This window comes from Paenibacillus sp. J31R98, assembly GCF_056269245.1.
Window position 1 is genome coordinate 57,672 of record NZ_JBWDNO010000009.1, and the last position, 230,686, is coordinate 288,357.

The 230,686-nt window shown below is 51.4% G+C and carries 206 protein-coding genes, 7 tRNA genes, 1 riboswitch and 1 other annotated feature (2 of these 215 only partly in view); of the genes, 151 read left to right on the forward strand and 62 right to left on the reverse strand.

Translation table 11 applies throughout. The features are described 5' to 3' along the window. Positions 1-1,317, reverse strand: partial view of a GMC family oxidoreductase gene (locus AC0YNX_RS25815; RefSeq protein ID WP_475818582.1) — the 5' portion only. 399 nt of this gene lie to the left of the window's left edge; 1,317 of the gene's 1,716 nt are visible here — the first part of the coding sequence; its start codon is at positions 1,315-1,317; the stop codon falls past the left edge of the window. Between the two features lie 18 nt (positions 1,318-1,335). Next, entirely contained in the window at positions 1,336-2,181 is an 846-nt protein-coding gene (locus tag AC0YNX_RS25820; protein ID WP_475818583.1) for a gluconate 2-dehydrogenase subunit 3 family protein, read from the reverse strand. Positions 2,182-2,309: 128 nt separating this feature from the next. Here AC0YNX_RS25820 and AC0YNX_RS25825 point away from each other — a divergent pair, with 128 nt between their 5' ends. The 3 genes from AC0YNX_RS25825 (at position 2,310) to AC0YNX_RS25835 (ending at position 5,164) form a co-directional block, all read left to right on the forward strand. Further along, complete coding sequence (locus AC0YNX_RS25825) at positions 2,310-2,999, forward strand: hypothetical protein (protein ID WP_475818584.1); 690 nt, start codon at positions 2,310-2,312, stop codon at positions 2,997-2,999. 167 nt (positions 3,000-3,166) lie between these two features. Further along, entirely contained in the window at positions 3,167-3,793 is a 627-nt protein-coding gene (locus AC0YNX_RS25830) for a GNAT family N-acetyltransferase (protein ID WP_475818585.1), read from the forward strand. Positions 3,794-3,919: 126 nt separating this feature from the next. After that, positions 3,920-5,164, forward strand: a complete 1,245-nt coding sequence (locus tag AC0YNX_RS25835; RefSeq protein WP_475818586.1) for an ATP-binding protein — start codon at positions 3,920-3,922, stop codon at positions 5,162-5,164. Here the strand turns inward: AC0YNX_RS25835 and AC0YNX_RS25840 are convergent. The 4 genes from AC0YNX_RS25840 to AC0YNX_RS25855 form a co-directional block, all read right to left on the reverse strand. After that, positions 5,152-5,604, reverse strand: coding sequence for a PilZ domain-containing protein (locus AC0YNX_RS25840; RefSeq protein ID WP_475818587.1), 453 nt, complete (start codon positions 5,602-5,604; stop codon positions 5,152-5,154). The two genes, AC0YNX_RS25835 and AC0YNX_RS25840, sit on opposite strands and share 13 nt — an antisense overlap. A gap of 106 nt (positions 5,605-5,710) precedes the next feature. Continuing rightward, entirely contained in the window at positions 5,711-5,956 is a 246-nt protein-coding gene (locus AC0YNX_RS25845; RefSeq protein WP_475818588.1) for a hypothetical protein, read from the reverse strand. Between the two features lie 132 nt (positions 5,957-6,088). Continuing rightward, entirely contained in the window at positions 6,089-7,189 is a 1,101-nt protein-coding gene (locus AC0YNX_RS25850; RefSeq protein ID WP_475818775.1) for a PAS domain-containing sensor histidine kinase, read from the reverse strand. Next, positions 7,185-7,838 (reverse strand): response regulator, encoded by a 654-nt coding sequence (locus tag AC0YNX_RS25855; RefSeq protein ID WP_475818589.1) that lies wholly within the window; start codon positions 7,836-7,838, stop codon positions 7,185-7,187. The genes AC0YNX_RS25850 and AC0YNX_RS25855 overlap by 5 nt, the downstream gene beginning before the upstream one ends. Positions 7,839-8,306: 468 nt before the next feature. Between AC0YNX_RS25855 and AC0YNX_RS25860 the strand changes: the two genes are divergently transcribed. The 5 genes from AC0YNX_RS25860 (at position 8,307) to AC0YNX_RS25880 (ending at position 16,792) form a co-directional block, all read left to right on the forward strand. Beyond that, the gene (locus AC0YNX_RS25860; protein WP_475818590.1) at positions 8,307-9,212 is read left to right on the forward strand and encodes a chemotaxis protein; all 906 of its coding nucleotides are present in this window, start codon (positions 8,307-8,309) and stop codon (positions 9,210-9,212) included. Positions 9,213-9,227: 15 nt separating this feature from the next. After that, positions 9,228-12,467 carry a response regulator gene (locus AC0YNX_RS25865; protein WP_475818591.1) on the forward strand — a complete coding sequence of 1,080 codons (3,240 nt, stop codon included), beginning with the start codon at positions 9,228-9,230 and terminating at the stop codon, positions 12,465-12,467. Then, entirely contained in the window at positions 12,448-13,140 is a 693-nt protein-coding gene (locus AC0YNX_RS25870) for a response regulator transcription factor (RefSeq protein WP_475818592.1), read from the forward strand. Before AC0YNX_RS25865 ends, AC0YNX_RS25870 begins: the two co-directional genes overlap by 20 nt. Before the next feature lie 190 nt (positions 13,141-13,330). Further along, entirely contained in the window at positions 13,331-15,034 is a 1,704-nt protein-coding gene (locus AC0YNX_RS25875) for a methyl-accepting chemotaxis protein (protein WP_475818593.1), read from the forward strand. A 33-nt stretch (positions 15,035-15,067) separates the two neighbouring features. Then, positions 15,068-16,792: a putative bifunctional diguanylate cyclase/phosphodiesterase gene (locus tag AC0YNX_RS25880; RefSeq protein ID WP_475818594.1), complete on the forward strand. Its 1,725-nt coding sequence runs from the start codon at positions 15,068-15,070 to the stop codon at positions 16,790-16,792. Between the two features lie 45 nt (positions 16,793-16,837). Here the strand turns inward: AC0YNX_RS25880 and AC0YNX_RS25885 are convergent, their stop codons facing one another. Next, positions 16,838-18,283 carry a stalk domain-containing protein gene (locus AC0YNX_RS25885; protein ID WP_475818595.1) on the reverse strand — a complete coding sequence of 482 codons (1,446 nt, stop codon included), beginning with the start codon at positions 18,281-18,283 and terminating at the stop codon, positions 16,838-16,840. A gap of 210 nt (positions 18,284-18,493) precedes the next feature. Here AC0YNX_RS25885 and AC0YNX_RS25890 point away from each other — a divergent pair, with 210 nt between their 5' ends. Next, positions 18,494-19,465 (forward strand): aldo/keto reductase, encoded by a 972-nt coding sequence (locus AC0YNX_RS25890; protein ID WP_475818596.1) that lies wholly within the window; start codon positions 18,494-18,496, stop codon positions 19,463-19,465. 67 nt (positions 19,466-19,532) lie between these two features. Here AC0YNX_RS25890 and AC0YNX_RS25895 read toward each other — a convergent pair whose 3' ends face one another. Continuing rightward, the gene (locus tag AC0YNX_RS25895; RefSeq protein WP_475818597.1) at positions 19,533-20,336 is read right to left on the reverse strand and encodes a helix-turn-helix domain-containing protein; all 804 of its coding nucleotides are present in this window, start codon (positions 20,334-20,336) and stop codon (positions 19,533-19,535) included. A 147-nt stretch (positions 20,337-20,483) separates the two neighbouring features. Between AC0YNX_RS25895 and AC0YNX_RS25900 the strand changes: the two genes are divergently transcribed. The 4 genes from AC0YNX_RS25900 (at position 20,484) to metE (ending at position 27,280) form a co-directional block, all read left to right on the forward strand. Then, positions 20,484-21,944 carry a sulfatase family protein gene (locus tag AC0YNX_RS25900; RefSeq protein ID WP_475818598.1) on the forward strand — a complete coding sequence of 487 codons (1,461 nt, stop codon included), beginning with the start codon at positions 20,484-20,486 and terminating at the stop codon, positions 21,942-21,944. A 154-nt stretch (positions 21,945-22,098) separates the two neighbouring features. Continuing rightward, entirely contained in the window at positions 22,099-23,769 is a 1,671-nt protein-coding gene (locus AC0YNX_RS25905) for a DUF4091 domain-containing protein (protein WP_475818599.1), read from the forward strand. A 134-nt stretch (positions 23,770-23,903) separates the two neighbouring features. Further along, entirely contained in the window at positions 23,904-24,812 is a 909-nt protein-coding gene (locus AC0YNX_RS25910) for a LysR family transcriptional regulator (protein WP_475818600.1), read from the forward strand. A 146-nt stretch (positions 24,813-24,958) separates the two neighbouring features. Beyond that, complete coding sequence (gene metE, locus AC0YNX_RS25915) at positions 24,959-27,280, forward strand: 5-methyltetrahydropteroyltriglutamate--homocysteine S-methyltransferase (protein ID WP_475818601.1); 2,322 nt, start codon at positions 24,959-24,961, stop codon at positions 27,278-27,280. Positions 27,281-27,669: 389 nt separating this feature from the next. Here metE and AC0YNX_RS25920 read toward each other — a convergent pair whose 3' ends face one another. Further along, positions 27,670-27,966 (reverse strand): hypothetical protein, encoded by a 297-nt coding sequence (locus tag AC0YNX_RS25920; protein WP_475818602.1) that lies wholly within the window; start codon positions 27,964-27,966, stop codon positions 27,670-27,672. 130 nt (positions 27,967-28,096) lie between these two features. Here AC0YNX_RS25920 and AC0YNX_RS25925 point away from each other — a divergent pair, with 130 nt between their 5' ends. Continuing rightward, positions 28,097-28,924, forward strand: coding sequence for a phytanoyl-CoA dioxygenase family protein (locus AC0YNX_RS25925; RefSeq protein WP_475818603.1), 828 nt, complete (start codon positions 28,097-28,099; stop codon positions 28,922-28,924). Between the two features lie 83 nt (positions 28,925-29,007). Here the strand turns inward: AC0YNX_RS25925 and AC0YNX_RS25930 are convergent, their stop codons facing one another. Next, positions 29,008-29,202, reverse strand: a complete 195-nt coding sequence (locus tag AC0YNX_RS25930; RefSeq protein ID WP_475818604.1) for a cysteine-rich CWC family protein — start codon at positions 29,200-29,202, stop codon at positions 29,008-29,010. Between the two features lie 148 nt (positions 29,203-29,350). Here AC0YNX_RS25930 and AC0YNX_RS25935 point away from each other — a divergent pair, with 148 nt between their 5' ends. Beyond that, the gene (locus AC0YNX_RS25935) at positions 29,351-30,976 is read left to right on the forward strand and encodes a glycoside hydrolase family 140 protein (protein WP_475818605.1); all 1,626 of its coding nucleotides are present in this window, start codon (positions 29,351-29,353) and stop codon (positions 30,974-30,976) included. Positions 30,977-31,155: 179 nt separating this feature from the next. On the opposite strand, the gene AC0YNX_RS25940 is transcribed toward AC0YNX_RS25935, so the two are convergent. Both AC0YNX_RS25940 and AC0YNX_RS25945 read right to left on the reverse strand, forming a co-directional pair. Beyond that, a complete protein-coding gene (locus AC0YNX_RS25940; protein ID WP_475818606.1) occupies positions 31,156-32,169 on the reverse strand; it encodes a zinc-binding dehydrogenase in 1,014 nt (337 codons plus the stop codon). Positions 32,170-32,190: 21 nt separating this feature from the next. Then, the gene (locus AC0YNX_RS25945; protein WP_475818607.1) at positions 32,191-33,132 is read right to left on the reverse strand and encodes a zinc-dependent alcohol dehydrogenase; all 942 of its coding nucleotides are present in this window, start codon (positions 33,130-33,132) and stop codon (positions 32,191-32,193) included. 204 nt (positions 33,133-33,336) lie between these two features. On the opposite strand from AC0YNX_RS25945, the gene AC0YNX_RS25950 reads away from it, so the two are divergent. The 9 genes from AC0YNX_RS25950 to AC0YNX_RS25990 all read left to right on the forward strand — a co-directional run bounded on the left by AC0YNX_RS25950 (position 33,337) and on the right by AC0YNX_RS25990 (position 42,492). Next, the gene (locus tag AC0YNX_RS25950; RefSeq protein WP_475818608.1) at positions 33,337-34,155 is read left to right on the forward strand and encodes a helix-turn-helix transcriptional regulator; all 819 of its coding nucleotides are present in this window, start codon (positions 33,337-33,339) and stop codon (positions 34,153-34,155) included. 415 nt (positions 34,156-34,570) lie between these two features. Then, on the forward strand, positions 34,571-35,485 hold the full coding sequence (locus AC0YNX_RS25955; protein WP_475818609.1) for a carbohydrate ABC transporter permease: 915 nt from the start codon (positions 34,571-34,573) through the stop codon (positions 35,483-35,485). Further along, positions 35,482-36,366: a carbohydrate ABC transporter permease gene (locus AC0YNX_RS25960; protein WP_475818610.1), complete on the forward strand. Its 885-nt coding sequence runs from the start codon at positions 35,482-35,484 to the stop codon at positions 36,364-36,366. Before AC0YNX_RS25955 ends, AC0YNX_RS25960 begins: the two co-directional genes overlap by 4 nt. A 39-nt stretch (positions 36,367-36,405) precedes the next feature. Beyond that, complete coding sequence (locus tag AC0YNX_RS25965; RefSeq protein WP_475818611.1) at positions 36,406-37,707, forward strand: ABC transporter substrate-binding protein; 1,302 nt, start codon at positions 36,406-36,408, stop codon at positions 37,705-37,707. Between the two features lie 94 nt (positions 37,708-37,801). Beyond that, positions 37,802-39,517 carry an alpha-galactosidase gene (locus AC0YNX_RS25970; protein ID WP_475818612.1) on the forward strand — a complete coding sequence of 572 codons (1,716 nt, stop codon included), beginning with the start codon at positions 37,802-37,804 and terminating at the stop codon, positions 39,515-39,517. A 6-nt stretch (positions 39,518-39,523) separates the two neighbouring features. Further along, entirely contained in the window at positions 39,524-39,757 is a 234-nt protein-coding gene (locus tag AC0YNX_RS25975) for a hypothetical protein (RefSeq protein WP_475818613.1), read from the forward strand. 30 nt (positions 39,758-39,787) lie between these two features. Beyond that, positions 39,788-40,570: a sugar phosphate isomerase/epimerase family protein gene (locus AC0YNX_RS25980; RefSeq protein ID WP_475818614.1), complete on the forward strand. Its 783-nt coding sequence runs from the start codon at positions 39,788-39,790 to the stop codon at positions 40,568-40,570. A gap of 118 nt (positions 40,571-40,688) precedes the next feature. Further along, on the forward strand, positions 40,689-41,612 hold the full coding sequence (locus AC0YNX_RS25985) for a transglutaminase domain-containing protein (RefSeq protein WP_475818615.1): 924 nt from the start codon (positions 40,689-40,691) through the stop codon (positions 41,610-41,612). A 67-nt stretch (positions 41,613-41,679) separates the two neighbouring features. Beyond that, the gene (locus AC0YNX_RS25990; RefSeq protein ID WP_475818616.1) at positions 41,680-42,492 is read left to right on the forward strand and encodes a phosphotransferase family protein; all 813 of its coding nucleotides are present in this window, start codon (positions 41,680-41,682) and stop codon (positions 42,490-42,492) included. A 695-nt stretch (positions 42,493-43,187) separates the two neighbouring features. Here AC0YNX_RS25990 and AC0YNX_RS25995 read toward each other — a convergent pair. After that, positions 43,188-44,357 carry a conserved virulence factor C family protein gene (locus AC0YNX_RS25995; RefSeq protein WP_475818617.1) on the reverse strand — a complete coding sequence of 390 codons (1,170 nt, stop codon included), beginning with the start codon at positions 44,355-44,357 and terminating at the stop codon, positions 43,188-43,190. Positions 44,358-44,646: 289 nt separating this feature from the next. On the opposite strand from AC0YNX_RS25995, the gene AC0YNX_RS26000 reads away from it, so the two are divergent. From AC0YNX_RS26000 to AC0YNX_RS26065, 14 genes are all read left to right on the forward strand, one after another. Continuing rightward, positions 44,647-45,588, forward strand: a complete 942-nt coding sequence (locus AC0YNX_RS26000) for an MBL fold metallo-hydrolase (protein WP_475818618.1) — start codon at positions 44,647-44,649, stop codon at positions 45,586-45,588. A gap of 127 nt (positions 45,589-45,715) precedes the next feature. After that, positions 45,716-47,338 carry an ABC-F family ATP-binding cassette domain-containing protein gene (locus AC0YNX_RS26005; RefSeq protein WP_475818619.1) on the forward strand — a complete coding sequence of 541 codons (1,623 nt, stop codon included), beginning with the start codon at positions 45,716-45,718 and terminating at the stop codon, positions 47,336-47,338. Between the two features lie 197 nt (positions 47,339-47,535). Then, complete coding sequence (locus tag AC0YNX_RS26010; RefSeq protein ID WP_475818620.1) at positions 47,536-48,021, forward strand: zinc ribbon domain-containing protein; 486 nt, start codon at positions 47,536-47,538, stop codon at positions 48,019-48,021. Between the two features lie 146 nt (positions 48,022-48,167). Next, the gene (locus AC0YNX_RS26015; RefSeq protein ID WP_475818621.1) at positions 48,168-48,746 is read left to right on the forward strand and encodes a class I SAM-dependent methyltransferase; all 579 of its coding nucleotides are present in this window, start codon (positions 48,168-48,170) and stop codon (positions 48,744-48,746) included. 101 nt (positions 48,747-48,847) lie between these two features. Further along, on the forward strand, positions 48,848-49,090 hold the full coding sequence (locus AC0YNX_RS26020) for a KTSC domain-containing protein (protein ID WP_475818622.1): 243 nt from the start codon (positions 48,848-48,850) through the stop codon (positions 49,088-49,090). A 346-nt stretch (positions 49,091-49,436) separates the two neighbouring features. Next, positions 49,437-50,414, forward strand: a complete 978-nt coding sequence (locus AC0YNX_RS26025) for a C40 family peptidase (RefSeq protein ID WP_475818623.1) — start codon at positions 49,437-49,439, stop codon at positions 50,412-50,414. A gap of 111 nt (positions 50,415-50,525) precedes the next feature. Further along, positions 50,526-51,266 (forward strand): hypothetical protein, encoded by a 741-nt coding sequence (locus AC0YNX_RS26030; RefSeq protein ID WP_475818624.1) that lies wholly within the window; start codon positions 50,526-50,528, stop codon positions 51,264-51,266. Positions 51,267-51,497: 231 nt separating this feature from the next. Continuing rightward, positions 51,498-53,099: a beta-N-acetylhexosaminidase gene (nagZ, locus tag AC0YNX_RS26035; RefSeq protein WP_475818625.1), complete on the forward strand. Its 1,602-nt coding sequence runs from the start codon at positions 51,498-51,500 to the stop codon at positions 53,097-53,099. A 237-nt stretch (positions 53,100-53,336) separates the two neighbouring features. Next, positions 53,337-54,200 carry an ABC transporter permease gene (locus AC0YNX_RS26040; RefSeq protein ID WP_475818776.1) on the forward strand — a complete coding sequence of 288 codons (864 nt, stop codon included), beginning with the start codon at positions 53,337-53,339 and terminating at the stop codon, positions 54,198-54,200. Positions 54,201-54,231: 31 nt separating this feature from the next. Beyond that, entirely contained in the window at positions 54,232-55,125 is an 894-nt protein-coding gene (locus AC0YNX_RS26045; RefSeq protein WP_475818626.1) for a carbohydrate ABC transporter permease, read from the forward strand. 92 nt (positions 55,126-55,217) lie between these two features. Continuing rightward, on the forward strand, positions 55,218-56,903 hold the full coding sequence (locus AC0YNX_RS26050; RefSeq protein ID WP_475818627.1) for a type 2 periplasmic-binding domain-containing protein: 1,686 nt from the start codon (positions 55,218-55,220) through the stop codon (positions 56,901-56,903). Between the two features lie 69 nt (positions 56,904-56,972). Next, complete coding sequence (locus AC0YNX_RS26055) at positions 56,973-58,496, forward strand: response regulator (RefSeq protein WP_475818628.1); 1,524 nt, start codon at positions 56,973-56,975, stop codon at positions 58,494-58,496. Positions 58,497-58,518: 22 nt separating this feature from the next. Further along, positions 58,519-60,276, forward strand: coding sequence for a sensor histidine kinase (locus AC0YNX_RS26060; RefSeq protein ID WP_475818629.1), 1,758 nt, complete (start codon positions 58,519-58,521; stop codon positions 60,274-60,276). Between the two features lie 29 nt (positions 60,277-60,305). Then, entirely contained in the window at positions 60,306-61,511 is a 1,206-nt protein-coding gene (locus AC0YNX_RS26065; protein WP_475818630.1) for an ROK family transcriptional regulator, read from the forward strand. Between the two features lie 545 nt (positions 61,512-62,056). Here AC0YNX_RS26065 and AC0YNX_RS26070 read toward each other — a convergent pair. Continuing rightward, positions 62,057-63,172: an MGDG synthase family glycosyltransferase gene (locus tag AC0YNX_RS26070; protein WP_475818631.1), complete on the reverse strand. Its 1,116-nt coding sequence runs from the start codon at positions 63,170-63,172 to the stop codon at positions 62,057-62,059. A 181-nt stretch (positions 63,173-63,353) separates the two neighbouring features. Here AC0YNX_RS26070 and kapB point away from each other — a divergent pair, with 181 nt between their 5' ends. From kapB to AC0YNX_RS26090, 4 genes are all read left to right on the forward strand, one after another. Then, entirely contained in the window at positions 63,354-63,743 is a 390-nt protein-coding gene (gene kapB, locus AC0YNX_RS26075) for a kinase-associated lipoprotein KapB (protein WP_475818632.1), read from the forward strand. Between the two features lie 72 nt (positions 63,744-63,815). Then, positions 63,816-64,346, forward strand: a complete 531-nt coding sequence (gene pyrE / locus AC0YNX_RS26080; protein ID WP_475818633.1) for an orotate phosphoribosyltransferase — start codon at positions 63,816-63,818, stop codon at positions 64,344-64,346. Positions 64,347-64,480: 134 nt separating this feature from the next. Further along, the gene (locus AC0YNX_RS26085) at positions 64,481-65,068 is read left to right on the forward strand and encodes a TetR/AcrR family transcriptional regulator (RefSeq protein WP_475818777.1); all 588 of its coding nucleotides are present in this window, start codon (positions 64,481-64,483) and stop codon (positions 65,066-65,068) included. An 82-nt stretch (positions 65,069-65,150) separates the two neighbouring features. Then, positions 65,151-67,211 (forward strand): YhgE/Pip family protein, encoded by a 2,061-nt coding sequence (locus AC0YNX_RS26090; RefSeq protein ID WP_475818778.1) that lies wholly within the window; start codon positions 65,151-65,153, stop codon positions 67,209-67,211. An 85-nt stretch (positions 67,212-67,296) separates the two neighbouring features. Here the strand turns inward: AC0YNX_RS26090 and AC0YNX_RS26095 are convergent, their stop codons facing one another. Further along, positions 67,297-68,541, reverse strand: coding sequence for an SGNH/GDSL hydrolase family protein (locus AC0YNX_RS26095; RefSeq protein ID WP_475818634.1), 1,245 nt, complete (start codon positions 68,539-68,541; stop codon positions 67,297-67,299). A 499-nt stretch (positions 68,542-69,040) separates the two neighbouring features. Between AC0YNX_RS26095 and gltB the strand changes: the two genes are divergently transcribed. Continuing rightward, positions 69,041-73,645 carry a glutamate synthase large subunit gene (gene gltB, locus AC0YNX_RS26100; RefSeq protein ID WP_475818635.1) on the forward strand — a complete coding sequence of 1,535 codons (4,605 nt, stop codon included), beginning with the start codon at positions 69,041-69,043 and terminating at the stop codon, positions 73,643-73,645. Positions 73,646-74,154: 509 nt separating this feature from the next. On the opposite strand, the gene AC0YNX_RS26105 is transcribed toward gltB, so the two are convergent. After that, positions 74,155-74,523 carry a helix-turn-helix domain-containing protein gene (locus tag AC0YNX_RS26105; protein WP_475818636.1) on the reverse strand — a complete coding sequence of 123 codons (369 nt, stop codon included), beginning with the start codon at positions 74,521-74,523 and terminating at the stop codon, positions 74,155-74,157. A 257-nt stretch (positions 74,524-74,780) separates the two neighbouring features. On the opposite strand from AC0YNX_RS26105, the gene AC0YNX_RS26110 reads away from it, so the two are divergent. From AC0YNX_RS26110 to AC0YNX_RS26135, 6 genes are all read left to right on the forward strand, one after another. Next, positions 74,781-75,758 carry an LCP family glycopolymer transferase gene (locus AC0YNX_RS26110; protein WP_475818637.1) on the forward strand — a complete coding sequence of 326 codons (978 nt, stop codon included), beginning with the start codon at positions 74,781-74,783 and terminating at the stop codon, positions 75,756-75,758. 71 nt (positions 75,759-75,829) lie between these two features. Beyond that, positions 75,830-76,342, forward strand: a complete 513-nt coding sequence (locus tag AC0YNX_RS26115; protein ID WP_475818638.1) for a hypothetical protein — start codon at positions 75,830-75,832, stop codon at positions 76,340-76,342. A 43-nt stretch (positions 76,343-76,385) separates the two neighbouring features. Further along, positions 76,386-76,841, forward strand: coding sequence for a PilZ domain-containing protein (locus AC0YNX_RS26120; protein WP_475818639.1), 456 nt, complete (start codon positions 76,386-76,388; stop codon positions 76,839-76,841). Positions 76,842-76,858: 17 nt separating this feature from the next. Continuing rightward, entirely contained in the window at positions 76,859-77,074 is a 216-nt protein-coding gene (locus AC0YNX_RS26125; RefSeq protein ID WP_475818640.1) for a hypothetical protein, read from the forward strand. 120 nt (positions 77,075-77,194) lie between these two features. After that, positions 77,195-78,130, forward strand: coding sequence for an ABC transporter ATP-binding protein (locus AC0YNX_RS26130; protein WP_475818641.1), 936 nt, complete (start codon positions 77,195-77,197; stop codon positions 78,128-78,130). After that, positions 78,114-78,914 (forward strand): ABC transporter permease, encoded by an 801-nt coding sequence (locus AC0YNX_RS26135; protein WP_475818642.1) that lies wholly within the window; start codon positions 78,114-78,116, stop codon positions 78,912-78,914. The genes AC0YNX_RS26130 and AC0YNX_RS26135 overlap by 17 nt, the downstream gene beginning before the upstream one ends. A 66-nt stretch (positions 78,915-78,980) precedes the next feature. On the opposite strand, the gene AC0YNX_RS26140 is transcribed toward AC0YNX_RS26135, so the two are convergent. Next, complete coding sequence (locus tag AC0YNX_RS26140) at positions 78,981-79,412, reverse strand: bactofilin family protein (protein ID WP_475818643.1); 432 nt, start codon at positions 79,410-79,412, stop codon at positions 78,981-78,983. A gap of 152 nt (positions 79,413-79,564) precedes the next feature. Here AC0YNX_RS26140 and cls point away from each other — a divergent pair, with 152 nt between their 5' ends. Beyond that, a complete protein-coding gene (cls, locus tag AC0YNX_RS26145) occupies positions 79,565-80,992 on the forward strand; it encodes a cardiolipin synthase (RefSeq protein ID WP_475818779.1) in 1,428 nt (475 codons plus the stop codon). Positions 80,993-81,136: 144 nt separating this feature from the next. On the opposite strand, the gene AC0YNX_RS26150 is transcribed toward cls, so the two are convergent. Next, positions 81,137-82,387 (reverse strand): NAD(P)/FAD-dependent oxidoreductase, encoded by a 1,251-nt coding sequence (locus AC0YNX_RS26150; protein WP_475818644.1) that lies wholly within the window; start codon positions 82,385-82,387, stop codon positions 81,137-81,139. A gap of 93 nt (positions 82,388-82,480) precedes the next feature. Further along, the gene (locus tag AC0YNX_RS26155) at positions 82,481-82,660 is read right to left on the reverse strand and encodes a hypothetical protein (RefSeq protein ID WP_475818645.1); all 180 of its coding nucleotides are present in this window, start codon (positions 82,658-82,660) and stop codon (positions 82,481-82,483) included. Between the two features lie 188 nt (positions 82,661-82,848). On the opposite strand from AC0YNX_RS26155, the gene AC0YNX_RS26160 reads away from it, so the two are divergent. Together AC0YNX_RS26160 and AC0YNX_RS26165 are read left to right on the forward strand one after the other, a co-directional pair. Continuing rightward, on the forward strand, positions 82,849-83,991 hold the full coding sequence (locus AC0YNX_RS26160) for an asparaginase (protein WP_475818646.1): 1,143 nt from the start codon (positions 82,849-82,851) through the stop codon (positions 83,989-83,991). A 170-nt stretch (positions 83,992-84,161) separates the two neighbouring features. Next, entirely contained in the window at positions 84,162-85,073 is a 912-nt protein-coding gene (locus AC0YNX_RS26165; RefSeq protein WP_475818647.1) for an aminoglycoside phosphotransferase family protein, read from the forward strand. A gap of 98 nt (positions 85,074-85,171) precedes the next feature. Here the strand turns inward: AC0YNX_RS26165 and AC0YNX_RS26170 are convergent, their stop codons facing one another. Continuing rightward, on the reverse strand, positions 85,172-86,029 hold the full coding sequence (locus tag AC0YNX_RS26170) for an AraC family transcriptional regulator (protein ID WP_475818648.1): 858 nt from the start codon (positions 86,027-86,029) through the stop codon (positions 85,172-85,174). Between the two features lie 191 nt (positions 86,030-86,220). Here AC0YNX_RS26170 and AC0YNX_RS26175 point away from each other — a divergent pair, with 191 nt between their 5' ends. The 4 genes from AC0YNX_RS26175 (at position 86,221) to AC0YNX_RS26190 (ending at position 90,709) form a co-directional block, all read left to right on the forward strand. Continuing rightward, positions 86,221-87,396 carry a galactokinase gene (locus AC0YNX_RS26175; RefSeq protein WP_475818649.1) on the forward strand — a complete coding sequence of 392 codons (1,176 nt, stop codon included), beginning with the start codon at positions 86,221-86,223 and terminating at the stop codon, positions 87,394-87,396. 40 nt (positions 87,397-87,436) lie between these two features. Beyond that, positions 87,437-88,426 carry a UDP-glucose 4-epimerase GalE gene (gene galE, locus AC0YNX_RS26180; RefSeq protein ID WP_475818650.1) on the forward strand — a complete coding sequence of 330 codons (990 nt, stop codon included), beginning with the start codon at positions 87,437-87,439 and terminating at the stop codon, positions 88,424-88,426. A 32-nt stretch (positions 88,427-88,458) separates the two neighbouring features. Continuing rightward, a complete protein-coding gene (locus AC0YNX_RS26185; protein WP_475818651.1) occupies positions 88,459-90,042 on the forward strand; it encodes a UDP-glucose--hexose-1-phosphate uridylyltransferase in 1,584 nt (527 codons plus the stop codon). Between the two features lie 208 nt (positions 90,043-90,250). Next, positions 90,251-90,709: a hypothetical protein gene (locus AC0YNX_RS26190; RefSeq protein ID WP_475818652.1), complete on the forward strand. Its 459-nt coding sequence runs from the start codon at positions 90,251-90,253 to the stop codon at positions 90,707-90,709. Between the two features lie 73 nt (positions 90,710-90,782). Here AC0YNX_RS26190 and AC0YNX_RS26195 read toward each other — a convergent pair whose 3' ends face one another. Then, complete coding sequence (locus AC0YNX_RS26195; protein WP_475818653.1) at positions 90,783-91,010, reverse strand: DUF1128 domain-containing protein; 228 nt, start codon at positions 91,008-91,010, stop codon at positions 90,783-90,785. Positions 91,011-91,184: 174 nt separating this feature from the next. Between AC0YNX_RS26195 and yyaC the strand changes: the two genes are divergently transcribed. From yyaC to AC0YNX_RS26245, 10 genes are all read left to right on the forward strand, one after another. Then, a complete protein-coding gene (gene yyaC / locus AC0YNX_RS26200) occupies positions 91,185-91,742 on the forward strand; it encodes a spore protease YyaC (protein ID WP_475818654.1) in 558 nt (185 codons plus the stop codon). A gap of 61 nt (positions 91,743-91,803) precedes the next feature. Beyond that, entirely contained in the window at positions 91,804-92,598 is a 795-nt protein-coding gene (locus tag AC0YNX_RS26205) for an alpha/beta fold hydrolase (RefSeq protein WP_475818655.1), read from the forward strand. Positions 92,599-92,622: 24 nt separating this feature from the next. Beyond that, positions 92,623-93,279 (forward strand): DUF6483 family protein, encoded by a 657-nt coding sequence (locus AC0YNX_RS26210; RefSeq protein WP_475818656.1) that lies wholly within the window; start codon positions 92,623-92,625, stop codon positions 93,277-93,279. A 17-nt stretch (positions 93,280-93,296) separates the two neighbouring features. Further along, on the forward strand, positions 93,297-94,490 hold the full coding sequence (locus tag AC0YNX_RS26215) for a class I SAM-dependent methyltransferase (protein WP_475818657.1): 1,194 nt from the start codon (positions 93,297-93,299) through the stop codon (positions 94,488-94,490). A gap of 91 nt (positions 94,491-94,581) precedes the next feature. Then, positions 94,582-96,273: a histidine kinase N-terminal 7TM domain-containing diguanylate cyclase gene (locus tag AC0YNX_RS26220; protein ID WP_475818658.1), complete on the forward strand. Its 1,692-nt coding sequence runs from the start codon at positions 94,582-94,584 to the stop codon at positions 96,271-96,273. Positions 96,274-96,292: 19 nt separating this feature from the next. After that, on the forward strand, positions 96,293-96,979 hold the full coding sequence (locus AC0YNX_RS26225) for a GGDEF domain-containing protein (RefSeq protein WP_475818659.1): 687 nt from the start codon (positions 96,293-96,295) through the stop codon (positions 96,977-96,979). Positions 96,980-97,011: 32 nt separating this feature from the next. After that, complete coding sequence (locus AC0YNX_RS26230; protein ID WP_475818660.1) at positions 97,012-98,094, forward strand: HD-GYP domain-containing protein; 1,083 nt, start codon at positions 97,012-97,014, stop codon at positions 98,092-98,094. A gap of 64 nt (positions 98,095-98,158) precedes the next feature. After that, positions 98,159-98,884, forward strand: a complete 726-nt coding sequence (locus AC0YNX_RS26235; protein ID WP_475818661.1) for a PilZ domain-containing protein — start codon at positions 98,159-98,161, stop codon at positions 98,882-98,884. 112 nt (positions 98,885-98,996) lie between these two features. Then, a complete protein-coding gene (locus AC0YNX_RS26240; RefSeq protein ID WP_475818662.1) occupies positions 98,997-101,273 on the forward strand; it encodes an O-antigen ligase family protein in 2,277 nt (758 codons plus the stop codon). A 227-nt stretch (positions 101,274-101,500) separates the two neighbouring features. Then, a complete protein-coding gene (locus AC0YNX_RS26245) occupies positions 101,501-101,878 on the forward strand; it encodes a hypothetical protein (protein ID WP_475818663.1) in 378 nt (125 codons plus the stop codon). A gap of 89 nt (positions 101,879-101,967) precedes the next feature. On the opposite strand, the gene AC0YNX_RS26250 is transcribed toward AC0YNX_RS26245, so the two are convergent. Continuing rightward, positions 101,968-102,279: a dehydrogenase gene (locus AC0YNX_RS26250; RefSeq protein ID WP_475818780.1), complete on the reverse strand. Its 312-nt coding sequence runs from the start codon at positions 102,277-102,279 to the stop codon at positions 101,968-101,970. A 415-nt stretch (positions 102,280-102,694) separates the two neighbouring features. Beyond that, on the reverse strand, positions 102,695-103,141 hold the full coding sequence (locus AC0YNX_RS26255; RefSeq protein WP_475818664.1) for a cupredoxin domain-containing protein: 447 nt from the start codon (positions 103,139-103,141) through the stop codon (positions 102,695-102,697). Positions 103,142-103,278: 137 nt separating this feature from the next. On the opposite strand from AC0YNX_RS26255, the gene uptA reads away from it, so the two are divergent. From uptA to AC0YNX_RS26275, 4 genes are all read left to right on the forward strand, one after another. Continuing rightward, the gene (uptA, locus tag AC0YNX_RS26260) at positions 103,279-103,896 is read left to right on the forward strand and encodes an undecaprenyl phosphate transporter UptA (protein ID WP_475818665.1); all 618 of its coding nucleotides are present in this window, start codon (positions 103,279-103,281) and stop codon (positions 103,894-103,896) included. Between the two features lie 84 nt (positions 103,897-103,980). Then, entirely contained in the window at positions 103,981-104,547 is a 567-nt protein-coding gene (locus AC0YNX_RS26265) for a thioredoxin family protein (RefSeq protein WP_475818666.1), read from the forward strand. Between the two features lies 1 nt (position 104,548). Next, positions 104,549-105,184: an MBL fold metallo-hydrolase gene (locus AC0YNX_RS26270; protein WP_475818667.1), complete on the forward strand. Its 636-nt coding sequence runs from the start codon at positions 104,549-104,551 to the stop codon at positions 105,182-105,184. Positions 105,185-105,297: 113 nt separating this feature from the next. Further along, on the forward strand, positions 105,298-107,496 hold the full coding sequence (locus AC0YNX_RS26275; RefSeq protein ID WP_475818781.1) for a Tex family protein: 2,199 nt from the start codon (positions 105,298-105,300) through the stop codon (positions 107,494-107,496). 107 nt (positions 107,497-107,603) lie between these two features. Here the strand turns inward: AC0YNX_RS26275 and cmpA are convergent, their stop codons facing one another. Further along, entirely contained in the window at positions 107,604-107,738 is a 135-nt protein-coding gene (cmpA, locus tag AC0YNX_RS26280) for a cortex morphogenetic protein CmpA (protein ID WP_132482541.1), read from the reverse strand. Positions 107,739-107,852: 114 nt separating this feature from the next. Then, positions 107,853-108,206, reverse strand: a complete 354-nt coding sequence (locus AC0YNX_RS26285; RefSeq protein ID WP_475818668.1) for a hydrolase/acyltransferase — start codon at positions 108,204-108,206, stop codon at positions 107,853-107,855. Positions 108,207-108,330: 124 nt separating this feature from the next. Here AC0YNX_RS26285 and AC0YNX_RS26290 point away from each other — a divergent pair, with 124 nt between their 5' ends. From AC0YNX_RS26290 to pyrB, 12 genes are all read left to right on the forward strand, one after another. Beyond that, positions 108,331-108,810 carry a SprT family protein gene (locus AC0YNX_RS26290; RefSeq protein WP_475818669.1) on the forward strand — a complete coding sequence of 160 codons (480 nt, stop codon included), beginning with the start codon at positions 108,331-108,333 and terminating at the stop codon, positions 108,808-108,810. A gap of 29 nt (positions 108,811-108,839) precedes the next feature. Beyond that, positions 108,840-108,915, forward strand: a tRNA-Asn gene (locus tag AC0YNX_RS26295). 7 nt (positions 108,916-108,922) lie between these two features. Next, positions 108,923-109,013, forward strand: a tRNA-Ser gene (locus AC0YNX_RS26300). Between the two features lie 69 nt (positions 109,014-109,082). After that, positions 109,083-109,157 (forward strand) — tRNA-Glu (locus tag AC0YNX_RS26305). Positions 109,158-109,196: 39 nt separating this feature from the next. After that, positions 109,197-109,281 (forward strand) — tRNA-Leu (locus AC0YNX_RS26310). A gap of 116 nt (positions 109,282-109,397) precedes the next feature. Further along, a complete protein-coding gene (locus AC0YNX_RS26315) occupies positions 109,398-109,643 on the forward strand; it encodes a hypothetical protein (protein ID WP_475818670.1) in 246 nt (81 codons plus the stop codon). Between the two features lie 114 nt (positions 109,644-109,757). Beyond that, a tRNA-Glu gene (locus tag AC0YNX_RS26320) sits at positions 109,758-109,832 on the forward strand. Between the two features lie 5 nt (positions 109,833-109,837). Next, positions 109,838-109,910: transfer RNA gene (locus tag AC0YNX_RS26325), tRNA-Lys, on the forward strand. 38 nt (positions 109,911-109,948) lie between these two features. Further along, positions 109,949-110,030: transfer RNA gene (locus AC0YNX_RS26330), tRNA-Leu, on the forward strand. Between the two features lie 183 nt (positions 110,031-110,213). Further along, the gene (locus AC0YNX_RS26335; protein WP_475818671.1) at positions 110,214-110,597 is read left to right on the forward strand and encodes a hypothetical protein; all 384 of its coding nucleotides are present in this window, start codon (positions 110,214-110,216) and stop codon (positions 110,595-110,597) included. A 106-nt stretch (positions 110,598-110,703) separates the two neighbouring features. Then, positions 110,704-112,077: a TrkH family potassium uptake protein gene (locus tag AC0YNX_RS26340; RefSeq protein ID WP_475818672.1), complete on the forward strand. Its 1,374-nt coding sequence runs from the start codon at positions 110,704-110,706 to the stop codon at positions 112,075-112,077. A 105-nt stretch (positions 112,078-112,182) separates the two neighbouring features. Beyond that, entirely contained in the window at positions 112,183-113,094 is a 912-nt protein-coding gene (pyrB, locus tag AC0YNX_RS26345; protein ID WP_475818782.1) for an aspartate carbamoyltransferase, read from the forward strand. An 81-nt stretch (positions 113,095-113,175) separates the two neighbouring features. Here pyrB and map read toward each other — a convergent pair whose 3' ends face one another. After that, the gene (gene map, locus AC0YNX_RS26350) at positions 113,176-113,922 is read right to left on the reverse strand and encodes a type I methionyl aminopeptidase (RefSeq protein WP_475818673.1); all 747 of its coding nucleotides are present in this window, start codon (positions 113,920-113,922) and stop codon (positions 113,176-113,178) included. A 140-nt stretch (positions 113,923-114,062) separates the two neighbouring features. Between map and AC0YNX_RS26355 the strand changes: the two genes are divergently transcribed. From AC0YNX_RS26355 to AC0YNX_RS26375, 5 genes are all read left to right on the forward strand, one after another. Then, positions 114,063-116,408 (forward strand): AraC family transcriptional regulator, encoded by a 2,346-nt coding sequence (locus AC0YNX_RS26355; protein WP_475818674.1) that lies wholly within the window; start codon positions 114,063-114,065, stop codon positions 116,406-116,408. A gap of 182 nt (positions 116,409-116,590) precedes the next feature. Continuing rightward, positions 116,591-117,532 carry an ABC transporter permease gene (locus AC0YNX_RS26360; protein WP_475818675.1) on the forward strand — a complete coding sequence of 314 codons (942 nt, stop codon included), beginning with the start codon at positions 116,591-116,593 and terminating at the stop codon, positions 117,530-117,532. A 14-nt stretch (positions 117,533-117,546) separates the two neighbouring features. Further along, a complete protein-coding gene (locus AC0YNX_RS26365; protein WP_475818676.1) occupies positions 117,547-118,437 on the forward strand; it encodes a carbohydrate ABC transporter permease in 891 nt (296 codons plus the stop codon). Between the two features lie 113 nt (positions 118,438-118,550). Further along, positions 118,551-120,149, forward strand: coding sequence for an ABC transporter substrate-binding protein (locus AC0YNX_RS26370; protein WP_475818677.1), 1,599 nt, complete (start codon positions 118,551-118,553; stop codon positions 120,147-120,149). A 92-nt stretch (positions 120,150-120,241) separates the two neighbouring features. Then, positions 120,242-122,380, forward strand: coding sequence for a right-handed parallel beta-helix repeat-containing protein (locus AC0YNX_RS26375; RefSeq protein ID WP_475818678.1), 2,139 nt, complete (start codon positions 120,242-120,244; stop codon positions 122,378-122,380). A gap of 244 nt (positions 122,381-122,624) precedes the next feature. Here the strand turns inward: AC0YNX_RS26375 and AC0YNX_RS26380 are convergent, their stop codons facing one another. Next, positions 122,625-123,251: an FMN-dependent NADH-azoreductase gene (locus tag AC0YNX_RS26380; protein ID WP_475818679.1), complete on the reverse strand. Its 627-nt coding sequence runs from the start codon at positions 123,249-123,251 to the stop codon at positions 122,625-122,627. A 158-nt stretch (positions 123,252-123,409) separates the two neighbouring features. On the opposite strand from AC0YNX_RS26380, the gene AC0YNX_RS26385 reads away from it, so the two are divergent. Continuing rightward, on the forward strand, positions 123,410-124,015 hold the full coding sequence (locus tag AC0YNX_RS26385; protein ID WP_475818680.1) for a TetR/AcrR family transcriptional regulator: 606 nt from the start codon (positions 123,410-123,412) through the stop codon (positions 124,013-124,015). A 211-nt stretch (positions 124,016-124,226) separates the two neighbouring features. Here the strand turns inward: AC0YNX_RS26385 and sdaAA are convergent, their stop codons facing one another. From sdaAA to AC0YNX_RS26400, 3 genes are all read right to left on the reverse strand, one after another. After that, positions 124,227-125,126 carry an L-serine ammonia-lyase, iron-sulfur-dependent, subunit alpha gene (gene sdaAA, locus AC0YNX_RS26390; RefSeq protein ID WP_475818681.1) on the reverse strand — a complete coding sequence of 300 codons (900 nt, stop codon included), beginning with the start codon at positions 125,124-125,126 and terminating at the stop codon, positions 124,227-124,229. Between the two features lie 14 nt (positions 125,127-125,140). Next, entirely contained in the window at positions 125,141-125,821 is a 681-nt protein-coding gene (sdaAB, locus tag AC0YNX_RS26395; protein ID WP_475818682.1) for an L-serine ammonia-lyase, iron-sulfur-dependent subunit beta, read from the reverse strand. 62 nt (positions 125,822-125,883) lie between these two features. Then, the gene (locus tag AC0YNX_RS26400) at positions 125,884-126,678 is read right to left on the reverse strand and encodes a helix-turn-helix transcriptional regulator (protein WP_475818683.1); all 795 of its coding nucleotides are present in this window, start codon (positions 126,676-126,678) and stop codon (positions 125,884-125,886) included. 181 nt (positions 126,679-126,859) lie between these two features. Here AC0YNX_RS26400 and AC0YNX_RS26405 point away from each other — a divergent pair, with 181 nt between their 5' ends. Together AC0YNX_RS26405 and AC0YNX_RS26410 are read left to right on the forward strand one after the other, a co-directional pair. Next, complete coding sequence (locus AC0YNX_RS26405; protein WP_475818684.1) at positions 126,860-127,627, forward strand: sugar phosphate isomerase/epimerase family protein; 768 nt, start codon at positions 126,860-126,862, stop codon at positions 127,625-127,627. A 34-nt stretch (positions 127,628-127,661) separates the two neighbouring features. Then, positions 127,662-128,681, forward strand: coding sequence for a Gfo/Idh/MocA family protein (locus AC0YNX_RS26410; RefSeq protein ID WP_475818685.1), 1,020 nt, complete (start codon positions 127,662-127,664; stop codon positions 128,679-128,681). 63 nt (positions 128,682-128,744) lie between these two features. Here AC0YNX_RS26410 and AC0YNX_RS26415 read toward each other — a convergent pair whose 3' ends face one another. The 3 genes from AC0YNX_RS26415 to AC0YNX_RS26425 form a co-directional block, all read right to left on the reverse strand. Next, positions 128,745-129,812 (reverse strand): phosphodiester glycosidase family protein, encoded by a 1,068-nt coding sequence (locus AC0YNX_RS26415; protein WP_475818686.1) that lies wholly within the window; start codon positions 129,810-129,812, stop codon positions 128,745-128,747. Beyond that, positions 129,812-130,252: a hypothetical protein gene (locus AC0YNX_RS26420; protein ID WP_475818687.1), complete on the reverse strand. Its 441-nt coding sequence runs from the start codon at positions 130,250-130,252 to the stop codon at positions 129,812-129,814. Before AC0YNX_RS26420 ends, AC0YNX_RS26415 begins: the two co-directional genes overlap by 1 nt. Positions 130,253-130,369: 117 nt before the next feature. Continuing rightward, positions 130,370-131,212 carry a phytanoyl-CoA dioxygenase family protein gene (locus AC0YNX_RS26425; protein ID WP_475818688.1) on the reverse strand — a complete coding sequence of 281 codons (843 nt, stop codon included), beginning with the start codon at positions 131,210-131,212 and terminating at the stop codon, positions 130,370-130,372. 159 nt (positions 131,213-131,371) lie between these two features. On the opposite strand from AC0YNX_RS26425, the gene AC0YNX_RS26430 reads away from it, so the two are divergent. Beyond that, positions 131,372-132,256: an AraC family transcriptional regulator gene (locus AC0YNX_RS26430; RefSeq protein WP_475818689.1), complete on the forward strand. Its 885-nt coding sequence runs from the start codon at positions 131,372-131,374 to the stop codon at positions 132,254-132,256. A gap of 72 nt (positions 132,257-132,328) precedes the next feature. Here the strand turns inward: AC0YNX_RS26430 and AC0YNX_RS26435 are convergent, their stop codons facing one another. Both AC0YNX_RS26435 and AC0YNX_RS26440 read right to left on the reverse strand, forming a co-directional pair. After that, a complete protein-coding gene (locus AC0YNX_RS26435) occupies positions 132,329-133,285 on the reverse strand; it encodes a CAP domain-containing protein (protein ID WP_475818690.1) in 957 nt (318 codons plus the stop codon). Between the two features lie 79 nt (positions 133,286-133,364). Next, entirely contained in the window at positions 133,365-135,401 is a 2,037-nt protein-coding gene (locus tag AC0YNX_RS26440) for a beta-galactosidase (RefSeq protein WP_475818691.1), read from the reverse strand. A 99-nt stretch (positions 135,402-135,500) separates the two neighbouring features. On the opposite strand from AC0YNX_RS26440, the gene AC0YNX_RS26445 reads away from it, so the two are divergent. The 5 genes from AC0YNX_RS26445 to AC0YNX_RS26465 all read left to right on the forward strand — a co-directional run bounded on the left by AC0YNX_RS26445 (position 135,501) and on the right by AC0YNX_RS26465 (position 140,586). Beyond that, complete coding sequence (locus AC0YNX_RS26445) at positions 135,501-136,385, forward strand: helix-turn-helix transcriptional regulator (RefSeq protein ID WP_475818692.1); 885 nt, start codon at positions 135,501-135,503, stop codon at positions 136,383-136,385. A 21-nt stretch (positions 136,386-136,406) separates the two neighbouring features. Continuing rightward, positions 136,407-137,249, forward strand: a complete 843-nt coding sequence (locus AC0YNX_RS26450) for an HNH endonuclease (RefSeq protein ID WP_475818693.1) — start codon at positions 136,407-136,409, stop codon at positions 137,247-137,249. A gap of 117 nt (positions 137,250-137,366) precedes the next feature. Next, positions 137,367-138,059 carry a CAP domain-containing protein gene (locus AC0YNX_RS26455; RefSeq protein WP_475818694.1) on the forward strand — a complete coding sequence of 231 codons (693 nt, stop codon included), beginning with the start codon at positions 137,367-137,369 and terminating at the stop codon, positions 138,057-138,059. A 157-nt stretch (positions 138,060-138,216) separates the two neighbouring features. Then, positions 138,217-139,365 carry an ATP-binding protein gene (locus AC0YNX_RS26460; protein ID WP_475818695.1) on the forward strand — a complete coding sequence of 383 codons (1,149 nt, stop codon included), beginning with the start codon at positions 138,217-138,219 and terminating at the stop codon, positions 139,363-139,365. Positions 139,366-139,430: 65 nt separating this feature from the next. Next, a riboswitch (cyclic di-AMP (ydaO/yuaA leader) is annotated at positions 139,431-139,637 on the forward strand. A 109-nt stretch (positions 139,638-139,746) separates the two neighbouring features. Beyond that, positions 139,747-140,586 carry a 3D domain-containing protein gene (locus AC0YNX_RS26465; RefSeq protein WP_475818696.1) on the forward strand — a complete coding sequence of 280 codons (840 nt, stop codon included), beginning with the start codon at positions 139,747-139,749 and terminating at the stop codon, positions 140,584-140,586. 48 nt (positions 140,587-140,634) lie between these two features. On the opposite strand, the gene AC0YNX_RS26470 is transcribed toward AC0YNX_RS26465, so the two are convergent. After that, a complete protein-coding gene (locus tag AC0YNX_RS26470; protein WP_475818697.1) occupies positions 140,635-141,561 on the reverse strand; it encodes a polysaccharide deacetylase family protein in 927 nt (308 codons plus the stop codon). 177 nt (positions 141,562-141,738) lie between these two features. On the opposite strand from AC0YNX_RS26470, the gene AC0YNX_RS26475 reads away from it, so the two are divergent. Both AC0YNX_RS26475 and AC0YNX_RS26480 read left to right on the forward strand, forming a co-directional pair. Then, on the forward strand, positions 141,739-142,698 hold the full coding sequence (locus tag AC0YNX_RS26475) for an alpha/beta fold hydrolase (protein ID WP_475818698.1): 960 nt from the start codon (positions 141,739-141,741) through the stop codon (positions 142,696-142,698). 18 nt (positions 142,699-142,716) lie between these two features. Continuing rightward, positions 142,717-143,376, forward strand: coding sequence for an SGNH/GDSL hydrolase family protein (locus AC0YNX_RS26480; protein ID WP_475818699.1), 660 nt, complete (start codon positions 142,717-142,719; stop codon positions 143,374-143,376). A 403-nt stretch (positions 143,377-143,779) separates the two neighbouring features. Here AC0YNX_RS26480 and AC0YNX_RS26485 read toward each other — a convergent pair whose 3' ends face one another. Together AC0YNX_RS26485 and AC0YNX_RS26490 are read right to left on the reverse strand one after the other, a co-directional pair. After that, a complete protein-coding gene (locus AC0YNX_RS26485; RefSeq protein ID WP_475818700.1) occupies positions 143,780-144,814 on the reverse strand; it encodes a zinc-binding alcohol dehydrogenase family protein in 1,035 nt (344 codons plus the stop codon). Positions 144,815-144,916: 102 nt separating this feature from the next. After that, the gene (locus AC0YNX_RS26490; RefSeq protein ID WP_475818701.1) at positions 144,917-146,176 is read right to left on the reverse strand and encodes a methyl-accepting chemotaxis protein; all 1,260 of its coding nucleotides are present in this window, start codon (positions 146,174-146,176) and stop codon (positions 144,917-144,919) included. Between the two features lie 244 nt (positions 146,177-146,420). On the opposite strand from AC0YNX_RS26490, the gene AC0YNX_RS26495 reads away from it, so the two are divergent. Next, complete coding sequence (locus tag AC0YNX_RS26495) at positions 146,421-146,831, forward strand: O-methyltransferase (protein ID WP_475818702.1); 411 nt, start codon at positions 146,421-146,423, stop codon at positions 146,829-146,831. 62 nt (positions 146,832-146,893) lie between these two features. On the opposite strand, the gene AC0YNX_RS26500 is transcribed toward AC0YNX_RS26495, so the two are convergent. The 3 genes from AC0YNX_RS26500 to AC0YNX_RS26510 form a co-directional block, all read right to left on the reverse strand. Next, positions 146,894-147,106 carry a small, acid-soluble spore protein, alpha/beta type gene (locus AC0YNX_RS26500; protein WP_475818703.1) on the reverse strand — a complete coding sequence of 71 codons (213 nt, stop codon included), beginning with the start codon at positions 147,104-147,106 and terminating at the stop codon, positions 146,894-146,896. Between the two features lie 154 nt (positions 147,107-147,260). Beyond that, positions 147,261-147,593: a DUF1980 domain-containing protein gene (locus AC0YNX_RS26505; protein WP_475818704.1), complete on the reverse strand. Its 333-nt coding sequence runs from the start codon at positions 147,591-147,593 to the stop codon at positions 147,261-147,263. Between the two features lie 21 nt (positions 147,594-147,614). After that, a complete protein-coding gene (locus AC0YNX_RS26510) occupies positions 147,615-148,535 on the reverse strand; it encodes a permease (protein WP_475818705.1) in 921 nt (306 codons plus the stop codon). 230 nt (positions 148,536-148,765) lie between these two features. Here AC0YNX_RS26510 and AC0YNX_RS26515 point away from each other — a divergent pair, with 230 nt between their 5' ends. The 3 genes from AC0YNX_RS26515 to trpS all read left to right on the forward strand — a co-directional run bounded on the left by AC0YNX_RS26515 (position 148,766) and on the right by trpS (position 155,083). Further along, positions 148,766-150,796, forward strand: a complete 2,031-nt coding sequence (locus AC0YNX_RS26515) for a hypothetical protein (RefSeq protein ID WP_475818783.1) — start codon at positions 148,766-148,768, stop codon at positions 150,794-150,796. Then, complete coding sequence (locus tag AC0YNX_RS26520) at positions 150,753-152,768, forward strand: beta-propeller fold lactonase family protein (protein WP_475818784.1); 2,016 nt, start codon at positions 150,753-150,755, stop codon at positions 152,766-152,768. Before AC0YNX_RS26515 ends, AC0YNX_RS26520 begins: the two co-directional genes overlap by 44 nt. 1,028 nt (positions 152,769-153,796) lie before the next feature. After that, positions 153,797-154,045 (forward strand) — a binding site (T-box leader). A 51-nt stretch (positions 154,046-154,096) separates the two neighbouring features. Next, complete coding sequence (gene trpS / locus AC0YNX_RS26525; RefSeq protein WP_475818706.1) at positions 154,097-155,083, forward strand: tryptophan--tRNA ligase; 987 nt, start codon at positions 154,097-154,099, stop codon at positions 155,081-155,083. Between the two features lie 101 nt (positions 155,084-155,184). Here the strand turns inward: trpS and AC0YNX_RS26530 are convergent, their stop codons facing one another. Next, the gene (locus tag AC0YNX_RS26530) at positions 155,185-155,370 is read right to left on the reverse strand and encodes a DUF5325 family protein (RefSeq protein WP_475818707.1); all 186 of its coding nucleotides are present in this window, start codon (positions 155,368-155,370) and stop codon (positions 155,185-155,187) included. A gap of 119 nt (positions 155,371-155,489) precedes the next feature. Here AC0YNX_RS26530 and AC0YNX_RS26535 point away from each other — a divergent pair, with 119 nt between their 5' ends. Next, the gene (locus AC0YNX_RS26535; RefSeq protein ID WP_474650712.1) at positions 155,490-155,720 is read left to right on the forward strand and encodes a small, acid-soluble spore protein, alpha/beta type; all 231 of its coding nucleotides are present in this window, start codon (positions 155,490-155,492) and stop codon (positions 155,718-155,720) included. A gap of 135 nt (positions 155,721-155,855) precedes the next feature. Here AC0YNX_RS26535 and AC0YNX_RS26540 read toward each other — a convergent pair whose 3' ends face one another. Beyond that, positions 155,856-156,842 carry a metal-dependent hydrolase gene (locus AC0YNX_RS26540; RefSeq protein WP_475818708.1) on the reverse strand — a complete coding sequence of 329 codons (987 nt, stop codon included), beginning with the start codon at positions 156,840-156,842 and terminating at the stop codon, positions 155,856-155,858. 164 nt (positions 156,843-157,006) lie between these two features. Between AC0YNX_RS26540 and AC0YNX_RS26545 the strand changes: the two genes are divergently transcribed. After that, the gene (locus AC0YNX_RS26545) at positions 157,007-157,306 is read left to right on the forward strand and encodes a hypothetical protein (protein WP_475818709.1); all 300 of its coding nucleotides are present in this window, start codon (positions 157,007-157,009) and stop codon (positions 157,304-157,306) included. On the opposite strand, the gene gerQ is transcribed toward AC0YNX_RS26545, so the two are convergent. Both gerQ and AC0YNX_RS26555 read right to left on the reverse strand, forming a co-directional pair. Beyond that, entirely contained in the window at positions 157,284-157,817 is a 534-nt protein-coding gene (gene gerQ, locus AC0YNX_RS26550) for a spore coat protein GerQ (protein WP_475818710.1), read from the reverse strand. The two genes, AC0YNX_RS26545 and gerQ, sit on opposite strands and share 23 nt — an antisense overlap. Positions 157,818-157,859: 42 nt before the next feature. After that, positions 157,860-158,282, reverse strand: a complete 423-nt coding sequence (locus AC0YNX_RS26555) for a cell wall hydrolase (protein ID WP_475818711.1) — start codon at positions 158,280-158,282, stop codon at positions 157,860-157,862. A 215-nt stretch (positions 158,283-158,497) separates the two neighbouring features. Between AC0YNX_RS26555 and cyoE the strand changes: the two genes are divergently transcribed. From cyoE to AC0YNX_RS26570, 3 genes are read left to right on the forward strand one after another with little or no spacing between them, the layout of a single operon-like run. Then, positions 158,498-159,358: a heme o synthase gene (cyoE, locus tag AC0YNX_RS26560; RefSeq protein ID WP_475818712.1), complete on the forward strand. Its 861-nt coding sequence runs from the start codon at positions 158,498-158,500 to the stop codon at positions 159,356-159,358. A gap of 14 nt (positions 159,359-159,372) precedes the next feature. Next, positions 159,373-159,993, forward strand: coding sequence for an SCO family protein (locus tag AC0YNX_RS26565; protein WP_475818713.1), 621 nt, complete (start codon positions 159,373-159,375; stop codon positions 159,991-159,993). A gap of 12 nt (positions 159,994-160,005) precedes the next feature. Further along, on the forward strand, positions 160,006-160,929 hold the full coding sequence (locus AC0YNX_RS26570) for an AEC family transporter (protein ID WP_475818714.1): 924 nt from the start codon (positions 160,006-160,008) through the stop codon (positions 160,927-160,929). Positions 160,930-160,955: 26 nt separating this feature from the next. On the opposite strand, the gene AC0YNX_RS26575 is transcribed toward AC0YNX_RS26570, so the two are convergent. Both AC0YNX_RS26575 and AC0YNX_RS26580 read right to left on the reverse strand, forming a co-directional pair. Further along, positions 160,956-161,327, reverse strand: a complete 372-nt coding sequence (locus AC0YNX_RS26575; protein ID WP_475818785.1) for a toprim domain-containing protein — start codon at positions 161,325-161,327, stop codon at positions 160,956-160,958. Positions 161,328-161,698: 371 nt separating this feature from the next. Then, positions 161,699-162,907: an MFS transporter gene (locus tag AC0YNX_RS26580; protein ID WP_475818715.1), complete on the reverse strand. Its 1,209-nt coding sequence runs from the start codon at positions 162,905-162,907 to the stop codon at positions 161,699-161,701. A gap of 184 nt (positions 162,908-163,091) precedes the next feature. On the opposite strand from AC0YNX_RS26580, the gene AC0YNX_RS26585 reads away from it, so the two are divergent. From AC0YNX_RS26585 to AC0YNX_RS26645, 13 genes are all read left to right on the forward strand, one after another. Then, positions 163,092-163,535, forward strand: coding sequence for a hypothetical protein (locus AC0YNX_RS26585; RefSeq protein WP_475818716.1), 444 nt, complete (start codon positions 163,092-163,094; stop codon positions 163,533-163,535). Positions 163,536-163,582: 47 nt separating this feature from the next. Beyond that, complete coding sequence (locus tag AC0YNX_RS26590) at positions 163,583-164,761, forward strand: transglutaminase domain-containing protein (RefSeq protein ID WP_475818717.1); 1,179 nt, start codon at positions 163,583-163,585, stop codon at positions 164,759-164,761. Between the two features lie 24 nt (positions 164,762-164,785). Further along, positions 164,786-166,882, forward strand: coding sequence for a peptidoglycan D,D-transpeptidase FtsI family protein (locus AC0YNX_RS26595; protein ID WP_475818718.1), 2,097 nt, complete (start codon positions 164,786-164,788; stop codon positions 166,880-166,882). 715 nt (positions 166,883-167,597) lie between these two features. Further along, positions 167,598-168,350, forward strand: coding sequence for a Cof-type HAD-IIB family hydrolase (locus tag AC0YNX_RS26600; protein ID WP_475818719.1), 753 nt, complete (start codon positions 167,598-167,600; stop codon positions 168,348-168,350). A gap of 8 nt (positions 168,351-168,358) precedes the next feature. Next, entirely contained in the window at positions 168,359-168,841 is a 483-nt protein-coding gene (locus AC0YNX_RS26605) for a DUF456 domain-containing protein (protein WP_475818720.1), read from the forward strand. Positions 168,842-168,865: 24 nt separating this feature from the next. Further along, entirely contained in the window at positions 168,866-169,588 is a 723-nt protein-coding gene (locus AC0YNX_RS26610; RefSeq protein WP_475818721.1) for a ThuA domain-containing protein, read from the forward strand. A 27-nt stretch (positions 169,589-169,615) separates the two neighbouring features. Beyond that, positions 169,616-171,250, forward strand: a complete 1,635-nt coding sequence (locus tag AC0YNX_RS26615) for a putative polysaccharide biosynthesis protein (RefSeq protein ID WP_475818722.1) — start codon at positions 169,616-169,618, stop codon at positions 171,248-171,250. An 81-nt stretch (positions 171,251-171,331) separates the two neighbouring features. Further along, positions 171,332-172,975 (forward strand): copper amine oxidase N-terminal domain-containing protein, encoded by a 1,644-nt coding sequence (locus AC0YNX_RS26620; protein ID WP_475818723.1) that lies wholly within the window; start codon positions 171,332-171,334, stop codon positions 172,973-172,975. 31 nt (positions 172,976-173,006) lie between these two features. Further along, the gene (locus AC0YNX_RS26625) at positions 173,007-173,351 is read left to right on the forward strand and encodes a thioredoxin family protein (RefSeq protein WP_475818724.1); all 345 of its coding nucleotides are present in this window, start codon (positions 173,007-173,009) and stop codon (positions 173,349-173,351) included. 164 nt (positions 173,352-173,515) lie between these two features. Continuing rightward, entirely contained in the window at positions 173,516-174,457 is a 942-nt protein-coding gene (locus tag AC0YNX_RS26630) for a COX15/CtaA family protein (protein ID WP_475818725.1), read from the forward strand. Next, a complete protein-coding gene (locus AC0YNX_RS26635) occupies positions 174,454-176,220 on the forward strand; it encodes a UbiD family decarboxylase (protein WP_475818726.1) in 1,767 nt (588 codons plus the stop codon). The genes AC0YNX_RS26630 and AC0YNX_RS26635 overlap by 4 nt, the downstream gene beginning before the upstream one ends. Before the next feature lie 40 nt (positions 176,221-176,260). Continuing rightward, a complete protein-coding gene (locus AC0YNX_RS26640; RefSeq protein WP_475818727.1) occupies positions 176,261-176,965 on the forward strand; it encodes a Cthe_2314 family HEPN domain-containing protein in 705 nt (234 codons plus the stop codon). Between the two features lie 28 nt (positions 176,966-176,993). Beyond that, positions 176,994-177,803, forward strand: a complete 810-nt coding sequence (locus AC0YNX_RS26645; RefSeq protein ID WP_475818786.1) for an SDR family oxidoreductase — start codon at positions 176,994-176,996, stop codon at positions 177,801-177,803. Positions 177,804-177,882: 79 nt separating this feature from the next. On the opposite strand, the gene AC0YNX_RS26650 is transcribed toward AC0YNX_RS26645, so the two are convergent. After that, on the reverse strand, positions 177,883-178,128 hold the full coding sequence (locus AC0YNX_RS26650; RefSeq protein WP_090578360.1) for a NifU family protein: 246 nt from the start codon (positions 178,126-178,128) through the stop codon (positions 177,883-177,885). 88 nt (positions 178,129-178,216) lie between these two features. Between AC0YNX_RS26650 and AC0YNX_RS26655 the strand changes: the two genes are divergently transcribed. Next, complete coding sequence (locus AC0YNX_RS26655) at positions 178,217-178,489, forward strand: YuzB family protein (protein WP_475818728.1); 273 nt, start codon at positions 178,217-178,219, stop codon at positions 178,487-178,489. A gap of 65 nt (positions 178,490-178,554) precedes the next feature. Here AC0YNX_RS26655 and AC0YNX_RS26660 read toward each other — a convergent pair whose 3' ends face one another. Together AC0YNX_RS26660 and mqnE are read right to left on the reverse strand one after the other, a co-directional pair. Beyond that, complete coding sequence (locus AC0YNX_RS26660) at positions 178,555-179,622, reverse strand: NAD(P)/FAD-dependent oxidoreductase (protein ID WP_475818729.1); 1,068 nt, start codon at positions 179,620-179,622, stop codon at positions 178,555-178,557. Between the two features lie 128 nt (positions 179,623-179,750). Continuing rightward, a complete protein-coding gene (gene mqnE / locus AC0YNX_RS26665) occupies positions 179,751-180,854 on the reverse strand; it encodes an aminofutalosine synthase MqnE (protein WP_475818730.1) in 1,104 nt (367 codons plus the stop codon). Between the two features lie 439 nt (positions 180,855-181,293). On the opposite strand from mqnE, the gene trhA reads away from it, so the two are divergent. Both trhA and AC0YNX_RS26675 read left to right on the forward strand, forming a co-directional pair. Then, positions 181,294-181,938, forward strand: a complete 645-nt coding sequence (gene trhA / locus AC0YNX_RS26670; RefSeq protein WP_475818731.1) for a PAQR family membrane homeostasis protein TrhA — start codon at positions 181,294-181,296, stop codon at positions 181,936-181,938. A gap of 130 nt (positions 181,939-182,068) precedes the next feature. Beyond that, entirely contained in the window at positions 182,069-182,431 is a 363-nt protein-coding gene (locus AC0YNX_RS26675; RefSeq protein ID WP_475818732.1) for a HesB/IscA family protein, read from the forward strand. Between the two features lie 52 nt (positions 182,432-182,483). Here the strand turns inward: AC0YNX_RS26675 and AC0YNX_RS26680 are convergent, their stop codons facing one another. The 3 genes from AC0YNX_RS26680 to AC0YNX_RS26690 form a co-directional block, all read right to left on the reverse strand. Further along, a complete protein-coding gene (locus tag AC0YNX_RS26680; protein ID WP_475818733.1) occupies positions 182,484-183,008 on the reverse strand; it encodes an ankyrin repeat domain-containing protein in 525 nt (174 codons plus the stop codon). Positions 183,009-183,093: 85 nt separating this feature from the next. Further along, positions 183,094-183,957, reverse strand: coding sequence for a helix-turn-helix domain-containing protein (locus AC0YNX_RS26685; protein ID WP_475818734.1), 864 nt, complete (start codon positions 183,955-183,957; stop codon positions 183,094-183,096). Positions 183,958-184,135: 178 nt separating this feature from the next. Further along, complete coding sequence (locus AC0YNX_RS26690; RefSeq protein ID WP_475818735.1) at positions 184,136-185,083, reverse strand: aldo/keto reductase; 948 nt, start codon at positions 185,081-185,083, stop codon at positions 184,136-184,138. A 115-nt stretch (positions 185,084-185,198) separates the two neighbouring features. Here AC0YNX_RS26690 and AC0YNX_RS26695 point away from each other — a divergent pair, with 115 nt between their 5' ends. The 3 genes from AC0YNX_RS26695 (at position 185,199) to sda (ending at position 187,023) form a co-directional block, all read left to right on the forward strand. Continuing rightward, positions 185,199-185,726: an accessory gene regulator B family protein gene (locus AC0YNX_RS26695; RefSeq protein ID WP_475818736.1), complete on the forward strand. Its 528-nt coding sequence runs from the start codon at positions 185,199-185,201 to the stop codon at positions 185,724-185,726. A 223-nt stretch (positions 185,727-185,949) separates the two neighbouring features. Then, positions 185,950-186,624: a YheC/YheD family protein gene (locus tag AC0YNX_RS26700; protein ID WP_475818737.1), complete on the forward strand. Its 675-nt coding sequence runs from the start codon at positions 185,950-185,952 to the stop codon at positions 186,622-186,624. Positions 186,625-186,879: 255 nt separating this feature from the next. Next, complete coding sequence (gene sda / locus AC0YNX_RS26705; protein ID WP_474650681.1) at positions 186,880-187,023, forward strand: sporulation histidine kinase inhibitor Sda; 144 nt, start codon at positions 186,880-186,882, stop codon at positions 187,021-187,023. Between the two features lie 373 nt (positions 187,024-187,396). Here the strand turns inward: sda and AC0YNX_RS26710 are convergent, their stop codons facing one another. Then, on the reverse strand, positions 187,397-188,398 hold the full coding sequence (locus AC0YNX_RS26710) for an NAD(P)/FAD-dependent oxidoreductase (RefSeq protein WP_475818738.1): 1,002 nt from the start codon (positions 188,396-188,398) through the stop codon (positions 187,397-187,399). Positions 188,399-188,727: 329 nt separating this feature from the next. Here AC0YNX_RS26710 and AC0YNX_RS26715 point away from each other — a divergent pair, with 329 nt between their 5' ends. Next, positions 188,728-189,921, forward strand: a complete 1,194-nt coding sequence (locus AC0YNX_RS26715) for an NAD(P)/FAD-dependent oxidoreductase (RefSeq protein ID WP_475818739.1) — start codon at positions 188,728-188,730, stop codon at positions 189,919-189,921. Then, positions 189,921-190,175: a hypothetical protein gene (locus AC0YNX_RS26720; protein WP_475818740.1), complete on the forward strand. Its 255-nt coding sequence runs from the start codon at positions 189,921-189,923 to the stop codon at positions 190,173-190,175. The genes AC0YNX_RS26715 and AC0YNX_RS26720 overlap by 1 nt, the downstream gene beginning before the upstream one ends. Before the next feature lie 234 nt (positions 190,176-190,409). Here AC0YNX_RS26720 and hemQ read toward each other — a convergent pair whose 3' ends face one another. Continuing rightward, positions 190,410-191,156 (reverse strand): hydrogen peroxide-dependent heme synthase, encoded by a 747-nt coding sequence (gene hemQ / locus AC0YNX_RS26725; RefSeq protein WP_475818741.1) that lies wholly within the window; start codon positions 191,154-191,156, stop codon positions 190,410-190,412. Positions 191,157-191,313: 157 nt separating this feature from the next. Between hemQ and AC0YNX_RS26730 the strand changes: the two genes are divergently transcribed. From AC0YNX_RS26730 to AC0YNX_RS26800, 15 genes are all read left to right on the forward strand, one after another. Further along, on the forward strand, positions 191,314-191,619 hold the full coding sequence (locus AC0YNX_RS26730; protein WP_475818742.1) for a YuiB family protein: 306 nt from the start codon (positions 191,314-191,316) through the stop codon (positions 191,617-191,619). Positions 191,620-191,735: 116 nt separating this feature from the next. After that, positions 191,736-192,596 (forward strand): alpha/beta fold hydrolase, encoded by an 861-nt coding sequence (locus tag AC0YNX_RS26735; protein ID WP_475818743.1) that lies wholly within the window; start codon positions 191,736-191,738, stop codon positions 192,594-192,596. Positions 192,597-192,728: 132 nt separating this feature from the next. Continuing rightward, the gene (locus AC0YNX_RS26740; protein WP_475818744.1) at positions 192,729-194,267 is read left to right on the forward strand and encodes a replication initiation and membrane attachment family protein; all 1,539 of its coding nucleotides are present in this window, start codon (positions 192,729-192,731) and stop codon (positions 194,265-194,267) included. 23 nt (positions 194,268-194,290) lie between these two features. After that, on the forward strand, positions 194,291-195,244 hold the full coding sequence (gene dnaI / locus AC0YNX_RS26745; RefSeq protein ID WP_475818787.1) for a primosomal protein DnaI: 954 nt from the start codon (positions 194,291-194,293) through the stop codon (positions 195,242-195,244). A 188-nt stretch (positions 195,245-195,432) separates the two neighbouring features. Further along, complete coding sequence (locus AC0YNX_RS26750) at positions 195,433-197,055, forward strand: response regulator (RefSeq protein ID WP_475818745.1); 1,623 nt, start codon at positions 195,433-195,435, stop codon at positions 197,053-197,055. 27 nt (positions 197,056-197,082) lie between these two features. Continuing rightward, a complete protein-coding gene (locus AC0YNX_RS26755) occupies positions 197,083-198,876 on the forward strand; it encodes a sensor histidine kinase (RefSeq protein WP_475818746.1) in 1,794 nt (597 codons plus the stop codon). A gap of 87 nt (positions 198,877-198,963) precedes the next feature. Beyond that, positions 198,964-200,313: an ABC transporter substrate-binding protein gene (locus AC0YNX_RS26760; protein WP_475818747.1), complete on the forward strand. Its 1,350-nt coding sequence runs from the start codon at positions 198,964-198,966 to the stop codon at positions 200,311-200,313. 21 nt (positions 200,314-200,334) lie between these two features. Beyond that, positions 200,335-201,324, forward strand: a complete 990-nt coding sequence (locus tag AC0YNX_RS26765) for a Gfo/Idh/MocA family protein (protein ID WP_475818748.1) — start codon at positions 200,335-200,337, stop codon at positions 201,322-201,324. Positions 201,325-201,418: 94 nt separating this feature from the next. Beyond that, complete coding sequence (locus AC0YNX_RS26770) at positions 201,419-202,441, forward strand: phosphotransferase enzyme family protein (RefSeq protein WP_475818749.1); 1,023 nt, start codon at positions 201,419-201,421, stop codon at positions 202,439-202,441. 191 nt (positions 202,442-202,632) lie between these two features. After that, positions 202,633-204,075 carry an ABC transporter substrate-binding protein gene (locus AC0YNX_RS26775; RefSeq protein ID WP_475818750.1) on the forward strand — a complete coding sequence of 481 codons (1,443 nt, stop codon included), beginning with the start codon at positions 202,633-202,635 and terminating at the stop codon, positions 204,073-204,075. 99 nt (positions 204,076-204,174) lie between these two features. Next, positions 204,175-205,125 carry a carbohydrate ABC transporter permease gene (locus tag AC0YNX_RS26780; protein WP_475818751.1) on the forward strand — a complete coding sequence of 317 codons (951 nt, stop codon included), beginning with the start codon at positions 204,175-204,177 and terminating at the stop codon, positions 205,123-205,125. Positions 205,126-205,147: 22 nt separating this feature from the next. Beyond that, positions 205,148-205,984, forward strand: a complete 837-nt coding sequence (locus AC0YNX_RS26785; RefSeq protein ID WP_475818752.1) for a carbohydrate ABC transporter permease — start codon at positions 205,148-205,150, stop codon at positions 205,982-205,984. 27 nt (positions 205,985-206,011) lie between these two features. Then, complete coding sequence (locus AC0YNX_RS26790) at positions 206,012-206,881, forward strand: sugar phosphate isomerase/epimerase family protein (RefSeq protein ID WP_475818753.1); 870 nt, start codon at positions 206,012-206,014, stop codon at positions 206,879-206,881. A gap of 28 nt (positions 206,882-206,909) precedes the next feature. Further along, a complete protein-coding gene (locus AC0YNX_RS26795) occupies positions 206,910-209,393 on the forward strand; it encodes an alpha-mannosidase (protein ID WP_475818754.1) in 2,484 nt (827 codons plus the stop codon). 85 nt (positions 209,394-209,478) lie between these two features. Continuing rightward, positions 209,479-210,414, forward strand: coding sequence for an aminoglycoside phosphotransferase/kinase family protein (locus AC0YNX_RS26800; protein WP_475818755.1), 936 nt, complete (start codon positions 209,479-209,481; stop codon positions 210,412-210,414). Between the two features lie 64 nt (positions 210,415-210,478). Here AC0YNX_RS26800 and AC0YNX_RS26805 read toward each other — a convergent pair whose 3' ends face one another. The 3 genes from AC0YNX_RS26805 to AC0YNX_RS26815 form a co-directional block, all read right to left on the reverse strand. Further along, positions 210,479-211,918 (reverse strand): S-layer homology domain-containing protein, encoded by a 1,440-nt coding sequence (locus AC0YNX_RS26805; RefSeq protein WP_475818756.1) that lies wholly within the window; start codon positions 211,916-211,918, stop codon positions 210,479-210,481. 214 nt (positions 211,919-212,132) lie between these two features. Next, positions 212,133-215,858 carry a bifunctional 2',3'-cyclic-nucleotide 2'-phosphodiesterase/3'-nucleotidase gene (locus AC0YNX_RS26810; protein ID WP_475818757.1) on the reverse strand — a complete coding sequence of 1,242 codons (3,726 nt, stop codon included), beginning with the start codon at positions 215,856-215,858 and terminating at the stop codon, positions 212,133-212,135. A 395-nt stretch (positions 215,859-216,253) separates the two neighbouring features. Further along, the gene (locus tag AC0YNX_RS26815) at positions 216,254-217,270 is read right to left on the reverse strand and encodes a sulfate ABC transporter substrate-binding protein (RefSeq protein WP_475818758.1); all 1,017 of its coding nucleotides are present in this window, start codon (positions 217,268-217,270) and stop codon (positions 216,254-216,256) included. Positions 217,271-217,710: 440 nt separating this feature from the next. Between AC0YNX_RS26815 and AC0YNX_RS26820 the strand changes: the two genes are divergently transcribed. From AC0YNX_RS26820 to AC0YNX_RS26840, 5 genes are all read left to right on the forward strand, one after another. Next, positions 217,711-218,871: a sulfate ABC transporter substrate-binding protein gene (locus tag AC0YNX_RS26820; RefSeq protein WP_475818788.1), complete on the forward strand. Its 1,161-nt coding sequence runs from the start codon at positions 217,711-217,713 to the stop codon at positions 218,869-218,871. A gap of 26 nt (positions 218,872-218,897) precedes the next feature. Then, positions 218,898-219,746 carry a sulfate ABC transporter permease subunit CysT gene (gene cysT, locus AC0YNX_RS26825; RefSeq protein ID WP_475818759.1) on the forward strand — a complete coding sequence of 283 codons (849 nt, stop codon included), beginning with the start codon at positions 218,898-218,900 and terminating at the stop codon, positions 219,744-219,746. Between the two features lie 15 nt (positions 219,747-219,761). After that, positions 219,762-220,658, forward strand: coding sequence for a sulfate ABC transporter permease subunit CysW (cysW, locus tag AC0YNX_RS26830; RefSeq protein ID WP_475818760.1), 897 nt, complete (start codon positions 219,762-219,764; stop codon positions 220,656-220,658). Further along, complete coding sequence (locus AC0YNX_RS26835; protein WP_475818761.1) at positions 220,648-221,712, forward strand: ABC transporter ATP-binding protein; 1,065 nt, start codon at positions 220,648-220,650, stop codon at positions 221,710-221,712. Before cysW ends, AC0YNX_RS26835 begins: the two co-directional genes overlap by 11 nt. A gap of 81 nt (positions 221,713-221,793) precedes the next feature. Continuing rightward, entirely contained in the window at positions 221,794-222,024 is a 231-nt protein-coding gene (locus AC0YNX_RS26840; protein WP_475818762.1) for a YezD family protein, read from the forward strand. A gap of 601 nt (positions 222,025-222,625) precedes the next feature. On the opposite strand, the gene rsgA is transcribed toward AC0YNX_RS26840, so the two are convergent. Both rsgA and AC0YNX_RS26850 read right to left on the reverse strand, forming a co-directional pair. Continuing rightward, on the reverse strand, positions 222,626-223,828 hold the full coding sequence (rsgA, locus tag AC0YNX_RS26845) for a ribosome small subunit-dependent GTPase A (protein WP_475818763.1): 1,203 nt from the start codon (positions 223,826-223,828) through the stop codon (positions 222,626-222,628). Positions 223,829-224,369: 541 nt separating this feature from the next. Next, positions 224,370-224,516: a YqzM family protein gene (locus AC0YNX_RS26850; protein ID WP_475818764.1), complete on the reverse strand. Its 147-nt coding sequence runs from the start codon at positions 224,514-224,516 to the stop codon at positions 224,370-224,372. 183 nt (positions 224,517-224,699) lie between these two features. Between AC0YNX_RS26850 and uvrC the strand changes: the two genes are divergently transcribed. Then, a complete protein-coding gene (gene uvrC / locus AC0YNX_RS26855; RefSeq protein WP_475818765.1) occupies positions 224,700-226,706 on the forward strand; it encodes an excinuclease ABC subunit UvrC in 2,007 nt (668 codons plus the stop codon). Here uvrC and AC0YNX_RS26860 read toward each other — a convergent pair. After that, the gene (locus tag AC0YNX_RS26860) at positions 226,678-228,309 is read right to left on the reverse strand and encodes a CPBP family intramembrane glutamic endopeptidase (RefSeq protein ID WP_475818766.1); all 1,632 of its coding nucleotides are present in this window, start codon (positions 228,307-228,309) and stop codon (positions 226,678-226,680) included. The two genes, uvrC and AC0YNX_RS26860, sit on opposite strands and share 29 nt — an antisense overlap. A gap of 201 nt (positions 228,310-228,510) precedes the next feature. Between AC0YNX_RS26860 and AC0YNX_RS26865 the strand changes: the two genes are divergently transcribed. Then, positions 228,511-228,786 carry a hypothetical protein gene (locus tag AC0YNX_RS26865; protein ID WP_475818767.1) on the forward strand — a complete coding sequence of 92 codons (276 nt, stop codon included), beginning with the start codon at positions 228,511-228,513 and terminating at the stop codon, positions 228,784-228,786. Positions 228,787-228,873: 87 nt separating this feature from the next. Here the strand turns inward: AC0YNX_RS26865 and AC0YNX_RS26870 are convergent, their stop codons facing one another. Then, positions 228,874-229,767 carry a LysR family transcriptional regulator gene (locus AC0YNX_RS26870; protein ID WP_475818768.1) on the reverse strand — a complete coding sequence of 298 codons (894 nt, stop codon included), beginning with the start codon at positions 229,765-229,767 and terminating at the stop codon, positions 228,874-228,876. Between the two features lie 270 nt (positions 229,768-230,037). Here AC0YNX_RS26870 and AC0YNX_RS26875 point away from each other — a divergent pair, with 270 nt between their 5' ends. Further along, positions 230,038-230,686, forward strand: partial view of a succinate dehydrogenase cytochrome b558 subunit gene (locus tag AC0YNX_RS26875; RefSeq protein WP_475818769.1) — the 5' portion only. It continues 23 nt past the right edge of the window; the window shows 649 of its 672 coding nt (coding positions 1-649); its start codon is at positions 230,038-230,040; the stop codon falls past the right edge of the window.

The following is a 230,686-nucleotide window of genomic DNA, read 5'->3' on the forward strand; positions in this document are numbered from 1 at the left end:
CGGATCAAGATCCAAGTAATGATGCTGGAAGGACATCGATGAGCCTTGCGCGCCGATGCTGAGCGTTCGGTTCGCATATTTCAGAGAATTCGTCTTGAATTCCTTGCCCCACGTTGCTGTGCCCGAAGGCACCGGGTTATTCTGGATCGGCCGCGCTCCCGATTGAGTGAGCGTAATGACGCCGCCGTGGATAAAGTTCACATTGCTGTGGTCGAAATTATCCCCGTTAAAGTCGTCGAGCGAGACGCCAAGCGCGCCTGCTCCGGCGTAGGTATTAAACTCCTCCTTCTCGAAGAAGCCCGCCGCGCTTCCTTTGATGACTTGATACGCATAGTTCTTGCCGATTGCACCTTTGCCTGTGGAAGGGTCATACGGCTTGCCGAGACCGGAGAGCAAGAGCAGACGTGTATTATTGAACACATAGCTTGCGACGACAACAATATCCGCCGGCTGGATGATCTCTTCGCCTGTCGTTATGTCGATGTACATGACGCCGGTCGCTTTGCCGCCTTTATGTATGATCCGCCTCACATCGGAATGGCTTCGGATCTCGAACTTTCCGGTTTTGTTCGCAACCGGGATGACGGTTACGACCGGATCAGCCTTCGCGCCGTATTCACAGCCGAACCGTTCGCAGTAGCCGCAATATTGGCAAGCGACCCTTGCGATGCCATCGGGATTCGTATAGTTCTCCGACAGGTTGGCAGATGGCATCGGATATGGATGAAGCTTGAGGCGCGTCGCGGCATCTGTGAACTTCTGCAGCGATGGTGACTGCTTCATTGGGGGCGTCGGGAACGGATTGCTGCGCTTGCCCCCAAGCGGATTAGGCGATCCCGAGATGCCGGCCGTCTTCTCGAACTTGTCGTAATACGGCTCGAGTACATCGTACGTAATGCCCCAGTCCTGAATAGACATGCCGGCTGGAAGCTTGTTCTTGCCATAACGCTCAATTGTTTTACTGCGAATCTGAAAATCATACGGCAGGAAGCGGTACGTATGCCCGTTCCAGTGAACGCCTGATCCGCCAAGTCCGGTGCCAAGCAGGAAGGAGCCGTACGAGCGCATCGGCAAGGCGCGGACTTTCTCATTGCTGCGGAAGGTGATCGTTTCCCTGGACAAGTCCTGGAACAGTTCATAGCGCAGAGCATAACGCAGCTCATCATGGACCATGAAATAATCCTCGGTCTTGCGTTCCTTCCCACGTTCAAGTCCAACGACGTTAAGCCCGGCCTTCGTTAGCTCGGCCGCAATGATGCCGCCTGACCAGCCGACGCCGGCAATGACGACATCTGTTTTCGGTAGTGTTTTTGCCATAGCTGTCTCCTTTGCTAACTAATGAGCGGCGAGATGATCCTGCAAGCTGCTCGGCTCAAGTTTCGTATATCCTTTATCAATGGCTGCCGCATAACTCATCTGGTTACCCGGATAGCCGCGCATCCGCCAACCGCCCATATTGATATTGCCGCCATAGAGCGGATCGCTGTATGCCCCTTCGAGCGTGTTGGAACGAAGAGTCTTGAAGAAGCTGCTTGCCGAAATCGTGGTCAGCTTGGCTGTATCGGATTCGAAGTCCTTCAGCACAGTGTCCATTTCCTCAGCTGCAAGGGAAGCGAATCCCTTCTGATACTTGCTGTTGCTGTAGTTGTCGAGCTCGCGAAGACCGATCTCGTAGATCTCGCGCCGCTTCAACCGCCCTTGATAGCCCTGTTCCTTCTCGCCGGAATAGAAGGGCGGGCTCATGTAATCGCGAGAATTGAAGCCGTAGTCTCCGGCCAGCTGATGGTCGATGAAGAAGGCGATACCAAGGCTTTTGGCGCCGGGTCCGCTCTCATCCTCCGGGAAAATACGCTCCGCAGCGTTCTCGACGATGCGGAACTGCTCTTGTGTAAAGAACATCAAAGCACGATTATAGTTGCGTGCCTCTTCAGTAGAACCTCCTGCATTCGTCGGCGGCTTGTCTGCAGTCGAATTATTGTTGTTGCTCGTCTCCTCTTTCTTGCCACAGCCGATGAGCGAGCCGAGCGCGCCGCCAATGACCAGGGTGCCAATCGTGTAGCCGGTCGTCTTCAGGAATTTACGGCGTGAATTGCTGCTAATGGATGCTTCAGAATCGGATGGTTCAGTGGATACGGGGTCACGTGACTGTTCGGATAGGTTCTCTTGATCGGTTTGAGTCAACACTTGTCCCTCCTGAAATGTAATCCTTGCGCGTAAGGTTATTATTTTCCAAGCGAGCATGAATATTCATTTCGATGGCTAGGATATGCTAACTGCAACAACGAGCCTCGGGGCAGGGAGGATTATCAATGAATAAGATGACGATGCTGGCAACAGCTACAGGAGTGTTATTGCTTCTTGGCGGCTGCGCCAATACAACAACAGAGGTGAAGCAGCAGGGGACTCACGCGGAGCATATGCTTCATGAGGCAGCGGCGCGAGATCCATATGTGATTCCATCCGCGCACGGTGTGAAGACGATGACAACCAATCGCAATGGAAGCACAACAAACGGGATGGGCACGACAGTTTACAGCATGATCGGCAGCTCAGGGCTGCATGCCGCCGGATTCTCAGCTCATCTGGAATCGAGGCTGAGCGGTGCCGGCATCTCGGATGTGCGCGTATTTGTATTCGATGATACGGTCGTGCTCGCAACGGACAAGAGGGTTCCGAACGCTTCCAAGTACGACGACGTACAGATGAAGCTGCTCAGTCCGAATGAGGGCATATCAGGGAATGGATCAACGCCCGGTCACGGACTCGGCGGGATGGCGGGAACGGATACTTCAAGCCATGATAACTTGACGCTGGCCGCAGATAAGATTCAGGATTTTATGGGCGGCGGGAAAGTCAAAGTGCTTACGGTGGAGAGCGCGAAGGCGGTTCAGACGATCGAGCAGATCCGTGCGGATGCTACAGCGGACAAGCTGTCTCCGGCGAAGATTGCTAGAGAGATCGGGATGCTTCTGCAGATTGTTGCAAGTCAGGGACACTAACAGCTGGTTGCTGCTTAACAGAATAGAATATCAGCGATCTGATCAATGAAGTCCGCGTACACCGCGGGCTTTTTTCTCTGCAAATTTACATAAAGCAAACGCTGCGTTTATCCAATTCCGGAACTCTGTTTATATACTGAAATGGCGTCCTAGATTAGTAGAGTTAGGTGGTCGTTCTCATCTTAAAGAAGCCTGAATTACACGACTGCCATACTCTATATGACATGATGGTGGATCCGGCTGTTTTCCCATACGTCCGTTACAAATGCCAATCCTACGACCAGTATTTATTTGCAACTAAACAGCTCATCGCTGAGGAAATGCAAGGGGATTCCATTACCCGAACGATTGTGAACGAGTCAGGACAAGCTATTGGCACCATTCAGCTGTACGACATTGTGGATCGAACCGGATTCTTGGCGACTTGGATCGGCTTTCCTTATTTCGGCAAAGGGTACAATGAGCGCGCGAAGGAAGCTTTCTTCAATGAACTCTTTCTTGAACATGGAATCGAAACGATCTATATGAAAGTCCGAAAGCAAAACACGCGTTCGCAGAAAGCAGTCGAGAAGCTTCGATATGCGAAGCAAGCAAATGAGAGTAAACCGCATATCTATCACATGATAAACCCTTCAGAACCCATCTATGATTTGTATCAAGTGGAGCGGGCAAGCTTCCTAGGAAGTCAGATCAGAAGCCGAATGATGGACTGCCGAATGGCTTGGAACTGGTCCGATGGCCGAATTCAGCGGCAATATGCGGCTGGTGAGGAGCATTCATCTTTACATGTGTGATAGAACAGGAAGTAATTGACAAGAGGAGAAATCGCTGGATGGAGCGAATAAATGGGATGAGTCAGCTAGAACTCATCATTCCATTATCGAGGTGTAAATCATTTGGCGCAGATCATGCAAAGCATTATGGGCAATTTTATGTTCATATGTATTCCATCCCTTCTCTACTTTGTATTCTGGACGAAGTACGGTGAGAGAACCGGCAAGGTACAGAAGACTGTACTGTTCGTCTTTCTGAGCATAACCTTAGTGCTCTGCATGTCGTTCCCGTATCACTTCGGAGAAAGGTATCTGCTGGACTTTCGGCTTATTCCGCTCGTGCTGGGCATTTTATATGGCGGACCATGGGTGGGAGGAGCGCTTCTTGCTATTTTGATAGCGTACCGCTGCATGATCGGCTTGAATGATGGCACTTTCTTCGCCGTGATGACGGCTGCAATCACCTATACCAGTCTCGTCCTGATCTCCAGTAAAATACGCTTAAACAATCGCAAGAAACAGTTTATAGCGCTCCTTGCTTCCGCCGTACTGTTTCCTATTTCCTTGCAAGTGATATGGCTGAGCTTGCACCTTGTCGGCCTGAGTGATACTTTGCGCCTCTCCATATTTAAAGTCATTGAGTTCTCTGCGATATGGATAACGGTATATCTGGTGGAGCTAGTGAGCCGCCATCTACGCATTCAGATGGAGCTGCAAGAGATTGAGAAGATGAGAGTCATCAGCCAAATCGCGGCTAGCGTATCGCACGAGATCAGGAATCCGCTAACGACAGTTAAGGGACTCTTGCAATTGTTCAGAGAGAAGGAATTGCCGGCAGATAAACGTGAGAACTTAACAGAGGTTGCGCTGCATGAGCTGAGCACTGCGATTAACATCATCTCGGATTATCTCACATTCGCTAAACCGCAGATCGCCAAGATGACACCTCTCGATCTCGAAGCAGAGTTTCATCAGGTTGTAAGCGTATTGAGGCCGTACGCCAACATGCAGCAGGTGGAGTTAACGGTTGCCATTGACTCGAATGAGCCGATCCTAGGGGACAGCCAGCAATTCCGTCAGAGCATCATCAATATAGTCAAGAATTGTATTGAAGCTTCTTCGAATGGAAGCGTACATATCGGTGTACTCGTGAACAAGGGAACCGTTATTCTACGGATCCAGGATACGGGCTGCGGCATGACGGATGATCAGATTCAGCGTCTTGGTTCACCGTACTACTCCACGAAGGAGAAAGGTACGGGCCTCGGAACGATGGTTGCCTTCAGTATTATTCGGGCGATGAACGGTTCTGTAAGAGTGGAGAGTGAAGTGAATAAGGGGAGCTTGTTCGAGATTTCATTCCCGATTGCTACAGATGCTCATTCCGTATAAATGCTGCTGATCTGCTCTTGTGTACAGAAGCTGCAGTCTCTCAATATATTCGTATCGCGCAGCCTTATACTAAGCTGATTCAATCGCTGCGCAAGCTGCTGTTCGGTATCTTGGTCAGTAAATATAAACTGGATCCCATATTCATGCAGGGGAGATTGATGGGCGGACTTCCAAGCGATACTGCCAAGGAGCTTGAATGGAATCCGGAATAGCGTAAAACGAAACTCCAGGAGCAGATCAACTTGCGCAGGAAAGTCCAGCATCGAGTGCACGCGAGCACCGCCGAGACTAATATCTTTAATTGCGATAAGGGTCGAGTTCGATTCTGAAGCTTTGTTTCGAAGTCCGACAATTCTGCAGTCTGCGGATAAAGGAATTTGAAGATGGATTCTAAAGTTCTCGCGTTGATTGATCATCATAATGGCTATAGTGTAAAGCACCGATGTTAGAACGGGATCAGGCTTAAATGTGTTTCCCGTTTATTATCTTAACGCCCTGTTAATACCTGCAATGAAAAAAAGTGCAGGGTTATCCCCGCACCTTTCATTAATAGAAGAAGCGCGCCAAGTCGAGCTTTTTCTTCTTTTCCTGTTCCTTGATGAGGTTGCCTTTATGGTCAAACTGCAAGGGCTTCTCTACTTTTTCATTGCTTAAGTATACGCTGCCTGTACGAATCATCCGTTGATGATGCTTGGCGCATAAGTATTTCGCTTTGATGGGATCTCCGCAAATGATACAGCCCGTATTGTTTTCCGTTGATGTATGTGACGTGCTTACGTCCGCTCTATTCATGATGATGTCACGCTCCTGTTCACGTTGTTGTTAACACTACCCCCTTAGTTTAAGTTGTTGCGGAGCGTTTGCCCATCGGGGAATCCTCTGAAAAATCTTTCAGCATTTGCCCGTATCGTATTAGAATTTGACTTATTTCGGGATAAGAAGCGTCACAGTCGTTCCTTTGCCAAGCTGTGAATGCAAATGAAGCTGCCCTCCTACACTCCGAGCTCGTTCTTCCATGCTGAACAACCCGACGCCGCTGTCTTTTTTCTCCCTCGTAAACCCTCTTCCCTTATCCTTGATCGTTACTTTGATGATATGTTCCAGCTCTTTCAGCCGAACGGCTACTTCACTAACTTCCGCATACTTGCCAGCGTTGGTCAGCGCTTCTTGAATGACGCGATAGATCGTCGTTTCTTTCTGTGCATCCAGCCGTTTATGCAAGTTGAAATCAAATTGAACCTGAATGTCATAGTGTTCCGTGAAGTTCTCGATAAAAGTCCGAATTGCGGGAACGACGCCCAAATCGTCCAAGACAGATGGCCGAAGCCGCCAGGCCAATAAACGCACTTCTTCAATAATGGTGGAAACGAATTGCCTGACTTGCTCAAGCTCTGTTCCCTTGTTCTCATTAATCAAACGATCGAGCTGAACAAGCAGGGAGAATAGGCTTTGCCCAATCCCGTCATGGAGCTCTCGAGAGAAACGCCGCCGCTCCTCCTCCTGGACATTCATGACATGCGACATCATATGCTGCAACTCTTCTTCTACCATCTTAAGACGGGTTACATCATTGCGAATCGCCATATATTGATAGGGTTTGCCCTCATCATCGAGGATCGGAAATATAGTTGTATGTACCCAATAGTATGTATTATCTTTAGCGCGGTTTTTAATGTCCCCTCGCCAGACACGTCCTGAAGAGATGGTCTTCCATAAGTCTCGCATGAACGCTTTACTATGATAACCGGAATTGATAATGCGATGATCCTTGTTCAGAAGCTCCTCGCGGCTATATTTTGAAATTTCGCAGAAGTTATCATTGACCTGGAGGATCTTTCCTTGCAGGTCAGTTATCGCTACGATTGAAGTTTGATTCAAGACAAATCTGACGTCAGCAATTTGCTTCAACGTGTATCGTAGTGAATCGCGAATATGCGAATCTTTTATATAGGGGTTAAGCTCCACGAGATATTGCAATAAATCGCCTATATAAGTGGAATAAACTTTGCCGTCCCGTTCGTTAATCAAAACTCATTAGCCCTTTCTGCACCGCATACTTCACCAGTTCGTGCCTCGTCTTGAACCCTAGCTTCTCCATGAAATTACTCTTATGCGTTTCGACTGTTTTCACACTGATAACCAGCTGTTCGGCAACTTCTTTATTGCTGTAGCCTTTGGCGACAAGGGCTAGAACTCCCTTCTCTCGTTCGGAGAGTGTTTCATACAAGCCGGGCCGATTGCCGCTCTTTACGTTATCCAGAAATTCTTTCATTAATCGCTTTGTTGCGGATGGATTCAAATAGGCATTTCCGGTGGCGACGCTTTCGATCGCGGACAGCAGCTCTTCGTGGGGTGCGCTCTTGAGAAGATAGCCTGAAGCTCCAACTGATATCGCGCGGAATAAATACTCGTCGTCGTCATGCATCGTTAGGATGAGAATACCGACTTCAGGGAGGCGTTGCTTGAGCTCTGTTGTTGCCGTAAGGCCATCCTTGCCCTGCGGCATGCTGAGATCCATCAAGACAACGTCCGGAAGAAGCTCTTCTGCGAGCCGAATCGCTTCATCTCCGTCGGCAGCTTCGCCGATGATCTCAAGCTGCGGCTTGTTGCTCAGCACACTTTTTAATCCGAATCGGACTAATGCGTGATCATCGACTAACAAGATTCTAATCATGGATAAACTCCTTGCTTCTAAGCCGTGCAGCTTGCCGACTTGCAATGCCTTAAGTTCAGGGAAAACCCTTAGTAAAAGTTCAGTGGACCACCCAATTAATATGGTCCAAATGGTTGTTTATAATACAGCTATCGGTTCTGCAAGCTCTTATGCGCTTAATGATGCCAATAAACGAGTAGGGGAATGAGCGAAAATGAAGAAATGCACAACCAAGGAAACGTTCGAGGCGAGAAATGCTGCTTACGCTATAGAATGCGCAGAAAACGAAGGAAGATGTATCAATTGCACCGCATTGACAGCATGTTATACGGCTTCTTTGATCTCTCTTTTTGGAGATTGCGGACAGTCGATTATTAATAAAGAGTGAATATCTGAAACATAAAGTAAATGAACGGCTTGGAAGTTTTGTAATAGTTATTCTTTATAGTAAGTCATAGATACATTCCATGACGAATAAGGAGAGAGAATATGAGCAAGAACTATCTTTCATTAGAGAGCGGCACCAATGAAGTCAATATCCTCGAGTTTAAGCTTGGCGATGACTCCTTTGGGATTAACGTTCTCAAGATTCGAGAGATTATTAGCAATATAGATGAAGCTTCTATTACGCCGATTCCAAAGTCGCACCCCTGTATGATCGGGGTGTACAACTTCAGGGGCGAAGTGCTTCCTGTGATTGATCTGGCGAAATGGTTCGACTATAAAGAGCCGCAGAGCTTCCAAAGCAAGTATATTATTTGCGAAATGAACGGCGCGAAGGTAGCCTTTCATGTCCATGATGTGAACCGCATTCATAGCATCTCATGGAAAGAGATTGAACGATTGAGCGAAATTGTTCAAGGGGAAGACAGAGCGGCAGTCGGTGTCATTCGATTGGAAGATAAGATGCTTCTGCTCCTTGATTTCGAGCGAATCATCGCGGAGATGGCGCCAACGCTTCTTTCCTTTGAAGAGCAGCTTCTGGCGCTTGCGCCAAGGGATCGTTCCGGCAAAAAAATTATGATGGTTGAGGATTCGCCGCTCCTGGCCAATCTGCTCAAGCGAACATTGACCGAGGCAGGCTATACGCAAATTCAGCATTATGGCGATGGTCAGGAAGCGTGGGATGCACTCGAAGCAATCGCTGAAGCGGACAGTATGGAAGAGCACGTACAGCTCATTATTACGGACATCGAAATGCCTCAGATGGATGGCCTTCATCTCACTCGCCGGATTAAGGAACACCGGACGCTCAAGAATCTGCCCGTCATTATTTTCTCTTCCCTGATTACGGAAGAATTACGCCATAAAGGGGAGGCGATTGGCGTAGATGCCCAGATTAATAAGCCGGAAATCATCCATTTGGTGAACGCGGTTGATAAGTTGATCCTATAAGGACGTGATTTCACGGTGCTAGTTGGCGATTTAATTTTAAACTTCTGCTGGGTTACGATCTTCATGTTCTTCTTCGGTAACCTGATCTTAAATGAGAAATTGAAGCATGTGCGAAGTTACAAATGGAAGGTTGGGCTGTTTCACGGAATTCTCGGAACAGTGCTCATCTACTCCGGGGTTCACCTGAACAGCACTATGATTGCTGATTTCAGACCCATTGCGATCATAGTCTCCGCATTCTTCGGCGGGCCGCTCGCGGTTATTATAACCTCGGCTATGGTTCTTATCTTTCGTTTGCTGTTCTGGTCGACGACCACCGTCATGCTTCAAGTGTCAGCTATTGCGGCGATCGTTGCCATCATCAGCATAATGACACAGCGTTACATCCGGAATTATTGGACTCAGTGGATAGTTTCCGTTACCGTCACGAACCTGACCATTATGATTTATTATTACGCCGTCCAGCATCTGCCCTTGAAGACGGTCATATTGCCGTATTTTGCTGCCTATGAGGCATGCGGCATGTTCGTCGCTGTGAAGATGTACTACTTCATCAAGTCGCAGAACCTAAGACAGCAGTTCGACGCGCTGCAGCGGGACTTGCTGGAGATTCTTCATTCTCAGGCAGGCTTTACATTCAAGCTGAAGAAGGAGCGTAGCGGACGGGCGAAGTATGTGATCGCAGGCGGTAGACTGCTGCAGGAGATCGGCATCACTCCAGAGCAACTCATCGATAATTCGCTCGGAGCTGGAGCTGGTAAAGCTCTTCCGGAACCGCTTAATGGGTTCGTGCAGCTTCAGAATACGAAGGCATGGCAGGGTGAGCCGGTATCTTATGAAGCGAATTTGGCCGGGCATACGGTTCTGCTCTCCTTGAAGCCTATCTTCCATGGCCGAGATGTTCAAGCGATTATCGGTTCTGCTATCGACATTACTGAGCGAAAGCAATCGGAGAAGCAGCTCGCCGAGAGCGAGGAGCTGTACCGCTCCCTTGTTGAAAGCTCGCAAGATCTCATCTTTCGGTTCCACACAGATGGATCGATTGCCTCTATCAATCAGAGAGCTCGCGAAGTATTGGATTGGGAGGCAGAGTCGGCGGTTCGTTCGCGCTTATCGGATTTGCTCCCGCCGGGCGATCATGTTCTGATCTGCGAATATTACTTTGCGAGGGCGGTTGTCGAGAAGAGGCCACAGCGATTCGAATACAGCTTTACGCTGAAGGATCAGGAATACGAGTACGATGTGGTGTTCAGTCCGAATTATGTCGATGAGGTCTTGACCGGCATAACGGGGACGATGCATGACATTGCGGATATTAAGAAGCGCAAAGAAGCGGACGAAGCGAACAAGGCGAAGAGTGTATTCCTTGCGCGGATGAGCCATGAGATTCGTACGCCGATTAGCGGCGTTCTTGGCTTGTCCGAGCTGCTGCAGCGAACGGAACTGTCCCCGATACAGATGGATTACTTGCAGAAGATATTATCTTCTTCCCGCACCTTGCTAGGCATTATTAATGATGTTCTCGATTTCTCGAAGATCGAGTCCGGCAAGATCGATCTTGAAATGTCTACTTTCAATATCCACGAAATGATGCAGCAGCTCTCGGATATGTTAAGCGCGCTTATTGGCTATAAGCAGCTGAAGTTCATTATTGATACTTCGGCTGATATACCGGATACATTGTTCGCCGATTCGATGCGCATTGAGCAAATCTTAATCAACTTGATCAACAATGCGATCAAATTCACAGATGACGGCTATATTTATGTGAAAGTAGAGCCTGTCTATGTGGATGAGGATTCGATCCATATTGAGTTCTCGGTAGAAGATACGGGAATTGGCTTAACAGAAGAGCAGATGAGCAAGCTGTTCAAGCCGTTTACCCAATTAGGCTATGCGCGAGACTTGAAATACGGCGGGTCTGGGCTTGGTTTATCGATATGCAAATATTTTGTTGAGCTGATGGGCGGAACAATCAGCGTACATAGCGCGGCGGGGGAAGGCAGCAAATTCTCCTTCGTACTACCGTTTCAGAATGTCTCTGCGAGCACGGCTTTGAACCGCACGGAGTATACAGACTTCTCGGCAATGAAAGTACTCGTCCTCGAAGATAGTCCGCTTGTGAGGCAAGGCCTGTGCTCCATGCTGGAAACGATGAATTTGCAGGTGGAGATCGGCTCGGACTACAGACAGATTGATTTTGCTTCAATGGATTACGACATTATCCTGGTCGATTTATGTGCGGACGATATTAATGGTGTCCAGGATTGGCTGCAATTGAAGCTTCATGCGTCGGAGCGGAACAAGCCGATTGTCGCCATAGGTACGCCAATGATTCGAGATGAGATGATTCGCGTGCTGCCGCAGCATGCCCAGCCGGATGCGCTGCTCTTAATGCCGGTTAATCGCGTCGGACTCTATCGGGCGCTAAAGTCGTTATTCTGGGAACGCGATCCCATTGAGGATTATCCGCTCGCGGAGGAAGAGAAGGAGCCAATCGGGCAAGGCGTTGAAATCTTGCTCGCTGAAGATAATCGAATCAATCAGCTGATTATGACAGAGATGCTGAAGATATACGGATACTCCGTAACCGTCGCGAATAACGGCACAGAGGTGCTCACGCATCTCAAAGAGAAGTCGTTCGATTTGGTGCTGATGGATATTCATATGCCAGAGATGGATGGCATTGAAGCAACGCTGAAGCTGAGACAGGATGTTAGCTTGAAGCAGCTCCCGATCATCGCTCTGACGGCAGGCGTGGTGAAGGAAGACCATGAGATGTATTACCGAATCGGGATGACGGATGTGTTAACGAAGCCGGTAGAGATAGAGAGACTTGTCGGACTCATCAGTCAGTTCGTGAAGCCGAAGAGCGGCGCAATCGCAGGGATAGATACGGAAGCCTTCTTGCGGAGCGTGGATGGGAAAACGCATATTCTTAATCACATTCTAACGATGTTCCAGCAAGACTATAGTCATTTCATGGATGAACTGCAAGAGATCATGGCAAGAAGCGAGTGGCAACAAGCTCAGAATATGCTTCACTCCCTGAGAGGAGCAGCGGGACATTTGTCAGCTTCGAGGCTGCTTGCGGCTGCAACGGAACTTGAGGATGCTCTTAAAGCCGAGGATGAATACGATGCTCAATTCATGCAATTGAACCACGAACTACAAACCATCTTGCATTCGCTGGAGCATCACGGAGCTATGTTAAAAGATATTGGAGAGAATGGTCATGAAAGTTTTGCTGATTGAGGATGAGACCGTTATTGGCGATATGATCGCCATGTATTTAACGGAAGATGGACATTCCGTCCAAAGAGTGGATAACGGCGTAGAAGGAATGCAGATTATTCGGGAGAGTAGTCTCGACATTGCAATTATCGATTGTATATTACCGGATGCGAACGGGATTGAGCTGTGCAAGGATATTCGCAAATTCTCGTTTCTGCCCATTATTATGATCTCCATGAATACGGAAGTATCGAACCGGGTAGAAGCGCTGCTAAATGGAGTCAATGACTATCTTTGCAAGCCATTCAGTATGAAGGAACTGTCTGCAAGGATGGTTGCACAGCTGCGCGGTGCACAAGAAGGCGTGCTGCACCACCAGAATCGCAAGAGCATGCCGATCGAAGAGGATTATATCAGCATTGATAAGTATTTCCGAACGATTCGCGTGAATGGAGAAGTTATTGATACGACCTTTACCGAGTTTGAGATTATGCAATTGTTCAATCGCCACCCTGGCAAAGTATTCAGCAGGGGCGAGATCATCACCTATCTGCGCGGGAGCAATACGCTTGTAAGCGAGCGCTCGATCGATGTCCATGTGACGAAGCTTCGGAACAAGATCGAGAAGGACCCGAAGAATCCGAGATTTATTAAGACCGTCTGGGGCATTGGGTATAAATATGTCAATAAATAAGCTTCAGGATGAAGTGAAGGACCCTAGATTGCTCGTGGGTCCTTCTTTAGGATTTGGCTATGAATCCGTTAAGGAAGTGTTGCCAAAAAACATCGTAGCGCAATAATGATTTGAATTTAATTTATTATTTATAGCTTATCATTATATTTGATATAAACATTACTATTTGGAAGAAGGATGGAAATCAATCATGCGTAACTTGACCGTCGCTAAGAAATTAATGGTCTTAATTCTTCTATTCGTTGTAACGATGGGGGCACTCACTGGAACCGGTTATTACGCGATGACGCAACTTTCTCAAAATACAAAGTCTCTTTATACGAATAGTTTATTGCCATCCGTTACGTTCGGGAAGTTCCGGGCGAACAACCGGGCGATGGAAACCGCCTTATTCCAATCCATGCAGAAGACTTCAGTGAAGGAAGGAGAGGAGCTAAGGGCTACTCTAGAATCGTTAGTCAAAGAGAACAACCAATTACTGCAAGAGCTTCAATCTGCCAATGTTACTGCTGCTGAGAAGGAAACATTGAGTAAAATAGCTGAACTCTTTCCTACTTACCTGGATTCTATTAACAAAGCGCAGGAACTGGGTGCAGAGAATAAAAATGCTGAAGCTTATGCCTACTATAAGACTGTGACAGCTGTTAACAAGGCTAAACTGGTTGAACAGACTACAAGAATGGAAAGTCTATTAAAATCAGATGCGGCTGCGCTTGATCAATCTAACACAGACTTTGCCCATCGCATGATACTGATGACTTTGGTCATTGCGATCGTCCTCATTGCAGCAAGTATAGCTTTAGGAATTTGGATTACCCGCATGATCCTGAATCCGATTAAGCTGATTCAAACGAAGATGAACGAGGTTGCGGCCGGAGATCTGACAGGTGAACTAAGCTATCGTTCCAAGGACGAGCTTGGTCAGCTTACGAATGCAATCAATAACATGCTGTCCCAATTAAGAGGTTTGTTTGGATCTATTATCGATACCTCACATCAGGTTGCAGCTTATTCGTCTGAGCTGACGGCCAACTCCGAACAAACAAGCTCCGCCAGTGAAGATATTGCCGTGACCGTTCAAACGGTTTCCGAAGAGGCGAACAAGCAAGTGCGTTCCATCAACGAGGCTTCGCTTACACTAAAGCACATGGGGGACGGCGTACAGCAGATTGCATCCAACGCGCAAGCGGTTTCTGAATCGGCAACTCAAGCGTCTACGATCTCGCAGAGCGGGAACAAAGCGATCCATTCCGTCGAAGTGCAGATGAACTCGATACAAACGGCCATTCATAAGCTTGGACAAGTCATTGATGGACTGGACCAGCGTTCGGGAGAAATCGGTCTCATCGTGGGTGCGATCACCGATATTGCGGGACAGACCAATCTGCTTGCTCTGAATGCGGCCATTGAGGCAGCAAGAGCAGGCGAGAGCGGCAGAGGGTTCGCAGTCGTTGCAGCTGAGGTTCGCAAGCTCGCGGAGCAGTCCTCGCAATCGGCTAGCCAAATCTCGGCAATCATCACATCCATTCAGACGGAAACGAACCATGCCATGCAATCAATGAAGTCAGCCACTGCCGAAGTGGCAAGCGGCATTCAAACGGTAAGTAAGGCTGGCGTTTCATTTGAACAAATCCAGCAGGCGGTTGACGGTGTGGCTGGTCAGATTCAAGAGATCTCCGCATCCATTCAGCAAGTCGCATCAGGCGCAGAACAAATGATTCATTCGATTGAATTGGTGAGTACGGCAGCTCAACATACTGCAGCCGGCACGGAGCGTATTAATTCTTCAACCGAAGAGCAGCTAGCCTCGATGCAAGAGATAGCGGCATCTGCGACAACGCTTTCTCAAATGGCTGACGACTTACAAACTCAAATCAACCGGTTCCAAATTTAACGCGGCTTGATTGGAAAGAGGTGCGTTTGAACAATGAATACGCCATTGATGAGTAACGAAGAGAAGGCAGATGTGGACAAGCGTAAGCATATAGCCTGGCAACAAATGCTCCACACCAAAGTAATTGAGACAGCCAGCTCAGGAATCATGATCACAGATCCCAAGCTCAGAATCCTGTACGTCAATCCGGCCTTCACATCGACGACAGGTTACCAGGAGCATGAAGCGCTCGGCCAGACGCCGAAGATGCTCAATTCCAACCTGCAGTCTCCAGCATTTTATATTACAATGTGGGATTCGATCCGTTCCGCGGGCACATGGAAAGGCGAGATATGGAACCGCCGGAAGGATGGCAGTATCTATCCGGAATGGCTGACCATCAACACGGTCCGGGATGAACAAGGCAAGGTAACCAATTATGTCGGGATGTTCCACGATATTACAGAGCGGAAACAATTCGAGCAGTATCTGTATAATCTGGCGCATCATGACCGATTAACAGGCTTGCCTAATCGAACGCTTGTAAGAGAGCAAATGCAGGGGGCTATCGCTCGCGCGAAGCAGAATGATTGCATGGTAGCCTTGTTCTTCCTCGATTTAGACCGCTTTAAGCTGATTAATGACTCCTTAGGACATGCAATTGGAGACGAGCTTCTGAAGCAGGTCGCAGGACGATTGCTGAGCTGCTGCAAGAAGACGGACACGGTTGCAAGGCTAAGCGGTGATGAGTTTATTATCATATGCGAGAATATGCGATCCACATCGCACGCGAATAAATTGGCGGAACGAATTGTCGGTGAATTTCAGAAACCGTACTTCATTGAGCATCATGAAATCTTCTCCAACGCGAGTATTGGAATCAGCATGTACCCCGAAGATGGAGATGACTTCGAGAAGCTATTTCGATGCGCAGACTTAACGCTCAATCAAGCCAAGCAGGTCCATAAGGGGTATCAGCTGTTCAGTCATGAGATCGATGAAGCCTTCCAACGAAGGATGATGCTGGAGAACAGTCTGAGGAAAGCGCTCGATAAGAAGCAGCTTGAAGTCTATTTCCAACCGCAGCTGAATCTTGATTCCGATATGGTTGTCGGTCTGGAAGCATTATTAAGATGGCGTCATGACAAGCTGGGCTTCGTATCTCCAGTGGAATTTATTCCGATTGCGGAAGAGAGTGGATTGATCTATCAGATCGGGGAATGGATTCTTCGCGATGTGTGCAGGCAGATTAAAGAATGGCAATTGAAGGGGTTAAACGTACCCGTTGTATCCATTAATATCTCGCCTCGGGAATTTGGAAACTATCAGTTCGTGAGCAATGTTAGAGCGATTCTTCAGGAGACGGGTCTGGATGCGAATGCTTTGGTATTTGAGATTACGGAAAGTATCGGAGTCGATCAAGTGGATGCTTTCATCCAAATGCTCAATGATCTGAAGGAGATTGGCATACAAGTGGCAATCGATGATTTTGGCAAGGGATATTCCTCGCTGAATTATCTGAAGCACTTCCCAATCGATATTCTGAAGATAGATAAAAGCTTTATTGATGAGATTAACGAGGATGAGCGGGTCGAGGCGATTGCCCATGCCATGATCCAAATGGCGCATGGGCTCGGCTTGAAAGTTATCGCTGAAGGGGTAGAAACGGCTCGCCAGAAGGAACGGTTGAAGGAGCTGAATTGTGATATTATGCAAGGCTATCTCTTCAGCAAGCCGGTTCCGGCTGACGCAGTGGAATGCTTCTTAACAGCATCATGATGGATGAAGAAACCCCGGTCAATCTACGTTGACCGGGGCTTTTTTTTATGAGAGATAGAATTGAAAGTTTGGCTCTATGCTCAGTTTGCCGTCTGTAACGGTAACGGTTTGATCTAGATCTACGCTGAAGGAAGCACCGCCCGTAATGTAACTTACATTGTAGATACCGTCGGGCAAGTAACAGCTGAAGCTTCCATTATCGACCCGGACCGAATACAGCTGATTATTCCCGTAGAAATTAATGTATCCGCCTGATAGCGGTCCGCTCTCATTGCTGCTTGCTGTGCCGTGAACATTGATAGCAGGCTTCGTCCAAGCCAGGTCGGTCTGCAGCTGACCATCTGCAATGGTGAACTTGCGATCGAGATAGAAATCCGCATGAATCTTCATGTCGGAGTAAGCCCTCCAAATATACTCCCCATCCGGCAAATAGAACGAATACGCTCCGCCAGGGGTGCCTTCTACGAAGCAACTCTCCGGACTCAAGGAACAACCGCTGAAATTCCCATATACATCCGGGGACTCCCCGCTAACTTGACCGACCACGTTAGGGCGATGAGCGATGAGATCAAGGGACGACACCGTACCATCCGGACTAATGGTAAACGGTTGATAGATATCGTAGTTGGTGTCTGTACCGGATTCAATCGTTAAATAGTTGAACACGTACGAGCCTTCTTCATAGAAATCGAGATAGCCGACGCCGTGGCGGATATTCACGGAGACTGCACCGTGCGAAGTGTAGAAGGTAGCCGTCGCTCGATCAATCGGCGCTCCGCTCGGGTCGTGAAGCGTCACTTTCAGTCCCGCTTGGGAAGGCGTGAGTTTATAGAAGCTGGCTTGGCCTGCTTTTACTGTGAACGTCTCCGTCTGCGCCACTTTCTGATCTACATCTGCAAACTGGGCTTGATAGCTGAAGAATTTGTAGCTGCCCGGCGCGACAATCGTGCGGAAGAAGCCGCTTCGAATAGCCGTTTCTATCGATTGGCCGGTATCCGCATTCGTCAGCTTGACGACGCCGTTGCCAATGCCGACTTCATCCAGATTCTCGGCATAGCCGTAAATCACGGCTTGCTCGCCCGGCGTGTGCAGCAATACTTGATGGGCTGAAGACTGATACAGGACGTCATAACCGAATGCGTTGCCGATAAAGCGAATCGGAACGTAGGTGCTTCCATTTGATAGAATCGGAGGGGTTGTAACGGTTACGCTCTCTCCGTTAATCGTAACTCCGCTCTGATCGATCGTCATGCTGAGTTCGAGCTCTTGCCGGTGAATATGAATTTGTTTGCCAGCGAAGCTGACCGTTGCACCTAAATGCTCCATGGCAGCGCGGATCGGAATATAGACGCTATTATTGATAACAATGGGACTGGCTTGGATAGCTGTTCCATCGATGGATAGCTTGAGCTGCTGCTGATTGTCAGCTGCGGCTGCGGAAGCCGGTAGTGCCAGTGTGAGTAAGAGACAAATGCTGATGAGCCACTTCATGATGAATGATCCCCCTAATAAATAATGACATTATTTGCTAATAAGTCTATTATCGTGAAAGCTTGTCCAGCTGGCAATAACTTTCTCGGTGTAAGAGGCTGCTCCCTTACTAACCTCAAGTTTACCAGCTACATTCAAAGTGCGTACTTCTCAAAGCTAGCGCTTTCACGTATGATTCGAACTAGATTGTGAAGTGAGAGGATGATAGCAATGGAGTATCGCGTACTGGGGCGTTCCGGACTGAAGGTTAGCGAAGTAAGCTTAGGTTGTTGGGCGATTGGAGGTCCCTCCTGGAGGGATGGCAATCCGGTCGGATGGTCAGGGAATAATGACGAAGAATCGATCGCCGGACTTCGGCGTGCATTTGAACTCGGAATCAATCATTTGGACACGGCTGACGTGTATGGGGACGGACATTCGGAGCGGGTGATCGGCAAGTTCTTGAAAGAAGTGCCGCGTGATCAAATGGTCATCGCCACCAAAGTCGGCTGGTTCCGGGGCACCGCGCCGAATGCGATGCAGCCGATTCATATTCGCCACCAGCTGGAGCAGTCGCTGATGAACTTGGGTACGGATTACTTGGATCTGCATTATTTTCATAATACGAACTTCGGGCCGGATGATCTCTACCTCGAAGAGGCGGCAGACACGATGCGCCAATTGCAGCAAGAGGGCAAGTTGCGCGTCATCGGCCAATCCGGCTATAGCTATAAGGATCTTATGCGCGTAAGCCCGGTTACGCGTCCGGATGTGCTGCAATTCCATTACAATGCCTTCGGCAACGAGTTCGATAAGGCGGAGACGAATCTGTTCAAGTGGGCGGATGAGAATAACGTCGGCATGGTTCTATTCGGACCGCTGGCGCAGGGTTTGCTGCTTGATAAGTTCGATCCGGAGAACCCGCCGCAATTCGGCGAAGGCGACATTCGTGCGGAGAACAGCGGCTTCACGAAGGAAGGCTTGCTAGCGCTTCGCGGCAAGCTGCAGCCGATCAAAGAACGGTTCGGCGCAGACACGCAGGACCTCATCCGTGTTATGCTGCAGTTCGCGCTGGCGCAATCGCCGAATGCCTGTGTCATTCCGGGCTTCAAGAATGCCCGCCAAGTGGAATCGAACGCAGCGGGAGCGGGCAAGCCGCTGACGCCGGAAGATGTGGCATTTATTAGAGAAGCGCTGCGCTAGTAGAGCGAGCAGCGAACGGCATACAACAGGAGACTGTCCCCTAAGAGGGGCAGTCTCTTTCTCTTTATTAAGAGAACAACCGAGGCAGGTCCGAACGTTGACCGCTCTGCGCGAATTCGGAAGGCGAGATCGCGCAATGCTTCTTGAACATGCGGAAGAAGTAAGAAGAATCATAGTAACCCAAGTGTTGCGATATGTCGGCGATGGTCATGTCCGTATCGAGAAGCAAGTTGCAAGCCTCAAGCACGCGAAGCTGATGCATGTAGTGCAGCGGAGAGCTGCCGAATACTTCTTTAAACAGCGAAGTCGTGTAATTCGGCGATCGCCCAATCAATGCAGCAAGCTGCTCGATTTCAATGTGGCTTCTGTAGTTGCCCAGCAGATACTGCCGGACGATATTGGCATATTTCTTCTTGGCTGGCATGAGCTCCGGCTTCTCCAGCTCGCGGGAGAGGAGCCCAAGAAGCTGTAGAAATATACCGTTGCAAATCACGTTGCCAAAAGCATTACCGCTGCGAGATTCCTCGAACAGCTGCTCGAAGCGGCGCTGCAAAGGTTGAAAATTCGCCAATCGAGATTGGATAAATCGGTTATGTTCCAGGAAAGGGATGCCCAAATCTGCGTCATTGTCCAGCTTGAACAGAATCGTCAGCTTCTTATGCGGCTTGCCTGCGACGTTCTCTCCGCACCGATTGGTACGTTCCGGGATGTAGAGGAAGTCGCCGGTATCCGCGATAAATCGGCTGCCGTTGATCTCGTAACTCACTTTTCCTTCAATAACCAAGACGAGCACATGATACGGAATCGATTCCGATTGCGTTCGCCAGTTCACGATGAAATGATCGGAATTCACACTCAGTAGCTGATACATAAGCCAATCCTCTTTTTTGATCGATTTGAAGATAACTCTATCACACCGACAGTAGAATCGTACATGTAAGCGTGGAAATGTACGTCGATTCCGAGCAGTCGGCTTGCCTATAATACAAGTAAGTCATTGAAGGGGGAACGTTCATTTATGAGAGTTTTATTGCTGGATTTGGATTCTACAAGACCAGACCATCTGGGCTGCTACGGTTATCACAGAAACACCTCGCCGAATATTGATCGCATTGCGTCGCAAGGCGTTCGGTTCGAGAACTACTATACCTCCGATGCGCCATGCGCGCCGTCTCGATCTGCGCTCATGACCGGTCGTTTCGGCATTCATAACGGGCTCGTCGGGCATGGCGGCACGGCTGGTGATGTGCGTCACGAAGGAGCCAAGCGGGATTTCAGCGACCAATTGAGAGCAGACAGCTTCCCTGCGCTGTTCCGCAAGTCGGGACTGCGCACCGCGCTCATAAGTCCTTTCGGGGAACGGCATTCGACTTGGACGTTCTATGCGGGTTTCAACGAAATCTACAATACCGGGAATAAAGGGATGGAGTCCGCGGAAGAAGTAACGCCTGTCGTGCTCGACTGGCTCGAGCGGAATGGCGAGCAGGACAACTGGATGCTCTATGTTAACTATTGGGATCCGCACACGCCTTACCGGGCTCCTGAATCTTTCGGAAATCCGTTTGCGGATGATCCGCTTCCGGAGTGGATAACGGACGATGTGCTGGAGACGCATATGAAGAAGGTCGGCCCGCACAGCGCGAGCGATATTAATATGTACGACAACGCTGTTTTCCCGGAGTATCCTCGCCACCCTGGGGAGATCCATTCGCGTGATGGACTCAGGCAGATGATTGACGGTTACGATTGCGGCGTACGATACATGGATGACAATATCGGACAGCTCTTTGCCGTGTTGGAACGTCAAGGCGTCATGGACGATTTGATCGTCATTATTACGGCTGATCATGGCGAGAACTTGGGCGAGCTGGGTATTTACGGGGAACACGGGACCGCGGATCAGGCTACATGCCGCATTCCTATGATTATTCGCTGGCCGGGACTTAGAGAGGGTCAGGTCGACAAAGGCCTTCACTACCATCTCGACCTTCCTCCAACGATAGCCGAGCTGCTTGGTGAAGATCCTGCACCGAGCTGGGACGGTATCAGTTACGCCAAAGTGTTGAAGTCAGGAGAGGAAGTCGGAAGAGACTATCTGGTCGTTTCCCAATGTGCGCATGTTTGCCAGCGCAGCGTTCGATTCGGCGATTGGCTCTACATTCGCAGTTATCATGACGGCTATCATTTATTTGATAAAGAGATGCTCTATCATATTGCTGAAGATCCGCATGAGCAATTCAATCTGGCAGAGCAGCGTCCTGATCTGTGCCGCGAAGCCGTGTATTTATTGAATGAGTGGCATGACGAGATGATGTCGACAATGGATCACGACGTCGATCCCCTCTGGACGGTGATGAAAGAGGGCGGACCTTATCACACCAAAGGCGCTTTGCCGAAGTATGCGAAGCGGTTGGAGCAGACGGGCCGCGGCGAAGCGATTCAGGAACTCATGCGGAGGCACCCTGGAGCATTCGCGTAAGCGTCTGTTACAGCTTGCAATGGAGACTGTCCCGAGAGGGCGGTCTCTATTTCTTTTCACAAGTCTTTCATGAAAATTGAGCTAACGTAACGCGGAGCACGTCTGTTAAACTATGGGGGATAAGGAGACAAAATGAAGGGAGTACGTTGAACCAATGACAACAACAATTCCAGCATTCGAACTTCGCACCATCAGCTCGCTTGAGAAGGTGTTCGCCGATATAGAGCTAAGCGCGCCGCAACATCTACAGGCATCTGCGCTTGCGAACGAAACCTTTGCTTTTCAAGTGGCCTATCGCTCGAAGCATCTGATCAAGGGTATTCAGGTGAAGGTTAGTAGCGTACTCAGCGACGTCATCTCCATTCGATCTGTGGGGCTTGTTCCATCGGAGCTGCCTGTTTATGAGGATCATGACGAGCATATTCTTCGCGCGGAGCCGGGGCTATTCCCCGATCCTCTATTTGAAGTGGACCAGAAAGCTGGCATCACAGCATTTCCTAGCCAGTGGCGGGCAATTTGGGTGACGGTTGATCTCTCCCAAAAGCAGTCCGCAGCCGGCAACCATACCATCGAGCTTGCGTTCGAGTCGGAACGGGGGGAGTTGCTTGGAACTGCGGCGTTTGAGCTTGGCGTGTTGTCTGCGGATTTGCCTAAGCAGACGCTTGTACATACAGAGTGGTTCCACACCGACTGTCTGGCGACACACTTCGGCGTTCCTGTATTTAGCGAGAAGCACTGGGAAATCATTGAGAAATACGTGGGCACGGCAGCGAAGCATGGCATCAACATGATTCTGACTCCTGTATTTACGCCACCGCTCGATACGGAGGTAGGCGGCGAGCGTCCGACGGTGCAGCTGGTTGATGTGACAGCAGCCGAAGACGGCACGTATCAATTCGGGTTCGATAAGCTGCACAGATGGGTAGAATTGTGCCAGAGACAAGGCATCGAATACTTCGAAATCTCGCATCTGTTCACACAGTGGGGAGCGAAGCATGCACCGAAGATCGTAGCAACTACCTCAGACGGGTCAGAGAAGCAGATTTTCGGATGGGACACAGATGCGTCAGGTGAACCGTACCGCGCGTTCATAGCACAGTTCCTGCCTGCACTCGTTGGCTGGATCAAGCAGAACAACTTGCAGCAAAGCTGCTACTTCCACATCTCCGACGAACCGTCGATCGATCATTTGGAGTCGTACAGCAGCGCGAGCGGCATGGTGAGCGAGATTCTGCAAGAGTTCCCGATCATTGATGCTCTCTCGGACTATGCGTTCTACGAGAAAGGGCTCGTGAAGAAGCCGATCCCGGCGAACAATCACATTGAGCCGTTCATCGAGAATGGCGTCGCGGGACTATGGACGTACTATTGCTGCGGCCAGTATAAGGAAGTGTCGAACCGCTTCTTCAGCATGCCATCGGCGCGCAACCGGATTCTCGGCATCCAGCTCTACAAGTTCCAGATCGAAGGCTTCCTTCAATGGGGCTATAACTTCTGGTACGCTCAATATTCCACGAAGTCGATTGACCCGTATCGGAACACGGATGCGAATTATGCTTTTGCCTCCGGCGATGCATTCATGGTTTATCCGAACGAGGAAGCGCCAGTCGAGTCGATCCGGCTCGAGGTGTTCTATGAAGCGCTTCAAGACTTGCGCGCGCTTCAATTGCTCGAACAGCTGTATGGCAGAGACTACGTGCTCGCCGGCTTGGAAGAGGGATTGGAGCAGCCGATTACGTTCAGCCAGTATCCGCGTGAAGCGGAGTGGCTGCTCGCGAAGCGCGAGTGGGTGAATGAGCAGATTCAGGCGAAAATAACGCAATAAATAGATTACGAAGCAGCCGTGAAAATCGGTGATAAGCCTCTGCATGCCTTATGTGCGTGCAGGGGCTTTTGTTGCTGTTTGCGCCTAATGAGGTGTACACTTGTAGCAAAATCGGCGACAGGAGTGGGGCAGGAATGACGTTGCAGCAGCTCAGATACATCATTGAAGTCGCTAATCGCGGTTCGATTAACGAGGCGGCGAAGCGGCTGTTCATCTCGCAGCCGAGTCTATCGAATGCGATCAAGGAGCTTGAAGCAGAGATTCAGATCACGATATTCGAGCGGACGAACAAAGGCATCTCGCTATCCAAGGCAGGCGCGGACTTCCTCGGCTACGCCCGTCAAGTCGTGGAGCAGGCGGATCTGCTGGAGAGCAGGTATAAGAATGCGAAGCCGGCTCCACAGCATTTTGCCGTATCGACGCAGCACTACGCCTTCGCAGTGAACGCGTTCGTGAACCTTGTGCAGCAGTTCGGCCAAGAGGAATACGAGTTCGCGCTGCGCGAGACGAAGACGCATGAGATCATTGAGGATGTCCGCACGCAGCGAAGCGAGATCGGCATCTTGTACGTGAATGATTTTAATAAAGCGGTTATGGGTCGGTTGCTGAGAGACGCAAATCTGGTGTTTAACGGTCTGTTCACTGCGAAGGCGCACGTATTCGTAAGTATCTACAATCCGCTTGCGCAGCAGAAGTCGGTGTCTCTGGAGCAGCTGAAGGACTATCCGTATTTGCACTTTGAGCAGGGGGAGTACAACTCGTTTCATTTTGCCGAGGAGATATTGAGCACGCGCCAGCATCCGAAGAGCATTCGGGTGAATGACCGGGCGACGCTCTTTAACCTGTTGATTGGCTTGAACGGCTACACGATCTCAACGGGCGTACTGAGCGCGGATTTGAATGGCAACGAGATCATACCGGTTCCGCTCGAGAGTGAGGAAACCCTGCATGTCGGCTGGATCTGCCACCGCAATGCGGCGTTGTCCAAGCTGGGGCTCGAATATGTGGAGGCGCTGAAACAGTCGGTTGCGGATGCGAAGTAGGGAATGGAACCAGCAGCCACGCACGTATTCGATATAGTTTTTGGCTATAGCAGGGGATAGATTATAGGCGTTACTTGATAGCTGAGCGGTCGTGGTATCTTTTCCTTATCAACTTGTTAGCAGAGATTGAGAGGAGAGAGAGTCGCATGTTAAGCGCAAATTTGGGATATCCCCGCATCGGTGCGAACCGGGAATGGAAGAAGGCACTCGAGCAATATTGGGCAGGTGGACGTACAGAAGGTGAGCTGCACGCAGAGCTTCGCGACATTCGCCTAAACAATTTGAAGGTGCAGCAGACGCATGGCATTGATGTTATTCCGGTCGGCGACTTCACGTACTACGATCACATCCTCGATACGGCAGTTATGTTTGGGCTTGTACCGCAGCGGTTCGGCTGGACAGGTGAAGATGGCGAGGTCGATCTGCCGCTCTACTTCGCAATGGCGCGCGGGAACAAAGGAGCAGCCGCATGCGAGATGACCAAATGGTTCAACACCAACTACCACTACATCGTGCCTGAGCTGAAGGGACTTACGCCCAAGCTGACGCGCAATTGTCTTGTCGACGCTTACCTTGAAGGCAAGCAGGAGCTTGGCATTGAAGGTCGGCCGGTGCTTGTTGGATTATATACATTCTTGAAGCTGTCAAAAGGATATACGGCGGAGGAGCTTTCGAGCTGGATTGACGCGCTGCTCCCGCTGTACGGACAAGTTCTGAATGAGCTTGCCGCTGAGGGTGCGGCATGGGTGCAGATTGACGAGCCGATCCTATCGACGACGCTTGAAGCCGATGAACTGGCGCATATTAAGCGTATTTATGAGGAGTTGAAGCAGCTCGCGCCGAATATTCGCATCTTGCTGCAAACGTATTTTGAAGCTGTGGATCATTATGCGGAAGTGGTGAAGCTGCCCGTTGACGGCATCGGGTTAGACTTCGTCCATGACGGGGACGGTCGGAACTTAGAGGCATTGTGCGCGCTCGGCTTTCCGAAGGACAAGGTGCTGGGAGCAGGGATCATCGACGGTCGCGGCATCTGGCGGGTCGATCTGCATGAGCGATTCGATCTGCTAGGACGCATTCGCAGAGAGGTTGCGGATGAGCGTATTCTTGTGCAGCCGTCGAATAGCTTGCTGCACGTGCCGGTCAGCACGGAGCGGGAGGAAGGGCTTGACCCGGCGTTGCGCGGGGCGCTAGCGTTCGCGAATGAGAAGCTTGAAGAGCTTGTGCTGCTCGTAAGAGGGGCGAAGCATGGCATTGAGTCGATTACGGAGGAATGCGTTGCCTCGGTATGGAATCGGGAAGCGCTGGGACGCATTCGCGGTTCGTTGCGTGCGACTGGCGATGGCGTTGCCGCTGAGAACGTGAATGTGTTGGATCTGGGACCGGAGCAGTTTGCTAGACCGAGCGCGTTCGCGGACCGTCTGTTGAAGCAGCAGCTTCGCTGGCAGCTGCCACTCCTGCCAACAACGACGATTGGTAGCTTCCCGCAGACGCCGGAGGTGCGCAGCGCGCGGTTCAAATGGCGCAAAGGCGAGTGGAGCGCGGAGCAATACGAGCAGTTCATCCAGGCAGAGATTCAGCGGTGGATCGATATTCAGACGGAGCTGGAGCTTGATGTGCTCGTGCATGGCGAGTTTGAACGGACCGACATGGTAGAGTTCTTCGGCGAGAAGCTGGCGGGATTCGCTTTCACAGCAGGAGGCTGGGTACAATCTTATGGCTCGCGGTGCGTGAAGCCGCCAATTATCTACGGCGATGTAGCGTTCACAGCGGCAATGACGGTACAGGAGACGGTGTATGCGCAGTCGCTGACTGAGAAGCCGGTGAAGGGGATGCTGACGGGACCGATTACGATATTGAATTGGTCGTTCGTGCGGGATGACTTGTCCCGCGAAGAAGTCGCGTACCAGATCGCGCTGGCCATCCGCGAGGAAGTGGAAGCGCTTGAAGCCGCAGGCATCGGCATGATTCAAGTCGATGAGCCCGCGATTCGGGAAGGGCTACCGCTGAAGCGGGAGAATTGGCCTGCGTACTTGAATTGGGCGGTGCGTGCGTTCCGCCTTGCAACGTCAACGGTGCAGGATGAGACGCAGATTCACACGCATATGTGCTACAGCGAGTTCGGCGAAATCATGGAGGCGATTCACGCGCTCGACGCGGACGTCATCTCGATCGAAACGTCTCGCAGCCATGGCGAGCTGATCACTAGCTTCGAGGAGCGTACGTACGACAAAGGCATCGGCCTTGGCGTCTACGATATCCACAGCCCGCGCGTGCCGACGGTGGACGAGATGAGCGGCATGATCGACCGGGCGCTGCGCGTCCTTGCGCCGGAGCAGTTCTGGATCAACCCCGACTGCGGCCTCAAGACGCGGAAGGCGGAGGAGACAATCGCTGCGCTGCGCAACATGATCGCGGCGACCGTTCAGGCGAGAGCGAAGTATGGCGCTGCGGCAGTGCAGCAATAGGGACAGGGAAAGGGACCGCATGCCGAGAAGGCATGTGGTTCTTTTTCGTGTAACGTGTATGGGGTATGGCGTATGGCGTATGGCGTATGGCGTGTGGCGTGTGGCGTGACGTGACTCGGGAGCTCTAACGGATCGTACGAGCCTTATTGGGCCAAGAATCACGCTCGGAATTTTCTAACGGATCGTAGCGACGCTATTCGGTGATTAATCGGGTGAAAAGGGTCAATTTAAGGTGAATAACGACTCTCAGATCCGTTACACAGATTTATTAGGTAAAAATGGGCTAATAGCGTTATCTGAGTCCGTTAGCCGTGTTGCTGGAGATTGGCTGATGGAAACCAGGTCCGAAGGCGAATCGCTGTGGGGTTATTTAGAGTAAACTGAATCCTTTAGTTGCCGCCGCCTCGTCCGTCTTTCTCGTACTTCAGTTTAAGATGCTCTGGAAGCTGTTTATAAACGTGAGACGGAATGCTAAAATCCATCCACCCGTCAGCGACTTCTTCGTCATCTGCATCATACATCGTTATCCCGGAGAAATTTTGGACATAACCATCCATGTAATATGCGCCACGCCCCTCAATACAGCTCTCCGACCAATCAAATTTGTACATGTTCGCAGTGATGCCGTACCACATCAAATCTGCAACTAATTGGCGTTCTACCTCCTGGCGCAACCTTGTTCCCATGCAATTGCTTAAACCAAACCTCGAGTAATCCGCTTTCATCTTTTCACGTGCGCCCCTTTCCTTCCTCAGCGTATTTTGGTATTTTATAGACTAGCAAGTGAAGACACAATAGGAATGGGATGGGACCTACGTGAGATTAAGCGCAGAAGAATTAGCATCCGGCAAACTGAAGCCGGAAACCATCGAGCTGGCTGCACAGCTCATTCGGATTAATGGGTATGTGCTGTTTGAAGAAGTAATGCCGAGAACCCAAATGGATCAGCTGAACAGTCACATGAGCGACGAGTTGTCGAATTTCATGACCAAGAACAACTTCACCCTCGAAGAGGGTTTCCACGATGGAACGAACCATATCGGACTATATTTGCCGTTTGAGAAACCGTTCTGCGACGAATCCATCATCGCGAATCCGTTCGTGCTGGACGTTGTCGAGCAGATTCTAGGCTCTGACTGCCTGCTTACCTATTTCGCTTCCAACACCTCAATGCCGAAAGGAACGAAGCCGCAAAAGGTTCATGCCGACACGGGCGCGAGGTTCGGCGATCAACACGAGGCGAATTTGCCGATTACGAATTTAGTTGTCAACTACCCGCTGGTCGATGTGACACTCGAGAACGGCCCGATGGAAGTATGGGCTGGCGGCACGCATCTGCATCCGGACAAGTGGTACAGCTCGAAAGCGCATGACAAGTCCGTGCTTGCAGAGCATATGCAATCGTTCAAAGCCGTCATGCCTGCAGGGTCCATTATGATCCGCGACGACCGGATGTGGCACCGCGGCACGCCGAACGGCTCCGATAAGCCAAGAACGAACATTGCGATGATTTACTCGCTCGCAGGTACCGTTCACCAGCCAGGCTGGATTCAAATTCCGCAGGAAACCTATGACGGCTTCTCCGACCGGACGAAGCGTCTCGTTCGCAATGAGCGAATCGGAGTTCCTGCCCACAAGAATTAGCAACTAGAAGAAGAGGCTTTGCTCCAAGGTGCTGCGCCATTCGGATGCCCGATTAGCGATTCACTTGCGTGGCAAAGCCTCTTTTACTTCATAAAAGCATGCAGGCACGCTTCACAAATGCACGCTTTCCCCTTCAGTTCCTCCGGCACGAGCGCGATCAGTTCCTTCGGGAATTTCTCTGCGCTGCACCAACAGGATTCATTGCCCTCGCACCGGTTCGCTTGCTGGCAAAGCGGACATTCCGACGCGGCCACATAGACTGGCTGAGGCTCACTCATCTGCATTCCTCCTTCCAAAGGATCGAAGTAGCTCTCATTAAACCTTGCATCATCTCATAAAATGTAGGACAGCCCACCTGTATCAATGAACTGATTATTGTTCTGTTTACAATTCAGTATACACGTTAAAAGAGGGGACGAGAATGCGATGGCAACGGTTATGCAAAATGTCGTCAATGAATGGGAGCTCCATTCCGAACGGAGCTACAGTGATCCTTTTCACGAAATTAGTGTAAAAGCACAGGTGACCTCGCCGAGCGGAAGTGTCAGACTCGTACCGGCTTTCTGGGCTGGCGGGCAGACGTGGAAGCTGCGCTATTCCTCAAACGAGATAGGTGTGCACCGGTATCGTACTGTCTGCTCAGACACCAGCAACGCATCGCTGCACAATCAAGAAGAGTCAATTGAAGTCTTGCCTTACGAGGGCGAGAACCTGCTGTATCGTCATGGTAGTCCTCGCGCTGCCGCGAATCGGAAGCATCTTGCGTATGCGGACGGCACGCCGTTCTTTTGGCTCGGCGATACGTGGTGGATGTCGCTGACGGACCGGCTCAAGTGGCCGGAAGATGTGAAGTGGCTCACGCAGGACCGCATCGCTAAAGGGTATACGGTCGTTCAGGTCGTCGCCGGCTTGTATCCGGATATGGGACCGTTCGACCCTCGCGGCGGCAATGAAGGCGGACAGGCGTGGGAGGCGGATTTTGCGCGTATTAACCCGGCGTTCTTCGATTATGCGGACCGGAAGCTTGCGTGGATGGTTGAAGCGGGGCTTATGCCTTGTATCGTCGCGTGCTGGGGATACTATCTGGATTTTGCCGGGCGTGATGTCATTCGGAAGCAGTGGGAATATTTGATCGCCAGATACGGTGCCTATCCGGTTGCTTGGTGCCTCGCAGGTGAGGCGGATATGCCGTATTACCAGTGGAATTCGTTCAAGGAGCCGGATAAAAAGGCGCAGTATGTGGAGCGGATGAAGCAGGAATGGACTGCAATGGCCGCCTATGTTCGTGAAAATGATCCGTTCGAGCGTTTGGTAACCATCCACCCGACGGGGTATGGTCATCATATGGTTGAGGACGCCTCGATGCTCGACCTCGATATGCTGCAGACGGGGCATGGCGCTTACATCTCGCTGGAGCCGACGGTGAATATGATTAGGGAGTCCGTCGCCAGGGCGCCGCGAACGCCGGTCATTAATTCAGAGGTTTGCTATGAAGGAATCGGCGGCACGAGCTTCCAGGAGGTGCAGCGGTTTACGTTCTGGGCAGGGATGCTAAGCGGCGCATGCGGTCACACCTACGGTGCTAACGGTATCTGGCAGGTGAATGCGGAGGATAAGCCATACGGACCTTCCCCTCATGGCGTTGCCTGGGGGCACACGTTCTGGAAGGAAGCGGCGCAGCTTCCCGGCGGGAGGCAGGTCGGCCTCGGCAAGAAGCTGCTTGAGCGATATGCGTGGTGGTCGTTCGAGCCTCATCCGGAGTGGCTGCCTGCTGCGCCGGAGGGGGCGCCTCTGATGGCGAAGCCGTACGCCGCCGGTATTCCAGGCGAGGTTCGCGTCATCTACGCACCGTTCCTGATGGCGTTCGGAGGCGTTGAAGTGCTGGCGCTCGAACCGGAATCTGAGGCGGCGTACCGGGCGTTCTTCTTCGATCCGTCGACCGGCGACGAGTATGATTTCGGGCGGATCACCCCGAACGCCGATGGCAAATGGCAGACCGGCCCAGCGAAGATCTTCCAAGACTGGGTGCTCGTGCTCGAGCGCATCCAGTGACCGTGGAAGGGGCAGTAGGAGTAGCAGGTACACTACATTGAGCAGAATGAGCGGAAAATGGAGAAAGAGGAGTAGCAGGTACGCTACTTTGCCTCGATCCGCAGCCTCCTATTGCCCATCACAAAGAAACCCGCGTCACGGACGCGGGTTCTTTGTTGTTTTTAGGTGTCTATTGCTCTCTACCGCATATCCCAATCTAAAACAACTCCCAAGCAAGGGCTGCCCTTGCTTGTAATAAGCGCCCAAGCCTCCGCCGCATCCTCGGCGGCGAAGCGGTGCGTGATGAGCGGCTCGGTCATGAGCCAGCCCTCGCGAATGGCCGCGATCGTCGCGTCAATCCGGCTATCCGACCAGCCGGAAGGCGTGTGCAGCGTGATCTCTTGTTCACGTAGCGTCTGGATATCAACATGTCCTTGCTCGCCGAGGTAGCCGGCGGAGACGAGATGGCTGTCGTGCTTCATAAGCGGCTGCAGCTTCCGGAACGTCTCGAGATGCCCGACCGTATCCACGACGATCGCCACCTGTCCGCCGCCTGAACTCCCACGCTGCAGCTCCTCTACGGCAAGGTCCGCGCCAACGATCGGCACAGCATATCCGCCAGCCGAGGCGAACGCGAGCCGCTCTGCCCGGTGACCAAGCAGATATACCTGTGCGCCGCGATGCGCAAGCGTCTGCGCAGCCCATTGGCCGACGAGCCCATCGCCAATGACGACTGCAATATCGCCTGGCTCGACCGGCGGACGAATGCCGCAATTATAGCCGACCTGCGCAAGCACCGTTCCAGCGTACGCCACCGCACTCGGACCGCCATCGCCAGGCAGCTTCCACACCTGGCTGCAGTCGGTCACGGCCGGATTGATATGGCCGCCGAAGTCAAAATACATGCCTCCTACCTTGCTCACCGTTGCGAAGACGAGGTCGCCCGGTTTCACATGATCGACGAGTTTCCCAACCTGCGTAACGCGTCCAACCTTCTGATACCCGGCGACCTGAGGGAACGGCCACGGACCGCCTTCCCGGTAAGGCGTTTCGCCAGAGATTCGCTCCCCTCGAAGGAAGGACGATTCCGTCCCGATGCTGATCCACGAATGCGCCACATCAATAACGACATCGCGCGCTCCCGGCTCAGGCACCTCGACATCGCGCACAGTGATTTGATTCTTATTCTCAAACACGACCGCTCTTGCTTTCACTATTCATGCCGCCTCCTTCCGTTAAAGTTCCCAGGGGTCGAAACAGATTTTGACCGCTTGCTGCGCCTTTAACCGCTCTACCGCCCCAGCATAATCGGCAAAAGAAACCTGAACCGTCTGCAAGCATTCCGTATTAAACGACGGGCGGCTGAGCGCATCCAGCAACAATCTGCGGTCGCGTGCCGTCGCAGCATGATACCGGTACGATTCCAACCGGACGCCGGAGAACCAATACGATGCCGGGTATGTGATGTCCCCGCGAAGGACGCCGAAGATCACGCAGTGCTCCTTCGTCCGATTGAGCACGTTCTGGACGGACGCAGCCGCGCCGACACAGTCATAGCCAAGGTCGAACTTGCGGTCGCCAAGCTCATCGGCTACAACTGCTTCGCCAAGACCAAGCTCCTTCACAAACGCAACGCGCTCTGCATTGACGTCAATCGCCGTCACATTCGCGCCCCATAACGCTGCGAGCTGCATCGCGAGCAGACCCGCGGGGCCGAGTCCCGCAACGAGGATCGACTTGCCATGCATATCGCCGAACTGATCGAGGCCGTACATGACACATTTGAGCAGCTCGGAAGAGACGGCGCGGTGATCCGGCACCGAATCAGGCAGCTTTAGCAAATCTCCTTCACGATATGCCATATACTGCGCATAAGCCCCTTGTCCTTGCAGATGCTCCAGCGCGGCGACGCGATCGCCGATCGCAATCTCTTGAACGCTTGATCCAACCGCTTCCACAATGCCGACCGCTTCATGGCCGGGGAAGCCCGGCGGGAGCGGGTAGTCCGGGGCTTTGCCCGCCACGAACATATCCTTGCCGCCCATCATACTGATGTCCCAGCGGGGACAAGTCGAGACGAGACGAATCCGGACGAGCACCTGGTCGTCCTTAAGCTCTGGCATTGCGGTGTCAATCACTTCAAATTGACCGCTGCCTGTAATTTGAATCGCTTTCATAATCACGCATCCCCTTTACCCTGATTTCGCGCTCTTCATAGTTGTTCACTGCTTCTAGAATAGGTCTTGATGAGGCGATTGTCTTTGCACAATATCGTCTACTGTCCCTGATTTGTGACAAATGCACCGTATACTGGAACTGGGTATCATGGTATGATTTGCACATTATTGACATCTTCTAAGCGGTGAGGTGTTCATTTCATTATGAAGCTCAGGAAGCATGGCTACTTGGACGCGATCGAAGGGATCGGAAGGCGAGCTGGCGGCATTCACCCTTACTGCGAACTGTTATGCATTACGGAAGGGGAAGCGGAGCTGGTATGGTCCGGTGTTTCCTATCCGGTGACGGGCACAGCATTGTTCATTATATTGCCAAACACGCCGCATCAATTGATTCAGCGCTCGGCTCGGCTCAGCTTCTGGTTTGTCGAGTTTCTGGCAGAAGATGAGGACCGGCTGCCCGCGATTGAAAGCATTTACCGATGGAACCGGCTGCAATGTGAGCTGGACTGGACGAGTTCGCCCTATTCCGCAATGCGGTCAGCCTTCGAAGCATCCCGGATGCTCATTCGGGCAGAAGCCGCGCTGCCGGAGGAGAGCTTCAAGGAAGCTTTGCTCTCAGACTTGCGCAAGCTGCTCGTGCTGATCGGCAGCAATCGGGCAGTCGATCCCAATCAGGTTCAGGAGGAGTATCGAGCGAGCGAGATGCTGGTAACGGAAGTGCTGCGCTTCCTGGAGTCCGTGTTCCCACAGCCGATTACGCTCCAGACTTTAGCCGACTATACCCATTACAATCCGTCCTATCTCATTCGGCTGTTCCGTCAGCAGACGGGGAAGACGCCATTCGCATACTTGAACGAGCTGCGCCTCCAAGCGGCGTCTCAGTATTTGCTTCATTCAACGATGTCCGTACAACAGATTTCAAGCGCATGCGGGTATCAAAGCATCCATTATTTCAGCCGCCTATTCAAAAAAAGCTTCGGCCTTGCACCAAGCGAGTATAGAAAGCAGGGAGCGAATTAACGCCGCGTTCAGTCACTCGTTTCATTTCTTGTTTATTCCTTCGTCTAATCTCTTATTCAACCCCTTGTCAACCGACACTTTTATATTGTTAACAATATATTTTTTACAATATTCTATTGCAAACGCATTCATCATCGCCTATACTGAGGTTCATAACAAAGCCGAAACGTTTTGGCTTAGAGCGGCAAGTCAACATTGCAGTAGAGTAGCTGGAGTCGTTCAGTTCCGTAAACGCTCTCAAAGCGGACGCCATTCCTTCCTGACATCGCTACAAAGTCCGCTGCCAAACGCATTCAAAAGATGACTAGAACGCTTCTTCAACGGTTAGCGAAGCGTAAGAAGAACCAATTGATACTGTTTTTCCGAAACGTTTCGGATAACTGGAATAACATCCATACCTGGGGGTGAATCGACTATGAATACAAAGAAAAAGTGGTGGACACGGTCAAGACGCGAAGCTGTGGACGGTTATGTCTTCATGAGCCCGGCGATTCTCGGCCTTCTGTTCTTTATGCTCGGTCCAATCGCGGCATCCGCTTACTTCAGCTTTACGGAGTATGACATTCTCAGCTCGCCGAAATGGGTCGGACTGGACAACTACATCGAGTTGGTCCACGATTCGTTGTTCTGGCAATCGCTGAAAGTAACACTTACTTATTCCGTGGTCAGTGTTCCGCTTAACTTGGTTTTTTCCTTGTTGCTCGCACTATTGCTTAACAAGAATATTAAAGGGATTTTCGTATTCCGGACGATTTTCTACTTGCCGGCAGTTATGTCTGGGGTAGCGGTAGCGCTGCTGTGGAAATGGATCTTCAACCCGGATTTCGGCCTCATTAACTGGGCGATCGGCTTGTTCGGCGTTGATGGGCCCAAATGGTTCATCGAAGAGAATTGGGCACTCCCGCCGATTATCATCATGGGTCTGTGGGGCGTAGGAGGAAGCATGCTCGTCTACCTCGCCGGTTTGCAAAGCATTCCGACCGATCTGTACGAGGCAGCGGAGATCGACGGCGCTAACAAGCGCAAGCAATTCCGTCATATCACGATTCCGATGCTGTCGCCGGTTATATTCTTCAACCTCATTACAGGCATCATCGGCGCGCTGCAAGTCTTCACGGAAGGCTTCATTATGACGGCAGGCGGCCCGAACAACGCAACCTTGTTCAGCGTGCTGTATCTGTACCGGAATGCTTTTGACTATCTGAACATGGGTTACGCGTCCGCGCTCGCTTGGGTGCTGTTCCTCATCATCTTGGCATTCACGCTAATCGTCTTCAAATCATCGCCGATGTGGGTCTTCTATGAAGGGAACAGGAGGAGCGCCAAATGAGTACAATTACACAAAGCGACGCGCCTGCTCGCAAAAGGATTTCGAGAAGCCAGTCGGAGCTGCTGTCTAAAGTGTTCAGTTATTTCATGCTCTGTGTGGGCTCGATCGTGATCCTGATTCCTTTTGCATGGATGCTCTCTACCTCGCTGAAGCTTAAGGCAGATGTGTACGTCTTCCCGCCGCAGTGGATTCCGTCGCCGCCGCAATGGCAGAACTACAAGGAAGCATTCACGACATTCCCGTTCGCGCATTATACGTGGAATTCCATCATTATCGTCGTGCTTGTCATGGCAGGAACGCTGTTCTCCTGTTCCTTCTCCGCCTACGGCTTCTCACGGTTGCAAGCGCCGGGCCGCAACTTCATCTTCATGCTGCTGCTGGCTACGATGATGCTGCCGAGCGCCGTAACGATGGTGCCGATCTATCTGTTCTTCAACCAGCTCGGCTGGGTTAATACATTCAAGCCGCTTATTATTCCGGCATGGTTCGGAACCGCTTTCTACATATTCATGATGCGTCAGTTCTTCATGGGCATTCCGTATGAGCTTGAAGATTCTGCGCGGATCGACGGCTGCACGACGTATGGCATCTGGGCAAGAATCATGGTTCCGCTTAGCAAGCCTGTGCTTGTAACGGTCGGCGTATTCACCTTCATGGGGACTTGGAATGATTTTATGACGCCGCTGATTTACTTGACGGACGAGGACAAGCGCACGCTCGCGCTCGCACTCTCTTACTTCCAAGGCTCTGCACGCAGCGCTCCGGATCTTCACCTGCTCATGGCGGCTTCGCTCTATGCCATTACACCATGCGTGACACTGTACTTCCTTTGCCAGCGCATCTTCGTCAAGGGAATGGTCTTCACCGGCGTCAAAGGTTAACCACCATATAACGAAATATACAGAAAAGAGGGATTGGGTATGTTTAAAAAGAGCAAAGCAGCTTTAGGGTTGGCTTCGATCATGGCATTATCCTCTATGTTGTATGCATGCGGCAGCGATTCTTCCAATAATGGCAATAGCGCGAGCAAGGACGAGAAGGTGGAGCTGAACTTCATCCGCTGGTCGAACGGCCCTGCGCTTGATAATGAAGAGAAAGATAAAGTGAAACGCTTTAATGATACACATCCGAATATTCAGGTGAAAATGACGCTGCTCCCTTGGGACGAGACGTTCAAGAAGATCGAGATGTCGCTTGCGTCGAACTCTCCTGTAGACCTGTTCTACTGGGACGTGCCGTCATACGCTTGGTACAAGAAGGGGCTACTGAAGAATCTGCAGCCCTACTTCGACCGCGATCTGAAGATGAGCGACTACGACGAGAAGCTGTTCGAACCGTTCAAATTCGATGGCAGCAACATGTACGTTGCGCCTGAGAACTATCAAACACTCGTGCTCTACTATAATAAAGATTTGTTCGACAAGGCAGGCGTAGCGTATCCAAGCGAAGCATGGAACTGGAACGACTACCTGGAAGCTGCGAAGAAGCTGACGATTACCAAGGATGGCAAAACAACGCAATTCGGCACGTCGATGTCGCTTGGCGCATGGTGGGGCTGGATGGCTCTGAGCCAGGAGCAAGGCGGCGCGCTCGCTCCGAACATTCACGATCCCGAGAAGCTTTCGTTCAACACGCCAGAAACGAAGAACGCCCTGCAATACTTGCAAGACTTGATCTACAAATACCATGTAGCTCCGGATGCGGCGCAATCAAGCGCGCTCGGCGGCGACTTCCTGACAGGCAAGATCGCGATGTATGTTGGCGGCGACTGGGATCTTGGCAACCTCAAGGAGAAGAAGGATCTGAAGTGGGATCTGGCTCCAATGCCGAAGTGGGACGACAAACGCGTCGTTCCGTACTGGGTTGGCGGTTATGCGATGACTGAGAAGTCGAAGCATCCGGATCAAGCTTGGGAGTTCATGAAGTGGACGATGACTGAGAACCAGGAAACGCTAGCGAAGCAACAATCGTGGATTCCGGTGAATAAGACGGCATTGTCGAAGGTAGAGACGCCTGCATGGGCGCCGGCTGGTTACCAAACCGCTCGCTTCGACTGGATGAAGTACGGTATCATTGGCGATCTGTATCACCTGAAATGGCGTGAAGCGCAAGACAAGGCGATCTCGCCGATTACGGACCAAATCTTCGCGAACAAGATTACCGTCGATGACGCGCTGAAGAAAATGGACGAGCAGGTAAACGAAATTATTTCGAAGAAATAAATAGCTAAGGGCTGCGCGGTAAAGTGGATCTTCTGCTTTAAGGCGCAGCCCTTGTTTCTAGCTTGGCGAAGGTGCGACAAGGGAGGAATGGAGATTGATAGAGAGTTATGAGTTTGCCGTACATGTTGACGGTGTCCGCATAGACAGCGCTTCTGATGGGATTGTGCTAGACCGTACAGACGAGCACAACGTCGCAGCAGACAAGAAGCACAAGATCGCAACGTTCCTCTATAAGCCGTCATCGCTCGTGATCGAGAGTCATCTTGTCTGTTATACGGACACGAAACTGGTCGAGCGCTGGGTGACCATACGTAACAATGGAGAAGCGCCGATCACAATCGGGCGCATCGATTCGTTCTCGCTTCAGATCCCGCAGACCGAATGGAAGCTGATGCATTATACGAGCGATTGGGGAGCGGAATTCGAGCCTGTCGTGAAGCCACTTGCTGGCGAGTCAGTTGTACTGGAGACGAGGTCCGGCCGATCGTCTAAAGGGATGCATCCCTGGATGTCGCTCCTCGGAGCCGGTGGCGAAGTGCTGACGTTGTCGCCGATGTGGTCGGGGAACTGGCAGCTGCGGTGCGAGTATGTAGAGGCAAAGGGCAGTTATGTGGTGAACGGCGGACTTAGCGACTGGGAGTTCTTCAAGACACTAGCGCCGGGTGAAGCGATGGAGAGCGTTCATGTTGCCATTGCTGCCGGCAGCGACGGGGATTTGAACAGCACTTCGATTGCTTTTGCCAGAGTTGGCCGCAAATACTGGTACCCGCATAATGAGTTCTCCCGTTCCATGCCGATGGAGTGGAATCATTGGTGGAGCTACGAGGATAAAGCGATTAATGAAGAGGTTTTTCGGGCGAATGCTGCTGAGGCTGTGAAGCTCGGTATCGATATCTGCACGCTCGATGCAGGCTGGTTCGGACCTTCCGAGGAAGCGTCGGAATGGTACGAGCTTCGCGGCGACTGGGAAATGGTCAATGAGAAAAGGTTCCCGAGCGGTATTTGCGCGATATCGGACGATGTGCATGGACATGGCATGAAGTTCGGCCTCTGGTGCGAGATTGAAGCGGTCGGCAAGTCGGCGGCGCTGGCGGAGCAGCATCCCTCTTATGTGGCGAGAAGAGGAGGCGAATCGCTTGGTTATCTCTGCTTCGGCAATCCAGAGGTTCGTCAGTGGGCGTTCGACATGTTGGATAGTCTGATCACGGGCTATAACAGCCAGTGGATCAAGCTGGACTTCAACCTCGATCCGGGGGCAGGCTGCAATTGCACCGATCATGGACATGGCGCGGGCGACGGTCTGTTCGAGCATTACAACGGCTACTACAGCGTGCTTCGGGATATTCGCGCCAAGCATCCGGAGGTTATTCTTGAGAACTGTTCCTCTGGCGGGCTGCGTATCGACCTCGGCATTATGCAGCAGACCCATACGACGTTCCTCAGCGACCCGGATTATCCGGAGCACAGCTTGCAGGTGTTCTGGGGAGCGACGACGATGCTGGCGCCGGACGTGTGCTTGCACTGGAGTTATTCGGAGTTTTGCTGGAAGAATGATTTTCAGCTGTTCAATCCGCATGATAGCAGCTTGAAGCCGTACCAGTTCGACTATTACACGCGTATTGCGATGCTGCGCGGCTTCGGTATATCGCAGAAGCTGCCGGAGATGCCGGAATGGATGAAGGCGCGGCTGGCTCATCACATTGAGGTGTATAAGTCGGAAGTGAAGCCTTTTGTCCTCGGGGCGGATTTGTACCGATTGACGGGACAGCCGGGACGCGGCGGCAAAGGCGACCGTTGGTCGGCGTTCTAGTACGGCATGCCTAGCGGGGATGAGCATCTGCTCTTCGTCTTCCGTTTGCCGGGCGGCGAAGCATCGCGTGCCATTCGACTGCAATCGCTCGAAGCGGAGGCAGAGTATGAACTGACATGGCTATCTGGTGAAAAATCGAAAGCAGTGAGGTTCGCAGGCAGTTCGTTATTGAAAGACGGGGTTCTTTTTGATAGGTTAGAGATGCAAGAATCTGCGCTTATTCGGTTGAAGAAGCTCTAATAGATTACTCATTCTTGGAGGTTATTATCGATGAAATTAGGTATTATTGCTGATGCTGTGGCAGAACGGTTCTATGATGCGCAGGCGAAAGGTTTGGAGTTCCTCGAGTTCTGCATCAATGTGGAGAAGGACGTCGATGCATTCGCAGCGAGCGTTCCTGAACTGAAGCAAGCGAGCGAGAAGACGGGCGTAGGCGTCGCTTCGATCGGCCGCTGGGGCTCCGAGCGCATTAACGCGCAAGGCGTGAACGCGGAAGAATTGGAGCAGTCGCGCAAGCTGATCGATGCGGCGGCAGAGCTTGGCTGCCCGAACTTTGTATGCGGCATTAACTATGTAGAAGAGCTGTCCTACTTCGAGAATGTGAAGCTCGCTATCGAGTTCTTAAGTGCGGTGCTAGAGTATGGCGCTTCCAAAGGCGTAGCCGTTGCTACATACAACTGCAACTGGAACAACTTCGTCGATAACGCGGAAGCATGGAAGCTTGTTCACGGTCATCTGCCGCAGCTCGGCATTAAGTATGATCCATCGCACTCCCGTTATGCGGGTCGCGATTACTTGAAGGAAGCGAGCAACTGGGGAGATAAGTTCCGCCATGTTCATATCAAGGGCTCCGTCATCATCGACGGCCAGCGCTTCGACGATCCGCCGGCGGGTCTTGACCAGACGGATTGGGGCACATTCATGGCTGTGCTGTACGGCAAAGGCTATGAAGGCGGACTCTCCATCGAGCCGCACTCCGACGTATGGAAGGGCGACCTTGGCGATCGCGGCGTTCAATTCACAATCGAATACATGCGCAAACTGATTCTCTAACGATGAGGGCGCTCTCTGGCTGCACGATATGTGCGACTGGAGGCGCTTTTTTTGATTGCCTGAAATGGATATAATAGGTAAATAGAACGAATATGTAAAAGGAAGGAGGGGTCGCAGAATGGTGAGGTTAAGAGGTGGATTGGGACAGCTGCTGTCGCGTTTAGGACTCGTCGCGATGCTATTGGCGGTAGGAGTTGGCTCGGATTTCCACTATTCGCTTGTGTCTGCGGCTCCTTCTTCACTTGAGGCGCTGCAGGGGGAGCTTGAACTTCAGCTGCATGCTCATGAGACTGAGCTGACGGCCAGTTACTCCGGTGATCGCGAACAGCTGAGCGCGGAGGTGGATCAGCTGGTTAGAGGGGTAATGGCGTCGGACGATTATATGAAGTATATCGTAGACTCTTATATCTATACGATCCGCAGCTTCGGTCCAGCCGCGAAGGTGAAGGTGAACATCCAATACCGCGAGTCTGCTGCTCAGACCGAGGAAGTGGAGCGGCGTGTGGCGGAGCTACTGCCGACGATTGTTTCGGCGGGGATGACGCCTGAACAGAAGGTGAGAGCGATCCATGACTGGATCGTTACCCATGTGCGCTATGATGAATCGCTGCAGCAATACACCGCGTACGATGCTCTGGTGAATGGGAGTGCGGTGTGTCAGGGATACGCTTTGCTTGCTTTTAGGATGCTGCAGGATGCCGGGATCGAGGCGCGTATTATTGAAGGGAGTGTCGCTTCAGGCAGCCATGTATGGAATATGGTGCGGCTGGGGTCTTCGTGGTATCACCTTGATGCGACTTGGGATGATCCGTTGCCTGATCGCGCTGGAGTGGCGAGCCATACTTATTATTTGAAGAGTGATGCGCAAATGCGTGTCGAGCATCAGTGGGATGCGGCAGCGTATCCGGCTGCTGTTGCAGGTGCAGGTGCTAATGATGGTGCTAATGATGGTGCTAGTGATGATACTAGTGATAGTGCGGTTAATGCTGATGTTGAAGCAGATACCGACACCGATGCCGAAGTGAATTCTAAGAACCTCTAGTTTCCGTTTGGTGTAAGGCGGGACCGGGGGTCTTTTTTCTGTGAATGGAAATTAGGAGGGGTTGGAGATGTCGGTGCGGGGTCAATTGGTTGGCATGGGGGCTACGGCAAATGTGTATGAGTGGGGCGAATCCGAAGTCGTAAAGATCTTTCACGATGCAAGCCGTGCGCAGCAAGAAGCGGAGAAGGAGGCAAGGACCGCTCGGGCGATTAATGGTCTGACTGGTGTGAAGGCGCCGAAGTTCGTGGGGATTGAGCAATACGAGGGAAGCGCGTGCCTCGTCTACGAGAAAGCGGAAGGACCGACGATGCTTGGGAACATTCAGGCGACGGAGGAGAGTGTGGTCTATAACGCTCGGTTGCTGGCGGAGCTGCAGCATGAGCTGCATCAGGTTCGGCCGAACGTTGCTCCGAACTTGAAAAGTGAGTTGGGGAAGAGCATTGGGCGCGTCGGGGAGCTGAGTGATGCGGAGCAGGCGAAGCTTGCGTCGATACTGAAACAGCAGCCGGCTGGCGTTGGGCTATGCCATTATGATTTTCATCCTGGCAATGTTATTATCACGGCGGATGGACCCATGATCATCGATTGGATGAACGCCCTCGTCGGACCTCCGGCGGCAGATATCGCGAGAACTTACTTGCTGCTCACGGCAGGAGAGCTGCCCCCGGGTGTGCCTGAGTGGTTGAACATGACGGGAGCCCGGGAGCTGTTTACGCAGGCGTATTTGAGTGCAATCCTAGAGCTTTCGGGTTTGAGCTTGGAGGATGTGGAAGCTTGGCGGGCACCGACTTTGGCGGTGCGGATTAGCGAGATGAGCGGCGGGAAAGAGAGGGAGAATTTGTTGGGGGAGCTGCGGGGTCAAGAGATAATGAGGTCGTAATAGAGATACAGGTTTACCAGAAAGAAATATTGACTGCGAATCCGCGAAGTGGGAAAAATAAGCTGGTTTTGTGGTACATTGGCGGAAAACTGGTGGATTGGAAGGAAGAAGCTGGTTTGGTGGACTACATTGGTGGAAAATCGGCGGATTGGGAGAAAGAGTGTCCTCCAGGGATCTACATTAGTGGAAAACTTACGGATTGGGAGAAAGAGAGTCCTCCAGGGATCTACATTAGTGGAAAACAGGCGGATTGAGCGAAAGAGAGTACTCTAGGGATCTACATTAGTGGAAAACAGGCGGATTGAGCGAAAGAGAGTACTCTAGGGATCTACATTAGTAGAAAATAGGCGGATTGAGCGAAAGAGTGTACTCCTGGGATCTACATTAGTGGAAAATAGGCGCATTGAGCGAAAGAGTGTACTCCAGGGATCTACATTAGTGGAAAACAGGCGGATTGAGCGAAAGAGTGTACTCCAGGGATCTACATTAGTGGAAAATAGGCTAAATGAGCGAAAGAGTGTACCGTAGGGATCTACATTAGTGGAAAATAGGCGGATTGAACGAAAGAGTGTCCCGCAGGGATCTACATTAGTGAGAAATAGGCGAATTGAGCTAAAGAGAGTACTCTAGGGATCTACATGATTGAATAAATAGAGGGCAGTAGAGTCAATGGACTCTACTGCCCTTACCTCATTCTAAGCGTTACCGTCTTTCTCATCGCGCTTGCGCGAAGTAATCTGCTGCCAGACGGACCCGGCAGCCTCTTCGCCGCGCTCGATCCGCTCGAGCGCGATGCTCGCTTGCAGGCTGACCTCGAATTCCGGGTCAGCCGCTGCTTCGCGCAGGGCCTCGACGGCGGACTCGTCGCCGGCTTCGTACAAGAACCGCGCCGCGCGCCAGCGCACGAGCTTGTTGCGGTCGCGCAAAGCCTCGATCATCGGCGCAATCGCCGCCGGATCGCCAAGATCGGACAGCGTGTCGCCGGCTGTGCGGCGCACGGAAGCCGAGGCGTCGCGAAGCGCCGTGAACAGGAGCGGCATCGCCTCCGGCAGCCGCAGCTCGCCAAGATAGACGACGACAAGTCTCCGGATGGAGACGTTGTCGTCCTCAAGCGCCTTGGCGAGCAAAGGCAGCATCGCCGGCTCCGGCGCGGCTCGCGTAAGCGCCTCGTAGCGCACGCTCCACTCCGGCGACTCGAGCAGCGGAGCGAGCTGCTCCGCCGTGAGCGGCGCCGGCCGCGGAGCCGCAGCCGTGGCGCTACCTTCGCCGGCTGCGCCTTCCGCGCCAAGCGCGAGCGCTGCCGCGACAAGGTCATCCAGCCGCTCCTGCGGATACGCGGCTGTCAGTTCCCGCACGAGCTCCGCGGCAATTTCATCGGGCTCGCCGTAGCGCACGCCGAGCTCCTCCAGCTTCCGCTCGCGGATCATCGAAGCAGCGGCGGCCTTCGTCACCGCCTCCGTGAATGCCTCCGGCATCGCCGCGCGAGATTCGCCGCCCGGCGTGCGTACGCGCACCTGCATCGGAATTCCCCGATACAGCTGCACGAAAGCTTGCGCCTCGCCGAACGCTTCGCCTGCGCCAATCGCACCGCTATCGGCGCCATCGCTGCTCTCGCCGAGCACGCGCTTCGCCGCGTCCAATATCGCCGCCCAGTCCGCTCCCGGCTTCCGGTCGAGCGCTATGAAATCCGCCGTGCGGAACAAGCCGCGCACGCCTTCTATGACAAGCAGGCTGCGCAGCGGTTCAGCCGCGCTTTCTGCATCCTTCGCAACCAAGCTAAACCGCTGTCCTGCAGGCAGCTTCGTATCAACATTAAGCTTCATTGTATTCGGACTCGGCGTCGGTTCAATCCCCGTCAATTTCATTCGTACATTCCCCCTATTTTCCCCCATATCCAGTGCTTCATATGTATAAGTGTATACGATCTGCCAACCAGACCACAAATCGACTATGTCACCGCTTATCCTCGTTTGCTTAATCCAATTAAGCTTGGTATCTTTGAATGAGAGACATATAGAGATATTCGACTAAGCTGACTCCTAAGAACATTGAACGGTATGCTTGCGTTTGTGCTCGCTACATGATTCTCGTTTATCGTAACGCCAAGCTTACTCATTCAATGGACTTCACGATCAGCAGCTTTTGTCATGGGAGATGATAGCGATGCGGTATGAGAACCTGGATACGACAGCAGTACCTCGCACCTTCAAGGAAGTGCGTCAGTGGCGCAGAGAACGCGGCGGCAAAATGAAACAGAAAGACTATTCCTACACCGTTCCCGTCGTGGAACCGGATCTGAAGTTCCTTCATACGAATAGGTCGATCCCTTCCTTGACATGGATCGGTCATTCCACATTTCTCATTCAACATTCGGGATTGAACATTATTACAGACCCGATCTGGGCGGAGCAGCTCGCGTTCCAGAAGCGGATGACGAAGCCCGGCATCGAGATAACGGAAGTGCCCCCAATCGATGTTGTCCTTATTTCACATTCTCATTATGATCATTTGAATATCAAATCACTCAAACAGCTGTCCGGCAGCATTACAATCATCGCGCCTGTCGGCCTTGCAGATAAGCTGCGGCGCAAAGGCTTCTCCTCGATTATCGAGCTCGATTGGTGGGAGTCTGCAACGATCAGCGGCGTCAAATTCTCGTTCGTGCCTTCGCAGCACTGGACTCGCCGAACGCTTACGGACACCAACAGCTCCCACTGGGGCGGCTTCGTGATTGAGCATGCGAATGAGCCGACGTTTTATTTTGCTGGAGATAGCGGTTATTTCGAAGGGTTCAAAGAGATCGGCAGCCGTTTCCAGATCGATGTCGCGCTTATGCCAATCGGCGCCTATGATCCGGAGTGGTTTATGGGTCCGCAGCATGTGACGCCGGAAGAGGCGCTGCAAGCTTTCCTCGATGTGCGCGCGCGCGTGTTCATTCCAATGCATTACGGCTCCTACAGGCTGGCTGATGATACGCCGAAAGAAGCTCTCGATCGACTATATGCGGAGCATAAAAGGCTGAAGCTCCCAAGCGAAGCGCTCATGGTGCTGCCCCATGGCAAAACAAAAACATTTAAAAGTACGGTTTCTGTTTGAAAGGTGACCGAAGGTCATGCCCTTCAACACGTACTTATAAATAATTACAATAAAGCATCCGCTCCTTAACTTGTGCTATAATGGAGTGATGATTAAGATTTATTAGTGAAGGACGGGATTAAGTCTAATGATAAGTACAAGCGGCATTACGCTTCGTTACGGTAAGCGTGCGCTATTTGAAGATGTTAATATTAAGTTTACGCCAGGTAACTGTTACGGTCTTATCGGTGCGAACGGCGCAGGTAAATCGACATTCTTGAAGATTCTTTCCGGCGAAGTGGAGCAATCGCACGGTGAAGTTCACATTACGCCAGGCGAGCGCCTTGCGGTCCTCAAGCAGAACCATTACGAATACGATAATTTCCTCGTGCTCGAGACGGTTATTATGGGCCACAAGAAGCTCTATGAAGTGATGAAAGAGAAGGACGCGATCTATGCGAAAGCGGAATTTACCGACGAAGACGGCATGCGCGCAGGCGAGCTGGAAGCAGAATTCGCAGACATGAACGGTTGGGAAGCAGAATCCGAAGCAGCAGGCATGCTGAACGGTCTTGGTATTCCGCCGGAGCTTCACGACAAGCAGATGTCGGATCTGTCCGGTAATGAGAAGGTTGGCGTATTGCTCGCGCAAGCATTGTTCGGCAACCCGCAAATTCTTCTGCTCGATGAGCCTACCAACCATCTTGACATGCAGTCGATCAAATGGCTGGAAGATTTCCTCTCGCGTTATGAAGGTACAGTTATCGTCGTATCTCATGACCGGTACTTCTTGAATCAAGTATGTACACATATCGCAGACATCGACTTTGGCAAGATTCAGATGTATGTCGGTAACTACGACTTCTGGTATGAGTCAAGCCAGCTGGCGCTTTCGCTTATGCGTGACAACAACAAGAAGAAGGAAGACAAGATTAAGGAGCTGCAAGCGTTCATTCAGCGCTTCAGCGCTAACAAATCCAAGTCCAAGCAAGCGACTTCCCGTAAGAAGCTTCTTGATAAAATTTCGCTCGACGACATTCGTCCGTCGAACCGTAAATATCCGTTCATCAACTTCAAGCCTGAGCGTGAAGCAGGCAAGCAATTGCTGCTTACAGAAGGCTTAACGAAGGCTGTTGACGGCGTGAATCTGATCGACAACTGGACGCTTGCCATCAATAAAGGCGACAAGATCGCACTCGTCGGCCCTAACACATTGCCTAAGTCAATCTTTATGCAGCTTCTTGTAGGCGAGATCGAGCCGGATGCAGGTACGTTCTCATGGGGCGTAACGACAACTCAAGCTTACTTCCCGAAAGACAACGCTCCTTACTTCGAGGGCGTTGAGCTGAATCTCGTTGACTGGCTGCGCCAATACTCCAAGGATCAAGACGAGAGCTTCATTCGCGGCTTCCTTGGCCGTATGCTCTTCTCCGGCGACGAAGCGCTGAAGAAAGCAAGCGTATTGTCCGGTGGCGAGAAAGTACGCTGCATGCTCTCGAAGATGATGCTGTCCGGCTCCAACGTTCTCCTCATGGACGAACCGACGAATCACTTGGACCTCGAGTCCATCACAGCGCTCAACAACGGTTTGATCGACTTCGACGGCACGATGATCTTCACATCGCATGACCATCAGTTCGTCCAAACGATCGCGAACCGTATTATCGAAATCACGCCGAACGGCGTTATCGACCGCATTATGACGTACGATGAGTACCTCGAGAGCGCAGAAGTGAAAGCACTTCGCGAGCGTATGTACCCAGCTGAATAATAGAGCGATACTTGAAAAGGGCTGCACACTAACGTGCAGCCCTTTTTCTGGTTCTTTCGCCCCTGTCGGTCTCATAAACTAGAGCAAGAAGGGGACCGGCTAAACAAGCCGAGCGGTTCGTGACCAGGCCTATCCGTTTATGTTAAAATGATAGAAACGACACAATTAGACGAAAAGTTCAAAGGAGTCGATCATAGATGTCATTTTTCGATAAAGTGAAGCAAGGGGCTTCCGATGCAGCGAAGAAGGCGCAGCAGACGGTTGAGATTACGAAGCTGAAGGCCCAAATTAGCGGTAAAGAGAAAGAGATTGAGAAGGTGTACACAGCCATCGGCGCAGCGGTATATCGCGGGCATCAGATTCAGGACTTTGCGGCGACTGAGCAGGAAGTAGGCAATGCGTGCCATCAAGTTGACGAGTTGAGTGCCGAGATTGGCATGCTCGAAGAGCGCATTAAGGCGATTCGCTTCGAGAAGACTTGTACATGCGGAAAGGTTGTCGCTCTTGATGCGAAATTCTGCCCGGATTGCGGCAGCTCGCTTGGGGAAGAGCCGAAGGTGGAAACGACCGTTGGCGAGATCGTCGTCATCTGCAGCCAGTGCAAGACAGAGAATGAGCTGAATTCGAAGTTCTGCATCACCTGCGGTTTCGGGCTGTCCAGCGCAGGGCATGATTTTGAATAACGGGAGTTTCTAAACAGAGCAGTCTCGAGCAGCCCTTAACGGCTGTCACCCGAGACTGCTTTTTTATAATCAGACAAGCGCCGATACCGAATCCTGACTCCCCTCATAGAATAACTAGCATACTGGGAGTTAGGGAGGCGTGGGAGGTGGCTCACGAAACGTTTGATTATCGCATATTGGAAATTATTAAGCAGCATATGGTGGAAACAGACAGCTTGCTCGATATTGGGAGCGGCCCATGCGTAATGTTGGACAATTTGGATTTCTTCAATACGATCATTGCGCTGGACATCTATAGACCTTATCTCATCAATCGGGTAACGAAGTCGCCGCATATTATTCCGCTTCATGCCGATGCGTTATCGATAGGCCAGCTGTTCGTGCCGAGGTCCGTATCTGCCGTATCGCTCTTCGATTCGCTGGAGCATTTCACGAAGCTCGATGGGATCAAGGTGCTGAGAGAAGCCGAGCATATCGCAAGAAAGCATGTCATTATCTACACCCCACGCGGTTACTTTCCGCAGGAGGGCATCGACCACTTCGGGCTGAACGGCGAGCAATACCAGGCGCATCACAGCGGCTGGGAAGTAGAAGAGCTGGAGGCGCTCGGATATAAAGTGATTATTCTGAAAGGACAGCATAACAAGCTCAATCCTGCCTTTGTCCGGGCGTTTGGCGAAGATCACGAGCCGGTCGATGCGCTTCTTGCCATCAAGACGATGTAAGCGTTCAAAAAGTATTCACCTCCCAAGTGCTTTATTCGTTGCCATATGGATATATATAGTAATGACTTTTGTGAATTTAGCTCACTTGGGAGGCGTATGCCATGCTCGTACCGGTGGAGTCCAAGCAAATTGCATTCTGTTCGTATAACGAAGGCGAGTCGTCACTTTATTTGTACTATCATACAGGAGATGTCGCCATCTTCTCATCCATTGGCAAGACGGACTATCAATCTATCATTGATTCGCCGAACCGCTATGATACGCTGATGATGATTATGAAGAAGAGCCATTCGGAGACGGAAATTGATGCCGATTTCCCAGATCTGAATGCAGATCGAGGCTAAGTACTAGCTATTGGTATTATTTACATGTTGAGGGCGATTCTGCTTCTTTATAGTACTTTTGACACTTAAGGTAGGACCTGTTGTGAAGGGATTGTAAATGCAGGTAAAAGTTAGCTTTATCCTAACGAAATGAGCATTTTCTCCGTACAAAGACGTCCCGAATGGGAGGCGTCTTTTTTGCTGTGCAGGGGCATAGTGATGGGGCTTGCGAGCTAAGGCGGCGATCGACAAATGAGACAAGCGGACGATATGTCCTGTAGGCTCTCGAACGTACAATTGATGCAGGGCTAGAGAGCCTTCAGTACGAAGCAGCTCATCCATTATTTGAGGAGGAAGTTAAAGCATCATGAAAAAGATTACAGCAGCGTTACTTGTCTTTATCTTAGCCGCTCTGCTCGTCATCCCTGCCGCAATGGCTGCAAAAGGAACATCCCCGGTGGTTGGTAAAATCCAATCGAGCGTGAGCTTCCGCAGTCAACCTTCCACATCGTCCAACATCTATAAGTATTTTAAAACAGGCGACAATGTCGTCATTCTTGAAGAAGTGAACGCGAACTGGTACAAAGTGCAAGACGTGTACGGATCAATCGGTTATGTATCGTCCACGGACAAATACATTGCTATTATCTATAACGCTACGATTGCCGCATCGGTAAACTTCCGCACAACGCCATCGGCTGACGGCTCGAAGATCCGTCTTCTGAACAAAGGCGAATCCGTGCTGATCACAGGCAAGCCGAACAGCGCTTGGTATGCAGTGACAGACTCGAACGGCAAGAAAGGCTATGTCAGCACGCAAGAACAATACATAACGACTGGCCCGGCATTCTCTATGCCATCAGGTACAGTGAACCCGCCGTCGAATCCTTCCACGCCATCGGCGCCCGCGACGGTTGAGAAAATTATCGCAGCAGGCATGAAGTACTGGGGCACGCCGTATGAGTTCGGTTCCGACCGCGACACAACAACGACGTTCGACTGCTCTGACTTCGTTCGTACAGCATTCCGCGAAGGCGCGAGCATCACACTGCCTGCGGATTCCCGTAAGCAAGGCGACTACGTGAAGGCGAAGGGCTCCGTGAAGACGGACTGGCACCAATTGAAACGCGGCGACCTGATGTTCTTTATGGAGTACAAGGGTACGAAAGCTTCGTCTTATGCAGGGGTGAACAAAGCGACTGAAACCATTACACATGTCGGCATCTACCTTGGCAATGGCCAAATTCTGCATACATACTCGACTGAGTCCGGCGGCGTTCGTACAAGCGACATCGCAGGCACGCAGTGGGATTACCGCTTCCTGTTCGGCGGTAGCGCACTGTAATTAGGGATCTGAATTAGAAAAGACCTCGTTTCCATGGTAAAGTGGAAGCGGGGTCCTTTTTCTATGAAGAAAGAGCGATATAAACAATGTTCAGCAAGGTGGTAGCTGGTAATGGAATATAGATATGAAACAGCCAAAGAAAACTATGAGGATTATGCTAGCGGAAGAGTACTCTATAATGCCCAAGGAACAACGGCCTTTCCTGTAAGGCTGGCAAGCGAGATTATTCAGCGATGCTTTCGGGCGCTAGAAGCCCAGGGGAGCCGAGGCCCATATTCCATATACGATCCTTGCTGCGGAGGAGCTTACTTGCTCACCGTATTAGGATTCCTTCATAATGAGCGAATTCAGCGTATTTATGCCTCCGATATTAATGAGGATGTACTTGGGATTGCAGAGAAGAACTTATCGTTGCTTACGGATGCCGGGTTAAATAAACGGAAAGAGCAAATTAAAGAGTACATGGAGTTATACAATAAAGCATCGCATAGTTCGGCTCTTGAAAGTGCTGAGCGGCTAAGCAGTTGTCTTGAAGGCTCAACAATCGAGAGTGTGACTGCTTTTCAAAGTGATGTCACTGCATCTGATAATAAAGCCATGCAAACCCGAGTGAACATTATCATTACAGACCTTCCATATGGCGACATTGTTACTTGGAGAAGCGACAGCTCGAACCCGTTAGCCGATTTTTTTGAAAGTGCGTATGATCTGTTAGAACCTGCAAATTCCGTCTTAGCCGTTATTGCAGATAAGAGTCAGAAGTTGAAACACGAGAAGTTTAAAAGAATGGAATTCGTCAAAGTAGGAAAAAGACAATTGGCGATATTTGAACCTATAAACGCCTCCAAATGAATAAGAAATGGACAAGAACCCGGCTAATCGCCGGGTTTTCTTTTGTCGTAATATGCGGTTATTGTTCATTGACGGGATTTCCAACATCCCCCTATAATTAATAAATCCACTGGAGTAATTATATAGCTTGGGCAAATCATTCCTATTGGCTAGGAGCGTAAATCCCGATTCATGGTTGATGTGGATCGGGATTTTTGCATAGATAACAACCATTTAGAGGAGGCATATCCCATGTTCGTACGCAATGAGGGTAAAGTGCAGCAAGTCATTGAAAGGCTTAGTTTGAGGCAGAAGGTTGCCCTTATGTGCGTTACAGGAGTGCCGGAGCGTGAGCTGACGGAGGCTGACCGAGCCCGAATCAGTGAAACCGAAGTTGGCGGACTTGGACTGTTTCCTCATAATATTAGCTCGGAGTCGCAGTTCAAGCAGCTTGTGGCAGATATCGCCGAAGCCGGCCAATCTGGGAGTCCGGCCGAGGTTCAGCTGTATCCCACGTTGATGTCCATTGACGAAGAGGGAGGCAGCCTATCGAACTTGACTGGCTTCTACGTATCGGTTCCGGGGAACCGCGCCATCGGTCTTGCAGGCGATGCAAGTCTCGCTTATTTGACGGGCAAGGTAATCGGCAGCCAGTTGTACCGTCTCGGCATCGGCATGGACTGGGCGCCAGTTCTCGATGTGAATACGAATCCGCTCAATCCGGTGATCGGCGTCCGTTCTTTCCACGAAGATGCCTCGGTTGCGGCAGCATATGGACAAGCGTTCATCTTGGGGCTGCATCAATCCGGCGTTGCAGCGACTGCGAAGCATTTTCCCGGCCACGGCGATGTGGCGGTCGATTCCCATAAGGCGCTGCCGACATGCGGCTTGACGATAGAGGAGCTGCGCCGCGAAGCGCTCGTCCCGTTCAGGGCAGCTATCGAAGCGGACGTCGATGCGATTATGATGGCGCATGTCGTCTTCGATCAGATCCCGGAATCAGAAGGGCTGCCGGCATCGCTATCGCGTTATTTCGTGACGGATCTGCTGCGCCGAGAGATGGGCTACGAAGGCGTCATCTGCACGGATGACATTGAGATGCATGCAATCGGGCTGCACTATAGTCCCGAGGAAGCGGGCGTGCTTGCCGTCCTAGCCGGCAATGATCAAATTCTGATGTGCCACACGCCATCGTTTCAGGATCGCGTCATGGCAGGCATCATTGCTGCGGTGGAGCGTGGCGAAGTAGCGGAACAGCAGATCGACGCGTCGGTAAGCCGAATACTTCGGCTGAAGAAACGGATCGCTTCATATAGAAGGCATGCGGCGCCGCTAAATATGCAAGAGACAGAAGCGATGGCGATGCATATTGCCGCATCCTCGATCGCCGAGACGAGAGATCCGGCTGGACTGCTGCCGCTCTCCAGAAAGGAGCTTTACCTCCTCATTCTGCCGAGGCAGCGTAAGCTGACGCAGGCTGACAGCACGGAGGGCAAAGACATTTTGCTCGCGGACTGTCTGCGGGAGCGCGGTATGAATGTCATCACTGCAACGATTTCGCTGCAGCCGACAGAGGAAGAGATTGCAGGCATCATGGCACTTGCGAGGGCAGCAGACGTTGTCATTCAATGCACAATTAACGCGCATATGTTTAAAGAACAGCTGCGACTGGCAGCAGAATTGGCTGAAGTGTTGCCGCATCTGTGTCTTGTTCTCCGCAATCCGTATGATGCGGATGAGCTTCCGGCCAGCAGCAGCGTCGTGACCATTTGCTCCACTTCGGATACCAGCATGCAGGCGTTTACGGAGCTTTTTGCGCCAGAGCTAAGCGAGTCCAAACGTCAGCGGTTGTAACAGACTTATGTAAAGTGAGTTGCAAAGCGGATGCTTTTCGTTATTCGAGGGAGTATTTTGCCGCAGCCGATCCCCTTATCATGAAGATAGTAGAAAGAGACAAGAGGGGGATGGATGGTGCAGACAGAAACTTCGGAAGCACAGCGAGTTAGGCTACGCAGGCCAAGTGAGCGATCCGGGCAGCCGCTGCGCAAGAGCAAGCTTGTGCTGTTCGGCCGCCAATGGGATTTGCAGCTTATGGTCATTCCCGCACTGCTGTTCATATTCGTATTCAGCTATATCCCGCTGTATGGCATACTGACTGCTTTCCAGGATTACGACATGTTTGTGGGCTTCTTCGCAAGTCCGTGGGTCGGCTTTAAACATTTTCGCATATTCTTCGAATCTCCTGAGTTCGGCGAGGTGCTCTCCAATACGATCTGGATCAGCGTTCTGAAGATGCTGTTCTGCTTCCCGGCCCCAATCGTGCTCGCGCTCATGCTGAACGAAGTGAAGAACATGTACTTCAAGCGAATCGTCCAAACAATCAGCTACTTGCCTCACTTCTTCTCCTGGGTCATCGTATCCGGATTCATCGCTTCCATGCTCGCGGTGGATAACGGAAGCTTGAATATGGCGCTTGAGAAGCTGAACCTGATCGACGAGCCGATCAACTTCCTCTCGCTTCCGGAGTACTTCTGGACGATTCTGATCAGCGCGAATGTATGGAAGGAGATCGGATTTGCTTCCATCGTCTACTTAGCCGCGATTGCTGGCGTTGATCCTACTCTCTACGAAGCAGCTGCAATCGATGGCGCAAGCCGGTTCAAGCAAGTGTTTCTGGTGACGCTCCCGAGCATTCGGCCGATCATCATTATCTTTATGATTCTGGCAGTCGGGAACATCTTGAACGCTGGCTTCGAAGATATCTTGCTGCTAGCGATTAGTCCGACCGTGTCAGAAGTGGCGAACGTCGTGGACACCTATGTGTACCGGGTCGGGTTCAAGAACTCGAGATACTCTTACGCAACGGCAGTAGGCTTGCTCAAGTCAGTCATTAACCTCGGCCTGCTCATCGCGGCGAACGCGATTGCCAGAAGGAAGGGGTCCAGCTTATGGTAAACCACTTGCTAGCTAGGGGAGGCAGACGGCTATGAGACGCAGCACCGGCGACAAAATCTTCCACACAATCGTATACACACTGCTCGTCTTACTAGCTTTCGCCTGCTTCTATCCCTTCTGGAATTCCGTTGTCATCTCGTTTAATCTCGGTTCCGATACCGAGCTCGGAGGCATCGCCTTCTGGCCGCGCAGCTTCACGCTGCAGAACTACGAAATCGTCTTCCAGGATGGCCGTCTGCTCGATGCGTTCTACATCTCTGTATCGCGAACGCTGATCGGCACCTTCGCTGCGATTCTATGCACGGCGATCTTCTCCTTCGGGATGTCGCGGAAGAATCTGATTGGCCGCAAGTACTACATGCTCTTCTGCGTGTTCACGATGTACTTCAGCGGAGGTTTGATTCCAACTTACTTGCTCATCCGCGACATGAACTTGCTCGATTCATTCTGGGTGCTCGTCATCCCAGGTATCATCAACGTGTGGAACATGATCGTCTTCATCTCCTTCTTCAAAGACTTGCCTGACGGCCTTGAGGAATCGGCGAAGATGGACGGATGCAGCAATTTCGGCGTCTTGTTCAGGATCGTGCTCCCGTTATCAGGCCCTATCATCGCGACACTCTCCTTGTTTACAGCCGTCTCGCTCTGGAACGATTGGTTCTATGCCGGCTTATATATCACCAAGACCGAGCTGCTGCCGGTTCAGGCGCTGCTCCAGCAAATTCTGAACTCGAACATTATGACGACCGAGCTGCTTAATTTGAACTCGGCGGCACAAGAGCGAATTACCGCGATGCAGTCGATTACGACCAAATCGCTATCGATGGCGACGATGATTGTCGCTGTGCTGCCGATCATGCTCACGTATCCGTTCGTTCAGAAGTATTTTGTGAAGGGCGTGCTTGTCGGTTCGTTGAAAGGCTAGGGGCTTGTACATAGCAGCAGGCATAGCAACACATTTATTACAGCGGTTTTACGCGAAATAGCTTAATATAACTTGTACATGGAGGGTTAACGATGAAGAGAAAAAGAATCGCCGCTTCACTTGGAGTTGTATTGCTTAGTACGTCTATGTTGATAGCTGGTTGTGGCTCCAATTCTAATTCGGAGAACAACAAGGACAACAGCGCCGCGGCTGCTGGAAACAAGAATGCGAATACGGCTTCGAATACGAATGCGGCTGGCGAAGCTGCTCCTGCATTCCAATTCGGCACAACGCCGGTCACGTTCAGCTTCTACGGCAACTATGACTGGTATACGCAGAACCCGTGGGGAGCCGATCCAGGGACCAAATGGATTCAGGATAACAAGAAAGTATCGGTAACCGCTGTGCAAGCAGGCAGCTCGCCGGAAGTGAAACTCAATGCAATGATTGCCTCGAATGAGCTTCCTGATGTGATCTGGAGCGAGCGCGATGCGAATGTAGAGAAGCTGAGAGCTGCCGGCAAGCTGGTCGCGCTTGATCAATACGTCGACAAATACCCGAACTTGAAGAAATGGGCGGGCGAAGCAACGCTCAACATGCTGAAAGCCGAGGACGGCCATCTGTACGTATTCCCGAACTGGTACGCGAACTCTGCTCGGGGCAACGGCGGCTACATCGTCAATACACAGATATATAATGAACTGGGCTCGCCGAAGCTGGAAACTTTCGATGACTTATATGCTTACTTGAAAGCTGTAAAAGAGAAATATCCGAAGATCATTCCGTTCGAAACCAGCATCGGTGCGCAAGGCATCTATGAGCTGTACTCCGGCTTCGCTGAGGATCATCCGGTTCAATTCGTCAGCCAGATGGCAGTGCCGAATGGAGATAAGTTAGACTCGATCTTCACCGATCCAACGTTCAAAGAAACGCTGCAATTCGCGAGCAAGCTCTTCCGCGAGAAGCTTGTTACGCAGGATGCGCTGACTCAGAAGATTGAACAGGTACGCGAGAAAGTGACGACGGGCAAAGTTGCAGTCGCTGCTGCCTTCAATGTCACGGACCTTGGCGCAAGAGGATCTGTCGCGTTGAAAGCGAAGGATCCGAACGCTGGTTACACAATGATCTGGCCGCTGCAGAAGGGCGGTCTGGACAAGAATAAGATCTATGCAACGCAGTACGATACGCTCGGCTGGAACGTCAACATGATTACGACTTCGGCGAAAGATCCGGAAGGCATCTTCGCTTACCTGGATTGGCTGACAGGTCCGGAAGGACAGCGCGTCGGCTTCTGGGGACCTCCTGGCCTGTACTGGGATGGCTCCGATGAGACGGATGCACCGAAGTTTACGGATAAATATGCAACGGATAAAGAAGGCCTCAGCAAATTGATGTCCACGATGGACTCCTTCAACTGGGCAGGCAACACGACGTTCATTGACCAAGCGAAGTCGAAGCATGAGCTGTCGCTGCCTGCTGATCAGCAGGAATGGGCAACCGTCGCGCAGAATGCCGTCGCATGGAAGACAGCGTTCAACATCACGCAATTCGCCAATATGGACCCGGCTCCAACATCCGAAGAAGGCGTCATTGCACAGCGGATCAGCGATATCTTCACGCGTCTGTTTGCGAAAGCGATCTTCGCGAAGGAAGAAACAGAGGTTGATTCGATGCTGAAAGCAGCAAGCGAAGAGGCGAATTCGGCAGGCTACGAGAAGCTCCTTGCGTTTAAGACAACGAAGTGGCAGGACAATCTGAAGCGGATTAACGAGAAGTAAGATAGAGATACACTCTATTTATAGCTTGGAAGAGAAGGTATACTTTACGTATGCCTTTTCTTGCATGGAATGGGAGGTGATGACATGTACAGCGTGCTCGTCGTGGATGACGAAACGATGGATTTAATCGGACTTCAGCAGCATATCGAATGGGACAGGCTTGGCATGCATGTCGTCGCCGCATGCAACAGCAGCTTCAGTGCGCTAGATTATATGAAGCATAACAAAGTAGATATTGTCGTAACGGACATCAACATGCCGATTATGTCGGGGCTTGAGATGGTGAAGCAAATCATCGAGCAGCGGCCGCAGCTGAGGGTTGTTTTCGTTAGCGGCTACTCTGAATTTCATTATGCGAAGCAGGCGATCTCGCTCAATGCGGCAGGCTATGTGCTGAAGCCAGTCAATGACGATGAGCTGTTCGAGGTGCTGCAAGGCGTGAAGGCGGAGCTTGACAGCGACACGATGCGCGCCGAGTGGCAGAAGAGCGAAGCAGTGAATCAACTGCTGAACGGGCATTATGCAAGAACAGAGCTGACGCCGGCAGCAGGCTTATCCGTCGGCATCATTGAGCTTGATGATATGAACTGGAAGCTGCGAGCGGCAGGCGTAGAGAAACAGACAACTGCCTTCGACAAGCAGCTGCAGCAGATTGCGGAGCTGCTTACGATGGAGAATATCCAATATTTCAGCAAAACCGATGAGAAGCGGATGGTCATAATATTGCAAGGAGCAGAGCCCGAGGAGCAGCTCAGCCGAATCATGAGTCTAGTAGGTGCGAAGCTGGGATGGTCCATGACAGCTGGGCTTGGCGGTCTTGTGCATGAGCTGCATCAGCTCCCGGAATCGTTTCAACGTGCGAGAGATGCGATCGCGCACAAAATGTTTTACGGCAAAGGCAAAGTCATTGCCGCTGCCGGTATGAAGCCGCATACGGAGCTGCAAGCCAAGCAGCTTAGCGAAGTGCTCGATGCGCTGTTCACGGCGCTCGTGCAGTATCAGCTCGTCAAGGTCGACGACTGCATTGAGGATCTATGCAAGCTCGTGAAGACGTTCGGCGACAAGCATGCCGTCTACGTGTACATGCTGCATGTCGTTGCTCAGCTTGATTTTCGCTTACGGACGGTCAATGAGGACTTGTACCAAATTCTTGGGCTTGGGGTAGAGAAGCTCGATATCGTGCTTCAATTCGAGACGATCGAGGATATTCAGTGGTGGCTCCGCGGCCAGCTCTTCCAGCTCTCCGAAACGCTCTATCAGCGCAAGCAGAAGAAGAATCGGAAGCTGATCGCAGAGGTTGAGAAATATATTACGGATCATATCGAAGAGGATCTGTCGCTCAAGGATGTTGCGAACTATTTCTCCTTCTCTCCGAATTACTTGGGCTACCTGTTCAAGGAGGAAGCGGGCATGAACTTCAGCGATTATGTGATAGAGAAGCGGATGGAGCGGGCAAGCGTCCTTCTGAAGGTGTCTAGCACGAAGATTTACGAGGTTGCGAATCAGCTCGGATACAAGAAGCTGAGCAGCTTCAACCGCCAGTTCAAGGATCAATTCGGTCTCACGCCAAGCGATTATCGTAAACAAGGGTGAGTGAACAAGGATGGAGCGAGCCGTGCGCAATACGAAATACCGGTCGGTCGGCAAGAAGCTGTTTCTCTCTTATCTCATATTGCTGATCACGCCCGTGCTTGCGATCGGCTACTATGCGTATACGTCATCCGTGAAGTCGGTTCAGGAGCAGACAAGCGCAGCGGTAAGCGGCACGCTCAGCCAAATTCATGATAATATCGCCTATCGGATGGAGGATATTAAACATATTTCCGATGAACTCTATCTCGATCAGACGATGCAAAATAATTTGAGCAAATACGAGGAAGGTTACTATAGCTACGAGAATATGGCGAGGTACTTGCAGCCGAAGCTGACGAACATGCTCAGCTCTATGGTGAACAATGTGTGGCTTGATATTTATACGGATAATGAAACGGTGCCCGAGGTGTTCTTTGCTAGAGGCAGCGACATCGATCCTCTCTCTGCAGGACGAGATTTCGAGATTATGCATATGGATCGTCTGCGAGAGCAGGAATGGTATAAGAAGCTCGACTTCCCTCAAGAAATCTATGGAGAGACTTTCGTATGGGGGCAGGTAGACAATGATGCGCGTTTCGGCAACATCTCGCTGATGCGCCGGCTTATTAATTTCGACGATGGCAGCAAGCAGTTCGGTTTCATGCGGATCGTGACCAAGATTGGCGACCTGCTGCAGGCTGTGGATTATCGCAAAATCACGGATGAGAGCATTCTGGTCGTCTCCGATTGGAACGGGAAGACGCTGTACACCTCTGCTCCGCCTGAGATCGGCGTAGATTGGGATAGCGCCGCGACGGAGAGCGACTATATGATGATCTCGAAGGATATCGCCGGCTTGAAATGGAAGCTGTCGGCGTATATTCCGCGCAGCTACTTGAAGGCGAATGCGGTAGCGGTCCGAAACGTCTATATTATGGTCTGCATTCTCATCGTGGCGGTGCTCATTCTGATGGGTGCTTTGTTCTCGAAATATTTGCTTCGCAACATGACGAAGATTATTGCTGCCATCGACTCGTTCCGGGAAGGCGACTTCTCCAGAAGGATTCATTTCAAGTCGCGTGATGAGTTCGCCCAGATTGGCGATGCCTTCAACAATATGGGCCGTAACATGGAAGAGATGATTCAGAACCTGTATATTGCCAATCTGCAAAAGAAGGAAGCGGAGCTTGAATTTCTCCAGACGCAGATTAATCCGCATTTTTTATACAATACGCTATCATCGATTAGCAGGCTGGCGAAGTTCGGGCAGACAGACAAGCTGCAGAAGACGGTCTTCGGGCTGGCGAAGTTCTATCGTCTGTCGCTGAACGATGGACGTATATTGACCTCGGTTACGAATGAAATCGAGCATTGCAAAGTGTACACGGAGCTGCAGCAGGCGAAGTATGAGAACCGGCTTCGCGTCTATTACGAAGTCGATCCGCAGGTGATGGGCTACTCGACTGTTAAGCTGATTCTGCAGCCGTTTATCGAGAATACGCTCAAGCATGCTTGGTATGGCGACCAGATTAATATTCGAATTACCGCTCAGCTGGAAGAAACCTGTGTGGTGTTTCGAATCATTGACGATGGCGTTGGCATTCGCAAAGATCTGCTGGAGCAAATATTGGACCCGGCGGGCGTGCAGCTGGGTTACGGCATTCGTAACGTCGATTCGAGAATCAAGCTGCAATTCGGTGAGGCGTACGGCGTGACGCTGTTCAGCCGTCCGGGCATCGGAACGGCTGTTACGATCAAGATCCCGCTCTATCAAGAGCCGCCTGCTATGCTCGGAGCTTAAATGTTCAAGAAGGAGGGAGTTAGCCGCAGATGAAACAGATCAAAGGAGATCTCCAGACGATGAAGGAGATGAACCGCGCCGCCATTCTCCGGCTGCTGCATCGGAAGGGAACTTTAACACGAGTGGAGATAGCGCGGCTGGCTCAATTGACACCGACTACCGTTTCCTCCCAGATCGATGAGTTGATGAAGGAAGGGTTCCTGGATGAGCTCGGCAAGACCGAATCGACGGCGGTCGGGCGCAAGGCCGTGCAGCTTGAGCTAACGCGCAGCAAAGGCTACGTTATCGTCATTGGCCTAAGCAATGCGTCGTTTACGTGCGCGTTGGTGAACTTTCATGGCGAGATCGTTCAGGCTGCTACAGTTCCGAGCGTGCGGGGAAATGCTGATGTCGAGCGATACTTGAGCGAGGCGATTCCGCAGATCTTGAGGCAGGCGGGGATTGAAGAAGCGGCGGCGCGCGTTAAAGGCATCAGCATCGTATCGCCAGGCATTATCGATGAGCTCAGCGGTTCGATCAAGCTGTCACGCGGCTTGCAGCTGAATGGTTTGGCGGTAAAAGCCTTCTTGGCGGCGAGCTACAATTGTATCATTGAAGTTGTGAACGATATGAATGCGTCGGTCTTCGCAGCCTATTACTACGGTCTTAAAGCCGCTTACCGGAACGTGATCTATGTATCGGTGGAGGAAGGCTTAGGGTCAGGGATAATCATTAACGAGCAGATCTATTCCGGTTCTGCCGGAGCAGCGGGCGAAATCGGCCACACGCTCGTGGATGCGGGCGGCATGCAGTGCGAGTGCGGGAATTATGGCTGTATCGAGACGGTGCTCACGTCGCCTTACATGCTGAAGCGGGCGCAGGCGGCTGCGTTGGCAGCGGGCATCGAGACGGTTCCGCAGCAATTCGACGATGTGCTTAAGTTGTACGAGCAGGGTGCGGCGGAGTGGCTGCTGCCGATGATGGAACAAGCGGCACAAGTGATGAGCCAGATGGTTGCTTCGATCTACAATTTCTTGAACCCGGAGATGGTGATGATCGGCGGCTGGCCTAGCCGTTCGGAAGCTTTCATGCGGGAAGTCAAGCGTAGGCTGGGACTGTTTCCGTTCCCAGCAGAAACGGACGGCTCCCAGTTCGTATTCCGCAGCGTAGAGCTGGATCAGTCGCTCGCAGGCGCTGCAACTTGGCTGCTGCAGGATCTGTTCGGCGGCGTTCATTTCTCGCAGCGGTATAATTAGTGTGGCAAGCTGAGCATTGGGGCGATTAGTTCCCCCGGGGTTCAGCTTGTTGTTATTTTGGGAGGGGGGCTGAGCCGGTATGGCAGCTCTTGATCATAGTTGCGCGTGCGAGGAACCTGGTACTCCAGGTATCTACATTAGTGGAAAACCGTCAAATGGAGGGGGAGAGAGCACTCCAGGTATCTACATTAGTGGAAAACCGGCAAATGGAGGGGAAGAGAGTACTCCAGGTATCTACATTGCAGCCCTCCCTCAGCCATCTGTCACCCCGAACTCTCTAACGAATCACAGACACGTTATTCGGTCAAAAAGAGTCCGTTACAAAATCTAACGAACCACAGACACGCTATTGCATGGAAATGGTGCTGATTGTGGCAGAAAACAGCCAAATAACGTTGCTGAGATTCGTTAGAATCGAGAAAGGCCAATTTTCCGGCGAATAAGCGCATCTGGATTCGTTAGACGAGGCGACATCTTCAAGCTGAGCGAGCAAGCAGACGGATCGGAGCTTGATTGAAGTGCCTCTCACAAGCGAAAAAAAACCGTCACTGCATCAGCTGCAGGACGGCGCGCGAACATTCCATCGGATTGTAGTGTTGATTGCGTTTATTCATCAGGGCCATCCGGTGCTGCACCGACGTGTATGGCTCTTGGATGATCTTGAACCATTTGTTGATCGTCTCGGTTGACTCAAGCATCTCGCCGAATCCGCTTGCAACGAAGTATTCGCAGTTCACTTCTTCTTGACCTGGAATCGGTTCGTAGAACAGCATCGGTATGCCTTTGCTGAGGCCTTCCGTACAGGTCATCCCGCCGGGCTTGGTAATCAGCAGATCGGACAGATCCATCAGCTTGTTAATTTCTTTCGTGAATCCGAGCACCTTAATGTTCGGGTGCTGGAAGTTAGGATCGGCGAGCATCCGCTCCCGCACTTTGTCGTTGTTGCCGACACAGTAGATGAGCTGGACGGAATCGCGGTACCGCGTCATATACGATAACAGATCATCGCTGTACATAATCCCCCAGCCGCCGCCCATAATAAGGACGGTTGGCAGTGCTTTCAGATCGAACTGCGCCTGTAGCTCTGAGCGGTCATGCGTCTGCCAGAAGTTCGGGTGCACCGGAATGCCGGTAACCTGAATCCGGGTTGCCGGGATGCCGCGCTCGGTCAGTTTCTTCTTCACTTCCACTGTGGATACTAAGTATTTGTTCACTTCTGAACTCGTCCAAGTACCATGCGCGTCATAGTCCGTAATGAGCGTATAGAGCGGAATGTTAAGGCCAAGCCGCTTCAGCCGCGCTACGACGGCATTCGGAACGGGATGCGTACAAACGATAAGATCAGGTCTCAGCTGAGAAATAACCTGTGCCGTATGCTTATAGAACAAACGGTGCAGCGCAAGCTGCGTGAATCGGTTTAATGATTTCTTATATTGTCTGCGATAAAGCGTGCCGAGAAGTTTCGGCTGCTTTGTAACGGTTTTGCGATAGGCGGATACAATTAAAGGCCCAATAACCGGATTGAGAAAATTGCCCAGTTCGAATACCCGGGTTTGAATATGAGGATCTAGCGAACGCAATCCGACAGCTAGTGCATAGGCGGCTTGGGTATGGCCGGATCCGAACCCTTCGGATAGGAGCAACACTCGTTTTTTACGCATTTCTTCACCTGCTTCTCTAACCGGATCAACAACTATAATAATGCTCCTACTCAATATTACGATGCATCAGAACACAACACAAGATTGGAATTAGCACTTGCGGTTGCTTGGCGCATTAAACTATTCTAAAAATAGGAGATTTGTGCTCCTATGTACACGAATGAGAATGGAGTGGTTGAACATGCAGCAGCAAGAAAAATGGATTCCGGAGATTGGTACAATTGTAGCCTTTACCTATAAAACAGGACAATATGCAGGGGAAGTCATGGAAACGAACGGGCCGCGAGCGCTGCTGAAGGTGCTGGCTGTGCTCAAGCATCCGGAGCAAGGCGATTTGCACAACCCGTACAACCCGGATGTGCCGATGTTCCACGAGCGTAGAGCGCTGAGCTATACGGAGAAAACGAATGTTCCGTACGGGGATATCAGACCGTTTCGCGGTGAAGTGACACCATATAAAGAGTCGCTTGAGCAGGCCGTTCAGGCGGAGATTGAAGCCATTGACCGGTTGAAGCGCTGGGCTGAGCGAGGTCTTGAGCAGTTGCAGCAGCTGGCGAAGGAGTATAAGTAAGCGGGCGAGAGGCAAGCAGCAGGATAATAATAAAGGCAGGTTACCTGCCGCATCTCCAGGGAGCTGACATGTATGAGCAAGCAAATTCTTGCACGAGAAATATACGAAGCATCGCGATTGTCGGGGGAGTTCACGCTTCGATCCGGGCAGCGGTCGGATACGTATTTTGACAAATACATGTTTGAAGCGAACCCTCGTCTGCTAAGCGCCATTGCAGCTGAGCTATCCTCGCACATTCCGGTTGGCACGCATGTGCTGGCAGGACTTGAGATGGGCGGCATTGCGATTGCGACGGCGCTTTCGTTACATACGAATATTTGTGCGGCGTTCGTCCGTAAGCAGGCGAAAGCATACGGAACGCGCAAGATCGCGGAAGGCTGCGACGTGCGAGGCAAGAAGGTATGCATCGTTGAAGACGTCGTGACGACAGGCGGGCAAATTCTCCAAAGTGTGAAAGAGCTGAGAGATGCTGGCGCGATTGTGCAGGATGTCGTCTGCGTCATTGAACGTCACCCGGATGGACGAGCTAAGCTGGAGGCGGCAGGGTTGAAACTGTATTCGCTGTTTACAATGGATGAGCTTGTTAATTCGGCGGCTAAATGAGTAAATGCTTAAATGAGTAAAAGAGTAAAGGATTGTAAGAATGACTAAATCTTCGACCGAATGACCGTATTGTATTTTTGGTCAGTTTTTGATAATATAACTGTCAACGAGGCTAACGAGGAGGCTGCGGCATGATGGAACAGAAGAAGCCGGTCGATCGCAGGCTGCAGATTGTTGAAGCGGCGGCAAAGTCATTCGCCATGTTTGGTTACAAAGCGACGACGATGGAGCTGGTATCCAAAATCGCTGCAGTCGGCAAAGGCACGATCTATACGTTCTTCGCGACGAAAGAAGATCTCTTCAGCGAAATTATCAGCCATCTATGCGCAGAGCTGCGCGTGCTTGCGGAACGAGTCATCGACAGAGAGCGGAATTTCTTCGATAACTTAGCTGCGGTGCTGCACGAGCTGCTGCTGTTCCGCGAGAAGCATGAGCTAATCGTGAAGCTGTCGCAAGAAGTGCGCGATATCGGTACGCCGATGGCTAAGGACGGCATCGCCAAGATGGAATCAGCGATTCACGCCTTCATTCAGCATGAGGTTACGCTTGCGGTACAGAAGGGCGAGCTTCGTTCGGTCGACCCTGGGCTGACAGCTTTCATCATGTTGAGGATGTATGTTGCCCTTGGCGCAGATTGGAACAAGCACCATGAGCCTCTGACGCGTGAAGAGATCGCTGCATATTTCACATCGCTGCTTCGCGATGGAATTGCGGCGGGCTAGCCAATTACAGAGTGCGTGATATCAATAAAGTAAGCGGCGGTTGCTGCTTCTTTTTTTGAATTTAATTGACCGAAAGTCCAATATGGTCATTTGTTCAATAGTGAAATGGAGAGGTGTGAGGAAAGTGAAGGCATTGTCTTTTACAGGCAAGGAGTTTGTGCGCATTATGCGCAATCGAAAGTTAATCATCTCGATCATCGGCGTCATGTTCATTCCCATTATGTACAGCGGCATGTTGATCGGTTCGTTCTGGGATCCGTACGGCAAGCTGAATGAGCTGCCGGTCGCTGTCGTGAACGAGGATGCAGGCGCGCAGTTCAAAGGCAAGGAGCTTGCAGTCGGAAGCGACCTTGTGAAGGAGCTGAGGGAGAACGAGGAGTTCAAGTGGGAGTTCGTCGATCGCGCTGCTGCGAAGCAGGGACTTCAAGATGGCAAGTACTATTATGCCGTAGAAATACCGTCGTCCTTCTCGAAGCAAGCCACAACGCTGCTCGATGAGAAGCCGCAACCGGCGGAGCTCACATACATGTCGAACGACAGCGGCAATTACTTGGCCGCGAAGATTGGACAGAGCGCGATTGCGAAGCTGCAGACGGAAATTTCGCAGCAAGTGACGAAGGCATACGCCGAGGCCGTGTTCGCGAACATCGGCGAAGCGTCGGACGGCATCGCCAAAGCGAGCGACGGCGCAAGCCAACTGAGCAGCGGCGTCGCTGATGCGAATAGCGGCGCAGAACGGCTGCGCGATAACGTCGCGAAGCTGGCGAGCAGCACGCAGCAGCTGGCAGGCGGCGTAGCGACGCTCGATAAAGGCGCGGAGAAGCTGGCAGACGGTACCGCGCAAGTAAGCGATGGCGCGGCGGCATTGTCCGCCGGCCTGGGTAAGCTTGAAGCCGCTGGAGGCAAGCTCAGCAGCGGCACGGATAAGGCTGCCTCGGCCACTGAGCAGCTGGCCGAGGGGCTTGCTTCGGCGAAGCAGGGCAGCGCGCAGCTGGCCGGCGCAGCCGAGAAGCTGTCGGCGGCGCTCGAGGCGTACGCCGCCGCACAGCCTGATGCAGCGCAGGATGCGGCGCTGCAAGGTCTTATCGGCGCAGCCCGCGAGGTATCCGCGGGTGCGGCCGGGCTCTCCGGCGGCAGCGCGAAGCTGGCCGCTGGAGGAACGGAGCTGCAGCGCGGGCAGATCCAGCTGCAACAAGGGCTTGCGGCGCTGCAGCAGGGGCTCGCAAGCGCCAATGGCAATGGCGCCAAGCTCGCAGCTGGTGCGCAAAGCGCAGCGGCAGGCGCCGAGCAGCTGGCAAGCGGCGCAGCAGCCGCAGGCCGCGGTGCGGCACAGCTGTCGGGCGGCGCCGGCAAGCTGGCAAGCGGCTCCGCCGAGCTCGCGAGCGGCACGGCTAAGCTCGCGGACGGCTCCGCCGAGCTGTCGAGCAAGCTCGGCGACGCTGCAGGCGAGACCGGGGGCATCACCGGAACCGATGCCCTGTACGACATGTTCGCGAAGCCGGTTGGGGTCGAGGAAGTGAAGCTCACTGAAGTGCCGAACTACGGCACGGGCTTCACGCCTTACTTCCTGTCGCTTGGCCTGTTCGTCGGAGCGCTGCTGTCCACGACAGTGATGCCGATGCGCGAGACAGGAATGCGTCCAACCTCCGGCTGGAGCTGGTTCTTCAGCAAGTTCTCGCTCTTCGCCATTGTTGGACTCGTACAAGCGACGATTGCCGATCTGATTCTGATCTACGGCATTGGGCTTCAGGTGAATCATATGGGCGCATTCGTCGGTATGTCCTTGCTCGCAAGTTTCACCTTCATGATGATTATCCAGTTCCTTGTTACACTGCTGGATAATCCGGGCCGATTCCTCGCCGTCATCCTGCTCATCCTGCAGTTGACTGGTAGCGCCGGCACATATCCGTCCGAGCTTGTTCCGTCCTGGCTGCAGCATGTTGGAGATTGGCTGCCAATGACCTACACGATCCGAGCGTTCCGCGAAATCGTGACAGGCAATGAGCTGGAGATTACCGGCAGCATGGCGATCCATGTCGCACTGTTCGCAGTAATCTCCGTGGCGCTTACGCTGCTCGTCTTCATCATGATGCACCGCAAGGCGAATCGCCAAGCGGCAGCACCTGTCGAACTAACCGCATAATAATAAAGGGCAAGGCCTCCACGCAGTTCACTCTCGAACTGCGCGAAGCCTTGCCCTTATTTTTGTGACTTGATCTCATACAAACTTAACCGTGAATAAACACTGTCGCAATTGGCTTCCGGTAAACAACCTTGTAGCCAAGTCCCTTCGATAGTGCAGCGAGCGGCAGATATGTGACGGAATTGCTGCCAACCTGCTGCAAGTAAGCCGGTGTCTCCAGCGGCATCGACTGGCCATTCACTTTCATCGTCTTCGCTCCGATTGTGAAGGCGACCTTGTTGCTGCCGGACGTCACTGTTGCTGTGCGCGTTCTGCCGTCCCAAGCGAGAGTCGCATTCAGCGCATTCGCGATGTCGCGCATGGGCAGGAACGTCGTGTTATTTTTAAGAACAGGTTTATTGACACCAGCCAAATTATTGCCATTCACCACGACACGAAGAGGCGCGCCGTCTTGAAGAGGCGCCGGATCGCGGTACTCGCCCCAGATGCCATCCGCAAATTGGCGTCCCATTACATCGTATCCGGACTGCTTCGGATGGATATCGCCCCGAAGGATATACGTATAAGTGAACTCATTGCCAAGGAACGGCTTCGCTACATCGACCATGCGTACATCGAACCCTTCCTGCTTCAGCTTCGAAGCAAGAGCTTCATCCAGAGATCTAAGCTTGTCAACGCCGTTCGTTAGCACCTTGTACTGCTCTTCCGTAATGGCTTTATTCACAATAGAAGGCGGAGGCACCGGCAAATATTGATCTGCAAAAACGAGCGTCGCCTTCGGATTCAAGCTCAGAATCGTGCGCAGCGAAGATTCAAGCGCCGGGATGTAGCTGTCCAAGTGGCTGTCCAGCCGAGCTGCCAGTTGATCCGCGCTCAGCGATTCTTGCTTAATCTCATCGAAGAGCGACAGGAAGTCATTGCCGCCAATCGTCAGGACAACAAGATCCGCTTGCTTCAGATCAGTAGCGAGCTGGGCCGATTTAGCAACAATTCCTTCTGTTGTCGGGTACTCCGACAAGCCTGGCTGGATTTGCTCGGCTGTCACTGCTTTGCCGGCAGCCGCTGCGTCGAGCAATCCTTTCAACCCGGAAGTCTTCAGCGCGATGATGCCATAGTTATTCAATTCAGCATTGCCATGGTAAAGCGCCTGCTCATACACGCGCTCCACGTAGCCATAAGGAATCGACTTCTCGTTCATGCCAAGCTCGTAGCCCGCAGTAAGCGAATCGCCGACGGCAACGATATGCAGCGGTTGATTCGATTGTGCCTGCGGAGCTGCCGGTGCTGCCTGGGCAGCAAGCTGTACCACCGATGCATTTCCCGTTCTCACTGGCTGTGACGCGTCAGCATATGATCCATAAACACCTGAAGAACTTAGTAGAAGTGCGGCTGCCGTGAATGATACCACCCATTTCGGTGCTTTCCTGAAATTACTAAACAATAAATCCACATCCTTTTGGTTATTTATGCGTTACAATGGGTGTACAATTTTCTGAGAATTTCTCAGATTGCTGCTGTGATGTGTTAAAGAACTCTTATCATCGCCATAAAAATATTAAATTGAAATTCATTATGGTCTGATGGTACAATCAAATAATAACAAAATTCGTACACCCGCTGTTTTACAAGAAGGATGCTGAAGAGCACGGCATGCTGTACAGCCGCCTCAGCGTCTTTTTTTCAAACGAACCTGTCGGTTCTGGCCTTAGCGGTGACCGTATGTACACCTTCATTCTAAGCGATTGCGCGCTGGAATTGAAGCCGGATTCCATGAATAAGAATCCATTCCTCTGTTTATTTAAAATTTCTCATAGAAAGGTTGCATCCAAGTGAAAGAGAACCAGTCAGGATTGCCGCCGAAGCAAGGTCTATACGATCCGCAATTTGAGAAAGACGCCTGCGGAATGGGCTTTGTGGCTAACATCAAGGGAATTAAATCACACACGATCATCCAGCAGGCACTGACAGTGCTTGAGAACATGGAGCATCGCGGTGGCCAAGGCAGCGAGCCTAACACAGGGGATGGAGCCGGGATCTTATTACAAATTCCGCATACTTTCTTTGCCCGTGAAATGAAAGAGCTCGGCGCACAATTGCCGGCGAGCGGCGACTATGCAGTTGGTATGCTATTCTTGTCCCAAGACGAGAGCATTCGCAGCAAGCATGAGCGCGAGCTGGAAGCGATCATCCGCGAGGAAGGTCAAACATTGCTAGGCTGGCGTACCGTTCCAACGAACGACGAGAAGCTTGGACACTCTGCGAAGTCGGTTAAACCGTTCGTTCGCCAAGTGTTCATCGGGAAGAGTGCAGATCTGAAAGACGAGCTTGCATTCGAACGTAAAATCTATGTCATTCGTAAACGTGCGGAGATTGCGATTCGCTACTCTGGCGCTGAAGGCGCTGATAGCTTCTATTTCTCCAGTATGTCCAGCAAAAAAATCGTGTATAAAGGGATGCTTACAACCGAGCAGGTCCGTTCGTTCTACGTCGAGCTTAACGATGAGGCGATGGAAACGGCGCTCGCGCTCGTACACTCCCGTTTCTCCACGAACACGTTCCCAAGCTGGGAGCGCGCGCATCCATACCGTTACCTCATCCACAACGGTGAGATTAACACGCTTCGCGGTAACGTGAACTGGATGCACGCTCGTCAAACGATGTTCGCAACGGAATTGTTCGGTGATGACCTGGCGAAGATCAAGCCAATCATCAATCCAGACGGTTCCGATACGGCGATGTTTGACAACACGCTGGAATTCCTCTACCTCTCCGGCCGTTCGTTGCCGCATGCGGCAATGATGATGGTGCCAGAGCCTTGGTCTAACCACGAAGGCATGAGCGAAGAGAAACGTGCATTTTATGAATACCACAGCTGTTTGATGGAGCCGTGGGATGGACCAGCCGCGATGGCTTTCACCGATGGCACACAGATCGGTGCGATTCTTGACCGGAACGGCCTTCGCCCAGCTCGTTACTATGTAACGAAGGACGATGTTATCATTCTCGGTTCTGAGGCTGGTACCGTTCACGTTGATCCAGAGAACATCCTATATAAAGACCGTCTTCGTCCAGGCCGTATGCTGCTTGTTGATACTCAAGCTGGCCGCATCGTTTCGGATGAAGAGGTTAAAGCACAAATCGCTTCGGAGCACCCGTACCGCGATTGGCTCGATGAGCATCTCGTAGGTCTGGATGAGCTTCCGGACGCGCCTGAATTGCCGGAACCAAGCCACGAAACGGTAGAACAGCGCCAACAGGCGTTCGGCTATACGTTCGAGGATTTGCGCAAAGTGCTTGAGCCAATGGCAGGCAGCGGCGTTGAGCCGATCGCTTCCATGGGTTATGACGCGCCGCTTGCGATTCTGTCGGAGCGCCCGCAGCGTCTGTTTAACTACTTTAAGCAAATGTTCGCACAAGTAACGAACCCGCCGATCGACGCGATTCGTGAAGAGATCATTACAGCGACAGGCACAACGCTTGGACCTGAGCGCAACTTGCTCAATCCGGAGCCTGAGAGCTGCCGCCATATCAAGCTGGCTACGCCGGTTCTGTCGAACGAAGAGTTCGCGAAGCTGCGCCACATTCGCCGACCAGGCTACAAGTCCATCACGCTTCCGACGCTGTTCGCAGCAGAGAAGGGCGAAGAAGGCTTGCGTTTTGCCCTGAAGCAAATGTGCGAAGCGGCTGACCGTGTTATTGCCAAAGGTCATAATATCCTTATTCTATCTGACCGCGGTGTAGATCGTGAGAATGCGGCAATTCCGTCGCTGCTTGCTGTATCTGCTCTGCATCACCATCTGATTCGCGAAGGCACACGGACGAAAGTGAGCATCTTGCTTGAATCCGGCGAGCCGCGCGAAGTGCATCACTTTGCACTTCTGCTTGGTTACGGCGTAAGCGCAGTGAACCCGTACCTTGCATTCGAGACGCTTGACGACATGATCCGCCAAGGCATGCTGCGCGGCGTGAAGCATGACAAAGCGGTGAAGAACTTCATTAAAGCTGCAACGAAAGGCGTCGTTAAGATCTTGTCCAAGATGGGTATCTCTACGATCCAATCATACCGCGGCGCACAAATCTTTGAAGCAGTCGGCCTGAGGGAAGAGGTTGTTGACCAATACTTCACTTGGACGGCGACGCGTATCGGCGGTATCGGCCTTGACGTGATTACGGAAGAGACGCTGTGGCACCACAACCGTGCGTACTCCGAGCAAGAGGGCCGCGAGAGAGAGCTTGATTCCGGCGGTGAATACCAATGGCGTAAAGACGGCGAAGATCACTTGTTCAGCCCGCAGACGATTCATACGCTGCAAATGGCTTCCCGTAACAACGATTACAAGCTGTACAAGAAATTCTCTAACCTTGTTCAAGGTGAAGATAAGAAGCATCTGACGCTCCGTTCGTTGCTCGAGTTCAACTTCGACGCACAGCCAGTTCCATTGGATGAAGTTGAATCGATCGAATCGATCGTGAAGCGGTTCAAGACGGGTGCAATGTCGTACGGCTCGATCAGTAAAGAAGCGCATGAGTCGCTCGCAATTGCGATGAACCGCATCGGCGGCAGATCCAATACGGGCGAGGGCGGCGAAGATCCAGCGCGTTACATCCCGGATGCGAACGGCGATTCCCGCCGCAGCGCGATCAAGCAAGTTGCTTCCGGTCGTTTCGGCGTAACGAGCAACTATCTGGTCAATGCCGACGAAATTCAAATTAAGATGGCGCAAGGCGCGAAGCCAGGCGAAGGCGGTCAGCTGCCAGGACGTAAAGTATACCCTTGGGTTGCTGAAGTTCGCGGTTCGACGCCAGGCGTAGGTCTCATCTCTCCGCCGCCGCATCATGATATTTATTCAATCGAGGACTTGGCTGAGCTCATTCATGACCTCAAGAACGCTAACCCTCGCGCGCGTATCAACGTGAAGCTCGTTTCCGAAGCTGGTGTCGGCACGATTGCAGCCGGCGTAGCTAAGGGACGCGCAGATGTTATCCTCGTCAGCGGTTATGACGGCGGTACAGGCGCATCTCCTCTTGCATCGATCCGCCATGCGGGCATGCCGTGGGAGCTTGGCCTTGTTGAAACGCATCAAACGCTGATGATCAACAACCTGCGTGACCGCGTCGTTGTTGAGACAGACGGCAAGATTATGAACGGACGCGACCTTGCAATCGCAGCATTGCTCGGCGCAGAAGAATATGGCTTCTCGACAGCTCCGCTTGTCGTGCTCGGCTGTATCATGATGCGCGTGTGCCAATTGGATACTTGTCCGGTTGGTGTGGCAACGCAGAATCCGGAGCTTCGCGCGAAGTTCATGGGCGATCCAAGCCACGTAGCGAACTATATGCTGTTCGTGGCGCAAGAATTGCGTGAAATTATGGCTGAGCTTGGTTTCCGCACGATTCAGGAGATGGTTGGACGCGTTGATCGTCTGAAGACCAAGAACCTGATCGAGAATTACAAGCTTAAAGGCATTGATCTGACTCCGCTGCTGCACCAAGTGGAATTGCCGGAAGGCGCTGCACGCTTCTGCACGCAAGAGCAAGATCATAAGCTGGAAGAATCGCTTGATATGCAGAAGCTGCTGCCACTGGCACAGTCTGCGATTGAATCGGGCGAGAAAGTCCGCGCAACATTGCCAATCACGAACATTAACCGCGTAGTCGGTACAATCGTGGGCAGTGAAGTGACTCGCGCTTACGGTGCGAAGGGCTTGCCTGAAGATACGATTTCGTTCCACTTTGTCGGCTCCGCCGGCCAAAGCTTCGGCGCGTTCGTACCGAAGGGCATTACGCTCTCGCTCGAAGGCGACTCCAATGACTATGTCGGTAAAGGTCTATCCGGCGGTAAAATCATTGTAGCTCCGTCTCCGAAAGCAACGTTCAAAGCCGAAGAGAACGTCATTATCGGCAATACAGCATTCTACGGAGCAACAGCTGGCGACGCGTACATCAGCGGTATCGCAGGCGAGCGCTTTGCAGTTCGTAACTCCGGCGTGAATGTCGTTGTCGAAGGCGTTGGCGACCACGGCTGTGAGTACATGACAGGCGGACGCGTTGTCATTCTTGGCGGCACAGGCCGTAACTTCGCAGCAGGCATGTCCGGCGGCGTCGCGTACGTGCTTGATGAAGCAGGCGATTTCTACAAGCACTGCAACATCGAGATGGTCCTTCTGGAGCGCATTGAAGAGCAGCGCGATTCGGATGAGCTTCAGTCGATGATTCAGCGTCATGCTGATTACACAGGCAGTGAAATCGGCAAACGACTGCTCTCCGATTGGGAAGCGTCCAAAGAGAAATTTGTTAAAGTCATCCCGAAAGACTACAAGCGTATGCTGCAGCAAATCGAGAAGATGGAGCAATCCGGCCTAGCTGGAGAAGAAGCTCTTCTCGCAGCATTCGAAGCGAACATGAAAGAGCTAGCTCGTGTAGGCGGGAACTAAATAAAGCGTATGACAAAAGAAGCCGTGTAGCGAGATCTTTCGCTGCCGGCTTCTTTTTCTGTCAAGAAATTTACCATCCCTTATTAAATTTTACCAAATATCGACAATAATAGAAGCGATGTATGAGATTAGACCCACATCCTTCGACACCCTTTTTGGAATCGATTGGATATAATGATAAAAGACAAGTACAGATGAGAGAGAATAGATAAGGGAGACGGTCAAGTGGATGGAGTGGTGGTCAGGGAAGCTGGACTGAAGTTGTCTGGAAGAAGGTTCAATATAAACAGAGGAAGTAGGAGTGGCGGGATGAGGAAAATAGGAGATCAGAAACAAGAGGTACATAGCACCTCGCAGGCAGCCATAGAATTGGACGTACGCACCATTTTGGAGCAGCTTGGTATCGATCTTGCGAATTGGCCTGCAGACTTGCCACCTTTACAAAAATAATATTCCAAAAATGAAAACCATAGTCGGCTAACGACTATGGTTTTATTTATTTACAAGCGTTATTTCATATTGCGTTCTGCACGCACGAAAGCGATGAAGCGGCGAGCCTCTTCAGGCGAGAGCTTCAGGCCGTCGATTGTCAGAGCAAAGCGGCTCAAGAGATCCTCTTCGGAGAGCTCTAGCTGATCCACAAATTCACGTACTGGTGAATCGACAGTCACATGAGGCGCGTTCGTCCGGCCGACTAGAAAATCGACAGTTACTTTGAACAAATCGGCGAACTTTGATAACGTTTCCGTGTCCGGCTCACGACGGTTTTTCTCATAATGGGATAGTGCCGCGCGTGATATACCGAGCAGCCCCGCTGTCTGTTCCTGCGTCCAGCCCCGATCGTCTCTCAGTTTGGAAATCCGATTACCAATGCCCATAATTCTCCTCCTGATTCGAAATATACAACCATCTTAATACGAAATGTTTTCAAATGCATGAAAAGCTACAAAATGTCACGTGTCGAAAATAAAATAATTGACATGATACAAATTGTATCTTAATGTATAAAGTGTAGCAGTTACAAAATGTATCATTAAATAGATGCAGATACATGTGTTATTTAATGTTACCCATATTTGTAATGTCTGAAACAAGTAAAGCAAAACTTTTTTGAATAGGAGTGAGTTGGGCATTCATGAAATTTTCCTATAAACGTCTGCTTGTATGGACTGGCGCTGCTGCTGTTTCCTTCCTTCTCATTGCAGCTGTCTTGTCCTGGTATCTCTATCACTCAGCAGAACGGACTGTCGCTCAGATGCATGAAGACATTAAGCCGTCGAAGCCGGCTTATGTGAGTACGGATGCCGAAGTTAAGCACTCCGTAACATCTCCTTTGCTCGTGAACAAGGGGAAGGGAAAAGCGAAAGGGGATGAGATGGCTCCTTTCACGGTGCTCATGCTTGGCGTAGATCAGCGCGAGCATGATCGCGGCCGGTCGGATACGATGATTGTGCTTGCCGTTAACCCGGAGAAGAAATCCATCCTGATGTTCAATATTCCAAGGGATACGCGCGTTGCCATTCCAGGCAGAACAGGCCTGGACAAAATCAATCATGCCTACGCATTCGGCGGGGTGGAGATGTCGCTCGGGGCGGTCGAGCAGTTTCTTGATTATCCAATTGACTATTACATGAAGGCGAATATGGAAGGTTTCGCCAAGATTATTGACATGCTCGGTGGCGTTCAGGTCAACAATCAAGAGTCCTTTCAATATGAAGGCGTGAACTTCGCGAAAGGGACTCTGCAGCTGAATGGCGAGGACGCGCTGAAATTCTGCCGGATGCGCTACGATGATCCGCGAGGTGACCTTGGACGCAATACAAGGCAGCGTGCCGTTGTGCAGAGTGTGATGCATAATGCGGCTAGTCTATCGAGTGTCACACATTTCCACTCGCTGCTGAGCACGCTTGGCGACAGCGTGAGGACGAACATGACCTTCGATCAGATGAAACATCTCGTATCCGCTTATAAGCCGCAGAGCGAGCGTTTCACGTCGACGGAGATTACCGGGAAAGGCGCAATGATCGGCGGTATCTGGTACTACCTTGTCGACGATAAGGAACGCTCCCGTATTCATAAGCAGTTGAAGACGCAGCTCTTGCAAAACAATTGATAGCGATGGTATAAAACAAGCCCTCCGTTCATAAAGTGGAATAGCTTTTTTGGACAGGGGTGGTCTCGTGCATGAGTAGGCAGAGAAGAGGCGGTTTGTCGGCAATGAAGCTGCTGCTGGGCCTTGTTATCTTGCTGGTGGTATGGCTCGGCTGGCGCAACTTATCCGGCATGTTCCGCTCGGGTGATGATGAACAAGCGCAGGTGGCGGTCGAGCAGTTCTACGAATATGAGCAGCAGGGCGATTACGGCAGCTCGTGGGAATTATTCCACCCCGAGATGCAGCAGCGCTTCAAGAAGGCGGAGTATATTCAGAACCGCGCCCATATTATGATGCAGGACTTCGGCGTGAATACGTTTGATGTGCATATTGGAAGTCCTACCCGCGTCGTCGATTGGAAGATGAGCGCCGATGCCGCGCCGATCCCCGTCGTCTACGAGTTCCATGTGGAGGAATCGTTCCACAGCCAGTATGGCAACTTTACAATCGTTCAGCCTTGTTATGCGGCTAATGATGCCGGTCAGTGGAAGCTGCTGTGGTCTTATGAGCAGCTGCACGCAGGCAATGCCCAGAGTGCGCATTAATGTGGAGGACGTTAGATTCCAGTTGAAATGAGGCGTAGATGTCGTGGAAAAGTCGAGCGAGAAGCAGCCGCGCGAGCATATACGAATCCGGCTTCGAGATGGCGCAAATGCTGAAGTATCCATCTGTCACATCCAAGGAGGAGAAGCGGATTCCGCCTCTTCCGCGGTCCTGCTGCACAATATGAGCCCTTCAGGGCTGCAATTCCAGAGTCATCTGCGGTTTCCCGTCAGCAAGAGCTATCTGCTTCAATTCTCACTTATGCTGGGTGAGTGGCAGTTCTGTCTGCTCGGACATGTTGTCTGGCGCCGGAGAGAAGATAATTATTATGTGTATGGCTGTGCTTTTATCCCCGATGAGGGCATTCGCAAATCCATTATGTGCGCCTTGCTGGCAAAGCTGCAGGCAATGAGTCCAAGACAGGTGCGTATACATGAACTATATCGCCGGATGACTTATAAGAAAGAAGCTTCCCTAAACCGGCTGGACGTTAAAGGATAGAATAGGAGTGATTTGACTTGCTGAATAAAGAGCAATTTCATTGTGTGGGGTGCGGCTTCATGCTGCCTAGGCAAGAGGCCGAGATGGTGTTTCTGACTGGATTTTATAAGGTTGTCTACCCGCTTGGCTGCTGCAAAACATGCTGTAGGCCGCCGGATCAACGACTCAAGGGAATTGAGACAGACCAATATTCCATGATGGCGCAGACCGAACAGCAGCTATTGTACGTATAAGCTGGAGCTGATTCACCAAGCATAAACTTCCAATCGCTTCCTGACTTCTGTATACTAGTGAAGACGCGGGGGCGTGTAATCTTTGCGTTCGCAGCGCTTTGCCATACAGGAGGTATAGAAGTGAATAGTTCATTCGATTCCATAGAGGAACCAATCGTCAGACTGCAGCAAGTGACGAAGACGATTGGCAGGCGGACGATAATCGACAGCTTAACGCTTGATTTGCCGCGTTCGGAGGTATTCGGCTTTCTCGGTCCTAACGGTTCGGGCAAGACGACAACCATTCGAATGATGGTCGGACTTATGTCGCTGACCAAAGGCGATGTCCTTATTGAAGGTCATAGCATTCGCACTCATTACGAGCAAGCAATCCGTCACGTAGGGGCAATTGTAGAGAATCCGGAGATGTACAAATACTTGTCCGGCTTCGATAACTTGCTGCACTTCTCGCGGATGGTGCCTGGCATTACAAAGCAGCGCATTGAAGAGGTCGTAGAGCTTGTTGGGCTGAAGAGCCGCATTCATGACAAAGTAAAGACGTACTCGCTCGGAATGCGCCAGCGCCTTGGCGTCGCGCAAGCCATTATGCACAAGCCTTCCCTGCTCATTCTGGACGAGCCTACGAACGGACTCGATCCGGCGGGCATTCGCGAACTGCGCGATTATCTGAGGAAGCTGGCGAAGGAAGAGGGCATAACGGTATTCGTCTCGAGCCACTTGCTAAGCGAGATGGAGCTTATGTGCGACCGTGTTGCCATCATCCAGGCGGGCAAGCTCATCGACGTGCGCAGCATTCGATCGGATAAGCCGCTCACGGATGAAGCAAGCCAAGTGCTGTTTGAGGTTGATCAGCTGGATAAAGCCGTTCAGCTGCTTGCGGAGCATGGAGCTGAGCGCGAGCAGGACGCTGCGCTTGTGCGGGCAGACCGCGAATTAATTGCGCAGATCAATGCGACGCTTGTTGGAGCGGGTATTAAAGTATACAGCATTCGCGTCCTGAACAAGTCTCTGGAAGATCAATTCCTGGAGATGACGGGAGGTGAGCAGGTTGTTTGATTTTTTACAGCTTGTCCGGAATGAGAATATGAAGATTTACCGCCGGATCGGAACATGGATTATGCTCGGCCTTATTCTTGTGCTCGTCATTGTCTCAAGCTCGCTCACAAGGTGGATGTCTGAGAAGGATTCGTTATGGACCGTCATGAACGGCATAGAGATGTTCATGTACTACTTGATTACGATCTTTACCGTTGTTGTCTCGGCTGAGAGCGTCGCGGGCGAGTTCTCGTCCGGCACGATTAAGCTGCTGCTCATTCGGCCATGGAGCCGGAGCAAGATTCTGCTCTCGAAGTATGTTTCCTTGCTTTTGTTTGCTTTGGTGCAATCGCTCCTGATGTTCGTTGCATCCTTCGTGCTGAACCTGATCCTGTTCGGTTACGATAGCAGCTCCACAGCAAGCGCGGCGCTCGGCGTGCTCAACAACGCCCACCCGCTCTTCTATATGATTCAAGTGTATATACTTGATTATATCGGGCTCGTTATGATTGTGACGTTCAGCTTCATGCTCTCGACGATATTCCGCAGCGGCGGACTTGCCATCGGTTTGTCGATGTTCATCTATTTCTTCGGGCTCATCGCAAGCGGCATCCTGAGCCAGCTCAAGTATGCGTGGGTGGATTATCTATTGTTCCTTCACCTGAACTTGAAGCAGTACTTGCAAACAGACGTCATCGTGCATAATATGACTATCGGCTTCTCGCTTGCTGTGTTAGCCGGGTACTACATCGTCTTTGTTGGGATTACATGGCTGATCTTCAATAAGCGGGATGTAGCGACATAAACGACTGAATAAGAAAGGAGCCCAGGCTGGTTTCATGTAACCGGCGAAAGGCTCCTTTTTTGGCTGTTATCCAGCTTGCCTAGCTTTCTCCTTCGTTTGAGGTTGAGGAAGAGAGGACGCTTCATTCTCCGGCAGCTGCCGCGTGCGCGGCTCGGTCTGGCGCTCCATTCTGCAGTTGCCATTATAGATGCCGCCGTCCTGGATCAGTATGCTGTGCGCCAGCACATTGCCGAACAATTGGCCGGACGCCGTAATGATAAGCCTGCCTTTGACGATAATGTCGCCATGAACTCTGCCGGCAATGGTCAAATCTTGAGCGGTAATGCTGGAACGCACCACGCCATATTCCCCGATAATGACATCGCCCTTGCATTCGATATCGCCTCGATGCTCGCCCTCAATTCGTATGCCGAGTTCACTGATCAGCTTCCCTTCGACATGAGTGCCGTGTCCGATAAGGGTTTCAGTCGATGCGCTCCGCTTTGATTCTTTGAACACCCGCAGATAATCACCCGCCTTCTCTCGCGGTTACATGCATAATGCTATTTATTCCTGGATGCTAAGAAACATGCCAATTAAAGATGTATACGCCTCCTATCAAGAGAGAAAGCTAGTTCTATGTCATCTGGGAGGAAATGGGGGATCCTGTAATGATTTGGGCGCTCGCTATACTCCTTGTCTTTATTTTTCAAATCGCGACGATTCTCATTCTGGAATTCCGCCATCCGGCCAAAACGATTGCCTGGCTGCTTATTCTGTTCGTGCTGCCGATTATCGGTTTCGTCATGTACTACTTTCTCGCGCAAGAATACCAGAGGCGAAGAAATATACGCAGAAGAGGTATCTACATGTCGGATACGCTGCGCAGGGCACTGCTCCGGTGCAAGCTTATTCATCGGCCGAGCGATATGCAAGGGAACCGGTTCGCAGAGCAGGAGAGACTCTACCACATTTTGCAAAATATTACGGTCTCCCCGATTACCGGCTGCAACGAATCGACCGTACTGGCGAACGGCGAAGCGACATATGCGGCGATGTTCGAAGCGATTGCTTCGGCGAGGCATCATGTTCATGTCGAGTCGTATACGATCCGGGACGATCGGATTGGGCGGCAGCTGAAGGAGCTGCTGCTTGAGCGGGCGAGAGCTGGTGTTGAAGTTCGAGTGATATATGATGGAATTGGCAGCGTAGAGCTTAGCGATAGGTTTGTAAAGGAGCTGCGACTCGCAGGAGTAGAGATACAGTGCTTCCTGCCGCCGCGCATCGCCTTCTTCGATAAACGGATGAACTTTCGCAATCATCGCAAAATCATCGTCGTTGACGGTCTTGTCGGCTATATAGGCGGCATTAACTTCGGTGAGGAATATGTAGGCGGCAATCCGAAGCTCGGCTTCTGGAGGGATACGCACTTGCAGCTCCGAGGAGATGCCGTGTACTTCCTGCAGGAAGTATTCATCTACGATTGGTGGTATGCATCGAAGAAGAAGCTGGCTGGTGCTGCTTATTTGCCTGAGCATTCGTGTGAGAGCATGGAGCAAGTTCAGATCGTACAGAGCGGTCCAAACATGCGGGATGACGCGATTCTGGAATATGTATTCGCGGCGGTCTCCGCAGCGAAGTCGAGGATTTACATGACGACACCATATTTCATACCAGACGCAAGCATTCTGATGGGGCTGCGGACGGCAGCGCTAGGCGGCGTGGATGTGAGGATCATCATTCCGTACGTGCCGGATACGAAGCTTGTGCTGATGGCCTCATTGTCATATGTCGAGGAAATGCTTGCTGCCGGAGTTCGCATCTACCGCTATAAGGCTGGCTTCGTGCACGCGAAAGTCATTATCATCGACAAGCTGCTCGCATCTGTCGGTACGGCGAATATGGATATGCGGAGCTTCTTCAGCAATTTCGAGATTAATGCACTGCTGTATGATGAGTCGGCGATCGAGAGGCTTGAGTCTGATTTCATGAACGATCTGCAGAACTGCACAGAGGTCAGCCTTGCGGAATTCCGCAAGCGTCCGATGAAGCAGAAGGTGGCAGAAGCGGCAGCGCGAATGCTGTCTCCGTTGTTGTAGTCGGCGGCAATAGGAATAGAAAAATCCAACATAGCCCGCAATCGAGACGATTTCCGGTGCTTTATGTTGGATTTTTCTATTATAAGTGATGGCAAGGCATGAATGGGCGAAGTGCGAGGTGCGAGAATGGCTTCTAACTAACGCTCAGAGCTTCTGCAGAGACGGACGGTCCAGCGCGACGATGGATGCGAGCGGATGGTCGCGGCCTGTAATCATATGGTGCAAAATCTCGGAGCCCATCATGCTGTAGACGGTGCCATTGCCTCCGTAACCGAGGCAGTAGTAGACGCCGTTCCAATGCGGATCTGCTCCGATGAAGGGAAGTCCGTCGCGCGACAAGGCGAAGGTGGCGTTCCATTCATACTCAATCGAAGCTTGCATGGAAGGGAATAGCGACCGTATGGAGGACATCACTTTCTCGGTCTCTTTCCTGATCGCGTTCTCGCTCGTCAGCAGCTCCTTCGTTTGCACGTCGCCCCCGCCTGCAATGATCCGTTTGTCTTCCGTGAATCGCATGTAGAAGTACGGTCTAGCCGTCTCCCAAAACATATAAGGGCTGAACGGCTCGTACAGCTTCGGCTGCGAATCCGTCACAAGTGCGTAGGTGCGGTTCATCTCCGATTTCACGAGCTTGCCGCGCAGCTCCTCCGGCTCGTAGCCGACGGCGTAGATAACATGCTTCGCGAGAATCTCCTGTCCAGCTGAGGTCGTGAGCTTGTGACCGCCGCTGCCCGATTCAGATGAATGGATCGTCAGATCTGTCTGCTCATAGACGGCAAGCTCGAAACGGCTCACAGCAGTATCAATGAGGCCATGGACGAACCGATAGGGGTTAATGGATGCATCGCCATGTGTTATAATGGCGCCTGGTTTGCGGAACGGGAACCGGGCTGCAATTTCCTCAGGCTCCAAGTATTCGACTTCGAATTGATGACGCTTAAGCAGCTCGTACTCTTTCTTAAGCTTCGGTACATCCTGCTCCGAACTCGCGTAATACAGGCTGCTCTGAGCTACATAGTCCGTCTTCGTCCCGAATTCCGCAAGCTCGGCTGCCAGCTCGCCAATCTGCTCGACCGCCAGCTTGCAGCCTTTATAGAAGCGGACCGCATCCCCTTCGCCAATCTGCTCGGCAAAGTCACAAAGCATCGTATCATTGCAATATTGCAGCAGGCCTGTGTTGGCAAGCGAGCTGCCTGCGGCGATCTCACCGCGTTCAAGCAGCGCAGTCTTTAAGCCGCTTCGAGCTAGGATGTACGCACAGATGGAACCGGACATACCGCCTCCGATAATGGCGACGTCTGTCTCAATATTTTGGGTAAGCGGGGGATAACTGATCGGTTGTTCCATTGTACGGGACCAATACAGATGGCCCTCATGTAGATGTTTGCTGGTCACATTTCATGCCTCCTCCTTGCCTACTATTCCCCATTTTGCCATGAAAAAAAGAGGGAATCGCGAAAGATCCCCTCTTCGTAAAGTGAAATTCGATTAATCTTGAATCGGATCGGGCACAAGGCCTTCCTCAAGCAGCTCGCTGTTCGTCTTCATCGCTTCCATGTCAGCGCCAAGCTGCTGCATGTCTTGGAAGTCATGAACCATTGAACCGTTCAGCACCTCCTGTATCGCTTTTGCTTTGCGTCCAGCACCGCCGGGGATTGGATTTTCCATGATCATCAGCTCCTTGGTATACTAGTGATGAGATGAGACAAGCTCGTCAAGAAATACTTGATCAGCTTGCAAGTAAATAACCATCCATCTGCCAGTTTGAAACAGGTGGACGGATCGTTGGCGCCAAGAATAGGCTGTAATGGAGCCACAGCATAAACATGATGGAAAAGGTCGGATGAGGATTGACTATGACAAAAGCAAGCACGAAGACAGACAAATATCCGGCGGCAAACGAGGTGCTCGGCGTTCCTCTCGTCCTTACGACTAGAGGTTCGTTCGTCGAAAATGTACACAGCGGCCATGCTGCGGTTGTCACAGCGGACGGCCAATTGGTCGCACATGCCGGAGACGCGAATATTCTAAATTTCCTGCGGTCTACCGCGAAGCCGATTCAAGCTTTGCCAAGCGTGCTGGGCGGCGTGATAGAGGCATATGGACTTGGCGATGACGCCATCGCATTAATGTGCGCTTCGCACCAAGGCACCCCTGCGCATATAGCGGTGCTCGAGCGGATGCTTGCGCAGACAGGCGTGCTGGAGGAGCAACTTGTGTTCGGAGCCGCGCTGCCGGCGAATGCCGAGGCGCGCGATGCGCTGCTCGCAAGCGGAGGAAGCCCGCGCAAGCTATATCATGTTTGCGCAGGCAAGCATATCGGCATGCTCGCGCTATGCAAGCTGCGCGGCTGGCCGCTAGAGACGTATACGCAGCCGGAGCATCCGCTGCAGCAGGAACTGCTGCGTATCGTCGCAGCGATAGCGGACGTGCAACCGGAAGCCGTCGAGACGGCAATCGACGGCTGCGGCTTGCCGGTGTTCGCGTTGCCGCTGTGGCGCCTCGCGCTCATCTATGCGCGCTTCGCTGCCTGGGGCAGCGACGGAGCAGCAGCTGCGCAGCCTGCCGCAAGCGGCGAAGCCGCTTCGGGCTCGGCAGCGGCAGCATCGCCGGCATCAGCGGCGGGCTTAGCCGCCATCGGTGCTGCGGCGAGGCGAATCGCCGCTGCCATGGCCAGCCATCCGGCCCTCGTGGAGGGGCCGGATCGGCTGGCGAGCGTGATGCTCGGCTGCGGCGACGGGAACGTCGTCGCGAAGAGCGGGGCGCAGGGCGTCTTCGTCTTCGCCCTGCGCAAGGAGCGGCTCGCGGTGGTCATCAAGCTCGCCGACGGCAGTGAATCGGCTTGGCCGGAGGCAGTGTGCGCCATGCTCGAGCAGCTGCAGCTCGGCGACGAGCTTGCCCGCTGCATCCGCGGCCATATCTCGCCGGAACTGCGCAACGATGCCGGGCAGCTGGTTGGCCGCCGAGAAGCATGCGTGACGCTGGAGCGGCGTTCATAATGGAAGTGCCAAGCTGTCGGAGTATAATGCCGACGCTTGGCGCTTCTTTATTATGTTTATGGCTAGGCCTCGGAGGAAGGATTCAGAGCTATTCGTTGTCGAATGTACAGAAAGCACCTTTGCTTTTTTTTGACAACTTCCAGCTTGGAGAGGAGATTGATTGTTACGTCATGACACTAATACCAGAAGGTTTCGATGCAAAGATGGCGGCCACTTATGGTTCGCGGGTAGACGGATGGGTACAGTCGCTTCCTGAGCTTATTGCCCGGAGTGAAGCGCAATTCGGCATTAAGGCGGAGGCTCCATTCAACAATTTGTCTTACAACTATATCGCTCATGGCACGAATGAGGCTGGTAAGCCGATCGTGCTGAAGCTTGCTTTTCTTAAGGACGAGCTCGCGCAAGAAATGCGTGCGATGAAATCGTATGCCGGCAGAGGCGCGGTTCAGGTGTTTGCATGGGATGAGGAGCTTGGCGCTGCTGTGCTCGAACGCGCTGTTCCGGGTACGCCGCTGTCCGCTACGCTCGATGACAACGAGGCGACCGCGGTTTTCTGTGACGTGTTTGGTCAACTGCGCCGTCCGTTTGATGGAGAAGTGGAGCATTTCCAGACGATTCGGAGATGGTTCGAGGGGATTGTCCGCTACCGCAGCCGCTTCAGTCGGGACACAGTAGGACCGTTGCCTGAGCATTGGGTAGTGCGAGCCGAAGAGATATTGGAGGAGCTTATCCCTACGACAACCGAAACGGTGCTGCTGCATGGCGATTTGCATCATGAGAATATTTTGCGTCTAGGGGATGGAGAATGGGCCGTGATCGACCCGAAAGGGATTGTTGGCGACGTTCATTTCGAAACGCTCCAGTATTTGCTTAACTATGTGGATCGGGGTGGCGACAAAGATACGGTATTAAGCCGGCGCGTCGCGATGATGACGGAGCGGCTTGGGCTAGATCGTCGCCGCCTTGCGCTGTGGGGCATCGCCCGCGGCGTGCTTGAAGCATGCTGGACGATCGAGGACGGCGATGACAACTGGCAGGACGGAATCGACATTTCGGAGCGGTTCGCGAAGCTGCTGGACTGAGGTTGTGCCAAGGACGCATTGCTCTTAGTCGAACTCGAACTCGAGCTCGAGCTCGCAGCTCATTCCCCTGCCTGCTCGCGCCTCTCCCAAGCTACCGTTCACAGCTGCTTCATCGCCTCGCGATAAGCGGTAGGAGACTGGCCATAGAAGCGGCGGAACTGCTTGGAGAAATAGAGCGGGTCCTGGAAGCCGACGGACGCCGCGATCTGTTCAATCGTCAGCTCCAGCCGCTCGCGCAGCAGCAGATGCGCTTTGTCGATGCGCAGCTTGAGCAGGAACGTCACCGGCGTAATGCCTGTCTGCTGCTTGAACATGCGCGATAGATAGGCACGGTTGTAGCCGAGCGTCTCTGCCATATTCTCAATCGAGATCGGCTCAGCGTATTGTGTCGATAAGTAGCGGATCACTTGATTGGTCAGCACTTCGCTGTCCGAGCCGCGCTGCTCGGCGGCGTTGTTCTCCCCTTGCTGGGCAGAGCCGAACTCGGCGAACAGCAAATGCATATAACCGCTCGCACGCAGGCTTGCTCCAGGCCCGCCAAGCCGGAAAGCCCGCTGAATGCTGTGAAACAGCACGCCGATGCGCGGGTTCGTTCCGGTATCGAGAATCGGGGCAGTGGTGTCCAGCCCCGCACCGGCAACAAGTTCTGCCGCGCGTTTACCTTCGAACGCAATCCAGCGGTATCGCCATGGGTCGTCCTCGCTCGAGGCATAGCTGATCAGCTGGTCGGGAGGAATGAGGAACGACTGACCTGCTTGCAGCTCATGCTGGATACCTGCGTAGGAGAAGGTACCCGTCCCGGCTAAGATATGATGGATCAAATAGAAGTCATATACCTTCGGGCCGATGAGATGATTCGGCTTCGTCTGGCTTTCTCCAGAGAATAGTACATATATATCACCATGTTCATCCAGTACGGGATTGGATAGCACAGTATAGGTTGGCGTAAGCTCCATGTGGCTGAACTCCTCCATTTTCGACATCTTAAAGTTACCATTTATTGTAGCATATCTCGGTGTTACAATGACTGATGAAGTCACAAAATTCCATGCGAGAAGCACATCATACCATTTTGTTCAACCGTTTCAACCGCTATACTAAACCTAGAATCATACAACGACAATACGAAAGAGAGTGATATGAATTCATGGCTAACATCGAACAATTGAAGAATCAATTTCTGAACATATATGGGGAATCGGCAGAGCCTATCGCTGTATTCCACGCGCCGGGCCGCGTTAATCTTATCGGCGAGCATACGGATTACAATGGCGGTTACGTCTTCCCTGCAGCGCTCACTTTTGGCACGACGCTCTTGATTCGTAAACGTAATGACGGTCAGCTTGGCCTTGCGTCTACGAACTTTGAAGGTCATAAGAAGCACCTGCCGATCTCGCCGATCGTATTTGATGAAGCGGACGATTGGATGAACTATCCGAAGGGCATCGTGAATGAGCTTCAGCAGCGCGGCACGACGTTCGCGAACGGCTTCGATCTGCTCTATCATGGCGAAATCCCGAATGGCGCTGGACTGTCATCCTCGGCTTCCATCGAAGTTGTAACGGCTTACGCGCTGCTCACTTTAGCTGGGCTTGCTACAGATACAGTCGAGATCGCTCGTCTGTCTCAGAAGTCCGAGAATGAGTTCAATGGCGTCAAATGCGGCATTATGGACCAGTTCGCAGTTGCGAACGGCAAGAAGGATCACGCGATTCTACTGATGTGCGATACGCTTGAATATGACTTGATTCCATTCAGCTCCGGCGATTATCAGCTTGTCATCGGCAATACGAACAAGCGCCGCGGCCTTGTCGATTCCAAGTATAACGAGCGCCGCAGCCAGTGCGAGCAGGCGGTTCAAGATTTGAAGGCGGCTTTCCCTGACTTGACGCTGCTCGGACAGCTGACGGTAGAGCAGTTTAATGCGAACCAACACCTGATTGGCGACGAGATTGTGCTGAAGCGAGCGAAGCATGTTATTGAAGAGATTGATCGCGTGCTCCAATCGATGAAAGTGCTGAAGGAGAATGACCTTAGCGCTTTCGGCCAGCTGATGAACGCATCTCATGACTCGCTGCGCGACCTGTACGAAGTAACAGGCGATGAGCTTGACGCAATGGTAGCAGCGGCGCGTACCGTTCCAGGCGTGCTTGGTTCCCGCATGACAGGCGCAGGCTTCGGCGGTTGCACGGTATCGCTCGTGCACAAGGACAGCATCGACAACTTTAAATCTGAAGTTGGACGTCAATATACGGAAGCAACAGGACTGACAGCAGACTTCTATGTTTGCACAATTGGAAATGGCGTAGAACGTCTGTCTTAATGATTACTCAAATATAGATTAGAGAGGGAGAGAACCTACTATGGCAGTATTAGTAACGGGAGGCGCGGGCTATATCGGCTCGCATGCAGTAGCGGCATTGCTCGAGCGCGGCGAAGAGATCGTTATCGTCGATAATTTGCAACAGGGACACAGAGATGCGGTGCTTGGCGGCAAGTTGTATGTCGGAGATCTGAGGGACGGCGAGTTCCTGGATAAGGTGTTTGGCGAGAACAGCATCGACGCGGTCATTCATTTTGCGGCAAATTCGCTCGTTGGAGAGAGCATGAAGGACCCTGGCAAGTATTATCATAACAACGTATACGGCACGCTGTGCCTGCTGGAGAAGATGAACCAGCACGACGTGAAGAAGATCGTCTTCTCTTCAACGGCAGCAACGTATGGCGAGCCGGAGAGTGTGCCGATTCACGAGCATGACCGGACATTGCCGACGAACACTTACGGAGAGACGAAGCTTGCCATGGAAAAAATGATGAAGTGGTTCGATGTCGCATCCGGCATCAAATATGTATCGCTCCGTTATTTCAATGCTGCAGGCGCGCACGCTAGCGGCAAAATCGGCGAGGATCACAATCCGGAGACGCATCTGGTGCCTATTATTCTTCAGACGGCACTCGGCCAGCGCAGCCATATCTCGATCTTCGGCGATGATTATCCGACTGAGGACGGCACTTGCATCCGTGATTACATTCACGTAAGCGATTTGGCAGATGCGCATGTGCTAGCAGTTGACCGCCTTCGCGGCGGCGGCGACAGCGCCATCTATAACCTTGGCAACGGAACGGGCTTCTCCGTGAAGCAAGTCATCGATATTGCGCGTCAAGTAACGGGCCGCGACATTCCGGCAGTTATTGAAACGCGCCGCGCAGGCGATCCTGCGGTGCTGGTCGCTTCATCAGAACGCGCACGCAGCGAACTGGGATGGAAGCCTTCCCGCAATAAGCTCGAGGATATTATCGGCAGCGCATGGGCTTGGCATCAAGCGAATCCTGCGGGATACAACAAGCAATAAAGCGTAAAGCTGCAAGGAAAGGAGCACTTCAGATGACCGAACACCAATCAGTCCCAAGCACGGAGGACGTGCTTATTCTAATCGAACGGCTCGTTCAATTTGCGGCGCAGCGCGGCATGCTTGCTTCACTGCTTGATGAGTATGGCGCTCGCAATGCGCTGCTTGATCTTTTCCGTTTAACCGAGGCTTATGGCGGACAGGTACCGGAAGAACGGCTTGAGAATGCCGGATCTTTGCTTGAGCCGCTGCTTGATTACGGCGCTTCGATTGGACTTATTCCAGACAACACATTGACCTTCCGCGATTTGCTGGATGCCCGCATTATGGGGCTGCTGATGCCTCGCCCATCGGAAGCGGCTGCGCAGTTCAAGCGCACCGCGCAGCAAGAGGGCATTAAGAAAGCGACGGATGATCTCTACCGCCTCAGCATTGATTCCAACTACATCCGAATGGACCGGATAGCGAAGAATCAGTATTGGGAGCATCCTACCGACTACGGAAAGCTCGAAATTACGATCAATCTCTCCAAGCCGGAGAAGGATCCGAAGGAGATCGCGCTGCTGAAGACGATGGTGCAGAGCCATTATCCGAAATGTCTGCTTTGCCCGGACAATGTCGGCTATGCCGGCCGCGCGGATCATCCTGCACGCCAGAACCTGCGCGTCGTGCCGCTTGAGCTGCAAGGCGACGCTTGGTACTTCCAGTATTCGCCTTACGTGTATTATAACGAGCACAGCATTGTGTTCCACAGCAAGCATGTGCCGATGCGGATTACACGGGATACGTTCGCGCGGCTGCTGGACTTCGTCGATGAATTCCCGCACTATTTTATCGGTTCGAATGCGGATTTGCCGATTGTCGGCGGTTCGATTCTGAACCACGATCATTTCCAAGCGGGGCGTCACGTGTTCCCGATGGAGATCGCGCCAATCGAGCAAACCTTCGTCGATCCTTCTGTATCCGGTTTAACGTATAGCACAGTCGCATGGCCGATGTCCGTTATTCGGCTTAATGGATCTGACAAGGCGGCTGTACTTCGTGCGGCAGGCCATATTCTCGATGCTTGGCGCGAATACAGTGATGCGGAAGTGAATATTCATGCGTTTACCGAGAAGGACGGCGAGCGGATTTCGCATAATACGATTACGCCGATTGCTCGTCTTCGTGACAATGGGCAGTATGAGCTCGACTTGGTTCTGCGCAATAACCGCACGAGCGAGGAATATCCAGATGGTATTTTCCACCCGCATGCCCATTTGCACCATATCAAGAAAGAGAACATCGGCCTCATTGAGGTGATGGGTCTTGCAGTGCTGCCAGGAAGGCTCAAGTCCGAGCTGGAACAGATCGCTTCGCTGTTGACAGGAGATACTGCTTATGACAGCACTGCGGTACGGGAAAGTGCGCTTGGCAAGCATGCGGATTGGATTGATTCTTTAATAGCGGAGCATGGCACATCGCTGAAGCAGGAGCAAGCCGAAGCATTGCTGGCGGACGAAGTCGGCGGCAAATTCCTTGAGGTGCTTGGGGATGCAGGTGTCTATAAGCGCACAGCTGAGGGACAGGAAGCATTCGCAAGATTCATGCTCTCTATCGGGCTAGCAAGAACAACCTGAATTCAAGGTTGTGAGAAGAGCTTTTCCCCTGGAACATGCTAATTTGCATGTGCGGGAGGAAGAGCTTTTTTTATATGCAATTTTTCTATATTTCACAAATAAATCACAAATTTTCATGCAAATTTTGAATAAATAAAAAGGAACTTTAGAAGTTACGTCGAAAATAGTTATGTAAAGTAAAATAAAAGATAACTGGGGGGACATTCAAATGCCTATTCCTATTATTCCAATCGATGCCTTCTTGGCGCTGTCGAGTGACGAGCAAGTCGAGAAATTGAAGCAGTGGAAGATGGACTACACGCTGAAAGATATTCGAGATGCTTGGGGCTTCAAGCACTCTGCTCAGTATTACATGCTGCTTAAGAAGCTTCGGATCTATGAGCGTGTTGTAAATAAATCGGATAAATTCTCACCTGAGCAGCTGATGTCGGCAAGATTAGCCGCAGATGCGTATACGGCCGGCTATGCGGTGCATGAACGCGCTATTCCTGCGGATCAATTCGGCTATGAGCTGAATGTGACGTTGAGTGGACCAGAGCTTGCAGATAAATTGGAGCGTCTCGCTCATTTCTTAAAAGGTGAACATAAAGCGGTTACGATCAAGATGTCGATCTCTGCATCACGTGCGGTACCGGCGTCGTCTTCTGAATCGGATATCGAGGGTTAATCCCTTCGGTAGGGATAATAAATAAAACCGGGCGCAGCGGCGCCCGGTTTTATTTATGTAAGATATAGGATCATTACTTGTCTCTCAGCTGTCCAAGCTCGGAGACGATTGCTTCCACTTCGCTGATGCTGAATTTATCTTTGCTTGCGACGATGTCGTATACGTCCTTCAGATCCTCGTATCTGGTCAGGCTGAAGTTGGATGCTTGCATTGCAGCTCCGGAAGCCATGCGCAGCTTGTTCTTGATCGTTTCGATCATGAATTCGACGTTCTCTTGAGTCGGTTCCGCCAAGTTTCTCATTCTGGTATTCCTCCTAACGCGTTCTTGTATAGCTTGAACGTATTGTATCATGGCGGCCGCTTCGTTGCTATGGCATATCATGCAAAGCGATGGTTATATCAATAGCCAATTTGATGGGGCTGGATGATTTCGGTACAATGAGGAATGAGAGAACGGAAGAGGAGAACCATAAAGATGGGCAATCGGGCCAAAATGCGAAAAGATCGGCATTCAGACTCGGTCAGCCGGGAACGGGTAACCATTGCTGGTGTAGCGTCATTGCTTCGCGAAGCAGCGTCTCGGCACCCGGATCGTTCAAGCATCGTATTCGTATGCATTGGGACGGATCGCTCCACTGGCGATTCATTCGGCCCTTGGGTCGGCACGATGCTGACGGAAGCGGGATTCCCGCATGTCATCGGCACGCTGGCTCAGCCATGCGACGCTGATCGATACGAAGAGCTGACTGCCGCGATTCCGAAGGGGCTTACGATTGTTGCGATTGATGCGAGCTTAGGTAAGAAGGATGATACGCCTAGCTATATGATTGCACAAGGACCGCTCTTTCCCGCCCATGCGGTTGGGAAACGGCTGCCGCCAATCGGCGATTACAGTATCGCAGGCATTGTCGCGCCGAGCAGCGTGAAGCCTTATTGGGCGATTCAGCACGCGTCATTATTTGAAGTGATGGGGATGGCGCGAGCCGTCGCCGATGCAATTGTACAAGCTTGGCAGAAACATATTGAACGATAAATCCGTTAAGAGGATGTGTCTACTTGTGTCAGCGAACCAGCTTTCTTTAGCGAATCGACAAATGCAATTACCCAGTGGTCAGCAGTTAGCCTACTATGATACCGGTGCAGGGGATCAAGCAAAGCCGGCCATCGTGCTGCTGCACGGCTTCTGTGGCAGCTCTGCGTACTGGGAGCAAATCGTACCGGTGCTTGAGCAGCACGGACGAGTCATTGTACCGGATCTTCGCGGCCACGGACGCAGTTCTGCGCCGGATGAGTCGCCATATGCGATGGAGCAGTTTGCAGAAGATTTGGTCATGCTGCTAAAGGAGCTAAAGATCGAACGCATCTGCTTGTTCGGTCATTCGCTTGGCGGTTATATTTCGCTCGCCTTTGCTCAGCAGTATGCAGAGATGCTAGCGTCGTTTAGTCTTGTGCATTCAACGGCGAAACCTGACAGCGAGGAAGCGAAGGGCAATCGGGATAAAGCGGCTCAAGCGCTCCTTGGAAGCGGCATTCGTCCCTTCGTGGAGGGGCTTGTACCGAAGCTGTTTGCTCCGGCGCACCGAGAATCCATGAAGCAGGCTTTGACGCATATGACGGAGGTCGGCTACGAAACTTTCGCTTCCGCAGCCGCAGCAACTGCGCTTGGGATGAAAGCTCGGCCGGATCGCACAGCGGTGCTTGAACAGCTGGACGTTCCGATTCTGCTCGTGGCAGGCTCCGAGGATGCAGTCATCGCGCCGGCGAATACGTTCACGGTCGATGGACCGCTAGTGACGCAGGTGCTGCTCGAAGGGTCCGGCCACATGAGCATGGTGGAGTCTCCTGCAGAGCTCGCTGAAGCTTTGATTGCTTTTATAAACAAGATTTAGCTCCATGGAGAGGAGAGTGCCCTGTTGTTTCAAAGAGATTATTTCATGCGTATGATCGAGCAAATGAGCGAAGCCGTCGGACAAGTGATGGGACTGCGCCAGCAGCGCAAGCATGAGGAAGCGCTTCTCTTCATTGATGAGCAGCTGGATCGTAAATTCAGGATGAATAGCAAAGTGATTCGCCAGCTGTCGGATGCTGATCTGGTGCGGATTATGACGGTGCACGGCGTTGTGGAAACGGCTAATTTGCATGCCATTGCGCTGCTCATCAAGGAAGAAGCTGACATTCTGATTGAGCTCGGAAGGAAGGATCAAGCCTATCTGCTGCAGATGAAGTCGTTCCATCTCTTCATGCGCCTCGCGCTGCTGGATGCGCCGGCTATGCTGCGGACGCCTTCCGAGGAAGCAGCGGATATGGCTTTGAAGCTCGATGCTTATGAGCTGCCGGATGCGACAAAGCTTCTGATGTACGAGTGGCATGATGGCGACGGTCGTTATGATGAAGCAGAGAATGTGCTTTATGAGCTGCTTGAAGACGGCGTCCTCATTCCAGAAGATGCGCTTGAATTCTATCGCAGGCTGCTGCTGCTGCCCGATGAGTCGTTAATTGCAGGTGGTTTGCCGCGCGAAGAAGTCTTAGAAGGCTTGGAGAAAGTAGAAAGACAGACAGAGGTACACTAGGAGCTGAACGAAGAAAGATGGATCGTAAGGAACAATGGCAGCTCGATGTCGAAGAGTGGGTGCAGGCACGTCAGCTGCGCCAGGCAACCTTCAGCCAGCTGCGGCGCAAGGACGGCGATGTGCCGGCCAAAACCGTTATTCGGCCGATTGAGCTAAGAGGCGAGTTATACTATCAGTTTCAATATTATATTGGCAATAAAGTGACCCACGAGAATGTAGCGCAAGCGGATGCAGCGGAGCGAATGCTTGCATGGCTTGAGCAGCATTACCGTCAAGCGCTGATTAAGACAAGCACAGCGGATGTGCAGCTGCTATTCTCCAAGAAGGGTAAGGCATCTGTGTTGACGAAGCCTTCAACGGCGAAGGTTGAGCCAGAATCATTGGCACATAACCGCCAGAAGCAGCGCGTCGTTCAAGAGGGAGAAGCGGCGCCGTTTCTCGTCGAGCTTGGCATTATGACGAAAGACGGCAAGGTTGCGGCGAAGAAGCAGGATAAATTCCGTCAAATCAATCGTTTCCTTGAGATGGTATCTGACGTTCTGCCTTATCTGCCCGAGGACCGCGAGATTACGATTGTTGATTTTGGCTGCGGCAAGTCCTACTTGACGTTCGCGCTCTATCATCTGCTTGCAGTGAAGCAGCAGCGGCGCATCTCCGTCGTCGGACTTGATCTGAAAGCGGATGTGATTGCTTTCTGCCAGGAGCTTGCGAATAAGCTCGGCTACGATCGGCTTCGCTTCCAGGTAGGGGATATCGCACAGTATAAAGAGCAGTCGGAAGTCGATATGGTTGTGACGCTTCATGCTTGCGATACGGCAACGGACGCAGCGCTTGTGAAAGCAGTGGAGTGGGGAGCATCCGTCATTCTATCCGTCCCTTGCTGCCAGCATGAACTATTCCGTCAAATCGAGAATGAGGCCATGGCGCCGCTGCTGTCTCACGGCTTGCTCAAGGAGCGTTTCTCCGCGCTGGCAACGGATGCGATCCGTTCGCAGCTGCTTGAAGTGCTCGGCTACCGCACGCAGCTGCTTGAATTTATTGATCCGGAGCATACGCCGAAGAACATGCTGATTCGCGCAGTACGGGCTGAGGGCAGCGGCGGGGGCGCGGACAAAGCTCGCAAGTGGCAGGAATATGTCACATTTCGGGATATGCTGAACGTTTCTCCTTATTTGGAGCGTGCGCTTGGTTCACGTTTGCCGGCGCAATGAAGTTATTGTCGAACAAATAATGGGTATGTTAGAATGAAGCTGAATCTATGCAATTTGTCCCGAGCCTTTCTACATAGAAAACATTTATTTGATGATTTGGGTGAAGAATATGGGACTGATGACCTTGCTTGATATTAGTTTATTTTTATTTTTGCTGGTTACCTTCATCTATGTATTCACATTCAACGTCATAACGACGCAGCATAAAGTATATTTGTTCTTCCACTTCTTCATGATGTTTTGGCCGATTGGTCAAGTCGGTGTCCACACAACAGATAATCCCAACCTCCAGATTGTTTACATTAACATTTCCTTTGTCTGTTTATCGATGCTTGGCTTCGGGTGGCTCCTGTTTACTAAGTTCTTAGTGAACCCCGCCTATCGGCCAAGCCGTAAATTTTTAATTTGCATGGTTTCGCCTTCGCTGCTCATGTCGGCGTTTGTCGTATGGAATCCGGCAGGTTTATTTATGCATGCGGTTAATGGAAGCTACATTGAACGGATTTATGGTCCTATCTTTTGGGGGCTCGCAGCGATGCTAATCTTCTATTATGGGATTTCCATTCGCATGTTACTGCAAACTTACAGGCTGCGCAAAGCGCAGCAGGAAGACAGAGTGAGCATCGTCAATGCGCTTATTGGCATTGTCATTCTCGTCTCCTTGGCGCTCTTGGATTTGTTTGTGAATGTTGTGCTTGACCCGTGGTTGCCTGTAGTGCCGGGGCTCACTTCGCTTGGCATTGTCTTGTCCAATCTGTATTTCGTATTCGCCCTGCAGAGGAACCGTACGCTCGACCTGGTTAAGATCGCGCATCAGGACGTTGTCGACACGCTCTCTGTCGGTATTATCGTGCTGGACGAGCATGATCAAGTCATCGAGATGAACCGGATTATAAGTCCGTACATTCGGACCCATATCGGCGAGAAGCTGAATATGGCGAAATTGCTCAAGGGTTACTCGCAGGATACAGAGGGTGAAGAGACGTTCCTGGAGGCGTATCAGCATCAGCCTATGAGTCGGATCCAGACGGAGATTGTGATCGAGCAGAATCGTATGCCGGCAAAATATTTCTCCCTGCATGTCGCTCCGATTATGGTGAGCGGCCGCCGCATCGGCAAGGTCATTACGTTCCAGGATATTACGGAGCTGAAGTCGCTGATCATGAAGTCGCAGGAGCATAACTCCTCGCTGCAAGAGCGGAACCGAGCGCTGATTTATATGCAGGATGAGCTGTTCCAGGCGAACCGCAAGCTGGAGCAGATGGCGATCACGGATAGCTTGACCGGCTGTTACAACCGCAGATATTTAATGCAGCAGCTTGAACACGAAGTATTGACGAATATGAGATATAAGATTCCGTTTGCGCTTATCCTCTTCGATATTGATTTATTCAAGCAAGTGAATGATACCTACGGACATGTCGTTGGCGATGAAGCGATTCGGCGCACAGCGGAAGCGGTTCGCTCGTCTTTGCGACGGACAGATATATTGGCGCGTTACGGCGGCGAAGAGTTTACGCTCTATTTGCCGCATACGACAAGGGAGCAAGCGGAGATGCTTGCGCAGCGCGTCCGCGAAGCTGTAGAGAATAATCAAATCCCGATTGGGCGAGGTCGTCTTCCGATTTCGGTTACGGTCAGTATGGGGATGGTAGCCGTACAAGAGCCATTCCATCAGCAGCATGATGACATCAAGGATTACTTAAAAGAATTGTTCTCGAAAGTAGATTCGGCGCTGTATCGCGCGAAGGATGACGGACGTAACCGGGTCGTCAATCTGTAACGATGAAGGGGGCAAGCGAATGTCGCATCATGGGCGGAATTCAGCATTGGCAGTTGCACTGGGTTTAACAGCCGCTGCCGGCGGCTTGAGTGTATTGGCAAATCATGCACATATGCTGCTCCCCGTCGTAATAGGCTTGTCTTCGTTTGCGACGGCTGTCTTTTCTTTAGGTTGGCTGCTTGGAACGAAGTATGACCGCTTGAAGCACGAGGCGTCAATGGATCGTGTAACCGCTCTATATAATCGCAGTTTTATTGAGGATAGCTTCAAATCGCTGCAGCAGCAGGCCGAGCGCAAACGGAAGAGAATGACCGTAATGCTGCTCGATGTCAATGATTTCAAGGATGTCAACGATCGCTTAGGGCATATGCAAGGCGATATGGCGCTCGCTGCCATAGCAGCTACTCTGAAGCAGTGCGGAGACCGAGGGGAGATTGTTGGCCGGTGGGGCGGCGATGAATTTATTATCATTTGCCCTTATGCCGATGAGAAACTTGTGGAAAGACTAATGAATCAAATCCATGAACAGCTTCAAAGCATATCGCTAAAGACTGGTCTTAGGCTGTCGGTTTCGGCAGGTCATGCTTCGTATCCGGAGCACGGTTCAGATCTGGGACAGCTCACGCAAAGCGCCGACAAACGAATGTACGCTGACAAGTATTTGCGCAAGAAGCAAGTAACCGAACCGGCAGCGTTGCAAGCATAATATGCAGTAAGCGATAAAAGGCGGGAACAACGATGAGAAAGGTTCACATTAACTCCGTAAAACCGGGGGAAAAGCTTGCCCGCCCTATTCACCAAGAGAACGGGAACATTTTGCTAGGAGCCGGAGTTGAGCTAAGCCAGCGATTCATTGATCGTCTGGAAGGTCTCGGTATCGATATGCTCTTTATCGATGATCCGCTCACGGAAGGATTAGAGCCAACATCGGCTATACAGGATGATACAAGGAAGAAAGCGTCTGACAGCATTTTCAAAACCATGACATCGCTCATGGATCAGCCTCTTATCAAAGGCAGGACGATTGCTCCGGACCTTGGACGTAATTTCCGCAAAGTGTTCGGCGACATTATGCAGGACTTGGTTCATCGTGAAGACGTTATGGTTAGCTTGACGAATATTCACGTTGCCGACAGTTATTTGTTCCAGCATTCACTGAATGTTACGATATTGGCTGGCATCATGGGGCTTGCCAAAGGCTACAATCGCAATCAGCTGGAAGAACTCGGAATGGGTGCATTGATGTTTGATATCGGAATGACACAAGTGCCCAAGGCGATTATAACGAAGGCGGCAGCTCTAACAGGCCAAGAACGTATTCTTATGGAAAAGCATACCGAAGACGGTTTCAATACGATCCGTGCTCATCATGATATTTCACTTCTCTCTGCGCACTGCGCACTGCAACATCATGAAAGGTACGATGGCTCCGGTTATCCGCGCAAGCTGAAGGGCGATGGCATTCATGAATATGCCCAGATTGTCGCGATTGCTGATGTGTACGACGCGCTTACTTCACCAAGGCCGCATCGGAAGCGCCATACGCCATCAGAGGCGATTGAGTTTCTGTTTGCAGCAGGCAATACGTACTTCAACATTGATTTGATCAAATTGTTCTGCAGACATATCTCGATCTATCCGACTGCAACAACCGTACTTCTCAGCACTGGACAAACTGCAGTTGTCGTCAGCAATGATCCGCTTGCCGTGTCTCGTCCGATTGTGAGAGTCATTCGAGAAGCGGACGGCAAGACGCCTGCGGAGGCTTACGATATTGATTTGAAGAATGAGCAGAATCTGATGATTACGAGAGAGCTATAACGGGATAACACTCGCAGGTCCATATTGGGAGCGTTCTTTCATCTGAAGGGGGAAAACAACTACTATGGCACGCATATACGAAAGTTCAAAAGACAATTACGGCACGAGCAAGACGAACTTCTCCACCAAAGCGCTTCTGCACAGCCGGACTGTTGTTGAGAAAGAGGGGTATGTTTCAACAGGTGTACTCGCTCATGCAGAAGGCGACATGATGGAAATCGAAATGACCGAATTCAAAAACTTTGAGCTTGGCGATCCTGTAAGCATGACCATCTATTCTCCAGTTGGCATTCATCGGCTGCAGTCGACGGTAATAGCCAAGGCTGAAGGGTCGTTGGCCGTTATTTTCCCTGTTCGTGCGCTCGAAGGGCTGGATGAGAAACGGGAATCTGTTCGTATCGCCGTTATGGCGAAGGGAAAGATTACGAGGACGCTGTCCAGAACGATAGAGACGGATGAAGGCGAGACTACCGTTGAAATTGACGATCAGTTAGACATCTCCATTCGAAATATTAGCGATACCGGTATAGGCTTTGTCTTTACTGCCGGAGGCTCGGATATTCAGAAAGGTGAATCGCTAACTTTATCGCTGTCCGTCGGTTTCAACTTTGAATGTGGACTGGACATTATTCGGATTGAGGATCAAGGCGACGGGAAGTTCTACGGTGCCCGCTTCCATGATTTGGACGAGCTGAAGCAGCGCGCGCTTCGTGCTTATTTGCTTCGTGCGCAGGTTGAGGCTTATTTTAAGTTGAAGCAAGATAAGGCTTCGAAGAGCAAGAGCAGGTAGTTGCTTGACCTAGCTTCAAAATTATATAGACTGTACATCAAGACGCAGGTCGGATGCTTGAGCACCCGGTAGGTGTCTTTTTTTTTGTATGAAGGCGATGTGCTACAATTGGATGAAAAAGGAAGCTGTATCGGTAGCGCAGCAAGGAGGGAACAAGAATACGATGCGAAGTGTTGGATTACAAATTCTCATGTCATTGCTTGCGTTCTTGGTCCTCTCGGGCTGCGCTTACAATGCGGGCATGTTTTTTGATACCGATTTCTTTCGCTGGGAATGGCTTATCATTGCTGGAAGCACGCTCGCGGTCGCCGCGCATAGGTTATGGATGATTAAGGGAGACAAGAATCTGACGCCCGTTTATGGGCTTTATGGGCTGCTGGCCATCGCACTCTTGTACGTCCTCGCGTTGCTACATCATCCCGCTTCTGTTCAGAGCAGTCTGGAACAGGCGATTCGCTGGTCAGCTTATGCAGCTCTCTTGTTTGCTGCGATGACATGGTTCAGAGCCAAACAGCAAAGAAGATATCTTGTCACGGTACTGCATGGCTCCGGATTGTATGTCATTGGAGGCGCACTCGCGGGCTGGATGGGGCTTATTGCGTTTCCGAATATCGTGCTGACAACGACCGATACTAGACTCTCTGCAGTCGGCGGCCGCCTTGCAGGCTTCATGCAATATCCGAACTTTCTGGGTGCAGTTGCTGGGGCTTATTTGCTATGGTTTCTCATTCAAGCAGTGAGGTCCCGTGCAGGATTGGCGCTTACTACGGCTTCGGCAGGTATCGTTCCATCCGCACTTGTGCTGTTGCTTACGGAGTCGCGCGGGGCATGGCTTGTGACGGTAATCGGCTGGTTGATAGGGCTTTGGTTGGTTGGGGGGAAGAGGACGGATCGTAAAGGGATCGGTGCGAGTGCAAAAGCGAGAGAGGGAGAGACGGGAAGAGAGGGAGAAGCGGGAATAACGGGAATAAGTAACCGGGACTTCTGGCTGCTGTATAGTGGTTGGATGTTGGTTTGCGTAGTGTTTGCTTATCGGTTGATTGTTGGTATTGGTGTTCGCGGTGAGCATGCAAGTGCTACGCTCGAGGAGCTGACATGGCTGGCTGCGATTGGCGTGGTAGCAGTCGCTGGTTTCGTTGCTTTGTACTGGTTGCTTCAACATGTGAAGGCTAAGCGCCGCAGCGTCGTTGCATGGAGTGGATTGCTAGCGGGACTAGCCTCCTTCGTGCTGCTCCTCCCCTCATTTGCTCACGGCAGGTTGAGCGGGGGATACGAGACGGCAGGAGCGCGCAGATTGTTTTATCAGGATGCCTGGACGCTATTTCGCCAAGCACCGTTCTTCGGCAGGGGCGGAGAGAGCTGGCGCATGCTTTTCACACAGGTGCAATCGCAGCCCTATGTCGGTAATGAGGTGCACAGCGGTTACCTGGAGCTCGCCCTTGACCTTGGTATTGTGGGACTGCTTGTCTGTACGGCAGTGGGGGTCATGCTTCTGCGCCAGGTCTGGCGTTCGGATCGAATCGGGCTTGTTCCGATTGGTGTGCTGCTGCTACATGCTGCAATCGACTTCGACATGTCGTTCGGTTATTATTGGCTGCTGCTTATTTGTATTGTGGTTTGTTTTATGGGGGAGCAGGAAAAGGTAGCGAGCGTAGAGTTGGTGGAGCGGGAGCTGGGAGAGGTAGCGAGCGTGGTGGTGGAGCGGGAGCGGGAAAAGGTAGCGAGTGTGAGGTCGTGGAGGCGGCTAGGTTTGCCAGCCGCTGCGGTGTGGCTTGCCGCCGCCGCTGTACTCGGCGTGCGGTTCGATCGCGCCGTGCAGTACCGTGAGGCCGCTTCTGCCGCCTCCGGTACTGCGCAAGCAGCCGCGCTTCGCGCGGCGTTCGATGCGAATCCGTATTGGACGCGGATTCGCATCGAACTGGCAGAGCTGTCACCGCCGCCGGAACGGGCGGTGCTGCTCGCGGCCGGGCTGCGGTATGAGCCGCAGTCCGTGCCGCTGCTTTGGGCGCTCGGCCAATTATCGGCCGAGCAAAGCAATGTGCAAGGCGCAGCGTATTATATGCGCCTTGCACTTCGCTACGACCGCTTCAGTCTGGATCGCCAGACTGAAGCGGTCGTGACCATGTCGCAGCTCGCCGCTGGGATGCGAGCTGCAGGGCGCCTCGAGGATGCGAGGCTGGCCGCGGATTCGGCCGTTGCCTTCTATTCGGCGTACGAGGCGCTAGAACGCCATGCTCTCGGCGTGAACAGCCGCAAATTTGCGGTCACTGCCGCCTCATTAGAAGCAGCGGAGCAGAGCCGCCAGCTGCTGCTCCAGATCGGTCCTCCAGCAGGTAAAGCTCCGCTCGAGGAAACCATTGCAACGGCTACAGGTGGATTCTCGTCGTAGCTCGTCTAACTAAAAGAACGTCCGGTTGCCAGCTTTGGCAATGAGACGTTCTTTTTATTTTCAATGTGAACAACATGCACCTATCATTTTCTCGGCTATGACTAAACCAAACTTCTCTTTCTACCACTCTCCCACCAAAAAATAGGCCAATCACCCCTAAGGTTTGTCCACTCTATCAAAGGGGCGCATGCATATGCTGATAGCAAACCCCGAAAGGAGTGATGTTAATGACTACAAAACGCGTTAAACCACTACAGTATGCTCCCAATAGTACGGGTAGAGTTATCCGTAAGGCGGTTCAAAAAAGCTGCTGCGGGAATAGCCCAAGCGGCTCCAGCTCCGGCCCAACTTTTAATCGACTTACTATTCTTTGGGTAAACAGAGATGGAGTTCCGTTCGACACAACAGGCTTCTTCGCACGTTTGTTCCGGAACGGCCAGTTGTTCGCAACAGCTTCCTTCGACAGCTTCGGTGTTGCACGTTTCAACAACATCGGAACGCCGACCAATGTCTCTTATACCGTCCGTACTTTTAATGCGAACGGAGTCTTGTTCCGTACGCGCACGATCCCACGTGGTGTCCAAGCTTATGCCATCATTGGCTAACAGACAGCATATCCCTCATTCATGACAACAGCAGCACGGCTCTTTGGGAGGGCTGTGCTGCTGTTCCTTGTTTCTTGCTTTACCTGCGCTCATCCGCCAAAAGCATCGCGGAACGCTGCGCACAGCTTCGCCCGATCAACTTCCCATAAAGCGGCGATCTCTCCGCTCACATTCTCATCCCACCAGTCAGACAGCAGCTTTCGGTTGCTGGCGTTCTCATGAATAAAGTGAAGATTGAATGTCACTTTCTCTAAATATAGCTTCTCGGCTTGCTCGACCTTCTCTTTCGGAATATAGACGCCGAGTCTCTTGATGGTGCGATAAAGCTCATTTTGGCAGGCGCGTCTTACTTTGCGGGCGCTCGGATAAGCCGAATCATGCTTCGGGGCAGCGGATTTCATCATCACCGACTCCTCTCTTACCCCTATATATGCGTCCCGAATCGGACTGGTCACAAGTCCCGCATACTAGTCAGCAAAGAGAAGTACATCGCATCTTACATAAGAAATAACAGCCGATTCCCATCAAAGAGGAGTACCACGTACCCCACATCCGCGAAAATCCATTGTCACCCACCATGTGAGGTGAAAGATAGGAAATCAATTGGACATTCCAGATTCTGAGAGAACATATGAGTTCTCTCAAGTATCTGTCCAGGTTAGTTTTCGTTCTCTTCAGTTACCTTTTCAGCTGAGAGCTCATCCTTTATAATCACTCGCACCTCTCGCACGCCCACACGCGAAACCTGTCCCATTCTCGCCCGTATAAATCGTATGGTTCCGAGGTTTTCCCTGGCTTCTCGCACACCGCCTCATGTTACTGCACCACAATGTACCCAATCATCGGTCCGCCGTTGGCAAGCGACGTATGCGTGAGGCAGAGGATAGGGTATGTCCCTTTTTGCGCCGCGGTGAAGTGTACCGTCGTCGTCTGGCCTTTGTTGATCTCGCCCTTTACTCCCAGCTCATGGATGACAAAAGGATGCGATTTTCCGTTTACCCCCGTAATTCGCAGCTCTACACGTTCGCCCTTGTTCACGACGATGGTGCCGGGATCGAAGCGATATACCTCAAGCTCTTTGCCGTCATCTGTCTTCGTCTTGAACTCGCCCGTTACGAGCTCGATCACGCGCATGTCTTGCTGGGCAGCAAGCGTAGCCCGTGCTTGGTTCCACCGCAGCCCGAAAGCGGCTGTGAGCATGACCATCACCACAAGGAAAAACAGCCACAGCTGTTTTCTGCTAATGACAAAAATATTTGACATAACCGCCCACCTGCTTTCACAGAATATGATAGCTAGTCTATGCGTAGGTTTAGGCAGCGATGACTTTGCTTTAAAGCGGGTTTGCAAGTGTGCTAGAATACCCTATGGAGCCATACAAATTATAGGTAGGATTGGAGATGGATTACCTGAGCTTATTTCATGAAATCGTAGACAAGCTGCTGCACTGGATTGAGGGACTCGGCTATTTCGGCATTTTAATCGGGCTCATGATGGAAGTTATTCCGAGCGAAATCGTGCTTGGCTACGCAGGTTACTTAGTGTTCGAGGGTAAAATCACATTTCTGGGAGCATTCATTTTCGGTGTAATAGGCGCAGTGGCGCAGCAATGGATTTTGTATGGCATTGGCCGCTACGCTGGCCGTCCTTTCTTCGAGAAATACGGGAAGTTTATCAAAATCAAACCCAAGCATCTCGACATCGCCGAGCAGTGGTTCCTCCGTTATGGAGCAGGCATTGTATTTACAGCGCGCTTCGTGCCGGTTATGCGTCAGGTTATTTCAATTCCGGCGGGGATGGCAAGAATGTCGTTCGGGCTGTTCACGCTGCTTACGACGCTCGCATCAATACCTTGGGTACTGCTCTTTGTCTACTTGGGCAAGACAGCAGGCGAGAACTGGGAGCATATCGATGAGAAAGCAGCGCCTTACGTGCAGCCAGCGATTCTGATTGCAATTGCCGTTCTGGTTATCTACGTGCTCTACAAAGTAATGAAGCGCAAGGGCAAAACAATTTAATGGGGCATTTGTACTGAGAGTGAACCGTTTGATACAATTGGATATTATAAGCAATCTATCTAATTAGAGAAGAGGCGAATAACGATGGCGAAGAATGTAGCGAACAAGCTGAATAAAGGCATTAGCCCGCAGCAATTCGTAGATACCATGCAGAAGAACAAAGAAGCTTTCCAAGATTGGGGCAATCGTTTCGAGTGGGCCCAAGAAGACGACCGCGAGTTTTTCGAGTCGATTGCGAATCGCGACGATCTGCGCTGCCTTATCCTGATGGCAGAATGGTGCGGCGATGTTGTCCGCAATATTCCGGTTGTGTTCAAGGCGTTTGAGCTGACACAGATGCCGGTTGACGTTCTTATTATGGAAGATCATCTCGATACGATGGACGAGTTTCTGACAATGGGCGGCCGCTCGGTTCCGGTTGTCATTATCGCGGATACTGGTGGTCACGTACTTGGCACATGGGGTCCGCGTCCGGCGCATGTACAGGAAGTGATGATTGCGTTCAAGCAAGCGAATCCAGATCGTGAAGCGGCGGATTACCAAGAGAACATTGGCATTGCCCGTCAAGAAATGGGCCGCCGATATGGTGAAGGTACGGCGTATCAGCAAGTAATCCTGGGCGAGCTGCGCCAGCTGTTGGCTTCTGTCTAACATGTTTAAGATTGATACATTCACGCTCGGCCCTTTGCAAACCAACTGCTACCTTCTCACCGAGGAAACGGGCAAGCGTGCTTTTATCGTCGATCCTGGGATGGGACCGAAACGTCTCATCGAGCGGATCAAAGAGCGCGGCCTGACGATTGAGGCGATCGTGCTGACGCATGCGCATTTTGACCATATGGCTGGTGTTGACGATGTTCGGCGCACCTTCGGCTGTCCCGTCTATCTGCATGATGCGGAAGCGGACTGGCTGACGGACGCGCGCAAGAACGGCTCGGCTCGCTGGGAGGATGTTACGCCGCCGCTTACGACTGAGCCGGCTGAATATGCGCTCTCCGAAGGGCAGCAATTAGAGCTGATCGGCCATACATTCCGCGTCATGCATACGCCGGGTCATTCGCCAGGCAGCGTGAGCTTACTCTGCGGCGAGCATCTGCTTAGCGGAGATGTCCTGTTCCGTCAATCGGTTGGACGCACGGACCTGCCGGGAGGCAAGGAACGCGATTTGTACGATTCCATTCGCACGAAGCTCTACAAGCTTGATCCTGCTGTTCGTGTCTATCCTGGACATGGGCCGCAGACGACAATTGGTTATGAAATGGCAAACAATCCTTTTGTGCCGGCTTAATTTAGCCGGCTTTATCTATTCCATGAGCTGATGGAGGAATCATACGCGTGGCTGAAACGAAGACGAAACTAAAGGATGAAGAACTCGAAGGCGCTTCCACGTCAAAGGTCGAGCTGACCCCTGAGGAGCAAGCAGCTGAGCAGGAACGCATATTGAAGCGGGTATCCGCCGAGCTTAGCTTGCCATATACCAAAGTGAAATCGGCGGCATCGCTGCTGGATGAAGGCAATACGATTCCGTTCATAGCCCGTTACCGCAAGGAAATGACCGGAGAGCTCGATGAGAACGAGCTGCGCAATATTGAAGAGAAGCTGCAATATATGCGCAATCTCGAGAACCGCAAGCGCGAAGTCATTCGCATTATCGAAGAGCAGGGCAAGCTGACAGAAGAGCTGCGTCAGTCGATCATCGCATCGGTGAAGCTGCAGGAGATCGAAGATTTGTACCGCCCTTACCGTCAGAAGCGGAAGACTCGTGCCAGCGTCGCGAAGGAACGCGGGCTTGAGCCGCTTGCGCAGTGGCTGATGTCACAGCCGCGCCAGGGCGACCCGGCGGTAGAGGCGGCACGTTACATAGATGCCGAGAAAGGCGTGGCAACGGCAGAAGAAGCGCTGCAAGGCGCGATGGATATTATCGCGGAGCAGCTTGCGGATGATGCGAAGATTCGCGCATGGGTGCGCCGCCATACGTTCGACCAGGGTCTCGTACGGACCGAGGCGAAGGATGCAGCGCAGGAGTCGGTGTACGAGATGTATTATTCGTACCAGGAGCCGCTGAAGAAGCTGCCTCCGCATCGTACCCTTGCGATTAACCGCGGCGAGCGGGAGGAAGTGCTGCGCGTGTCGCTCGACTTGGCAGCCGAGAAGATCCATGATTACATGGACCGCAGCCTGATCCGTCCAGGCACGGCGCAAGCGATCAAGTCGCTGCTGCTCCAGACGATCGAGGATGCATACAAAAGGCTGATCGCGCCATCTATCGAACGCGAAGTGCGCGGCGAATTGACGGAGAAAGCGGAAGAACATGCAATTAGCATCTTCTCGACGAATTTGCGTAATCTGCTGCTGCAGCCTCCGGTTCGCGGCAACGTCGTGCTCGGCGTTGATCCGGCCTTCCGTACAGGCTGCAAACTGGCTGTTATTGATGAGACAGGCAAGCTGCTCGAAGTTGCCGTATCCTATCCGACAGCGCCGCATAACAAGGTTGCGGAAGCCGAGAAGCTCATTAACGGTCTCATTGACCGTTATCAAGTCGAGCTGATCGTCATTGGCAACGGTACGGCGTCGCGCGAGACGGAACAGTTCATCGCGGAGCTGATTAAGGGACGCAAATCCAGAGGAGCGCAAGGTGCTGCCGAGCTGAAATATATTATCGTGAACGAGGCAGGGGCGAGCGTGTACTCGGCGTCGAAGCTCGCTGCCGAGGAGTTCCCGAAGCTCGACGTTGCAGAGCGCAGCGCCGTGTCGATCGCACGTCGCTTGCAGGATCCGCTTGCCGAGCTCGTGAAGATCGAGCCGAAGGCCATAGGCGTCGGCCAGTACCAGCATGACGTCAGCCAGAAGCGGCTCGAAGAAACGCTAGGGGGCGTCGTCGAGTCGGCTGTTAACCATGTCGGCGTTGACGTCAATACGGCTTCGCCGTCCTTGCTCTCGTACGTGGCTGGCATTAATGCAACTACGGCGAAGAACATCGTGAAATACCGCGAAGAGAATGGCAAGTTCAGCGACCGCAAGACGCTCTCGAAGGTTCCGCGTCTCGGCGCGAAGACGTATGAGCAGTGCATCGGCTTCATCCGCATACCGGAGAGCAGCAATCCGCTCGACCGGACGCCGATTCACCCCGAGTCGTATTCGGTCGTCGACAAGCTATGCGGCTTGCTCGGCTTGAAGCTGAACGCGGTTGGCACGGATGCCTTCCGTTCTGCGCTGGACACGATCCAGACAGAGCAGATCGCCGCACAGCTCGGCGTTGGCGTACCGACGCTGCGCGATATTATCGACAGCTTGCTGCGCCCGGGCAGAGATCCGCGCGAAGAGCTGCCTGCGCCGATTTTCCACACAGATGTGCTGAGCATTGAAGATTTGACGCCTGGCATGGAGCTGCATGGAACGGTGCGCAACGTCATTGACTTCGGAGCCTTTGTCGATATCGGCATTAAGAACGACGGGCTTGTCCACATCTCGCAGCTGAGCAACAAATTCGTGAAGCATCCGATGGATGTCGTATCCGTCGGCGATACCGTAACGGTCTGGGTGCTAAGCGTTGATCTGAAGAAGGGGCGAGTCAGCCTCACAATGCGTAAGCCGGAATAGGCGAAATCAGAACATTTATCCGTATATAAAAAGGGTGTTATCTTCGAGCAGTCACTTGTAAAGCAAAGTCACTGCAAAGAGATAGCACCCTTTTTGTCATTTCATTTCTATAAGCTTGCGGAATCATCATCAGGACGATTACTAGTACGATAGAAGTACCAGCAGTCGTTCAAGAGACGAATTTGCCGGCGGTCTTTCTTCAGAAAAGCGCGCATCAGTTGGTTGCAGAGCCATTGCGGCATAGCTTCGCCCTCCTTCCAGCTATCACTCGTTGTAATAACTAGCTTATGAGAGCGGGCGAATGTCCGTGCAGGTCCCATTTACAAAAACATGCATTTCTCGCGAAATGAGCGTTCCTAGATGTCGAGTTCTTCTTCGTACCATTGCTCCAGCTGCGCTTGCAGAGCGCGGATTTCCGTCAGGAGCGAGATGAGCGGGTACGATTTCTCTTGGATGGTGGAGAAGTCTTGCTCGAGCGCGTTCACGTAATCGAGACCGGAATGAACCGTAATCGACTTGTCATGCAGTTCTACGTCATCGCATTCTGCGATTGCGTATGGCAGCACAGGTACCTCAGCGGCTGTTAGCTTGTCGATTTCTTTATGAAGGCGCAGATTAAGCGCACTTAGTTGATAGGCGTGCGAGGCTGGCATTTCGACGAAGGAGACGTCTTGTCCGTTCTTCATCACGATATAACGCATTGCTGGCATATGAATGGTTCCCCCTATATTCTACTTTAATGACGTGACCGATGAATATCTCTTGACAGTGTAGCGTATTCGTCCTTTAAAATTCAAGTATTACGCGGTAACTTTAATCAAGGAGAATCATTCGATGCAGGATCATCAGTTGCAGGAGTGGGTAGAGCGGGTTTCGCTGCAGTCCTTCGGTATTCCTTTTCGCCACAAAGCTACGTTTAATGGCAGGTTGAAGTCGACAGGCGGCCGCTATTTCACAAAGTCGCATAATATCGAGATTAGTCCTCACCAGCTCCGCAATTATGGGGAAGAGGAAACGGAGAAGATTATCAAGCATGAGCTTTGCCATTATCATTTGCATATTTTGAAGCGGGGATACCAGCATAGGGACGCGGACTTCAAGCAGCTGCTCGCCAAAGTCGGCGGCACGCGTTATTGCAAGTCGCTTCCGCCAGGGGAGAAGCGCAAGACGGAGCCTTATAGATTCAAGCTTGTTTGCCGCAGCTGCGGTATGGAATATCTGCGCAAACGCAAGACAGATCCGAGGCGATATGCGTGCGGAAGATGCCGTGGACAATTATTGCTTTATATGCTTGACTTCAAATCTCAGACGTGATAAATTATTTCTTGTCACTCAAACAATATTCCCTGATAGCTCAGTTGGTAGAGCACTCGACTGTTAATCGAGTTGTCACAGGTTCGAGTCCTGTTCGGGGAGCCAATTCTTTGGGGAAGTACCCAAGTGGCTCAAGGGGACCCTCTGCTAAGGGGTTAGACTGCGCAAGTGGTGCGAGGGTTCGAATCCCTCCTTCTCCGCCATTTTTTATGAAGTGGCACTAAGCAATTATTCTTGAATCTTGACTAGCTGCGAGATTACAAGAGCAGCAAGGCCCGTTGGTCAAGTGGTTAAGACACCTCCCTTTCACGGAGGTAACAGGGGTTCGAGTCCCCTACGGGTCACCATCTAGTATAACTTGATATGGATTTACGACATATCACTCCGCGGTCGTGGTGGAACGGCAGACACACCATCTTGAGGGGGTGGCGCTCACAAGGCGTGAGGGTTCAAATCCCTCCGACCGCACCAACCTTACACCTGATAACCCTTGATCATTCAAGGGTTTTTTATTTTTTTGATATTGATTAGGGCATAATAGCGATAGATGATAAACGGATCGGTGGAGAGCGAAGTTGAAGGATATTGTGAATAAGTATTGTGTGAAGATATTCGGTGTATCAGGAGTTATTAAGGAAATCGGCTTAGTGAAGAAGGTGGCCAATCGTACGATTCATGTGGATTGGGGCACGAAGGTGTGGATTTATCAGAACAAGGATTTTAACTGGATTCCGATGTCTAAGGAAGAGCTTGAAACGAAGTACAGGAAACATAAATTTACCGAAGATGCACTTAAAAGGGCGTTAGCATTAGGCATCGAAGTGAACGATTAATACTAAGCTTTTGGTGCTGAAATTGTATTGAAAAAAAGTGCTTGCATTTTGTTTGCCAGCGGGATATAATAATTTTCGTTGCTTCGGACAAGCTGTCGAAACAAGTCGAAATTAGGCCCGTTGGTCAAGTGGTTAAGACACCTCCCTTTCACGGAGGTAACAGGGGTTCGAGTCCCCTACGGGTCACCATTTGCGAGTCATTAGCTCAGTTGGTAGAGCACCTGACTTTTAATCAGGGTGTCGTAGGTTCGAATCCTACATGACTCACTTTCATCTTCTTGATATGTACAATCACATATCACTCCGCGGTCGTGGTGGAACGGCAGACACACCATCTTGAGGGGGTGGCGCCTTATGGGCGTGAGGGTTCAAATCCCTCCGACCGCATTCCGAAGTCAAGAACCTGGAATTCCTTTTTATGAAGGAATTTCGGGTTTTTTTTATTTTCGCACGCAGACGGGGGTAACAATAAATTGTGGCAAGGTGACACATTATGTGATATATATAGTACATAAGTCTCAATAGGGATAGTCTGGAATTATTTCCAAATGCAAGTGGGGGATTGTCGCGATGCCAGAGAATTCGAAGAAGGATGGTCGAATGCTGGTGCTGGATGATGTTGCAACGACGATACTCAACCATGCACTGATTGATTATTATTTGGAGAAGCGTAATTTTCATGCGATTCAATGTTTGCAAGAACAGGTGCATCAGCAGACGGAGAGCTGCAAGGAAGTGCTGGTGTGGGCGATGGATGATCAGTGCGGCGACTACTACATCCCCGAGCAGGCGATGCGGGATATTAAAGCGCAGATTAATGTGATCGCAGCAACGCCGGGAGCTGTCTATATCGCGGATCCTCTATACTTCGATGATATGATGCGTGAGCGGTTCGTGAAGAAATATTTGGGCATCGAAGGGAACTTGTATCATTTTGAACCGTATGAGGAGTAGCGATAGACGAAGACAATCCTCTCTATATGCAGAGAGGATTTTTTGCCCTTAATATGGGCAAACAACATCCATACGTCCTGATCCAGAAAGGAATTATTGACTTACGATGCTTAGAACGATAATAAGGAAGCTCTCTCCGGGCAAAATCATTATTTTGGCTTATATGATCGGAATCATCGTCTTTACGCTGCTGCTAAAGCTGCCTATCAGCATGAAGCCGGGGGTTAAGCTTCCCTTCATTGATGCGCTGTTCACCGCTGCAAGCGCCGTAAGCGTAACGGGGCTGACGACGGTTCCGACCAATGAAACCTTCAGCACATTCGGCGCAATCGTACTGATGGCTGCCTTTCAATTCGGCGGCGTCGGCATTATGACGCTTGGCAGCTTCTACTGGTTCCTGATGGGGGAGCACATCGGGCTGCTTGAGCGCAAGCTCATTATGATTGACCAGAACCGAAACCAATTGGCAGGACTTGTGCAGCTTATGAGGGTTGTTCTCGTGCTTACACTGGCGATTGAGCTGACGGGCACATTGCTGTTCGGCGCTTATTTCTATGCAACCGGCTATACGGATTCGCTGACGAATGCGTTGTTCAACGGGATGTTCCATTCCGTGTCTGCTTTTACGAATGCGGGCTTCGACCTGTTCGGTGACTCGCTTATCCGTTATTCTAATGATTATTTCGTCCAGGTCTTCACGATGTTGTTAATCATTCTTGGGGCGATCGGGTTCCCGGTGATGGCGGAGCTGTGGGAGTTAATTCGCCGCACCCGACGCCGCAACCGTATCTCGAATAAAAGGTTCCGCTTCTCGTTGTTCACGAAGGTGACGCTGACTACGCATGCGATTCTGCTGCTCATTGGGGCGATCATCATCTGGCTGACGGAAGCAGGCCATTCGTTCGTACATATGCCGTTACATCAACAGCTAATGAATTCGCTATTTACATCGGTGTCCTCCCGCAGCGCAGGATTGACCACAGTTGACGTGTCGTCGCTTCATCATGCATCGCTTCTGCTCATCTCGGTGCTGATGTTCATTGGAGCGAGTCCTTCCAGTATGGGCGGAGGGATTCGGACAACGACAATTGCCATTATTGTGCTTTTCATTCTAAGCTTTGTCAGAGGAGAGCGGGTGCCGAAGGCGTTCAATCGTTCCATCAGCATAGAGGATACGCTTAAGAGCTTCGTCTTCTTCTCGCTGGCTGTGCTGCTCGTGCTTACTGGCATATTCGCCGTATTTATGTCGGAGGGGTATCATTTTGATTTGTCCGCTGTCCTCTTCGAAGTGACGTCGGCATTCGGTACATGTGGCATGTCGACGGGGATTACGGGTTCACTTCATCCAGGGGGCAAAATTACGCTGATCATTCTCATGTTCATCGGCCGAATCGGGATGTTTCTGTTCATCTCCATGTTCAGCTCGGGCAAGAAGAAGCCGGATATCCGCTATCCGGAGGAGAAGCTTATTATTGGATAGCGTGGGTGCGAAATCGCAGTTTGAACGAGCGAAGGAACTCGCTTATAATACGCTGTAGCATGTGTTGTCATCATGAATGAAGGGGAGTCGGAGTCAGTGAAATCAATGTATCATGTGCTTGGCGCGAAGCAGTTCGATCGGGAGGAGCTAGGGCAGCTGTTCAGCTCGGCGAAGGCGATGGAGGTTGTTGCAGGCGAAGGCGGCACGCAGCGATTCCCGAACAAAATAATGAGCACGCTATTCTTCGAAGCGAGCACCCGTACGCGGTTCTCGTTCGAATCGGCGATGCACCGGCTCGGCGGACGCGTAATCGGCACGGAGAATGCGAGCCAGTTCTCTTCCGCAATCAAGGGCGAAACGCTTGAAGACATGATCCGGATTATTGCCGGCTACAGCGATCTCATCGTCATGCGGCATACGGATATTGGCGCAGCGAAGCGGGCGGCTGCCGTATCCTCGGTGCCGGTCATTAACGCGGGGGACGGTTCGGGGGAACATCCGACGCAAGCTTTACTGGATCTGTATACGATTGAGAAGGAGTTCGGCGGCATCGACGGCGTCCATATCGCGATGATCGGCGATTTGACTTACGGTAGAACGGTGCATTCGCTTAGCTACCTGCTGGCAAACTACCGAAACGTACATATTTCATTCATCTCCCCAGACAATGTACGCATTCCTTCGTATGTGTTGCAGTACTTGGATGAGAAGGGCATCTCCTACGAGGAGACGACGGATCTAGCGGGCATTGCACAGACGGCGGATGTGTTCTATCAGACTCGGATACAGAAGGAGCGTTTCCCGTCGCCGGAGGAGTACGCGAAGGCAGAGGGCAAATACATAATCGACCGGAATCTGCTGAGTACGATGAAGGATAAGGCGATGATTCTTCATCCGCTTCCGCGTGCCGGCGAAATCCACCCGGACGTGGATCAGGATCCGCGGGCGGCTTACTTCAGACAAGCTGTGAATGGCTTGTACATTCGAATGGCGCTTATTGAGAAGTGCTTCCAATAGGGCAAAGCGGATATAAAAAAGCCTCAGGTGTGTCCAACCAGCATGGAGCTGGTGGGTACCTGAGGCTTTTTTGGTGCCAGATTATTGCTTCGTCAGTATAATCGGGCCGTCTTCCGTAATCGCAATCGTATGCTCATACTGAGCGGAGAGCCCGCCGTCGATTGTGCGTGCTGTCCAGCCGTCACTGTCGATCTTGCTCTGCCATGCGCCGGTGTTCAGCATTGGCTCGACCGTCATTACCATGCCGGCTTTCAGGCGAATGCCGCGGCCTGGAGGACCGTAATGCGGCACTTGCGGCTCTTCATGCATGTCGCGGCCGATGCCGTGACCGATGAATTCGCGGACGACCGAGAAGCCGTTCTCTTCAGCATACTTCTGAATCGCATTCGATACATCGCCCATGCGGTTGCCGACAACCGCTTGTTCGATGCCTTTGTACATGGACTCCTCTGTCACCGTAAGCAAGCGCTGTGCCTGTTCGGAGACGTTGCCGACCGCATAGGACCAGGCGGAATCAGCCAGCCAGCCGTTTAAATTGACGACCATATCAATCGTAACGATGTCGCCGTCCTTCAGCGGAGTCGCCGACGGGAAGCCGTGGCAGATGACGTCGTTCACGGAAGCGCATGTCGCGTATGCGTAGCCTTTGTACCCTTTCTGTTCAGGCTTTGCACCGTGCTTCTCAAGAAACTTCTCGGCGAATTGATCGATCTCGTTCGTTGTAACGCCTGGTTTGATCATACCCGCAATTTCGCGGTGGCAAGCGGCAAGAATTTCTCCTGCTTTGCGCATATTTTCGATTTCTTCTTTAGTTTTAATAATAATCATGTTACACCTCTTTAATGGTCAATTATAAATAAAAAAATGTCCGGCGTAAAGAAAACGAGCCCAGCTCAGGTATAGAAGTCTTGCTCCTCTAATGACATAATAAAGGTATGCCGCGTACAGCTAACGGAGGGGGAGCTTGCATGAAAGGTTTTGGCATTTACAAGTCCAAGAAGTATTTGCAGCGTGTACTCATCTCGATTATGTTATCCATGGTTGTCGTCCTTATTGCACTTACGCTCGTCAACACCTACGTGCTGGAGCAGTCGGTCAGGCGCAATCAGGAGCAGTCCAACCTGAAAGTATTATCTCAGATTCAATATAATCTTTCCTATATGAACGAAATCATAAGCCACTTATCCAACTACGTGAACAAGGACAATCAGATCGCCGCCATGCTGTTTGACCAGAAGCTGCCGAAGATGGACTGGATTCGCGGCTACAACCGGCTTCAGAGCTACATGGACAGTTCATCCTTTCTGCATTCCATCGCTGTATACAACCACACGCAGAACGAAATTTACGCGACATCGTCAGCCTTCCTGCTCGATGGGGGCATTACGAAATCCAAAATCCGCTCCTGGCTGTTTGATCCGAACCAGCCCCACTCCACATCACGATTAATCCCGGTCAGCCTTGAACGACAAGATGGTCAAATCGACGTCTTCGCCTATCTCGTCACGAATTCATTGAAACCGTTCTCACGATCGGAATCCGCTATCATTCTCTATATTAAGTCGGACTGGGTATTCAACAGCCTGAAGAAGATGGATGCGGTGGGCAGCCGGGAGGGCGGAGAGATTTATATTGCCGACCGAGAAGGTCAGCTATACTCCTCGGAGCTTAAGCAAGCTTCCGCAGGTGGGGCTGAGAAGGAACGAATCAAGCAGCTCGTTGCGGAGGATAAAACGGCAAATAACTCATCATCCGGCTTTGTTGTCGGACAAGTCGAGGGGCAGAAGAAGCTCATCTCGTATATGGACGACGGCGTTCGGAATTGGACCATCATCTATGTGCAGTCCTATGACCAGCTGATGAAGGATGTCAGGGAAACGCGCATCAAGTCGATCGTCATCGCAGTCGTATTCCTGCTCATCGCCATCGGCATCTCCATCTGGTTGTCTTACAAGCTCTATACACCAATTGAACGGATGCTGCGGCGTATTCGTCTTCAACAACCCTCCAAGGGAAGCGGACAGGCGCAGTCGGCTTATGAAGGCGATGAATTCCACCTCATGAGCGACAACTACATGCGTCTAAGCCATAAGCTGCAGGAAATCAGCTCCGAGCAGATCGTGAACAAATACTACTTGCGCAAGTTTCTGACGGATAGCAGCCTGTTTACGCATCATGATATGTTGGAGCTCATTCAGAAGCATGGGCTGCAAATATCGATATCCGACGAAATCGTCGTCTGTGTGCTGCGAATTGATAATTACGCTTCGTTCGACCGCAATACGACCGGTACTGCGAAGAAGATGTACAGCTTCGCCATTGTGAATATCGCGCAAGAAATGATGTCGCGAGCTTATCCTTGTGAAGCGGTAGAGGTGCGCGGCGATCATGTTGTGCTTATCGTGTCGCGAGGAGCCGAAGATAGGGATGCGAGCTTCGCGCAGGTCGTGCCGCTCATCAGCGAGATTCAGCAAACGATTGAGCGCTATTACAACTTGTCTCTCTCATGCGGCGTCAGTGACCCATTCCTGCAATTCCCGTACATATCCACGGCTTACATTCAGGCGCAGCAGCTGTGCATGTACAAGCTCATCGTCGGCAACAGAGCCATCATTACCTCGGATCAGGTACAGCAGAATGTAAACAGCAAGAATACGGCTATTCCTGATCCTATCGAGCGGAGGCTGACCGAGGCGCTCAAGAAGGGGCAAATGTCGGAAGCGGGCAGCGAACTCGAGAAGGCGTTCACGATGCTTGCGGGATTCCAATACGACGATATGCTTCGCGCGGTGTCCAACCTTGCTTGGGCGATGAAGAATGCTGCCGCTGAGATTGCGAGCAATCGCGTCATCAAACTTGATGTCGATCTCGACTATGTGACCCACATGACGCAGGAGAAGGAATCGCTGGAAGAGATGTACATTCTTCTGCTCTCGCTCTGCGCGAAGATCTGTGAAGGGCAGCGGCCGGCTACCATGGAACGCAATGATATGATTCTGGAGACGATTAAAGAGCTGATCGAGCAGAAATATGCGGATATTAATTTGAGCCAGCAGTCCATCGCGTCGACGGTCAAGCTGACATCGGCTTACATCGGCAAGTTGTTCAAAGACAGCACAGGCGTCTCCATAACCGAATATATGAACGATGTCCGTCTGAGGCATGCGCAGCAGTTGCTCGAGAATGACGATTACACCGTCATCGAGATTATGGAGAAGTGCGGCTATGCGAATCCGAGCTACTTCTTCCGGCTGTTCAAGGGGAAGTTCGGAAGCACGCCGAAGGAATATCGAATGAAGAAGTCCATCTCATAGCAGGACGCTCCATGCATGATCAAGACCGCCGATTCTCACGAAACCTAGTGGGAACGGCGGTCTTTTTGTGCATAAATTCGAACATTTTACATGCCTCCGTTACAGTTTTTCGAAGATCGTATTCTAGCTGAGCAAGAAGATGCCGTGGCATGATCAGAATCAGAAGGAGGCGGTCAATCACAATGAAATTAGGATCACGAACCGGGAAATGGCTGAAGAGAGAATGGATGTATTTACGCAAAAACCGAGAACTGCTCATGCTAGCGACCCCAGGTATTCTGTACAAACTGATCATCAGCTACATCCCTATGGTCGGCTTGATTCTCGCATTCAAGTTCTTCAGGTACGACCAGGGCATCTTCGGAAGCAGATGGGTCGGGCTGAACAACTTCAAATTTCTGTTCAAGTCGCAGGATGCGCTGCGCATTATACGCAACACGCTGCTCTACAACTTTACTTACATCATCCTTGGCACTGTCGTCGCGCTGCTGTTCGCTTTGCTTCTTAATGAAGTGTCGGGGCGAATGGTGAAGGTCTATCAGACGGCGATGTTCCTTCCTTACTTCATCTCGCTCGTGCTCGTCGGCTATATCGCTTACGCATTCCTCGAGCATAAGAGCGGCTATATGAACAGCTTGCTCCAAACCTTCGGGCTCGCGCCGCACAAGTGGTACTTCGAGAAGCAGCCGTGGATCTTCATCTTGCCGCTCGTTGCGGTGTGGAAGAGCGTCGGATTCTCAACACTGGTCTACTATGCTGGCATTCTCGGCATTAACAGCGAGTATTACGAGGCTGCAAAGCTGGACGGAGCTTCCCGGCTGCAGATGATGCTGCGAATCACGCTGCCGCTCCTGAAGCCGCTCGTGATCATCCTGTTCATCCTGGGGCTCGGCAATATCTTCAGAGGCGACTTCGGTCTACATTATTTTGTACCGAACAATGTAGGGATGATCTTCTCGACGACAGATATTATCGACACCTATGTTTACCGAGCGCTAACGAAGCTTGGCGACATTAATTCAGGTGCAGCCGTCGGATTCCTGCAATCTGTTGTCGGTCTCGTGACGATCGTCTCGGCGAACTTTCTGGTGCGCAGACTCGATAAGGAAAGCTCTCTATTCTAGGAGGAATGCAAGCTATGCCGCTGACAAATCAGGGCCGAAGCGCCAACTGGTTCATTAACATCTTCTTCATCATCGTAAGCTCGCTCATCGTATTGCCTTTTTTGCTCGTCATCGCCGTCTCGATTTCGTCCGAGAACAGTCTCATTCAATATGGTTACCGGTTCATTCCACATGAGATCAGCTTTGAGGCATTCCGAATCGTGTTCAAGGAGCCGGGCATTATGCTCCGCGGCTACGGTGTCACCATTCTTATCACCGTTGTCGGTACGGTTGTTGCGTTGTTCCTTACGGCGCTTACCGCCTATCCGATCTCAAGGAGGGACTTCCGTTATCAACGGCCGCTTACGTTCTACGTGTTCTTCACGATGCTGTTCAATGGCGGATTGATTCCATTCTATATCTTAATGACGCAGTATCTTCACCTTAAAAACACGCTCGGTGCACTCATCATTCCGCTCTTGTTAAGTCCCTACAATATTCTCATCATGAAAGGTTTCCTGGACAAAATCTCGATGGAAATCATTGAATCCGCCAAGGTGGATGGTTCGAGCGAGACACGGATCTTCATGCAAATGATTCTGCCGCTGTCGACGCCAGCGCTGGCAACGCTTGGATTGTTCATCGCCTTTGCTTATTGGAATGACTGGTTCACGGCGCTGCTCTTCATTGACAACGACAATTTTGTCCCGCTGCAGCTGCTGCTCGTACGGATCCTGTCGCAAATCGAGTTTCTGGCGAACTCGCCTCTTGCGGAAGCGGCTGATAAGCTGCAGTTCGCGAACTTCCCGACGCTCTCCGTAAGGATGGCGATGGCGATTCTGGCTGGGGGGCCGATGCTGGTGATCTTCCCGTTCTTTCAGAAGTATTTTGTCCGGGGCATTACGGTTGGTTCGCTGAAAGGGTAGCAGCCAAGCCCCTGCGCTCGATATTCCATGAAGGAGGTGAGGCCAGCGCTGCACGTTTGTACTTGATTAAATAATGGGTATGGGGTTAACTAAAATTGAGAGGTGTGTCGTTCATGAAAATGAAAGTATCAGGGGCTATCCACAAACTATGTCTTGTCCTGTTATGTTTCGGCATCATCGCAGCCTGTTCCAGCAACAACAAAGCAAGCACCAACAATGCCAACAAGACGAATAATGCAGCGGACACCACGACGAATCAGACCAATGCGACTACAGATACGACGAACAATGCGGCAGATACGACAACGGAGCCTGCCAAGGATGAGCTTCCCGAAGTGAAGCTGACGTTCTACTATCCGAGCAACCCTCCGGGAGCGGATCAGCAGCTCGTAAATGACGAAATCAATAAGTACCTGAAAGAGAAAATCAACGCAACCGTGGATTTGAAACCGCTCTCTTTTGACGAGTATGATCCGAAGATGAACACGATTATGGCTTCCGGCGAAGAATTCGATATCGCATGGGGCTCCAGATCCTGGCTTCTGAGCTACCAAGCGAACATCGATAAAGGTGCGCTCCTTGAGCTGACGGACGATATGATTGACAAAAACGCGAAGGAAGCTCGCGCGAACGTTCCGGATAAGTTCTGGTCGGATATGAAAGCCAATGACGGCAAAGTGTACGGCTTCCCTGTGTATCAAGTTGCTGCGAAGACGAAGAGCTTGGTCATCCAGAAGCGTTATGCAGACAAATACAATCTCGACATTAGCTCTATCCATACGTACAAGGATATCGAGCCATTCCTGAAACAAATCCATGACAACGAGCCAGGTGTTGTTCCGTTCGGACTTGGACAGAACCAGTGGGGCTTCTACACCGATCCAAGCTGGGTTGGCACGGACGGTCTTGCCGTATCCTACAAGAGAGATGATCCGAACTATACGATTCTCACAGCCGAACAGACGATCAACGAGAAGAAGGATTACTACAATACGCTGCACAAATGGTACGAAGCGGGCTACATCAACGATGATGCTCCAATCCTGAAGAGCTTCGGCGATCTGCGGAAGAAGGGCACTGTCGCTGTAACCATCGAGTACACGACGAAGCCAGGCGGCGAAATCGACGAAATGAACAACAATGGCGGCAATGAAGTGGTATATGCGCCGATCTCTGATACGTACTTCACAGGTATTTCAAGCGCAATGCAGGTCATTAGCAAAACATCGAAGAATCCAGAGCGCGCGCTTATGTTCATGAACCTGCTGAACACGGATAAATATCTGTACAACTTGATCTGCTACGGTATCGAAGGCAAGCACTATACGAAGAAAGACGAGAATTACATCGAGCCGATCAAGGATTCCACTTATGCTCCGAACGTAGACTGGGTATTCGGCAATCAGTTCAATGCTTACCTGAAAGCACCGCAAACGCCGGATGTATGGCAGAAGACGATTGATCTGAACAACAGCGCGATGGTAGCGGCTTCTTACGGTTTCTCTGTCAATCAAGATCCGATCAAGTCGGAGCTTGCGAATACGGCAGCGGTTAACAACGAGTATGGTCCGGCACTGGAGACAGGCGCGGTGAATCCGAGTGAAATCATTCCGAAATATCTCGAGAAGCTGAAAGCGGCAGGTCAAGAGAAGATTGACCAAGAGATTCAGAAGCAGTGGGATGAGTTCTTGAAGAAGCAAGGCTTGAAATAAGCATCGTTGACAAGGAGGCATGGGTGGCTAGAGCGCCTGTGTCTCTTTTTTTATTGAGAATGGGCGTGATAAGGATGGAGGGAGAAGTAGAGGTGGAGTTCTACGTATCGAACGTGAATGGTGATGACTTGAACGGCGGCGAGGCTGCCGATGATGCGGTTCGTACAATTAGCAGGGCGCAAGAGCTGGTGCGTGCGAAGCTGGCGGAAGGGGCTGCCGAGCGTGAGAGCATCACCGTGTGGATCGGCGCCGGATTATATGAGCTTGCTGCGCCGCTACGATTCGATTCACGCGATGTTGGCGGAGCTGCCGGCAGCACAGTGACGTATCGGAGCATGCCCGGGGAAGAGGTGTGTATCGCTGGCGGGAAGGTACTTGGCGGTGCCAGTTGGGAACACTATCGCGATGGAATCTATCGCGCTCGGTTGGGTGGAGTAGGAGAGGGCGAGGGAGCAAGACCAGGAACAGGAGTGGGCTCGTCGGGGGCGACGGTTCATACGCTCTACGAGAACGGCTTGCGAGCGGTCAAGGCATGTTGGCCGAAGGCTGGTTATAACGCGGCTGCGGGGAAAGCGGAGCGCGATGACAGACGCGGCTTCAGGTTCGCGGAAGGCGACTTGCCGAGCTTTGCGCTTGATGCGGGAGCGCAGGTGCATATTTGGCCGGGAGAAGGCGAGTGGAATTGGTTCACGGAGACGAAGACGATCACGGAGATGGATTGGAGCGCGAAGGAGATTTCGTTCGCAGAGCCCGCTCCGTGGGGAATCGACCGAGGCTCCCGTTATCGAATTCAAGGAGCGTTGCAGCTGCTCACTGAGCCCGGCGAGTTCTACTGCGATGAAGCCGAAGGCATGCTCTATTATTACCCTCGGCAGCTGCCTATCGCTGAGCAGACCATTGTTGTGCCGACGGTTCGGCGGGTAATCGAGCTGTGCGGAGAGTCGGCGGACAATCCGATAAGCGGCCTCTGCTTCGAAGGGCTGACGATTGCTTATTCGGACTGTGCGCAGCAGTATCGCATGCCTTCCTCGAACTGCGAGCATACCGAGAGCCGAGATGGGCTGATCTATATGGAGAATGCAGTTGGCAATTCGGTGCGCGGCTGCCGAATCATTCAGAGCGGATTCAGCGGCGTCGTGATGAATGGCTATTGCCAGCATAATACGATCGCAGATAATCTCATTGAACATGTGGGCTATAACGGCATCTATGTTATGGGCTTCGCCCCTGGAGATGGAGATTTTGCAAGCGCTGCGGAGGCGGATGTGAATCAGCATAACGTAATTACGAACAATCTGATTCGCTATGGCGGCGAGCTGATTGGTCACGGGAGCGGCATTCAGCTCTATCAGAGCGGCTCCAACGAGGTATCGCATAATGAAATTCACGGGATGCCGCGTTATGGCATTTCGCTGAAAGGACTGCGTTACGGCGCGATGGAAGAGTCTTATTACGGAACGAAGGTGACTTGGGAGAATCATTATGATTTTGCCCATACCAGAAATAACGTCATTACGCGCAATAACGTGTGGGATGTCATGAAGGACAGCCAAGACGGCGGGATGATTGAGTCGTGGGGAGCGGGCATTGGCAACCAGATTACATACAACCGGTTTCATCATAGCGGCATTTATTTCTCCTACGGCTTCTGTATCTATCTGGATGATGCCTCGGATGAATATGTGGTATCGCATAACGTGGTTCATGACTTGTTTAGCAGCGGAAGCGGGACACTCTGGTTCGTCATCTTTGCTAAAGGGATCGGCAACCGGATTGAAAATAATTTGCTCGTGCGCAACGGCGCGCGGGCTGCGTTCGGTACCCAGGAGATGGCGGGTGAAGAGAATCGGGACATTTCGTTCGTTCGCAATATCGCGTATGAGTCCGGTGAACAACTGTATCACTTCGTCAACTTTGATGACCGCAGGCTGCAGGAGGCGGATTATAATCTATACTTCAATGGCGAGCGCTTGCCGACGGTGACGGGCATCTACGGGGATGATAAACGCGGTCATCGTCCAATTGCGTGGGAGAATTGGCGCGAACAGCTGGAAGGACTCTATGATGCGAATACGATTCATGCAGATCCCTTGCTTGTGTTCAGTGGAGAAGCGGACGGGGAATCTCTGATTGAGCTGCACCCGGAGTCACCGGCCTTCGAGCTGGGCTGGGAGCCGATCGATATGAGCCGGATGGGGCTGACAGGGGCATTTCCTTTTCTGAGGGGCTAGCTCTGCATCATGCCAATGCTACTTTATCTCGAAGCGGATTCACCGATGTGGGAAATCGGCTGATAAGCCGAAAGAGAGTACCGTGGGGATTTACATTGGCGGGAAATGGAGCGGAATGCCGAAAGAGTGACCCGTAGGGATACACATCGGCGTAATCCTCTCATGATATGAAAAGTAAAGGAGCTGCCCCATAAGTCATGATGACTTATGGGATAGCTCCTTGTTCTTTTTCCAACCTTATCTGTTAGAAGCCTGCTGCCGCTTTCAGCGTCTGTTCTAGTCCAGAGGAGATAATGTCCGCTGCGCGGTCCCCAAATTCATGATGCCCTTCAATAATGACTTCTTCAACCGGTATGGCTAGCAGTCCGCCCAATATCGCCTTCACTGGTTTGATACCAGACTCGATATACTGTTTGCCTTCGGAAGCATAATCGCCGCCGCGAGCGCTTAGCAGCATGATTTTCTTGCCCGACGTTAACCCGACTGGGCCTTCTGATGTGTACTGGAATGTTTTTCCTGATTGAGTCAAATAGGAAATATACGTAATGAGCGGTGCCGGTGCAGTCAGGTTCCAGAGCGGGAAAGCGATCACGATTTTATCCGCTGCGAGAAATTGATCCATATATTTATCGATGACCGTTACCATGCGATCTTCGGCATCGGACAGCGGTAGCTGCTGCGAAGCCTTGTATAGACCAGTGATGGCGTCATTGCCGTAGTACGGGACGTCTTCTTTATATAAATCGATTTCGGTAATTGAATCGGACGGATTGGCTTCTTTGTAGGCGTTCAAAAACGATTCATACATCTGAACGCTGATGGATTGTTCATAAGGTCGATCATTAGCTTTAACGAATAGTACGTTTGACATTTCATCATCTCCTGTTTATGATCACATTGGTTATTCAACACGTGTTGTAAAGTGATTATAAGATCGCTGACGTATAGCTTCAATCAACAGATTTCGCAATTCATCGGATATACGACATATCCGCCAAAATGTCTAAAAAACGAATGGAGCACATACCTGTGACAGATAAAGCAGAAACAAAAACCGACCCTCGCTTTCTACGGACGCGCCGATTGATTATGGATGCGTTCAGCAGAATCATTCATCGAAAAGATTTCAAGGACGTTACCGTCAAAGATATTACAACCGAAGCAACAGTTAATCGGGCAACGTTCTACTATCACTTCCTGGATAAGTATGAATTGCTCGAGAAGGTGCTGAAAGAGGATATGATGGGGAATGTCATTGCACGAATCAAAGAGCCTCTGCAATTAAACGAGGAAACCATTAAGACGGTCTTCGTGGCGATCACGGAATTTCAAACCTCGATATCCGAGAACAATCACTGCCAGCGGAATTTTCAATCCTTTGCCGCCACGTACGAGGTCATCTTAAAAAGCGAGCTGGAGCGGACCTTCTTCGAGATGCTGTCGAAGGGGCGTTCCGGCGCGAATGAGGATTCCATGCGAGTTGCTGCGGCACTGCTTAGTTGGGGCATCTACGGTGCAACGATGGATTGGCAGCAGAATTGCAAGCTGGACGCGGAAGCCTATATTAAACTGGCTATGCCGTATCTATCCCATGGGATAGACTCCCTGTATGAAAAAGAAAGCTGCACCGTATGATTCGGTGCAGCTTTAGAGTTTAGAGAAACGCATGTCCAGATATCGGCAGCGTGGCGAAGCTGAGAGTGTGAAATTCGAACTCTCAGCAAGGAAATCGACGGATTGCTGCTCTGAGAGTGCGGAATTCGAACTCTCAGACTGGGAGGCAGCCGATATCGGCTGCCTGGCGAAGCTGAGAGTGCTAAATCTGATCCGGTGCAGCTTAATTAGCTTAGCTTCGTGGCGACTTAGGCTTCTTATTCTCTCGAAGCTCCTGCATGATCTGGCGGCCGGTCGGCGTTGTTGCGAGTCCACCGCCTGCTGTTTCGCGGTGGATCTCCGGCATCGCAGAGCCGACCTCCAGCATCACTTGAATGACTTCGTCCGACGGGATGACGCTGCGGACGCCGGCAAGAGCCATGTCCGCCGCGGCAAGCGCGGACACTGCGCCGAATCCGTTGCGCACGATGCAAGGGATCTCGACGAGGCCGCCGACCGGATCGCAGATGAGGCCCAGCGTGTTCTTGAGCGCGAGTCCGACCGCGTGGATTGCCTGAGCGGGCGTGCCGCCGCGCAGTTCCACAAGCGCGCCTGCCGCCATGCCGATGGCAGAGCCCACTTCGGCTTGGCAGCCGCCCTCTGCGCCTGAGACGAATGAATTGTTCGCGATGACATAGCCGATGGCCCCTGCCGCGAACAAGCCGTAGACGAGGCGCTCGTCATCCCAGCCGAAGCGTTCCTGGCTGCTGACGAATACGCCAGGTATGATCCCGCAGGAGCCGGCGGTCGGCGTCGCGATGATGCGGCCCATCGAGGCGTTGACTTCCGAGACGGCAAGCGCATACGCCATCGCGTTGCTGGCATGCTCGCCGAGGCATGCCTCTTTTTGCTGCCGGTGCGCGACGACTCGCTGCGCATCAAGACCGGTCAAACCGCTCCGCGACGTCGTGTTCTCGTGCAGGCCGCGCTGCACGGCCTCTTTCATGACGTCGTAATAGGCGGCCATCTTGCTGAATTCGTCCTGCTGCGATCTGCCGGATTCCGCGCTCTGCTCCTCCAGCATCAGCTTGCCGATGGACAAGCCGCGCTCCGCACAGAGCTCGCCGAGCTCAGCCAGCGTTCGAAAGTTCATCGCATTCGCCTCGCTTAAACAGAATTAAGATCAATCGTGGAAATCTGCTGCACATGCAAGAGTGCACGGAGTGCGACAATTAGGGAGCCGGGCAGCATGCCGTCTAGCTCCAGCACGGTCATTGCCTCGCCGCTTCTGCCTTTGCGGTCGACGGACATGTGGCCAATGTTGACGCCTTCGGACTTCAGCAGTGAGGTAACGTCCGCGATGACACCGGGCTTGTCCTCATGCAGAATGACGAGAGTCGGATAATTGCCGGTAATTTTCACCGCGAACTCATTCACGTCAACAATCTCAATGTTCCCGCCCCCTATTGAAGTGCCAACAATCGACAGCTTCCTAGGTTCCGGCACGCTCGTATCGAGCAGCAGCTTCACGGTATTCGGATGCGAGAACAGTCCTTTCCCTTGTCCGAAGATGACTTCCGTACCGCGCTCTTCAGCAATGGCTAAGGCTTCCGGGATTCGTCTATCATCGGTAGCGAATCCGAGCAGTCCGCTCACAATCGCGATATCGGTGCCATGTCCTTGATAGGTCGCGGCGAAGGATCCGTAGAACCGTATCTCCGCACGCTCCGGCACGGCGCCGAACAGTTGATGCGCGACAAGACCGATGCGCACCGCTCCCGCCGTATGCGAGCTTGACGGACCGACCATGGAAGGACCGATAATAGAGAACACATCTTTAAACCGCAAGCTGCCTCCGACCTCCCGCCCCATTTTGACATAGTGTTGCCCAAGGAAGGGTCCTCAACTCATTATTGGAGCCGGTAGACAGCCGGAGACACGCCATGCTTCTGCTTGAAGACACGGTAAAAGTACGAATAGCTGCCGAAGCCGCAGGTTTCAGCGATTTGCTCCAGGGTCATCGTGCTGTATTTGATTCTCTCCATTGCCATGGATAAGCGGACATTTTGGGTATACTGTATGATGGTCAAGCCATAGCATTCCTTGAACAGATGGACGGTGCGCGAGACGCTTAAGCCCACATGGTTAGCAATATCGGACACGCTGAAGGAGTCGGCAGCATGCTCGTCGATAAAGTTCTTCATGCGAGTGGCTATGAAGGACTTGCCCTGTAGGGCGGATTGCGTCGTAATGGCGCGGTCTAGACCGAGGCAGAGCGCGCGGAGCAAGTAATCGGCGAGCTCGGTATCCTCCGCTTCGAAGCGCCGCTTCTCCAGAATGAGAGCCTGCCAAATCGACAGCCAGCGCTCGTCAGGAACGACCTTCACTTTGCGTGGACGCTCCTTGCGCGCCCACCATTCATCGAGCCAGCTGCCGCGGCAGATGACATAGTAGTCTCCGCTTTTGACGCTGCTGGGTGCTGGATCAGCCCCGTTCTCCGAGTCGCTGTGCGGTGCGATGACGTTCAAATGATAGGCGTCGCCTGGCCTGAAGAGAAGCAGATCGCCGGCCTCAATGTGCTGCATTCGCCCGTCCACGAGCGCCTCGCAGGTGCCTTCTGTTTGCAAGCGGAAGAGATAGGCGCGCAGGCTCCCGTGGTTCGTGATTTGGAAGGGCTGTGTATGATAAGAATAGCTACAGCTCATAATTTCGGTTAGCATGCGGTTCACCTCATTTTGCAGCAAAATCGTACATGTTATTGTTATATAATACATCTCGAAAGCACTCGAATTCTACTATAATGAGTGTCAGATTGGTAAACTTACAGGTGCTATGCGTTTCATCAGGGACGCAAGGCAAAACCCGCCCGAAAGGAAGAGATTAATCGTGAAAATCGGTTTGCAATTATTCACACTGCGTGACGCATTAGCGGAAGACTTCAAAGGCACACTTCGTCAAGTAGCTGCTATGGGCTATGAGGGCGTTGAATTTGCTGGTTACGGCGACATTCCTGCAGAGGAAATGAAAGCATTGCTGAATGAGCTTGGCATTGAAGGCTTCGGAAGCCACGTCGGCTTGCAGCAGCTGGAAGAGAATATTGATGGCGAAATCGCTTATCTGAAAACAATCGGCGCGAGTTATGCCATCCTTCCGTGGGTTTCCCCTGAGATGGTTGCTGGCGGCGAAGAGTTCTGGCGCGGTCTGATCACGAAGCTGGAGCAATTCGGCAAGAAGTTCCATGAAGCAGGTATCGAATTCTGCTACCACAACCATGATTTCGAATTCGCATTGCAAATCGACGGCGAGTTCGTATTTGATGCCATGTACACGAAGGTTGCAGCTGACCTCTTGAAAGTGGAAATGGACATTGGCTGGGTGCAATACTCGAACCAAGATCCAATTGCTTATATCGCGAAGTATGCTGGCCGCTTGCCGCTGCTTCACTTGAAGGACTTCCGCAAAGGCAACCCAGGCGAGCAAATCGACACGGTCGAGCTTGGCCGCGGCGACCTCGCGCTGAACGATATTATCGCAGCTGCAGGTAAAGCAAACGTGGAGTGGATCGTTGTCGAGCAAGACAGATGTGCGAATCCGCCGCTTGAATCGGTACAAACAAGCATCAATTGGCTTCGTGAGAACGGGCACAAAGCTTAAAACCATCATTTGATTAAGGGAGATATACGCTATTATGAGTAAAGTAAGAGTAGCCGTTGTAGGTTGCGGCGCCATTGCAATCCGTCGTCACATTCCTGAGTATGCAGTAAATCCTAACGTCGAATTCGTCGCTTTCGTTGACCCGGTTATCGAGCGCGCGCAAGAGCTAGCGGCGAAGTATGGCGCTGAAGCTTTTGCAAGCTATGAAGAAATGCTGAGCAAAGTTAAGCCGGACGCCGTTAGCGTATGCACGCCTAACTACCTTCACGCACCAGTAACAATTGCAGCAGCGAATGCTGGCGCACACGTACTGGTTGAGAAGCCAATGGCTTCGACTGACGAAGAAGCGGCTGCTATGATCGAAGCTGCAAGCAAGAACGGCGTTTACTTGATGGTTGGCCACAACCAACGTCTGATGCCTCCGCACGTGAAGGCAAAAGAAATCCTCAAGAACGGCTCGCTTGGCCGCGTTCTTACATTCCGTACGTCGTTCGGCCACCCAGGTCCGGAAGGCTGGAGCGTAGACGGCAAAGGCAGCTGGTTCTTCCGTAAACCGGAAGCGATTATGGGCGCTATGGGTGACCTCGGCGTACATAAATCCGACCTCATCCGTTACCTGCTTGACGACGAAGTTGCTCAAGTAACGGGGTACATCGGTACGCTCGACAAAGAGGGTACAGACGTAGACGATAACGCGACTTGCCTCCTTCGCATGAAGAGCGGCGCAATCGGTACGCTTGTTGCTAGCTGGACGTACTACAAAGGCGAAGACAACAGCACCGTATTATGGTGCGAGAATGGCGTTCTGAAGATCGGTACAGATCCTAACGACCAAATCATCGTTGAGCTGCGCAACGGCACAGTTGAGCGCTACAACGTTGGTGCAATCAGCACAAACGACAAACAAGAGTCGAGCGGCGTTGTTGATGCATTCATCAACAGCATCGTTACGAAGACGAAGCCAAGCATCTCCGGCGAAGAAGGCCGCAAATCGCTGGCAGTTATTCTTGCCGCATTCGAATCGCAAGCTACTGGCAAAGTCATTAGCCTGTAAAATGACGAAACCTCCAGTTTCCGCCTGAAAGGGCGGAGCTGGAGGTTTTTTATATCTTTATTCTTATTTGAAAAATAAAAAGTGCGTCGGCAGAGGCCGCAGCGTGCCGTCTGACGGATGGTTGATGATGCGGCCGTTGAAGATGAGCGAGGATGAACCTCCGCCATCCAGGTTGTAGCCATCGTTCGCGCCGAATCGTTCGAGCAAGTATTGCATCTCCTCCAGCGTTGCGCCGGAGCTGCCGGCTTCGTTACGTCCGTCGATGACGAGGAAGAGCAGCTGGTTATCTTTGTAGTTCGCGATAACGGTGCGCGGAGCGCGAGAAGGACTGCTCTGCCATTTGGCTGGAATCGGCATCGGCACGCCATTCTTCATGAGTACGGGAACGAAGGAAGCGCCGAACTTCAGCTTCTTCGCATCGAGATCGTTCTGGTCCTTCACTTTGCCGCCAACGAGCTTCAAGCTCTCATTAAGCCCAACGAAGAAGAGATCCTTCTCCGATGGCTGGAAGCCCCCGATATATTGACCGTTCAGTACCGTTGTACTGAGCGGGTACCGTTTGCCTGCTTGATCAGCGAATCCTCCGGCGTTCACGCCTGCGATTGCGTTGTACCGCCGTACAGCGGAAAGCGTCGTCTCGGCGCTGCCGTATTTGTCATTGCCGAGCACCATTTTCATGCCCTTCGATGATTTCAGCTTCACCTTCAAGGCATATCCGCTGAATTTTTGCGCGTTAATCGTGAATAGCTGCGCCGTCAGATTGTCGGATTGTACCTGCTGAACCGGCGAGCCGATCTTGCGTGTAATACGGCGGTCGTAGATGAGCAGCGGACGCCCAAGCTGGGAGCGGGTTAGCACGACGACGCCGTTCATGTTCTCATTCACGGCATGATAAAGCTTCACATTCTTCTTGATGGATGAAGCAGTATGTAAGGCCATAGCCTTCGCTTGATCGAGACCGCTAATGACATTAGCCGTCTGCTCCGGTAGGGGGGCAAGCGGCGCGGTACTTCTCGGGAAGGCAGCGTCTGTCAGTTGGAAGGACGGACTCGTGCCCAGCAGCCATATGATCATGCCGATAAAAGGGGCTAGCGACGCCAACATGAGCCGATTTAGTTGTTTGACGGTCATTATTTAAGCACATCCAAGCTTTTCTTCAGCTCATTCAGCTGTTTCTTCACGTCGGCAATTTGGCTGTACAGCTTGTTGCTGTTATCGGTCTTGCTGCTCATATTGTCCTTGGAGAACTCGAGCAGCTCGTTCAACGCATCGACTTTTCCCTGAATCTTACCGAGCTCGCCGTTGAAGTTCGTCGTAATTTCTTCTAATTGCTTCTTATAGTCAGCTTGCATGGCGGCGATTTGCTGAGCGGTCTGATGATTGACTTGATCGGTCAAGTTCTGCTTGATCTTGCCTGTGTACCAGATCGTTCCGACCAAGCCGGAACCAATGAGAAGGACCCAGAAGAAGAGGAAGAGAGGCACGGACAATCCTTTCTTACGCGTTTGTCTGCTTCGTTCATAATTAGCTGCGGATCTTGTTTCATAACTTACATCTGTGTTTGAGTTCATAAGCAATCAATCTCCTATTTCGGTAAGCGCTAGAACTCTATTTTACCATAATAGATTCCTAGAATAGAAGAAGAGCCCCCTCTGCCGCAGCAGAAGGAGCTCATTCCGTACATAAAGCTACTCGTTGTTCTTGTTATACAACACCGGATTCAGCGGGGAAGCGGCAATCTCGCCTGGTTTGATGCCAGGGAACCAGCTATTGAGATCGCTTCTGCGCGCATTGCTGTCCGGCTCGGCTACGATCATGTCGTCTGCGATGTAGATAATCGTCATGACTTCACGCATCCGGTCGGAAGGATTACCCGGAGCAGAGTGGATCGTCCAGCCAGCGTGGAATGTTGCATCGCCAGCTTCCATCGCGCCGTAGTTCGTCGTCGGCAGCCCTTTGCCGGTTACATAGGAGCCAATCGTCTTATGCGATTCATCGGAAATATCTTGCCGGCTTAAGTAGCCGCTTTGGTACGATTCGTCGACGAATGTCATCGAGCCGATCTCTTCGGAGATCGGAACGAGCGGCATCCACAGTGTGATGGATTTATTAGTACTGAGCGGCCAATAATTCTGATCCTGATGCCAAGGTGTATGACCGCCGCCCGGTTCTTTGAACAACGCTTGGTCATGGTATAAGCGCACGCCATCTACACCCATCAGCTCAGCTGCGATTTTGGCAAATCGTCTCGCATATGTGAAACGCTTCGCAGACTCGCTCATTTCGCATAAGTTCCCAATTTGTATGAATGCTTTGCCGTAAGTGTCGCGCTCTTCGACAGGCTTCGTCTGATTATTGTGTTCGCGGACGAGGCCTTCGATAATCGGTTCGTAAATATCCACTTCTTCAGGCTTCAGTACATTCTTCAGAAAAATATGACCGTTCTTCTGATACGAAGCAATTTGCTCCGCTGATAGCTCGTAGTCCTCAGCTAATGTTGGCAATTGTGCCAGGTTCGTGTTTGCTTCCATTATTAAACGCTCCCTTGTTTCGAATTCGATTTCAATATGACCTTATTATAGCGCCTTATCAGCAACCTCATCTTTGTTCCGATATCTTATCCTTTTTGTCAAAAACAACTGTGTTTATTACAATAGAGGTAGTATTGCTGCAGGGGAGGAGCGGATATTATGATGTATTTATCCGAAATGATGGCGAAGCGCCCAATTGTTCCGTACATAAGGGAAGGGGATTACGCTATCCGCAAACCTTGGACTTACCCAGAGCGCAGGCTGCTCGATTACTTAATCGTTTATTTCCAAGAAGGAGCATGCGTATTTACGGTCGATGGTGTGCCTTATCAATTCGGCAGCGGAGAGTTTTGTCTCATTCAACCGGAGAGCCTGGTCGAATTAGAGGGGCGGACGAATACGATCACGCCTTTCGTTCATCTTGATTTCTTCTACGACGAGCTCAGGGAAGAACGCTTCCCGACAAGGGGCGGACAGACGGATTTAACGGCTTATGCTCATCTCATACAGCCGAAGCTCAATGACTTCAATGGAATCGACATTCCCGTTAAGCTATCACCGAAGAAGCCAATCGTGCTAAGAGATAAATTTATTGAGATGGTCAAATGCTGGCAGCACCGCGATCCGATTATGCAGCTTCGCGCGCAATCATTGGCGACAGATGTGATTCTGACGATACTGGAAGATCATACGAATCTACGGGAAGCAGAGAAAGCGGCGCCTCAGCCGCTGAATTGGATCACGTCGTTCTTCTCCTTCAATCTGTCCGAGCATCTGACGGTGAATGAAATGGCGAAGCGTGCTAATCTGTCTCCATCTAGGTTCAGCGCCAAATTTCGCGAGCAATTCGGCGTGCCGCCGCATCGCTATCTGCTGGAGCTGCGCATCGCTCACGCGAAAGAATTGTTGGTCTCATCCGAGCTGCGTCTGGAGGAGATCGCAGAGTATTGCGGATTTGCAGATATTCATCATTTTACGAAGGCATTCAAGAAGATGGCGGGCGAATCGCCTGGCTCTTACCGCAAGCTGCACATAAACGCATGAAATGAAACGAGCATTGACCGCTTCAGACACGGTGCAATGCTCGCTTGTGGTTGTACAGCGATAATAATCTGCTTACGGACTGATAAACTGCTGCGTCCAATACGGGCTCATGTTGCCGCCTGGAGCATAGCCAACGCCGAGTTTCGTAAAGTTAGGGCTAAGAATGTTTGCTTTGTGACCAGGGGAGTTCATCCAAGCAGTCATTACATCCTGAACGCTCTTCTGACCAGCAGCAATATTCTCGCCTGCATACGAATAGCTGATGCCGAATTGCTTCATCATATCAAATGGGCTGCCATACGTTGGTGAATCATGCGAGAAGTAGTTCTTGTCGCGCATGTCAGTCGATTTGGCTTGAGCGCTCTTCGACAGCGGATCATAAAGTGACAGTGCCGACAGACCGGCTTTGGCGCGCTCTGCATTCACTTGCTGCAAGATCTGCTGCGCGATGGATTGATTGCCGCTGGAACCCGCATTGCCAGAACCTGCTGTATTGCCAGTATTACTGGTGTTGCCAGTGTTGCCCGTATTTTGATTACCGGTGTTACCCGTATTGCCTGTCGGATACCCGGTGTTGCCGCCAGTGCCGTAGTTGCCGCCAGTGTTGCCGGTTGTGCCCGGATTGACTTGACGCAGCTGACCGTTCAGCCATTGATACCACGGGTAGTTGTTCAAATTGCCTAAGTTACCGAGATTACCTTGAAGAGTGCCGTCGTTGTACGCATTTGCATTGTAACGATTATTATTGTTGCCAAGCGGTGTGGCTGTGTCATTATAGGAATAGCCACGATACGTATTGCCGTTATTCGTGTTGCCGTACATGTTATTGCGGTACGTGCGGTTGTTCAGCGGCAGCAGGTTATCTGCAGTGTTCGCTGCATCCCGCCCCAATTTCCTTACTTCATGACCTGCTCTGTTGGCCGCTTTGTACGTGTTGTTCGGTCCGGGTCCGGATACCGCATTGTAGATCAGAGCACCTACGCCAAGAGCTAAACAAATACCTAATAAAGTCCCGAAAAATCTTCTCATTTGTCTGATCAAGCTCCCTTCACACCAACTAATATGTTCAGCGGCGCAAGGAGCTATGCGATCAGGGAACGAGGCAATATCAAGCAAATTGCTCAATAATAAGGACGCCGTAGCCAGCCAGATGCACTTGGCCGGAAGCTGTTTCACCGGTTAACAGATCGACGCCGGCATACTCGCCAAGCTCAACTGCTGCTTCTGCTGCATTGTGATTGAGGACGAACAAGTACGAACGATCATCCTTCGCTCTCAGCGTTACTTCAACGCCAGCCTGCTTCCCGGGAAGCGGCTTAATGCCACTGCTGTCGCAAAGTGCGCCTAGGAAGCCTTGCAGGAAATCGGCATCCGGACTCGATGCCACATACCATGCTTCGCCGCTGCCGAACCGGTTGCGTGTCAGCACCGGCATTCCTTTATAGAAGTCATCGCCATATACGGCCATCACTTCAGCGCTCTCGGCATGGATAAGATCGCATAGAATCGTGCACTTGTACTCGCTGTCCCCATGCAGTTTGCCTAGCGCTTCCTTCATGACGATTCGGTTGTGCTGCCCAGGGAACAAGGCATCAATCTCCTCTGCCCAAATACCCAACAATTCACGCAGCTCGCCAGGATAACCGCCTAGCGTTACCAAGTCATTCTCGTTCACAATTCCACTGAAGAACGTCGTGACGAATTTACCGCCTGCAGCGACATAAGCTTCCATTCTCGCAGCCATGCCCGGCTTCACCATATACATGACCGGAGCAAGCACGATCGCATAAGGACTGAGATCGTCCTCGAAAGACACGATGTCGACTTGATACCCTTGTTCATACAAGGCACGGTAATATTTATGAACTTCATCTACATATTTGAGATCAACGGTCGGACCGCTTGAATATTCGATCGCCCAGCGGTTCTCCCAATCATACATAATGGCAATGCGGCTAGGCAGACGCGAGCCGAGCAGCTTCGTGCCAAGGCTGTCCAGCTCCTTGCCGAGCTGAGCGCATTCGCGGAACACGCGCGTATGCTCATGGCCGACGTGCTCGATTAGCGCGCCGTGATATTTCTCGCAGGCGCCGACAGAGCGGCGAAGCTGGAAGAACATAACGCTGTCCGAGCCGTGCGCCACTGCCTGATAGCTCCATAGACGCATAATGCCTGGCCGCTTCAGCGTATTGTATGCCTGCCAGTTCTGCTGGCTCGGCGTCTGCTCCATAAGCAAGAACGGCGCTCCACTCTTTAAGCCCCGCATGAGGTCATGCGTCATGGAAGTGAAGCTTGTGGGCGTATCCATGGAAGGATAGTTATCCCATGCGATAATGTCCATATGCTTCGCCCATTTGAAATAATCGAGCGGCTTATACGTGCCCATCAGATTCGTTGTGACTGGCATGTCGGGCGTATGCGCTTTCAATGCGTCATACTCGAGCTTGTAGCAATCAAGCAGACTGTCGGAATTGAAGCGAGTATAATCAAGCGAGATACCTTGGAAGCAGGTACGATCAGATGCCCACTGCTCCGATAGAGCGCTTGGCAGCACGATCTCGTCCCATTCGTAGAAGGTATGTCCCCAGAAACGGGTATTCCATTGTTCGTTCAGCTTGTCCAGCGTGCCGTATTTGGCACGCAGCCATTCGCGGAATGCTGCTTCGCAGCGGTCGCAATAGCATTCGCCGCCATATTCATTAGACACATGCCAGAGAAGCAGGGCAGGATGGTCTTTGTAACGCTCAGCAAGCTTGGAGGCAAGCTCAGTGGAGAGGTTGCGGTAGACCGGGCTATTCGGGCAGGAGTTATGGCGTCCGCCGAATTTACGCTGCCTGCCGTCAAAGTCGGTACGCAGCACTTCTGGATATTTGCGTGCCATCCAGGCCGGATGTGCGCCAGTGCTTGTAGCCAGACATGCGTAAATGCCATTCTTGTGCAGCATGTCCATAATGCGATCAAGCGTCTCGAAATGATAGGTATCTTCATTCGGCTGAAGCATCGCCCAGGAGAAAACATTGACAGTTGCAATATTCATGCCCGCGAGCGGAATGAGCCGCATATCCTCTAGCCAAATGCTCTCGTCCCACTGCTCTGGGTTATAGTCGCCGCCATATAACATTTTGGGCAATTTCGTCGTATCCATGCGTTAATCCCCTTTAGGTAAATAAGATGATAACAGCTTTATTTTATGGTAAGATTCGAGTGAGAGATATATAAAAAAGTTTAGGCAGGATATCATAATATGGAACAGCAAACGGAGCGGAAGCAATTCAACATAAACGGACAGCAGCAGAATCGGTTCATGTTTAAGAGCGGCGAGTTCGAGCTGCCGCTCTATATGGATAGTATTGGCTTCAATCCAGAGCAGGAAGCGGTAGACCGGACGAAAGGATATCCGTACTTCCACTGGCTGCAAACGATTGAAGGCGAAGGTGAATTCGAGCTGAACGGCATACGCTACTCGCTGCCTCCGGGGCATGGTTCGCTGCTCTTCCCTGGGGTGCCGCATTTCTACGTCTCCAAGGGTGGACGGAAGTGGTCGACGCTCTATGTGACGTTCGGCGGCGTGCTCGCTGCATCGATGCTTGCATCGCTTGGGATCCGGCATACGGAGTGGCTGCATTGGGATGAAGATGCGCCAATCACCTCTCAGCTGATTGCGATGATCAATCAGGCCCAACATGACGAGGACCGAACAGGTCTTAATGCATCGGCGCAGCTGTATCGGTTCCTGACGATGATCAAGATTTACGGGCAGAAAGGCGGCCGGTCATCGGTATTCCAGCATTTGGAGAAGCTAGACCCGCTGCTTGGGTGGCTCGATGAGAATTATGGCGATCCCGATATTAGCCTTACGGATATGGCGGAGAAGCTGGCGATCAGCCCGCGTTACTTGAATTCACTGTTCAGGCAAGCCTTCGGCATTACTGCCTATGCCTACTTGATTCGGCTGCGCATTATTAAGTCCAAAGAGATGATGAGCCTTGGCGACAGCTCACGCTCCATCAAGGAAATCGCGCAGCTGTCGGGTTATCGCGATTCCAGCCATTTTATTGCGGCATTCGGCAAGACGGAAGGCATTACGCCAGAGCAGTTCCGCAAGCTGCACGGCTTAATATCAGGCTAAAGCGAAAGCGAGAATAGAGCGATGGAAACGAAGCAATGTACAGTATGCGGGCAAGAGAAGCCGCAGTCCGCGTTCACGAAGCGGGCAGGCAAGAGCGGCCGGCGCGGGACATGCCGCTCCTGTATGCGCAGGCGCAAGCGTGACACGATAGTGGCAGTAGCGCCGCTGCATTCGGATTCAGCCATCGCTGCCGGGATGGCTCAGGGCGGGACCGCGCAAGCAGCCGTAGATGTGGCTGCTGTGGGACAAGCTGCCGTGGCTGAACCGCGAGCTGCCGAAGGCGCTGCAACGGTAACAGCATCCGTAGCGGCAACGGCATCGGAATTGCCGCCGGCGCGAACACGCAAGCGTAAGCGAAAGCGCCGCCGCGGACGTTACAACAAGTCGGCTCGGCTGCGTAAACAGCAGGAAACCGAGCAGATAATAGAAGTTGCAAAGACGCCGGTTCGGCCGCCGGACCGAGTCATTAAGCAGATCCAAGGCTCCTTCACATTCAAGACCTCGGTATTGAACGACCGTGGAAGAGGGCATATAAGGCTGCGCGGCTATCGGGAAACAGGGAAGCGCTGGTCGACCGTAATTCCAACGGAGATGGCTGTGCGTATGGTAGAAGAAGGCGCAGCTGGCATTATTAATTCAGGCATGATTCATAAATTATATACGAAGACGGATTTCAGGCTGCTTATTCTGCAGCGCGACGATTATATTTGCCGGTATTGCGGTAAATTCGGTGACACGATTGACCATGTCATGCCGAAATCAAAGGGCGGATTGTCATCGCCGGCCAATTGCGTATGCGCTTGCTCGGAGTGCAATCTCAAGAAGGCCGATAAATTAGACTTTGTTAATAATGATGATTTCTAGCGGGTTTGACACCTATTTTCCAATATTTAGTTCATGAAAAGCGAATAACTCCCGTGTTAGTATGAGTGGCGTCGGGGCGCCCCGGCATACAACATTTGTAAACGAGGAGGATTTTTCATGAAGATGCAACCATTTCGTATAGGTGTAGCTAGTGTACTCGCAGCCAGCTTGATCGCGCTTGGAGGAGGAGCAGCCCTGCAGAAGGCAGAAGCAGCCTCCGTGAACACTTCCGTCTCTTATAAAGTAACAAACACGGACACGATGTATAAAATCGCGAAGAAATACGGTGTAAGCTTGAACGCGTTGATCGCGGCTAACCCGACTATCAAGAATCCGAACATCATCTGGGCAGGCATGACAGTGAAGGTGCCTGTGACGACGACAACAAGCGGAGGCAACACAGGTTCCGGCTCCGGTTCGACTACAACAAACACGACGGACAAGTCTACTTTTGCAGCTCAAGTTGTGACGATTGTGAATCAGGAACGCGCTAAGGTTGGCCTTGCTGCGCTGAAGTCCGATACGCTTCTGACTAAGGTCGCGCTGGACAAAGCGAAAGATATGTACACGAACAACTATTTTGACCATAACTCGCCGACTTACGGCTCCCCGTTCGACATGATGCGTGCTTACGGCGTCACTTACTCTTATGCAGGCGAGAATATCGCGAAAGGCCAGCGTACGCCTTCGGAAGTGATGACGGCGTGGATGAACAGTGCAGGCCATAAAGCGAATATTCTTGGCGCTAATTACAAGAAAATCGGCGTTGCGTACTACAACGGTGAATGGGTACAAGAGTTTACTTCATAAATGAGCAAGCAACGGGAAGCGGCCAGGGGGCCGCTTTTTTGTTATTCCGGTAGCGTCATTGTTGCATGAGAGAAATTTAATTTCTTCATGCCGCGCAGGTATTGGGTAAATAAAAGCGAAATCTATTCTAACGAATTTGACTACTCGGGGGTCCACTATGCGACGGAAGGCGACGGCAATATACTACAACCAGACGTTGGCTGAACGAACGAAGAGGAAGATAAGGCTTGGAAGAATTGAACCGGATATTGCTCCGCCTTATTCAGTAGCGCTAAGCTATCAGCGATTAATTAAATATTTGCCTGAGCCGATCTTTGTACATGACGGAATCGAAGTTCTGTTCGCCAACCAAGCGGGACTGCGTTTGCTCGGCATGACTGAATTATCAGAGATCACAGGTGATATAAAGGTATGGAAATTCATGCACCCCGATAACCAGGCACGATCGATGGAGCGTATCCACGCGGTTATGCAAACGGATGAGCCGAATGAGTTCGAGGAGTGCCGCATTATTGATGTGTTTGGCGAGGTTATTGATGTCGAGGTATCCAGCACCCGCATACATAATTATCCTGGCAAAGGTACAGTCGTTCAGAGCGTCTTTCGCGATATCCGTGAACGGAAGAAAGAAGAGGAGGCGCTCATTCATTCCGAGAAGCTCTCTGTTGCCGGACAGATGGCGGCGGGCATTGCTCATGAAATACGCAATCCGCTGACCTCCTTGATCGGCTTCTCTAAGTTTCTGAAGACGAAGATCGATAAGTATCATGAGTACTTTGACATTATGCTCGTGGAGCTGGATCGGATTAACTCGATCGTGCAGGAGTTTATGGCGCTGGCGAAGCCGCAGGCCAGCCAATTCCGCAAGCATGATCTCAACCGGATTATTGGCAATGTGCTGACGCTGCTCGAAACGCAGGCGATCTTGAAAGATGTGCAGATTATTCCGCAGCTCGATTCGGATGTGACGGAACTGCTCTGTGATGAGAATCAGCTGAAGCAGGTGTTCGTCAACGTGCTCAAGAACGCCATCGAGGCGATGCCAAGTGGCGGCATCATAACCATTACGCTTACCAATGTCGATGCGCAGCATATTGCCGTCTCGATTATTGATGAAGGGACAGGCATTCCAGAGGAGCAGCTTCCGAAGCTCGGCGGTCCGTTCTTCACGACGAAGGACAGCGGAACGGGGCTTGGTCTGATGATTTGTTATCGCATCATCGAAGGCCATCAAGGGAAAATGGAAATCAAGAGCGTGCCTGGTAAAGGGACGACGGTAGCGATTCGACTGCCGCGCAATCTGTAAGATTCGGCTGTTTTTCGGTGTTGGTTGTATTTTCCGGTAGGATTGTCGTAAGTGTCTGTGTTATCCTTTAACGCGAGCCGAAACATTATGTGCGGGGGATATTTTTAGAGCATAGATAGCGTCAGAAATAGACGCTTTTGCTCGCCAGTTCAGTGAACTGGTTAATGCGTTCACAGCAGCGCTGGGGTGAATCGCTTGGTTAACAAGCGTAGGGCGGAACTCCTTTCGTCCGAATCCGACAACTAACCTCGTAGGCCGCATGCGATGAAGATGAGTAGCTGGCTTAGCTTTAGCAGCTTGACCTGTCAGCATCGTAATGACGGAATATATCCGAGAACTCATTGAGGATATATGTCCGTAAATTAAAGGAGGACGTTCATAGTGAAGCAGAAGCACTCATTCTGGAAAAGAAGCGCCCTGCTCGCAGCACTTGGCATCGCGATCTTCGCGCATGCTGGCGCAGCGCAAGCAGAATCGAACTACACGGCGACAGACAATGATACGTTCTGGTCGTTGTCGCAGAAATTCGGCGTATCGCTTGAGCAGCTGCTGAAGGCGAATCCGATGATCGACCCAGCGAATGTGTACAAGGGACTAACAATCGTTATTCCAACAACCGTTACAGTCGCAAACTTGAAGCAGGATGCACCGCAGCCGATCGCTCAAGAGTCGAAGCAGGCTGAACAAGCACAGAAGCAAGAGAAAGCTGTGACAGCGTCTACGAAGGCTGAGAAGTCGTCGAAGCCTGCTGCGAAAGCAGAGGCGTCGAAGAAAGCAGCTAAGTCGGAAACGGCGAAAAAAGCCGCAAAGAAGTCGTCCAAAAAGGCGGCATCGAAGAAACAAACGCAACAGGTGAAACAAACGAAACAAGATGAAATTACAGTTGGCGGCAGAGCTTATGACATCACAGATGTCGTAAAAGCCAAAGCGAGCGCGTATACGGCTGATCCGTCGGAGAACGGCTGGGGAGCGGTAGACTACTTCGGCAATAAGCTGAAGCTCGGTACGATTGCAGTAGATCCAGACGTTATTCCGCTTGGCAGCAAATTGTACATTACCGGTTACGACCATGATGGGTTGCCAGTCGGCGGCATGATGGGAGTCGCTACCGATATGGGAAGCGCCATTAATGGCAACCGTATTGATATCTTTGTACCGCAATCGCAGCAAGCTGCAAGCAAATTCGGTTACCAATCTGTAAAAGTATATGTTCTAGATTAGAAGAAGGCAGCCTTGCCGAAGGCTGCCTTTTTGATGCTTATATCTCTGTTAGCGGCTGCGCCAGTTGCGTCCGGCAGGCCGGTTCAAGAGCTCCGGCAGCGTGACGATCTGATAACCTTTACTGCGCAGCAGGTTGATAAGCCGTGGGAGCGCTGCAATGGTGCCGGACAGGTCCTGGCCTTCCCCGCCTCCTGCATGCTGCAGGATGATGGAGCCGGGCTGCAGCGTCCGCTTAATGTTAATGAGAATGCGGTTGCTGTCGAGACTCTTCCAATCCACGGAATCGGTATCCCAGTTCACTACGATGTACCCTCGGCTGCGCAGCCAATCGACCTGATAAGGTGTTATTTCACCGTAGGGCGGCCTGATAAACTTAGGGCTGTAGCCGATCAATGGGCGAATGATCCGGTCCGTCCGTGCAATTTGCTGCTCGAACGCGTAGCGCGAGATGCGGGAAAATACAGCGTGATCATACGAATGATTGCCGATGATATGCCCTTCTTTGCTGATTCGCTGAACGAGCGCCGGATGCTTGGCTGCCCGCTGGCCGACGACGAAGAAGGTTGCCCGCACCTTGTAGCGGGCTAGCGTCTCGAGCACCTGCGGGGTAAAGCGCGGGTCCGGCACGTCATCGAACGTCAGCGCGACTCGGCGTGAACCGCGCGGACCCCAGATCACGAAGGAGCCGGGGAACATACGCTGCAGCGTCACCCACGACATCGCTTCTCCACGGTTCTTTTTCTTCTTGACCTGCTGCTGTTGCCCACTCGTGAAGGATGGCTCGGCTTCTGCAGGCGGCTGCATTCTGTTCCCTAAACCGGCCTTGGCAGTTTCAATCTGATCAGACTGTGCTGAAGGGCTCCTCCCAGAAGCAGCAACTCTGTCGCCTTGTATGGTATCTATGCCGCTGCATGCGCATAGGATCCAGGTCAGAAGCAGCACCAATGCTTTGCGGGCTCTGCGCGTCGTTCCCATGGACCTAATCCCCCCGTCAACCAGAATGATCTGTCTGCTTTGTTTACCGTCTCAAACATTCGAATTCATTGTGCCCTCTCCGTCCTTGATCATGCATGGGACGCAACTTCGCACTTTACAGCAGCAAGTCCACCACGTAACATGAAAGGGAATAATGGTGAAAAGGAGACCGTACATATGCCAACAATTGATATGCCGTTACATGAATTGAAAACGTATTCAGGCATCAATCCGCGCCCGTCCGACTTCGACGACTATTGGGAGCGGGCTTTGGGCGAAATGCGCCAGGTGGACGCTGCCATCGAGCTTGTTCCAAGTGACTTCCAGACTCCGACAGCAGAATGCTTCGATCTTTATTTTACAGGGGTGAAGGGCGCTCGCATCCATGTTAAATACGCCCGTCCGCGTCATTCGAACGGACCGCATCCGGCCGTTGTCCAGTTCCACGGCTATACGGGCAACGTTGGGGATTGGCAGGATCGTCTTATCTATGTGTCGTTAGGTTTCTCCGTATTCGCAATGGATTGCCGCGGACAAGGCGGCGGCTCCGAGGATAGCGGCAGCGTGAAGGGCAATACGCATAACGGTCACATTATTCGCGGCTTGGACGACAGCGCGGACCAGCTCTTATTCCGTCATATTTTCCTCGATACCGCACAGCTAGCGGGGATTGCCTTAGAGATGCCTGAGGTCGATCCGAAGCGCGTCTATGCGATGGGCGGCTCGCAGGGCGGCGCACTTACAATCGCGTGCGCAGCGCTTGAACCGCGTGTTGCGAAGCTTGCGCCTGTGTTCCCATTCTTGAGCGACTACCGCCGCGTATGGGATATGGACCTCGACAAGGATGCGTATGCGGAGCTACGGACATTCTTCCGTCACTTCGATCCGCAGCATAAACGCGAAGATGAGATTTTCGAAAGACTCGGTTACATCGATATTCAATATCTGGCGAACCGGATTAAAGGCGATGTGCTTATGGGTGTCGGCTTGATGGATACGATCTGTCCGCCATCATCGCAGTTCGCTGCCTATAACAAGATCACCGCTACGAAGCGGCTTGAAATTTATCCGGATTTTGGGCATGAATGGCTGCCGGGCTTGAATGATAAAGTGATAAAATTCTTCTTGGAAGAGTAGAGGGGGCTTAAACGAACGATGCGTCTTACGAGCAAAGAAAAGCTAGTGATGATTGGGGATTCGATTACGGATTGCGAGCGTGCCAGACCTGTCGGAGAAGGGCTGTTTGGTGCGATTGGCAAAGGATATGTGAGCGTCGTTGATGCTTTGCTGTCTACGACTTACCCAGAGCTTGGCATCCGTGTCGTGAACATGGGAACAAGCGGCAACACGGTGCTGGATCTGAAGGAACGTTGGCAGTCGGACGTCATCGATCTGAAGCCGGACTGGTTGTCAATTATGATCGGAACGAATGATGTGTGGCGCCAGTACGACAGTCCGACAATTCCAGAGCAGCACGTTTACCTCGAAGAATACGAGGCGACGCTGGATAAGCTCGTTGCCGAAACGCTGCCTTCTGTCAAAGGTATCGTGCTGATGACGCCGTTCTATATCGAGCCGAATACGCAAGACTTGATGCGTGCGGAGATGGACCGTTACGGCGCAGCTGTGAAACGCATCGCCGAGAAGCACGGCACGCTGTTCGTCGATACGCAGGCAGCGTTCAACCAAGTGCTGGAGCATCTGTATTCCGGCACTCTCGCATGGGATCGCGTTCATCCGAACCATACGGGCCATGCCGTTATTGCTCGGGCATTCCTGCAGGAAATCGGGTACGATTACAACAAAGGGCTGTAACGAGTGGCAGAAAGGTCGAGTTTAGGAGCATGGATATGCTCCTGAACTCGACCTTTCTTGGTGTATGGTTAGCTATTTGGGCATGTTGTGTGCGAGGTAAGCCACCGGTGTTGAACCGAGAAGCAGGAGGCGTCAGAGGTACCGGTGGTGACCGCCGGTGATTTGCACGTGAGAGAGGCTAAACACTCTCTCAGCATCGGAAATCGCCGCTTTCGCCACGCGAGCGAGGGTATTTGCTCTCTCAGCTCCATTTCCGCCGTTCCCCGGTCAATTTTCGTGTCGGGGCTTTCTCAGCATCCAATTCGCACTTTCGCTCCTCAATACTGACCGTTGCCTCTTCCAGCTCAGCCCCACTTGCATGCTATCAGCCACATCTGCGGCTTCCTACACATGCTCTCGCTCGTTACTCCCACTTCTCTATAACCAGCTTCCCAATCATCGAGCCGGATTCCAGCTTGGCATGTGCAGCACGCAGGTTTGCGGCGTTAATTGGCGACAGCCTCTTCGTCATCGTCGTCCGCAGCGAGCCCTCATCGACGAGCTGCGCGACTTCGCTAAGCAGCCTGTGCTGCTCGATCATGTCGGCAGTCTCGAACATCGCCCGAGTGAACATAAACTCCCACGCGAAGGAGGCGCTCTTGCTCTTCAACAGATGCAGCGGCACAGGCTCCGTCGTGTCGACAATGGAGCAGATTGCGCCTTGCGGAGCGATAGCGTCTACCATGCTCATGAAATGGGCAGTCGTGGCGTTGGTGCACAGAATATAGTCAACGTTACGGATGCCGATGTCCGTAAGTTGCCCAGCCCATGGCTCGTGATGATTTATTACATGATTCGCGCCATGTTCCAGCGCCCATTCCCGTGAATCTGCACGGGAAGCGGATCCGATGACATTCAAACCAGCCAGCTTCGCCAATTGCAGCGCAATGGAGCCGACTCCGCCCGCCGCACCGACGATCAGAATCGTTTTACCGGCATTCGCAGCTTGCTCTCTTGCGACGTGCATTCTGTCAAACAGCGCTTCCCACGCCGTAATGGCTGTTAGCGGCAGAGCAGCTGCTTCGGCATAATCTAACGAAGCCGGCATCCGCGCCACGATCCGCTCATCGACGAGCTGGAACTCGCTGTTACTGCCTTGGCGCGTAATGCTGCCGGCATAATAGACGCGGTCGCCAGGCTGGAACAGCTCACACTCTGGGCCGATAGCTTCTACAATACCCGATGCATCCCAGCCGAGAACGCGGGGAGCCGTTTCCACTCGTTCCTTCGGCGCACGCTGTTTCGTATCGACCGGATTCACCGAGATCGCTTCTACCTTCACCAGAATATCTCGTCCAATTGGTGCAGCAGGCTTCTCCACTTCGACATCCATTAAACTATCTTCTTGCTCGATCGGTAAGTACCGTGTTAACCCGACCGCTCGCATCATTTCTGTCATAGGTTCCAATTCCCCTCTGTGTATGAATGCGTACATTATAACAAAAAAATCCTCCACCCTGATCCCGAAAGCGGGAGGATGGAGGACCTCAATCATTCTCGATTAAATTTTGAAGATAGACATTGTACGCTGCAGCTGCATGACGATCTGCTGCATTTTCTCGGTTTCCGTTACAACATCTTGAACCGAACTCATCTGCTCGTTCATCGACGCGGATACTTCCTCGGTACCTGCTGCCGATTGCTGCGTGATCGCGGAGATGTTCTGGATAGAGCCGGAAATTTTACGAGCGCTCTCCATCATTTGATCGCTTTCTGCCGAGAACTCGGCAATTTGCTGCGTAATGAACTGTACGCTCGTAACGAGCTCAGTGAAGATCACCTCAGAATCGCGCAGCATTTGCATTTGCATCTGAACGACTTCTTCGTTCACTTTGATATTCTGAATGGCCTGCTTAACGCCTTGATCGATGCTGCGAACGAGCGTATGTATTTCTTTCGTGGAAGAGGTCGACTCTTCCGCCAGCTTACGTACTTCCTGGGCGACGACGGCGAAGCCGCGTCCATGCTCGCCTGCTCGTGCTGCTTCAATCGAAGCGTTCAGCGACAACAGGTTCGTCTGTTCCGCGAGATCAGAGATCGTGCGCGTAATGGCTGAGATGCCATCGGCCTTGCGAGCCAGCTCTTCGATAGCACCCGCTACTTGCGAAGTCGCTTCCACGTTGCGGGACATCCCTTGGGCTTGACTCTCAACAGCTAGGCGTCCGCGTTCAACGAGCGAGATTGTTTGGTCAGAGTGCAAGTTCATTTCTTTCGTGGAGTGCGCGTATGTCGTTACTTTAGTCTCAATATCTCGAATGGAGTCTGCCATGTCGCTGACATCCTCGGAAATCGTATTTGCACCTGTGGCAAGCTCGCCGGCGGAAGTAGCCACCTGCTCCATGACTTGCTTCAAGTTAATATTTTTATCGAAGATGTTGCGGCTCGTATCGTTTACAACTCTTGCGATCGTTGACGTTTCCTTCAGGATATCGCGCAGCTTGTCCACCATGCTGTTAAAGGAATGGCCGAGCTCGCCAAGTGATGCGGAAGAGGATACATCCACCTTCTGAGTGAAATCACCTTTTGCAATGCTGAACGCAATGGAGGTCATTTCATCAATCGAAGATGTAAGCGCTCTCTCGATGACGCCTACTAGAGGAAACGTTACTACTGCTGCAATTGCAATGATGACAAGTCCGAGTACAATGCTGCCGCCGGTCATCAGCAATCCAAGGATGAGCGCAATCGCGAAGATCGCGACAATTGTGTAGCAACCGGTTAAAAGCTTATTTCGAATCGACATAGAATGGAACCATTGCATCGTGGAGAGCTCCCCTTTATTTGGAATACCACTATTATATCACCGCCTTTAGGTTTGTCTATATTGGTAATTTCAAAACGAAAGATGTCGAAAGGAGGAGTTGTAAGTCAGATAAGAATGTCGAACGAACTATTTTTCTGTAAGGTTTTTGTAAAATAATATTGCTGTCTATTATTCAATGACATATAATGGGTCCGTAGGCTGACATCGCCTATAAAGATCAAGAAGATGGAGGGGGACATGGATGAATTTGGATACAATGCCGTTAAGTCGTCAAGTTGATTTCGTCTTTAAGCAATTGGAAGAGGAACTTTTTCATTCTTTGGCAGGTACTGTAATTATTCAAATTCGGAATAACATCGTTGGCAAGTACGGCGTTCGCCACAATCCAATTGAGAGCAAGAATGGTGAAATTGGGGAAGCAGAGCAAGGAATGACCAGAGAGCAGGTACAAGCCTTCCGTAAGATGGCTGTCGATTCCATCCGCTTGAAGCGGAATTGGACGCATGGGGAAATTTTATACGACTTCTCCGTTCGTTCGGGATCAAGCGGCTGGTCGGCAAGCATTTCGTTCGAGAGCAACTATAATTTGGCAGCAGGGATGTTCCGCTATACACCGAAGTATGCACAGCACGCACTGCGTGAAACACCTTAACTATACATAACGAAAAAAAGCTGCCTCATGCGGGGCAGCTTTTTCTATCGTTCAGCGCTTGATTAGCGAGCGGATCTGCCTGCAAGTTGCTGTTCCGCTATTTGAACGAGCTTGCGAGTGATTGCTCCTCCGATCGAACCTGCGTCACGAGTCATCATGTCGCCGTAATAGCCGTCTGCAGGGAACGAAATGCCGAGCTCTCTTGCAACTTCGTACTTCATTTGATCAAGCGCCGCGCTTGCTCCAGGTACGACTAATGTATTGCTGCTAGCCATAGTAATCACCTCCTGTTATTTTGCTACGGAAGAAACTACGTATTTGCCGTTCTCGTATATCTCACCGCCGTTTCTTCTTGAGCTTAGTATGGTTGCTATGGCGGTTTCTATACGAAAACGGATTCAACTAGCGCGATGTAATTTTTTCCAATTATTATAGAAGAAAGCCAAGCGCAAGAGGGAGCAGGAACAAGCTGTAAATACCGATATTCGCGAGTAGTGACGCAGAGGGCTCATGATTGCAATCGCATGGAGCAGCGGTGACACCTTGCCATTCCTGCAGCGCCGAATGAAGCTGATAGATGGCGGTAGCGAACAGTCCAATTGCGGAAAGCTTCACATAGACAGACAAGTTAGGCTCAACATACTGCGCCAATGTATGGGTTTGAACGAGAAAAATAATATAGAGCCCGAAGCCCGCCAATATGCCGCTCCGAATAAGATGGTGGGCGATAGCTCTGCGCTGGGCGGTTGAAAGTGTTCGCATATCATGTAATCCTCCTTCATGTTAGAGATGGGAAATGATCTTCTCCGTTAGGATGGATAGCGCCCAGACACTGACAGCCAGGAAGAGTACGATGCCGATCACCACTTTGCTGCGGAACGTGGAGAAGAGCATGAGCAGGCTCTTCACATCAACCATCGGTCCGAAGACGAGGAAGGCGAGCAGTGCGCCGGGGCCGAAGATGCCATGAAACGATGATGCGACAAAAGCATCCGAGGTCGAGCAGAGGGACAGCGCGAAAGCGGCTCCCATCATGAACAGATTGGCAATGCCCGGATGGCCGCCGATGGACAAGAGTACATCCTGATTCACGAACGATTGAACAAGCGCCGTGAGGAAGGCGCCGATAATGAGGTATTTGCCGATGTCGAAGAACTCGTCCGATGCATGGTTGAAGGTTGCTTGAATACGTCCGCGGATGCCGTCGTTCAAGCTGCCATAATTGTAGTTATGGCCGTAATCCGATTCGTTCGAGCGTCCGGATAGCGAGTGAATCCCAAGCTTGAGCGGGCTTCTCTTCATGAATCGGTACATCAGGAGTCCAAGCAGGATGCAGACCGCTAGTGCCAGTCCCATCCGTGAGTAAGCGATAATGGGTTCTGATTGGAAAGCGCTGTACGTGGAAGTGAATACGACCGGATTAATAATCGGGCCTGCAAAAATAAACACCATTCCGATATATGGCGGCATCCCTTTGCGGATAAGTCTGCGTACTACGGGAATCATTCCGCACTCGCACAGCGGCAGCAGCAGCCCAAGCAAGCTTCCGAACAGGACGCCGGCGATCGGACTCCGCGGTGTAATGCGGGCGATCATCGAATCCGAGACGAATACTTGCAGCAGCGCCGAGATAAGCACGCCAAGCAGGATGAATGGGAAGGCTTCAACGATAATGCTTATAAAAATATGCTGAAAGTCATGCATGACTGCTCTTGATCTCCTCTCCATGAAAACAAGCGATCGGAATTGATTTAGGTCAAGCTGTGTGTGTTATGTATTAAGTTATGCGTGCGATAGGCGAGGCAGGACAGCCTATTTATTAAATTTATGGAACCGTGTATAAAACCATTGCCAACCTTATGGTAAAGGAGTAGAATTCGCATTATGTGATTTGTATGATAATGATTCTCATTCTTAAAAATGGTTGGGAGATTATGTTGATGAATTGGAAAATGGGGAAAAGAACAAGAAGCGCCGCTGCGTTGTCAGCCGTTCTTGCATGTTCAGTTGCTGTAACAGGCTGCGGTTCTGAAGCACATGTGAAAGTATCGGATTATAACTTCGACACTGCCGGCAATATGTTTGCCTATGCGGAATTCGAGCTTTCGGGCGAGCCGCTCGCGGAATCGCTTGGCGCAGATCTGGACGTTCTGGATGCGGGCAAGCCGGATTCGCCGACGGCCTTCGATTACATAGCCGGCATCGAGTCCTACGAGTACTCTGAAGAAGCGATGTATGAGGTTGTGGAAAAGTCAGGCCTTGGGCTTCATCTCGTGAATGGTCCTGCTGTTGCGGAAGAAGCGCAGAAGGCTGGCGTGAAGAATAACGAGCTGCTTGCGTCCCGTTTCGTGAAGATGGCAGACAGCGTAGGTCAGCCAGCGGATCAGATTCAGCAGAACATGTACCCGACTTTTATCGAATATTCCGAGGGCGATCCGCATTACACGCAGAAGCTTGCAACGGACAAATTCGCCGATGGCGAGGATGGCGCATATATTCCGAAGATTCAAGTGGATTTCAGCACGCTTCGCTGGAACCGCGACAAAATGAAGAAGCAGCTCGTACCGGCGGCATATGGAGGCGCGATGCTGAAGCAATCGCTGTGGGCAGGAGACTTTCTTGGCAATTTGCATGACGCGAAGAGCGACGAAGAGGTCGATGCATCTACTGCAAAGGAAGGCCCGGAAGGCGATCAAGGCTTGAAGCTCGGCGTTAGTTCCGCCGACGGCATGCAAGGGATGATTTTGACAGAGGAAGTTTGGAATAAGCTCTTATTCGTACGTGATCATCTGTTCTACAATCCTTCGTCGAAGTCGCTTGGCACGCTGGCAACAGGCGCATATTTGCCTCATGCCGTTGATGTGGAAGAGAACGGGGATAAGGACTTCCCGAATGTGAAAAGCATGAGTGTGTCCGATGGGCGCAGCTTGCTGCAGGATCAGTGGCTGATGCTGTGGCCGGCGTCGGAGTTCTTCGGCATGACGGACCAGCGGGCGGCGAATCCGAATCGTAATCCGGCGTTTGCACGCGTATTTGACGGTGATCCATTCCCGGCAGCGCCAGCGGTGAATACGGATGCGGATCCTTCGAACGATGTTGCGTCTAGCGATCCGTATACGGTGACTCGCGATGTTCTGCTTGGCGTCTTCGATAACGTGAAGACACGTCACTGGAACGAGAAGGCTGGTGCTTTCGTTACAGAGTCGGATGGAGATAAACAGGGTACGACAGTCGATACGTTCCAATCGGGCTATACCATTGAAGCTCTGCGGATGTTCGAACGGGCAATCGACGGCTTGCCGGTCGGCTATGCGAACGGCGATGCGGCTGAAGGCATGGGCACGGAGCAAGGAGCTCAAGCAAAAGCGATGCTTGTGAAGCAGGCTGATTTTATCATGCAGAACTTGATCAACAAAGACGGCTTAGCGGTTGATAGCTACGATACAGCGAAGGGCGTGGCAAGCTCGAATACGACGCTGCAAGCGCAGATCGGCGCGATCCGCGGTTTAACGTCGGCATTCCTTGCGACAGAGGACGAGAAATACCGCGATGCAGCACGTAAGCTGTATGCGGCTATGGATGAGAAGCTGTGGGACGACGGCCTGAAAGCATACAAAACAAACGGCAAAGAAGCCAAATATGACGCGTTCACCGTTGGCGGCGTGTCGGCTGTGCTTCGTCTTGCTTTGTCCAACCTGAAGAATACGAGCGATGACACAGACTCGCCGAAGGCACTGGATCAGAGCGCGATTCAAGAGCGCTACGTCACGTTCTTCCGTCAGGTAGTCGATGGTCCGACGCTTGAGGAAGGCATGCAGGCGAGCGAATTCTGGGATACAGGCGATGTGTACAAGGAAGGCGACGATTCCGGCAACACAGACGGCGATACCGTACCGCAGCTGCAGAAGGGACATGGTGAGTATGGTATTGCTCCAATACTTCTACCGGTATCGGTTACAAAATAAAGGTCTTCGCGGTTTCAAGCTGGCGGCGGGTGCAATTGCACTCGCCGCTTTGGCTGCCTTAACGGCAGGCTGCGGCTGGTTTGGCGATCGGCATGAGACGGCGCCAGCGCCGGCCTCCGGCAGCAGCATCGTGTCATCGCCGGACGGAAAGCAGTTGTACGTGGCGAACGGAGATTCGAATACGGTATCCATCGTTGATACGACTGACCGTAAGGTTGTGAAGGAGATTGCCGTAGGCAAGGAGCCTCGTGAGCTTGCTGTTTCGAAGGATGGAAAAACATTGTACGTGACCTGCCGTTATGCGGACAGCGTCGAATGGATTGATGTGGATGAAGGGCGTGTCATCGGTACGGCGAAGCCTGGCATTGAACCATACGGGATCGTGGAGAGTCCTGACGGGAAGCGGCTATATGTGAGCAGCTATCGTTCGGGGACGGTGTCCGTTATCGATACGGAGAGCCGCAAGGTGCTGCAGCAGGTGGAGGCCGGCGATAATCCGCGGGCACTTGCGCTGTCGGCTGACGGTGGAGCGTTGTATGTGTCGGATTATTTGCATGCGCGGACATTGCGGTTCCGCACGGATACGATGGAGCAGCTTGGCAAGAGTGAGCTTGCGGCGTCACCGGATGTGAAGGACAGGAAGAAGAGCCAGGGCATCCCGAATACGGTGGAGCAGCTGCGACTGACGCCTGACGGCAAGTCGCTCTGGGAGGCGCATCTGCTGACGAATACAGATACGCCGATTCAGTTTGAGGAAGTTATTTTTCCTGCGTTGTCGGTTGTGAATGCAGGAAGCGGCGCGGAGGATACGAAGGCGCGCAAAGAGCTGTTCAAGGCGATTGACGTGAAAGACAAACTCGGCAAGACGACCATCGTCTCGAATCCGACCGATATCGTGTTCTCGCCGGATGGCAAGAAGGCTTATGCGCTCATGGGCGGCAGCGAGGACTTGCTTGTGTTTGATCTGAATCGAGGTGGTAGGGCGAGTCAGATGATCCATCACCTGCCTGGGGATTATCCGATTGGGATGGTCATGTCGCCTGATGGTCGCGAACTATATATTCACAATTCGAACTCGCATGATTTGACTTATGTCTCGCTGCCGGCTTCGGATGAGGACGGCGGGCGGGTTCAGGTAGACGGCAAGCCGCTCGGGCTCATTGCGGCAGACCGGTTGAATGCGCAGCAGCGCCTCGGCAAGACGTTGTTCTATAGTGCGAACAGCGACGATAATCCGCTCGCAGGCAACAACTGGATGAGCTGCGCCTCCTGCCATTCCGATGGAGAAGTGGACCAGCTGACGCTGACGACGGGCAAAGGGCCGCGGAACGTGCCGAGCAATGTGCTTGCTTTTGAGACGGGGCTGTTTATGTGGGACGGCAGTCGGGATGACTTTACCGACTACATCCATACGGTGCAAGGCGAGATGGGCGGCTTGTCGGACGTGGATCCTGCGAAGCCGATGCCTGCGGATAAGCAGAAGCTGTTCGATGCGCTGGAGGCCTATATGCGGATGCCGGATGCTTTCCCCGTGCCGGAGAGCCCGTTTCGGACGGCGGACGGCAAGCTGACTGCCGCTGCGGAGCGCGGCAAGGCGCTGTTCGAGGGCAAAGCGCAGTGCATCGCGTGCCATGCGACGGATGCCTTGACGGACAGCGTCAAGGCGGTGGGCAGTGACGGCAAGCTGACGACGGCGAATACCGACTATCTGCACGACGTCGGCACCGTGAGCAAGACGGACACGGACTACGCAGGCGATGCGCGCGGCAAGTTTATGAACAAGCGCGTGCGTGGACTATACGACACGCCGACGCTGCGCGGTATCTACGCGACCGCGCCGTATCTCCACGACGGCAGCGCAGCCACGCTGGAGGACGTCATCAAACGCGCAGGCGACCAGCACGGCCACACGTCCGAACTCTCGGACAAAGAAGTGAAGGATTTGGTCGCGTATTTGAAACAAATTGAGTAGGTGTTTCTGCCGGGAGTCGATGGTGACTCCCGGCTTTTTATGTTTATGGGGGAGCGGCAGCATTGGGGAGTCGAAGCGAGCAAGAAGCTGGTTTGGTGGACTACATTGGAGTGGAAGTAGGCGAGTTGAAGCGAAGTAGCTGGTCTGTTGGACTACATTAGTGTGGAAGAGTGTGAAAGTGGGGGATTTGAGGGAAAGTAGCTGGACTGGTGGACTACATCTGGTGACGAAGAGGTGTAGCAGCTGGGCTAATGGATTAAAGAGTGTCCTCCAAGTATCAACAATGGCTCAGAAGTGAGTAAATTGGCAAAAGAGAGTCCTCTAGATACCTACACTGGTTCAAATATGGCAAAAACAGCAAAAGAGGGTACTCTGGGTACCTACATTAAGCTCAAACTCGGCAAAACCGTCAAAAGTGTATCCCCCAGGGATACACTTTAACCGAGAAACGACCGAATTGGAGAAAGAGTGACCCTGGGGGATACAGATTAGTCGAAAAACGATCAAATTGGTGAAAGAGTGACCCTGAGGGATACACATTGGTGGGAATGCGGTCAAATTGGTGAATGTGTATCCCCCAGGGATACACATTACCGTGAAAGCTGTGGGGATCAGGTGAGTGAAGTAGCTGGTATGGTGGGCAGCGGTCATGATGTTGAAGTTAGTGGGGGAATCCGGTAAGGCAAAGGCTACTTTAGCACTCTTGTAGTTACATCGAGTCGAAGTAGCAGGTACCGTCAGTTAAGTAACTATAGGTTCGGGTTCAATACTCGCAGTAAAGTGTGTCCCGAAGGGACGAAAACGAGGACATGTTCGAAAGCATGCTATAGCGGAGCTGTAGCAGCCCTAGACAACCTTCCGGTGTCCAGAGGGGTGTAACCCTCGGGGTCCCCCTTCTAGGGGGATTTAGGGGGTGTATGAGCCGCTTTAAAGCGTTGGAATTTATAATATAAGTCTTTAATTATTAAGCGGGTACCGTCATAGGGCGACAGCCCTTGACAAATCCCCCGGAGGGAGTATAATCGGTTGCAAATGCAATGACGGGAATAAGTAAGCTTGGATTGTACGCTTCAGAGAGCCGGTGGTTGGTGGGAACCGGCGCACGCATCCGATGCCGAATGGGTCCCCGAGCCGCGATAAGGAAAGCCGTTCTCCTGGAGGACAGCCGTATATTTCGCCGATTCGCTCCACGTTATGGAGCCTCAAGGTTTGCTTGTAATTGTGCGCGTCACATCAGGCAAACAAATTAGGGTGGCACCACGGTCCTCGTCCCTTGCGGCGGAGGGCTTTTTTTGTGTTCAAAAAAGTGTATTTGAGGAGGAACTCACATGCCACGCGTACTATCCGGCATTCAGCCAAGCGGTCAGCTAACACTAGGCAACTACATTGGCGCAATCCAAAATTTCGTTAAGCTGCAAGAAACTCATGAGTGCTTCTTCATGGTCGTAGACCTGCACGCCATCACAGTTCCACAGGAGCCGGCTGCACTCCGCGAGCAGACGGAGGCGGTAGCTGCGCTGTTCATCGCAGCAGGCATCGATCCGGCGAAAGCGAGCGTATTCGCGCAATCCCACGTTGCCCCACACGCAGAGCTGGGCTGGTTGTTTACGACGCTTGCTTATATGGGTGAGCTGGAACGGATGACGCAGTTCAAAGATAAATCGAGCGGCAAAGATTCGGTCGGCGCTGGCTTATTCGTCTACCCGACGCTGATGGCTGCAGACATCCTGCTATACAACGCAGACCTCGTCCCGGTTGGCGACGATCAGAAGCAGCATCTGGAACTGACACGCGATCTCGCGCAGCGCTTCAACCAGCGCTATGGCGATATGTTCACTGTTCCGCAGCCGTACATTCCAAAGGTCGGCGCACGGATCATGTCGCTAGACGACGGCACGAAGAAAATGAGCAAGAGCAATCCGAACCCAGGCAGCTACATCGCGCTGCTTGATCCGCCGGATGTCATTCGCAAGAAGATCAGCCGCGCGACGACAGACTCCGGCCGCGACGTGTTGTTTAACCCGTCGGAGAAGCCGGAAGTGAGCAACCTGATGAGCATCTACGCTCACTGCGCGGATATGACGCTGGATGAGATCCAAGCGCGCTACGAAGGCCAAGGCTACGGCGCGTTCAAGAAGGATCTTGCTGAAGCAGTCGTCTCGAAGCTCGAGCCGCTGCAGAAGCGCTATGCGGAAATCCGCAGCACTGGCGAAATTCACGATATCTTAAAACAAGGCGCGGAGAATGTATCTGTCATCGCGCATCAAACGCTTCGTGAAGCGAAAGAGAGAATGGGCTTCCTTCTCCCTCGCTAACAGCATTCGAAAGTACAAAATACAAAAAAGGAAGGGTAGCGTATCAACGCTATCCTTCCTTTTTGCATTACCGCTTACTACAGCTTACTACCGCCTTACTTCTACTCGTCAGCCGTACCGTTACGCCGTCTCATTCTGGCTTTCACAACGAAACCTGCTCCGATACAGCATATCGTAAGCAAGAAGAACAGTACGGTCAGCCACCCGCTATAGCTAATGGAAATAGCTGTCGCGCACATCAGAAGCACCGACAAAACCGCGAAAAACAAGGACATTGTCTTGGACATAAGTGAATCATCTCCTTAACCTGATAAATTCTTGATGAATGTTAGCATATTCTTCTCGCAAACGAATCATAATAAGTTTGCAACACACCATCGTAAGAGATGAAAGGAGAATTACCCACATGGCAGGACAACAATCTCGAAGCAGCAATACGCTGGTCGTACCGCAAGCAACAGCAGCACTTCAACAAATGAAGTTTGAGGCAGCGCAGGAGCTCGGTATTCAGATCCCTCAAGATGGTTACTACGGCAATGTCTCGACACGTGATGCAGGCTCACTCGGAGGATACATCACACGAAAACTCGTCCAAATTGCTGAACAGCAACTGTCGGGTGGCTCGTCATACCGCTAAGCGGCACAACGAATCTCCAAAGAGTAATGGTCAGAAGCTCAAGGGCAGCCTTGAGCTTCTGCTTTTGTGTTTTAATCCTTTTGTAAATCCCGAAGAAAAAACCTCTTCTATTGTGCAAGAAGAGGCTCTTTCAAGTCAATACGTATTCATGCGGAGCCGCTTCTGCAGCCGATCCTCGCTCAGCCAGCCGACGTAGGAGCCGAGAGTCTTATACTCGGTATCCATCAGCAGCACGCCAACGAACGGATACTGCTTGCGGTGCCTGTAACGAACATCTGACCAGCGCACCTCGTAGCCCCAAGGGTGCTCCTGTACCTCTGCGCAAGCAAAGGAGGTGAAGTAGAGAAAGGCGCGTATCGAATGGTCGTTCTTCGATTTCTCGACGGCAGGATGACTGGAGCACTTGGCTCGGTCCATCCAGCGAAGCTTGCCTTGACGGAAGTCACCGATGAAGAACGAGCCGTCCGCTCGGCGTTTGACTACGTTCCAATCGTGGAGCGAGATGGTTGGGATCAGCACATATTGATCGCCATCCTCATGAACGGTATCCAGCTGCTCCATCCGCTTGCTAAGCGTCCGATGGACGACCGTTCGCCAAATGTAGTACACAATAAGGAACGCGTACAGCGATGGGAAAATAATCGTCGGATCGCCGATCCGCAGCGCCCACAGCACGATAGCGATGAGGTGGGACACGAAGATGACCGGATCGAAGATGTGGATAATGTTCCAAGAGATCCATTTCGCCGTGAAAGGTCGCGCTGCTTGAGTGCCATACGTGTTGAACAAATCGGAGAACACATGGACGACGACAGCGAGCAGCACCCAGCCGCCGATATGAAGCCAAGGGAGATGGAATCCGAATATAAGCTCGAGTATGGCGGTGATGAGCACCGTCCAGATCAGAATAGCCGGAATCGAGTGCGAAGCTCCGCGATGATTGCGTATATACAAGGCATTGCTTTTGAGTCTGAGCAGCCCGTCTAAATCCGGGGCTTGAGAACCGGCGACCGTGCCGATCAATACGGCAGCATGCAGCGTTTGGTCTGTTGCGAGAACGGGGTCAACCGAGGCAAGCCCCGCAAGTCCGAGTCCCATGACTAAATGCGTTCCGCTATCCATCCTAGGGGGACCTCCTCGTGAATTTAAACATAAATGTGCGAATGCGGTTATACTCCATATATGTACGCTTAAGTATTTTCTGAATCGTGGGCGTTTATTACGAAAACTTCGCTCCGCGCAAATTTAGGCGGTGCTGCTAATTGTTAGAGAGGGATGAAACCGTTATGTTTATCTGTTTTGTGGAATATCACATCGCGCCGACTTTCGAGGACAAATACCGGAATTGGATCGCTAAGAAGCAAGGCGATTTCAGTGATGCTTTTCAATTGTACGAAGGGACGGATCAGCCGCTTCTCTTCGTCGAGGTTTGGGAGGCAGCGACGGAGGAGAAGGCGCTCGGCATAAAAAAAGAACGCTGCGATGAGCGTTCTTCTTGGTATGAAATGTCGGACTGGGTGCCTGGCGGCAGCGCCAAAGTCCATGCATGGACGTTTAAGCCGATTAGCGGCCCATTGGGGCTGTAGCTGTCGTTCCAGGCATAGCCGTCGTATTCGTGATCGTCACGCCGTTAAACGTGTACTCGTAGTTGATTGGACCATCGAACGTAACATAGTCGAGGTTCAGCGTAAGCAGTAAGTAGCGCATGCCAGTCGATGGATCGCTGATAATGATATGATCGCGTCCAGCCGCTTCGATGATGCCGCGGAACACTTTCGCATTCCATTCGCGGTTGTTCTCGTACGTCATATAGAACGTAGCCATTTTGCCGCGGTTCAGACGGAGGATGTTCTCCACGTAGGATTCTTCTGTTACTGGCACCGTAACGACATTACCGCCCATAGGCGTGATAAAAGAACCGTTTGGTACGCTAGGCGGCATAGCTTGAGCTTGAGCGCCAGCCACGAATGGAGTTGGCACTGGAGCCGGGAGCGGAGTTGGCATTTGGTGCTGCGGATAATAGCCGTAGCCACCGAATGCTGGTCCTGTATTTGCTGGACTTACCGCTGTTGGTTTGTACCCGTAACCGTTTGACATAAGTTTAAATTCCTCACTTTCAAAGAATGATTCAATTTAAAGTTAATAAACCGCTGGACATTCACCAGGCTTCGGCACGTAGAAGCAATGAGCCTTGAACTTGCCTTCGAACCGTTGATCCCACCAAGTAGGCGGACAGCTGCCGGCCGGCCGGAAGTACCATAATGCGTTCGTCGAAGGCCACAAACGTTCACCGTTGATGACACGTTTTGCAAGTGCAATCTCATTATCTCTGGCAGCCTGATAGAAGTAGCCTTTCTGCGTAGCTTCGAATCCTCCGGGGCTTTGGTAAACCATTTGCTGTATGGTGCGGATGTTCTTGAAATCAATGCAATTGCCAAGAACACGGTTGACGCCGACGTTGCCGACCATCAGCATGCCCTGGTTGCCTTCGCCTTCAGCTTCCGCGCGGAGAAGCCTAGCGAGCAGTTTGACTTCTTCAGAGTTCGATTTAATGACTGCCATGTCTCTGACCTTCCACTTCCTTTCGCCACATGGGCCAATAACCACATTGATAGTGTATTGATTAATGGGCAAAATGGTTCCAAAGGGTGTCAAATTCATGAACAGGACCCGCGAACATTGTCAACAGCTTGTTTTTTCGGTATGATAAAGAGCGATTTTAACTCAGAAAATGGGCGAAAGAAGGCCCATGCAGGAGTGGAACGGGGAGGCTCGCTGTGTTTAAAGAATATGTGGCCCTGACGAAACCGAAACTCATACGATTGAATGCTTTTGCTGCGTTCGGTGGGTTCTGGGTCGCTTCCAAATGGGATATTGATTGGGTGCTAATGATCTACATGCTGATTGGCTCGGGGCTTGTAATGGCGTCGGCTTGTGTCATTAATAACTACTGGGATCGCGAGCTGGACAAGAAGATGGAACGGACGAAGAACCGGGCGCTGCCGACGAATCGGCTGAAGCCTGCGAATGTGCTGATCTACGGCATTATTCTGGGGATCATCGGTACGGTCATTCTCTTCACGCTCGTCAATCCGCTAAGCGGCTGGCTTGGTTTGCTAGGATTCTTTGCTTACGTTGTTGTGTACACGATGTGGCTGAAACGGACATCGACGTGGAGTACGTCCATTGGCGGCATATCTGGCGCAATGCCTCCGGTCATCGGTTACTGTGCAGTAACAGGCACTGTAGATGTCGGTGCTTGGATTCTATTCGCGCTGTTGTTCTTATGGCAGCCACCGCATTTCTGGTCGCTTGCCATTCGCCGCGTGGAAGAGTATCGCGAAGCGGGATTCCCGCTGCTTCCGGTAGTGAAAGGCATTAAACGTACGAAGCTGCAAATGCTGCCGTACATTGTGCTGCTCATCCCGACTGGAATCTTGATGTTCACTAACGGTTATGTCGGCTATGCGTTCCTGATTATTTCGCTGCTAGGCAGCGTGTTGTGGCTTGTTCATACGCTTGCTGGATTGAAGACAGCAGATACGAACAAATGGGCGAGAACGAATTTCTTTATCTCGATTAACTATTTGATGATCGTGTTCCTCGTGATGATTGTGGATACGAACGGTGCATTGTAGGAGGGCGGAATTAAATGCCTGTAGTACGTAAATACGGCTTTACCATTGCGGTGCTGGCACTTTGCGCGGCAATGGCACTCTATTTGTACTTGTCGTCTTCGAAGGAAGCAAAAGTGAATCTGGATCAGAACTTGAAGGCTCCTCAATTTCAGCTGAAGGATCTGGACGGCAACGATGTAACGCTTGAGAATACGAACGGCAAAGTGCGCGTGATCTACTTCTTCTACGCGAACTGCCCGGATATCTGTCCGCCGACAACGTACCTGATGACACAGGTGCAGGACAAGCTCAAGGATAGCGGCAGCTTCGGCAAAGACGTGGAGTTCATGTCGATTACGTTCGATCCGAAGCGGGATACGGCAGCAGCAATGAAGGAGTTTGCAGGCAAGTTCGATATTGATGCGAGCGGTTGGAAGTTTCTGCGCGAGGACAGCGAGGAAGCGACAGCTCAGCTCATGAAGGGTTTTGGACTTGGCCTTGCGAAAGACCCGAGCACGAACCTGTTCACGCATACGGACACGATTACGTTCGTAGACAAACAAGGCGTTGTACGCAAATATTTAACTGGCTCCATTGATGAGACACAGAATGCAGACAAGATTACGAAAGTCGTGGATGCGCTGTTAGAAGAGTAGAGGACGAATCAGGTGGCCATTTTCTTATCTATATTATGGAACAATATTATCCCGCTTGCGGTCATGATTGCTTTAGGCATCACGCTGCATCGGGCTTTTTCTTTAGATATTAAGACATTATCCAAGCTGAATTTCTATCTGTTCTCACCTGCCATCATGTTTAAATTATTGTATACGACTGAGGTCTCGCTGCAATCCGCGGTGCATGTTCTGCTGTTCTTCGTCGTATTTATGCTGCTGCTCTATGGCTGTGTCGAGATCGCGATTCGGGTAAGGGGTATCGAGAAGGGGCGGCGCGGGGCGATGCGTAACAGCGTGCTGTTCTACAATAGCGCGAATTACGGCATTCCATTGAATGAGCTGGTGTTCGCTTCGAATCCGTTCACGCTGTCGGTACAAGTGTTGATTATGATGATGCAATCCCTTCTGCCGAACACTTACGGGATCTATAGCGTGAATGCGCATCGGATCAGCGGCAAGCAGATCTTGCTGACGATAGCGAAGCAGCCCGTCATCTATGCGATTCCGCTCGGATTTCTGATGCGCGGGTTCGATGTGCCAATTCCTCATGCGCTGCAGGTGCCGCTCGATTATGCGGCGAATGCATTCATCGGCATGGCGCTCCTTACGCTCGGCGTCCAGCTCGGCAGCATGAAGTTGTCGCTGCGCAGCCTGTTGCTTGGAGACGTCATGCTCTCGTGCTGCCTTCGGCTGATTGGCGGTCCGCTGCTCGCAAGTCTCGTTGTCTGGATTCTAGGCATTGACGGACTGATGGCGAAGGCGCTCATTGTCTCCTCGTCGGTGCCCACCTCGTTATCGAGCGTGTTGCTCGCGGTCGAGTTCGACAATGAGCAGGAGTTCGCTTCGCAGGCTGTGCTTGTTTCCACGCTGTTAAGTATTTTGACGGTCACGTTCGTCATCTATGTGCTTGGTTAGCTGACTAGTCACAATGAATGTGAGAATTAGAAATCATTCTCTTTACTCCAGATGGCGGCGCTTTGATCCGGGTACATAATGTACTCCTCGAGGCCCGCCTTTTCCAATTGCTCGATCAGATAATCCTCCGGCGTCTTCTCAACCCCTGGATAGCCGCGGCGAGTGTGGATATGCTCCGCATCGGGAAAGGTATCTCGCAGCATGCCTCTGATTCGTTTGCCGGAAGCGTCATTGTCCGTGAAAATATACGCTTGCTTGTCGCCAACCTGTCTGCGCAGCTTCTCCAGCTGCGTGACCCCGGGAGTCCCCATCGTGCAGAAGATTTCCACTTCCTCGTTCAGTACGCGGCGCAACCTGCTCTTGTCGTTCTTGCCTTCCACAATGATTGCGATGTCCATCATAAGGTTCACCTCTTGCTGTTATCATACCTTATTTGCTGCTTGAAGATGACAGATCCGCAAGACAACGAAAAACGGCCTGCCGCAGCTGGCAGACCGTTATGATCGTTATTGGCGTAGGAACTACATCCAGCCGCCACAGCCGCAAATAACAATTACAAGCAGGATGAATAGTACAAGGATCGCGCCTGCAGAAGTGAAGCCGTGATGTCCTCCGCGTTCAGCATCTACGAAATTTGACATTGTCAATGTCACCCCTCTTTCGCAAGATGATAATCATAGGCGTTTGGGATGCTGCTCTATTTGTTAAAGCAACTTAGCCTCTTGCCACACTGTAATGTATGCCCCTGAATGATAACAGCCCTGTGCAATTACCCAGTTCTCGAAAAATGGGCTCCATGCCCGCCGGTCCTTGCCGTATAGGCATAGAATGGAAGCACGGACACCGCGATCATGAGACTGAGGAAGGCGATATAGTAAGGCGATATATAATTGCGCAGTTGGCCTGCGAGCATAGGTCCCATGAACGCGCCAACCGAGAAAGCGATCGACAAGAACGAGAAGGTGCGGCCGTATCTGGTGCCGCCGCTGCGCTCGATCAGCAGCGACGAGAGAGCAGGGAAGATGACGCCTTTGCACATGCCGACCATGAATAGCAGAATCATAAACGGCAGAGGGACACCGGCAGCTATTGCAAAATACGTGAGCGCCAGCATGAATGCGCCCCATAGCGAGCGGAGAAACGGCGACAGCTTATTCAAGAACAGCATGCTGAGCGTGAGCAGCGCTCCGAGGCTGACGATGGAGAACAGCAGTCCCGTTGTCATCATCGCTTCTTTGCTCGTTGCCATGAGCGGCAACTCGAAGGAGAGAATGCCTTGCGCGCAGCTCATTGCGACTGGCAGCAGATAGATCAGCCACGGGATGGATGGCGGCTTCTCGGTTTCCTTAAGCGCCTTGCCGCGCATGCCGAGCTGATGTGCGTTCATATGCGCCGAGAGCGGTGCCGTGAGAGCCGCGCTCTGCGGCGTGACAGGGATATCGCGGATGAAGAATAGCGCGCAAGCAGCGGTGATGATTAGAACCCAACCAAGCACGTAAAAAGCGGTTGTGAAGCCGATCTGTGCGACGAGATAGGCTCCCACAGCAGGCGAAATGACGGATGCGATCGTATGCATGAGGCCGTTGCCCGCCATCAGCTTGCCCTGTTTGACACGGTCAGAGGTGATGCGCGCCAGCAGCGACATGCAAGCCGGCGAGAGGAAGGCGAGGACGAAGCCGCTGATCGAACGTAGCGTCAGCAGCTGCCACGGGTCCGTTACGCGCGACTGCAGCAGCAGAATGCCCCCGGCGGCGGCAAGACTGAAGACGATGAACAGCCGGCTGCCGAATCGGTCAACGCTGTAGCCTGCAATTACGTTGCCGGGCAAATGCGTGATTGAATAGAGTCCCATCATGAGACCGATGAACGATGGTGCGGCTCCGATCGATACCGCGAACGGCGTTAGAATCGGATATTGGGCATGCAGATCAAAAAAAGCGACGAACAGAAACAGATAGAGCCAGATGGCTGTTTTCATTAGCGCTCACTCCTTCTACTTTCGCGTGAACAGTATGTTACTACTTGTACGCAGGTGAGCGGTCCGATATGTCTGGCGCCCGTCCATCGCCCTAGCAACCAGCACCGTTTACGCACATAGGGTCATAGGGTATAATATTTTGTATTGAGACTTTTTGGCGGGTATAATGGAGGAGTGCGTGAGGATGAGCTTTGACTTCAATTATGATATGGACACGTGGATTCAATTTTTCAAGGACAAATGGCTGTTCCTTCTCATTGCGCTCGTTGTCCTTTTCATCGTCGTCCGAATTGTGAAGACGGTTGTGAAATGGCTCATCGTCGTGGCGATTCTAGCCGTTGTCGTTGTGTATAGCGGATATTCGCTGGAGGATGTCAAGTCGCTCGGCACGAAGGTTGCAGATAGCGTGAAGCAGGAAGCCATTACTGCTATGGCAGGCGAAGCGGCTGAAGCAACGTTCAAGACGAACGGCGATGGGACGTTCACAGTGAAGACGAAGAACCTGGAATTGACCGGTACGCCTGGCGATGGCGAAGTGAAGGTCAAGTTCCACGATACGTCGCTTGGCACCTGGAAGATTGATTCGGCGATTCAAAGTTTGATTGATCAAGCGAAAAAGAACGTCTAGCAATCAGCAGCAACTGCTGCTTCGCGGACGAAGGAGGAGGGTTCATCATGCATAGCTGGGTTCTGCCGATGCTTAAACCAGAACCGGTTGCGCTCATGGTGCTGCTCATCCTGCTTGTCTCTATCATTCAAGGTATGAGAAGAGGTGCACCTCGCAGCGCGAAGCACCTTTTCTTTTTTATTTGGCAGGGGGCAAGCGTCATACTAGCGCTAGTCATCGCAGGCAAAGGAGCGACGCGACTGTCGCCGGTCATTCGCGACCTGCTTGTGAATCAGCACATTGTCGTGCCGAAGGAAGAGCTAAGTTCCTTGAAGCAGCTGTGGTATACCTTCATTACGAGCTTGCGGGATTTCGAGCTGCTGCGATTCAGTGCGTTGTTTCTGCTTCTTTATGCTGTCGTGAGGAGCTTGCTGCAATTCATAGAGCCGCTGTTCGAAATGGCCTTTGATAGACTTGTCCGTCCGGAGCAAGCAGCCGATCATCGCCAATTCTCCCGAGTTCCGCAGCGTGTGCGCTCACGTATGGCAAGCCGGGCAACCGGCGCGCTGCTTGGGGCGTTCCTTGGCGCGGGACGAGCTTTCCTTGTCATCGCGATTCTGTTCGTCTACGTGTCGTTGTTGCCAGGGGCGGCTGGAGTGGATTCAATTCAGGCTTCGACGCTGTATAAGAAGACGGCAGCAGAGATTCTGACCCCGGTAGCCGGCGATGTGCTGAAGCAAGGACCGGTGTTCAGCGATGCGGTGCAAGCCGAGTTCCGTAAGGTGCTCGAGCGCAAGTATGAAGTGATTGACGCTGCGGTTCCGGCGAATATTGAGGAAGCAGCTGTGAAAGTAACCAAAAATGCGCACACTGATGAAGAGAAGGCAAGAGCGCTCTATGATTGGATCGGCACGCGCATCGTCTATGACTGGGATAAAGCGAATAATTATGTGAATAAGGGAATTTGGAAAGAACAGACGCCAGTTGAAACTTTTGATACCCGAAAAGGCGTCTGTATAGATGTGGCCAGACTATATGCCATTATGGCGCGGTCGATTGGGCTTGATGTGAAGGTTGTTACAGGGCTTGGCGCGACAGGCAGCGGCGGTTACGGCCCGCATGCTTGGAATGAAGTGAAGCTTGCCGATGCAGGTGGCAAATGGATTCCGCTCGATGCGACATGGGCGTCATCCGGAGATTGGTTCAATCCCAAAGGGTTTGCTTCCTCCCATATCCAGCAGGCTTGATCGTAAGGAGAAAGGAGATTTACAGTGGTACAGCAAGACGATCCGCAGAAGCGGGAAATTACGAACCGGCGAAACTTTTCGTTCCGGCTCAACCTGTTCTTTTTCGTTACATTTTTTGTGTTTAGCGTCCTTATCGTCCGTCTAGCCATTTTGCAGTTCGTTGAAGGTCCGTCCCTGAGGGAAGAAGAGGAAAAGCGGGGCTCGACGAATGTGCTCATCCCGCCGATCCGCGGCAATATCTATGACTCCGCCGGCAAATCAATTGCTTATTCCACTTCGACGCAATCGCTTTATTACAGCATCGAACCGGGAACGAAGAAAGAAGATTCGATTGAGACCGCAAGACAGCTGTTCTACGTATTCCAGCAGATGGGCAATCCGAAGTCTGCCATATCGCTCGAGACCATCGTCAAGAACATGGATCTCGACTACAAGAAGAATACAGTGTCGGTTCCACGCCGGATCAAGAGCGGCCTCTCCGAGAAGGAGATTGCTTACTTCATGGAGAATCGCGACCATTACAAGGGTATCGACATCGTAGAAGAGAGCATTCGTCATTATGATACGAGCCAGACGGCCGTACAGCTTGTTGGTTACTTGAAGAAATACGGCGGCGGCGCCGAGAATAATCTGTACAAGGACCGCGCCAAAACAACCGATCCGCGCCTGAAATATTTGCAGACTGAAGACGTCGGCTATGATGGCTTGGAATATATGTACCAAGATGTCCTTCGCGGCAAGAATGGCTTGAAGACTTACCCGGTGAATGCGGCAAGCCGTATCATTGGACCACCTGTCATCACGAAACCGGAGAAGGGCGATAACATCTACCTGACCATTAATCGAAACGTCCAGGAAGCGACGGAGAAGGCGATAATGGATCAGCTGCATTTCTTGCAGACAACGCCTGACCGCGAGCGGCACGAAGATAATGCGAAGACCGGCTATGCCGTAGCCATGGAAGTCAAGACGGGCAAGATCATCGCGATGGCAAGCATGCCGGACTATGACCCTAACATCTGGGAAGGCGGCAAAATCAGCACCGATGACTACGATACTATCAGCAGCGTGCTTCAGAACGGAACGATCAGCCCTGTAATTGGTCCGTACAAGGATCCAAAGGAGCAGCGCAAGCACCCGTCTTCCGTCGTGTTCCTTGGTTCCACGCAGAAGCCATTGTCGATCCTGATCGGCTTGAATGAGAAGCTGTTTACGACAACGAGCACTTACATAGATACGGGCTCGTTCTTCTATGGTAAAGGCGCATCGCGCAGGCGGATCGGTAACTCGAAAGGGCACGTATATGGTAAGCTGGATCCAGCATCTGCCATCGCACATTCCTCCAACCCTTTCATGTCCAAAATGGTCGGGGATGCGCTGTACCGCAAAGATCCGGAGAACGGAGTCGATATTTGGGATAGCTATGTAAAGCAGTTCGGTCTTGGCGTTAGCACCGAGAGCGGTCTGCTTAACGAGAGCAAGGGCGTAATCGGTTACTTCCACGAGCGAGAGGCTGCGTCCTCGCAATCCGCGCTCATTCTGGCCTCCTTCGGCCAGATGGGACGCTACACGACGCTGCAGCTGGCGCAATATGCCGCAACGCTCGCGAGCCACGGCAAGCGGATGAAACCGCAGTTCGTAAAGGAGATACGTGACGCAGACGGCAAGGTGGTGCAGTCCTACCAGCCTGAAGTGTTGAATACGATCAACTTCCCGGATGAATACTGGAAGGAAATTGAGAAAGGGATGCTTAATGTAAGCGTAACTGAGTTTAATAACGCGCCTTATAAAGTACTTCGCAAGACAGGTACTTCACAGCAGCAGGTGAGTGGCAAACTCGTCGAAAACTCAGTATTTATCGCATCCGCACCCGCAGAGAACCCTGTCATTGCGGTAGCGGTAGTTATTCCGGAAGGCGGCTTCGGCGCTTATGGTGCGGCCCCGGTTGCGCGCAAAATCTTGGACGCGTACAACGATGAGATCGGCCTGAACGGCGTACCGGCGAAACCGAAAACAACAACGCCTCCTCCAAGCGGTACGGGTACTCCGGCGAATGGTGCGAACACGAATGCAAACACGAATGCAAACACAAATGCGAATACTGGAAAACCTCAAACTTAATTATTGATGGAGAAGCGGTGACCTATGGTTACCGCTTTTTTTGTTTGCGCGTCGGCACGAAAGGTGGCTCCGGCTAACGAATCATACTGACGTTATTGGGCACAATTTGGCTTTTCGATAAGTCTAACGAACCTCGGAATCGTTATTGACCCATTATTCGGCCCAAAGAGGGCAATTTACTCTGAATAACGATTCCTCGATTCGTTAAATTGAAGAATAGCGACTTTTGGATCGAATAACGATTGTGCAGTTCGTTAGGGGGCAATGCGTGCGAGGGGAACTGGTGAGGGAAGAGTGCAAAAACGCTCTCTCGGGAGAGGATACACTCAGCTGAATTTTGGCGTGGTTTGGATGCTGAGAGCACATAATTTCAACACAGCCCGTCCCGATGTTGCACAGCGGAAACACTGTTGCATAACATAAACCAAGGCCAAGATAGCATGTCATTCGCTTAGCCAAGGAGGGGTTCTATATGCGACGCCAGAGGAAGCACGCCGCGCTTCGCCGGCTGCTGTATGCCATACTTTTTCTGACCGGTGCGTTAATTGGCGTGTAATCAGCAAGATATTACACAAAAAGCACAAGATTGAGTAGAGCGCATTCGCGAATGACTAACTATAATTAGAATCGTACATGCTCGTTAGTTTGGATTCTCCTCGTAATGTGCTAAAATGAACGCTAGTTGGACAATGTTGTTTTTGCTTGGGAGGTCGTCATGGGATCGATTAAACTGGTAGCGCTTGATATGGACGGAACGCTGCTGAATGATCGTCAGGAAGTTAGCAGCGAGAATGCAATGTGGATTCGCAAAGCACTGGATGCAGGCGTCACCGTCTGCTTCGCAACAGGACGCGGGTTTCAAAGCGCAGTGCCTTACGCGGAGCAGCTGGGGCTGGATACGCCGATGATAACGGTGAATGGCGGAGAGATATGGCATCGTCCGCATGTGCTGCACCAACGTACGCTGATGTCGCCTGGCATGATCAAGCGGCTTCATGAGCTTGCGCTCTCGTACCCGGAATGCTGGTATTGGGCTTACACAACGATGGATATATACAACAAAGAGAAATGGATCGAGCCCGCGTTAGATTACGATGCGCATCATTGGCTTAAATTCGGCTATCATATCGATGATACCAAGGTGCGTGACGCAATCTTGAAGGAAACCTCTTCATGGGGCGGGCTTGAAATTACGAATTCATCGCCATGGAATTTGGAGATGAATCCGGAAGGCGTATCTAAGGCGTCGGCGATTCGCGAGCTGTGTAAGATTCTCGATATCGACATGTCGCAGGTAGCAGCTATGGGCGACAGCTTGAATGACATTGCGATGATTCGCGAGGTAGGGCTTGGCGTTGCCATGGGCAATGCCCAAGAGGAAGTGAAGGCGGCTGCAGATGCGGTAACCGTCACCAATGAGGAACACGCTGTCATGCATCTGATTCGGGACTATGTGCTGAAAGGATGAGTGCGTGAATGGAGATTGCAGGCTGGATTATCGTCGTCATCCTGTTTGTTGTAGGCATGGCGGGAGCTATTTTCCCGATATTGCCGGGCGCGCTTGCGATTTATGCGGCTTTCTTCATCTACGGATTTTTTATTTCATTCGAACCGTTCGGTGTCTGGTTCTGGATCATACAGACGCTGATCGTCGCGGCGCTGTTCATCGCCGATTATGCGGTTAACGCATGGGGCGTCAAGAAGTTCGGAGGCTCGCGAGCATCCATTATCGGCAGCACAATCGGTATTCTGATTGGGCCATTCGTCATTCCGGCATTCGGGCTGCTGCTCGGTCCTCTCCTTGGCGCGATTATCGGCGAGCTGATTGTCGGCTCCAAATGGGACGAGGCGCTGAAAGCAGGCTTCGGCGCTGTAGTAGGCTTGTTCACCAGCATGGTTGCGAAGATAGTGCTTCAAGCGGCCATGATTATCATTTTCTTTATTTGGATTTATAACTAATTTACCTTGGGAGGCTGTACTAGGATGATTAAAGTAACAGTGTGGAATGAGTTCCAGCATGAGAAGAGCAATCAAGCCGTTATCGCTGTATATCCAAACGGTATTCACGAAGCAATCAAAGCAGGTATCGGTACGGACGGTTATGAAGTTCGCACAGCTACGCTTGATGAGCCGGAGCACGGTTTGACTGAAGAAGTGCTTGCGGACACGGATGTTCTGATCTGGTGGGGCCATATGGCACATGACCGAGTGGAAGATGCAATCGTTGAACGTGTACATAAGCGCGTAATGAACGGCATGGGGCTAATCGTGCTTCACTCCGGTCACTTCTCCAAAATCTTCAAGAAGCTCATGGGCACAGGCTGTGACCTGAAATGGCGCGAAGCGGACGAGAAAGAGCGTATTTGGACCGTGAATCCGGCTCACCCGATCGCTGCCGGCATTCCAGAACACTTCACGCTTGAGCGCGAAGAAATGTATGGCGAGCACTTCGATATTCCTGCTCCGGACGAGCTTGTATTCGTAAGCTGGTTCGAAGGCGGCGAAGTATTCCGCAGCGGTTGCACATGGCACCGCGGCCAAGGCAAAGTGTTCTACTTCCGCCCAGGCCACGAGACGTATCCGACTTACCACAACCCGACGGTGCTTCAAGTTATCAAGAACGGAATCGGCTGGGCAGCTCCATCTGGCGCGGCAGCTCCGGTTCGCGGCAACCACAAGCCGCTTGAGGAAATTAAAGCGAAGTAAACCTCGCAAGGAGATTAGGTAGGCATCATGGTGAAAAAGGACTCCTTGATTAAAGGCACGATCATTCTTGCAGCGGCAGCGCTGGTAGCCCGATTCCTCGGGATATTCCAGCGCATCCCGCTGGATTATATGACGGACAGCCATGGCGGCGGTTATTTTACCGTCGCTAATAATATTTATTTAATGCTTCTTATTGTAGCGACAGGCGGTATCCCGAGTGCGATCAGCAAAATGGTGTCCGAGCGTTATGCGCAAGGTCGTCCGGATGAAGCGAAGCGGATTTACAAGGCGGCGCTGCTGTTCGGCTCTGTAACCGGCGTGCTTATTACGGTGCTGCTGCTCGTGTTCGCTCCGTTCTATGCGACGCATGTCGCGGAGAAGCCGGGAGCTGATCTCGCGGTGCGGGCGATCGCGCCGGCGCTCTTGTTCTTCCCGATCATTGCGATGATGAGAGGCTATTTCCAAGGACGCCAGTTGATGGCGGCAGGGGGCATCTCCCAGATCATCGAGCAAATCCTTCGCGTTATAACCGCGGTTGGGCTTGCTTACATGGTACTGGCATGGGGCTGGGGGCAAAGCTGGATTGCGGCAGCTGCAACGTTCGGCAGCGTATTCGGCAGCGTTGGGGCATTCATCGTCATGCTGTGGTATGCGCGCAAGCTGCGCAGGCAGGATGCACTGGACAAGGCGGCGGCAGCTCTCCAGAAAACGGCGAATACTGAGAAGCGTTCTACGCTATCGTTCAAGTCGATTTACAGAGAGCTCTTCAAGATTTCAGTCCCGATCGTCATTACGTCGATGACGGTGCAATTTATTTATTTCTTCGATACGTCGTTCTTTATTAAGCTGACGCACGGATATTACAACGCTGCAGACGCAGACCAGATGCTTGATTGGCTCGGCGTGAAAGCACAGGCGCTGGCAGGCATTCCGCCGATTCTGGCGATCGCGCTCAGCCAGTCGATGATTCCGGTTATTTCGGCCGCATATTCGGTTCGGAATTTGAAGGAAGTCGAGCGTCAAGCTTCGCTTGTTATGCGCATCGTTGTGTTTACCGGCGTGCCGGTCTCGCTGATCATGACGGTTGCCGCTGCGCCAATTACAGGCCTGCTGTTCGAGAACACAGGCGGTAGTCTCGCGGTTGCGGCGCTTACGGCGGGAACTATCTTTCAAATTACAATGATGACGAGCAATACGGTGCTGACGAGCATGAACAAGCCGACGCTGCCGATGCGCCACGCTCTGATCGGAATTGTGGTCAAGGTCGTAACGAGTCTTGTGCTCGCCCCGCTATTCGGCGTTTACGGCTTGATTCTGTCGTCGACGATCTGCTTTATGGTGATTGCTTCGCTTAACTTCCGGATGATTCGCAAGGAAATTACGCTCTCGATTCTCGGCACACGCTGGATTGGTTATGCGCTGACAATCGTGATCTCATCAGGTGCGGGCTTGGCAGTCGATTACGCTTGCCGACATTACATTACAGGCATTCCGGTCAAGCTGACCTATGCTTTGTCGTGTATCTTAACCGGCGGTGTCTCGTTCGGGCTATACGTCGCGCTGCTCATTCTACTTCGAGTCATTACCGCTACCGATGTGGCCGGATTCCCGGGACCGCTTCGCAAGCTGCTGAAACCGCTTATGCGGGTAGCTTCGCGGTAGACGAGCCAATCTACCAAATATATCCTCTTCATGATAGAATAGTCCTCGGGTCTAATCTATCATGAAGGGGTGTTTTTTATTTTGACAGCACGAAGATTTCGCCGTACCAAGTGGATAGGCATATTGCTCTTATCGCTTGTACTTATGATTACAGCTGGCTGCCAAGCGCTTGGCGGTGTTGATTTCAATGCAATGCTCAAACAATCGCTCAAGGTGACCTCACTCGAGAGCAACCAAACGATTGAACTGAAGCTGTTGCTGAAGGACGATGCGCTTAAGCAGCTGCCCAAGGATGAGCAGGAACTGATCAATCTGATTTCTCATATTACGTTGCAACTGGATGACGTCAAGACTTCGAAGAGCGGCGACATGTCCGCGGCAGGGAAGCTTGCACTGGGCGATAAGGAAATCGCATTCAAGCTTGCAATGGACCAGAAGCTTGTTTCGCTCAATCTTGAAGGGGCGAAGAAGCCGATTATTATTCATTTGCCGGCAGCAGAAGATGAAGCAGTTGCAGGTGGTGCAGCAGGCGCAGCTCCTGAGAGCTTGACGGAGTCAGGCATGAAGGTCGTGGATGCGCTTAGCGGCTTCACCATCAATAATTTGCCGAATCCGACTCATCTATCGGTAGATGCTGGGCAGGATAATATTAACGGCGAGTCCGTAATGGGAATGAAGATTCATGCGGAGCTGACGGGCAAAGAGCTGTGGAATTGGATCAAGTCGTATATCGACGCGCTGCTGAATGATAAGGAAGGCCTGAAAACGATGTTGACAGGCGTGTATGAGGCGTTAGCAAGTCAAGCGGAAGCGCTGCAATCGACGGGAGCGGAGAGCATCTTCGGTTCCTTGCCCGAAGAGGACAACTCGGCGGAGCAAATCGCGCAAGCGGTGGATGAAATCACGCAGATGTTGACTGAGACTAGCGACGAGCTGAAGAAGGCAGAGCAGGAGAATAAGGAACTCCTCGACGGCATCTTCAATAACGGCACTTATGTGAAGGGCGATGTCTTCATCGACAGCAAGCTCGATATTCGCAAATCAGTCATTGAGGCAGCGATCAAGCCGGATCTGACTCAAGTAAATGCCGAACCTGCATCCGATGATGGGGATGAAGATGAGGACATTCTGGCGGTACACGATAATCTGGACGAAATGCCTTTTGAAGGTGTTTGGGTCAAAATATCAACAGAGCGTTGGAACGTCAACGGTGATGTAGTCCCTGTGAAGCCGGAAGCGCCGATTATGGATTCGTTCAATATGGATCGCCTTAACAGCATGCAGGGCTACGAAATGCTTCGTCAATTTAAGCCTGATTCTGTGGTATACGGGCTGCTGCATAACCAATTGCATATTAGCAAGCAAGTTGTAAACTTGGATTTGAACTACAGCGATCCTGCACCAATTATTACGCCGGCAGGAGTAACGCTCGTTCCGTTGCGCACCGTTACGCAATCGCTTGGCGGCAGCGTAACGAAGGATGCGAGCGGCAAACTGACTGTCTTCGACCCGGCGACACAATCTACGATTGTTTTGAAGGCAGCTAGCAGTAATGTAACTGTGAATGGACAGTCAGTGAAGTGGAGCTTCCCGCCGACAGTCGTGAACGGCACAACCTACGTGCAGGCAAGACCATTCGTTTCAGCGCTTGGCGGCAGCCTAAGCTGGGAGCAAAGCTACTTCGGCGATTGGAAGATGCTCGTCATCTCGCGTGAGCCGTTGTAAGCAGGGCAATTGAAGGGAGAAGAATTGAACGATGAACATCATAACGACAGATGAAGCATTCCGTGAAGCTGTTGCAGGTGACGGCGTAACGGTTGCGATCTTCAAGACCACGTGGTGCAAAGACTGCCATTATATCGAGCCATTCATGCCGGAGATCGAAACGAATTATGCGGGACGCATTCAATTCGTGCAGATCGACCGCGATGATCTGCCTGATCTGTGCAGCGAGCTGAACATTCTCGGCATTCCAAGCTTTATTGCCTTCAAGCAAAGCCGCGAGCTAATCCGGTTCGTCAGCAAGCTTCGCAAGACAAGAGAGGAGATCGAGCAGTTTCTGGATCGCGCGATACAAGTGGGAGAAGCGCTGCCAGGTTAATGGCTTGAAACCGAAGGGGAAGCCCGCAAACGGCTGCAAATTAGCCGTTTGCGGGCTTTCCGCCGCTTCATGTAAGGTTCGCCTCCTGTTCACAAGTTGAACATGGTATTTGCAACATCAGTTCGTTATAATTGGAGTTGATTCTTCTCGGAAGTTAGGTGATTATGTTGAATTTTAGCCGATATCGCGCACTTGTGATTGCAACTTGCATCGGCATGTTATGCGTTCTTCTGGCAGGCGCTCTCGTGACGAAGACCGGATCAGGTGATGGCTGCGGCACGGATTGGCCGCTTTGCAACGGCAAATTTGTACCCGCACATACGCTTGAATCTCTAATCGAATATAGCCATCGGTTCATTACCGGCATCGTCGGCTTGCTAGTACTGGCGTCTTTCATTGCGACGCTGATGATGTACCGCTCTTACAAAGAGCCGATTATTTACGCTTCCGGCTCGGGCTTCTTCACGCTGCTTCAAGCGCTTCTCGGCGCGCTGGCGGTTAAATTCCCGACTTCGCCAGGTGTCATGGCGCTTCACTTCGGCTTCTCGATTATGGCGTTCACGTTTACACTGCTGCTCGTCATGTGGACAAGAAGGTTGAAGAATGGCCAGCTAACAGGCGATAAAGCGGTGCGAGTCATACCGGCTTCGGTGTTTGTCTTCTCGCTCTCGATTCTGGTTTACAGCTATTTTGTTATTTATCTGGGCGCTTATGTTCGCCATACCGTCTCTTCCGGCGGATGCGTCGGCTGGCCGCTTTGCAACGGCGAATTGATTCCGACGATGGAAGGAGCAACCCGCATCGTCTTCATTCACCGCGTGGCTGCTGCCATCCTTTGGCTGCTGATCTTGCTGTTCTTGATTCATGTGCACCGCGTGTGCAAGGGCCAGCTGCATGCGAATATGCGGAGCACGGCGACGCTCGTGTTCGTGCTTGTATGCTGCCAAGTGCTGAGCGGCGCGCTGCTCACGATTACAATTCGTGATAATGATTGGTTTATTTTTACGAGCATTTTGCACAACTTAATTATATCCGGCTTGTTCGGCATCCTGTGTGATCTAATGATTCGAGCTTGGAAATGGCGCGAAGGGCGGTTTAATGCATGAGCTTTACAGATTTGCGCGGACTGATCGAGACGCTTCGGCGTGAAGGCGATCTGGCAGTTATAGATACTCCGGTTGATCCTTATTTGGAATTAGCCGAGATACATAGAAGAGTCATTGATCAAGAGGGACCGGCGCTTCTATTCACGAACGTGAAGGGGAGTCCATTCCCTGTTGTGACGAACCTGTTTGGAACGATAAGAAGGGTTGATCTTGCCTTCGGACCGCGTCCGGAAGCCTTCATGAAGCAGGTCGTCGGTGCGATGGACCGATTGCTCCCGCCGACGCCGAAAGCGATTTGGGGCGAGCGTTCGCTCATCTGGGATGCGTTAAAAGTAGGGATTAAAGAAGTACCGGCGTCCTCGGCACCGGTGCTTGGCGCGCTCAAATCAGAGCGTCCCCTTGAAGGACTTCCTGCGCTGACGAGCTGGCAGCTGGATGGCGGACCGTTCATTACGCTTCCGCTCGTTTATACGGAGCATCCGGAGCATCGCAAGCAGCACAACCTTGGCATGTACCGCATGCAGATTTTTGACCATTCGACTACTGGCATGCATTGGCAGATTCATAAGGGCGGCGGCTTCCACTATCACGAAGCTGAGAAGCGTAATGAAGCTCTGCCGGTTTCCGTCTTCTTAGGCGGACCTCCGGCGCTGATTGCGTCCGCGATTGCGCCTGTGCCCGAGCATCTGCCAGAGCTGCTGCTGTCCTCGTTAATAACGGGCGGCAAGCTGCCGGTTGTACAAGATCCGCGCGGCAGCCACCGTATTCCGGCACATGCCGAGTTCGTGTTGAGCGGCACCGTAGCGCCTCATGTGCGCCGTCCGGAAGGACCGTTCGGCGATCACTATGGCTACTATTCCTGGACGCATGACTTCCCGGTATTCAACGTCAGTCATATGTGGCACCGCAAGGATGCAATCTATCCGGCGACGATCGTGGGCAAGCCGCGCCAAGAGGATTACTACCTGGGCGACTTCCTGCAGCGTTTGCTGTCGCCGGCGTTCCCGCTAGCGATGCCAGGCGTGAAGGACTTGTGGACCTATGCAGAGACAGGCTTCCATGCGCTGGCTGCTGCGGTCGTCCGAGAGAGCTATTCGCGGGAAGCGCTTGGCAGCGCGTTCCGGATTCTTGGCGAAGGCCAGCTGACGCTCACGAAGTACTTGATGATTACGGATCAGCCAGTTGATCTGGCGAACTTCCCGCAGCTGATGGAAACGGTGCTGGAACGTTTCAGACCGGAAACCGATTTGTTTGTCTTCGATAAGACATCTCATGATACACTAGATTATACAGGCGGCAAGCTGAATCACGGCAGTAAAGCCGTTATGCTTGGCGTCGGCGAGCCGGTGCGCGAGCTGCCTGCCATATACGATGAAGGGCTGATCGACGAGATCACCGGCATTAAGCCTTATTGCCGTGGCTGCTTGGTCGTATCCGGTGCAGCCTTCGCCGATGAGCCGGAGCTGCCGCAGCGCTTGCTGCGCCGTCTGCGCGAGAAGGGAACGCGTTGGCCGCTCGTTATTTTGGCCGATGATGCCGAAATTGCTAGCGCACAGACACCTTTCCTGTGGACGGTCTTTACCCGCTTTAACCCTGCAGATGATATCTATGCAGAGACTGCGCTCAAGCGCCATCACGTCGGCTACGAGCTGCCGCTTGTCATCGATGCGCGGATGAAGCCGGGCTATCCGGATGAATTGATCCCGCGTGAAGACATTGTGGAGCTGGTCGACAGCAAGTGGAAAACGTATTTTCAGGCATAACCGTCTTACGCCACCATGAGGACATCAGGAGGGATTGGACATGCTCAGAGTACTGTTTGGCGAGCCACCTCGCAAGTTAGAAGGAAAGCTGCTTGAAGCGATGCAGGCAATGGAACGGTTTGCGGATCTGCTGAATAAACAGATTGAACAAGGGCGTGACCAGGACCATAAGCTGCGTAAGTACGAGATCTACACACTCGGTCTGATCGCTTCGCTTGATGAGCTGGAGCAGAGCCACTATGCGGCAGGCAAGTATGCGGCTAAGATCAAGTCGGTGACGATGGAAGCGATGTCGGCTGAAGAACGGCTGGACTACAACCGATACGTCTATTATGATAAAAATGCGTTCATTCGGTTGTTCTCCTTGCTTGATAAACTCGGCACGCTCATGAATGAATACTTGAAGCTGCAGACCGAGCGCGTGAAGCCGCACTACTCGTATTTCACCGTGATTCGTAACATGCTGCACCGCAACCAGTATCCCGAACTGACCTTGCCGCTTCAGGAGCTGAAGGAGCATGGCAAACCGGCCATGAACCGCCTTCGCAAACGACGCAATGTGGAGATTCATTTCATGAATTCCGAATTGCAGGATGATCTGCGCCAAAGCCACGATGACTATTCGGAGCAGCATTATCTTGAGAATATCGCGCAGCAGGTCGATGACATGAACCAAATGATGGACCTCGTGCTGGACACACTTAAGCTGACCTTTCATCATGCTTATCGCCAGATGAGAAAGTGATAGGAACTTAGGGGGATAGCCCATGGAGCTGAAAGGCAAGACTGCATTAGTGACAGGCAGTGCGAAAGGGTTAGGCAAAATGACAGCACAAACGCTTGCCCAGATGGGCTGCGACATTGTGCTGAATTATAAGTCGAGCGAGCAGGAAGCGAGGCAGCTTGCCGCTGAGATTGAACAGCAGTACGGCGTCAGGGCGACAGCCATGGGCGCCGATATTGCGGTGCAAAGCGATGTCGCGCTGCTTGCAGCGCAAGCGCTTGCGTGGTCGCTAACCGGTAGCATTGATATTCTCATCAACAATGCGGGACCTTTCATTCGCGAGCGACGGCTGTTCGCCGAGTATCAGACGGACGATATTATTGGACTCGTAAACGGCAATTTACTTGGCGTTATGCTGTTAGATCACCATCTGCTGCCAGGCATGCGGAAGCAGCAGTGGGGAAGAATCATTCACTTCGGCTTCGGCCATGCCGGAGAAGGTCGAGCTTGGCCGCATCGTGCTGTCTATGCCAGCGCGAAGACAGGGCTCGTCTCGTTCACGAAGACGCTTGCGGTCGAGGAAGCGGCAAGCGGCATAACGGTACATATGGTATGCCCGGGCGACATTCGCGGCATGAACAAAGAGCGGACAATCGCCGAGGTCGCCGGCGAGCAAGATGAAGAATCGCCGCGCGGGCGGCCGGGCAGCGGCGAAGATATTGCGCGCGTGATCGCATTCTTATGCTTGCCGCAGTCCGATTATTTGACCGGCAATATTGTCGACGTGACAGGCGGGTTCGATCCAATCAAGACGTCCATCAAGCCTTCAACTTCAACGGGTGCATCAGGTTCCCATTAAACAACAAAAGAGTCTTGCCCTCCGTGCTGCTTGGGAAGCAGCCGGATGGCAAGACTCTTATTTGTAAATAATAGAAAGATTAGAATACTTGCATAACTTCTTGTACGCCTTCGACTTCCTCAAGCAGAGCACGTTCAATACCTGCTTTAAGAGTAATCGTCGAGCTTGGGCAGCTTCCGCAAGCACCTACTAGACGAAGCTTAACGATGCCGTCCTCAACATCTACGAGTTCAACGTCGCCGCCGTCGCGTTGCAAGAACGGGCGAAGCTTATCCAATACGTCGAGAACCTCGTCGTACATTGTGCTTTGTGCATTTTCACTCATTGCAATCAACTCCTTTCTCCCCTATTATAGTACAAAGTGAATCAATTGAAAATGGATATCAACCAACTAGGGCTAGGTGAACTTATAGATGTTAAAACCAATGATTGAATTTTGCGCCAGCAACATGCATCACGGCACAGACCGGCTGATGAAGAAGCTCGAGGCAAACCCTGATTACGACGTTATCGAATACGGCTGCTTAGGCAATTGTGGCGAATGCTACATGGTGCCGTTCGGGATGGTCGATGGAACCATCATTGCCGCAGAGACGATAGATGAACTGGAACAAGAGATAATGAAGGCCATTGAGAAGCAGAAGGCAGAACGTGAAGCGCTCGATCGGCTCATTGATGATATGTAAAGCATAAGCCGCCTAGGCGGCTGAAGAGCCAGGATCAAGCCTTTCACGAACAGATAAATACTAGTTTAGCCAAAATGATGCTTCGACATCCAGAGCACGCCGCTCTTCATTACACGCGGAATGCGGCCCATCATCGGCGTTTTGCCCATGAGGCCGAAGCCGGATTTCTTTCCTAGCGAGCCAAGCACGCCTTTGAGCTTGATTTTGCCGAGCTTAGGCGTCTTGCCCGCCCAGATCGCTTGCATCACTTCAGCAACCTGTGCGCCTTGACCTTCCGCCGCTTGCGCGCTTGGCGAGAATGGCAGGGAAGCACAGTCGCCAACGATGTAGACCTCGTTATAATCAGGCAGCTGATGATATTCGTTGATAATTAGGCGGCCTTGATTGTCCTTGGGCAGATTCATGCGCTGTACAATCGCTACAGGCTGAATGCCGGCTGTCCATACGGTAACATCAGACAGAATTGGCGAAGAGTTGTTCAGATCGTACAGAGCGCCTTCCTCCAGCTTATGCAGCGACACATGTCCTCGCATTTCCACTTCATGCTCGATGAACCACGATGATACAAATTCCTGCAGCTTGCCAGGGAACGCGGACAGAATGCTCGGACCGCGGTCAATGATCCGAATATTGAGATCCGGACGGCTTTCACGCAGCTCCGAAGCAACCTCGACCCCGCTAAGACCACCGCCGACAATGTTAATCTGGCCATATGGCTTCACATCGTTCAATGCGAGGTAAGTTCTGCGCGAAGCAGAGAATGTTTGAATACTGTTGGAGTATAATTCTGCGCCATCAATGCCATGGAACTTATCCGTACAGCCAAGCGCGACTACGAGCCATTCGTAATCAAGCGGATCTTGTCCGGCCATCTGGATCTGCTTCGCATCCAGATCCACATCCGTTACTTCACCGTAAGTAATAATGAGTCTTGGATCGGACGGGAAAGCAACGCGAAGCTCGATGTCAGGGCTAGTTCCAGCGACGAGCGCGTAATATTCGGTCTTCAAACCTTGATAAGGCATACGGTCAATCAGCACGACGACGGTATCGTCAGGCAGTTCGCCCTCAAGCAATTTATGAGCTACAGTCAATCCTCCATAACCGCCGCCCAGTATGACAAAACGTTTCATAAGATAAATCCCAACCTTCTATGTGCAATTAGTTCTACGCTGCTTTTGGATGATTGTCCGTAGTATATGCCTAACTGGCCCGGACCATCAGTGCTTGTCCGGGCAGCAGCCGTGGCAATACCTGCTTCCTATTCGTAAACCTTGACTTCGTTGTAAAATGTATCGCGCTCTACCGGAATCCGGCCTGCGCCTTTAATCAGCCAGATCAAATCCTCGCGAGTGATGCCCTCTGGCGTAAGCGCGCCGGCAGCATGGCTGATGCGTTCTTTCACCATCGTGCCGTGAACATCGGAAGCGCCCATTGTAAGCGCGACTTGCGTAAGCTGCGTGCCGATGTTGATGAAGTAAGCCTTGATATGCTTGATGTTATCGAGCATGAGACGGCTAATCGCGATTGCCTTCAGATCATCGAATGCCGAGTTGCGGCGGCGAATGCTTGCTTTCGGGCTGATCGGCTGCATGGACAGCGGGATGAAGACTTGGAAGCCGTTCGTCTCGTCTTGCAGCTCGCGGATTTGGAGCATATGGTCGATCCGATCTGCTTTCTTCTCGACGGAGCCGTATAGCATCGTCGTATGCGTGCGCAGACCGAGGTTATGCGCTGTGCGATGTACTTCAAGATATTGCGAAACATCAGCTTTATCGACCTTCATCTTCTTGCGGTACTCGTCGGACAGAATTTCTGCGCCGCCGCCCGTGAGCGACACCAAGCCGACCTTCATCAGCTCTTGAATCACTTCGCCGTAGCTCAAGCCGCTGATACGGGAGAAGAAGTCAATTTCTGCAGCGGTATATGCTTTAAGCGCAACTTGCGGGAAACGTTCATGCAACGCTTTGAGCGAATCTACGTAGTACTGGAATGGCACATGCGGATTATGTCCGCCAACGATATGGAACTCGCGTACGTCCGGATGGATGTGCTGCTCCACATACGCGATCATTTCTGCGCCGCTCAGCGTATATGAGCCTTCTTGGCCTTGATCCTTACGGAAGTTGCAGAATGCGCAATGCGCTTCACAGACGTTCGTGAAATAAAGGCTCATATTCTCGATAAAGTACACTTTACGTCCGTTTTTCTGCATATTCACTTCATTGGCAAGCTGCCCGATTGTGAGCAGATCATCCGTTTGGTACAGGAATACGCCATCTTCGCGATTCAGGCGTTCGCCTGCACGAACTTTCTCAACGATGGACTGCATTTGCTTCGCTTCTGTAGGTATTGCAATATTCATAACGGCTTCCTCCTAGTCCGCCGGGCACGTACAAGGGCCATGCATAAAGGGATGAGCAGCACCGTAAGCTGTTCATCCTAACGCAAATGGCCTTCGTACAACAACGAATCCGCCGGCATATGCATGGTTGGCGAAGACGTTCAGTTTGAGTCCGGTGTATGATGTGAAATAGTTTAAAAAATAGATAAAAAACAACATTGTGAAAAAAATTACTTGCGCCGACTCTAAAAAACTAATTGACAATGACTTAACTTATTATAAACCTCATTATGGTGAGCGGCAACTATTAAGTCATGCCAACGTACCATGACATTGGAAGGTACCGGACTTAAGTCGGTTGGCATAACACGAAACGACATGGTACGCTAATCCAATACATGATTGGGCTTGGCTGCAGTGATGGCATGAAGGTCCAGCGTAAGAAAAGAGGTTTCAGGTTATGGCAAACACGCATACGTATTCGCGCAGGGAAGAAGTGGCGAACGCCATTACGCACGGGCTTGGCGCGGCACTAAGCATTGCGGCGCTCGTCCTTCTGATTGTTTTTGCAGCGCTCAAAGGGAATGCTGAACATGTGGTTAGCTTCACGATTTACGGTTCCATGATGCTTCTGCTGTATGTCTCATCAACGCTCGTACACAGCTTTCCAGAGGGAAAAGCGAAGAAGTTCTTTGAAATTATGGATCACTCCTGCATCTATCTCTTCATCGCTGGAACGTATACGCCAATCGTACTGCATATGGTGCAGGGCGCGGCAGGCTGGACGTTATTCGGTATTGTCTGGGGGCTGGCGTTGTGCGGCGTCGTATTTAAGGCGTTCTACGCGTCCAAATTCCTGTTCACGTCAACGGTGCTGTACGTGCTGATGGGCTGGATTATCGTCTTCGCTTGGGGACCGTTAAGGGAGAATCTTGCTCCGACAGGACTTCATTTGCTTATCGCCGGCGGCGTTCTATATACGGTTGGAACGATCTTCTATGTCTGGCGCAGCTTTAAATATCATCATGCGGTATGGCATATGTTCGTACTCGGAGGCTCGGCGCTCCATTTCTTTGCTATCTTGCTGTACGTGTTGCCGCAATAATGAAGGGAATGTCAGGTACGTGTTGTTCGCGTATTGAGTCCATTTGCGAAGTGGAGTATAATTAACTTACGAATGTAAAGTGAGTTTTCGCTATTACGCGTGTGATAAACAAGCCCAAGGAGGGATTAGCATGATTACAATTAGCGATTCTGCGAATGTGAAGATAAAAGAAATGCTTGCAGCGGAGGAAGCTCCGGAGCTGTTCTTGCGCATCGGCGTGAAGGAAGGCGGCTGCAGCGGATTCTCTTATGGCATGGGCTTTGACGATGAGCTTGCCGATACAGACAAAGAGTTGGAATTCAGCGGTTTGAAGGTTGTCGTAGATAACGATAGCATCAAGTATTTGAACGGTCTCATTATCGACTACAAAGAGTCCGCTATGGGTGGCGGTTTCACCATTGAGAACCCGAACGCTAGCGCGACATGCGGCTGCGGCTCAAGCTTCCGCACAGCTACGGATGCAGGTAAACCGGCTGCGGCTGGCGAATGCTAATCTGCTTTTTGCAAATAGGAAAGCCCTGACTGTTTATGGTCAGGGCTTTCTGTTATTCAAGCGTCGCTCCATTGCTGCGAAGCAGCTCGGCGACACGATTGTTGCCTTGCTTAACGGCAAGCGCTAACGCCGTTTCCCCGCCTTCGACTGCTGCGTAAACATCTGCTCCATGTTCAATCAACAACCGGATAATCTCGCTATTGTCGTCATGGAATGCAGCGGTGTGCAAGCAAGTATGGCCATTGCTGTCGAAGATCGTTGCCTCTGCGTTGTGTGCCAGGAGCAATCTGATGACATCAAGACTGCGCTCACCTGCAAGTGCTGCGTGCAATGCAGTATTCGATGGTATGTAGGAAAGCTTGGAGTGTGAGACGGCATTAACATGCGCGCCAAGTTCAAGGAGTACCTGAACGGCATCCTTGTTGCCAAAATGCGCTGCATACCCGAGGGGCGTCAGCCCATCTTCATTCTCAGTATTCGCAAGCTCAGCCTGCGCCTCCAGAAGCCCTCTTAGCCGCTCAGCATCACCTGACTGCGTCGCTTGAAATACTTCATTAATCCGTTGTTTTTGCTCCATTCTCAGACGAACCTCCGTTTCGATTGAATAACTTTTCACATCCACTTCCATTTTACCTGCGCTCAGAAATTTTGCTTATCGAAAATCACTTTTTTTGACGGAACTGCGAAGGGGGCATCCCATAACGTTTGGCGAATAGTCCACTGAAGGCACTTGGGCTCTGGAATCCGACAGCCATACAAATTTCGGTGATAGACTGGCCGGAATGAAGCAGAAGCTGGCTTGCTTCTTGGAGTCTTCTCTCCGTCAAATATTGATGGGGAGTTCGACCGAACAACTGCTTATAGCTCCGAAGAAAATGGTTCTGCGACAAACAAGCGGCTCCAGCCATATCCGCAAGTGTTATAGGTTGATCATAGTAGGCAGTTATGAACTCGTGACCGATAAGAATCCTTCTGAACAATTCCTCGCGCGTCGAGGCTTTCAAGGATTGAAGCTTCACGATTTCTTGATGGACCTGCCGATGAACCTCCAGAAGCCCATGTGCTAACGAATACAATTGCTCTTCCAGCCAAGGGAGTTCAAGCTGCCCCGTTGTGTATGCGGATTTGATTTGCAGCAAAATGGAAGCTAACCACGTATCGCGATACGTTTTCTCTACAAAATCAACGTTGAAATGCTTGCGTGGAGCGGGGTTATCCAATAGCTGCTCATGAGATGACGTCATATGATGATAGACCTCATGGGCCATCATTTCAGGGAAAAAGATACAGAATGACTCCACAGGGGTATCAGATTCGATGGTAATCGAGTACTCCTGGTCCTGGTTAAGCAGCAGATAGCTGCCTTCTTCAACAGCAAAGTGACCATGACCCGCTTGATAGAATGCTCGTCCATTCCGAAACGTCTTAATGGATAAGGCGCCTGTACCCTTCCAATAGTAATTCGCGCTGCTGGCATGGAGAATCGGGTTGAAGCCTCTTTGGAGGTTCAGTTTCTTATTTGTCATTGTAGTCACCTGACGTTTAAAAAAGTCTTCGTATTTGTTTCTGAATGGAGGCTCGATTCTCCTGCTTGATTATGCAGAAACTGGAAGGGGCGATGGAGCAGGCGGGATTCATGGGCAGAACAAAAAGGGCTGCGAAGAGTGTGAACGAATCCGTTCACTCTTCGCAGCCCTTCATATCTTATTCCGCCGCAGCGATGGCGCGGATTTCCGCAAGCGTCGCTTCATCTAGCGTAACGTCGATGGCTGGCAGCACGCCGAGAATATGGCTTGGCTTCCGCACGCCGACGATGGCGCTCGTAATGGCAGGATGCGCGAGATCGTATGCGACCGCAAGCTGCGGAAGCGTAATGTCATAACGCGCCGCGATCAGTTTAAGCTTCTCGGCTCTGTCGACATTGCTGCGCAATCCTTCGCCCGTGTGCGCCTTATTGCGTGAGCGCCAGTCGTCCGGACCGAAAGTTGTCTCATATGTATAGTTGCCGGATAGCAGGCCGGAAGTGAGCGGGCTGTACGCAACGACGCCAATGCCGTTGGCTTGGCAGAACGGGAGCAGCTCCTTCTCCGCGGCAGGTCTTAGAATCGAATAAGGCGGCTGCAAGGAGTCGACATGTCTAACGGTAAGCGATTGCTGCAGCTGCTCCACATTGTAATTGCTCACGCCGACATAGCGCACTTTGCCATCTTGGACAAGCTTATCCATCGCACGCATCGTTTCTTCAGCAGGCAACTCCGCATCCGGCCAGTGCATCTGGTAGAGGTCGATGTAATCTGTGCCGAGCCGTTTCAGCGATGCTTCCGCTTCGCGAAGGACGGACTCATATGCGCCGCTGCGTGTAATGGCGCCATTCTCATCCCAGACGAGACCGCATTTGGTCGCGATGACGACACGATCACGGTCGCCTCGCAGTGCATTGCCGAGCACTTCCTCTGAGTGTCCAAGCCCATAAACTGCTGCCGTATCGTAGAAGGTAACGCCTGCATCCAGTGCGGCGCGCACGCTCTCCGCCGACATGTCATCGTCCTGGCCGCCCCAGGCGCTTGCCCAGCCTGAGCCACCGATTGCCCAAGAACCGAAGCCGATAACGGAGATCTCAGGGCCGTTCTTGCCTAATTTGCGGTATTTCATCGTCACGAATCACTCCTTTGGTACGAGCTGGCATTTCTTTCTTATTATAATCAGGATATGGCAGCACAAACAACTTTGGTATACTATGGAGAAAATGCTAGAGAGGGTCGTTGATATGATTCAGAGAGCAGCGGCAGGATTGCATGCCAGAATCAAGGAAAGCGGGGCAGAGGCGCCTTCTGTTCCGGTCATTGTATACGCACTCGAAATTGTATTCAATACCGTTGCCATCACCTTGTTGGTCCTGCTGGCAGGGCTTACGACAGGCGAGCTGCTTCATACTGCGGAGCTGCTTGTTGTATTCGCAGTCGTTCGTTTCATCTCTGGCGGCTATCATCTGCCGTCTAATGCATACTGTATCCTCGTATCGACCATTGTGCTTGCAGCGCTGCCGCATATCAGCTTGCCTGATGCGCTCATGTTCGGTCTCACCGGAGCATCCTTGCTCATGATGATCATCTTCGCTCCAGCCAATTACGACACTTATGCGCGTATTTCACCGAAGTATTATCCGCTGATGAAGGTGCTTGCCTGCCTTATCGTCGCGTCCAACTTATTATTCCAATCGGACATGCTGTCGCTCGCTTTCGCTGTCCAAGCCGTGCTGCTGCCCTTCAAGAACAAATCCACATCCGCAGCGTAAATTCTAACTAGCAGAATGCTAATACCTTGCTGTACAAATGGGAGAGTTCCGTTTGTTAGCAAGGTTTTTTTGTGCTGTAAACCTGATATTACGCGGGCAATACGGTTCTATCGTTCTATCAGCCTACTAAATCAGGCGACTTGACCCTAACAATCATCCAAGAGACTCCTGTCTTTGAGGCATATGCTGTCTCATATAACGGTACGAAAGTGAGGCTTGGCGCATGGGCGATGATCAAGGAAGGCAGTTGGCCAGCAAATGGGCGAAGACGGAGGCGCTGCTGTCCCACTCGGGTATTGCTCCGCATATTCCGCCGACACGGATGTTCACGAAAGCGAATTTGAGCAGTATGCTGCAGGCGCATGGGATGGTTGTCGTGAAGCCGGTACGAGGGGCAGGCGGGCACGGTGTCATTAAAGTAACGAGAGACAATGGGAGCTATGCGTACACGTATTACTCCAAGACGAACCGCTTCGGGAGCTTCGATGCGATGTATCAGTCCCTGAATGGCAAGAGAGGTGCGCGCCGTTACTTAATTCAGAAAGGTATTCGGCTTGCGACAATCGGCGGCAGACCCATCGACTATCGGGTGAAATATGTCAAACAAGCGGACGGTCATTGGGCGATTACGGCAATTGTCGGCAGGCTGGCGAAACCTGGCTTATTCGTGACGAATATTTGCCGTGGAGGCACGCTTCTAAGTGGGTCGGAAGGTATTCGCAGATCGTTCTCGAGCAGCGCTGTCGTGCCTAAGAAACGACTTATGCGCCAGCTGACGCAGATGTCGACAGCCGTGCTCGAAGGGCGGTTCCCGGGTATTGGACAGCTTGGCTTTGACTTCGGAATTGATCACAGCGGGAAGATATGGATCTTCGAAGTGAACACAAGACCTCAGTAATCGTACTCTTTATACGATAGTTTAAGTTAATAGATTAATAGATTGCCATTAAAGTTTTTTATCAAATGTGCAAATTGTCGGGCTGTGTATAAACGTATCCACAATATCCTCATTGAATTTCCTCAACATTCGACGATTACTCACAAGTTGCACACATGCTGTCCACACAGGGATGTGGATAATCGGAACGCTTGTTCCATCCTATTTGGACATGCTAAGATGAATTTGGAATTAAGAGGAAAGGAGTTGAGCGATATGGACCAGCTGTCTGATGAGCTATTGCTTGATGCGTTCCAAACGGCTAACAAGTATAACTTGGATCAAGAATTTATCCAATTATTGAATGCCGAGATCAAGCGCAGACAAATTAATGCAGAAGGCTACCTCCACACAGCTTAAACCTACTCCTCGTACGATTATGGCCATTTCGAAATATGTACCTCATACGTAGCTGAACAGCTCGCACAATAGACTACATGACTACAATTATTCCCTATATACGACAATGATGGCATCGTCTCGCTATTGGTAATCGTGTCAGGCTGATAAGGTGCATACGGACCGGTGAAATCGTCAAGCCGTCCACAATCTTCAGTTTGCAAGGAGCATTCCGGACAAAGCGCATAGAGCTGCTCCAAGCCATTGCAAATGGGACATAACATATAGAAAAGGGTACCCTCCTTTGCCACCTGTGAATGAATCATCTCAAGATCGGCTAAAGATTAGGATACCCTTTTTATTTTGCAAATCATTCGCGGACGCGCAGTAAGGTCTAGAGCTTCATGCTGCTGCTATGACCTGGCGAGAGCTTAGCCGTCGGATCTACATACACCTTCGCATTGTTAATCGCAGTCGGCGCTTCGCCAAACCCTACAGCAATCAGCTTCAGCTTGCCCGGATAAGTTGTAATATCACCTGCGGCAAAAATTCCAGGCACGCTCGTTTCCATTCGCGAATCTACTATAATAGATCCGTTGTCGATCTCAAGTCCCCACTCCGCGATCGGACCAAGCGAGGATACGAATCCGAAATTAACGATGACGGCATCAACGGGGAGTTCTTTCTTCTCGGCAGTCTTCCCGTGCTGTAAACTCACTGAGGTAATCGCATCAGTTCCGTTCAATGAGACCAGCTCATAGGGTGTAAGCACGTTCACTTTGGAATTCATCAGGTTCTCCACGCTGTGTTCGTGAGCCCGGAATTTATCCCGTCTGTGCACGAGCGTAACGCTTGCTGCAATCGGCTCCAGCATCAAAGACCAATCTACAGCCGAATCGCCGCCGCCGCTTACCATCACATGCTTGCCCTGAAACTGGCCCAAGTCATTAATGAAGTAATGCAAATTACGCTTCTCGAATTTGGCAGCTTCAGCAAGCTCCAGACGACGAGGCTCGAAGGCGCCGACACCTGCTGTAATGATAACGGCCTTGGCATAATGGACTGACTTGTCTGTCACAATCTCGAAGTCACGTTCATCCCGCTTGTTCACGGATATGACCTTCTCCTCCAGATGAATACCCGGCTTGAACATATCCATCTGCTTCTTCAACTGCTCAACCAGTTCCCCAGCGGTCACTTTCGGAAAACCAGCCACATCATAAATGTACTTCTCGGGATAAAGAGCGGCGAGCTGCCCGCCCAGCTGAGGCATGCTTTCGATAACTTTAACGGAAGCTTGGCGCATGCCGCCATAGAAAGCGGCGAACATACCGGCAGGACCTCCGCCGATGATTACAATATCAACGACTTGTGCAGAAGCAGTAGAACTAGACATGAGTAACACCTCCGAAAAAATTCAGGAATTCTGTGTTTCAGCGCTAGACAACTGGATAAATCTTCTTGTACATTATATCGTTTCGACAAGCCTCGGGGAAATAAGAAAATTGGATGTTATTCTAAATATTTTCGTATACTTTACCCTTGAACTTTACTGAAAAAGTTTGTAAACTGTGAGGTATTAGTATCGGTTTATAGAAATAGACATAGACTTTTCATAAAAGCTTGACTCCGGTTACACACTAACATTATTCATCGTCTGTGTTTGTGTAATTTTTCACAATGTTATGAAAAGAAAAAGAAATCACGAATGGATGGGATTCTGCGATGAGCAACATACCGAAAATAGTTATTCTTGGGGCCGGTTACGGCGGTGTATTGACCGCGCTTCGTCTCCAGAAGGAACTGAACTACAACGAAGCTGATGTAACTCTCGTGAATAAGCATGATTACCACTACTTCACGACACATCTACACATGCCGGCTGCGGGCACAGACAAGACAGAAAACGCACGCGTTAGCATCTCCAAGCTGATTGACGAATTCAAAATCGACTTCGTTAAATCGACTGTCGTACAAATCCGTACCCAAGACAAGAAAGTCATTCTTGAAGACGGTACGCTTTCGTACGATTATCTCGTTATCGGTCTTGGCGGCGAGCCTGAAACGTTCGGTATCCCTGGTATGCTTGAATATGCGATGAACATTCGTTCCATTAACTCTGTTCGTTTAATCCGCGAACATATTGAATATCAATTCGCGCGCTTCAAACGCGAACCGCACCGTACAGATTACCTTACTTTCGTTGTCGGCGGCGCCGGCTTCACAGGTATCGAATTTGTCGGTGAACTGGCAGATCGTCTTCCTGAGCTTTGCAAGCAGAACGATGTTGATCCTTCGCTTGTTAAGCTTTACAATATTGAAGCTGCTCCAACAGCGCTTCCTGGATTCGATCCAGAACTCGTTGAGTATGCGATGCAAGTACTGACGAAGAAAGGCGTAACTTTCCGCATCGGCACGCCGATCAAAGAATGTACGCCTGACAGCGTTATCGTTGGCGACAACGAAGAAATCAAAGCAGCTACAGTGATCTGGGCAGCTGGCGTTCGCGGTAACCGCCTGATCGAAGAAGCGGGTATCGAAGTTATGCGCGGCCGCGTTAAAGTTGACGAATCGCTTCGCGCTCCAGGCCACGAGAACATCTACGTTGTTGGCGACAACTCCTTGATGTTCAATCCGGAAGGCCGTCCGTACCCGCCAACAGCTCAAATTGCTATGCAACAAGGCGTTGTATGTGCGCATAACCTGGTTGCTTCGATCCGCAACCAACCGCTTAAGAAATTCGAATTCAAGAACAAAGGTACAGTTGCATCCCTTGGCAAAGGTGAAGCAATCGGTCTTGCATTCGGCAAGAAATACAAAGGCGGCGTAGCGGCGATGTTGAAGAAAGCTATCGACATCCGTTACCTGTACACCATCGGTGGTATTCCACTGGTTGTTAAAAAAGGTAAATTCCTGTAATGCGACACTGCAGCGTGCAGGTTCGAGGGTTATTGACGCGCGAGGAGCTGGATCGCTACAACGCGTTGATGGAAGTTGGCTCTTACTTGGAGTCGCAGAACCGTTACGACTTGGTATATACGGTGCAGAAAGAAGTGGACATTCTCATTCTTCCAGCCATTGAACGGTTGAAGGAGAAAGGCCGCGAGCGCGACCGTCAGACGGAAGCCTACTTGGAAATGAAACGTCTTCTTGAAGAAGACGATGAGGACTAAAATAATAAAGCGGATGAAGCGCCTGGAGAGACGTTTCATCCGCTTTTTTTTGATTGCTTTTGGAAATTCAACTGGTGAATTTGTGATCGGAGGGTGAAATGAAGTCGGAAAAGCGTCAGCGTTCGCCTTTGTAGTCCGATTTCTACCTATAATTACTTACAATTCAAAGAAATCAGAACTACAACAGCGATTGGAGACTCATTTTGACCCGCAGAGCACTATTATTCACCAAATTTAGATGCTGAACAGCTGCTGCAGCTTCTCATCTGTCATGCGATTGCCGAGATAGAAGTCGCCGAAGTCGCCGAAGCGCGCGCTTACTTCATCGAAACGCATTTCATACACAAGCTTCTTGAATTGAAGCGCATCTTCTGCGAACAGCGTAACGCCCCACTCCCAGTTGTCAAAGCCAACGGAGCCTGTAATGATTTGTTTCACTTTGCCCGCATAACCGCGGCCGATCATGCCGTGGCTGCGCATCATATTGCGGCGCTCTTCCATGCTGAGCATGTACCAGTTGTCGCTGCCTTGACGGCGCTTGTTCATCGGGTAGAAGCAGATGTGGTTCCATTTTGGCAGGATCGGCTTCAGTCTTGCGAGAATTTCCGGACTTTGCATCGGATCTGTGCCAGGAGGCGCCATGTAGTTGCTTAGTTCTACGATGCTCACGTACGAATGAGCCGGAATCGTGAACTCCGCGAATGTCGTCTTGTTGAACGCATTCTCAAGCGCATTCAGTTCTTCGAGCGTCTCGCGAAGATGCATCAGAACGAAGTCTGCTTTCTGGCCTACGATTGAATAGAATGCCGTGCTGCCTTGCTTATTATCTTCAACGGATTGCCATTCCGCCAGGAAGGATTGAAGCTCGTCCAGTGCAATCGCACGCTCTCCTTCGTCAGCTAATTTCCAAGCCGTCCAGTCAATCGTGCGGAAATCATGCAGGGCGTACCAGCCCTCCAGCGTTTGAGCTGCTTCACTCATCGGTATCTCTCCTCTATAGGTGTAATTGTCGATTACATTGTAACGTAATGGAACAAAGGAGAGCAAATGGCGGACTTGTGACAACAGCTGTGAATGAATTGACTTCCTCGAAGCCATCTACTACACTATTCGTAGCGAAAGGGGAATCAGGCTCGGCATGAACGGTGACGTTAATATTTTGCAGCTTATTATTGCAACGGTATTGTTTTTTGTAATGGTGTTCGGTATCGGATTTATATTGAACATGCTGCTCAAAACAACCTTTTTTCCGATTTATCTATATGTGCTGGTAGGAGTTCCGCTCTTCATCTGGCAAACTTGGGATAACACGAAGACGTTTACGGAGAACTTCTCCGCCTTTACGTTCGTCGATATTGTACCGGCGATCGGTGCGCTGATTGGCGCTTATGTGAGCGGCGTAACGATCCGTGCCTTACGGCGCGGCGGTTACAAAATGTTCTAAGATGAAATTACAGACGGCAAGGCCATACTAAGGATCAAACGTAGAAAGCTGGCTGACTAGGCATTATAGTCACAGCTTTCGAAGAGCCGAGGTGATGTGCATTGCCGTTTTTTCAATTGGGCTTGCATTATGAACGCACAGGCAAGGATAATGGGGGACCGCCGATCTTGACGGTTCATCCGCCATGCCTGACTAGCCGCCTGTTCGTCCCGCTCGGGGAGAAGCTGGCTGGCGATAGCGAGTTGATTCGATTCGATATGCGCGGACATGGCGCAAGTGCCGCAGGGAATGGAAAGCTTACGCTTGGCTTAATTGCTGAGGATATGCGTCAAGTGTTGGACGAGCTCGGGGAGAAGACCGCCTATCTGTGCTCCTATGGCGCAGGGTCTTTCCCTCTGTTGACGGCGATGCTAGCGTATCCGGAGCGATTCATCGGTGGGATTATCATTAACGGAAGCGCTGGTTATACCGATATTGTAAGCCGATCGAAGCTGCAGGCTTCCTACATCTCAAGCAGGCTTGCTCCGAAGAACCCGATTGCATACAATTCCGCACTGGGCGAAGCGGGGAGCAAAGCAGAAGTTCAGGCGCTCTATGAGGAAGCGAAGCAGGGAGATGCTGCCGAGTGGCGGGAGTATACCGCGGCATGCTTGGATAGCTCTGTTCAGAAGCGGCTTAGCCAGATCAGGCAGCCGATGCTTCTTATCTATGGAGCAGATGATGAGCTTAGCCAGCGTTATGCCGGCGAGCTGCGAAAGGGTCTGCGGAATTGCGAGTTGTACGGCATTAGAGGAGCGGGCAAACAGCTGCTGGCGAAGCATCCGGCCACGGCCGCTTATATCATCTCGCAGTGGATCGATAAGCAGGAGCACCCAGAGCTTGCCGATACGTTCGAGGAACGGTCAGCGCTGCTGGAAGAGCTCGTGAGCCATGGGGCGGCGGAGGGATTGCCCGAAGATCATCGTCCTCTACATTAGAAGACCCTCACATCATAGGTAAGACCTGTTTATAATAAGTTCCCTCGAGAGGGGGAATTTTCTTTTTTTGCTACGCCTTATCCTATGGTAAACTAGTAGAAAGAATACAAGGCGGATGGAGTCGGTAGTGGGATGCGGATCGGAAGCTTACACCAATTTACAGAGCATCATCGTTATTATACCTTTCGCGACTTTTCATTAAGTGCAGTCGACCGTAAAATGATCGGACTTATCTATCAATCTATGATTGGGGCGTTTGCTGCAAGCTTGTATCAGCTGCTCTATCAGCAGGCCGCGGATGACAAAGTCGGCTATTCGCCGCTTGCCCCGCAACGGAAGCTGCTGCTTGGGCTTGGGCTAGAGATGGGCGAGCGCAGCAGGCAGGAGCTTGTCCTTCATGCTTCCAGACTGGAAGCGGTCGGACTGCTGCAAGTAGCGAAGCTGGGCGTACCTGATAATGACGATGTTGTATATGAATATGAACTAATGAAGCCTTTATCGCCGGACGAGTTCTTCGGAAGCCCGCATCTGACGATGCTGCTGCGTGATAAAGTTGGCAAGCATTCCGTTATTGCTCTGAGGGAATCCTTCTATTCGAAGGAAGATGATGAGCTCGCCAGCGCCGAGCTTCAGCGGGAGAACATTACGGTGCCGTTCTACGATTTGTTCCGGTTGAACACGCAAGGCATCGATCTTGAGCTGGAGCAGGCGCTTACCGAGGTAGCGCCGGCAAGGCAGCCGGCGCCGAAGCTGGAGACGGCAGGCATCCAGTACGGCGATATTATTATGCGGTTCCCGCGCAACTCGGCGAACCGACAGTATGTGGAGAGGCTGCGAGGAGATGATGAAGCGATCGCGCAGCTCAATTATGTGGCGTACAAATACAACTTGGACGCGGCGGATCTGAGCCGATTGCTCGATGAAGACAACATCTTCACGGGCAAAGGCGAGCTGCTCATTGATGAGCTGCAGCTGCGGGCGAATCAGATGTACCGCCAAGACCGCAAGCGAACGGACGAACGCCAGCGGATGTACGGCAGAATGGCTGCAGCGAAGAGCGAGAGCGAGCAAGCGGATGACGGCAGTGATGATATGCCGGATGAAGTGGCGGTCCAAGCTGAATATTATATGGACGTGCCGACGCAGTTGGCAGCAAGGTGCGACATTCATCAATACAACATGCTGATGCGGAACGAACCGCATACGCGATTTATTGCCCGTTTCTTCCCTGGAGCAGTACCGGAGTGGCTCATTCGCGTATTTGAAGTTATCGATCATAATTATCGATTGCAAGGTGCAGTTATTAACGTCCTTATTCATTATGTTCTTGGTTCTAACGACGCGCAGCGCGTGACAAAGGCATTCATAGATACAGTGGCTTCAAACATGCTGATGAAAGGCATTGACTCCTTCGAGAAGGCCGTCGGCTATGTGCGCGATCAGGGGAAAGTCGAAGCGGATAAAGAACGCCGCCGAGAGGGTGGCATTGGTGCTGCGAATGCTTCTACAGGAGCGCCACGGAGCCAACGGGGCGGCTCGCAGCGCGGCGGTACGGCTCGCAAGCCAGCTATTCCAATTATGCCCGATGCGCCGAGCGGATCTCCGTTATCGGCTGATGAGATGGAAGAGATTAGGAAGATGGCACGCAAGCTGGATGGCAAAACGACGTAAACAAGAGGTGAGGCACCATGGCGATGGAATCGCTAGGCGACCTGTTAAAGCGAATGCCAGGCGGCAGCAATGCGCTGCGTCAAGCCGATAAGCTGATGGAAGAGCTGCTGGCTGACCCGCTGGTCGGCCTGCTTCGCAACAAATATCCGGAGCTGGACGATGACACGATCCGGCTTAATTTGAACAAGATCTATCAATGTACGCAGGAGTACCGTAATTGCTCCAACTGCCCTGGTCTTGACGCATGCCCGAATGATTTTGAAGGGCATTATACAGAGCTGTCCTGTGAACGCAATGGTACGCTTATTCAGTTGAATGATCGCAAAGTATCTTGCAAGAAGCTGATCGCAAGGCAAGGAGAGAGCAAGATTCGCAGCCGGATTCGCAGCTTCTATGTCGATGACCGTGCTCTGTCTCAAGGCTATTCCGCGGATGAAATTGTATCCAAGGATGTCGAGCGGATGAAAGCGGTCGGTCAAGTGATGCGGTACATTAACATTACGAAGGAGAATGGCTTGCAGCATGAAGGCCTGTTCATGACGGGCTCGTTCGGTACGGGCAAGACATTCCTCATGTGCTACATGCTCCATGAGCTGGCGAAGGCTGGATTCACCGGAGCGATTGTTTATATGCCTGAGTTCGTTGAAGACTTGAAGTCGCTTATGATGGAGCCGCTCAAGCTGAAGGAAACCGTCGATCTGATGAAAGAGACAGATCTGCTTATTTTCGATGATATCGGTGCGGAGAACTTGAACCCATGGGTGCGTGATCACGTGCTCGGTTCGATTCTGAATTATCGCATGAACCGCAAGCCAACGTTCTATACGTCGAACTACGGTCTCGATGCGCTGGAGCAGCATTTCAGCTTTACGAACAAGGATGGCGATGAGCTTCATAAGGGACAGCGGCTTATGGACCGCGTTCGTCCTTATGTTGAGCTTGTCCATGTGACCGGTCATAATAAACGCGGTCGTTAGATGAGTTAGAGAGCCGGAAGCAGCAGCTTCCGGCTTTTCGTACAGAAAAATAGAATTTCTTTTGAAAAGGAAATCGTTAGTGTGAGTGGCATTTTTCTACAAATCATTTACGGGATAAATAATATAATATAATATATTCAATAGATTAATTGATCGGTTCCTTTCATTGGCCAGAGGAGGCGCAGTATATGTACTCAATGCTTATCGTTGACGACGAGAAATGGGTTCGGCAAGGGCTGAAACAGACCATTGATTGGCAAGCTCACGGTATTGAGCTCTGGGGCGAAGCGCAGAACGGTGAGGAAGCGTTTACATGGATTTCTAAAAGCAGACCCGATATTCTCATTACCGATATTAAGATGCCAGGCATGGACGGCTTAACCCTGCTTGAACATATTAATAAACAGAAGCTGAATACGAAAGTCATTATCATGAGTGGTTATAGCGATTTCTCATTCGCTCAGAAAGCAGTCAGATGCGGAGCATACGGCTATGTGCTCAAGCCAGTTGAGGAACGCGAGCTGCTGGAGATTGTTCATAAATGCGTGGAGGATCTGGATAATGATTCCAAGCAAGCCAGTATCCTCGAAGAAATGCAAGGTCAAATTCGTGAAAGTATGCCACTGGCGAGGCAGAGATACCTGGAGCAGCTATTGCGTGGCGAGAGCACGCCAAACATCCGCGATGCGGAGAATATCTGGCGCGCATTGAAGCTTTCTATGAATCCTGAACAAATCCAAGTTGCAGTTGTTCGCGTACATGATTGGGGCTATAAAGGCGAAGCACGGAGCAGCAGAAGCTCGATGCTCTACGCCATTGGGAACATCGCAGAAGAGCTGTTGAAGGGCAAGGGGTATCAATCCTTCTTCTGCAAGCTAAGCGATGAAGACGGGGATGCGGCGCTTGTATTTTCACCGGAGCAAGGGGCTGGCACAGACAAGAAGACGATTGTTCCCTCTGTATTAGAGGAAGTGCTGGAAGAGAGCAATCGATTATTGCAGGTAACCGCCAGCATTGGACTCAGCCGGAATGTGGGATGGGATAAACTCCCAAGCGCTTACACAGATGCTGTCTATGCATGCAGCTATTCGTTCTTTAAGGGAATGGGCAAGCTCTATGACAGTGAGCAGCTTCCGCCGCTTCGAGTCGATAATGATATTCCATCGGTAGTCCCTAGCCCGGAATGGGAGAATAGAGTAACGCATGCGATCAAAATAGGCGACAACCAATTAATAAAACAAACGGCATTGGAGCTGCAACAGCATATTGAAGGGATTATTCCGAAATATGCGCCACTGCATATTATTCAAGGCCTTAGAATATTGCTCGCGAATCTGTTCTTCAAGCTGAAAGGCTGCCTCAATAAAGAGGAAACCGTCGAACGAAGCGCGCTTAAGGAATTGCTTCCGAACAGCTTCCAATTAGATAGCCTCAGCAGTCAATTGGTCGAAGAGTTAATGAAGTGGAGCTCGAGAATCCGTGAGACAGGAAGCCGTTCCAGAATTGTTGAATTGGGACTAGAGTACATCGGCAACCATTTCACCCGGCAATTCACTTTGCAGGACGTATCCAATCACCTTTATGTGAACGCTTCCTATTTCAGCAGGCTGTTTCACGAGGAAGTCGGAGAGACGTTCGTTCGTTATGTAGCGGGACTGCGAATTACGAAAGCAAAGCAGCTTCTGAAAGGTACGACAATGAAGATCTACGAAATCTCTGATGAAGTCGGCTACAATGATTTCCGGCATTTCGTCAAAACCTTCAAAGAAATCGTAGGGCTTACGCCTACGCAATACCGGGATAGTGTCTAGCCAGATCAACAATGGGGCTGAGCGAACATGAGGTTTTTGCAACGTGAAGTTTTTTGGAATTCAATCGGCTTTAAAGTGTTTGTGCTCTACTTTGTCTCCATGTCTCTCACTGTTGCCGTAATGGGTTTTCTATCCTTTACGAAATCAACGTCAGTTATCCAGAAGAATGCGGGGTCTATTGCGCTTCAGACGATTGAACAAGCGGAGAAGCGTATACAGATGATCTTGGATGAATATGATAACCGTTCACAGATGATACTCGGTTATCAAGATTTGCAGAAGGGGATAACCGGCGGCTTCTCCGATTATTACGAACGAGTTAAGAATACGACGACCATCTCCAACTTCATTACGAACTTGGTCAATTCCAAGAATGATACGGTTAGCATGAATATCATCGGCAAGTTTGACACTTCATATCGTTATTCCATCATAACTTCTACGGGGTTTACGGTATTGCCCAAAGCAGATCCGTCTTTGTGCGAGAAGGATTGGTGCAAGCGAATCCTTCAGGCTGAAGGGAAGGTGGTCCGGTTCGGAATCGGATACTCCTTCATGCCGATCAACAGCCCGAATTATGAGAATACGCCTGTATATTCCTTCGGAAGAGCGCTTAAAAACCTTCAAGGTCGAGGAGAAATTATAGGGGTTCTGCTGTACGAAATTAATCCGGCTGAGATTCAAAGGATACTTCGTGAAATCGATTTCAGTACATCCGGAAACACATTTATTATGAACCGGTCAGGTAGAATCATCGCCCAAGATCCGGAAACGACGCTGCCGCACGAGTTATCGAAGCTGTCACTGCCTCTTAATGCTCAAGGCATATATAATGCTCGGATCCAGGGAGAGGATAAGCTGATCGTCTATCGGGAGATGGAAGGATCAGATTGGCTGCTGGTCGGTATGGTGCCGATGAATAAGCTCGTCAAAGATACGCAGCAGATCAAGACATTTACTGTATTTCTTGCACTCGGATTTGTTGTCGTAGCCATCATCTTGTCCTTTGTTGCAGGACGATTCGTTCATCGGCCCGTCTACACGCTGATGTATTACATGAAGAAGGCGCGGGAAGGAGACTTCGATGTTAAGATCCCTCGCAGCCGCAATGATGAATTCGGCATCTTGTTCGAAAGCTTTAATGTCATGCTGTTCCGGATCAAGCAGCTGATTGATGAATTGTACGTTCAACGGCTCTTGAAGAAAGAAACGCAATTGAAGATGCTTGCCTCTCAGATCAACGCACATTTTATTTATAATACGCTCGATTCTATTCACTGGATTTCTCGCATTTATAAGATTGATACGATCAGCACGATGATCTTCGGTTTATCCAAGTATCTGCGGTTAAGCTTAAGTGACGGCAGAGAATTTGTTACGGTGAATGAAGCCGTTGACTTGGTAGAGAGCTACTTATCCATTCAGAAGGCGAGATACGAGGATAAGTTTACGGTGGATGTTGTCGTAGACCCATCCGTCAAGCATAACAAAGTGTTAAAGTTTCTGTTCCAACCGCTTGTCGAGAATGCCATCTATCACGGCATCGAGAACTTGACGGGAACCGGAGAGCTTCATATTTCATGGAGACAGCAAGATTCCGGCCTGTTGTTTACCGTACGGGATAACGGGGTAGGAATACCTGAGGATCAGCTGGAACAGATTAGAAGTACTCTCGAACAAACCGATATTAGTGAGAATTTCGCATTGCGGAATATTAACGCGCAGATCAAACTGACTTACGGAACGGAATACGGACTTACTCTCGAAAGTGAAGTTGGCGTAGGGACTTGCGTCAGTATGTTTATCCCCCTTGTCGACTAACAAAACAAAAAAAGATACTAAATCACAAAACCCGCCACTTTTTTCGGGGTGTTGGAAACGTATACAATATTGAGGGAGGTCCATAGTGTGGAGGTGAAGTTAAGCTCTCGCTTTATTCTCGTTTTCCTGCTAGTTTGGCCTTTGATTGCCGGGTGTACGGATAATGTATTGCAATCTTCCGGTGGAGCGAAATCAGATACCGCTACTGGCAGCGGGCATACCCCCGCAAATCCCGTAACGATCGACTTCTGGTTCCCTTGGGGTGGAGAATACAAGAAGGAATTTAAATCGAATGTCGTTGACGAGTTCGAGAAGAAGTTCCCGAACATTAAAGTCAATATGACGTTCGTTGAGACAACGGGTACTACGCAAGCACAGGATAAGCTGCTTACGGCAATAGCAGCCTCTAACCCGCCCGACGTAGCTTTGTTCGACCGGTTCCTAATCGCTTCATGGGCAGTCAAGGGGGCATTAACGGACCTGACCGGGTATGTTGAATCGTCCAGAATTTCTCCTAGCGACTATTATGATGCGATCTGGAAGGAAGCCCAGTACGAGAACAAAGTATACGGCCTTCCTTGGGGCACGGATAACCGGGAAATGTATTACAACAAGACATTAATGAAAGCTGCTGGACTTAATCCGGATGTCCCCCCTGCTACGATCGAAGAGCTTGACGCCATGTCAGCCAAGATGTTCAAGCGGGGATTAAACGGCAAGTACGAGCAGGTCGGCTTTATCCCTTGGTTGAATCAAGGCTTCCTTTACACGCAAGGCTGGAACTGGGGCGGCAGTTGGGAGAAGAATGGAGAGCTAGTTCCTAACGACCCGCAAATCGTGAAGGCCGTGGATTGGATGGCTTGGTATGCTAAGACGTATAATATTGAATCTTTGGACAGCTTCTCCCATGAAATCGGACAAACTGGCATGAATGCTTTCTTGACGGGCAAGATTGGTTTTGTTTATGACGGAAACTGGCTCTTGAACGATCTCAAGAAATATTCGCCTGAGTTTGAATGGGGCGTCGCTCCAATGCCGGCTCCTAGCGGCAAGAAACCTGTAACTTGGGCCGGAGGCTGGTCTTTCGTAATCCCGAAAGGCGCTGCGCATGAGAAAGAGGCTTGGGAATTCATTAAATTCGTCGCAGGCAAGGAAGGTACGCTGCTCTGGGCGAAGCGTGAGATGAATGGCAATGATATTACCGCAATGCCTGCTGTGAATAAGGAGCTGAACCTGGAAGGGAACCCGAACCTTAAAGTGTTTTTGGATCAGATGACCAAAGCATATACGAGACCTGTTACGCCGGTCGGATCCTTCTTGTGGAACGAGACGTTCAGGATTCAGGATCTCGCCATTAACGGTAGAGGTAAACCCCAGGAACTGATAGATCAGCTAAAGAAGAATGTGAATGCCGAATTGGCTAAATTGAAGCAATAACTTACTCAGGAGGGAAGTACAATGGGGAAAATTCGTTTCTTAATGATTGGTGTCGGCGGAATGGGAAGAGAGCATATCAGAAGGCTTTTGGAGGTGCCTGAGGCTGAAATCGTAGCTTTGGCAGATCCGTCCGAAGGGGCAGTAAACCAAGTGAAAGAACGGTTCCCTAAGCTGAGCGATGTGGCTGTTTATACGGATTATAAAGAAGCTATCGCTAAAGCAGGCGCAGATGCAGCAATCATCGTATCGCCGCACAGCATGCATTTCGAGCAAGGTATGGCATGCTTGGATGGCGGCTTGCATGTGTTGATGGAGAAACCGTTCGTTGACGGCTCCGAGAGCGCTGAGCGCATTATCGCACGTGCAGCAGAAGTGAACAAGCATCTCGCTGTAGCTTACCAGCGTCACCTCATGGGACAGTTTATCTATATCCGTGATTTGATTCAAAGCGGCGAGCTCGGTACGATTAATTACATAAATGCGTATCAAGCTCAGGCTTGGCTTACAGGAGCGAAGGGCACTTGGAGACAGAATCCCGCGCTATCCTGTGGCGGTCAACTGAACGATTCCGGCAGCCACCTTCTCGACGTCGTGCTGTGGGTAAGCGGCTTGGAGCCGGAGACCGTTACTGCTACGATTGACAACCGCGGAACTGAGGTTGATATCGACTCGTCCGTAACTGTTCGTTTCCATGGCGGAGCAATCGCTTCCTTCAACGTAGTCGGAAGCGCAAGCATCGGCTGGCAAGAGGACCTTTCCATTCATGGAAGCAAGGGATCCGTATTGTACCGTAATGGTAAAATTCTGGTCGCTAAGGAAGGTCAACGTGAGTTGACTGAAATTAACGAGGAATTGCCTGCTTCCAGCGATCCGAATATCGACTTCGTCGATCTGATCCTTGGCAAGGTTAGCGAAGCGGCTGCGCCATCGAGCTGCGGCTTGCGTATTGCACGTTTGACAGAGGGTGCTTGGAAGAGCGCTGCAAACGGCAGTCAAGTTATCCGTCTATAATTTTTATTAGGAATCATTAAACCTATAGAGTTCAGAAAAGGCTGCCGCAATTTGTATTGCGGCAGCCTTTTCGCTTAATTGCAGGGGGGCATATATGTACGAGACACTAATCATTCAGGCAGTAAGAGACCATTACGCAATAGATATTGAAGAAGTGGCGTTATTGTCGTATTCAGGCAAGATGGTGTATAAGCTGCGTGCGAGCAATGATGAGGCCTATATATTTGATATTTACTTGAAACAAGATAAAGAAGAGAGCACCTCAAACAAAGAGAATGAGAAATACTATACCGAGGAAGCCATTTCAGCTGAAGCGAGCATCTTGCATCGATTAAGCAAGGCATATCCAGAGCTCCGCTCGCCAGCGCCAATTCCCAATAAAGATGGAGCATTGTTAATCACTATCCACGCTGAAGGTACGAAGACGCAATGTATGCTGAGGAAATTCATCGCTGGTCGAGAGCTGAAGAAAGACACATCAGAGGCGTACTTGCAGCAAGCCTACCAGGCAGGCGTTGTCGCCGCTAAGATCCATCAATGTTCTAACCAGCATTTTAATGATATGTATATCGGTAGACCGATCCATAAACAGCCGCAAGTACAACGGATTATCAACACCATTCGGCTTGGATTGGACGTAGGCACAATTACACCTGCGCAATTTGACATTGTGAACCGTTCACTAGCGTTTATCATTCAAAGAATGGACGAGATGGATAAAGACGCTCCTTATTATCTGGGGATTGTCCATACGGATTTGCGTGATGCCAACCTGTTGTTTGATGGCGAGCATGTCATTCCGATTGATTTTGGCCGGTGCGTCTATGGTTATCTGTTGTATGATCTGGGAGAAATGAGTGCGCATATGGGTGGAGATGAGGTTCCGGTCTTGCAGCAGCTGATTCGCGGGTACCATTCCATACGTAAGCTGACGCGTTATGATTTGGTTACGATTGAAGCATTCAGGATGCTGTTTATACTGAATGTCATAGCCGAGCAGATCTTGCAGAAGGACAATTCCTATGTGGCAAATACGCTGCAGAGGTTGACTGAAGCCGATTTATTTCACTTATTGTCAGACAAGCCCGTCATCCAGGGCATTAGAGATGTCATATAATCGGGGCCAGGAAATGATTCGAGATGGAATCATTTCTTTTTTTGTAGAAGCGCGGCGAATGGTGTAACCAATCTACTAGAAACAGTAAAAAATAACACACTAAAAGCAAAAGTAAACACATTATGCGAATTAATGAAAACGCATACAATTAAGTTGTACTCGGGAACGAGTAAAAATAGGGAGGTTACCAGATGGAGAATGTAAAGGTGCAGGCAACGAACAAAAACAAAAAGTTTGTAGCATTGTCATTAACTGCAATTACAGCACTGTCATTAACACTTGCAGGCTGCGGTAGCGGTAATAACAACACAGCATCCACCGATGGGAACACAGCAAACAACACTGCGAAAGCAGACAACGCAGCAGCCACAAACAATAAGGCTGACGACACAGCAGCTGCTAACAACGCAGCTTCTGATGAAAAAGTAACAATTGATTTCTGGTTCCCGTGGGGCGGCGACTTCCAAAAAGACTTCAAAAAGACTGTAGTCGATCCGTTCGAAGCATCGCATCCTAACATTAAAGTAAAGATGACTTTCGTAGAAACGACAGGTCAAACGCAAGCATCTGATAAATTGCTGACTGCTATCGCAGGTGGCAACCCACCTGACGTTGCATTGTTCGACCGTTTCTTGATCGGTTCATGGGCTGCAAAAGGCTCATTGGCGGATATTAAATCGTATATGGACGCTGATGGCGATCTTAAGCCAGAAGATTACTACCCAGGTCTGTGGGCTGAAGTCGTTTACAAAGACGGCGTGTACGGCTTGCCGTGGGGTACTGATAACCGCGCTATGTACTATAACAAAACTTTGATGAAACAAGCCGGACTTGATCCTGAGAAGCCACCAACTACGCTTGAAGAGTTGGATGCAATGGCTGAGAAGATCTACAAAAAAGGCAAAAACGGCAAATATGATCAAATCGGCTTCATTCCTTGGATGAACCAAGGCTTCTTCTATACACAAGCTTGGAACTGGGGCGGTAAGTGGGAAGATGCTGACCACAACCTGACTCCTAACGATCCGCAAAACGTTAAAGCTCTTCAATGGATGGCAGATTATGCGAAGAAGTATGACATTGCCAACCTGACTAGCTTCTCCGATGCAATGGGTCAAACAGGTATGAACCCTATCTGGTCCGGTAAAGTCGGCTTCGCGTTCGACGGTAACTGGGTACTTAACGACTTGGCTAAATACAAGCCAAACTTCGAGTGGGGCGTAGCTCCAATGCCAGCAGCTGAAGGTCACCCTTCGGTTACATGGGCAGGCGGCTGGTCGTACGTAATTCCTAAAGGCTCCAAGCACGAGAAACAAGCATGGGAGTTCTTGAAATATGTTGCAGGTAAAGAAGGTACGCTTGGTTATGCTAAACGTGCTAACGCAGGTAACGACATCACGGCAATGCCTGCTGTCAACGAAGAGCTTAAACTCGCTGACAATCCGAACCTGAAAGTATTCCTTGATCTGATGCCAACAGCATTCACAAGACCGGTTACACCAGTAGGCTCCTTCCTATGGAACGAAACAATGCGCGTACAAGATTTGGCTATCCATGGTAAAGGCGATGCACAAGCACTTCTTGACGAAGTTAAGAAGAACGTTGATGCAGAGCTCGCTAAGCTTGGCGGCTAAACCTAAACATGCATGAATAAGGAGTTAGAGAGCTGGGCGGATACATTCCGCCCTCTCTCTCTTTATACAGAATTGAACCGATAGAGGGAGGTAATGGGAGTGGCAACAGTCGGAACTACCACTAAAGATAATACGGCTGCACTTGTGCAGACGAAGAGAAAGAAATCTACCAAGTTTGAGACTAAACTCGCGTTGTTCGGTTTACTTTTTGCATCACCATGGATCCTGGGCTTGCTATTCTTTAACGTTTATCCATTGCTAGCATCAGCGTACTATAGCTTTACCGATTACAGCATCCTAGAGCCTGGTAAGTTTGTTGGATTCGAGAACTATTCGACTTTGTTCAAAGATGATGTTTTCTGGAAGAGTATTTCTAATACGCTGTACTACACATTTATTTTTGTGCCATTGAGCATCGTGCAAGGTGTAGCACTCGCTATGCTTCTGAACTTGAAAATCAAAGGACAAGGCATTTATAGAACGCTGTTCTTCATCCCTAGCTTAGTTCCGGAAATAGCGACAGTTATCATCTGGCTGTGGCTGCTCAACCCGCAATTCGGGCTTGTGAACTTCTGGCTAGATAAAATTGGAATTTCTGGACCGCCGTGGATCGGTAGTGAAGTTTGGTCCAAGCCATCGTTGATTCTCATGAGTTTGTGGGGCACGGGGCAAGCGGTCGTTATATATTTGGCTGGTTTGCAAGATGTGCCGCAGGATTATTATGATGCCGCACAAGTGGACGGTGCCAATGCATGGCAGCGTATGAAGACGATTACTTTGCCGCTCCTTACGCCAGTTATCTTCTTTAACATGATTATGGGTATGATCGGCGCGTTGCAGAACTTCGTTCTGCCATACACGCTTACGAACGGACAAGGAACTCCAGCCAATTCCATGATGTTCTACGTCATGTATCTGTACACGAACGGATTCGCTTACCTGAAGATGGGTTATGCCTCAGCGATGGCATGGATTCTGTTCATCATCGTTGTTGCACTAACAGCAGTCATCTTCGCAACGCAAAAACGTTGGGTCCACTATCAAAGGTAGAGAATAGAAGGGAGAAGGCTTCATGGAGACTAGTAGCAGACTTACGATCTTTCAGAGGGGATTTGCTCATATCATTCTAATCGTTATGGGCGCGTTTTTCTTATCTCCTTTTCTATGGATGGTTTCCACATCGCTCAAATCGAACGCTGAATTGTTCCTGTGGCCGCCGAAGTGGATTCCAAGTGCTATGGTATGGAGAAATTATCCGGATGCTATTAATTACATTCCGTTCTTCAAATATTTATCGAATTCACTTCTTATTTCAGGTCTCGCGACAGTAGCGGTATTGATATCTTGTCCACTCGTTGCGTACAGCTTAGCCCGTATTCCTTGGAAAGGGGCAAAGCCGTTATTCGGTGCAACTCTGATCGTTATGATGATGCCGTACCAAGTAACAATGATCCCAATCTTCATTACGTTCAAAAATATCGGTTGGGTAGGTACGAACATTCCATTGTGGCTTCCGGCGTTATTCGGTGCTCCGTTCTATATTTTCCTTCTTCGCCAGTTCTTCATGGGCTTGCCTAAGGAGCTGGAAGATGCTGCTCGTATTGACGGCGCGTCTGAGCTGCGTATTTACTCGCAAATCATGCTTCCGCTTTGTAAGCCTGCTTTGCTGACAATTGCTTTGTTCCAATTCATGGGCAGCTGGAAGGACTATCAAGGTCCGCTCATCTACTTGTCCGACGAGAGCCAATATACGCTCATGCTTGGTATGCAGGCATTTAAATCTCAGCACGGTGCTGAGTGGCAGTTGATGATGGCTACTCTTGTTATGATTACGTTGCCAATTATGATTCTTTACTTCTTGGTACAAAAGGCGTTTATCCGCGGTATCACATTTACAGGTATTAAATAATAGGTACCTGCAAGGGAGTGTAATGGAATGAAATTGCAAATCGGTACACGTATTCCACCGAAAATCGGTGCGACAGGCTTGGAACAAACGGCTGCATGGGCTGCTTCGGTAGGACTGGATACGCTGGATGTACCTCGTCTGAATTCGGAAGTGAAACAAATTCTCGACGCTGCGGGACTTGGTATCGGCTCTGTTGATGCTCACGGTACAGGAGCATTGCTCAGCAAAGATGATGCTCGCCGTGAAGCAGCAGCAGTAGCGGTTAAACAGCAGATGACAGAAATGGCTGCCAATGGCGGTAAAGTGATGTTCATGTGCCTTGTGCCTGAGGATCATACAACGAAGCGGAGCGAGAGCTTCGACCTCTTCAAAGACAGTTTCCCAGACGTTATCCGCCACGCGGAACGCGAAGGGATCTATGTTGCAATTGAAGGCTGGCCAGGTCCTGCTCCGCACTATCCGACGATCGGATGTACACCGGAGATGTGGCGCGCAATGTTTGAAGCAATCCCTTCCAAACATTTCGGCCTGAACTACGATCCATCTCACATGGTTCGTCTCGGTATTGATCATCTGCGCGCACTGACTGAGTTCGGCGAGCGCGTCAATCACGTCCATGGCAAAGATACGGAGATTCTGACTGACGAGCTGTACGAATGTGGTGTTCTTGAAGCAACGTTCGGCGCGAAATACGGATTCTCGGAAGGCTCATGGCGTTACACTATTCCAGGTCATGGCGCCGTGGAATGGAGTAAAGTAGCTGTAAGACTGGATCGCCTAGGCTATCAAGGAGCTATCGGTATCGAGCTTGAGGATCACCGCTTCTGGGGCACGATCGAGAAGGAGCAAGAAGGCATTATTAAAGCGAAAGAGCATCTGGCTCTTTATTTCAAATAGTAAGCTGATTGAAGGTGGGAAATAGATCATGTCTGAACGGACTCGCATTCATATGATCGGCAATGCGCATTTGGATCCAGTATGGCTATGGCAGTGGCAAGAAGGCTATGCGGAGATCAAGGCGACATTCCGATCTGCGCTTGACCGGATGAAGGAATTTCCCGATTTTATTTTCACTTGTGCCGGTGCTGCTTATTACGAATGGGTGGAAGAGAATGCTCCAGAGATGTTCGAGGAAATCCGGGAGCGTGTTAAGGAAGGAAGATGGGTTATCGTAGGGGGCTGGTGGATCCAGCCCGACTGCAATCTTCCGTCTGGAGAATCCTTCGCGAGACATAGCCTGTATTCTCAGCGATATTTCAAGGAGAAATTCGGTGTAACCGCCAATGTCGGCTATAATGTCGATTCGTTCGGGCACCATGGCATGCTGCCGCAAATTCTCAAGAAGAGCGGCATGGATTATTATGTGTTCATGCGTCCAGGACAGCATGAGAAGGAAATGAATAGCGATCTGTTCTGGTGGCAAAGCGCTGACGGCAGCAAAGTAATGACGTTCCGGATTCCTTTCAGTTACGGTAACTGGTGGAAGACGGGGGATGCCGTAGTTGAGAAGACGCGTGCAGTAGCGGCATTAGCTGATGAGCATGGCTTAGGTTATATGAATTTCTATGGCGTAGGCAACCACGGCGGCGGACCGACGATTGCGAATCTGCATTCGGTACATCGGCTTCAGGAAGAGCTTGGGGAGGATCGAATTGTCCTCAGCTCGCCTAATCGGTACTTTGCTGAGATGAGCGAAATGTATAGTGATTCGATCCCTGTACACAACGATGATCTGCAGCATCATGCGAGCGGATGCTATTCGACGCACTCCGAGTCGAAAGCTGATAATCGTCGCGCTGAGCACCGGTTGCTGACCTCCGAGAAATTCTCGACTATAGCTCATCAATTGCTCGCACTGCCTTATCCAGACAAGAAGCTGCAGCAAGGCTGGAAGAATGTCATGTTCAATCATTTCCACGATATTATGGGAGGCTGCAGCATTAAGGAGGCTTACCGTGATGCAAGGGAAGCCTACGGCGAGTCGCTTCAGATTGCAGCGGTATCACTCAATGCAGCCGTTCAGAAGATATCATGGTCCATTGATACGATGAAAGATGGCATTACTCCGCTAAGCAAAGATAAAGACTGGGTATTGTGGGAGCAAGACGACAAAGGCATTCCGCTGGTCGTGTTCAACCCGCATTCCTGGGCAGTTAAAGCACCTGTTCAAGTGAATAAGAAGCTTGCTGGTGTCACGGACGAAGAAGGAACTCCGATACTGACTCAGACAGTGCGAGGCTCGAGAACGAATGGCTCCGATGATAAGTATGACACCTTGTTCATGGGAGATATTCCTGCGCTCGGGTATCGCGTCTACTGGTTATACAGGGATAAGCCGCAGGAAGCGGAAGCTTCCAATCTTGTGCTGCATGCAGAAGAGCATGCGCTGGAGAACGATTATATAAGGCTGGAATTGGATTCTCATACTGGCTACATCAAGAAACTGACTGACAAACGGTCTGGCTTTGATGTGTTAACTGGTAAGGGAGCTGTTCCTGTCGTTGTCGATGAGCATGACAGCGATACGTGGAGTCACGGTATCTTCCAGTTCCGGAATGAAATCGCGAAATTCTCTGATGCCGATATTCGGCTCTTGGAGAAAGGTCCACTCCGTGCTAGGCTTCGCGTGACGAGTCGCTATAATCGCTCTGTACTGCGTCAAGATTTTATTGTTTATCATGACCGGCCCGAGATTGAGGTTGCGGTCAAGTTGGACTGGCGTGAAGAGCACAAGATGTTGAAGCTCTCTTTCCCTGTAAACGTTGAGCAGCCTAAGGCGACCTATGAAATTCCATACGGGCATATCGAACGTCCGACTAACGGCGAAGAAGAACCAGGGCAGCAATGGATCGACGTGACTGGATCGGTAGCTGGAACATCGCAAACGTATGGACTGTCGGTTCTCAATGACAGTAAGTACAGCTTCGATGTATTGGATAACGATCTCAGAATGACGGTCGTTCGCAGTCCGATATTCGCAGACCACTACGGCGTTAGAGACGAATGGTGCGAGTTTATGGATCAAGGCGTTCAGGAGTTCAAATACAGTCTGATTCCTCATGCCGGAGGTTGGCAGGACGCTCAGGTTGCAAAGAAAGCCAATGAGCTCAATGTACCGCTTGTGTCGATCGTGGAGACTTACCATGAAGGTACGTTGCCGCAGAGCTTCGCAGGCATTGAGATTTCATCGGATCACATTATCGCAACCGCATTTAAGAAGGCGGAAGATGGAGACGGTTATATTCTCCGTTGTTACGAAACTTCAGGCAATGAAGCGACGACCTCGGTCGAGATTCCGATGCTTGGACGGAAGTGGGATGTGCAATTCGGAGCCTGTGAGATTAAGACATTCCGTATACCGCTATCCGCAAACGAAGAGATTCTTGAGAATAATTTGATCGAATTCTAGCATCTGCATCGAGCCCTGTATGAAGTCATGAGATACAGGGCTCTTTGTGTTCTGCGGAAAGAAGCCAATAGGAGCTGATCGTAGTTTGAGCGAAGAACAAGAAGAAGCACTAAACATTACGGCTGAAATCGCAACTGGTCATTCGACTGGCGGAAGTGCGATTCCTTCGGAAGACCATGCAACTGAGGCTGCGGTACGATCGGCACTTATAGATTTGTGGGGCATCCATGATGAATTGCACATCCTTGCGGCAGGCACGACCTCGCGGGTGTGGCGGATTAAAGAGGCAATCGTCAAATTAGCCCGCGATGAAAGCGAGCATTTCAACGCAGGTTTGCGTGCGAGCCTGGCAGTAGAAACATCGGGGGGCCTCATAACCGGATCTCCGATTCTTAGCCGAACAGGTGAATGCAGTGCTAAGATCACGATTGGCACAGATGAATGGATATTGGCTGTTCAGCGTCATGTGAATGGAACCCCTGCGTCCATGCACGCATTTGAACCCTTCATATTGGGTGAACTGTTAGCGAGAATTCATGTGAGCTTGCAGCATACCGATACTACCGGAGGATGGACAGCGGAAGACGTATTGAGTGGATATATGGAGCAAGGGATATTGCCTGAACAACCGGAGTCAACAAGGCGAATGATCGCTTCAGCCATTCATGCTGTACGAGATTGGTATGACGAATCCGATCCACGCAAGCAACTGATCCGCGGCGATGGTCCTGAGCTATTAGTGGAAGATGGAGTTATCACAGGCATGGTTGATTGGGGCGGCGTTCGTTACGGCAGTGTCGCTGATGACATCGGCTGCTGGACGCTGCATGGGAATACGAGTGATATTAAGGTATATACAAGTGAATTTGTACGAGGCTATACCTCTGTCAGCACGCTGACTCAGCAAGAAGAGCTTGCTATCCCGCTATTCCAACAGCTTCGGCTTGCGTCACGCGCCTGCTTCGTCACCGACGAAGCAGCATTGAAGACGATCGATCAATGGATGGCGAATATTCGATAGACATAGAGGAAGGACCTCCAGCGATGGAGGTCCTATTTCATTTGTTAACATTGAGCAACTATCATTATGCTTTGAACAGTAAGTTATAAAGCACCTGTGCAGCTTCAGCGCGTGTTGAAGGGTTATGAGGGAAGAAGTGGTTGTTACTTCCTATCATAAGCTTCTCATGTACAACGGTTTGAACCGCATCCTTAGCCCAGCTGCTAATCATGCTTGTATCCTCATACGATTGTATGTCGGATGGCGTGCCGCCTGAGCCCGAATGTTCGCTCTGATTCTCATATACACGTGCGATGATCATGGCCATCTCTTCCCGTGTAATTGATTTTAGGGGTTCGAACAGGTTGCTGCCAGTTCCAGTGACAATGCCGTTCTCGAAAGCAGCCGCTGTAGCATCAGCATACCATGAGCCGGCTTTCACATCGCTGAAAGGTGCAGCCGCTTTCGCTTTAAGACCTAATGCTCGCACGATCATAGTAACGAACTCAGCGCGGCTTACATCAGCTTTTGGACGGAATGTAGTGCTCGTCATCCCTTGAACGATATGCTTCGCAGTCAATTCTGCAATAACATCGGATGCCCAGTGCGAGCTAGGTACATCGGCAGAGTTCTTCGAATAGGAGAACACGCCGTATTCACTGAAATGGCTGACCGCAGCTGTTATGGTGTTCCCTTGCAAAGTGCCTCCGACATACTCAATGGTTCCTTGATCCGAAATGTAATAAATCCCAGATAGGCGTGGATTAGCGCCATCGGAAAGCTTAAGTGAGATCGTAACAGGCTCAGTGAATGTGCTTAGGTTGCTAGTCGTGCCATCTTGATGCTGAACGCCGAGCACAAGCTCGAGTACTTCACCTTGTAGCGCAAGGCCAGTCCCCGCTGTCGATGCAACATAAGAATTAACCTCACTACGAGACAGACGCTTGTATTGCAACGTGATGTTCTCGTTTGCATCTGATCCGCTTATTAAAGCGGCAAGCGAGCTCAGTACGCCGCTTGGAAGGGTTACAGCGCCGTTCGGGAGTGCAATTCGCAGACTTTTACCGTTAAGCGACTGCGTGATCGATGCTGGCAGGGAAAGTGTCGCTTGAGCGGCATCGGCCTTGGAAGCATCTAGAGTAGCTGCACCGGAATCAGGTACAATGACATCAGCTGCGTCAAAATGAACGACTGTAGCATCCCCGCCATCATCCGTAGGCGTAGTGGGTGTCGAAGGAGTAAGGCTGCCGTCGCCGCTGCTGGTTGATTTGACCGTGAACGTCTCTACCGCTACGTTATTGCCCGATCCGGCGATAATTTTGTATTGGCTGCCAACATCAGAGCTTCTTGGCAATGTGAACACATCGGAGTAGCTCCCTGCAGATGCTTGGACAATATCGAAGAATAGAACAATTCCATCTGAATCCAATACTTTAATAACTACTTCTGTTTCGCTTGTTGTACCGCTAATCGTGACAGAGGAACCTGCGCGAGCGTTGGATACGTCATTGATTGTCGTACCCATAGGAGCATCGGCGTAAACTTGGCTGCTTGCTATCGGAGTGGAAAGGGCAGCTAGTCCGAGGGTAGACAAAGTAATCACAAGAGACATTGTCAGAGCTTTATATTTATTCTGTATTCTCTTCAACTTGAAGCTCCTTTCAGCGAAGGCAGCTTGGACTTTGACCGATGAATAGTCTAGAGCCTAGGTCAAAGTCCAAGTAAGCCTGATTTAGGTGTTACGGTGTTACGGTCGTAAGATTGAGGTTCGTAATACGTCCATACGTAGTCGCTGTAATCGTGCCACGGTCAAACGTCTTCAGTACGTAATTGTAGAATGCATCGATGTCCGTACTGCCGGCTACTTGATTTGTACCTTGAATGAGAACTTTATAGTTGTCGCCGCCAGCAGCCATGAAGTTGTTCACGACAGCTGTGTACTCTTCCGTATCGGAGATTGGCGTGCCGTCTTCCTTTGTCAAGGACACGACGCGCTCTGCAATCGGCTTACTGAAGTCAGCCGTATATTTGAGGCCGGAAATTTGAAGGGTCTTCGTCAGGTCCGGTGTAGCGCCCCATTGCTGCTGAAGCAGCGTCTTGATTTGATCGCCTGTCAGTGTCATTTTCACAAGCTGGTTGCCAAACGGTTGAATACGAAACAGATCGGCATAGAGAACATTGCCTTTCGGGATATCAGCGCGAATGCCGCCTGGATTCATGAAAGCGAAGTCAGCTTGCATGGCATCCTTCATGGCATCAGCGATCAAGCTGCCAAGAGGGATTTCTTGCGTATAAGCATTCGCCTTCGGAATAATTGCGTCTGTCTGGCCGACAGGCTGCGCAAGCTCAGGGTGTCTGTCAAAAGCCGCTTGAACAAACGCTTCGATTTCCGGATCAGGGGTAATGCCCGCTCTGTTCACATCAACGATTGTCGCTTCCTTCTTCACGATATCGTGTGTTGTCGGATCGATCTCCAGATTCACGTCTGCAAAAGCAGTACCGTACGAGTAAGCTTGGAAAACAAGCTTGTTGTCTACGAGTCCGTTCACTTTGACATGGTTATCGCCAGCGAAGATGACATCGACCTCATCGTCTACCTCATTTGCGAGGTCGGCAGCTTCTCCTGTGATTATCGAGCCAGACTGCGATGCAGGATCATGTGCGAGCACAACGATCGCTTTCACGCCTTGTTCCTTCAGCTGGGCAACAGCCGCGTTTACAACCGGTGCTTGCTCCACGATGTTGACCGGTTCCAATGCGGACGGCGAAACTTTACTTGGGGTAAGCATCGTCACGACACCGACAAAACCGATTTTTTCACCGCCAACTTCCTCAATAACGTAAGGTGCGATAATAGGCTCGCCTGTCGCTTTGTCAATAACATTGGCATTGATGTAATCGATGTTCGTCTTCGAATACGTAATGTCCGTGTTGATCGGGTCCTTGCCCCCGTTCAGTTGTGCCATTAGTGCAGGAACACCTTGGTCAAACTCGTGATTGCCGAGTGTGCCGACCTTGAAGCCCAGCATGTCCAAAAAGTCGAGTGTCGGCTTGTCACGCTCGAGAGCAGAAACAGGCGAGCTTGCGCCAACCGCATCACCGTTATGCACGAGAAGCGTGTTATCCGGATTTGTTGACTTCGCTTGCTTGAGATACGCTGCCAAATAAGCAGCTCCGCCCAAGACATTGCCTCCGGCTACTGTGGAGTAGTCCAGTTGGCCATGGAAGTCATTAATGCCGAGCAGCTGTACGTTTACATTCTCAGTAGGCTCAGGGTCTGGCGGAGTCGTATCTCCGTGAAGATCCAGCTTAAAGATGCCAAAGCCTTTCTCATCCGTACGGTCAAGCGACGTAATTTTCGGATTGGCGCTTAGATATGATTTTGCCGATGGTGCAGTGGTGAACGTAACTTGCGCGTTGCCGTTAATCGGTGCAATCGACCAGTTGTTATCCGCGGCCGGGTTGATTGTACTCAACTGAGAGATGTAATCCATCAATACTTGGCGGTTCTCATCTGCCGAATCAAGCACAAGCGTTGATCCCTTCACGCCAGGGAAGTTGCCGCCCCCGTTGACCCGGTAGTTATTGCTGACGACGATAAAGTCTTGGCTTGGATCAATCGGCGAGCCCTTATAGTTCAAGTTGATAATCCGGCTGGAGGATGCATTAGCGATCGTACCGTCTTTCGTATACTTGGCTGGTTTCGTTACATCAACCTGATACGTCACACCGTCGATGACGTCGAAGTTATAAACCGGGAACGAGGAGTTAAGCAGCGGCTGCTCCTCCGTCTTGGCTGGATCGATCTGATTGAACATGCCCGCGGACATTTCCAACCACTCTTTGACGACAGAGCCTTTCACTTTAATCGCCTTGAGAGTGTTGTCATATAGATACAGGTCGCTTGCGCTCTTGATGGCCAAGTCGCCTGCTGGGATATCCGTGTACTCGGTCGGGCCATTGCGTCCTGCTTTGAATGGTGCGCCAACGGATAGGATCGGCAGATCTTTATCCGGTGAGTCCTTGAGCGCCAGTGCATTCTTCACATACCATTCCTGTGCTTTCGTTACGATTTGTACGGACGGATCATCCTGTACAAGCGCAAAGTAGCTGTAGATCGGAGCTGTCGTTTGACCGATTGCTTGGTTCGCATAAGCGATAGTCGCTGCATGCTCTGTTTTGATCGCATTCACAACTGAAGGATCTGCGTCGACTAATGGCTTCTTGGCAATGTTGTCGTAAATATATTTATTGGAAGATTGCGAGTTTGTAACGGCCCACTTGCCGTTTGTTTTGCTCAGTGTCAGATCGATGATGCCAAGATTGGCACCCCCAAAGCCGGCTTGTACAGCCGCAACTCCGTTAATGGTACCGCGGGCATTATCAACGCCTGGAAGCGGGTTGCCATTCGCATCCTTAAAGAGCGGATCGAGCGTGCTTACGCTTGGTGCAGGAAATACCTTATGGGTATGCGAGAACGTAATTGCATCGATTCCAGGCACTTTGCTCAGCGGATAGACCGCGTCTTCTGCGCCTGCTCCTGCCTGTGCGGCACCGTTGAAGCCGGAATGCGTCAGGGCAACGACGACGTCTGCGCCTTCGGCACGCATGACCGGAACGAACTTCACAGCTGTGGCAACGATATCCTTCGTAATGACTTTACCGTCCAGGTTGCCTTTGTCCCAATCCATGATTTGCGGAGGGACAAAGCCGATGAAGCCGATTTTCACCGTTTGCGTTTGGCCGTTCTCGTCCTTCACTTGCTTCGTTATGATTTGATAAGGCTTGTACTTATTGACGTCATTGTCCGGATTCGAATCATGATCATCTACATAGATGTTGGCATTCACATATGGGAACTTGGCATCATCAATCGCTTCATCGAGATAATCCAGACCATAATTGAATTCATGATTGCCGAAGGTTGCGATATCATAGCCCATCAGATTCATCGCTTTATAAGCCGGGTGAACTTGTCCTTCTTTAAGCGGATTAACCTTCGCCATGTATGTGCCGAGTGGAGTCCCTTGCAGCAAATCGCCGTTATCGACAAGCAGAGAGTTCTTCACTTCAGCGCGAGCTTGCTTCACGAGCGTCGCAGTTTTGACAAGACCAACGTTCTCGGCAGGAGCATCCTTGTAGTAATCGTAGTTCATGAAGTTGGTGTGGATGTCGGTCGTTTCCATAATGCGCAGCTTCAGTGTCGAGCTGCCGATTGTAACGGGATCAGCTAGACTGTTACCGACCTCAGCAAGCGATCCGCTGTAGGAGTCAACGACGAATACTTTGACTGTGAGGCCGCTGCCTTTTTTATTAAAATGGGCGGTCATTTTTTCGCTGCCGGTAATATCCTTCGTAACAGCTGCGATTCCGACAGGCGTCGTGCCATCAAACAATTCGAAAATAACGGTTTCTGCCCCGGCATGCCCAAGCGAAGTCGGCTTAATGTCTACGCTGACGTTCACACCGCCTGATGAATCGACTACTCCGTTAGTTATGATGAAAGCTCGTTCCTCTACACTAGGGGCTGCTAGTGTATGAACGGGTGATGTTATGTACGAGGATGTCAGTAGGCCAGAGAATAGGGAAGCGGCTAAGGTTGCTCGCGATAATTTCTGTCGAACGGAATACATTTTTTAGTAAAACTCCTTTCAATTGGTATGAAACTATAATAACAACTGGTCTATTAAGGTGCGTTTAAGAAATTGTACGGTTCCTGTAAAAGTGATAAACGCGAGTTAAGTTTTGACTGCTTTACCGTTTCATCCTATAAAGTGAGGAAGAATCGCAGCTCTTATTCGGATTCAGAGGACACAAAAAACCGCACATCAGTTGATGTGCGGTTTTTGCTATTCGCTTATTATGGCTGATAAATCTTGTCAAAGACGCCGTTGTCGCTGAAGAACTTGGATTGTGCTTTCTGCCAGCCGCCGAAGTTTTTGATATTCGTTAACTCCAGCTTCTTGAAGTTCTTGGAGAATTCTGCTGCGATCTTCGGATTCGTTGGACGGTAGAAGTTTTGGCCGATAATGCGTTGGCCTTCAGTTGTGTACAGGTAGTCAAGGTAAGCTTTGGCAATGTCGCGTGTGCCATGCTTGTCGACGTTCTTGTTCACGACAGCGACAGGTGGTTCTGCCAGGATGCTGTAAGAAGGTGTCACGATTTCAAAGTCTTTCGGGTGCTCTTTCAGCGCCAGGTAAGCCTCGTTCTCCCATGCAAGCAGTACATCGCCAATGCCGCGCTCTACGAAAGTTGTAGTGGATCCGCGTGCGCCGGAATCGAGTACAGGTACGTTCTTAAACAGCTGTTTAACGAAGGTTGTCGCTTTCGCTTCGCTATGGCCGTTATGCTTCAATGCATAAGCCCATGCTGCGAGGAAGTTCCAACGTGCGCCGCCGCTTGTTTTCGGATTTGGCGTGATAACCGAGATATTCTTCTTCACAAGGTCGTTCCAATCCTTGATTTTCTTCGGATTGCCTTTACGTACCAGGAATACGATGGTCGATGTATATGGCGAGCTGTTGTTGGCAAAGCGAGCTTGCCAGCCATCCTTGATAAGACCTGCTTTTTGAATGGCATCAATATCGTAACCGAGTGCGAGTGTCACGACATCCGCTTCCAAGCCGTCGATTACTGAACGCGATTGTGCGCCAGATCCACCATGAGATTGCTTAACCGTTACAGTCTGGCCGGTTTTCTTCTTCCAATAAGCGGAGAATGCTTTGTCGTACTGCACATACAGCTCGCGGGTCGGATCGTAGGAGACATTGAGCAGCTCAACATTCGGCTTGCTCGGCTTCGTTGCAGCGAAACCTGGTTGGGCTAGGGTAAGAATGAGTGCCAAAATCGTGATCGTAAGCAGCAGTTTTTTCTTCATGTTTGTTACGCTCCCCTGAATAAAGTTTGTCGTTGTTCCACCTGGCCGGCTATATGTACAAATAAAAGGAGGCCTCGGCAAAAGCAGCGCATACAACGAAACTAAACGTGTACACATTGCGTCTTGCCAAGGCCTCCGGTGGTCCGGTGGGCTCGATGGATTTATCATAATCTGACAATTCCCACCTGTCAACTATGAATTAAAAATTTCTTTTGGTAGGGGACTCAAGGGCAGAACACTCTCTATATAAGTAAGGCTAATAAGTCTTATCAGAAATGTTAAAAAATTGATTGACAACAAAGCTTATCCGTTGCTATGATTCAAACATAAACCAACTAAACAGGTAGGATTAATTCTAATTTTACTACCGTACAACACGGCGTAAAGCAAGGTTAGTTATCTGTATAAAAGATGATGAGAGGTGCTTTTACATGACAAACATGAAAAAGAGAAATGCCAATCCGCTTCACGCCCTGTTGATCTTCATCGTATTCTCACTTGCATTGACCGCTTGCGGCTGGGATCAGGACCCTCCAAGCAATGGGAATGCAAGCAGCAATGCAAGCAAAAATTCAAACTCCGGCAATAACACAGCAGCAACGAATGATACAAATTCGGGAACGAACACCGATAATGCAGCGAATGCAGCACCAGAAGCGACTGGTCCAGTGGAGTTGCTGAACGTCTCCTACGACCCGACACGCGAGCTGTATGAAGCTTACAATAAACTTTTTGCAACCTATTGGAAGCAAGAGCATAACCAGGATGTTACGATCAAGCAGTCGCATGCCGGTTCAGGCGCTCAATCACGGGCAGTAATCGACGGGCTGCAAGCTGATGTCGTTACACTCGCACTCGGTTACGATATTGATGCGATTGCAGGTAAAGGACTCATTGATACAGACTGGCAGCAGAAGTTCGACAACAACAGCTCGCCTTATACATCCACCATCGTGTTCCTGGTACGCAAAGGCAACCCGAAAGGCATTAAAGATTGGAACGATCTTGTGAAACCAGGTGTTCAGGTTATTACGCCGAATCCGAAGACGAGCGGCGGAGCACGTTGGAACTATCTTGCTGCTTGGGGCTATGCCATGAAGCAGAACAACGATGATGAAGAGAAGGCTAAAGAATTCGTTAAAGCACTCTTCAAGAACGTGCCAGTGCTTGATTCCGGAGCTCGCGGATCGACGACGACGTTCGTTGAGAAAGGCATCGGCGACGTATTGCTCGCTTGGGAGAACGAAGCGCTGCTGTCCGTGAAGGAGCTTGGCACTGATAAGTTCGATATCGTATACCCATCGATCAGCATTCTCGCAGAGCCGCCTGTTGCCGTTGTCGATAAGAACGTCGATAAGAAAGGTACTCGTGCAGTAGCGGAAGCTTACCTCGATTACTTGTATACCGAAGAAGCTCAGAAGCTCGTCGCTCAGAACTACTACCGTCCGCAGCTTGCATCCGTAGCAGAGCAATTCGCTGATCAATTCCCAGAGATTCCGATGCTGAATATCAATGATGATTTCGGCGGCTGGGCTGCAGCACAGAAGAAACATTTTGCGGATGGCGGCGTATTTGATCAAATCTATGCGCCAGGCTCATAAGCGGTCGACAGGAGCTGACTCTACGTATGAAAAGTTCCACTACTAAGCGTACGAAGCCTCGCAGCGTGCTGCCTGGCTTCGGCCTCTCGCTCGGATTCACGATTTTCTACTTGAGCGTGCTTGTCATTATTCCACTAGCCGGCATCTTCATCAAGACATCCGGCCTGACTCCAGAGCAGTTCTGGCATACAGTATCTAACGCACGTGTCATAGCCGCCTACAAAATCAGCTTTCTGACTTCCTTCTACGCTGCGCTAGTGAATCTCGTGTTCGGCCTCATCATCGCTTGGGTGCTTGTTCGTTACAAGTTCCCGGGGAAGAAGCTCATTGACAGCCTAATCGACATGCCATTCGCGCTGCCAACCGCTGTTGCAGGTATCTCGTTAACCGCGATTTATGCCCCTAACGGCTGGGTTGGTAAGCTTGTTGAGCCGCTCGGCCTCAAGGTCGCATTCACGCCGCTCGGTATTACGCTGGCACTCATCTTTATCGGATTACCATTCGTTGTAAGGACTGTGCAGCCTGTGCTGCAGGATCTCGACAATGAAGTCGAGGAAGCGGCGGTTATGCTTGGCGCGTTCCGCTGGCGGACGTTCCGCCGGGTCATCTTGCCGGAGCTCATTCCGGCGCTGCTGACAGGGTTTGCGCTTGCTTTTGCCCGCGGGATTGGGGAGTACGGTTCAGTCGTCTTTATATCCGGCAACATGCCGATGAAGACAGAGATTGCGCCGCTGCTCATCATGACGAAGCTGGAGCAATACGATTACAAAGGTGCAACAGCGATTGCGATGGTCATGCTTATCGTCTCGTTCGTCCTGCTGCTTCTAATCAACTACTTACAATGGCGGAGCAATCGCCGCGTTGTATCGGCATAGGGGAGGCGCAAACGCATGGCAGGAGGAGCTCCAACGGTTCATCTGGCAGAGAAGGCTGCGCAAAGGCCTAAACATATTAACGAATCGGTTGTCGTACGAATTGTTCTCATATCCATTGCACTTATATTCCTTGTAGCAGTCGTGCTGCTTCCGCTGCTGTCGGTCTTCATTGAAGCATTCAAGAAAGGCTCTGACGTGTACTTCGCAGCACTTCGGGATCCGGATGCATTGTCGGCGCTTAAGCTGACGCTAATGACTGCGCTTATCGCGGTTCCGCTTAACACGGTGTTTGGCGTAGCGGCGGCTTGGGCCATCAGCAAGTTCCGGTTCCGTGGCAAAAATATTCTCATTACGCTGATCGATCTGCCTTTTGCCGTATCGCCGGTCATCTCGGGTCTCGTATTCGTGCTTCTGTTCGGCGCACAAGGCTTCTTCGGACCGTGGCTGCAGGCACACGACATCCAGCTCATCTTCGCACTGCCGGGTATCGTACTTGCGACGACGTTCGTAACGTTTCCTTTTGTAGCGAGGGAATTGATCCCGCTCATGCAGGCGCAAGGTGTGCAAGAGGAAGAAGCGGCTGCAAGTCTTGGGGCACGCGGCTGGCAAATCTTCTGGCGCGTAACGCTGCCAAACATTAAGTGGGGCTTGCTCTACGGAGTTATTCTCTGTAATGCCCGTGCGATGGGCGAGTTCGGCGCTGTATCGGTCGTATCCGGTCATATTCGCGGCGAGACGAACACGCTTCCGCTTCATATCGAAATTCTGTACAACGAGTATCAGTTCTCGGCGTCATTCGCGGTCGCTTCGCTGCTTGTCATGCTGGCTGTCCTGACGTTGATCGTCAAGAGCTTTATCGAGTGGAGAACGAATGCGAAAAGTCCGGAAAGGAGTGCTGACCATGCACATTGAGGTACGGAATTTAAATAAGTCATTCGGCAGCCATGCTGCTGTGCAGGATGTGAGCTTCCAGATCGAACGCGGCAAGCTGATCGGCTTGCTCGGGCCAAGCGGCGGCGGCAAGTCGACGCTGCTCCGGATGCTGGCGGGGCTGGAGACGCCGGATTCGGGCGACATCTACATTAACGGGAAGCGGGTCAACGATCTTCAGCCTCAGCTTCGCGGCATCGGGTTCGTGTTTCAGAACTATGCACTGTTCAAGCATATGACAGTGTTTGATAATATCGCTTTTGGACTTACGATTCGCAAGACGAGCAAAGCCGAGATTAAGTCGCGCGTCGGCGAGCTGCTCGATCTGACTGGGCTTCGTGGCTTCGAGCACCGTTATCCGCATCAGTTATCAGGCGGTCAGCGGCAGCGGGTTGCTTTTGCCAGAGCGCTTGCTCCAAGGCCGGATCTGCTGCTGCTCGATGAGCCGTTCGCGGCGATTGATGCCAAGGTGCGTAAAGAGCTGCGCACATGGCTGAAGCAGCTGATCAGCACGCTTGGCATTACATCGATCTTCGTGACGCATGACCAGGATGAAGCAGTAGAAGTGGCAGATGAGATGCTCATCGTCCAGCAGGGCAAATTGGAGCAGCAAGGCTCGCCGGTTCATATTTATACCGACCCGCAGACGGCCTTCGTTGCCGGCTTCATCGGACACTCCAGCGTTGTGGAGCAGCCAGCAAGTCTGCGCGGCTTCGATGGAACTTCGATTGCTGCAGGTGCAAGGGCGCTGGTTCGTCCGGAATTCGTCGAGGTAGGGCGCGAGCAGGAAATTCAGTTTCCTTCAGCAGCGGAGAAAGGGCAGGTTCGGCATATTTTCTTCCGCGGCGCACATCTAGAGCTGGAAATTCAAGTTGGAGACAACCGTATATCCGCACATCGTTCGCTAGATCAAGAACCGCTTCAGCCTGGCGAAGAAGTGTCGGTACTCATTCACCGGCTGTACGTCATCTCGGATAAGACGGCGACCATGGTAGAAAATCCGCTGAAAGTGGATCCGCTGCCGGTTCATATTTGAGGGTAGTTCATCGTCTGGAAGGAATGGGAAGAGAGTATCGGAAGTTTAAAATACAGGAAGTTTCCTTAGGAGGGATTCGAGATGGCGAAACCAATAGTGCTCGATCAAGAATGGATTGAACGGATTACGACGCAGGTAAACGGACTTGAATACGGATCGGTGCTTATCACCGTTCATGACGGGCGTGTCGTCCAAATCGACCGAACCGAACGCAAACGGTTCGAAGCTTCCGCGAAGCAGAACCAAAATGCGAAAGAGCAAGCCCAGGGGCAAGCTTCCGCAGCTGGAGATAAATTGAAAGCCATTAATTAGGAATGAAAACCCAAGTACCGCGTTAGGTTGCGGTGCTTGGGTTTTTTTGTTTTTGGGGATCGAACATAGTGGGGCATTCCAGCTGTGATGTAACTTGTAGCTGGTTAGGTGGGCTTCATTGCAGAGAGCTCAGTCAATGTAGATCTTCTAGGGATCTACATTGACCGAAATCTCATCCAATGAGCGAAAGAGAGTGCTCTAGGTATCTACATTAGCCGAAATTTCATTAATCTTGCGAAAGAGAGTACCCTGGGTATCTACTTTGATCGGATACTATTCAAATGAGTAAAAGAGAGTACTCTAGGGATACACATTAGTCGAATTCACATCAAGTGAGTGAAAGAGTGATCCCCAGGGATACACATTTGCAGAAATCACATCAAGCTAGTGAAAGAGTGACCCCTAGGGATACACATTAGCGGAAAACCCATCAAGTTAGCGAAAGAGTGACCCCTAGGGATACACATTAGCGGAAAACCCAACTAGTTAGTGAAAGAGTGATCCTCAGGGATACACATTAGCGGAAAACCCAACTAGTTAGTGAAAGAGTGATCCTCAGGGATACACTTTTGCTAATCACGTCGAACTTGCCAAAGTAATCTCAATCCGCGTCGATCATACGCTTCGAGAACGTGGTACGAGCTTCGCGCCGTTTGTCGGCGCTCTTCTGTTGGCGCTTGCTGACAGATTGCTCTTTGCGCAATTGGTGTGCTAGCTCGCGCCCCGTTTTCTTGTAGCTCGTGAAACGGCGCTCTTCGAGTACGCCGCTTCGCAGCGCTTCCCTCACGGCACAGCCGAGCTCCTGCTCGTGGCGGCAGTCACGGAAGCGGCAGTTCGCGGCGATCTCTTCAATGTCCGCGAATGCTTCCTGCCAGCCGCCATCGGATTCCCACAGCTGCAGCTCGCGCATGCCCGGCGTATCCATCATGATGAAGCCGCCTGGAAGCGGGAACAGCTCGCGGTGCGTCGTCGTATGGCGTCCGCGCGCATCGTCCTCGCGGATGCCTTGCGTGCGCATCAGCTCGCCGCCGGCCAGCCAGTTGAGCAGCGTCGATTTGCCGACGCCGGAGGAACCGGTCACGGCAATGGTGCAGCCTGGCTGCAGATAAGGAGCGAGCGCATCGCGGCCAATCCCAGCCACGGCGCTGACCGCATGGACCGGCACGCCGGGAGCGGCAGCTTCGACCTCGGCGATGCTCAGCTCGACGTTGTCGCACAGATCCGCTTTGGTCAGCAGGACGACCGGCGTCGCGCCGCTTTCCCAAGCCGTGACGAGATAGCGCTCAATTCGGCTTACGTTGTAGTCGCCGTTAAGCGCGCCGACGATGAATAGCGTATCAATGTTCGTGCCGATGACCTGTTCTTCAGGCACGCTACCAGACGCCCGACGGATCATCGCGGAACGACGAGGGAGCACGCCATGAATGATGGCACGTTTCTCGCCATCCATTGGCGCCGCGGCGACCCAGTCGCCGACCGCCGGATACTCGCTCCGGGTACTTGCCTGGAACTGGAACTTGCCACTGACTTCCGCGGACAGCTCGCCGGCAGCAGTCATAATGCGATATTGATTCGTGAATTGAGCGATAACCCGCGCAGGCAAGCAGCCTTTCGGAAGAGCTGCGCTCGCAGCAGCGAAGCTCTTCTCTAAGCTTGCGCTCCAGCCGAACTGCTGCAACAAGTCAGCTTGGTTGGACTGCTCTTGATTTTGAACTAACACTTGCCCATGATCTTGACCTTGATCTTGCCTATGATCTTGACCTTGCCCTTGCCCTTGACCTTTCCCTTGATCTTGATCTTGCATTAGCCCGTGCATCTGCTCTTGCTCTTGTCCTTCTACTTGCTCTTGTCCTTCTACTTGCTCATTTACTTGTTCTTGCTCATGGTTTTGGTTCAGTTCGGTAATCCCCTTTTAAATAATTTAGTGGTATTGCATTTCTTGCTTAACACGATAACGACAAATAGACCGCAGGAAATATCTCCTGCGGTCTGCTCCAATGCGAATGCCCACCTCATGGGGCACAGCATATCACGGAAACACAAAAAAACCGCAAGAAACCAGATTGGTCTCCTGCGGTTCTAATGGGTCGATTGCAGCGAATAAGTCTGGCGGGATAGCGCTATACTTCGCGCTCCCTATATCAACTCATCACTATAAACGACGTACTTAGTTCCGTTCGAAGGCCGATGCGAATGCGACAACAACAGCGTTAACAATTGATTTTCTCATTTACATCAGCCTCCCTTAGGTATTGTTAGTTGTCATTCTATGCTCTATTGGCAGCACTTGTCAACTGCCTTAATTAAAATGACCCTGCTCCGAGTAACGAAGCAAGGCCATCATATTACGAAATAACGAATTTAATGATCACCGCAGCGGCAAAAATAACGAACAGAATTCCGAAGAATCCGCCAAAGCCTATTGCGACGTCGAATAGATCATCACGCGGTTCCTCATTCAGATGCTCGCGCGGGTCTCTAACATTTTCCATTTGACTTGTTCCTCCTTAGGCACGACGATTGCTTCTCCTAGTATACCCAACTTCCAGAATAATTGTAAAGCCGCCGATGGTGACAATTGTGAGGCGAATTTGTTGTTCCATTCGGAGACCAGCCGCAAATTGCGAGTCGTTGTGGTACAATAAAATTTAGCATTAACCGGGGGGAGGACAAGTATGACGGAGCAAACAGGCCACGAATCAGCAGCGGACAGACGTCTTGCGCAGGAGCGAATTCGTAATAAATTAGCCCTGCTGCCGGACCAGCCGGGCTGTTATTTGATGAAGGACCATAGCGGCAAAATCATTTATGTCGGCAAAGCGAAGGTGCTCAAAAACCGTGTGCGTTCGTATTTTAACGGCAGTCATAACGGCAAAACATTGCGGCTTGTCTCGCACATCCGCGATTTCGAATACATCGTCACATCGAGCAACATGGAAGCACTTATTCTTGAATGTAATTTGATCAAGCAGTACATGCCGCAATACAACGTCCTTCTGAAGGATGATAAGACGTTTCCATATATCAAAATCACGAGCGAAGCGCATCCGAAGCTTGAGGTGACGAGGCGGATTGTGAAGGATAAGGGGAAATATTTTGGCCCGTATCCGAATGCGTATGCGGCGCAGCAAACGAAGAAGCTGCTCGATCGTCTCTATCCGCTGCGCAAGTGCGGCGTTCTGCCGGACAAAGTATGTTTGTATTATCACTTGGGGCAGTGCGTTGCGCCATGTGAGTATGATATTGAACCGGGCACATACGAGAATATGGTGCAGGAGATTACCCGGTTTCTAAACGGCGGCCACGAAGAAGTGAGGAAGACGCTGCAGGGCAAAATGGAAGCGGCGGCGGAATCACTGGAATTCGAGCGTGCGAAGGAATACCGCGATCAGATGATCGCGATTGATGCAGTCATGGAGAAGCAGAAAATTACGCTCAACGACGCGATGGACCGTGACGTCTTCGGCTACGCGACGGACAAAGGGTGGATGTGCGTGCAAATCATGTACATGCGTCAGGGCAAGCTTATTGAGCGTAGAGCGACCTCGTTCCCGTATTATGGCGAAGCGTATGATGATTTCATGACGTTCGTCACACAGTATTATTCGGAGAACCCGGCGCTGCCGAAGGAGATCTTCTTGCCGACGCCGCCGCAAGAGTCAGCGGCACAAGAGGCGGATGCGAGCACAGCGGCTGGTGCGGCTCAAGAGAGCATTCAGCCAGACTCTGACCCGAGCTCCATCTCAAACTCGGAAACAGACTTCGTGCTTCCTGTGCTAACGGTAGAAGATACCGATCAGAGCGATAACGAGCCGGAAGCGGGATCAGCCGAAGCCGAACTGCGCAACTCGCTGCAAAAGTGGCTGAAAGTGAAAGTGTTCATGCCGCTGCGCGGACGCAAGCGCGATGTTGTGTCAATGGCCGTGAAGAATGCGAAGGTGACGCTTGATGAGAAATTCAAGCTCATCGAACGCGATGAAGAGCGGACATTCAAGGCGGCGGAGGGACTGGCGGAGGCGATTGGCCTGCCGCAGGTGCGCCGAATCGAGGCTTTCGATAACTCGAACATCCAAGGAACCGATCCGGTATCTGCGATGGTCGTGTTCATCGACGGCAAGCCGGATAAGAAGGAATACCGCAAATATAAAGTGAAGACGGTCCAAGGACCGGACGACTACGAAACGATGCGCGAAGTGATTCGCCGCCGCTATGAACGCGCGTTGAAGGAAGAGCTGGAACTCCCGGACCTTATTATCGTGGACGGAGGCAAAGGACAGATATCCGCAGCGCTTGATATCCTGGAGAACGAGCTCGGCCTCGGTATTCCGGTGTGCGGCCTCGTGAAGGATGCGAAGCATAAGACGGCGCAGCTTATGACAGGCGATCCGCCGGAGGTTGTGCCGCTGGCGCGCGACAGCCAGGAATTCTATCTGCTGCAGCGTATACAGGACGAGGTGCACCGCTTTGCCATTACGTTCCATCGGGAGCAGCGCGGCAAGTCGATGGTCGCATCGAAGCTTGATTCGATTCCGGGCATCGGGGAGAAGCGGCGGAAGGCGCTCTTGAAGCATTTTGGCTCCATTAAAAAAATAAAAGAAGCCGGAATTGAAGATTTCCGGCCTCTGTCGATCGGCGAGAAGCTCGCCTCGCAAATTATTGAAGCATTGAGGGAGGAACCGTAGGGTTCGCTCTCTTTTTTTTATCGAAATTACGGATGAGCCATGCAATTGGGATCGGCAGCACGATATAGACAAGTCCAATAAGCACGTTACCGACCGAGCCCATGAACATGAGTGAGATTGCCATCATGAGGCTGTCAAACACTGCATGCGCGAATAGGACGGTAATGAAGCCGAAGCGCAGGAACAGGAAGCTGAAGATCAATCCTAGAATCGTCAGCTCGAGCAATCTCGTCGTCGATGGGAAGATTGGATAGGTGACATGTCCAAGCGCCCAGATGACGGTCGGGATAAGCGACGCAACGAACGAATTTTTGAACCAGCGTTTCATGAGTCCGATACCGAAAAGGCGGAATACAGCTTCCTCCGAGATGGCGGCACACCACGCAAGCAGCGGGAATAGCCATGGTGCAGCAAGGTTATATGGCGATTGGGTGACGTCGGTCGTCGACCAGGCACCGTTCATGTTCATCAAGACGATGAAAATAATCGTTTGCAGTCCGAGCAGCATGAATGCCGCAAGGTACCCAAGCCACATGCTGCGCCATACATGCTCGCCGTAGCCGGGCTGGCCGAACCTAGGCCACAGATTTCGTCCGAGAGCGCGCCATATGCCGTCGCCTCCGACGAGGGAGAAGTAGACGGATAAAGCCATAATTACAGTGACCAAGCAAGTGACAATGACGGCCGCATACGCCATCGTATCGACATGCAGCGCCTCGCCGTAACCAGCCGCGAGACCGTCCTTCATGTTGAAGTCGTTGACGAGATACATACCAAGGAACAGCAATGTCAGCGCGATGCCTCGCAGGAACGAGGTATGCTTCCGGTAGAGCGATGCATAGATGATGGCGAGAATGAACAAGACGAACGACAGGAACAAGCTGCCGAGCGTAGAGAGGTAGTTCGCGAGCCGTTTCTGTTTATCGACGTACACCGTGTAGTCGCTTGGAACTTTGAATGCTGGTTTATAAGCAGCAATGAGAATAGAGCCGTTCGGTTGCTTCTCTGCGCGAATCCCAATGGTGAGCTTGGCATTGCCAATTGCTTTATTAGCGGTGTACCAAACTTGCCCGGTCTCGGCGGACATCCGGCTGACTTTCAAGCCAGACTTCTCAAATCCCTTCGATATCGCAAACTTGAGCGCAGTGTCGGTCAGTTCATTGCCCTTGGCCGGTGTGACCTGATCGCCGTTCAGACGATTCCAAGCGATGACGGTAGCTTTTTGCATATGGACATAGATGAAGATTTCGCTGCGGTCGGGCATCTTGGCCGTCACTTGAAAGGTGTCGGTCGGAAACTGCTCATCGTAGAGCTTCTCATAGCTCTTCGTCAGCTTGTTTTTCTCCAGATAACCATACAGCAGACTGTCAGATTGATGGACGGCGTGCACGCTGTTCGGCGTAACATGGAACTGCTTCTTCACGAAAGCAGCAGCTGTTTCCTCTGCTTTGCTCTTCGCAATGACCGGCTCGCTGTTCGTACCGAAGAACGATTCCGCAGTTGAAGGTACAATCTGAATAAGCAAATAAATGATAATGCCAATACCGGCGAGCCAGGAGAATAGCTTCCAATTCGGCTCATGATGGGGAAAATTCGAATTCACCCTAACACCTCAATTTCGCGTGGACTAGCCTTATGTACTCACTACCATATCATAATTGAAACAGAATTATCCATGCGGCCCGCACAGGCGCTTGTACCATCTATATTCACGCGTGTTCAAAAATAATACGCTCCTGTGCGGACCATGGTATTGGATACGAAAATTGGCAAACAATAAAGGACAGGGCCTGTGTGAGCGGCTATGTCCTTTATTGTTTCCGCAAGCTTCACCCCAAGCAAGATCGGTGCGGCACGCAGCATGATCTTGCTTGAGGCGAAGCAAGCTGAGGTATTAAGGAAGCGAGCCGCAGAGCTGGGAACAGCGATTGCGCGGCTCATCCCAATGCTGCCAGCGGAGCATATAAGCGACTGTAGGCAGTTGAACAGTTCGTTGGAGATGGGGAAGCGTGGGGAAAGTGAACGAGCTGTAGAGCGCCAGCGATCGCCTTTGAACTCGGGAATACTCCGCGAGGAGTAAAGTTCAATATTCCCGAGTTCAACTGCGACGAAAGCCGTTCACTTGTACCTAAGCTTCGAGAACTCTCCAACTATTTGTTTAACAACCTCACACACGCTTATAATGCGTAGCGATCTCGTCGATCCACAGCCTCACAGCTGGACTCAAACTCTCCGACTCCGCATGAATCAGCGACGTTGTGCGCTTCGTCGCCTCCAGCTCGCGGATCGGGATCACGATGAGATCGTTATCCTTGAGCATCTCGGGGCGCAAGTATGACTTCGGCAGCAAAGTCGCTGCCCGGCAGGTGTGCAGCAGACGCAGAATCGCTTCGAAGGAGTCGATCTCCATGCGCACATCGGGAAGCAGACGATATTTTTCAAACAGCTCATCGGTTAAGATTCGGTACCATGTGCCTTTGGAGAATAGGATCATCGGCAGTCCATTGAGATCTGTAATGACAGGGATGCCTTTATCCATAACAAAATGATTTCGCGGCAGCACAAGTACAAGATGATCATCGAACAGCGGGATGCATTTCAGCAGCGGATCATCTATGCCTGAGGCGACGATGCCGAGATCGGCTTTGCGCTCGCGAACGAGCGTGACGATTTCGTGCGTTTTGCCCGTTATCGCTTTGATGTCGAGCTCTGGACTGTTCGCCGTAAGCGTCTGGATAAGATCGGGCAAGGACGTTTGCAACGTCGTTAAGCTCGCGCCGATCGTCAGCGCCTTCCGACCCGCAGTCTTGTACTCGGAGACAAGCTTCAAATAACGAAGATGCTGTTGACGGGTCTCGACGGCGTAATCGTAGGTTAGCTGGCCGATGCGAGTAAGCTCAAGCCTTTTGCCAATACGGTTGAATAGCAGTGCGCCAAGATCTTGCTCGAGCTTGGCGATCTTGCGCGAGAGCGCGGGCTGTGACAAATTCAGCTCGGCAGAAGCCTTGTTAAGGCTTGCTTGTTCCACAATGACGGTGAACATATACAATTCATCTAACATCGGCCTGCTCCTATATGCAAAATAGTTATAACTTTTAATGAATAATCGGCAATTCCATTATAAGCGAAAAAGGAGTATTATGTGTAATGGAATAGAAGCATTCTAAATTCCCATTTTTTTAAACAGGCTTCTGCTTCCTCGCAAAACGTCAGCTTTTGGCAGTCTATTATTTATTGACGGCTCTTTAGGCCCAGAGTTACAATGGAGAATGGTTTTGGCGAATTATGGCGAAATGTAACCTCACAGTTTGGAAAGGAGAACGTACAAGTTATGAAAGGAAATTCGTATTTATCGCGCAAGATCCACTCCTTGCTTGGAGTAATACCGCTCGGCTTGTTCCTAATCGAGCATATGGTGACGAACTTTTCCGCATATGAGCACGGGCCGCAAGGATTCGAGGATAGTGTCAAGTTTTTGAATGATCTTCCGCTCGTTTTCTTCCTGGAGCTGTTCGGCATTTGGCTGCCGTTGTTGTTCCACGGCGTGTACGGACTATATGTCGCTTATCAGTCTAACCTGAACACCGGGCGGTTCCAGTATGGCCGCAACTGGGCTTTCACGCTTCAGCGGATTTCAGGTGTCATCACATTCATCTTCATCTTCTGGCATCTCTACCAGACGCGCTACCAAGTCATGATCGGCGCGGTTACGCATGAAGAACTGGGCAATTTGATGCATGACGTCACATCGAACGGTTTCTACTTCGTGCTTTATGTGATCGGTATCATTGCCGCTACATTCCATTTCAGCAATGGTATGTGGGCATTCCTCGTGAGCTGGGGCATCACGGTTGGACCGCGTGCACAACGCATCTCCTCGTTCATTTGGCTCGGTGTATTCGTTATTGTGGCAGTTATTTTCCTGCTGTCGCTTGGAGCGTTCAAGGGCGATGAGTTCAAAGAAGCGGCCTCTGCTGCTC

Coding starts and splice junctions, on each gene's coding strand:
- AC0YNX_RS25995 (WP_475818617.1), bottom strand. CDS start 44,357: ATGAAATTGACGGGGATTGAACCGACGCCGAGTCCGAATACAATGAAG.
- AC0YNX_RS26515 (WP_475818783.1), top strand. CDS start 148,766: ATGTTGATGAATTGGAAAATGGGGAAAAGAACAAGAAGCGCCGCTGCG.
- AC0YNX_RS25910 (WP_475818600.1), top strand. CDS start 23,904: ATGACGTTGCAGCAGCTCAGATACATCATTGAAGTCGCTAATCGCGGT.
- AC0YNX_RS26495 (WP_475818702.1), top strand. CDS start 146,421: ATGAATTTGGATACAATGCCGTTAAGTCGTCAAGTTGATTTCGTCTTT.
- AC0YNX_RS26165 (WP_475818647.1), top strand. CDS start 84,162: ATGACACTAATACCAGAAGGTTTCGATGCAAAGATGGCGGCCACTTAT.
- AC0YNX_RS26720 (WP_475818740.1), top strand. CDS start 189,921: ATGCGACACTGCAGCGTGCAGGTTCGAGGGTTATTGACGCGCGAGGAG.
- AC0YNX_RS26715 (WP_475818739.1), top strand. CDS start 188,728: ATGAGCAACATACCGAAAATAGTTATTCTTGGGGCCGGTTACGGCGGT.
- AC0YNX_RS25845 (WP_475818588.1), bottom strand. CDS start 5,956: ATGAATAGAGCGGACGTAAGCACGTCACATACATCAACGGAAAACAAT.
- AC0YNX_RS26185 (WP_475818651.1), top strand. CDS start 88,459: ATGACCGAACACCAATCAGTCCCAAGCACGGAGGACGTGCTTATTCTA.
- AC0YNX_RS26435 (WP_475818690.1), bottom strand. CDS start 133,285: ATGAGAAGATTTTTCGGGACTTTATTAGGTATTTGTTTAGCTCTTGGC.
- AC0YNX_RS26215 (WP_475818657.1), top strand. CDS start 93,297: ATGGATCGTAAGGAACAATGGCAGCTCGATGTCGAAGAGTGGGTGCAG.
- AC0YNX_RS26010 (WP_475818620.1), top strand. CDS start 47,536: ATGTCATTTTTCGATAAAGTGAAGCAAGGGGCTTCCGATGCAGCGAAG.
- AC0YNX_RS25930 (WP_475818604.1), bottom strand. CDS start 29,202: ATGAGTGAGCCTCAGCCAGTCTATGTGGCCGCGTCGGAATGTCCGCTT.
- AC0YNX_RS26505 (WP_475818704.1), bottom strand. CDS start 147,593: ATGCGAACACTTTCAACCGCCCAGCGCAGAGCTATCGCCCACCATCTT.
- AC0YNX_RS26055 (WP_475818628.1), top strand. CDS start 56,973: ATGGGAGGTGATGACATGTACAGCGTGCTCGTCGTGGATGACGAAACG.
- AC0YNX_RS25960 (WP_475818610.1), top strand. CDS start 35,482: ATGAGTACAATTACACAAAGCGACGCGCCTGCTCGCAAAAGGATTTCG.
- AC0YNX_RS25935 (WP_475818605.1), top strand. CDS start 29,351: ATGGCAACGGTTATGCAAAATGTCGTCAATGAATGGGAGCTCCATTCC.
- AC0YNX_RS26440 (WP_475818691.1), bottom strand. CDS start 135,401: ATGGATACGACGAAATTGCCCAAAATGTTATATGGCGGCGACTATAAC.
- AC0YNX_RS26230 (WP_475818660.1), top strand. CDS start 97,012: ATGAGAAAGGTTCACATTAACTCCGTAAAACCGGGGGAAAAGCTTGCC.
- sdaAA (WP_475818681.1), bottom strand. CDS start 125,126: ATGAACTTTCGAACGCTGGCTGAGCTCGGCGAGCTCTGTGCGGAGCGC.
- AC0YNX_RS25860 (WP_475818590.1), top strand. CDS start 8,307: ATGAGCAAGAACTATCTTTCATTAGAGAGCGGCACCAATGAAGTCAAT.
- cmpA (WP_132482541.1), bottom strand. CDS start 107,738: ATGCCGCAATGGCTCTGCAACCAACTGATGCGCGCTTTTCTGAAGAAA.
- AC0YNX_RS25990 (WP_475818616.1), top strand. CDS start 41,680: ATGTCGGTGCGGGGTCAATTGGTTGGCATGGGGGCTACGGCAAATGTG.
- AC0YNX_RS26490 (WP_475818701.1), bottom strand. CDS start 146,176: ATGCAATGGTTCCATTCTATGTCGATTCGAAATAAGCTTTTAACCGGT.
- AC0YNX_RS25965 (WP_475818611.1), top strand. CDS start 36,406: ATGTTTAAAAAGAGCAAAGCAGCTTTAGGGTTGGCTTCGATCATGGCA.
- AC0YNX_RS26155 (WP_475818645.1), bottom strand. CDS start 82,660: ATGGAAAATCCAATCCCCGGCGGTGCTGGACGCAAAGCAAAAGCGATA.
- AC0YNX_RS26410 (WP_475818685.1), top strand. CDS start 127,662: ATGAGTAAAGTAAGAGTAGCCGTTGTAGGTTGCGGCGCCATTGCAATC.
- AC0YNX_RS26565 (WP_475818713.1), top strand. CDS start 159,373: ATGCCTGTAGTACGTAAATACGGCTTTACCATTGCGGTGCTGGCACTT.
- AC0YNX_RS26815 (WP_475818758.1), bottom strand. CDS start 217,270: ATGAAGAAAAAACTGCTGCTTACGATCACGATTTTGGCACTCATTCTT.
- AC0YNX_RS25905 (WP_475818599.1), top strand. CDS start 22,099: ATGACAACAACAATTCCAGCATTCGAACTTCGCACCATCAGCTCGCTT.
- AC0YNX_RS26740 (WP_475818744.1), top strand. CDS start 192,729: ATGCGGATCGGAAGCTTACACCAATTTACAGAGCATCATCGTTATTAT.
- AC0YNX_RS26485 (WP_475818700.1), bottom strand. CDS start 144,814: ATGACAGAAATGATGCGAGCGGTCGGGTTAACACGGTACTTACCGATC.
- AC0YNX_RS26070 (WP_475818631.1), bottom strand. CDS start 63,172: ATGCGTAAAAAACGAGTGTTGCTCCTATCCGAAGGGTTCGGATCCGGC.
- AC0YNX_RS26820 (WP_475818788.1), top strand. CDS start 217,711: ATGAAAAAGAGAAATGCCAATCCGCTTCACGCCCTGTTGATCTTCATC.
- AC0YNX_RS26805 (WP_475818756.1), bottom strand. CDS start 211,918: ATGGGTACGACAATCAATGACGTATCCAACGCTCGCGCAGGTTCCTCT.
- AC0YNX_RS26865 (WP_475818767.1), top strand. CDS start 228,511: ATGTCCTTTATTGTTTCCGCAAGCTTCACCCCAAGCAAGATCGGTGCG.
- AC0YNX_RS26730 (WP_475818742.1), top strand. CDS start 191,314: ATGAACGGTGACGTTAATATTTTGCAGCTTATTATTGCAACGGTATTG.
- AC0YNX_RS26000 (WP_475818618.1), top strand. CDS start 44,647: ATGATAGCGATGCGGTATGAGAACCTGGATACGACAGCAGTACCTCGC.
- AC0YNX_RS26770 (WP_475818749.1), top strand. CDS start 201,419: ATGTACGAGACACTAATCATTCAGGCAGTAAGAGACCATTACGCAATA.
- hemQ (WP_475818741.1), bottom strand. CDS start 191,156: ATGAGTGAAGCAGCTCAAACGCTGGAGGGCTGGTACGCCCTGCATGAT.
- AC0YNX_RS25955 (WP_475818609.1), top strand. CDS start 34,571: ATGAATACAAAGAAAAAGTGGTGGACACGGTCAAGACGCGAAGCTGTG.
- AC0YNX_RS26590 (WP_475818717.1), top strand. CDS start 163,583: ATGCATAGCTGGGTTCTGCCGATGCTTAAACCAGAACCGGTTGCGCTC.
- AC0YNX_RS26240 (WP_475818662.1), top strand. CDS start 98,997: ATGAAAAAGGAAGCTGTATCGGTAGCGCAGCAAGGAGGGAACAAGAAT.
- AC0YNX_RS26170 (WP_475818648.1), bottom strand. CDS start 86,029: ATGGAGCTTACGCCAACCTATACTGTGCTATCCAATCCCGTACTGGAT.
- AC0YNX_RS26530 (WP_475818707.1), bottom strand. CDS start 155,370: ATGTCCAAGACAATGTCCTTGTTTTTCGCGGTTTTGTCGGTGCTTCTG.
- AC0YNX_RS26115 (WP_475818638.1), top strand. CDS start 75,830: ATGAGTAGGCAGAGAAGAGGCGGTTTGTCGGCAATGAAGCTGCTGCTG.
- AC0YNX_RS26160 (WP_475818646.1), top strand. CDS start 82,849: ATGACAAAAGCAAGCACGAAGACAGACAAATATCCGGCGGCAAACGAG.
- AC0YNX_RS26835 (WP_475818761.1), top strand. CDS start 220,648: ATGCACATTGAGGTACGGAATTTAAATAAGTCATTCGGCAGCCATGCT.
- AC0YNX_RS25895 (WP_475818597.1), bottom strand. CDS start 20,336: ATGTATCAGCTACTGAGTGTGAATTCCGATCATTTCATCGTGAACTGG.
- AC0YNX_RS26580 (WP_475818715.1), bottom strand. CDS start 162,907: ATGAAAACAGCCATCTGGCTCTATCTGTTTCTGTTCGTCGCTTTTTTT.
- AC0YNX_RS25900 (WP_475818598.1), top strand. CDS start 20,484: ATGAGAGTTTTATTGCTGGATTTGGATTCTACAAGACCAGACCATCTG.
- AC0YNX_RS26475 (WP_475818698.1), top strand. CDS start 141,739: ATGCCAACAATTGATATGCCGTTACATGAATTGAAAACGTATTCAGGC.
- AC0YNX_RS26500 (WP_475818703.1), bottom strand. CDS start 147,106: ATGGCTAGCAGCAATACATTAGTCGTACCTGGAGCAAGCGCGGCGCTT.
- AC0YNX_RS26205 (WP_475818655.1), top strand. CDS start 91,804: ATGCAATTACCCAGTGGTCAGCAGTTAGCCTACTATGATACCGGTGCA.
- AC0YNX_RS25950 (WP_475818608.1), top strand. CDS start 33,337: ATGAAGCTCAGGAAGCATGGCTACTTGGACGCGATCGAAGGGATCGGA.
- AC0YNX_RS25875 (WP_475818593.1), top strand. CDS start 13,331: ATGCGTAACTTGACCGTCGCTAAGAAATTAATGGTCTTAATTCTTCTA.
- AC0YNX_RS26415 (WP_475818686.1), bottom strand. CDS start 129,812: ATGACCGTCAAACAACTAAATCGGCTCATGTTGGCGTCGCTAGCCCCT.
- AC0YNX_RS26340 (WP_475818672.1), top strand. CDS start 110,704: ATGCTTAGAACGATAATAAGGAAGCTCTCTCCGGGCAAAATCATTATT.
- AC0YNX_RS26190 (WP_475818652.1), top strand. CDS start 90,251: ATGCCTATTCCTATTATTCCAATCGATGCCTTCTTGGCGCTGTCGAGT.
- dnaI (WP_475818787.1), top strand. CDS start 194,291: ATGGAATCGCTAGGCGACCTGTTAAAGCGAATGCCAGGCGGCAGCAAT.
- AC0YNX_RS25825 (WP_475818584.1), top strand. CDS start 2,310: ATGAATAAGATGACGATGCTGGCAACAGCTACAGGAGTGTTATTGCTT.
- pyrB (WP_475818782.1), top strand. CDS start 112,183: ATGTATCATGTGCTTGGCGCGAAGCAGTTCGATCGGGAGGAGCTAGGG.
- AC0YNX_RS26250 (WP_475818780.1), bottom strand. CDS start 102,279: ATGAAATCCGCTGCCCCGAAGCATGATTCGGCTTATCCGAGCGCCCGC.
- AC0YNX_RS26680 (WP_475818733.1), bottom strand. CDS start 183,008: ATGGAGCAAAAACAACGGATTAATGAAGTATTTCAAGCGACGCAGTCA.
- trpS (WP_475818706.1), top strand. CDS start 154,097: ATGCCACGCGTACTATCCGGCATTCAGCCAAGCGGTCAGCTAACACTA.
- AC0YNX_RS26105 (WP_475818636.1), bottom strand. CDS start 74,523: ATGGGCATTGGTAATCGGATTTCCAAACTGAGAGACGATCGGGGCTGG.
- AC0YNX_RS26335 (WP_475818671.1), top strand. CDS start 110,214: ATGCCAGAGAATTCGAAGAAGGATGGTCGAATGCTGGTGCTGGATGAT.
- AC0YNX_RS26750 (WP_475818745.1), top strand. CDS start 195,433: ATGTACTCAATGCTTATCGTTGACGACGAGAAATGGGTTCGGCAAGGG.
- AC0YNX_RS26420 (WP_475818687.1), bottom strand. CDS start 130,252: ATGAACTCAAACACAGATGTAAGTTATGAAACAAGATCCGCAGCTAAT.
- AC0YNX_RS25880 (WP_475818594.1), top strand. CDS start 15,068: ATGAATACGCCATTGATGAGTAACGAAGAGAAGGCAGATGTGGACAAG.
- AC0YNX_RS26030 (WP_475818624.1), top strand. CDS start 50,526: ATGGAATATAGATATGAAACAGCCAAAGAAAACTATGAGGATTATGCT.
- pyrE (WP_475818633.1), top strand. CDS start 63,816: ATGAGCAAGCAAATTCTTGCACGAGAAATATACGAAGCATCGCGATTG.
- AC0YNX_RS26785 (WP_475818752.1), top strand. CDS start 205,148: ATGGAGACTAGTAGCAGACTTACGATCTTTCAGAGGGGATTTGCTCAT.
- AC0YNX_RS26655 (WP_475818728.1), top strand. CDS start 178,217: ATGTTAAAACCAATGATTGAATTTTGCGCCAGCAACATGCATCACGGC.
- AC0YNX_RS26045 (WP_475818626.1), top strand. CDS start 54,232: ATGAGACGCAGCACCGGCGACAAAATCTTCCACACAATCGTATACACA.
- AC0YNX_RS25870 (WP_475818592.1), top strand. CDS start 12,448: ATGAAAGTTTTGCTGATTGAGGATGAGACCGTTATTGGCGATATGATC.
- AC0YNX_RS26605 (WP_475818720.1), top strand. CDS start 168,359: ATGGAGATTGCAGGCTGGATTATCGTCGTCATCCTGTTTGTTGTAGGC.
- AC0YNX_RS26225 (WP_475818659.1), top strand. CDS start 96,293: ATGTCGCATCATGGGCGGAATTCAGCATTGGCAGTTGCACTGGGTTTA.
- AC0YNX_RS26370 (WP_475818677.1), top strand. CDS start 118,551: ATGAAAATGAAAGTATCAGGGGCTATCCACAAACTATGTCTTGTCCTG.
- AC0YNX_RS26445 (WP_475818692.1), top strand. CDS start 135,501: ATGGAACAGCAAACGGAGCGGAAGCAATTCAACATAAACGGACAGCAG.
- map (WP_475818673.1), bottom strand. CDS start 113,922: ATGATTATTATTAAAACTAAAGAAGAAATCGAAAATATGCGCAAAGCA.
- AC0YNX_RS26755 (WP_475818746.1), top strand. CDS start 197,083: ATGAGGTTTTTGCAACGTGAAGTTTTTTGGAATTCAATCGGCTTTAAA.
- AC0YNX_RS26255 (WP_475818664.1), bottom strand. CDS start 103,141: ATGTCAAATATTTTTGTCATTAGCAGAAAACAGCTGTGGCTGTTTTTC.
- AC0YNX_RS26040 (WP_475818776.1), top strand. CDS start 53,337: ATGGTCATTCCCGCACTGCTGTTCATATTCGTATTCAGCTATATCCCG.
- AC0YNX_RS26290 (WP_475818669.1), top strand. CDS start 108,331: ATGCAGGATCATCAGTTGCAGGAGTGGGTAGAGCGGGTTTCGCTGCAG.
- mqnE (WP_475818730.1), bottom strand. CDS start 180,854: ATGAATATTGCAATACCTACAGAAGCGAAGCAAATGCAGTCCATCGTT.
- AC0YNX_RS26575 (WP_475818785.1), bottom strand. CDS start 161,327: ATGGACATCGCAATCATTGTGGAAGGCAAGAACGACAAGAGCAGGTTG.
- AC0YNX_RS26235 (WP_475818661.1), top strand. CDS start 98,159: ATGGCACGCATATACGAAAGTTCAAAAGACAATTACGGCACGAGCAAG.
- galE (WP_475818650.1), top strand. CDS start 87,437: ATGGCAGTATTAGTAACGGGAGGCGCGGGCTATATCGGCTCGCATGCA.
- cls (WP_475818779.1), top strand. CDS start 79,565: ATGATTTGGGCGCTCGCTATACTCCTTGTCTTTATTTTTCAAATCGCG.
- AC0YNX_RS25920 (WP_475818602.1), bottom strand. CDS start 27,966: ATGGGAACAAGGTTGCGCCAGGAGGTAGAACGCCAATTAGTTGCAGAT.
- AC0YNX_RS25945 (WP_475818607.1), bottom strand. CDS start 33,132: ATGAAAGCGATTCAAATTACAGGCAGCGGTCAATTTGAAGTGATTGAC.
- cysW (WP_475818760.1), top strand. CDS start 219,762: ATGGCAGGAGGAGCTCCAACGGTTCATCTGGCAGAGAAGGCTGCGCAA.
- AC0YNX_RS26775 (WP_475818750.1), top strand. CDS start 202,633: ATGGAGAATGTAAAGGTGCAGGCAACGAACAAAAACAAAAAGTTTGTA.
- AC0YNX_RS25975 (WP_475818613.1), top strand. CDS start 39,524: ATGCCTAGCGGGGATGAGCATCTGCTCTTCGTCTTCCGTTTGCCGGGC.
- AC0YNX_RS26600 (WP_475818719.1), top strand. CDS start 167,598: ATGGGATCGATTAAACTGGTAGCGCTTGATATGGACGGAACGCTGCTG.
- kapB (WP_475818632.1), top strand. CDS start 63,354: ATGCAGCAGCAAGAAAAATGGATTCCGGAGATTGGTACAATTGTAGCC.
- uvrC (WP_475818765.1), top strand. CDS start 224,700: ATGACGGAGCAAACAGGCCACGAATCAGCAGCGGACAGACGTCTTGCG.
- AC0YNX_RS26545 (WP_475818709.1), top strand. CDS start 157,007: ATGTTTATCTGTTTTGTGGAATATCACATCGCGCCGACTTTCGAGGAC.
- gerQ (WP_475818710.1), bottom strand. CDS start 157,817: ATGTCAAACGGTTACGGGTACAAACCAACAGCGGTAAGTCCAGCAAAT.
- AC0YNX_RS26245 (WP_475818663.1), top strand. CDS start 101,501: ATGACTACAAAACGCGTTAAACCACTACAGTATGCTCCCAATAGTACG.
- AC0YNX_RS25985 (WP_475818615.1), top strand. CDS start 40,689: ATGGTGAGGTTAAGAGGTGGATTGGGACAGCTGCTGTCGCGTTTAGGA.
- AC0YNX_RS26710 (WP_475818738.1), bottom strand. CDS start 188,398: ATGTCTAGTTCTACTGCTTCTGCACAAGTCGTTGATATTGTAATCATC.
- AC0YNX_RS26110 (WP_475818637.1), top strand. CDS start 74,781: ATGAAATTTTCCTATAAACGTCTGCTTGTATGGACTGGCGCTGCTGCT.
- AC0YNX_RS26650 (WP_090578360.1), bottom strand. CDS start 178,128: ATGAGTGAAAATGCACAAAGCACAATGTACGACGAGGTTCTCGACGTA.
- AC0YNX_RS26660 (WP_475818729.1), bottom strand. CDS start 179,622: ATGAAACGTTTTGTCATACTGGGCGGCGGTTATGGAGGATTGACTGTA.
- AC0YNX_RS26610 (WP_475818721.1), top strand. CDS start 168,866: ATGATTAAAGTAACAGTGTGGAATGAGTTCCAGCATGAGAAGAGCAAT.
- AC0YNX_RS26675 (WP_475818732.1), top strand. CDS start 182,069: ATGATTACAATTAGCGATTCTGCGAATGTGAAGATAAAAGAAATGCTT.
- AC0YNX_RS26470 (WP_475818697.1), bottom strand. CDS start 141,561: ATGGGAACGACGCGCAGAGCCCGCAAAGCATTGGTGCTGCTTCTGACC.
- rsgA (WP_475818763.1), bottom strand. CDS start 223,828: ATGCAAGATCAAGATCAAGGGAAAGGTCAAGGGCAAGGGCAAGGTCAA.
- AC0YNX_RS26425 (WP_475818688.1), bottom strand. CDS start 131,212: ATGGAAGCAAACACGAACCTGGCACAATTGCCAACATTAGCTGAGGAC.
- AC0YNX_RS26085 (WP_475818777.1), top strand. CDS start 64,481: ATGGAACAGAAGAAGCCGGTCGATCGCAGGCTGCAGATTGTTGAAGCG.
- AC0YNX_RS26365 (WP_475818676.1), top strand. CDS start 117,547: ATGCCGCTGACAAATCAGGGCCGAAGCGCCAACTGGTTCATTAACATC.
- AC0YNX_RS26690 (WP_475818735.1), bottom strand. CDS start 185,083: ATGAAATACCGCAAATTAGGCAAGAACGGCCCTGAGATCTCCGTTATC.
- AC0YNX_RS26585 (WP_475818716.1), top strand. CDS start 163,092: ATGAGCTTTGACTTCAATTATGATATGGACACGTGGATTCAATTTTTC.
- AC0YNX_RS26795 (WP_475818754.1), top strand. CDS start 206,910: ATGTCTGAACGGACTCGCATTCATATGATCGGCAATGCGCATTTGGAT.
- AC0YNX_RS26285 (WP_475818668.1), bottom strand. CDS start 108,206: ATGCCAGCAATGCGTTATATCGTGATGAAGAACGGACAAGACGTCTCC.
- AC0YNX_RS26555 (WP_475818711.1), bottom strand. CDS start 158,282: ATGGCAGTCATTAAATCGAACTCTGAAGAAGTCAAACTGCTCGCTAGG.
- AC0YNX_RS26020 (WP_475818622.1), top strand. CDS start 48,848: ATGCTCGTACCGGTGGAGTCCAAGCAAATTGCATTCTGTTCGTATAAC.
- yyaC (WP_475818654.1), top strand. CDS start 91,185: ATGGGCAATCGGGCCAAAATGCGAAAAGATCGGCATTCAGACTCGGTC.
- AC0YNX_RS26175 (WP_475818649.1), top strand. CDS start 86,221: ATGGCTAACATCGAACAATTGAAGAATCAATTTCTGAACATATATGGG.
- AC0YNX_RS26535 (WP_474650712.1), top strand. CDS start 155,490: ATGGCAGGACAACAATCTCGAAGCAGCAATACGCTGGTCGTACCGCAA.
- AC0YNX_RS26540 (WP_475818708.1), bottom strand. CDS start 156,842: ATGGATAGCGGAACGCATTTAGTCATGGGACTCGGACTTGCGGGGCTT.
- AC0YNX_RS26615 (WP_475818722.1), top strand. CDS start 169,616: ATGGTGAAAAAGGACTCCTTGATTAAAGGCACGATCATTCTTGCAGCG.
- AC0YNX_RS26460 (WP_475818695.1), top strand. CDS start 138,217: ATGCGACGGAAGGCGACGGCAATATACTACAACCAGACGTTGGCTGAA.
- sda (WP_474650681.1), top strand. CDS start 186,880: ATGGACCAGCTGTCTGATGAGCTATTGCTTGATGCGTTCCAAACGGCT.
- AC0YNX_RS26630 (WP_475818725.1), top strand. CDS start 173,516: ATGTTGAATTTTAGCCGATATCGCGCACTTGTGATTGCAACTTGCATC.
- AC0YNX_RS26380 (WP_475818679.1), bottom strand. CDS start 123,251: ATGTCAAACGTACTATTCGTTAAAGCTAATGATCGACCTTATGAACAA.
- AC0YNX_RS26270 (WP_475818667.1), top strand. CDS start 104,549: ATGTTTAAGATTGATACATTCACGCTCGGCCCTTTGCAAACCAACTGC.
- AC0YNX_RS26685 (WP_475818734.1), bottom strand. CDS start 183,957: ATGACAAATAAGAAACTGAACCTCCAAAGAGGCTTCAACCCGATTCTC.
- AC0YNX_RS26840 (WP_475818762.1), top strand. CDS start 221,794: ATGGCGAAACCAATAGTGCTCGATCAAGAATGGATTGAACGGATTACG.
- AC0YNX_RS26050 (WP_475818627.1), top strand. CDS start 55,218: ATGAAGAGAAAAAGAATCGCCGCTTCACTTGGAGTTGTATTGCTTAGT.
- AC0YNX_RS25835 (WP_475818586.1), top strand. CDS start 3,920: ATGGGCAATTTTATGTTCATATGTATTCCATCCCTTCTCTACTTTGTA.
- AC0YNX_RS26450 (WP_475818693.1), top strand. CDS start 136,407: ATGGAAACGAAGCAATGTACAGTATGCGGGCAAGAGAAGCCGCAGTCC.
- metE (WP_475818601.1), top strand. CDS start 24,959: ATGTTAAGCGCAAATTTGGGATATCCCCGCATCGGTGCGAACCGGGAA.
- AC0YNX_RS26455 (WP_475818694.1), top strand. CDS start 137,367: ATGAAGATGCAACCATTTCGTATAGGTGTAGCTAGTGTACTCGCAGCC.
- AC0YNX_RS26480 (WP_475818699.1), top strand. CDS start 142,717: ATGCGTCTTACGAGCAAAGAAAAGCTAGTGATGATTGGGGATTCGATT.
- AC0YNX_RS26640 (WP_475818727.1), top strand. CDS start 176,261: ATGCTCAGAGTACTGTTTGGCGAGCCACCTCGCAAGTTAGAAGGAAAG.
- AC0YNX_RS25980 (WP_475818614.1), top strand. CDS start 39,788: ATGAAATTAGGTATTATTGCTGATGCTGTGGCAGAACGGTTCTATGAT.
- nagZ (WP_475818625.1), top strand. CDS start 51,498: ATGTTCGTACGCAATGAGGGTAAAGTGCAGCAAGTCATTGAAAGGCTT.
- AC0YNX_RS26090 (WP_475818778.1), top strand. CDS start 65,151: ATGGTCATTTGTTCAATAGTGAAATGGAGAGGTGTGAGGAAAGTGAAG.
- AC0YNX_RS26510 (WP_475818705.1), bottom strand. CDS start 148,535: ATGCATGACTTTCAGCATATTTTTATAAGCATTATCGTTGAAGCCTTC.
- uptA (WP_475818665.1), top strand. CDS start 103,279: ATGGATTACCTGAGCTTATTTCATGAAATCGTAGACAAGCTGCTGCAC.
- AC0YNX_RS26360 (WP_475818675.1), top strand. CDS start 116,591: ATGAAATTAGGATCACGAACCGGGAAATGGCTGAAGAGAGAATGGATG.
- AC0YNX_RS26625 (WP_475818724.1), top strand. CDS start 173,007: ATGAACATCATAACGACAGATGAAGCATTCCGTGAAGCTGTTGCAGGT.
- AC0YNX_RS26870 (WP_475818768.1), bottom strand. CDS start 229,767: ATGTTAGATGAATTGTATATGTTCACCGTCATTGTGGAACAAGCAAGC.
- AC0YNX_RS26635 (WP_475818726.1), top strand. CDS start 174,454: ATGAGCTTTACAGATTTGCGCGGACTGATCGAGACGCTTCGGCGTGAA.
- AC0YNX_RS26005 (WP_475818619.1), top strand. CDS start 45,716: ATGATAAGTACAAGCGGCATTACGCTTCGTTACGGTAAGCGTGCGCTA.
- AC0YNX_RS26520 (WP_475818784.1), top strand. CDS start 150,753: ATGGTATTGCTCCAATACTTCTACCGGTATCGGTTACAAAATAAAGGT.
- AC0YNX_RS26025 (WP_475818623.1), top strand. CDS start 49,437: ATGAAAAAGATTACAGCAGCGTTACTTGTCTTTATCTTAGCCGCTCTG.
- AC0YNX_RS26195 (WP_475818653.1), bottom strand. CDS start 91,010: ATGAGAAACTTGGCGGAACCGACTCAAGAGAACGTCGAATTCATGATC.
- AC0YNX_RS26695 (WP_475818736.1), top strand. CDS start 185,199: ATGATTCAGAGAGCAGCGGCAGGATTGCATGCCAGAATCAAGGAAAGC.
- AC0YNX_RS26850 (WP_475818764.1), bottom strand. CDS start 224,516: ATGGAAAATGTTAGAGACCCGCGCGAGCATCTGAATGAGGAACCGCGT.
- AC0YNX_RS26430 (WP_475818689.1), top strand. CDS start 131,372: ATGATGTATTTATCCGAAATGATGGCGAAGCGCCCAATTGTTCCGTAC.
- AC0YNX_RS26355 (WP_475818674.1), top strand. CDS start 114,063: ATGAAAGGTTTTGGCATTTACAAGTCCAAGAAGTATTTGCAGCGTGTA.
- AC0YNX_RS25890 (WP_475818596.1), top strand. CDS start 18,494: ATGGAGTATCGCGTACTGGGGCGTTCCGGACTGAAGGTTAGCGAAGTA.
- AC0YNX_RS25885 (WP_475818595.1), bottom strand. CDS start 18,283: ATGAAGTGGCTCATCAGCATTTGTCTCTTACTCACACTGGCACTACCG.
- AC0YNX_RS26790 (WP_475818753.1), top strand. CDS start 206,012: ATGAAATTGCAAATCGGTACACGTATTCCACCGAAAATCGGTGCGACA.
- AC0YNX_RS26700 (WP_475818737.1), top strand. CDS start 185,950: ATGGGCGATGATCAAGGAAGGCAGTTGGCCAGCAAATGGGCGAAGACG.
- AC0YNX_RS26400 (WP_475818683.1), bottom strand. CDS start 126,678: ATGAGCTGTAGCTATTCTTATCATACACAGCCCTTCCAAATCACGAAC.
- trhA (WP_475818731.1), top strand. CDS start 181,294: ATGGCAAACACGCATACGTATTCGCGCAGGGAAGAAGTGGCGAACGCC.
- AC0YNX_RS25855 (WP_475818589.1), bottom strand. CDS start 7,838: ATGATTAGAATCTTGTTAGTCGATGATCACGCATTAGTCCGATTCGGA.
- AC0YNX_RS26065 (WP_475818630.1), top strand. CDS start 60,306: ATGAAACAGATCAAAGGAGATCTCCAGACGATGAAGGAGATGAACCGC.
- AC0YNX_RS26220 (WP_475818658.1), top strand. CDS start 94,582: ATGATTTGGGTGAAGAATATGGGACTGATGACCTTGCTTGATATTAGT.
- AC0YNX_RS26765 (WP_475818748.1), top strand. CDS start 200,335: ATGGGGAAAATTCGTTTCTTAATGATTGGTGTCGGCGGAATGGGAAGA.
- AC0YNX_RS26265 (WP_475818666.1), top strand. CDS start 103,981: ATGGCGAAGAATGTAGCGAACAAGCTGAATAAAGGCATTAGCCCGCAG.
- cysT (WP_475818759.1), top strand. CDS start 218,898: ATGAAAAGTTCCACTACTAAGCGTACGAAGCCTCGCAGCGTGCTGCCT.